At 65.9% G+C, this 230,686-nt stretch carries 196 protein-coding genes, 2 tRNA genes and 1 pseudogene (2 of these 199 only partly in view); 89 read left to right on the forward strand and 110 right to left on the reverse strand.

Annotation, left to right across the window (positions count from 1 at the left end; translation table 11 throughout):
- Positions 1–1,772 carry the 3' portion of a TIM-barrel domain-containing protein gene (locus tag IAG41_RS07270; RefSeq protein ID WP_187727972.1) on the forward strand. Its footprint begins 586 nt before the window's first position, so only the last 1,772 of its 2,358 coding nucleotides appear in the window; its start codon lies off the left edge, out of view; its stop codon occupies positions 1,770–1,772.
- Positions 1,773–1,841: 69 nt separating this feature from the next.
- Here IAG41_RS07270 and IAG41_RS07275 read toward each other — a convergent pair whose 3' ends face one another.
- Complete coding sequence (locus tag IAG41_RS07275) at positions 1,842–2,618, reverse strand: hypothetical protein (RefSeq protein ID WP_187727973.1); 777 nt, start codon at positions 2,616–2,618, stop codon at positions 1,842–1,844.
- Positions 2,619–2,770: 152 nt separating this feature from the next.
- On the opposite strand from IAG41_RS07275, the gene IAG41_RS07280 reads away from it, so the two are divergent.
- From IAG41_RS07280 to IAG41_RS07305, 6 genes are read left to right on the forward strand one after another with little or no spacing between them, the layout of a single operon-like run.
- On the forward strand, positions 2,771–3,370 hold the full coding sequence (locus IAG41_RS07280) for a hypothetical protein (RefSeq protein ID WP_316251104.1): 600 nt from the start codon (positions 2,771–2,773) through the stop codon (positions 3,368–3,370).
- Entirely contained in the window at positions 3,367–4,521 is a 1,155-nt protein-coding gene (locus IAG41_RS07285) for a DUF4350 domain-containing protein (protein ID WP_187727975.1), read from the forward strand. Before IAG41_RS07280 ends, IAG41_RS07285 begins: the two co-directional genes overlap by 4 nt.
- Positions 4,508–5,464, forward strand: coding sequence for an AAA family ATPase (locus tag IAG41_RS07290; protein ID WP_187727976.1), 957 nt, complete (start codon positions 4,508–4,510; stop codon positions 5,462–5,464). Before IAG41_RS07285 ends, IAG41_RS07290 begins: the two co-directional genes overlap by 14 nt.
- Complete coding sequence (locus IAG41_RS07295; RefSeq protein ID WP_187727977.1) at positions 5,461–6,759, forward strand: DUF58 domain-containing protein; 1,299 nt, start codon at positions 5,461–5,463, stop codon at positions 6,757–6,759. The genes IAG41_RS07290 and IAG41_RS07295 overlap by 4 nt, the downstream gene beginning before the upstream one ends.
- Positions 6,756–7,754 (forward strand): stage II sporulation protein M, encoded by a 999-nt coding sequence (locus IAG41_RS07300; protein WP_316251105.1) that lies wholly within the window; start codon positions 6,756–6,758, stop codon positions 7,752–7,754. The genes IAG41_RS07295 and IAG41_RS07300 overlap by 4 nt, the downstream gene beginning before the upstream one ends.
- On the forward strand, positions 7,747–8,649 hold the full coding sequence (locus tag IAG41_RS07305; protein ID WP_187727978.1) for an RDD family protein: 903 nt from the start codon (positions 7,747–7,749) through the stop codon (positions 8,647–8,649). The genes IAG41_RS07300 and IAG41_RS07305 overlap by 8 nt, the downstream gene beginning before the upstream one ends.
- 19 nt (positions 8,650–8,668) lie before the next feature.
- Here the strand turns inward: IAG41_RS07305 and IAG41_RS07310 are convergent, their stop codons facing one another.
- From IAG41_RS07310 to IAG41_RS07330, 5 genes are all read right to left on the reverse strand, one after another.
- The gene (locus tag IAG41_RS07310; protein ID WP_187727979.1) at positions 8,669–9,820 is read right to left on the reverse strand and encodes a tetratricopeptide repeat protein; all 1,152 of its coding nucleotides are present in this window, start codon (positions 9,818–9,820) and stop codon (positions 8,669–8,671) included.
- 183 nt (positions 9,821–10,003) lie between these two features.
- Positions 10,004–11,740 (reverse strand): vWA domain-containing protein, encoded by a 1,737-nt coding sequence (locus tag IAG41_RS07315; protein ID WP_187727980.1) that lies wholly within the window; start codon positions 11,738–11,740, stop codon positions 10,004–10,006.
- A 113-nt stretch (positions 11,741–11,853) separates the two neighbouring features.
- Entirely contained in the window at positions 11,854–12,399 is a 546-nt protein-coding gene (locus IAG41_RS07320) for an RNA polymerase sigma factor (protein WP_187727981.1), read from the reverse strand.
- 222 nt (positions 12,400–12,621) lie between these two features.
- Positions 12,622–13,884 carry a thiolase family protein gene (locus IAG41_RS07325; protein ID WP_187727982.1) on the reverse strand — a complete coding sequence of 421 codons (1,263 nt, stop codon included), beginning with the start codon at positions 13,882–13,884 and terminating at the stop codon, positions 12,622–12,624.
- A gap of 107 nt (positions 13,885–13,991) precedes the next feature.
- A complete protein-coding gene (locus IAG41_RS07330; RefSeq protein WP_187727983.1) occupies positions 13,992–14,801 on the reverse strand; it encodes an SDR family NAD(P)-dependent oxidoreductase in 810 nt (269 codons plus the stop codon).
- Between the two features lie 121 nt (positions 14,802–14,922).
- On the opposite strand from IAG41_RS07330, the gene IAG41_RS07335 reads away from it, so the two are divergent.
- Positions 14,923–15,858 carry a GlxA family transcriptional regulator gene (locus IAG41_RS07335; protein WP_187727984.1) on the forward strand — a complete coding sequence of 312 codons (936 nt, stop codon included), beginning with the start codon at positions 14,923–14,925 and terminating at the stop codon, positions 15,856–15,858.
- Positions 15,859–15,931: 73 nt separating this feature from the next.
- Positions 15,932–16,522 (forward strand): TMEM175 family protein, encoded by a 591-nt coding sequence (locus tag IAG41_RS07340; RefSeq protein WP_187727985.1) that lies wholly within the window; start codon positions 15,932–15,934, stop codon positions 16,520–16,522.
- A gap of 3 nt (positions 16,523–16,525) precedes the next feature.
- Here the strand turns inward: IAG41_RS07340 and IAG41_RS07345 are convergent, their stop codons facing one another.
- The 8 genes from IAG41_RS07345 to IAG41_RS07380 all read right to left on the reverse strand — a co-directional run bounded on the left by IAG41_RS07345 (position 16,526) and on the right by IAG41_RS07380 (position 27,379).
- Positions 16,526–16,843, reverse strand: a complete 318-nt coding sequence (locus IAG41_RS07345; RefSeq protein WP_187727986.1) for a DUF3325 domain-containing protein — start codon at positions 16,841–16,843, stop codon at positions 16,526–16,528.
- Entirely contained in the window at positions 16,840–18,342 is a 1,503-nt protein-coding gene (locus IAG41_RS07350) for a PepSY-associated TM helix domain-containing protein (RefSeq protein WP_187727987.1), read from the reverse strand. Before IAG41_RS07350 ends, IAG41_RS07345 begins: the two co-directional genes overlap by 4 nt.
- Positions 18,339–18,641, reverse strand: coding sequence for a DUF3649 domain-containing protein (locus tag IAG41_RS23440; protein WP_316251106.1), 303 nt, complete (start codon positions 18,639–18,641; stop codon positions 18,339–18,341). The genes IAG41_RS07350 and IAG41_RS23440 overlap by 4 nt, the downstream gene beginning before the upstream one ends.
- A 10-nt stretch (positions 18,642–18,651) precedes the next feature.
- Entirely contained in the window at positions 18,652–20,784 is a 2,133-nt protein-coding gene (locus tag IAG41_RS07360; protein ID WP_187727989.1) for a TonB-dependent siderophore receptor, read from the reverse strand.
- A gap of 177 nt (positions 20,785–20,961) precedes the next feature.
- Positions 20,962–22,011: an alginate lyase family protein gene (locus tag IAG41_RS07365; protein WP_187727990.1), complete on the reverse strand. Its 1,050-nt coding sequence runs from the start codon at positions 22,009–22,011 to the stop codon at positions 20,962–20,964.
- A gap of 93 nt (positions 22,012–22,104) precedes the next feature.
- Positions 22,105–25,230 carry a TonB-dependent receptor gene (locus IAG41_RS07370; protein ID WP_187727991.1) on the reverse strand — a complete coding sequence of 1,042 codons (3,126 nt, stop codon included), beginning with the start codon at positions 25,228–25,230 and terminating at the stop codon, positions 22,105–22,107.
- 216 nt (positions 25,231–25,446) lie between these two features.
- Positions 25,447–26,412 carry a hypothetical protein gene (locus IAG41_RS07375; RefSeq protein WP_222950587.1) on the reverse strand — a complete coding sequence of 322 codons (966 nt, stop codon included), beginning with the start codon at positions 26,410–26,412 and terminating at the stop codon, positions 25,447–25,449.
- A gap of 64 nt (positions 26,413–26,476) precedes the next feature.
- Positions 26,477–27,379: a LysR substrate-binding domain-containing protein gene (locus IAG41_RS07380; RefSeq protein ID WP_187727992.1), complete on the reverse strand. Its 903-nt coding sequence runs from the start codon at positions 27,377–27,379 to the stop codon at positions 26,477–26,479.
- 103 nt (positions 27,380–27,482) lie between these two features.
- Between IAG41_RS07380 and IAG41_RS07385 the strand changes: the two genes are divergently transcribed.
- From IAG41_RS07385 to purQ, 7 genes are all read left to right on the forward strand, one after another.
- Entirely contained in the window at positions 27,483–27,632 is a 150-nt protein-coding gene (locus tag IAG41_RS07385; RefSeq protein ID WP_187727993.1) for a hypothetical protein, read from the forward strand.
- 165 nt (positions 27,633–27,797) lie between these two features.
- Positions 27,798–28,772, forward strand: a complete 975-nt coding sequence (locus IAG41_RS07390; RefSeq protein ID WP_187727994.1) for a DUF4349 domain-containing protein — start codon at positions 27,798–27,800, stop codon at positions 28,770–28,772.
- 107 nt (positions 28,773–28,879) lie between these two features.
- Positions 28,880–29,659 carry a phosphoribosylaminoimidazolesuccinocarboxamide synthase gene (gene purC / locus IAG41_RS07395; RefSeq protein ID WP_187727995.1) on the forward strand — a complete coding sequence of 260 codons (780 nt, stop codon included), beginning with the start codon at positions 28,880–28,882 and terminating at the stop codon, positions 29,657–29,659.
- A 94-nt stretch (positions 29,660–29,753) separates the two neighbouring features.
- A complete protein-coding gene (locus IAG41_RS07400; RefSeq protein WP_187727996.1) occupies positions 29,754–31,016 on the forward strand; it encodes a hypothetical protein in 1,263 nt (420 codons plus the stop codon).
- A complete protein-coding gene (locus IAG41_RS07405; protein ID WP_187727997.1) occupies positions 31,013–32,371 on the forward strand; it encodes a surface lipoprotein assembly modifier in 1,359 nt (452 codons plus the stop codon). The genes IAG41_RS07400 and IAG41_RS07405 overlap by 4 nt, the downstream gene beginning before the upstream one ends.
- A 68-nt stretch (positions 32,372–32,439) precedes the next feature.
- The gene (purS, locus tag IAG41_RS07410) at positions 32,440–32,670 is read left to right on the forward strand and encodes a phosphoribosylformylglycinamidine synthase subunit PurS (protein WP_187727998.1); all 231 of its coding nucleotides are present in this window, start codon (positions 32,440–32,442) and stop codon (positions 32,668–32,670) included.
- Positions 32,667–33,332, forward strand: coding sequence for a phosphoribosylformylglycinamidine synthase subunit PurQ (gene purQ, locus IAG41_RS07415; protein WP_187727999.1), 666 nt, complete (start codon positions 32,667–32,669; stop codon positions 33,330–33,332). The genes purS and purQ overlap by 4 nt, the downstream gene beginning before the upstream one ends.
- A 156-nt stretch (positions 33,333–33,488) precedes the next feature.
- Here the strand turns inward: purQ and IAG41_RS07420 are convergent, their stop codons facing one another.
- A complete protein-coding gene (locus tag IAG41_RS07420) occupies positions 33,489–34,235 on the reverse strand; it encodes a queuosine precursor transporter (protein ID WP_187728000.1) in 747 nt (248 codons plus the stop codon).
- Positions 34,236–34,294: 59 nt separating this feature from the next.
- On the opposite strand from IAG41_RS07420, the gene IAG41_RS07425 reads away from it, so the two are divergent.
- From IAG41_RS07425 to IAG41_RS07455, 7 genes are all read left to right on the forward strand, one after another.
- Positions 34,295–34,371 (forward strand) — tRNA-Arg (locus tag IAG41_RS07425).
- 294 nt (positions 34,372–34,665) lie between these two features.
- Positions 34,666–34,881, forward strand: a complete 216-nt coding sequence (locus IAG41_RS07430; protein ID WP_187728001.1) for a hypothetical protein — start codon at positions 34,666–34,668, stop codon at positions 34,879–34,881.
- 280 nt (positions 34,882–35,161) lie between these two features.
- The gene (locus tag IAG41_RS07435; protein WP_187728002.1) at positions 35,162–35,458 is read left to right on the forward strand and encodes a hypothetical protein; all 297 of its coding nucleotides are present in this window, start codon (positions 35,162–35,164) and stop codon (positions 35,456–35,458) included.
- Positions 35,459–35,625: 167 nt separating this feature from the next.
- Positions 35,626–35,895 (forward strand): DUF6894 family protein, encoded by a 270-nt coding sequence (locus tag IAG41_RS07440; RefSeq protein WP_187728003.1) that lies wholly within the window; start codon positions 35,626–35,628, stop codon positions 35,893–35,895.
- 905 nt (positions 35,896–36,800) lie between these two features.
- The gene (locus tag IAG41_RS07445; protein ID WP_187728004.1) at positions 36,801–39,830 is read left to right on the forward strand and encodes a TonB-dependent receptor; all 3,030 of its coding nucleotides are present in this window, start codon (positions 36,801–36,803) and stop codon (positions 39,828–39,830) included.
- A gap of 92 nt (positions 39,831–39,922) precedes the next feature.
- The gene (locus IAG41_RS07450) at positions 39,923–41,977 is read left to right on the forward strand and encodes a phosphocholine-specific phospholipase C (protein ID WP_187728005.1); all 2,055 of its coding nucleotides are present in this window, start codon (positions 39,923–39,925) and stop codon (positions 41,975–41,977) included.
- Between the two features lie 73 nt (positions 41,978–42,050).
- On the forward strand, positions 42,051–42,806 hold the full coding sequence (locus tag IAG41_RS07455) for a DeoR/GlpR family DNA-binding transcription regulator (RefSeq protein ID WP_187728006.1): 756 nt from the start codon (positions 42,051–42,053) through the stop codon (positions 42,804–42,806).
- A gap of 156 nt (positions 42,807–42,962) precedes the next feature.
- Here IAG41_RS07455 and IAG41_RS07460 read toward each other — a convergent pair whose 3' ends face one another.
- Both IAG41_RS07460 and IAG41_RS23140 read right to left on the reverse strand, forming a co-directional pair.
- Entirely contained in the window at positions 42,963–44,339 is a 1,377-nt protein-coding gene (locus IAG41_RS07460) for an MFS transporter (RefSeq protein ID WP_187728007.1), read from the reverse strand.
- 139 nt (positions 44,340–44,478) lie between these two features.
- Positions 44,479–45,945, reverse strand: coding sequence for an esterase-like activity of phytase family protein (locus IAG41_RS23140; RefSeq protein ID WP_187728008.1), 1,467 nt, complete (start codon positions 45,943–45,945; stop codon positions 44,479–44,481).
- Between the two features lie 143 nt (positions 45,946–46,088).
- On the opposite strand from IAG41_RS23140, the gene IAG41_RS07470 reads away from it, so the two are divergent.
- The 3 genes from IAG41_RS07470 to IAG41_RS07480 are packed head-to-tail and all read left to right on the forward strand — an operon-like array spanning position 46,089 to position 49,065.
- A complete protein-coding gene (locus IAG41_RS07470; protein WP_187728009.1) occupies positions 46,089–47,204 on the forward strand; it encodes an 8-amino-7-oxononanoate synthase in 1,116 nt (371 codons plus the stop codon).
- The gene (bioD, locus tag IAG41_RS07475) at positions 47,201–47,818 is read left to right on the forward strand and encodes a dethiobiotin synthase (RefSeq protein WP_187728010.1); all 618 of its coding nucleotides are present in this window, start codon (positions 47,201–47,203) and stop codon (positions 47,816–47,818) included. Before IAG41_RS07470 ends, bioD begins: the two co-directional genes overlap by 4 nt.
- On the forward strand, positions 47,815–49,065 hold the full coding sequence (locus IAG41_RS07480; RefSeq protein ID WP_187728011.1) for an adenosylmethionine--8-amino-7-oxononanoate transaminase: 1,251 nt from the start codon (positions 47,815–47,817) through the stop codon (positions 49,063–49,065). The genes bioD and IAG41_RS07480 overlap by 4 nt, the downstream gene beginning before the upstream one ends.
- Before the next feature lie 68 nt (positions 49,066–49,133).
- Here IAG41_RS07480 and IAG41_RS07485 read toward each other — a convergent pair whose 3' ends face one another.
- From IAG41_RS07485 to IAG41_RS07495, 3 genes are all read right to left on the reverse strand, one after another.
- Positions 49,134–50,891, reverse strand: coding sequence for an N-acetylmuramoyl-L-alanine amidase (locus tag IAG41_RS07485; protein WP_187728012.1), 1,758 nt, complete (start codon positions 50,889–50,891; stop codon positions 49,134–49,136).
- Positions 50,892–50,902: 11 nt separating this feature from the next.
- Positions 50,903–51,925 (reverse strand): hypothetical protein, encoded by a 1,023-nt coding sequence (locus tag IAG41_RS07490; protein ID WP_187728013.1) that lies wholly within the window; start codon positions 51,923–51,925, stop codon positions 50,903–50,905.
- A gap of 196 nt (positions 51,926–52,121) precedes the next feature.
- Positions 52,122–52,355, reverse strand: coding sequence for a hypothetical protein (locus tag IAG41_RS07495; RefSeq protein WP_187728014.1), 234 nt, complete (start codon positions 52,353–52,355; stop codon positions 52,122–52,124).
- A gap of 97 nt (positions 52,356–52,452) precedes the next feature.
- On the opposite strand from IAG41_RS07495, the gene IAG41_RS07500 reads away from it, so the two are divergent.
- Both IAG41_RS07500 and IAG41_RS07505 read left to right on the forward strand, forming a co-directional pair.
- A complete protein-coding gene (locus tag IAG41_RS07500; RefSeq protein WP_187728015.1) occupies positions 52,453–53,613 on the forward strand; it encodes an aminotransferase in 1,161 nt (386 codons plus the stop codon).
- Between the two features lie 252 nt (positions 53,614–53,865).
- A complete protein-coding gene (locus IAG41_RS07505; protein ID WP_262408537.1) occupies positions 53,866–54,558 on the forward strand; it encodes a hypothetical protein in 693 nt (230 codons plus the stop codon).
- 3 nt (positions 54,559–54,561) lie between these two features.
- On the opposite strand, the gene mtnA is transcribed toward IAG41_RS07505, so the two are convergent.
- Genes mtnA through IAG41_RS07530 form a run of 5 tightly spaced genes read right to left on the reverse strand, consistent with a single transcriptional unit; the run spans position 54,562 to position 58,224 of the window.
- Complete coding sequence (mtnA, locus tag IAG41_RS07510; RefSeq protein ID WP_187728016.1) at positions 54,562–55,605, reverse strand: S-methyl-5-thioribose-1-phosphate isomerase; 1,044 nt, start codon at positions 55,603–55,605, stop codon at positions 54,562–54,564.
- Complete coding sequence (gene mtnC / locus IAG41_RS07515) at positions 55,602–56,237, reverse strand: acireductone synthase (protein WP_316251108.1); 636 nt, start codon at positions 56,235–56,237, stop codon at positions 55,602–55,604. The genes mtnA and mtnC overlap by 4 nt, the downstream gene beginning before the upstream one ends.
- A gap of 1 nt (position 56,238) precedes the next feature.
- Positions 56,239–56,784: a 1,2-dihydroxy-3-keto-5-methylthiopentene dioxygenase gene (locus IAG41_RS07520; protein ID WP_187728018.1), complete on the reverse strand. Its 546-nt coding sequence runs from the start codon at positions 56,782–56,784 to the stop codon at positions 56,239–56,241.
- Positions 56,781–57,413 carry a methylthioribulose 1-phosphate dehydratase gene (locus IAG41_RS07525; protein WP_187728019.1) on the reverse strand — a complete coding sequence of 211 codons (633 nt, stop codon included), beginning with the start codon at positions 57,411–57,413 and terminating at the stop codon, positions 56,781–56,783. Before IAG41_RS07525 ends, IAG41_RS07520 begins: the two co-directional genes overlap by 4 nt.
- Positions 57,414–57,456: 43 nt before the next feature.
- Entirely contained in the window at positions 57,457–58,224 is a 768-nt protein-coding gene (locus tag IAG41_RS07530) for a L,D-transpeptidase family protein (RefSeq protein ID WP_262408538.1), read from the reverse strand.
- Between the two features lie 319 nt (positions 58,225–58,543).
- Here IAG41_RS07530 and IAG41_RS07535 point away from each other — a divergent pair, with 319 nt between their 5' ends.
- The 3 genes from IAG41_RS07535 to IAG41_RS07545 all read left to right on the forward strand — a co-directional run bounded on the left by IAG41_RS07535 (position 58,544) and on the right by IAG41_RS07545 (position 61,820).
- Positions 58,544–59,203: a murein L,D-transpeptidase catalytic domain family protein gene (locus tag IAG41_RS07535; protein ID WP_187728580.1), complete on the forward strand. Its 660-nt coding sequence runs from the start codon at positions 58,544–58,546 to the stop codon at positions 59,201–59,203.
- Between the two features lie 61 nt (positions 59,204–59,264).
- Positions 59,265–59,768, forward strand: a complete 504-nt coding sequence (locus IAG41_RS07540) for a CinA family protein (protein WP_187728020.1) — start codon at positions 59,265–59,267, stop codon at positions 59,766–59,768.
- Positions 59,769–61,820, forward strand: a complete 2,052-nt coding sequence (locus tag IAG41_RS07545; RefSeq protein WP_187728021.1) for an NAD(+) synthase — start codon at positions 59,769–59,771, stop codon at positions 61,818–61,820.
- Here the strand turns inward: IAG41_RS07545 and IAG41_RS07550 are convergent.
- Both IAG41_RS07550 and IAG41_RS23445 read right to left on the reverse strand, forming a co-directional pair.
- A complete protein-coding gene (locus IAG41_RS07550) occupies positions 61,817–63,418 on the reverse strand; it encodes a response regulator (RefSeq protein ID WP_187728022.1) in 1,602 nt (533 codons plus the stop codon). The genes IAG41_RS07545 and IAG41_RS07550 overlap by 4 nt on opposite strands.
- A 71-nt stretch (positions 63,419–63,489) precedes the next feature.
- Positions 63,490–64,257, reverse strand: coding sequence for a molybdenum cofactor guanylyltransferase (locus tag IAG41_RS23445; protein WP_316251109.1), 768 nt, complete (start codon positions 64,255–64,257; stop codon positions 63,490–63,492).
- Between IAG41_RS23445 and IAG41_RS07560 the strand changes: the two genes are divergently transcribed.
- From IAG41_RS07560 to IAG41_RS07575, 4 genes are all read left to right on the forward strand, one after another.
- Entirely contained in the window at positions 64,152–65,396 is a 1,245-nt protein-coding gene (locus IAG41_RS07560) for a hypothetical protein (protein ID WP_187728639.1), read from the forward strand. The genes IAG41_RS23445 and IAG41_RS07560 overlap by 106 nt on opposite strands.
- Positions 65,397–65,431: 35 nt before the next feature.
- Positions 65,432–66,070, forward strand: a complete 639-nt coding sequence (locus IAG41_RS07565; RefSeq protein WP_187728023.1) for a methylamine utilization protein — start codon at positions 65,432–65,434, stop codon at positions 66,068–66,070.
- A 10-nt stretch (positions 66,071–66,080) separates the two neighbouring features.
- Positions 66,081–68,441, forward strand: a complete 2,361-nt coding sequence (locus IAG41_RS07570; protein ID WP_187728024.1) for an EAL domain-containing protein — start codon at positions 66,081–66,083, stop codon at positions 68,439–68,441.
- Positions 68,442–68,544: 103 nt separating this feature from the next.
- Positions 68,545–70,764 (forward strand): beta-glucosidase family protein, encoded by a 2,220-nt coding sequence (locus tag IAG41_RS07575; protein ID WP_187728025.1) that lies wholly within the window; start codon positions 68,545–68,547, stop codon positions 70,762–70,764.
- On the opposite strand, the gene IAG41_RS07580 is transcribed toward IAG41_RS07575, so the two are convergent.
- The gene (locus tag IAG41_RS07580) at positions 70,761–71,783 is read right to left on the reverse strand and encodes an oxidoreductase (protein ID WP_187728026.1); all 1,023 of its coding nucleotides are present in this window, start codon (positions 71,781–71,783) and stop codon (positions 70,761–70,763) included. The two genes, IAG41_RS07575 and IAG41_RS07580, sit on opposite strands and share 4 nt — an antisense overlap.
- A 46-nt stretch (positions 71,784–71,829) precedes the next feature.
- Between IAG41_RS07580 and IAG41_RS07585 the strand changes: the two genes are divergently transcribed.
- The 4 genes from IAG41_RS07585 to IAG41_RS07600 all read left to right on the forward strand — a co-directional run bounded on the left by IAG41_RS07585 (position 71,830) and on the right by IAG41_RS07600 (position 75,921).
- Positions 71,830–73,050, forward strand: coding sequence for a cysteine desulfurase-like protein (locus IAG41_RS07585; RefSeq protein WP_187728027.1), 1,221 nt, complete (start codon positions 71,830–71,832; stop codon positions 73,048–73,050).
- 569 nt (positions 73,051–73,619) lie between these two features.
- Positions 73,620–74,486 (forward strand): diguanylate cyclase domain-containing protein, encoded by an 867-nt coding sequence (locus IAG41_RS07590; protein WP_187728028.1) that lies wholly within the window; start codon positions 73,620–73,622, stop codon positions 74,484–74,486.
- On the forward strand, positions 74,420–75,199 hold the full coding sequence (locus IAG41_RS07595) for a putative bifunctional diguanylate cyclase/phosphodiesterase (RefSeq protein WP_187728029.1): 780 nt from the start codon (positions 74,420–74,422) through the stop codon (positions 75,197–75,199). Before IAG41_RS07590 ends, IAG41_RS07595 begins: the two co-directional genes overlap by 67 nt.
- Before the next feature lie 44 nt (positions 75,200–75,243).
- Positions 75,244–75,921 carry a hypothetical protein gene (locus IAG41_RS07600; protein WP_187728030.1) on the forward strand — a complete coding sequence of 226 codons (678 nt, stop codon included), beginning with the start codon at positions 75,244–75,246 and terminating at the stop codon, positions 75,919–75,921.
- Positions 75,922–76,225: 304 nt separating this feature from the next.
- On the opposite strand, the gene IAG41_RS07605 is transcribed toward IAG41_RS07600, so the two are convergent.
- The 8 genes from IAG41_RS07605 to IAG41_RS07640 form a co-directional block, all read right to left on the reverse strand.
- Positions 76,226–77,590, reverse strand: coding sequence for a Gfo/Idh/MocA family protein (locus IAG41_RS07605; RefSeq protein WP_187728031.1), 1,365 nt, complete (start codon positions 77,588–77,590; stop codon positions 76,226–76,228).
- 14 nt (positions 77,591–77,604) lie between these two features.
- Positions 77,605–78,762, reverse strand: a complete 1,158-nt coding sequence (locus tag IAG41_RS07610) for a Gfo/Idh/MocA family protein (RefSeq protein ID WP_187728032.1) — start codon at positions 78,760–78,762, stop codon at positions 77,605–77,607.
- Between the two features lie 9 nt (positions 78,763–78,771).
- Positions 78,772–79,215, reverse strand: coding sequence for a cupin domain-containing protein (locus tag IAG41_RS07615; RefSeq protein ID WP_187728033.1), 444 nt, complete (start codon positions 79,213–79,215; stop codon positions 78,772–78,774).
- Between the two features lie 76 nt (positions 79,216–79,291).
- Complete coding sequence (locus IAG41_RS07620) at positions 79,292–81,244, reverse strand: glycoside hydrolase family 97 protein (protein WP_187728034.1); 1,953 nt, start codon at positions 81,242–81,244, stop codon at positions 79,292–79,294.
- Positions 81,241–81,963 (reverse strand): GDSL-type esterase/lipase family protein, encoded by a 723-nt coding sequence (locus tag IAG41_RS07625; RefSeq protein ID WP_187728035.1) that lies wholly within the window; start codon positions 81,961–81,963, stop codon positions 81,241–81,243. The genes IAG41_RS07620 and IAG41_RS07625 overlap by 4 nt, the downstream gene beginning before the upstream one ends.
- Entirely contained in the window at positions 81,960–83,444 is a 1,485-nt protein-coding gene (locus tag IAG41_RS07630; protein ID WP_187728036.1) for a carboxylesterase/lipase family protein, read from the reverse strand. Before IAG41_RS07630 ends, IAG41_RS07625 begins: the two co-directional genes overlap by 4 nt.
- Entirely contained in the window at positions 83,411–86,809 is a 3,399-nt protein-coding gene (locus IAG41_RS07635; protein WP_187728037.1) for a glycosyl hydrolase 2 galactose-binding domain-containing protein, read from the reverse strand. Before IAG41_RS07635 ends, IAG41_RS07630 begins: the two co-directional genes overlap by 34 nt.
- Before the next feature lie 53 nt (positions 86,810–86,862).
- Positions 86,863–88,203, reverse strand: coding sequence for an MFS transporter (locus tag IAG41_RS07640; protein ID WP_187728038.1), 1,341 nt, complete (start codon positions 88,201–88,203; stop codon positions 86,863–86,865).
- Between the two features lie 209 nt (positions 88,204–88,412).
- On the opposite strand from IAG41_RS07640, the gene IAG41_RS07645 reads away from it, so the two are divergent.
- Both IAG41_RS07645 and IAG41_RS07650 read left to right on the forward strand, forming a co-directional pair.
- On the forward strand, positions 88,413–89,915 hold the full coding sequence (locus tag IAG41_RS07645) for a murein L,D-transpeptidase (RefSeq protein WP_187728039.1): 1,503 nt from the start codon (positions 88,413–88,415) through the stop codon (positions 89,913–89,915).
- A gap of 15 nt (positions 89,916–89,930) precedes the next feature.
- Complete coding sequence (locus tag IAG41_RS07650; RefSeq protein WP_222950588.1) at positions 89,931–90,233, forward strand: hypothetical protein; 303 nt, start codon at positions 89,931–89,933, stop codon at positions 90,231–90,233.
- A gap of 129 nt (positions 90,234–90,362) precedes the next feature.
- Here IAG41_RS07650 and IAG41_RS07655 read toward each other — a convergent pair whose 3' ends face one another.
- Positions 90,363–90,980, reverse strand: coding sequence for a helix-turn-helix domain-containing protein (locus tag IAG41_RS07655; protein WP_187728040.1), 618 nt, complete (start codon positions 90,978–90,980; stop codon positions 90,363–90,365).
- Between the two features lie 175 nt (positions 90,981–91,155).
- On the opposite strand from IAG41_RS07655, the gene IAG41_RS07660 reads away from it, so the two are divergent.
- From IAG41_RS07660 to IAG41_RS07690, 7 genes are all read left to right on the forward strand, one after another.
- Positions 91,156–93,141 (forward strand): serine hydrolase domain-containing protein, encoded by a 1,986-nt coding sequence (locus IAG41_RS07660; RefSeq protein WP_187728041.1) that lies wholly within the window; start codon positions 91,156–91,158, stop codon positions 93,139–93,141.
- 15 nt (positions 93,142–93,156) lie between these two features.
- Positions 93,157–94,185 (forward strand): dipeptide epimerase, encoded by a 1,029-nt coding sequence (locus IAG41_RS07665; RefSeq protein WP_410468081.1) that lies wholly within the window; start codon positions 93,157–93,159, stop codon positions 94,183–94,185.
- A gap of 258 nt (positions 94,186–94,443) precedes the next feature.
- Complete coding sequence (locus IAG41_RS07670) at positions 94,444–95,592, forward strand: dipeptidase (RefSeq protein WP_316251110.1); 1,149 nt, start codon at positions 94,444–94,446, stop codon at positions 95,590–95,592.
- Positions 95,593–95,618: 26 nt separating this feature from the next.
- The gene (locus tag IAG41_RS07675; protein WP_187728043.1) at positions 95,619–97,823 is read left to right on the forward strand and encodes a TonB-dependent receptor; all 2,205 of its coding nucleotides are present in this window, start codon (positions 95,619–95,621) and stop codon (positions 97,821–97,823) included.
- Between the two features lie 15 nt (positions 97,824–97,838).
- A complete protein-coding gene (locus IAG41_RS07680) occupies positions 97,839–98,876 on the forward strand; it encodes a DUF1611 domain-containing protein (protein WP_187728044.1) in 1,038 nt (345 codons plus the stop codon).
- The gene (locus IAG41_RS07685; RefSeq protein WP_187728045.1) at positions 98,873–99,994 is read left to right on the forward strand and encodes a hypothetical protein; all 1,122 of its coding nucleotides are present in this window, start codon (positions 98,873–98,875) and stop codon (positions 99,992–99,994) included. The genes IAG41_RS07680 and IAG41_RS07685 overlap by 4 nt, the downstream gene beginning before the upstream one ends.
- Entirely contained in the window at positions 99,991–101,172 is a 1,182-nt protein-coding gene (locus tag IAG41_RS07690) for a dipeptidase (RefSeq protein ID WP_187728046.1), read from the forward strand. Before IAG41_RS07685 ends, IAG41_RS07690 begins: the two co-directional genes overlap by 4 nt.
- Positions 101,173–101,208: 36 nt before the next feature.
- Here the strand turns inward: IAG41_RS07690 and IAG41_RS07695 are convergent, their stop codons facing one another.
- Entirely contained in the window at positions 101,209–102,069 is an 861-nt protein-coding gene (locus IAG41_RS07695) for a CPBP family intramembrane glutamic endopeptidase (protein ID WP_187728047.1), read from the reverse strand.
- 131 nt (positions 102,070–102,200) lie between these two features.
- Between IAG41_RS07695 and IAG41_RS07700 the strand changes: the two genes are divergently transcribed.
- From IAG41_RS07700 to IAG41_RS07710, 3 genes are all read left to right on the forward strand, one after another.
- The gene (locus IAG41_RS07700) at positions 102,201–103,688 is read left to right on the forward strand and encodes a DUF885 family protein (protein WP_187728048.1); all 1,488 of its coding nucleotides are present in this window, start codon (positions 102,201–102,203) and stop codon (positions 103,686–103,688) included.
- A gap of 82 nt (positions 103,689–103,770) precedes the next feature.
- Entirely contained in the window at positions 103,771–106,146 is a 2,376-nt protein-coding gene (locus tag IAG41_RS07705) for a TIM-barrel domain-containing protein (RefSeq protein ID WP_187728049.1), read from the forward strand.
- 103 nt (positions 106,147–106,249) lie between these two features.
- Positions 106,250–107,572 carry an MFS transporter gene (locus tag IAG41_RS07710; protein ID WP_187728050.1) on the forward strand — a complete coding sequence of 441 codons (1,323 nt, stop codon included), beginning with the start codon at positions 106,250–106,252 and terminating at the stop codon, positions 107,570–107,572.
- Here the strand turns inward: IAG41_RS07710 and purT are convergent.
- Positions 107,569–108,738 (reverse strand): formate-dependent phosphoribosylglycinamide formyltransferase, encoded by a 1,170-nt coding sequence (purT, locus tag IAG41_RS07715; RefSeq protein ID WP_187728051.1) that lies wholly within the window; start codon positions 108,736–108,738, stop codon positions 107,569–107,571. The genes IAG41_RS07710 and purT overlap by 4 nt on opposite strands.
- A gap of 172 nt (positions 108,739–108,910) precedes the next feature.
- On the reverse strand, positions 108,911–111,202 hold the full coding sequence (locus tag IAG41_RS07720) for a glycoside hydrolase family 3 N-terminal domain-containing protein (protein ID WP_187728052.1): 2,292 nt from the start codon (positions 111,200–111,202) through the stop codon (positions 108,911–108,913).
- A 188-nt stretch (positions 111,203–111,390) separates the two neighbouring features.
- Between IAG41_RS07720 and IAG41_RS07725 the strand changes: the two genes are divergently transcribed.
- Together IAG41_RS07725 and IAG41_RS07730 are read left to right on the forward strand one after the other, a co-directional pair.
- Positions 111,391–112,410: a LacI family DNA-binding transcriptional regulator gene (locus tag IAG41_RS07725; protein ID WP_187728053.1), complete on the forward strand. Its 1,020-nt coding sequence runs from the start codon at positions 111,391–111,393 to the stop codon at positions 112,408–112,410.
- 139 nt (positions 112,411–112,549) lie between these two features.
- Entirely contained in the window at positions 112,550–113,977 is a 1,428-nt protein-coding gene (locus IAG41_RS07730) for a glucoamylase family protein (RefSeq protein WP_187728054.1), read from the forward strand.
- Positions 113,978–114,500: 523 nt separating this feature from the next.
- Here the strand turns inward: IAG41_RS07730 and IAG41_RS07735 are convergent.
- From IAG41_RS07735 to IAG41_RS07795, 13 genes are all read right to left on the reverse strand, one after another.
- Positions 114,501–114,911 carry a potassium channel family protein gene (locus IAG41_RS07735; RefSeq protein WP_187728055.1) on the reverse strand — a complete coding sequence of 137 codons (411 nt, stop codon included), beginning with the start codon at positions 114,909–114,911 and terminating at the stop codon, positions 114,501–114,503.
- A gap of 2 nt (positions 114,912–114,913) precedes the next feature.
- Complete coding sequence (locus IAG41_RS07740) at positions 114,914–116,059, reverse strand: glutathionylspermidine synthase family protein (RefSeq protein ID WP_187728056.1); 1,146 nt, start codon at positions 116,057–116,059, stop codon at positions 114,914–114,916.
- A gap of 4 nt (positions 116,060–116,063) precedes the next feature.
- Positions 116,064–116,486 (reverse strand): hypothetical protein, encoded by a 423-nt coding sequence (locus IAG41_RS07745; RefSeq protein ID WP_187728057.1) that lies wholly within the window; start codon positions 116,484–116,486, stop codon positions 116,064–116,066.
- Between the two features lie 25 nt (positions 116,487–116,511).
- Positions 116,512–116,919, reverse strand: coding sequence for a DUF350 domain-containing protein (locus tag IAG41_RS07750; protein ID WP_187728058.1), 408 nt, complete (start codon positions 116,917–116,919; stop codon positions 116,512–116,514).
- A gap of 111 nt (positions 116,920–117,030) precedes the next feature.
- Positions 117,031–118,842, reverse strand: a complete 1,812-nt coding sequence (locus IAG41_RS07755; protein ID WP_187728059.1) for a family 43 glycosylhydrolase — start codon at positions 118,840–118,842, stop codon at positions 117,031–117,033.
- A 1-nt stretch (position 118,843) separates the two neighbouring features.
- Positions 118,844–119,515, reverse strand: coding sequence for a DUF6445 family protein (locus IAG41_RS07760; protein ID WP_187728060.1), 672 nt, complete (start codon positions 119,513–119,515; stop codon positions 118,844–118,846).
- Between the two features lie 75 nt (positions 119,516–119,590).
- Positions 119,591–122,542, reverse strand: a complete 2,952-nt coding sequence (locus IAG41_RS07765; RefSeq protein WP_316251111.1) for a TonB-dependent receptor domain-containing protein — start codon at positions 122,540–122,542, stop codon at positions 119,591–119,593.
- Positions 122,543–122,696: 154 nt separating this feature from the next.
- Positions 122,697–124,232 (reverse strand): tryptophan halogenase family protein, encoded by a 1,536-nt coding sequence (locus IAG41_RS07770; RefSeq protein ID WP_187728061.1) that lies wholly within the window; start codon positions 124,230–124,232, stop codon positions 122,697–122,699.
- 54 nt (positions 124,233–124,286) lie between these two features.
- Positions 124,287–125,147 (reverse strand): phytanoyl-CoA dioxygenase family protein, encoded by an 861-nt coding sequence (locus tag IAG41_RS07775; protein ID WP_187728062.1) that lies wholly within the window; start codon positions 125,145–125,147, stop codon positions 124,287–124,289.
- Positions 125,148–125,238: 91 nt separating this feature from the next.
- Positions 125,239–126,918, reverse strand: coding sequence for an N-acetylglucosamine-specific PTS transporter subunit IIBC (gene nagE, locus IAG41_RS07780; RefSeq protein ID WP_187728063.1), 1,680 nt, complete (start codon positions 126,916–126,918; stop codon positions 125,239–125,241).
- Positions 126,915–129,383, reverse strand: a complete 2,469-nt coding sequence (gene ptsP, locus IAG41_RS07785; protein WP_187728064.1) for a phosphoenolpyruvate--protein phosphotransferase — start codon at positions 129,381–129,383, stop codon at positions 126,915–126,917. The genes nagE and ptsP overlap by 4 nt, the downstream gene beginning before the upstream one ends.
- The gene (locus IAG41_RS07790; RefSeq protein ID WP_187728065.1) at positions 129,380–131,647 is read right to left on the reverse strand and encodes a beta-N-acetylhexosaminidase; all 2,268 of its coding nucleotides are present in this window, start codon (positions 131,645–131,647) and stop codon (positions 129,380–129,382) included. Before IAG41_RS07790 ends, ptsP begins: the two co-directional genes overlap by 4 nt.
- A 130-nt stretch (positions 131,648–131,777) precedes the next feature.
- Positions 131,778–134,456 (reverse strand): TonB-dependent receptor, encoded by a 2,679-nt coding sequence (locus IAG41_RS07795; RefSeq protein ID WP_187728066.1) that lies wholly within the window; start codon positions 134,454–134,456, stop codon positions 131,778–131,780.
- A gap of 208 nt (positions 134,457–134,664) precedes the next feature.
- Between IAG41_RS07795 and IAG41_RS07800 the strand changes: the two genes are divergently transcribed.
- From IAG41_RS07800 to IAG41_RS07830, 7 genes are all read left to right on the forward strand, one after another.
- The gene (locus IAG41_RS07800; RefSeq protein WP_187728067.1) at positions 134,665–135,408 is read left to right on the forward strand and encodes a GntR family transcriptional regulator; all 744 of its coding nucleotides are present in this window, start codon (positions 134,665–134,667) and stop codon (positions 135,406–135,408) included.
- A gap of 4 nt (positions 135,409–135,412) precedes the next feature.
- Positions 135,413–136,444: an SIS domain-containing protein gene (locus IAG41_RS07805; RefSeq protein ID WP_187728585.1), complete on the forward strand. Its 1,032-nt coding sequence runs from the start codon at positions 135,413–135,415 to the stop codon at positions 136,442–136,444.
- Positions 136,444–137,619: an N-acetylglucosamine-6-phosphate deacetylase gene (gene nagA, locus IAG41_RS07810; RefSeq protein WP_187728068.1), complete on the forward strand. Its 1,176-nt coding sequence runs from the start codon at positions 136,444–136,446 to the stop codon at positions 137,617–137,619. The genes IAG41_RS07805 and nagA overlap by 1 nt, the downstream gene beginning before the upstream one ends.
- On the forward strand, positions 137,620–137,883 hold the full coding sequence (locus IAG41_RS07815; protein ID WP_187728069.1) for a hypothetical protein: 264 nt from the start codon (positions 137,620–137,622) through the stop codon (positions 137,881–137,883). It abuts the gene before it with no gap.
- A 49-nt stretch (positions 137,884–137,932) separates the two neighbouring features.
- Positions 137,933–139,672, forward strand: coding sequence for a DEAD/DEAH box helicase (locus IAG41_RS07820; protein WP_187728070.1), 1,740 nt, complete (start codon positions 137,933–137,935; stop codon positions 139,670–139,672).
- A complete protein-coding gene (locus IAG41_RS07825; RefSeq protein ID WP_187728071.1) occupies positions 139,669–140,127 on the forward strand; it encodes a YaiI/YqxD family protein in 459 nt (152 codons plus the stop codon). The genes IAG41_RS07820 and IAG41_RS07825 overlap by 4 nt, the downstream gene beginning before the upstream one ends.
- 196 nt (positions 140,128–140,323) lie before the next feature.
- Positions 140,324–141,466, forward strand: a complete 1,143-nt coding sequence (locus IAG41_RS07830) for a GGDEF domain-containing protein (RefSeq protein ID WP_262408539.1) — start codon at positions 140,324–140,326, stop codon at positions 141,464–141,466.
- A 16-nt stretch (positions 141,467–141,482) separates the two neighbouring features.
- On the opposite strand, the gene IAG41_RS07835 is transcribed toward IAG41_RS07830, so the two are convergent.
- Positions 141,483–143,360 carry an ABC-F family ATP-binding cassette domain-containing protein gene (locus IAG41_RS07835; RefSeq protein ID WP_187728072.1) on the reverse strand — a complete coding sequence of 626 codons (1,878 nt, stop codon included), beginning with the start codon at positions 143,358–143,360 and terminating at the stop codon, positions 141,483–141,485.
- 174 nt (positions 143,361–143,534) lie between these two features.
- Between IAG41_RS07835 and paoA the strand changes: the two genes are divergently transcribed.
- From paoA to IAG41_RS07870, 7 genes are all read left to right on the forward strand, one after another.
- Positions 143,535–144,173 (forward strand): aldehyde dehydrogenase iron-sulfur subunit PaoA, encoded by a 639-nt coding sequence (gene paoA, locus IAG41_RS07840; RefSeq protein ID WP_187728073.1) that lies wholly within the window; start codon positions 143,535–143,537, stop codon positions 144,171–144,173.
- On the forward strand, positions 144,170–145,120 hold the full coding sequence (locus tag IAG41_RS07845; protein ID WP_187728074.1) for an FAD binding domain-containing protein: 951 nt from the start codon (positions 144,170–144,172) through the stop codon (positions 145,118–145,120). The genes paoA and IAG41_RS07845 overlap by 4 nt, the downstream gene beginning before the upstream one ends.
- A gap of 3 nt (positions 145,121–145,123) precedes the next feature.
- Entirely contained in the window at positions 145,124–147,331 is a 2,208-nt protein-coding gene (paoC, locus tag IAG41_RS07850; RefSeq protein ID WP_187728075.1) for an aldehyde oxidoreductase molybdenum-binding subunit PaoC, read from the forward strand.
- 399 nt (positions 147,332–147,730) lie between these two features.
- Positions 147,731–149,314 carry an MFS transporter gene (locus IAG41_RS07855; protein ID WP_187728076.1) on the forward strand — a complete coding sequence of 528 codons (1,584 nt, stop codon included), beginning with the start codon at positions 147,731–147,733 and terminating at the stop codon, positions 149,312–149,314.
- Positions 149,311–150,504, forward strand: coding sequence for an HlyD family secretion protein (locus IAG41_RS07860; RefSeq protein WP_187728077.1), 1,194 nt, complete (start codon positions 149,311–149,313; stop codon positions 150,502–150,504). The genes IAG41_RS07855 and IAG41_RS07860 overlap by 4 nt, the downstream gene beginning before the upstream one ends.
- The gene (locus IAG41_RS07865) at positions 150,504–151,886 is read left to right on the forward strand and encodes an efflux transporter outer membrane subunit (RefSeq protein WP_187728078.1); all 1,383 of its coding nucleotides are present in this window, start codon (positions 150,504–150,506) and stop codon (positions 151,884–151,886) included. Before IAG41_RS07860 ends, IAG41_RS07865 begins: the two co-directional genes overlap by 1 nt.
- Positions 151,887–152,139: 253 nt before the next feature.
- A complete protein-coding gene (locus tag IAG41_RS07870) occupies positions 152,140–154,998 on the forward strand; it encodes a hypothetical protein (protein ID WP_187728079.1) in 2,859 nt (952 codons plus the stop codon).
- 217 nt (positions 154,999–155,215) lie between these two features.
- Here IAG41_RS07870 and IAG41_RS07875 read toward each other — a convergent pair whose 3' ends face one another.
- From IAG41_RS07875 to IAG41_RS07890, 4 genes are all read right to left on the reverse strand, one after another.
- Positions 155,216–156,556, reverse strand: coding sequence for a c-type cytochrome (locus tag IAG41_RS07875; protein ID WP_187728080.1), 1,341 nt, complete (start codon positions 156,554–156,556; stop codon positions 155,216–155,218).
- Positions 156,553–158,715, reverse strand: a complete 2,163-nt coding sequence (locus tag IAG41_RS07880; RefSeq protein ID WP_187728081.1) for a xanthine dehydrogenase family protein molybdopterin-binding subunit — start codon at positions 158,713–158,715, stop codon at positions 156,553–156,555. The genes IAG41_RS07875 and IAG41_RS07880 overlap by 4 nt, the downstream gene beginning before the upstream one ends.
- A gap of 25 nt (positions 158,716–158,740) precedes the next feature.
- Positions 158,741–159,196, reverse strand: a complete 456-nt coding sequence (locus tag IAG41_RS07885; RefSeq protein ID WP_187728082.1) for a (2Fe-2S)-binding protein — start codon at positions 159,194–159,196, stop codon at positions 158,741–158,743.
- Between the two features lie 183 nt (positions 159,197–159,379).
- Positions 159,380–159,469: transfer RNA gene (locus IAG41_RS07890), tRNA-Ser, on the reverse strand.
- Between the two features lie 134 nt (positions 159,470–159,603).
- On the opposite strand from IAG41_RS07890, the gene hspQ reads away from it, so the two are divergent.
- From hspQ to IAG41_RS07915, 5 genes and pseudogenes are all read left to right on the forward strand, one after another.
- The gene (hspQ, locus tag IAG41_RS07895) at positions 159,604–159,984 is read left to right on the forward strand and encodes a heat shock protein HspQ (protein WP_187728083.1); all 381 of its coding nucleotides are present in this window, start codon (positions 159,604–159,606) and stop codon (positions 159,982–159,984) included.
- A 701-nt stretch (positions 159,985–160,685) separates the two neighbouring features.
- Positions 160,686–160,862 (forward strand): annotated as a pseudogene (locus IAG41_RS23530) (PEPxxWA-CTERM sorting domain-containing protein); the annotation flags it as partial.
- Positions 160,863–161,113: 251 nt separating this feature from the next.
- Entirely contained in the window at positions 161,114–161,497 is a 384-nt protein-coding gene (gene rplU / locus IAG41_RS07905; RefSeq protein WP_187728085.1) for a 50S ribosomal protein L21, read from the forward strand.
- A 25-nt stretch (positions 161,498–161,522) separates the two neighbouring features.
- Entirely contained in the window at positions 161,523–161,792 is a 270-nt protein-coding gene (gene rpmA, locus IAG41_RS07910; protein ID WP_180144722.1) for a 50S ribosomal protein L27, read from the forward strand.
- Between the two features lie 172 nt (positions 161,793–161,964).
- Entirely contained in the window at positions 161,965–162,522 is a 558-nt protein-coding gene (locus IAG41_RS07915; protein ID WP_187728086.1) for a GNAT family N-acetyltransferase, read from the forward strand.
- Between the two features lie 64 nt (positions 162,523–162,586).
- Here the strand turns inward: IAG41_RS07915 and IAG41_RS07920 are convergent, their stop codons facing one another.
- Positions 162,587–163,426 carry a metal-dependent hydrolase gene (locus tag IAG41_RS07920; protein WP_187728087.1) on the reverse strand — a complete coding sequence of 280 codons (840 nt, stop codon included), beginning with the start codon at positions 163,424–163,426 and terminating at the stop codon, positions 162,587–162,589.
- Positions 163,427–163,483: 57 nt separating this feature from the next.
- Between IAG41_RS07920 and IAG41_RS07925 the strand changes: the two genes are divergently transcribed.
- The gene (locus tag IAG41_RS07925) at positions 163,484–164,074 is read left to right on the forward strand and encodes a TetR/AcrR family transcriptional regulator (protein ID WP_187728088.1); all 591 of its coding nucleotides are present in this window, start codon (positions 163,484–163,486) and stop codon (positions 164,072–164,074) included.
- 3 nt (positions 164,075–164,077) lie between these two features.
- Here the strand turns inward: IAG41_RS07925 and IAG41_RS07930 are convergent, their stop codons facing one another.
- The 5 genes from IAG41_RS07930 to proB form a co-directional block, all read right to left on the reverse strand.
- Positions 164,078–166,045: an ATP-binding protein gene (locus tag IAG41_RS07930; protein ID WP_187728089.1), complete on the reverse strand. Its 1,968-nt coding sequence runs from the start codon at positions 166,043–166,045 to the stop codon at positions 164,078–164,080.
- 53 nt (positions 166,046–166,098) lie between these two features.
- The gene (spt, locus tag IAG41_RS07935; RefSeq protein WP_222950628.1) at positions 166,099–167,289 is read right to left on the reverse strand and encodes a serine palmitoyltransferase; all 1,191 of its coding nucleotides are present in this window, start codon (positions 167,287–167,289) and stop codon (positions 166,099–166,101) included.
- 79 nt (positions 167,290–167,368) lie between these two features.
- A complete protein-coding gene (locus IAG41_RS07940) occupies positions 167,369–167,611 on the reverse strand; it encodes an acyl carrier protein (protein WP_187728091.1) in 243 nt (80 codons plus the stop codon).
- 254 nt (positions 167,612–167,865) lie between these two features.
- A complete protein-coding gene (locus tag IAG41_RS07945; RefSeq protein WP_187728092.1) occupies positions 167,866–168,771 on the reverse strand; it encodes an NAD-dependent epimerase/dehydratase family protein in 906 nt (301 codons plus the stop codon).
- A complete protein-coding gene (gene proB, locus IAG41_RS07950; RefSeq protein ID WP_187728093.1) occupies positions 168,768–169,874 on the reverse strand; it encodes a glutamate 5-kinase in 1,107 nt (368 codons plus the stop codon). Before proB ends, IAG41_RS07945 begins: the two co-directional genes overlap by 4 nt.
- Before the next feature lie 165 nt (positions 169,875–170,039).
- Here proB and IAG41_RS07955 point away from each other — a divergent pair, with 165 nt between their 5' ends.
- A complete protein-coding gene (locus IAG41_RS07955; protein WP_316251137.1) occupies positions 170,040–170,336 on the forward strand; it encodes an endonuclease domain-containing protein in 297 nt (98 codons plus the stop codon).
- A gap of 60 nt (positions 170,337–170,396) precedes the next feature.
- Here the strand turns inward: IAG41_RS07955 and obgE are convergent, their stop codons facing one another.
- Positions 170,397–171,446 (reverse strand): GTPase ObgE, encoded by a 1,050-nt coding sequence (gene obgE, locus IAG41_RS07960; protein ID WP_187728587.1) that lies wholly within the window; start codon positions 171,444–171,446, stop codon positions 170,397–170,399.
- Positions 171,447–171,847: 401 nt separating this feature from the next.
- Between obgE and IAG41_RS07965 the strand changes: the two genes are divergently transcribed.
- From IAG41_RS07965 to lptG, 4 genes are all read left to right on the forward strand, one after another.
- Entirely contained in the window at positions 171,848–172,711 is an 864-nt protein-coding gene (locus IAG41_RS07965) for a hypothetical protein (protein WP_187728095.1), read from the forward strand.
- A gap of 2 nt (positions 172,712–172,713) precedes the next feature.
- The gene (locus IAG41_RS07970; RefSeq protein WP_187728096.1) at positions 172,714–173,619 is read left to right on the forward strand and encodes a hypothetical protein; all 906 of its coding nucleotides are present in this window, start codon (positions 172,714–172,716) and stop codon (positions 173,617–173,619) included.
- Positions 173,620–173,723: 104 nt separating this feature from the next.
- Complete coding sequence (gene lptF / locus IAG41_RS07975; protein WP_187728097.1) at positions 173,724–174,926, forward strand: LPS export ABC transporter permease LptF; 1,203 nt, start codon at positions 173,724–173,726, stop codon at positions 174,924–174,926.
- A gap of 29 nt (positions 174,927–174,955) precedes the next feature.
- A complete protein-coding gene (lptG, locus tag IAG41_RS07980) occupies positions 174,956–176,020 on the forward strand; it encodes an LPS export ABC transporter permease LptG (RefSeq protein WP_410468082.1) in 1,065 nt (354 codons plus the stop codon).
- Between the two features lie 378 nt (positions 176,021–176,398).
- On the opposite strand, the gene IAG41_RS07985 is transcribed toward lptG, so the two are convergent.
- Positions 176,399–177,508 carry a fatty acid desaturase family protein gene (locus IAG41_RS07985; RefSeq protein WP_187728098.1) on the reverse strand — a complete coding sequence of 370 codons (1,110 nt, stop codon included), beginning with the start codon at positions 177,506–177,508 and terminating at the stop codon, positions 176,399–176,401.
- 148 nt (positions 177,509–177,656) lie between these two features.
- Between IAG41_RS07985 and IAG41_RS07990 the strand changes: the two genes are divergently transcribed.
- Complete coding sequence (locus IAG41_RS07990; RefSeq protein ID WP_187728099.1) at positions 177,657–178,814, forward strand: N-acetyltransferase; 1,158 nt, start codon at positions 177,657–177,659, stop codon at positions 178,812–178,814.
- A gap of 56 nt (positions 178,815–178,870) precedes the next feature.
- Here IAG41_RS07990 and IAG41_RS07995 read toward each other — a convergent pair whose 3' ends face one another.
- The 10 genes from IAG41_RS07995 to IAG41_RS08040 form a co-directional block, all read right to left on the reverse strand.
- Positions 178,871–179,113: a hypothetical protein gene (locus IAG41_RS07995; protein ID WP_187728100.1), complete on the reverse strand. Its 243-nt coding sequence runs from the start codon at positions 179,111–179,113 to the stop codon at positions 178,871–178,873.
- A 238-nt stretch (positions 179,114–179,351) separates the two neighbouring features.
- Positions 179,352–180,122: an exodeoxyribonuclease III gene (gene xth, locus IAG41_RS08000; RefSeq protein ID WP_187728101.1), complete on the reverse strand. Its 771-nt coding sequence runs from the start codon at positions 180,120–180,122 to the stop codon at positions 179,352–179,354.
- A gap of 10 nt (positions 180,123–180,132) precedes the next feature.
- On the reverse strand, positions 180,133–180,474 hold the full coding sequence (gene erpA / locus IAG41_RS08005; protein ID WP_187728102.1) for an iron-sulfur cluster insertion protein ErpA: 342 nt from the start codon (positions 180,472–180,474) through the stop codon (positions 180,133–180,135).
- 97 nt (positions 180,475–180,571) lie between these two features.
- Entirely contained in the window at positions 180,572–181,753 is a 1,182-nt protein-coding gene (locus IAG41_RS08010; RefSeq protein WP_187728103.1) for a M23 family metallopeptidase, read from the reverse strand.
- Between the two features lie 120 nt (positions 181,754–181,873).
- Positions 181,874–182,671, reverse strand: a complete 798-nt coding sequence (locus IAG41_RS08015; protein ID WP_316251113.1) for a ferritin-like domain-containing protein — start codon at positions 182,669–182,671, stop codon at positions 181,874–181,876.
- A complete protein-coding gene (locus IAG41_RS08020; RefSeq protein ID WP_410468075.1) occupies positions 182,668–183,186 on the reverse strand; it encodes a peroxiredoxin in 519 nt (172 codons plus the stop codon). Before IAG41_RS08020 ends, IAG41_RS08015 begins: the two co-directional genes overlap by 4 nt.
- Entirely contained in the window at positions 183,156–185,843 is a 2,688-nt protein-coding gene (locus IAG41_RS08025; protein ID WP_187728104.1) for a bifunctional [glutamine synthetase] adenylyltransferase/[glutamine synthetase]-adenylyl-L-tyrosine phosphorylase, read from the reverse strand. The genes IAG41_RS08020 and IAG41_RS08025 overlap by 31 nt, the downstream gene beginning before the upstream one ends.
- A gap of 296 nt (positions 185,844–186,139) precedes the next feature.
- Positions 186,140–186,793: a sigma-70 family RNA polymerase sigma factor gene (locus IAG41_RS08030; protein WP_187728105.1), complete on the reverse strand. Its 654-nt coding sequence runs from the start codon at positions 186,791–186,793 to the stop codon at positions 186,140–186,142.
- 91 nt (positions 186,794–186,884) lie between these two features.
- Entirely contained in the window at positions 186,885–187,022 is a 138-nt protein-coding gene (locus tag IAG41_RS08035; RefSeq protein WP_187728106.1) for a hypothetical protein, read from the reverse strand.
- Between the two features lie 69 nt (positions 187,023–187,091).
- Positions 187,092–187,889 (reverse strand): response regulator, encoded by a 798-nt coding sequence (locus IAG41_RS08040; protein WP_187728107.1) that lies wholly within the window; start codon positions 187,887–187,889, stop codon positions 187,092–187,094.
- Positions 187,890–188,170: 281 nt separating this feature from the next.
- Between IAG41_RS08040 and IAG41_RS23450 the strand changes: the two genes are divergently transcribed.
- The 3 genes from IAG41_RS23450 to IAG41_RS08055 all read left to right on the forward strand — a co-directional run bounded on the left by IAG41_RS23450 (position 188,171) and on the right by IAG41_RS08055 (position 190,329).
- Positions 188,171–188,338: a NepR family anti-sigma factor gene (locus IAG41_RS23450; protein ID WP_316251114.1), complete on the forward strand. Its 168-nt coding sequence runs from the start codon at positions 188,171–188,173 to the stop codon at positions 188,336–188,338.
- An 11-nt stretch (positions 188,339–188,349) separates the two neighbouring features.
- A complete protein-coding gene (locus IAG41_RS08050; RefSeq protein ID WP_262408540.1) occupies positions 188,350–189,918 on the forward strand; it encodes a sensor histidine kinase in 1,569 nt (522 codons plus the stop codon).
- Between the two features lie 276 nt (positions 189,919–190,194).
- A complete protein-coding gene (locus IAG41_RS08055; protein WP_187728108.1) occupies positions 190,195–190,329 on the forward strand; it encodes an entericidin A/B family lipoprotein in 135 nt (44 codons plus the stop codon).
- A 35-nt stretch (positions 190,330–190,364) separates the two neighbouring features.
- On the opposite strand, the gene tatC is transcribed toward IAG41_RS08055, so the two are convergent.
- From tatC to IAG41_RS08110, 11 genes are all read right to left on the reverse strand, one after another.
- Entirely contained in the window at positions 190,365–191,141 is a 777-nt protein-coding gene (gene tatC / locus IAG41_RS08060) for a twin-arginine translocase subunit TatC (protein WP_187728109.1), read from the reverse strand.
- Entirely contained in the window at positions 191,138–191,626 is a 489-nt protein-coding gene (tatB, locus tag IAG41_RS08065; RefSeq protein ID WP_187728110.1) for a Sec-independent protein translocase protein TatB, read from the reverse strand. Before tatB ends, tatC begins: the two co-directional genes overlap by 4 nt.
- Before the next feature lie 60 nt (positions 191,627–191,686).
- Positions 191,687–191,929, reverse strand: coding sequence for a twin-arginine translocase TatA/TatE family subunit (locus IAG41_RS08070; protein WP_187728111.1), 243 nt, complete (start codon positions 191,927–191,929; stop codon positions 191,687–191,689).
- A 110-nt stretch (positions 191,930–192,039) separates the two neighbouring features.
- Positions 192,040–192,630, reverse strand: coding sequence for an SMC-Scp complex subunit ScpB (scpB, locus tag IAG41_RS08075; RefSeq protein ID WP_187728112.1), 591 nt, complete (start codon positions 192,628–192,630; stop codon positions 192,040–192,042).
- Positions 192,627–193,361, reverse strand: coding sequence for a segregation and condensation protein A (locus IAG41_RS08080; RefSeq protein ID WP_187728113.1), 735 nt, complete (start codon positions 193,359–193,361; stop codon positions 192,627–192,629). The genes scpB and IAG41_RS08080 overlap by 4 nt, the downstream gene beginning before the upstream one ends.
- Positions 193,362–193,383: 22 nt before the next feature.
- Positions 193,384–194,391 (reverse strand): beta-N-acetylhexosaminidase, encoded by a 1,008-nt coding sequence (nagZ, locus tag IAG41_RS08085; protein ID WP_187728114.1) that lies wholly within the window; start codon positions 194,389–194,391, stop codon positions 193,384–193,386.
- A 94-nt stretch (positions 194,392–194,485) separates the two neighbouring features.
- Positions 194,486–195,136, reverse strand: coding sequence for a PilZ domain-containing protein (locus IAG41_RS08090; RefSeq protein WP_187728115.1), 651 nt, complete (start codon positions 195,134–195,136; stop codon positions 194,486–194,488).
- A 201-nt stretch (positions 195,137–195,337) separates the two neighbouring features.
- The gene (locus IAG41_RS08095; protein ID WP_187728116.1) at positions 195,338–196,069 is read right to left on the reverse strand and encodes an SPOR domain-containing protein; all 732 of its coding nucleotides are present in this window, start codon (positions 196,067–196,069) and stop codon (positions 195,338–195,340) included.
- Positions 196,069–197,793, reverse strand: coding sequence for an arginine--tRNA ligase (argS, locus tag IAG41_RS08100; RefSeq protein ID WP_187728117.1), 1,725 nt, complete (start codon positions 197,791–197,793; stop codon positions 196,069–196,071). Before argS ends, IAG41_RS08095 begins: the two co-directional genes overlap by 1 nt.
- A gap of 87 nt (positions 197,794–197,880) precedes the next feature.
- Complete coding sequence (locus tag IAG41_RS08105; RefSeq protein WP_187728118.1) at positions 197,881–199,035, reverse strand: DUF1501 domain-containing protein; 1,155 nt, start codon at positions 199,033–199,035, stop codon at positions 197,881–197,883.
- A 4-nt stretch (positions 199,036–199,039) separates the two neighbouring features.
- Positions 199,040–200,593, reverse strand: coding sequence for a DUF1800 family protein (locus IAG41_RS08110; protein WP_187728119.1), 1,554 nt, complete (start codon positions 200,591–200,593; stop codon positions 199,040–199,042).
- Positions 200,594–200,823: 230 nt separating this feature from the next.
- Here IAG41_RS08110 and IAG41_RS08115 point away from each other — a divergent pair, with 230 nt between their 5' ends.
- Positions 200,824–201,105: a hypothetical protein gene (locus IAG41_RS08115; protein ID WP_187728120.1), complete on the forward strand. Its 282-nt coding sequence runs from the start codon at positions 200,824–200,826 to the stop codon at positions 201,103–201,105.
- 55 nt (positions 201,106–201,160) lie between these two features.
- Here the strand turns inward: IAG41_RS08115 and IAG41_RS08120 are convergent, their stop codons facing one another.
- Positions 201,161–201,433 carry a hypothetical protein gene (locus IAG41_RS08120; RefSeq protein ID WP_187728121.1) on the reverse strand — a complete coding sequence of 91 codons (273 nt, stop codon included), beginning with the start codon at positions 201,431–201,433 and terminating at the stop codon, positions 201,161–201,163.
- Between the two features lie 257 nt (positions 201,434–201,690).
- Here IAG41_RS08120 and IAG41_RS08125 point away from each other — a divergent pair, with 257 nt between their 5' ends.
- Positions 201,691–202,509: a TorF family putative porin gene (locus IAG41_RS08125; RefSeq protein ID WP_187728122.1), complete on the forward strand. Its 819-nt coding sequence runs from the start codon at positions 201,691–201,693 to the stop codon at positions 202,507–202,509.
- 113 nt (positions 202,510–202,622) lie between these two features.
- On the opposite strand, the gene IAG41_RS08130 is transcribed toward IAG41_RS08125, so the two are convergent.
- The 19 genes from IAG41_RS08130 to IAG41_RS08220 all read right to left on the reverse strand — a co-directional run bounded on the left by IAG41_RS08130 (position 202,623) and on the right by IAG41_RS08220 (position 224,229).
- Positions 202,623–203,789, reverse strand: a complete 1,167-nt coding sequence (locus IAG41_RS08130; RefSeq protein ID WP_187728123.1) for a deoxyguanosinetriphosphate triphosphohydrolase — start codon at positions 203,787–203,789, stop codon at positions 202,623–202,625.
- Positions 203,786–205,663: an SPOR domain-containing protein gene (locus tag IAG41_RS08135; RefSeq protein WP_187728124.1), complete on the reverse strand. Its 1,878-nt coding sequence runs from the start codon at positions 205,661–205,663 to the stop codon at positions 203,786–203,788. The genes IAG41_RS08130 and IAG41_RS08135 overlap by 4 nt, the downstream gene beginning before the upstream one ends.
- A 93-nt stretch (positions 205,664–205,756) precedes the next feature.
- The gene (gene ftsZ / locus IAG41_RS08140; protein ID WP_187728125.1) at positions 205,757–207,223 is read right to left on the reverse strand and encodes a cell division protein FtsZ; all 1,467 of its coding nucleotides are present in this window, start codon (positions 207,221–207,223) and stop codon (positions 205,757–205,759) included.
- A 108-nt stretch (positions 207,224–207,331) separates the two neighbouring features.
- The gene (gene ftsA / locus IAG41_RS08145; RefSeq protein WP_187728126.1) at positions 207,332–208,591 is read right to left on the reverse strand and encodes a cell division protein FtsA; all 1,260 of its coding nucleotides are present in this window, start codon (positions 208,589–208,591) and stop codon (positions 207,332–207,334) included.
- Positions 208,592–208,616: 25 nt separating this feature from the next.
- Positions 208,617–209,519, reverse strand: a complete 903-nt coding sequence (locus IAG41_RS08150) for a cell division protein FtsQ/DivIB (protein WP_187728127.1) — start codon at positions 209,517–209,519, stop codon at positions 208,617–208,619.
- Entirely contained in the window at positions 209,516–210,448 is a 933-nt protein-coding gene (locus IAG41_RS08155) for a D-alanine--D-alanine ligase (RefSeq protein WP_316251115.1), read from the reverse strand. The genes IAG41_RS08150 and IAG41_RS08155 overlap by 4 nt, the downstream gene beginning before the upstream one ends.
- A complete protein-coding gene (murB, locus tag IAG41_RS08160) occupies positions 210,445–211,347 on the reverse strand; it encodes a UDP-N-acetylmuramate dehydrogenase (RefSeq protein WP_316251116.1) in 903 nt (300 codons plus the stop codon). The genes IAG41_RS08155 and murB overlap by 4 nt, the downstream gene beginning before the upstream one ends.
- Positions 211,344–211,538, reverse strand: coding sequence for a hypothetical protein (locus tag IAG41_RS08165; protein ID WP_187728130.1), 195 nt, complete (start codon positions 211,536–211,538; stop codon positions 211,344–211,346). Before IAG41_RS08165 ends, murB begins: the two co-directional genes overlap by 4 nt.
- The gene (gene murC / locus IAG41_RS08170; RefSeq protein WP_187728131.1) at positions 211,535–212,953 is read right to left on the reverse strand and encodes a UDP-N-acetylmuramate--L-alanine ligase; all 1,419 of its coding nucleotides are present in this window, start codon (positions 212,951–212,953) and stop codon (positions 211,535–211,537) included. The genes IAG41_RS08165 and murC overlap by 4 nt, the downstream gene beginning before the upstream one ends.
- Positions 212,950–214,104, reverse strand: a complete 1,155-nt coding sequence (gene murG, locus IAG41_RS08175; RefSeq protein WP_187728132.1) for an undecaprenyldiphospho-muramoylpentapeptide beta-N-acetylglucosaminyltransferase — start codon at positions 214,102–214,104, stop codon at positions 212,950–212,952. Before murG ends, murC begins: the two co-directional genes overlap by 4 nt.
- Positions 214,104–215,279, reverse strand: coding sequence for an FtsW/RodA/SpoVE family cell cycle protein (locus IAG41_RS08180; protein WP_187728593.1), 1,176 nt, complete (start codon positions 215,277–215,279; stop codon positions 214,104–214,106). Before IAG41_RS08180 ends, murG begins: the two co-directional genes overlap by 1 nt.
- A gap of 53 nt (positions 215,280–215,332) precedes the next feature.
- Positions 215,333–216,673: a UDP-N-acetylmuramoyl-L-alanine--D-glutamate ligase gene (murD, locus tag IAG41_RS08185; RefSeq protein WP_187728133.1), complete on the reverse strand. Its 1,341-nt coding sequence runs from the start codon at positions 216,671–216,673 to the stop codon at positions 215,333–215,335.
- Complete coding sequence (mraY, locus tag IAG41_RS08190; RefSeq protein WP_187728134.1) at positions 216,670–217,743, reverse strand: phospho-N-acetylmuramoyl-pentapeptide-transferase; 1,074 nt, start codon at positions 217,741–217,743, stop codon at positions 216,670–216,672. The genes murD and mraY overlap by 4 nt, the downstream gene beginning before the upstream one ends.
- Positions 217,743–219,116, reverse strand: a complete 1,374-nt coding sequence (gene murF / locus IAG41_RS08195) for a UDP-N-acetylmuramoyl-tripeptide--D-alanyl-D-alanine ligase (protein WP_187728135.1) — start codon at positions 219,114–219,116, stop codon at positions 217,743–217,745. The genes mraY and murF overlap by 1 nt, the downstream gene beginning before the upstream one ends.
- Positions 219,113–220,528, reverse strand: coding sequence for a UDP-N-acetylmuramoyl-L-alanyl-D-glutamate--2,6-diaminopimelate ligase (locus IAG41_RS08200; RefSeq protein ID WP_187728136.1), 1,416 nt, complete (start codon positions 220,526–220,528; stop codon positions 219,113–219,115). Before IAG41_RS08200 ends, murF begins: the two co-directional genes overlap by 4 nt.
- Complete coding sequence (locus tag IAG41_RS08205; protein WP_187728137.1) at positions 220,525–222,237, reverse strand: peptidoglycan D,D-transpeptidase FtsI family protein; 1,713 nt, start codon at positions 222,235–222,237, stop codon at positions 220,525–220,527. Before IAG41_RS08205 ends, IAG41_RS08200 begins: the two co-directional genes overlap by 4 nt.
- The gene (locus IAG41_RS08210; protein ID WP_262408541.1) at positions 222,234–222,797 is read right to left on the reverse strand and encodes a hypothetical protein; all 564 of its coding nucleotides are present in this window, start codon (positions 222,795–222,797) and stop codon (positions 222,234–222,236) included. Before IAG41_RS08210 ends, IAG41_RS08205 begins: the two co-directional genes overlap by 4 nt.
- A complete protein-coding gene (rsmH, locus tag IAG41_RS08215) occupies positions 222,797–223,747 on the reverse strand; it encodes a 16S rRNA (cytosine(1402)-N(4))-methyltransferase RsmH (RefSeq protein WP_187728138.1) in 951 nt (316 codons plus the stop codon). The genes IAG41_RS08210 and rsmH overlap by 1 nt, the downstream gene beginning before the upstream one ends.
- Positions 223,744–224,229, reverse strand: a complete 486-nt coding sequence (locus IAG41_RS08220) for a division/cell wall cluster transcriptional repressor MraZ (RefSeq protein ID WP_187728139.1) — start codon at positions 224,227–224,229, stop codon at positions 223,744–223,746. The genes rsmH and IAG41_RS08220 overlap by 4 nt, the downstream gene beginning before the upstream one ends.
- An 87-nt stretch (positions 224,230–224,316) precedes the next feature.
- On the opposite strand from IAG41_RS08220, the gene IAG41_RS08225 reads away from it, so the two are divergent.
- Positions 224,317–224,550, forward strand: a complete 234-nt coding sequence (locus IAG41_RS08225) for a hypothetical protein (RefSeq protein WP_187728140.1) — start codon at positions 224,317–224,319, stop codon at positions 224,548–224,550.
- Positions 224,551–224,718: 168 nt separating this feature from the next.
- Here IAG41_RS08225 and IAG41_RS08230 read toward each other — a convergent pair whose 3' ends face one another.
- Together IAG41_RS08230 and IAG41_RS08235 are read right to left on the reverse strand one after the other, a co-directional pair.
- Positions 224,719–225,156, reverse strand: coding sequence for a hypothetical protein (locus IAG41_RS08230; protein ID WP_262408542.1), 438 nt, complete (start codon positions 225,154–225,156; stop codon positions 224,719–224,721).
- Positions 225,105–226,097, reverse strand: coding sequence for a cysteine synthase A (locus IAG41_RS08235; protein WP_187728141.1), 993 nt, complete (start codon positions 226,095–226,097; stop codon positions 225,105–225,107). The genes IAG41_RS08230 and IAG41_RS08235 overlap by 52 nt, the downstream gene beginning before the upstream one ends.
- A gap of 174 nt (positions 226,098–226,271) precedes the next feature.
- On the opposite strand from IAG41_RS08235, the gene IAG41_RS08240 reads away from it, so the two are divergent.
- Positions 226,272–226,739: a methyltransferase domain-containing protein gene (locus tag IAG41_RS08240; RefSeq protein WP_187728142.1), complete on the forward strand. Its 468-nt coding sequence runs from the start codon at positions 226,272–226,274 to the stop codon at positions 226,737–226,739.
- On the opposite strand, the gene IAG41_RS08245 is transcribed toward IAG41_RS08240, so the two are convergent.
- Positions 226,740–227,069, reverse strand: coding sequence for a DUF962 domain-containing protein (locus tag IAG41_RS08245; RefSeq protein WP_187728143.1), 330 nt, complete (start codon positions 227,067–227,069; stop codon positions 226,740–226,742). It lies immediately after the preceding gene.
- On the opposite strand from IAG41_RS08245, the gene IAG41_RS08250 reads away from it, so the two are divergent.
- The 3 genes from IAG41_RS08250 to IAG41_RS08260 all read left to right on the forward strand — a co-directional run.
- On the forward strand, positions 227,056–227,592 hold the full coding sequence (locus tag IAG41_RS08250) for a DNA-deoxyinosine glycosylase (protein ID WP_262408543.1): 537 nt from the start codon (positions 227,056–227,058) through the stop codon (positions 227,590–227,592). The genes IAG41_RS08245 and IAG41_RS08250 overlap by 14 nt on opposite strands.
- A gap of 92 nt (positions 227,593–227,684) precedes the next feature.
- Complete coding sequence (locus tag IAG41_RS08255; protein WP_262408544.1) at positions 227,685–229,277, forward strand: vWA domain-containing protein; 1,593 nt, start codon at positions 227,685–227,687, stop codon at positions 229,275–229,277.
- A gap of 149 nt (positions 229,278–229,426) precedes the next feature.
- Positions 229,427–230,686, forward strand: partial view of a sensor histidine kinase gene (locus IAG41_RS08260; protein WP_187728144.1) — the 5' portion only. It continues 57 nt past the right edge of the window; the window shows 1,260 of its 1,317 coding nt (coding positions 1–1,260); it begins with the start codon at positions 229,427–229,429; its stop codon lies off the right edge, out of view.

The following is a 230,686-nucleotide window of genomic DNA, read 5'->3' on the forward strand; positions in this document are numbered from 1 at the left end:
CGGGCGAGACCGTGTGCATTCCGTTCCTGATCACCAACAAAGGTTACGCGATCGTCTGGGACAACCCTTCCGCCACCACCGTCTCGCCCGGCCTACACGGCAGTACGCACTGGCAGTCCGAGGTCGGCGAGCGCGTCTCCTTCTTCGTCATCGCCGGCGCCACCACCGACGAGATCTATGCGGGCTATGCCCGCCTGACCGGCGACACGCCGCTGCCGCCCAAGGCCGCGTTCGGCCTGATCCAGAGCAAGGCGCGCTACGAGAGCCAGAAGGAACTGCTCGGCATCGCCGAGGGCTATCGCAGCCGCGGCTACCCGCTCGACGTGATGGTGCTCGACTGGTTCTATTGGACGCGGATGGGCCAGCTCGACATCGATCGGACCTATTTTCCCGACCCTGCCGCGATGAACAAGCAGCTCCACGATCAGGGCATGCACAGCATCATCAGCGTCTGGCCACGCTTCGAGCGGGAGTCGCGCTATTTCAACATGCTGAGCGCCAAGGGCTGGCTGCTGAAGGACAAGGACGGCAGCACGGTAGACGGCCTGCCCGTCCGCTCGGACCGCGCCGGGGCGCTGCTCGACAGCACCAATCCGGAAGCGCGCGAGTGGTTCTGGGGGAAGATCCGCGACAATATCGCCAGCCAGGGCTTCGACTGGTTCTGGCTCGACGAGACCGAGCCCGATCTGGTCCCCGACGGCAATTTCTATTCGATCGGATCGGGCGACCGCTATCACAACCTCTACCCGCTCGTGCACATCAGCAGCGTCGCCGAAGGATCCGCGAAAGATCGCCCGAACTTCCGCAACCTGATCCTTGCGCGCGCCGCCTATCTCGGCACGCAGCATAATGGCGGACTCTTCTGGTCGTCGGATGTCCAGGGAAGCTGGGAAGCGCTGCGGCGCCAGGTTCCGACCGGGCTCAACTTCACCGCCAGCGGTCATGCCTATTGGAGCAGCGATACCGGCGGCTGGCAGTGGCCGAACGGCCCCAAGGCCGAGCGCCCGGTGCTGCTCGATCCCGCCGGCGCCACCGCGATGAGCCCGAGCTACACCGACTATCCCGAGCTCTTTACCCGCTGGTTCGCCTACAACACATTCACGCCGACGCTGCGCATCCACGGCCAGCGTCCGGCGACCGCGATCTGGGAATATGGTGCCGCGGCGGAGCCGATCCTCGCGAAGTTCCTGAAGCTCCGCTACGCGCTGATTCCCTATCTCTATTCGCTCGGCTACAAGACCTATGAGACCGGCGCGCCGTTCATGCGCGGGCTGTTCATGGATTTCCCGGACGACCCCAATGTCGCGAACCTGGGCGACGAATATATGTTTGGCCCCGCTTTCCTCGTCGCGCCGGTCACCGAACAGGGCCAGACATCGCGGCGGGTCTACCTCCCAGCCGGTACCGATTGGTACGACTATTGGACCGAGGAGAAACTCGCCGGCGGCCAATGGGTCGCCGCCGCCGCGCCGATCGACCGCATCCCGCTCTATGTCCGCGCCGGTTCGATCGTGCCGATGGGTGTTCAGGTACCCAACACTTCGGCGCGCCAGTCGCTCGAGGGGATCCGCGTCTATCCCGGACGCGACGCGACCTTCACGCTCTACGACGATGACGGCGTGACCAATGCCTATCGCAAGGGTGCGGGCACCCGCACGACGCTGCGCTGGGACGACAAAACGGGCCGCCTCACGGCGTCGGGCAAGCTGCCGACCGGGCAGGAATTGCAGCCGCTGGTGCGGGTCGCGGGGCCGGCAAGGTCAGCGAAATAGACCCAAGTCCAAGGAACGGCGGGGGCGCCGGCGAAAGTCCAGCGCGCCCCGCAAATCCACTGTCGCGGATCAGGCGAAGATCGCCTCGAGATCCGCCGGCGCCACGCCTTCCTTCACATTGCGCAATTCGACATAGATCGACGACTGCGCCGTCACCATCACCATACTGGCCAGTGCGCCGATAACACCGCCCAGCAGTGCCGTCGCCAGCACCGAGCCGGTGGCGGCAAGCGCCGCGACCGTCACCATGCCCGCGGGAATGCTGAGCAGCCACAAGGCGATCACGATCACCAGCATCGTCAGGAAGATTCTCCAGCGCGCGCCGCGGGTCAGCTCGAGGCTGCGCCCGAACGCTTCGAACACGCCAACCTTCTCCTGAACATAGACCGGCACCACCACCGACCAGCACAGCCACAGGATAATGCCAGGCACGATCAGGAACAGTATGGCGAGGAAGACACCGAACGCGAGCAGAAAGCCGATCGCGATCATCGGCAGAATCATCGTCAGGCCCACGGTCAGGCACTGTGCGAAGTTCGGCTTTTCGCCCGAAAGATGGGTCACCGTGGCGCGGGTGAGCGCCGCCTGCAGCACTGCCCCGCTGACCACGCTGACCAGCCAGCCGGCGAAGATCGGGGCCAGATAGGCGCCCGTGAAAACCGTACTGGGCTCGGGCTGCCCGCCCATCGGCAGGTTCGTCACCTGCCACCAATTGATCGCGAAAGCGGGCAGACCCGACAGGATCAGCGCAAGCCCGATGAACAGCAGCGCGTTCGAACCGATCGTCTCGAAGGTACGCGAAATGACGCTACCTACCTCGAACCGCGCTTCCCCAAATTCAGCCATCGATATTCCCCCCGAATTCGGCGGTATCCGCCGCAAGAACCGAAACTGAAACGAAAACATGGTGCAAGTCCAGCCCTGCCGCTTTTCATGGCGCGGGCAATCGGTTAGCGTCCCCGTTCGTGGGGGCTATCAATGCGACTGAAGGAAAGGCCGTGACAGAATCGGTCGCGGCGGCGCATGCGCATCTGCGCGCGCGCACCGATATCCAGTTCGATCTACCGCCAACCAAGCCTCCCGAGATCCCGCCCTGGCTGCGCTGGCTCGGCAAGGCGCTGGAGCCGATCGCCCCTTATGCCGGCTGGATCTTCTGGACGATGGTAATCCTTGGCGCGGCGATCATCCTGTGGCTGATCGTGAGCAGCCTGATCCGGAATCGCCGCCAGGGCGACGCGGAGGCGACAGCCGAGCAGGAAGTCGTCGCCTGGCGCCCCGAAGAGAAGGTCGCCCGCGCCTTGCTCGCCGAGGCGGATGCGATGGCGGCTGCCGGCCGCTACGAGGAAGCCGCGCGCCTGCTCCTGCACCGTAGCCTGGAGGATATCGCCCGCAACCGTCCGCGCCTGTTGCGTCCCGCGCTCACCAGCCGCGAGATCGGCCTCGCAGCCGGGCTGCCGCAAATCGTCCGCAACGCCTTTATAGCAATGGCGGCACCGGTGGAGCGCAGCCTGTTCGGTGGCAAGGACCTCCGGCGCAGCGATTGGGAGGAAGCCCGCTCCGCTTATGGCGCCTTCGCGCTTCCGGGCTCCTGGAAATGAGCGCCACGCAAACCTCCCCCACGCCGTTCGCAGCGCGCACCATATTCGTTCTGATCGCGCTCTCGGTCGTCGGCTTCCTGTCCTATCTGCTGCTGTCGGCCTATGCCGACGAGCTTCGTCCGGCGCAGAATGGCGGCACCCACGCGCTGTCCAATTCGGCGGTCGGCTTCGCCGGCCTGGCCGATCTGATCAAGCGCACCCATGGCGATGTGCGCCTCGTCCGCCGCGAGGCCGATCTTGCCAACGACACGCTGCTGGTACTGACCCCCGACGCGAGCACCGATCCGGCAGCGGTGAAACGGATCCTGGATCGCCGCCAGGACCTGCCGACCATGGTGATCCTCCCCAAATGGATCGTCACGCCGCTCCCCGCCAAGGCCAATTGGGTGCGTTCGACGGGTACGCTGCCCACATTCATCGCGGCGATGCCGGTCTCAAGCGTCGGCAAGGTAGAGATCCGCGACGCTCCGCATGGAAAATTCCGCACGGTTTCGGGCCCGACGCTGGAAGCAGCGTTCGAAGCTCCCGATGGCAGCGCACTCGTCGCCTATGTCGGCGACAGCGTGACCACGATCGTCGCCGACCCCGATCTGTTCAACAATCAGGGGCTCGCCACGGTCGAGGGCGCCGAGCGGGCGATGCGTATTCTCTCCCAGTTCGCCGCGCCCGACAGTCCGGTCGCTTTCGACCTGACGCTGCACGGCTTCGGCCGCAATCCGAACCTGCTCAAGCTTGCGTTCGAGGCGCCGTTCCTTCCGCTCACGCTCTGCGTTTTGCTCGCCGCCTTGCTCGCCGGGTGGCACGCGATGCTGCGTTTCGGCCCCGCGGCGCTGCCCGATCGGGGCGTGGCGTTCGGCAAGCGCGCGCTGGCGGAAAACGGCGCCGCACTGCTGCGCCTCGCGCGCCGCCGCCACCGCACCGGCGAGCGGTACGCGACACTGGTTCGCGAAGCCGTCGCCACCAGCACCGGCGCGCCGCCCGGGCTCACCGGCGACGCGCTCGACCGCTATCTCGACAGGCTCGACCGCGAAGGCGAACCCTTTTTGAGCATCACCGCGCGCGCCGCGAATGCTCGCGACACCCGTGGTCTGCTCGCCGCAGCCCGCGACCTCTATCATTGGAAAAGGACCGTCACGCGTGAAAATCGATGAAGTAAAGACGCTCGGCGACGCGATCCGCGGCGAAGTGGGCAAGGCGGTGGTGGGGCTGGACGACGCGGTCGAGCTGATGCTCGTCGCGTTGTTCGCCTCGGGCCATATCCTCCTCGAAGGACCGCCCGGCACCGCCAAGACCTTTCTGGCCCAGTGCTTCGCCCGCGCCGCCGGGCTCGATTACGGCCGCATCCAGTTCACGCCGGATCTACTGCCTGGCGACATTCTCGGCTCGAACCTCTTCAACTTCCAGACCTCCGCCTTCACCCTCACCCGCGGCCCGATCTTCACCGAGTTGCTGCTCGCCGACGAGATCAATCGCACGCCGCCCAAGACCCAGGCCGCCCTGCTCGAGGCGATGCAGGAGCGCACCGTCACGATCGACGGCGTCGATCACCAGCTGAGCGACCGCTTCATGGTCGTCGCCACGCAGAATCCGATCGAAAACCAGGGCGTCTATCCGCTGCCCGAGGCGCAGCTCGATCGCTTCCTGTTCAAGTACGAGGTCGGCTACCCTTCCGCTGACGAGGAACGCAAGATCGTCACCGCGATGGGTAATCGCTTCGGCATGCCGCGGCCCGAGGAATGGGGCGTCACGCGCGTCGCCGACGCCACCACGATCCGCGCCGCCGCCGATGCCGTTTCCGCCAATCGCCTGGCCGACGAAGTCACCGACTATGTCGTCCGCCTGGTCCGCGCCACCCGCAGCACGGGCGACCTCCAAATCGGCGCCTCGCCCCGCGCTGGCGCGACGCTCGCGGCCGCTGCACGTGCGCGCGCCGCGCTCGACGGACGTGATTTCGTGCTGCCCGACGACGTGAAGCAGCTGGCGCCCGCGGCGCTTCGCCACCGCGTCATCCTCTCCCCTGCCGCCGAGATCGACGGCCGCTCGGTCGACGCCGTGATCGGCGCGCTGATCGAGCAAGTGGAGGCGCCGCGTTGATACGGCCGACGCGGCAGGGCGTGTTGCTGATGGCGGCCGGCGCGCCGCTGGCGCTGCTGGCCGGCATCGCCGTGCCGCATCTGTGGTTCGTGGGACTGTTGTGGGTCCCTTTGGTCTTCACGCTGATCGGCCTCGATACGCTCTTCGCTGCCGCGCCGCCGAATCTGGAGGTGCGATGCCCCGGCGCGATCGAGATCGGCGCGCCGCTGGTGGTGGAGATTGCGATCGACTCCGGTTCGCGTCCTCCGATCGGCCTGGAACTCGCGCTCGCCACCGGTCCGCGTCTGCGCCCGCTCGCCGACGACCGCGTCCGAGTCGCGCCCGGCGAGGACAGCGCGATGATCGCCTTCGAGCCCATCCGTCGCGGCACCGACAGCATCGAGCATTTGTGGAGCCGCTGGACCGGGCCCCTGCGCCTCATATGGCGCCAGCGCGTCACCGATATAGGCCGCCGCATCCTCATCACCCCCGATATCCGCCCGGTGCGCGAGGCCGCCGCGATGCTGCTCCGCGACGCCCAGGCGGGCGAGATGGCGCGGATCGATCGCGGCGAGGGCAGCGAGTTCGAGGCTTTGTCCGAATGGCGTTCGGGCATGGAGCGCCGCACGATCGACTGGAACCACAGCGCCCGCCACCTGAAGCTCCTCGCCCGCGAGAACCGGATCGAGCGCAACAACCAGGTCGTCTTCGCGATCGATGCGGGACGCGTGATGTGCGAACCGGTCCAGGGATTGCCGCGAGTCGACCGCGCGATCGGCGCCGCATTGCTCGCCGCCTATTCGGCGCTCAAGCTGGGCGACCGGGTCGGCCTGTTCGGCTTCGATTCCAAGCCGCGCATCTCGTCGGGCGCGGTCTCCGGCGTGCGCGCCTTCCCGCTGATGCAGCGGCTCGCCGGCGAACTCGACTACAGCACCGCCGAGACCAATTTCACCCTCGCGCTGGCCACGCTCGCCGGCGACCTCACTCGACGCTCGCTCGTCGTCGTCTTCACCGAATTCACCGATCAGGCCGGCGCCGAGCTGATGATCCGCGCCGCCGCCAGCCTGATGGGCCGGCACCTCGTGCTGTTCGTAATCCTCAATGACGAGGAGCTCGAAACGATCGCCGCAGCGGAGCCCATGACGATCGACGATGTCTCGCGCGCGGTCACCGCCGCCGCGATGCTGCGTGAGCGCCGCATCGTCGTCTCGCGCCTGCGCCATCTCGGCATCCATGTGCTGGAGGCGGCATATGACGGCGTAGGTCCGGCGCTCGTGCGGCAATATCTCGATTTCAAGCGGAGGAACCTGTTGTGAGCGCGACCGAGCTGAGTAACGGCCGCTTCCGCGAGGCGCGCCAGGGCGATTGGGAGCGGCTGGAGGCGCTGATCGGTCGCATCGAAAGCGGCCGCGCCGCCTCACTTTCGGACGAGGATCTGTTCGAGCTGCCGGTGCTTTACCGGGCCACGCTGTCGTCGCTCTCGGTCGCGCGCGAGACTTCGCTCGACGCCGACCTCGTCTCCTATCTCGAGTCACTCGCGACAAGGGCCTATTTCATTCTCTACGGAGTCCAGCCGCCGCTGTGGCGCCGTATCCGCTATTTCTTCGCCATCGCCTGGCCGCATGCGATCCGGTCGATCGGGCGCGAGACTGTGGTCGCGGTGGGGATGCTGCTGATCGGGACGCTCGCCGCCTATCTGATGGTGTCGCGCGATCCTGCCTGGTTCTACGCGATCGTACCCGAAGATCTGGCCGGCGGGCGCGACCCCCAGGCATCGGCGCAGGAACTCAAGGCGGTGCTATACCAGTCCGGCGACGCGCTCGGCGTGTTTGCCACCTTCCTGTTCACCCACAATGCCCAGATGGCACTGCTCTGCTTCGCGCTCGGTTTCGCGTTCGGCGTGCCGACCGTGCTGCTGCTGCTCTACAATGGCTGCATCCTCGGCGCCTTCCTGGCGATCTACGTTCCCAAGGGTCTGGGCCTTCAGGCCGCCGCCTGGCTCTCGATTCACGGCACCACCGAGATGTTCGCCATCGCGCTTGCCGGCGCGGCCGGCCTCCATATCGGCATGGCGGTGGCCTTTCCCGGGCGCGGATCGCGCGCCGAGGCCGCGGTCGCGGCCGGCAGGATCGCGGCGATGGCGATGCTGGGCGTCGTCGTGATGCTGGCCGTCGCGGGCGTGCTGGAAGGCGTAGGTCGCCAGGTAGTGCGCGCCGATGCCGTCCGCGCCGCGATCGGCGGCGTCGCGCTGCTCGGCTGGCTATTCTATTTCTACGTCATGCCGGTGCGAGAGGCCGACATCCATGGCTGAGCGCTCCGTGCCGCGCGCCGGGACATCCACACGCGAATTCGTGACGCCCGAGGGCGTGGACCTGCGCCTCCACCTCGCCAGCGTCGGCGAACGCGCGGCTGCGTTCGTGCTCGACCTGGTTATCATCTCTACCGTCCTGGTCGTCTTCACCATCGTGACGATCATGCTCGCCGTCGGCGTCGGTGTTGGTAGCGGCAGCAATGGCTCGGGCACCCTCCAGGCACTCGCCGCGATCTGGCTGCTTGGCTTCTTCGTGCTGCGCAATTTCTACTTCACCGCGCTCGAGCTCGGCACCCGCTCGGCCACGGTCGGCAAGCGCGTGATGAAACTGCGGGTGGTCGCGCGCAACGGTCAGCGCCTGTCGGGGCACGCGGTGGTCGCGCGCAATGCGATGCGCGAGCTCGAATTCTTCCTGCCGCTATCCTTCATGGCCTATGAAAGCGCCGAGGGGATTTCGGACCTGGCGACTTCCGGCGCTGGCCTGTTGTGGTGCGGCGTGTTCCTGCTCTTTCCCTTTCTCAATCGCGACCATATGCGCGTCGGCGATCTGATCGCGGGCACCTGGGTCACGCGGTTGCCGCGGCGGAGCCTCGGCGCCAGCGTGGTCGAACATCGCGAGGTGCCGCGCTACAATTTCACCGACGCCCAGTTGAACGCCTATGGCGAATTCGAGCTCCAGAAACTGGAGGAAGTGCTGCGCCGGCAGGACGATCTCGCGATGATCGTCGTCGCCCGCACGATCCGCACGCGCATCGGCTGGACCGGCGCGGACCGCGATGAACTGGCCTTCCTCCGGGCCTATTATGCGGCGCTCTGCAACCGCCTCGAGCGCAACATGCTGTTCGGAAAACGCCGCAGGGACAAATACGAAGCGCCGCTCGATTCCAGGAGATGAGCGCTGCCGTCGCCCAGCCTCATTTTAGCAGGGCTCGATAGCGGAAGTCGATTTCGATCGCCCGCGTCGCGTCGGCGCGGGCGCCGTCGGAATCGCCCTTTTCGCGCAGGATCAGGCTGCGGTTGAAATAGCCGCGCGGGTCGTTCGGGGCGTAGCGCACCGCACGATCGATATCGCGGAGCGCTTGGTCGAGCTCGCCATTGTGCTGATAAGCCAATCCGCGGTTGAGATAGGCGAAGGCAAGCCGCGGCCGCAGCGCGATCGCCTGGTCGAATGCCGCAATGGCGCCGTCCATATCGTCTTCCCAGGCCAGCGAGAGACCAGTGGCCAAATGGGCATCCGCGCGGCCGGCAGCACCTTTCGCACCGGGATCGACCATCCGCTTGCACTTGTCGAGACTGCGCGCGGGATCGTCCACCGTGCAGGCGTTCCAGTCGCCACGACGCGCACGGGCCGGCGACCTGACCCGCGACCCGGTGACGATGACGTCCGCCCCCACGTCTTCATCTGCTGCGCTTGGCGCCATGGCCGCGCGCGGTGCGACCGGAGCCGCCTGGGCGAACTGATCCGTCCGCTCGGATCTCGAGGCAATTCCCCTTACCTCCCATGCCGGTTCCGCCTTGGCCTGCGCCACCTTGGCGTCCGGAGCGGCAGCCGGAGGGACATCCGGGGCCGGGGCCGCCACCTCTCGCTGGCGGGTTTCCGACATACACGGGGCTCTGCAGGGTTCCGCATCATTGGCGGCGAGCCTCTGCGGCAAGGGGGTGACCAGCGGCGGCACAGGCGCCTTCGCGACATCTGGCCCGGGCGTCCGAACCGATGCCGGCGCCAGGCTTGCGGGCGTTGTGGAACCGGGGGTGGCGACCTGCGGCCCAACGGCATCCGTCGACGCCTGCTCGCGAGTGGAGGGGGCGTTCCGATCAGGCGAATATAGCGCGACCGGGATTGCGATCACAGCGACCAGGGCGACCGAAGCGAGCACGCCGATCTGTCCGCGGCTGATCCTCGCTCGCGCCGGCAGCGACACGGGCCGCCGATCAGGCGCGGCAGACGCCGGTGCATCGATGCCGTCAAAGCACCCCATAGCCTCGGCCATCGCGGCTGCCCGCCGGTCCGGTCGTGGAGGCGGCGGCTCGGGCAGCATCATCGCGATTTCGTCGTCCGCGGCCATTTACCGTCTCCCGCGGTCGCATCGCCCCGCATGCGCATCGTCTCGCCAGGACGGCGGCGATCGGAGGCGGCGGGGAGCAGGGAGAAACATTGGTTGGCCTTATAACTGCAATTATCCGCCAGTCGAAGGAACGATGCACGGCGGGCCGCCGCCGACGGGTTATCGGCAGCGGCGACCCGGGCTTCACCGCTCCAGCCGCGCCATCGACGCCGCCGTCTTGGCCGCCCGCACGAGCTGGATGAACTCAGCGCGATAGCCGAATTCATCCTCGCCCCGCGCGCCGGTCGTGATCCTGAGCACATCGTCATAGCTCAGCGAGCCCGTATAGCGGCCGCCGCGAAGCAGCTCGGCAAAGCCGGCCACGCCTACCGCGAACCGCGCATCCCTGGGCGCATCTTCCAGGCGGGCGAATGCCGCCTTCGTGTCGATCGGCGTGGAGATGAGTCGGCTCGTGTCTGATTTCGGCAGCTTGTACCGGATCTTCACGAAGCCAAGCTCGGTGGCGGAGGTATTCGCCAGCGCGGCCGGGGCTGGCCTCGAATAGCGCAGGTCCCCGATCGCGCGCGGGCCGCCGACGGGCACCACCTCGTACAGCGCGGTCACCGTCTGGCCCGAACCGACATCGCCCGCATCGACCTTGTCATTGTCGAAGTCGTCGCGGTTCAGCATCCGCGTCTCATAGCCGATAAGCCGGTATTCGGAGACCGTGGCAGGATTGAACTCGACCTGGATCTTCACGTCCTTGGCGATGGGGAACAAGGTCGAGGTCGCCTCGTCGACCAATGTCTTCCGCGCCTCGGCCACCGTGTCGATATAGGCAGCGGCGCCGTTGCCGTTCTGCGCCAGCGCCTGCATCAGCGCGTCGTTATAGTTGCCCATGCCGAAGCCGAGCACGGAGAGGAACACGCCCTTGCCGCGCTCGCGCTCGATATAGCCCTTGAGCTCGCCCTGATCGGTGATTCCGACGTTGAAGTCGCCATCGGTCGCCAGGATGACGCGGTTGACGCCGCGCGGGTCGAGATTCTGCTCGGCCAGCGCATAGGCTTGGCGGATTCCTTCTGCACCGGCGGTGCTCCCCCCGGCGCCGAGGCGGTCGATGACCGCCCGGATCTTGCTCTTCTGACTGGCCGGCGTCGGTTCGAGTGCGGTACCCGCGCTGCCGGCATAGGTGACGATCGCAACACTGTCGTTGCCGTCGAGCTGGTCGAGCAACATCGCCAGCGACTGCTTGACCAGCGGCAGCTTGTTCGGCGCGTCCATCGATCCCGAAGTATCGATCAGGAAGACGAGATTGGCGCGCGGGCGGGTCGCCTGCTGGATCGCATAGCCCTTGATCCCGATCCGCACGAGCTTGCGCCCGGGCGACCAGGGGCTCGGAAGCACCGCGACATTGGTGCTGAACGGCTGCTCCGCGTGGCGCGGCGCCGCATAATCATAGGGGAAATAGTTGATCATCTCCTCGGTCCGCACCGCCGCTTGCTGCGGCAGCACGTTCTGGTTGAGCGAGGCGCGGACGAACGAATAGGACGCCGTGTCGACATCGATAGAAAAGGTCGAGATCGGCTCCTCGCGCGCGACCTTGAACGGGTTCTGCGCCGTGGCCGTGAAGCGGTCGCGGCCGACGTCCCTGTACGGCAGGGGATATGGCCGAGGCTCGGCGCGCGGAGCGTAGTTACCCGCCATGGCGAGGCTCGGGGGTGGCACGGCCGGCGCATATTGCGCCGCCGATACCTTGCGCTCGCGTGTCAACCCGCGGGCGTAGCCGTCCGTGCGACTGCCGGTCACGATGACATCGGAAGCATCCTCGGCTTTGGGGTCGGCCGACGCCGACAAAGGCTCCTTTTCGGCACCGGGCCCGGCGCAGGACGCCAGGAACGCGAGAGCCAGGCCAGTGGCGATGGAACGGCGGAGGCGATGCATGACGATTCTCCCAGTCGACAGCGGCGCACAATTGTCCGCATGTCACTGCGACGCGCGTCGCCCGGAGATCCTTGGGCAGGTTTGAAAATATTTTTGAAATCGCGATCCCGCGATCAGTCGCTCCCCTCCTTTTCGGCGGAGAGCATCCGCCGGACCTCATGCATTCGCCACGACACCGTCGATTCCGCGACGCCCAATATCTCTGCCGCCTCCGCATGCGTCAGCTGGTGGCCGGCAACCAATATGGCCGCATCGCGATAGGCCGGGCCGAGGCGCGAAATCGCGCTCTTCACCCACAGCGCATCGTGCAGGTCTCGTCCGTCCGGGGCCGCCGCCAGCCCGCTCCACACCGCGAGCCGCTCGGTAAGCGCACCGAACGATCTGCGCCGGCGGCGAAGATCGCGGCAGGCATTGAACACGATGCCGAAAAGCCAGGTGGTGAATCGGGCCTCGCCGCGGAAGCTCGCGATCTTCTCGGCGAGCGTGCAGCAGACATCCTGCGCGATATCGTCCGCGTCGGCGCGCGAACCGGTCAGCTGCCAAGCCAGGCCGTGAATCCGGTTATAGTGCCGTTCCAGCAACGCGCCGAATGCCTCGCGATCCCCGGCGACCGCGCCGGCGACGAGATCGGCGTCGGGATCGTCTCGGCTATCGGCCATGGATCACGACCGATCGCGGAGGCGCGCCGTCGATTGCCCGGTCCCGACAGCGCGACCGCGCATCCTGATGAACCAGCCTGTCGCACCATGCCCCGACACGATCGCTTTGTGCATCATTTGCATCGGCGACGCCATCGGCCGTCGATCAAAGTACCGTGCCCGCCCATAGCGGCGGGCGGAAGGCCGGGGAGCACCGGGGCGCGATGCTCCCCCTATGATGGGTCAGGGCCGGCGGAACAGCGCCACGGTGCCGTGACCACCATCGGCACACACGCTGACTACCGCCAGCGAGCCGGAGGGCATCGCCCATAGCTCCTTGACCGCCTGACTGAAGTCACGCGCGCCAGTCGCCGCGAAGGGATGGCCGATCGCCACCGAGCCACCATTCGGATTGACGCGGTCCCATGGGAAAGGTCCGAAATCGAAATCCACGCCGGCGCGGTCGCGCGTCCAACCCGGCTTCTCGAGCGCGGCAACGTTCGCGAGCACCTGCGCGGCGAACGCCTCATGGATCTCCCAAAGCGCGATGTCGTCATAGCGCAGGCCATGCCGCGCGAGGAGGCGGGGGATTGCGAAGCTTGGTGCCATCAGCAGGCCGTCGACGCCGTGATCGACCGCGGCGATCTCGTGATCGACCAGCTCGGCATGCGGCGTTCCATCCGGCAGCCGTGCCAGCCCCGCTTCGGTCGCGACCCAGCAGGCAGCGGCACCGTCGGTGATCGGCGAGCTGTTGCCCGCGGTGAGCGAACCCTTGCCCGATTTGTCGAAGGCCGCGGGGAGCGCCGCGAGCTTCTCGATGGACGTGTCCGCACGAGGATGGGCGTCGCGCGCGATTTCGGGGAGCGCGATCACCAGATCGTCGAAGAAGCCCGTTTCCCACCCGTGTACGGCGCGTTGGTGGCTCTTGAGCGACCATTCGTCCTGCGCCTCGCGGGCGATGCCCCAGATCTGCGCGGTTTCCTCCATATGATCGCCCATCGTCCGACCGGTGATGCGGTTCGCCCAGCCCTTGACCGGCAAAGTGAGATCATCGGGCGTGAGCGCCTTCAGCGCCGCCACGGCTTCGGCGGGATTGGTGCGGAACAGCTTCACGATCCGCTTCGATGCTTCAAGCTTGAGGCCGATCGGCGGCTGGCTCATCACTTCCGCCCCGCCGACCAGGACGAGATCGGTATCGCCGCCAAGCATTCCCGCGGCAGCCATCGCGGCCACCATGCTGGTCGAGCAGGCGAGCACCGCGGAAAAGGCCGGCACCGTGGGGTCGAGCCCGGCGTCGAGCCAGATCTCGCGCCCGATATTGCTCCAGCCGAGGCTCGGGATCACCGTGCCCCAGATGAAGAGGTCGGGGCGCGCCTTCTCCGCCATCGCCTTGGCGAGCGGCACCGACAGGCTGATCGCATCATGATCGGCAAGCGCCCCGCCGCCGCGCCCGAAGGGCGTGCGCAGGCCGGTGGCAACATAGGCTTTCTGGGCAAATCGCTGCATGACAGTCTCTCCATGGCGCTTGGGTTCGATGACGCGCCCAAGATGTGGCCGGGGGCGGCGGGATCAATGGCGGACGCAGAAAGGATTCCGCATCCGCCATCAGCTGTTCAAGCGGCCTGCGCTCGGGTCTTGTAGCGCGCCGCGGGTTGGGCGCGCGAGAGATTAGGCAGCAGGCGCTGCCGGCCCGCCTCATAGCTCTCCCAATCGGCGACCTCGGGAAGCGCCGGAATGGTGACAAGCTCGCCCATGTCGAGCCCGGCAATCGCCGCATCGACCAGATCATCCGCTTGCATCACGATCTCGCCGGGTAGATGCTCGACAGGGGTGCCGGCAATGTCCCAGAAGTCGGTCGCGGTCGCGCCCGGCAGCACCGCCTGGATGCGCACGCCCTTGTCGGCCAGCTCATGGTGGAGCGACTGGCTGAAAGCGAGGACGAACGCCTTGGTGCCGCCGTACACGCCGTTGAGGACCTCGGGGCCGATCGCCACGATCGAGCCGATATTGACGATCGTGCCGCCGCCGCGCGCGACAAAACCGGGCGCCGCGGCATAAGCGAGGCGCATCAGCGCGGTGACGTTGAGCGTGATCATCGATTCCATCGCATCGACATCGGCGGCGAGCAGCGGCGCGGTCGCGCCGAGACCGGCATTGTTGACCAGCATGGTGATGCGGGCGTCGGTCTTGAGCAGCGCCTCGATACGCGCGCGATCGGTTGCGTCGCCAAGATCGGCTGCGACGACCTCGACCGAGCGGCCAGTCTCTTCGGTGAGCCGGGTTGCAAGCGCTGCGAGGCGCACCTGGTTCCGGGCGACAAGAATGAGGTCATAGCCGCGCCGGGCGAGCCGCTCGGCATAGATCGCACCGATGCCGCTCGAGGCTCCCGTGACGAGCGCGACACCCTGGTTCTGGATAGTCATGTGATTGTCCCTTCGATTGCGACGGCAGCACGCCGCCACCGATGGAAAGGAGTTAGGAAGCGTTGCCTCCGTCTCAAATGTCATATATGCAACGTTTCAGGACATAACGCAGGAATGCGACATGCAACGCATCGGTTTGATCGTCTTTCCCGGCTTCCAGATCATGTCGCTCGCCGCGGCATCGGTCTTCGAATTCGCCAATTTCGAGGCGAGCGAGCCGGTCTATGACATCCGCCTTCTCTCCGAGAACGGCGGGATGGTGCGCAGCTCGACCGGCCTGACGACGGACACTGAAGCGCTCGGCCAGGACGAATTCGACACATTGCTGGTCTGCGGCGGGACCGGGTTGCCACAGCCGACACCCGGGCTGCTCGCCGCCGTGCGCAGCGCCGAAAAATTGGTGCGGCGGCTGGCATCGATCTGCACCGGCACCTTCATACTTGCGGAAGCGGGCGTGCTCGACGGGCGTCGCGCGACGACCCATTGGATGTTCGGACGGGAGCTCCGTGGACGCTATCCCGCGATCAAGGTCGAGGACGACCGCATCTTTATCCACGACGGCGCGATCTGGACGTCGGCTGGAATGTCCGCGGGGGTCGATCTCGCGCTGGAGATGGTCGAGCAGGACCTGGGGCACGATGTCGCGCGGTCCGTTGCCAGGATGCTCGTTGTCTATCACCGGCGCGCCGGCGGCCAGTCGCAATATTCGGCGTTGCTCGAACTCGAACCCAAGTCCGACCGGATCCAGAACGCGCTCGCCTACGCCAAGGCGCATCTCAAAGCGCCCTTGTCGGTCAAGGAGCTGGCCGAGGCGGCGCATCTGAGCCCGCGCCAGTTCAGCCGCGCCTTCCATGCCGAAACCGGCCAGTCGCCGGCGAAGGCGGTCGAGCATCTTCGCGTCGAGGCGGCGCGGCTGATGATGGAACAGGGCCGGCATCCCATCGACGTGGTGGCGCGCGAGACCGGCTTTGCCGATCGGGAGCGGATGCGCCGCGCCTTCCTCCGCGCGTTCGGCCAGCCGCCGCAAGCCGTCCGGCGCAACGCGCACGCCGCATAGTGACGCCGGTGGCTGATGCGCCTGCCGATCCTATGATAGGGTCGATTGCACCAGGCAGGGGAGGAAATTGTCAGTGCTGGGCAAGGCTACGCCGGAGCGGTTGAACGCGTTCTCGGACGGCGTTTTCGCCGTCCTTATCACCGTGCTGGTCCTGGAGCTGCGACCACCCGAATTGCCCACTTTCAAGGCGCTCCTTGCACTATGGCCGACCTGGCTGAGTTACGCGGTCAGCTATGTGTTCATCGCCATCGTCTGGATCAATCATCACTATCTGCTGCGCTACGCCAATCGGGTGACGCCGCGTTTGATGTGGTTCAACTTCGCCCATCTGTTCTCGATGTCGCTGCTGCCGCTCTCGACGGCCTGGATGGCGGTGAGCGCACTGGCTCCCCAGCCGGTCGCCTTCTACGCGGCCGTCTTCTTCCTGGTGAATCTCACCTATTTGCTGCTCAGCTGGGAGCTGATCGACAGGAATCCCGTCAAGGCCGACCCGAGGGTGCGCGGGGCGATACGGCTCCGCGGGATCACGACATTGTGCCTGTTCGGCGCAGCGGCGCTCATTGCCCTGAAATATCCGATCGCCGGGCTCGGACTCTGCATCTTCTGCCTGGGTTTCTACCTGAAGCCCAATCCCGCCGGAACGCTGGCCGAGGAGCTGGAATAAAGATCAGACAAGGCTTCCCGCGACAACCAGAGCCGCCGCACCCAGGACGGCGCCCTGCGCCAGACCAGCGCGGAAGGTGAGGCCCGGCAGCACGATTCCGGCCGCCAGCGGCGCCAGGCCGAACCAGGCGACCAGGGCTCTGGGCCAGTCCGGCGTCAACAGGGAGGCCGCCAGCGAGAGCGCGAGCAGCATCCAGCCGGCCACCGGCAAACGCGCGGCGAGCGGTGGCGCGTTCCATCGCCCCAACAGGTCGGGCCCGTGACGCGGCATCGCCGCCGCGAGCGTGAACAAGCCGAGATAGAGCAATCCCGCCGCGATCATGCAGCCGCCCTCGCGGCCCTGCGCCGCACCGGTTCGGGATCACGCAACCGCTTTATTTGTCGAGCGACCAGCAACGCCAGCCCCGCCGCAAAAGCGAGCAGCACGAGATTGCCTCCGATCAGCGCAGCGTTGTTGGTGAAGATGGGACCGAACAGCGGCGCGGCGGCACAGCCCAGCGCCAGCAAGCCGAGCAGCAACGGCCAGGCGATGGCAGGCCGCAGCGCAGCGCCAATCACCAGTGCAGCCGCCGTCGTCCACAAAGCGGCCGAAACCTCGACTTCGGCTCGGCCCGCCATGCCGAGCGGCAACAGCCGGTTGGCGAGCAGGAAGGCGACGGCGCCCAGTGGTACCCCCGCGATCAAGCCGGCGTTGAGCCGTTCGAGGATGCGGTTGCCGAGCGACAATGGCGCCCGCTCGCGACGCTTCACGATCCAGAGCACCAGACCGGTAGCGATGGCCAATGTCAGCATGCTGCCACCCAGGAAATAGAGCCACCGCGTCAACGACGGCGCGAAGCGGCCCATATGGAGGCCATAGAGGATGTTATAGGCCTGCACCGCCGGCCGCGCTTCGGTCCATTCGCCGAGCATCCGGCCGGTCGCGCCGTCGAAGCTGATCTCGCCCGGCGTATAGCCGATCTGGCCGACATCCGAGCGGAACACGGTCACCACCGCGGCGGCATCGCCAGGATTGAGGACATAGACCCGCCCGATCAGCGCGCCGCCGAAGCGGCGCTGCGCCTCGCGCAGCATCGGCGCGACCGGCGCGAGCGGCGCCTTTGTGCCTGTCGCCGCGCGCTCGACCACGCCGGGCGTCATTTCGTGGTACAAGGCTGCGACGTCGCTGCCATAGGCAGCGGTGATCGCCCAGGGCATGTTGAGCGAGGCCAGAGTCACCAGCCCGGTCAGCGTGATCATCAGATGGAAAGGCAGTGCCAGCACGCCGAGCGCATTGTGCCCGTCGAGCCAGGAGCGCTGCCCCTTGGCCGGCCGGAAAGTGAAGAAGTCGCGGAAGATGCGGCGGTGCGCGATGATGCCGGTGACGAGCGCCACCAGCATCGTCAGCGCCGCCAGCGAGGCAAGCAGCCGCCCCCAGGGAAAAGGAAGCTCGAGCTCGAAATGAAGGCGATAGAAGAACTCCCCACCCAGCGTCTCGCGCGCGACCGGCGCGCCTGTGACCGGGTCTAGCGCGCGGTAAAGAAAGGCACCGCCGCTGTCATAAGCCACCTCGACCGTGTTCATCCGCGTGTCCGGCGCAGTCAGGTACCAGCCCGTAGAGCCAGGCGCATTCTTTGAAAGCCAATTGCTCGCCGCGGCGATCGCCTCGAGCGGATCGGCGTTGGCGGTTGCCTCGGGGCGCATCCAGCGCCCTATCTCGGGCTTGAACACGCTGAGCGTGCCGGCGAAGCACATCACGAACAACACCCAGCCGAGCAGCAGCCCAGTCCAGCCGTGCAGCCATGCCATCACCTGGCGCACGCCCTCGCGGACCGCGCTCATGCCGGCGGTCCCGCGAACCAGGCGATGGCGCCGAACAGCAATGCCGCGCCCAGCATGCCGGCCCAGGCGCGCCACGGTCCGGGCGCGAGGAACGCCCAGACCGCAGCAGCCGGCGCGACGAGGAATGCGAGCAGGGTGGCGAGGCTCACCGCCTCGACCCGGCTCATCGGCAGCGTGCGCGCGAGAGCGGCGGCGAACAGCGCGGCGACGCCATAGGCGCCTACGCTCCCCGCCACCACACGCGCGGCGACATTGGCGCGGTAGCGCCAGCCTTGCCGTCCCGAACGTGCGCCGCTCACCACTTTGCGCTCAATAGGCGAAGCTAAGGGAGACGGCCGCGCTGCGCGGCGCGGCGTAGAAAGCCTGGCCCCACATCAGGCTGGCCAGATATTTCTTGTCGCCGACATTGCGGACGTTGATCGTGGCGCGCACGCGATCGACGAGCCGGATGCCGGCCATCAGATCGACCACCGCATAGCCCTGCTGCTTCAGAATCACGTCGCCGGTGACGACGCCATAATCCTGCACGCCGGGATCGGCATAGGTGATCTGGTTCTGCCAGCGCAGCTGCGCGCCGAGCTTGAGGTCATTGAGCTGCGGCACCGCATAAGTGGTGGCCAGCTTCAGCGCCTTGGTCGGCAGGAAAGTGCGCGCCTTGTTGCCAGCGTTGTCCTTGATCTGGAGCCCCGTATAGCCGCCGCTAAGCGTCCAGTTGTCGGTGACCTTGCCGGCAAGCTCGAGCTCGAAGCCCTTCGACGTCGTATCCGTGCCCTCGTAATAACTGTCGCCAATCTGGCCCGCGCCCCCCGCTCCGAACGTGCCCGCAAAGGACGCAAGCCCCTTCTGCTTGGCCCTGAACAGCGAAGCGGTGGCGTAGAGCCTGCCGCCGAACCAGCTGCTCTTGATGCCGCCCTCGATGCTGGTCCCCTTGGCGGGATCGAGCTTGCGGTTGTTGATGTCGACTTCGATCTGCGGATTGAAGATGCCGGTATAGCTCGCATAAAGTGAGACGTTCGGCGTCACGTCATAGACCGCGCCGACATAGGGGCTGACGCCGCTGTCGTCGCGCGACTGATCGGTGCCGTAGGAGGTGCCGGTCGACTTGATCCACATCGCGCTGGCGCCGACCACGCCCTTCAGCTTGTCGCTGAGATTAATGTGCGCGGCGCCATAGGCGCGGGTCAGGCGGTCGCTATAGTCGGCGGCGAGATATTCGCCAGGATAGCTGGGCTCAGCGACCTGGACATGGTCCCAGTCCTGAACCGCGGGAAAGTCGATCGGGTCGGCGGAGAAATTCTCATATTCGAGCGCGTCCTGCCGTGAGGTGGAGACGCCGAAGGCGAGCTGGTGTTCGCGGCCGAACAGGTGCACCGGGCCCGAGGCGTAGAAGTCGCCCAGATACTGGTCGTAGATCGACGGATAGATGCCCGACATGCCGCCGGCGCCGAGCCCGGTCGCCTTGTCCGGATAGCCATAGGCATAGAGGAGCTTCGCATGCTCCTCGAAGCGCTTGTAGGTGAGCACGCCCTTGGCCGACCAGCCGCCGCCAAAGGCATAGTCCAGCTCGGCGAAGACGCTCTGATCGGTGACGTTCCAATAGGTCCAGTCGGCCGAGGTCGAGGCGGACACCGGATAATCGATACGGGTGCCGTCTGTATAGGTGAGCGGCAGCGCCCCCCACAGCACGCCGTCCGCATGGTTCTCCTGGCGCGAATAGCCGACCGTCGCGGTGATGCCCGGGGTGATCTTCCAGCTGAGCAGCGCGCCGTACACGTTCCGGTTGACATGGTTGTAGTCGAGATAGGAATCGCGGTCCTCGTGCGCGAAGATCAGCCGTGCGGCGACCGTATTGGTGAGCGGCACCGAGACATCGGCTTCGAGGCGCTTCTGGTCCCAACTGCCATATTGCGCCGTCGCGCTGGCCTTGAGCGTGTCCAGCGGGCGCTTGCGGACATAGTTGATCGTCGCGGACGGATTGCCGACGCCGCTCATGATCGCATTGGCGCCGCGGACGGCTTCGACCCGGTCGAACAAGGCCGTGTCGAGATCGCCGAACTGGATACCCCAGAGCAACGGCAGGCCGATCCCGTCGACCTGGAAATTGGTGATGTCGAAGCCGCGCGAGTTGAAATAGGTCCGGTCGGTCTCGACCCGTTCGACATTGATGCCGACCACCTGATTGAGCAGGTCGTTGACGTTGGTCAGCGCGAAATCGTCGATCCGCTGGCGATCGACCAGCGTCACCGATTGCGGCACTTCCCTGGGTGTGAGCGACAAGCCGGCGGCCGTGGTGGTCGGCGTGTCGAGCGTGCCGGTGACCACGATCTCGCTCTTGTCCTGTGCCTGCGCATCATCCTCGGGATCGGGCGCGGCGAATGCCGATCCCATCGGCAGAACGAGCATCGCGCTCGCGAAAAGCGCGTGGCGCAGGAACGGCTTCATCTCGAATTCCCCTTTTTGGTCGGATCGTCGAGTGCCGTTAGGGGAAATATCTAATGCGAGTCAATTGCATTAGCATTAACGATATATGTCACATGACGCGACGCGCCATCCCTGCGGAAACAGCGTGATTGCCTTGCGACTGCGTGGTGGAGGTCAGCAATTCGACTGCGCGTCGGCTCAATCTGCGAGCAATTCCAGCCAGGCTTGGGGCTTGCGCCCGGTTCGATCCTGCAGCTGACTGCTGAGGCTCTTGTAGCCGGGGTCGATCTGGGCCGCGAGCGCGTAGGTGCCGACCGCATTGCCGGCGTCCCAGGGATGCGGCGCATATTCGTCCTGCCCCGCCTTGGCGCGATCGAGATCAAACTGGATCGTCGAGCGGGCGAACTCGATATGGCTCTTCTCGCCGCGCGCATAGGGCTCCAGCCAGGCCAGCGCGCTGCGCAGGCTGGCGCCTGCGGGATTCTTCCAGGCGTACCAGTCCTCGCCATGTGCCTTGGCCGCGATCGCCGCCATCAGCAGCGGATCAAGGTCATAGGTGACGTAGTGCAGCGCGTCGCGCTCGAGGAAATCGAAGACCGAGCCATTGGCGAGAATATTGGTCGCGACCTGCGCCTGGAAGGCCTGGCGGGCGCGCGCGATCAGATCGGGATCGCCGATCTGGAACGCCGCCATCGTTGCCAGCTTGACGCGGTGGCTCTGCCAGTTGGTGTAGAAATGCTTGGGCTTGCCGCGCATCGCATCGAGATAGCCCTCGGCCATCCTGCGCCAGAACGCATCGAGCTTGGCCCGAAGCGCTGGCGGCAGATCGGCTTCAGTGAGATCGGTCGCGAGGATCAGGCTGTCGAAACCGGTCTCGTCGATCGGGTTGAACGACATCTGGTAGATGTCGGCCCAGGTCTCCAGATAGCGCCCGGCCTGGTCGAGGAAGCGCCGATCGCCGGTCAGCCGCCACGCCAGGGCGAGGTTGAGGATGATCGGCTGGTCTTCCTTGGCCTTGAGGCTGATCTCGCGGATCCCCTTTCCAGGCAGCGTGCCTTCGGTGTGGAGCTGCGGGATTGCCCCGGGCGGGCGGGCCAGAGCCGCCTCGGCGCGCGTAATGACCTGTTGGGCGACGGGATCGCCGGCCGTGCCCTTCGCAAACTCCGGCCCGAGGATGGCGCGATGATCCTGAGCGGTCGGACCCGCGAACGCCAGCGCAGCAGCACAGCAGAGGAACGCAAGCTTCATCTAGTTCACCATGGCAAATCGGGCCGAACGGACGCACCGGTCCCACAAAGGATGCGGAGCGACAAAGCGTCGCCGCCCCGCACCGAGGGGAGACTAGAAGCTCGCCCGGACCGTGGCGGTATAGGTCCGTCCGTCATAGTCGATGCGGCGCGGCAGCTGCGGATCATTCTCATATTCCGACCGCGTCGCATTGGTCAGGTTGAACGCGTCGAGCGACAGCGAGATGTCTTTGGTGATGTTGATCGATGCCGATGCATCGAGCTGGCTGCGCGCCTTCACCGAACGGGCATCACCGACAAAGCTGTTGCCCGCCGCCAGATCGTATTTTCCGCGCGAATTGTAGACGACGCGGACGCCGAACAGCTTCGTCTCGTAGAAGCCGATCAGGTTGAGGTTGTGCTTCGACACGCTGGGCAGGGTGATCTTGTTGCCGCGCACGTCGGTGCCGTCGATCCAGATAAGCGAGTAATTGGCCGCGCCGCCGAAATACTTCAGGAAGCCGGGGAGGAAGTCGAAATTCTGCTGGATCGAGAATTCGAGGCCGCGGACCCTGATCGGCGACTGATTAGTGCTACCGGTGACGCCGACGGTCGCCGTCTCCTGCGCTCCCGCGGGGTTGAGGAAGGTCCGCACCGTGCGGCAATTCGGCCCGACGATCTGCAGCGGCCCGAGGCCGTAGTCGATGCCGTTGAAGCGCCCGTCGGTCGGGCACAGTACCGACTGGTTGGTGATCGGCCCGATATAGCCCTGCACGTTCTTCTGATACGCCGCGATCGCGATAATGCCGCCCGGGCGGTTATACCATTCGAGCGATAGGTCGTACGAGGTGGCGGTATAGGGTTTCAAATTCGGCGCGCCGAGAGTCACCGTATAGGCAGGCGCCGCGGTCGGCACGACCGCCGGCGGAATCGCTGTGACGGGCTCCTGGACGAACGTGATCGGGCTGGTGTCGCGCGGCTGCGGCCGGACATAGGTTTTGTAAAAGGCGCCGCGCAGCTTCAGCTTGCTGGTGAAATCGGCCGCGAACATCGCCGAGGGCAGCCAATAATCGTAGTGCTGATGGAAGGTCCGCGTGAACAGTCGGTGGTTCACGGGCAACGGCTGGAGCGCATAGGTCGACGTGCAATTCGAGCAGTCGAGCGCGTTGATCTCGTTGTCGGTCGTTTCGTAGCGCAGCCCGGCATTGCCGCGGATCCGGACGCCGCCGATGCCGAAATCGAAACTGGTCATGCCATAGAAGGACATGATCTTGTTTTCATTGTTGAAATTATTGTTGAAATAATTGCCGTCCCAATAGTTGTTGACCAGACCATAGGGCGTCAGGAACACGCCGTTCGCCGGATCGAAGGCGAACTGCGCGGGCAAACCGTTGGGGTTCGCGGTGCTGCGGGGTTGGGTATTGACCGGCGTGATCGCCGCCAGCACCTGATTGACGTCCAGCGTGCGCCAGTTGGTCGTATAGCCGGGCGCCCGCCCGCCGAAGAAGTTGGACGCGAACGGCAACGGCGTCGACATGGCTGGCGTGACCGCGCCGGTATTCGCGCCGAGCGCGGTGTTGCGCGTTCCGATCGACGTATAGTTCCGCCGTTCGTAGCGCGAGCCGAATTGCACGCTGGTGATGAACGAGGTTTCGAACCGGCGCTGCAGGTCGAACTGGAACGCGTCGAGCTCGTTGGTGCTGGTGCCGTTGGTTCCGGTCACGCCGAACCGGTCGCCCAGCGTGCCAGCGGTGGCGCCGGGCAGCTGCGCGCCCGCCTGCGTCGCGGCATTCGCGGGCGCCGGCAGGGGATAGCCGCTGGTCGGGACGTGCGTCGCGTTCGGGGTGTTGAGCAGCGCGGTGTAGCCCGACAGGTCCGTGCCGCCGGTATAGACTGAGGTCGTGATGCCGTTCAGCCCCGCCGGGCCGAGATTGCGATAGGGATTCTCGACGATGTCGAGCTCGATCTGGTTGGACACGACCTGGGCGCGGGAGATCGTGCCCTGCAGGTTCACCTTCCAGATATCGTCGTCGAACTCGAGCGTCGGCGTGATCGCCCAGGTGCGCTGCGAGCCCGGCTCCGAGCGGATCGAGTCGAAGGTGTTGATATTCTCCGCCGAGAACTTGTTGATATAGGCGCGCGGGCCGGTCGGCGTGTTGACGACATAGGGCGTGCCGATGCTGGTGACGTGCGCGACCGCCGAGGTGGCGGTGAGCGCCGTGTTGGTGTTGGCGCCGCCGCCGGCGTCGATATAGAGCAGCTGGTTCAGAGACTTGTCGAGATTGCGCCGCGTGTAGAAGCCCGTGACGCCGAATTTGAGCGTCTTCGTCATCTGCCAATCGAACCCGGCGGCCCCGGTGAGCAGGTCACCGCTGTTGTAGCGGACGAGCTGGCGGGTCTGGCTGGGGAAATAGACGCCGCCCGGATATTGCGCGATGAGCGCGTCATAGACCGGATTGGCCCCGGCCGCCCCCTGATTCCCGACCTGGATCGCGCCGAGCCGGTTCGCCCAGCTGTTGACCGTGATCGAGTCGCGCCGGAACTTTTCCTTCTTGTAGGCTAGGACGCCGAAGACGGCGAAATCGTCGCCCAGGTGACGGTTATAGCCGACCGTGAACGCCGGCGTGCCGAGTTCGCCCAGATCGTTATACTCGTATGACGCCTTGATGTAGCCGCCGTTCTTGCGCGTCAGCGCCGGCGCTATCCGCAGATCGATATTGCCCGACAGGCCGCCCGCGAGATCGGCGGCGGTGGGCGACTTGATCACGGTGATCGACGTAAAGATGTCCGAATTGAACGCGCCGAGCGGGGTCGATCCGTTGAGGATCGGATCGGCGAAGCCGCCGCCGTTCAGCGTGGTGCGAGCGAAGGTGCCAGGCAGGCCGCGCAGGCTGATCGTCGCGGCGCGGCCATCGGCCTCGCGGTTGATCTGGATGCCCGGAATGCGCTGGATCGCCTCGCCGACGTTAAGGTCGGGAAAGCGACCGAGGCCGTCCGACGAGATCGAATCGGTGATCTGGTCGGATTCGCGTTTGATATTGAGCGCGTCGGCATAAGCGCGGCGGAAACCGGTGACCACGATTTCCTGGCCCGGCGGGCTCTCGGCTTCCGGCGCTGCGGTGCCATCGTTCGCTTGTGCCGGTGCGGCAGGTTGCGCAGTGCTTTCGGTGGATTGTGCAAGCGCCGGCAAACCAACCAGAATCGTGCAGACAGCCGTGCCCGCACAAAGAACAGCCTTCATCATGGACTCCATCCCCTTTAACCCGGCTTTTGATCCTGCTCCGCGAAGCTGGCACCGGTGTCAGGCCAATAATGCCTGATTGCTGGAATGTGTCAAATGAATTGGTAAGGCCATTATACGCGGGTGGTCGGACACCGGCCACCCATGCGGGTTCCGTCTCGGAATGCTACACTTCCGGCGATTGGCGGCTTCCGCAATACCCCTGCGGCTGCCGGATCAGCCGACCGCGTTCGGATCGCTTGCCGGAAAGCTCATTTCGAGCGCCTGATCGAGAGCGCGGTCGAGGCGACGCGAGTCCGAGCGCGCCTCTTCGGCGAGCCACAAGGCGATATTGGTCACATATTGCGCGGTCGATCGGCGCGCGTCCGGGTTGTCCAACAGGGTCCGTCCCGGAGACTCGCTGACAAAGCTCGGCGATCCCGTGGCCGGGTCCCAATTATAGTCTGCGAAATGATGGAAGGTCGATTCGGCCACCGCCGGTCCGACACCGCCGGGCTGCGGCTCGAACGCCACCGCGATCGCGAATTGCGCGCCGGTCACTTTGCTCGTTCCGGTCGCGATGACGCGCGCGCTGCGATCGTCCGAGGGTGCCGATACATCGCCTTCGTGCGGATGCGCGGGAAGGAAGCGCAGCGCACTTCCCGGCGCGTCGGGATCGGCGAGGAGACGGTGTACTTCGCCCACCGGCGTGATTTCCTGATAGTCGCCGTTCGCGCCCGAATGGAAGTTGGGCCACAGGATCGCGGTCGTGAACGGATCGTCGATCGCATGACGTGCGGGGTCGGGATCCAAATTGTGCGAATGGAAATGATGCGCACGGCCGACCTGTTCGAGGCCGCAGACCGAGCAGCCCAGGTCCATATGATCGCGCGCGACCAGCAAGCCGCGACCGCCTTCCCGAAAGCGTGCGATCGCCGCGCGTTCCTCATCGTTCAGCCCGTCGCCGGTATCGACCGCAAACAGCCAGAGCTCGTCGAATTCGCTCTCGTCGAGGGCGGCCAGGACCGGATCGGAGACACCGGGAGGCGCGGCACGATCGCGCGCGGTCACAGCAAAGAGCGGATCGCCGCCCTTCCCGCGCAATCCCTCGAGATGCGCGCGCAGCAGCGAGAAACGACCGATATGCCAGTCGTCGGCCGCCGGCTCGATCGTCGTCTGCAGAAGGATACGTATCGGCGTCATGATCAAGCTCCACCCTCGATGCCGCGTCACCCCCATTCCGGCACGTAAGCGGTGAGATGGGCGTCTACCCCAACACCGGCAAGGGGCGTTCACGGCCGATTTCGTCGATCAGCCATTCGCGGAATCGCTTGATCTTGGGGACATTGCGGCGGCCTTCGGGCACCACGAACCAATAGGCATAGCCGCGCGTCGAAATCTGCTCGAACGGCCGCACCAGCCGCTTCTCGGCTAGGTCGTTGCGCCAGAAAAAGGGCGTCAGCATCGCCACGCCCTGCGCCGCGATCGCGGCATGACCTTCATGCGCCTGCGAATCGAGCCGTACACCCGGGCGCGGCGGGCCTTCCGGAACATCGACCCCCGCCTCGCGAAGCCACACCGACCACCAGGGATCGTGCGGGCTGATCAGCGGCAGATCGAGCAGGTCACGGGGGCTGTACGGGCCGTGGCGGTCGAAAAAGGCGGGACTCACCATCGGGGTGAAGTCGATCGGCAGCAGCAGGTCGGCGGCAAGACCGGGCCAGCCCCCCCGGCCCGAGCGGATCGCGCAATCGACCTCGCCGCTCTCCAGATCCGCCACCGCGTCGCTGGTATCGAGCCGCACCGCCATTTCGGGATGCCCCATCTGGAAGCTCCCCAGCCGCCAGGCGAGCCAGGCATTGGCGAAGGTGTTCGAGGTCGAGATGACCAGCAGCCCCTCCTCCTCGGCGCGGACATGGGCGAAGGCGGCGTCGATCGCATCGAAGGCGCGCGAAACCTGCGGCGCCGCGCGCGCGCCCGCTTCGGTGAGCACCACCCGACGCCCATCGCGGCGGAACAGCGGCGCGCCCAGCCGCTCCTCGAGCAGCTTCATCTGATAGCTGACCGCGGCCTGAGTCATCCCCAGTTCCTCCGAGGCGCGGGTGAAATTGCCCAGCCGGGCGGCGGCTTCGAACACCCGGATCGCGGGCAAGGGAGGTAGTCGGCGCATATGCAATATATAAGGCAGGCTTATGGATAAGGTCCACCGATTTGTTGGCCTCCCGCGCCATCCGCGAGCATATGAGAAATCGCCTCTAGCAAGGAGAACCGACGTGCAGAGCGATTTCGAAAGCGCCGCCTGGGCGGACAGCCACAAGCTGATGAGCGACATGATCGCACGCTGGATCGATAAGGCATTCTATGCCTTTCGGCGCCTCCAGGCGATCGAATATGCCGCACCCTGGCGTAGCACCTGCCACTGAGACGATCATCGCCGGGAGAGCGCCGCTCCCGGCGGATCGCCTGTTGTTGCCTCACCACCCTTTCCTTCCAGACAAAACCCTCTCTCCGTCAGACCGCGCACCGATCCTTGCCACTTTCCCATTTGTGTGATGTTATATCATCATAACAAATTGGGGAGAGACGGAATGCGACGGCGTACCACGCTTCTGATTTGCGGCTTGCTGGCGGCGAGCATCGTGATTGTCGCCTGTCTGATGCTGCTCAGCGCAGGACAAGATCCACGGACGGCGAAGCCGCCGACATTAGCCATGCACGACGTCGCGATGCCGGAAATGGCCGTTGCGGAACCGGCAAGGATCGCCTCTCCCGCGATGGCCGTACCGCCTCCCGGAGAGGCCATGGCACCTCCCGACAACGGCGTGCCGGCCACCCAGGCCATCAGCGTCAACGTGCCGCAGCTCGCTTACACCTATATGCTCGGCTATCGCATGCCCGGCACCGCGATCGCCGACGCGCAGCAGGCGCACCTCGCGCTGTGCACCCGGCTCGGGCCGTCGCGCTGCCAGCTCGTGTCGATGCAGCGGAGCAGCAACGAACAGGGCAACGCCAATGCCAATCTGAAGCTGCGCGTGGCGAGCGGCATCGCCCAGTCCTTCTCGGCGGAACTGGGCAAGGCGGTGTCGTCCGCGGGTGGACGCGCCGCCGACACCAGCGTGACCGCGGACGACGTGTCGAAGGATGTGGTCGACACCGATGCGCGCATCCGCCAGCGCGAGATATTGGTCGCCCGCCTCACCGACATGCTCCGCAACCGCCAGGGACGCGTGAGCGAATTGGTGGAGGCCGAACGCAGCGTCGCGCAGGCGCAGGAGGAGCTCGACCAGGCCAAGGGCTGGTTGGGCGAACTCCGCGGGCGAATCGCCTTCTCGGATTTCACGATCAACTATGTGCCGGTGTCCACCGTCGCCCCCTCCCCGCGCACCTTCGCCGGACAGCTTGGCGACGCGGTGGCGCAATCGGGCATCGCGGTGATCGCCGTCGTCCGCACGCTGCTGCTGATCGCGATCTTCCTGCTGCCCTGGCTGGCCCTGGCGACCCCCGTCGTGCTGTTCCTGCTGGCGCGGCAGAAGCGGCATCCTGCCGAGCCCGCCGAAGCCTGATTGCACCCATCCACCCCTTCCGGTATAGGCGCGGCCTTCCCAAGCCCCGGCAGCCTCGCGGACCTCCGCGCCGCCGGGGCAGCGCTTTTCCAGGGGTATCGTTAGCCATGGCACGCCGCCGCCAAATCTACGAAGGCAAGGCCAAGATCCTGTACGAGGGTCCCGAGCCGGGCACGCTGATCCAGTATTTCAAGGACGACGCCACCGCTTTCAACGCCCAGAAGAAGGGCACGATCAGCGGCAAGGGCGTACTCAACAACCGCATCAGCGAGCATGTCTTCACGCTGCTGGCGGGCATCGGAATCCCGACTCACTTCATCCGCCGCCTCAACATGCGCGAGCAGCTCATCCGCCAGGTCGAGATCGTGCCGATCGAAGTGGTGGTGCGCAACGTCGTTGCCGGCTCGCTCTCGAAGCGCCTCGGGATCGAGGAGGGCACGCCGCTGCCGCGCACGATCGTCGAATATTATTTCAAGGACGATGCGCTCGGCGATCCGATGGTCACCGACGAGCATATCCTGGCGTTCGGCTGGGCGACCCAGGAAGAACTGCACGACATGGCCGACATGGCCATCCGCGTGAACGACTTCCTCTCAGGGCTCTTCGCCGGGATCGGCATCCGCCTGATCGACTTCAAGCTCGAATTTGGCCGGATCTGGGACAATGAATACGCCCGCATCATCCTCGCCGACGAGATCAGCCCCGACGGTTGCCGGCTGTGGGACATCGCCACCAACGAGAAGCTCGACAAGGATCGCTTCCGTCGCGATCTGGGCGGCGAGGTCGAAGCCTATCAGGAAGTCGCGCGCCGGCTCGGGCTGTTCCCGGAGGGCGACGATTCGGCGGTTCTCGATCTCGAGACGCACCGCAAGCGCCGGGGCAAGTAAACGTCCTTACCGGCACGATTTTAAGGCGCATCTAAAGGGCTTCTTAACCATGGAAGCGTAGTCCCGGGCTGAAACAGGTCTGGGGATTTCATCGATGCGTTCCATTCGTACCATCCTGGCGCTCTCCGTCGCGGGAACGCTCGCGGCCTGTGGCGGCGACACGGCACCGCAAACCGTCGGCAGCGTCGCGCCGCCGGCCGGCTCGCCGACGCCGACGCACAGCTTCGTCGCTCCGACCGATCCCAAGACCTATGACGGCCTCGGCGCCGTCCAGCATTACGAATATCACACCCAGTCGAACGTGAACGGCTCGCCCGTCGCCGGCAGCCAGGGCGGCCAGCTCTACGCCGGCGATGCCAACACCGTGCGCGACAGCGGCATCACCCTCAGCTACAATCCGCGCGACGCGATTTTCGAGCTGACGATCAACCGGCCCAAGGGCATCGTCAGCGTCTCCGCCTCCCGCTTCCAGGATCCGGCGCACCGCACCAATTTTGGCGGCGCGACCGAGCCCCAGGCCGGCGTCCCGGATCTCACCACCGCGCTCAACGGCATCCAGTATCTCGAGGCTGGCGGCAGCAGCGGCACCCCGCTGATCCCCAAGGGCAAATATGACGGCAATGGCGTTAGCGCCGCCCAGTCGACCTATCCCGTCTGGGACGATGCCTCCAGTTCGACGGTCCAGACCTTCTTCTACCAGAAGCCCGGCACGACGAACAAATACGGCACGACGACGCGCTATGTCTCGTACGCCGGGTTCGTGCGCAATACGATCGCGGGCGCGCTGCAGCAGCCGGTGGACACGACCGCCAAGCAGGAGCTGCGCGAGACCTACAGCTTCGATCGCGCCGCCTTCGTCTTCGGCGAACGGACCCCCAATGGGGCGATCCCGACGAGCGGATCAGGCACCTTCACCGGCGACATGATCGCTTCGGTGGTCTATAATCCGATGCTCGACATCGATGCCGCCGCGCCCAGCTATCTCCAGTGGATGTCCGGCAAGGCAACCACCAATGTGGACTTCGCCAGCGGCGTGGTCACCACCCATCTCGACGGTACCGCGCTCGCCCCGCCGCTCGATGCCTATACCAGCGGTGCCTATTTGCTGGCCGCCGGCACCACCTTCTCTGCCGACGGCAAGGCGACCATCGACATCGTCAACAAGGGCGGCTTCACCGGCCAGTTCACCGCGGCGAGCTTCGCCGGTCTGGGCACGATCAACATCGCAGGCTCGAGCCTGGACGGCGCGTTCTTCGGCCCGAACGGCGAAGAGGTCGGCGCCGGCTTCCGCATCGTCGGCGGCACGCCCGATCAGCGCATCGACATCCTGGGAGCCTATACGGGCGCCAAGAAATGAACCGGCTCGCCTCGGCGCTCGCCCTTGCGGCGGCGCTGCTGGCGCCCGGCCTCGCATCTGCCCAGTCGCTGCTCGACCAATGCGTCGCGCAGACGTGCAAGGCGCGGCTGACGCCCGACCAGCTCTTCGGTGAAGTCCAGAAGCTGATGCAGGCCAAGCGCTATGACGACGCGCAGCCGCTCGTCTCGGCGCTTTCGGCGATGCCGCAGTTCAAGCTCGAATCACGCTTCCTGAGCGGCCAGATCGCCGCCGCGAGGGGCGATCACGCCCGGGCCGCCTCCTTCTATCGCGGGATCCTCGCCGACGATCCTTCGCAGACCCGCGTCCGGCTCGAACTGGGCCGCGAGATGCTGGCGCTGGGCAAGCCGCAGAGCGCTGACAAGCAGTTCAAGATCGCCGAGCAGGACCAAGACCTTCCCGAAGACGTCGCGCGCACGATCCGTGCCGTCCGCGACGTGATCCGCGCCAAGCGCGCCTGGCGGCTCGACTTCGATTTCGGCATCGCGCCCGACAGCAACATCAACAACGCCACCTCGGCCGACACCGTCACCGTGCTGTGGGGCAACACCCCCCTGCCCCTCACCCTCGACGACAAGGCCAAGGCGCGGTCGGGCACCGGGCAGACCGCTTCGATCTCGGCCGGGCTCCGCCTGCCGGTGAGCGACAAGGTCTCGATGCTGGTCGATCTCGACAGCGCGGGCAGCAACTATGCCGGCATCGACTATGACGATTTCCAGGCCCAGGTCGCCTCGGGCGCCGAGCTGCGGCTGTCGCATGACAGCAGCGTGTCGCTCGAGGCGGTGGGCGCGCAGCGCTGGTATGGCGGCAGCCTGGTCAGCCGCCAGGTCGGCGGCAAGGCCGGCTTCCAGACGCGGCTGAGCAATCGCGAACAGATCGGCGTGCAGGTCGACATGCGCCACACCGAGGCGCTCTTCGATAACAGCTATAACGGCTGGCAGGGCAGTGCCTATGCCACCTATGAGCGCGCGGTGACGCGCAGCCTGATCGTATCGGGCGGCGTGTTCGGCCGGCGCGACTGGCTGAAGGCCGCGCCCTATTCGAGCACCGAGCTGGGGGTGATCGCCGGCTTCGGCGGCGAGCTGCCCAAGGGCATCACGCTGGGGCTGAGCGGCAGCGCCAGCTACGCCAAATATGATGCGCCCATGCTGTTCTTCTCCACCGACCCGCGCAGCGACTGGCGCTTCACCGCGCGCGCGACTTTGGGCAATCGCAAGATCAACGTCTGGGGATTCTCGCCCCAGGTGAGCGCGAGCTACTCGCGCAATGATTCCTCGCTGCCCTACTACGGCAACCAGCGGCTGCGCTTCCGCTTCACGCTAGCGCGCTATTTCTGACCGCGAGCGCGGTCGGGCACGCCATTTCTGATTGCGGGACGCAAACGAGCGGGCCATAGGCGGCGGCCATGAAGCTCCGCATCATCGTCACCTTAAAGAACGGCGTGCTCGATCCCCAGGGCAAGGCCATCCAGCACGCTTTGGGAGGCCTCGGCTTCGAGGGCGTCGACGACGTCCGCGCCGGCAAGATCTTCGAGCTCGACGTCGCGGACTCGACCAGCGACGCGGCGATCGACGAGATGTGCCGCAAGCTGCTCGCCAACACCGTGATCGAAAACTATCGAGTCGAACGCGCATGAAGACCGCAGTCATCGTCTTTCCGGGCTCCAACTGCGATCGCGACATCGCGGTCGCGCTCGAAGCGGTGACCGGCACCAAGCCGACGATGGTGTGGCACGGCGAGAGCGAGCTGCCCCAGGGCCTGGGCCTGATCGCGCTGCCCGGCGGCTTCTCCTATGGCGATTATCTCCGCTGTGGCGCCATCGCCGCGCGCTCGCCGGTGGTGCAGGCCGTGGTCGAGGCCGCCGACCGCGGCACGCCGGTAATCGGTATCTGCAACGGCTTCCAGGTGCTCACCGAAACCGGGCTGCTGCCCGGCGCGCTGATGCGCAATTCGGGGCTCAACTTCGTCTGCCGCGACGTGCCGCTGACCGTCGACAATTCGCAGTCGATCTTCACCAGCGCCTATCGCTCGGGCGAACAGATCACCGTGCCGGTCGCGCATCATGACGGCAATTTCTTCGCCGACGACGAGACGCTCGACCGGATCGAGGGCGAAGGTCGTGTCGCCTTCCGCTATGCGCACGACATCAACGGATCGTCCCGCAACATCGCCGGGCTGCTCAACAAGGCGGGCAATGTGCTCGGCATGATGCCCCACCCCGAGCGCCGCATCGAAGCCGCGCACGGCGGTACCGACGGCCGCAAGCTGTTCGAGGGGCTGCTCGAAGCGGTTAGCTGAGCGGGCGCGGCGCTTTTCACTTCGATTATTCTTATTTCCGTCACCCCGGAGAAAGCCGGCGCCCAGGATCACGGGCGGCGCGCTGCTTGGCTCTGGACCCCGGCTTTCGCCGGGATGACGAAGGGATTGCCGAGCACCCAACGGGTCAGGCGGCCCTTAAACCCGCGTCGCGAACGGCGTGAAGTCGGTACCCTCGTCATACACGTCCACGCCCTCGCGCCGCTTGAGGAAGCCGACGACGAGATAGGTCACCGGCGTCAGCAGCACTTCCCACGCGACCTTCAGCGCCCATTGCGTGAAGAGCACCTGGATCACCAGCGCGGTCGTCCAGCCTTCGGCGCCCAGAAAGGCGAGCGGATAGAAGATCAGGCTGTCGATCCCCTCCCCCGCGATCGTCGATCCGATCGTGCGGATCCAGAGCATCCGGCCTCTGGTGAGCAGCTTCATTCGCGCGAGCACATAGGAATTGACGAACTCGCCCGCCCAGAAGGCGCAGACCGACGCGAGCACGATCTGCGGCACCTGGCCGAAGATCGTCACATAGGCCGCCTGGTTGCCCCAGCTCGGCGCCGGCGGCAGCGCGACCACCACCCAGGACATGAAGGCCATGAACAGCACCGCGGCGGTGCCCGCCCAGATCACCCGACGCGCACGGGCATAGCCATAGACCTCGGTCAGCACGTCGCCGATCACATAGGAGACGGGGAAGAACAGGATGCCCGCCCCGAACGGCCAATACCCCACGCCCGGCAGCCAGATCTGGGCAACCTTGCCCGCGCCCAGCACGTTGGAAAGCAGGATGATCGCGACGAACGCGGCCATCACGAAGTCATAGTAGCGGAAATGCCCACCCGCCACGTCCCGCGCGGCGACATGCGCCGGAGTGCCCATTCCCTCGCTCATGCGCAGGTTATGATGCCGGTTTCCTGCCCAGGCAATCCACGCTAGGGGGGCAAAAGCGCGCGCCCGTAGCTCAGCTGGATAGAGCACATGCCTTCTAAGCCTGTGGTCGCTGGTTCGAATCCAGCCGGGCGCGCCATTCCCGTTCGATGTTGGGCACCATTCGCGGAGCCCTTTCAAAAATGCGTCCTACGGCGTGCTCGAGTCCTTTGATGGCGCCCACGATACGGTTTTCCTCGTCGCCCACCTCAATCCTGCTGACGCGAGACTTAGGGCTGGGCGGCCAAGCCCCCTCTCCTCGCTCAGCCCGCCGCGCTGTGGTCGCCGCCATGCCTCTGGTTCGACCTGTTGGTAGGAGCCGGCGCTCCGAGCCTGGACCGGCACTTCCATCCGCATCGGGTGTTTATTCCGAATCCAGATAGGAGGCGAGGCTGTGGCCGACGACACCAGGATCATCGCAGTGGGGCTGCTGACCGCGCGCGATCTCGAACGGCTGGGTCAGGAATTCAGGCGCGTATATCCGGTCGAGGAGACGCCATGCTTCGGCGAGCTGCTCAGCGCGATCGACGATGCCGATCGCAAGATGTGGGAGGAACACGACAAGCGTCATGTGATCGTCGTGCAGAAAATGCCGCCCATAAAGGCTTGAAAAGGCATGAGCCACCCGTTTCCGCAGTGCTCCCGGGACCGGCACGCGCCCTTCACGGCACCGAGGTAACTGCGTATCGCTTGGCCTCCCTTGAGGTCTCTTTGCCGCAATGCTCAGCCCGCCCGAACAGGCCGCTATAAACTTGAGGGAGGCGCGCGCGCTTCGCGCGTCGGGACTTACCTATCGAAATATCCGTCGCCGGCTTGGTCTCAGCGCCGGTCAGCTCAGCCACATCCGACGCGCACTGAAGCGGGAGAAAACAGCCGGGACGAGGATGCGCATGCGCCAGTCCGACGCAACCGACCGCGACCTGCCCGTCAGGCAATCGATCCTTCCCGCCGGCCTGCGGAAGATCCTGACTCTATCGGGGTTCAACACGCTCGGCGACCTCGCCGACAGGCTTACCGATCCCGACCTGCCCGGTCTCGCGACAGTGCCCGGCATTGGGCCGCACAGGGCACGACTCGTGAAGAATATACTCGATGATTTCGGGCTTCTTTCCGGCCCAACCGACCTCCGGGCGGAGGTCGAGAAGCTCTTTCCCAAGCTCGAGGACCGGGTGAAATCAGACGATTGAGCCCATCATGTGCCAAGCGGTGGCTGACGCTCGCAAAATGTAGTTGGCGCGAAACCCAGGTTGCCTAATCTATGATACTAAACTAAATTAGGTAATCGTCGACTAACTTTTGAGGGCGTTGGCGACTGAGAGACAGTAGGGCTCCCCCCTTGAGGATGGAGAAGCCCATGCCCCGGTTTTTTTTCGACATCGTGGACGGTGAAGACTTTCCCGATATACAGGGCTCGATACACGCGGACCTGGCCGCGGCTCGCATCGAAGCAATCAGATATTCCGCCGAGGTCCTGAAAGAGATGCCAGAACGATTCTGGAACAGCGAACTGTGGACGATGTCCGTGTTCGATCAGAATCGGGTGCCGCTGTTCACGCTCAAATTTTTGGCTGCCGATGCCGTCGTTTACGAAACTCCCAGGCGCCCGCAACTGCAACCGGGGTGAGTGGCGAGCCGCCCGATCGAATTTCCATGCGGGGTCACCTTCTAGCTTAGTCTGCCTTGCGAAGAGGATTGTTGATGACTGCGGCCTTGGACGAGGGGCCGGTGGACAGTCCCGCGATGATACATATTCACGATTTTGCAATTGTCCGCGCAGGAGGCACGTTTTAAGTCTCGAAGGCCGACCATCACTCCATGAACAATTTTGCGCGGGGCGCGCGAAAGGTGGGAAAAACGCCGGCAATCTCACGCAGTTACAGGCAGCACCTCGAGTTTGCCCGCGAGTATGAGGCGCACGCGCGTCACGCAGGGCTTCCGGCACGTCGTCGAAATTCGCGCCTGGGATACGAACATCTCGACCATCGGGGACGATCATTAGCCAGGTGTATTGCTCTATCGACCCCCCGCCTCCCCCAAAATAGCCGCGCAAAATGCCGCGATTTTACAATCGCTTAGGTGAAAATTGCGCTATCCAGGTTCGGCGACCCGAGAGATTCCTTTTGAACGGGGGGATCTTTTCACTTCAAAGTCCGGCCGGGGTCACCCGGCCGGGCTCTTTTTGCGCGGTCCTTCCGGTCGAGGACGGGTAGCTCGAATGGGAGCAGCTGGCCCCTTTGGTCAGGGCGGTCGAGCATCTAATGCTGGTTGGCGCCGGCCACGTCGATCGCGGCTGCACCTATCCCCACAAGCCAACAATCGCGGTCCAACCTGGGCGGAATCTGCCCGGTCCGTGCGGCGTTCCCACAGCCTCTGTGGAGATAAACGTCAACCCAACGCCATATCGGCAGAATATTGCCCACTATCACACGATATGAGCAAAAACGTCACATAACCTCCACATCGCAACCCTACCGCCCCCGCTGACCGGGGCCGGCAGGCGGTCCCGCCACATCCTTGACGGGGGATCTCATGCACAAAGACCATTTCTCGGCGCGCAAGCGCCGCGGCGCCCGCACCGCGCTTCTCGCCGCGACCCTGCTCGGCACCCTGCCCGCGCTCGTGCTAACGGCGGCCCCGGCATCGGCGCAGGATTACACCAACGTCACCGCATCGGGCCGCGTCGAGAGCAGCGATGGCAAGCCGATCGCGGGCGCCACCGTCGAGATCCTCTCCAACGATCGCGGCTTCTCGCGCAGCGGCACCACCGATTCATCGGGCAGCTACAAATTCCCTCAGCTCGCGCCCGGCAGCTACACCGTCACCGTGTCCGCACCCGATTTCGAGACCTATACCGAGCAGCATGTCATGCTGACCCAGGCGAGCGCCGCCAACCGGTTCACGCTGGCGCCCGCCGACGCCGCCGAGGGCAACGAGATCGTCGTCAAGGGAAACCGCGTCGAAGTCGCCGATTTCGAGCGCACCACCACCGGCGCGGTCGTCGACATCGCCGAGCTCGACAAGCGCGTGCCCGTCGCGCGCAGCCTACGCGACATTATCCTGCTCGCCCCCGGCACCACCCAGGGCAGCGCCGCCAACAATGGCGGCTTCGCCAACCAGGCCTCGATCAGCGGCAGCTCGTTCACCGAGAACGCCTATTATATCAACGGCCTGAACATCACCGATTTCCGCCTGGGCTTCTCGCCGGTCACGGTGCCCTACGACTTCCTGCAGACCGTCGAAGTGAAGACCGGCGGCTTCCCCGCCGAATTCGGCCGCGCCACCGGCGGCTTCGTCAACGCGACCACCAAGTCGGGCTCGAACGAGTTCCACGGCAGCATGTTGTTCAGCTGGCAGCCCGATGCGCTGATGGGCACGGCGCGCAACACCTTCGCGGCCGACAATGACGGCGACTATCGCCAGTCGACCGACACGATCGCCCAGCTGAGCGGCCCGATCATCAAGGATCACCTGTTCTTCTACGGCCTTTACAATGCCCGCAATTCCAAGGCGATCGACGGCAGCGCGACCGCGACCGACCATGCGGCAAACACCGCCTCGATCGTGACGTCGGACAGCCCGTTCTGGGGCGGCAAGCTCGACGCGATCATCATCGACGGCCAGCACCTCGAATTCACCTATTTCGACACCACCGCGACGATCCACACCCGGACCTTCTCCTATAATTCGGACACCAACGAGCTCAGCGACTTCAAGGGCGGCAACGATCAGCGCACCGGTGGCGCGAACTGGGTGGGCCGATACACCGGCAACTTCACGTCCTGGCTGACGCTCTCCGCCGCCTATGGCATCAACCGCAAGCGCGACGGCACCTTGCCGCTCGACACCACGCACGAGCTGATCACCGACTATCGCTCGGGCTCGCAAGGCACGAACATCGGCCTCAACACGGTCGATTCGGTCTCGTTCAACGACGACAAGCGCGAATTCTATCGCGGCGACGCAGACCTCTATTTCAGCGCCCTCGGGTCGCACCATGTGCGCTTCGGTCTCGATCACGAAAAGGTGACGGCGACCCAGACCTACCAGACGATCGGCACCGGCAACCTCAAATATTTCAAGGTCCCACTGGCGGGAGACGACACCAACCTGCCCGCCGGCACCGAATATGTCGTCGCCCGCAACTACCGTAACAGCGGCTCGTTCCAGGCGGTCAACCAGGCCTTCTATATCGAAGACAGCTGGTCGCTGCTCAATGACCGGCTGACGCTTCAGCTCGGCCTGCGCGACGACAAGTTCGACAACCGCAACGCCGAGGGCAAGACCTATTGGAAGTCGGGCGACCTCTGGGCGCCGCGCCTCGGCTTCACCTTCGATCCGACCGGCGATTCCAAGACCAAAATCTATGGCTCGTTCGGCCGCTATTATCTGCCGCTCAACGTCAACATGAACCTGAGCTTCGCCGGCTCGGTGCTCACCTTCAACCGCTACAACATCCTGAACGGCGTCAATCCGGGCGACGGCACGCCGGTCCTCGGCGCGCCCGTCGGGTCGGTCACCGGCGTGACGGCCTGCCCCGACACGGGCCTGCTGAACTGCACCGTCGCGCGCGACGGATCGGTGGCGGACACCACCAATACCTTCGCGCACAATCTGCGCGCCCAGTCCGCGGACGAGTTCATCATCGGCGCCGAACGCCGCTTCGGCTCGAACATGCGGGCGGGGATCTATTTCACCCATCGCGAACTCCGCAACGCGCTCGAGGATTCGTCGATCGATCTCGCCGCGCGCGCCTATTGCGTCGGCAAGGGTTTCACCGAAGCCGCGTGCAAGGGCATCTATGGCGGCGGTTCGCAGTTCGTGATCATCAATCCGGGCAAGGACAACGACATCACGCTGATCGGCCTGCCCGACGGCACCAAGCCCACCGTCCATTTCACCGCGGCGCAGCTCGGCTATCCCAAGCCGGTGCGGCACTTCAACTCGGTGACGTTCACCTTCGATCGCGCGTTCGACGGCGTCTGGGGGATCTCCGGCTCCTATACCTGGGCGAAGACGATCGGCAATTACGAGGGCGGCGCCGCCTCCGATACCGGCCAGGTCGCCAGCGGCCAGACCGCCGCGTTCGACTCGCCGGGCCTGGTCGACGGCACCTATGGCGAGCTGCCCGGCAGCCGCCGTCACACGCTCAAGGTCTATGGCAGCTATCGCCCGACCGAATGGCTCGATTTCGGCGCCAATTTGCTGGTCCAGTCGCCCAGGAAATATGGCTGCATCGGCGTGGTGCCGACCTCGGTCGATCCCTATGCCCATGGCTATGGCGGCTATGGCTTCTATTGCCAGGGCAAGTTGGTCCCGCGCGGCTCGGCGTTCGAGAGCGAGTGGCGCAAGCAGATCGACGTCAGCGCGCAGGTCCGCGTGCCCGCCACGTTCGACGCCTCGGTCCGCCTCGATGTCTTCAACGTGTTCAACTTCAAGTCGGCGATCGACTATGACGAGCACGGCGAATTCTCGAACGGACAGGTGGAGCCCACCTATGGCAAGCCGGCGGTGTATCAGGATCCCCGTACAGTGCGGCTCCAGTTCCGCGTCGGCTTCTGACCCTCTCGGGCGGCGGGGGCCAGTCTCCCGTCGCTCCCACTTTCACGAACGCGACACGCGGCACGGCCACTAAGGCGGCAAGGAGAGAGACCATGGCCATCAATCGTCGAACCTTCGTGCTTGCCGCCGGATCGGGCGCGGCAGCGACCCGCCTGTCGGTTCCCGCCGTCGCGCGCGCCAAGGCGGGCTCGATCGACGATATCCGCCACGTGGTCATCCTGATGCAGGAGAACCGCTCCTTCGATCATTATTACGGCATGCTGCGCGGCGTGCGCGGCTTCGGCGATCCGCGCCCGGCGCGCATCCCAGGCGGAAACCCGATCTGGGCGCAGCCCCGCGCGGCGAAGGATGGCGGCGGCGCGGTCTGGCCCTTCCATCTCGACACCCAGCGCACCGCGGCGGGCTGCACCGGCAGCCTCAATCACGACTGGAAGGGCACCCAGCATCTCTGGCGCAACTGGGACGCGTGGATCCCCGAAAAGACGCCGATGACGATGGGTTACATGACCCGCGCAGACCTGCCTTACTACTACGCTCTCGCCGATGCCTTCACGCTCTGCGACGCCTATCATTGCTCGATCCAGGGCCCGACCGGCCCCAACCGGCTCTATCATTTCGCCGGCAGCAACGGGCTGAGCGTCGGGTTCGACGGCATCTATGCCGTCACCAATGGCGGCTGCGACGACAATCCCGGCGCCGACATGGCCAAGGACGATCCCAAGTTCGCCGGGCTCGCCTGGATTCCCTATGCCGAGCGGCTCGAGCGCGCCGGCGTCACGTGGCGAGTCTATCAGGAATATGCCAATTATTCAGATAACTCGCTCGGCTATTTCAAGCAATTCCGCAATCTCGACCGATCTTCCTCGCGCTACCAGCGCGCCCGCGCCTGGGTCGATGGCTCGACCCCCGAAAATGCCGAACAGTCGCGTGGAAAGCACCTGATCGAGGCCTTCGCCGCCGACGTCGCGGCCGATCGCCTGCCCGCGGTCTCGTGGATCGTCCCGCAAATGCAGATGAGCGAGCATCCTGACGGGCCGCCGCTCTACGGCCAGTATCTCACCGGCAGCCTGATCGCCGCCCTCGCCGCCAATCCCGATGTCTGGGCCAAGACCGTCTTCATCCTCAACTATGACGAGCATGATGGGCTGTTCGACCACATGGTGCCGCCCACCGCGGCGACGCGGCCCGAATTCGGCGCGAGCACGGTCGATCTGCGCGGCGAGGACTATAAAAGCGAGCCCGTCGGCCTCGGTCCGCGCGTCCCGCTGACGATCGTCTCGCCCTGGACGCGCGGCGGCTGGGTCAATTCGCAGCTGTTCGACCATACCTCGGTGCTGCGCTTCCTCGAGAAGCGTTTCGGTATCGCCGAGCCCAATATCTCGCCCTGGCGGCGCGAGGTCTGCGGCGACCTGACCAGCGCGTTCGACTTCGATCGTACGCTCGAGGCGCGCCGCGACACCAGTTGGTTCCGCGACCTTCCCGACGTCAGCGGCTATATCGCCGCGAGCGACGCGGCGTGCCGCCAGGAAAAAGCCGTCGCCAAGGCCGTTCCGGCAGCCGCGCCGGTGCCCGAGCCCGGCACCCGCCCGGCCCGCGCTTTGCCCTATGATTTCGACGTCGCCGCCAACTGGACCGCCGAGGGCGCGACTTTGCGCTTCGTCAATTCGGGGCGGGCCGGCGTGGTGTTCCAGGTCCAGGACGAGATCGGCTTCCCGGGCTGGCGGCATTACACGGTCAGCGCCGGCAAGACGCTCGACGCGGCCTGGCCGATCGCCGCCGACGCGCCCTTCGCGCTGGTGGTGAGCGGCCCCAACGGCTTCCACCGCGCCTATCGCGGCACCGGCACCGGGCAGCGGATCGAGGCGATGACGCGCTGGGATCCCGATCGCTCGGAAGTGACGCTGACTCTCGCCAATCGCGGGCCCGCGCCGCACGCGCTCTCGATCCGCTCCGCGCACGCCGGCGCCAGCCGCACGCTGCGGCTCGCCCCGGGCGCCAGGCAGCAAGTGACGATGCCGATGGCGAAGCGTCACCGCTGGTACGATTTCGAGATCGCTACCACGGAGGGCGCCGAGCTGCTGCGCCTCGCCGGCCATGTCGAGAATGGCCGGCCCGATATCAGCGAGCCGGCGCCCGCATCCGCTTGAGCGGCGGACGAATGGGCTGGAATACCGCGATCAAATCAAACAGAAGAATGCAAAACCAAGGGGGAAGGATCGGATGCTGAGACGCCATGACCGGCAGCAGGAAATCGTCACCAAGCTGCGCGCCAAGGGCATGCTGTCCGTCATGGGGCTGGCGGAGGAGCTAGGCGTGTCCGACGAGACGATCCGGCGCGAGTTGCGCGTCCTCGAGACAGAGGGCGTCGTCGTCCGCCTGCACGGTGCTGTCCGCCTCGCGCCGCCGGCCATTGAGGGCCCGCTCGACCGGCGGATGCAGGAACATGCCGAGGCCAAGATGCGGATCGCCACCGCCGCCACCGCCTATGTCTCGGACGGCGACATCCTGTTCATCGATTCCGGCACAACCTCCTGTTACGTCGCCAGGGCGCTGGGCAATCATAATTCGCTGACGGTGATCACCAATTCGCTGACCGTCGCGGAGGAGCTTGGCGGGATCAACGGCAACCAGCTTTTCCTGGCCGGCGGCCAGATGGACTATAATTACCGCGCCTTTTCCGATCGCACCGCGCAGGAATTCGTCGCCGGCTTCACCCCGCATCTCGCGATCCTGTCGGTCGGCGCGGTCCATGCCGAGCACGGCCTGATGGATTTCCATGCGGGCGAGGCCGCGATGAGCCGCATCGCCTACGCCACCTCGCAGCGAGTCCTGCTCGGCGCCGACGCCTCGAAGTTCGGCCGCTTCGGCATGATGAGCACCGCGGCGCTGAGCGAGGTCGACATATTGGTGACCGATCAGCCGCTCGATCCCGACTATGCCGCCGCCTTCGCCCATGCCGAGGTGGTCGTCGCTTAGGGTCAAAGTCTCATGTTACCAGCCGTCACCTCTCCGCCAGCCTTGCAATGTAGGATTTCAGCGCCGATCCAAGACCAGCTCTTTCTCATCGTCGAGGCCCCGAAACGCCCGAAATTCGGGAAGGAAAGTTTTTCGACATAGCAGGTGTCAACCGTGTCAACTTATCGGCCGGGGACCGCGCCCCCTCATGCCCGCCAACCGCGCCAGCGGCGGCGCGGCAATCGCCAGCAGAACGAGTCCCGAAAGCGCGATCCCGGCATGGATCAGCCAGAAGCCGAACGGACCCAGCGGCACGTAGAATGCGCCTGACGCACCGGTCCACAGGCTGGCGAAAAAACCGTGGAGATAGAAGGTCCCGACCAGCAGGCCCGCCAGCCCGTGCGGCGCCTGCGCGGTGATCAGGCTCAGCCCCGCCGGCCAGACCAATACGATCGCGCTGTCGACCAGCAGCAGATAGAGAAACAGCCACCCCAAGCTCACCTCGGCGCCGGACATCGCCGCCGCCGCGAGCACCAGATAGCCGCTCGCGCAAAGTCCGCAGCCCAAGGCGATGCGGGTGAGCGGGCCGGGCGAAATCCCGCGCCGTTCGGCCGTGCGGAACAGCGCTTCGCTGCACGGAATCAGCAGGATGGTCAGCAGCCCGTCGGCCGAAACCAGCCACGGCGTCGGGATGCGCCACCCGCCCATCCGCAGATCGACATGGCGCTCGGCCCAGACCAACACCAAGTTCGAGATCTGCTCATAGGCGGCGAAGCACAGGAACACCGCCGCCATGGCGAGCGCGAGCAGCGGCAATTTGCGCGTCGCCTCGCCCGACCAGCGCACCCGCTCTGTCGGCGCCGCAAGCGCGTCGCGGCCGGCGCGGGGACGTAGCGGGGCGGTCAGGCCATAGACGGCGAGCGCCACTCCCGCGGCACAGGCCGCCGCGCCGAAACCGAACCGCCAGCCGAGCATGCTCGCCAGCGCCCCGCAGGTGAGCGGCCCCAGGAACACGCCGAGGTTGAGGAAGCCCAGATAAACGGCAAAGCCGCGCCGGCGCCCGGGCTCGTCGTCGAACAATGCGCCGACCTGCGCCGCCAGGCTGCCCTTCACCCACCCTGCGCCCATCGCGAACAGCAACAGGCCGGGCAGGAACAGATAGCCGCCCGCCATGGCGGTGCCGCCCCCGGCCATCATCACCGCTCCCGCCACCGCGACCCGGTGGCGTCCGGCGACTAGGTCGCCGATCATCCCGCCGAGCGGGACGGAGAGGTAGAGCAAGGCCGATTGCAGTCCGTAGAGCTGTGAGGCGAAGGCGATGTCGGACTGGGTGCCGAACAGCGATTCGAAGGTGGCACGCCACTGCGCGAGCCCCAGCGTGGCATCCGACGAGGCGCGCAGCAGATGGTCGAGCAGGAATAGGGTGAGCATCGACTTGACGCCCGCCACGGCGAACCGCTCGAAGGATTCGGCCATCGCCAGGCCGAAAAAGCCGCGATGAAGGCCGAACGGCTTGCCCCGCGAGTCCTGGGAAGGCGCGACTGGATCGCTCATCGTCGGACGGAGGCTCGTTGTTCCAAGGGGCGCCGGCCCCCTACCGCATTTGGGTTCAACGGCTCAAGGAGATGCGGGGGCAGAAACCGAGTGGCATGCGCCCCTCGCCGGATGCGGCAAGGAGCGCGTGCGAAACAGATCACGCCAGCGCGGGCGCTTTCTTGCGGCGGCGGATCGCGATGCCGGCGAGGCCGAAGCCACCCAGCATCATGCCCCAGCTCGCCGGCTCGGGGACCGCGGCGAACTGCTGTGCGACATAGTCGGGCAGGTCCTTGTCGCGGAAGCCGAACACGTAGAACTGGTTCGCCCCGGCGACGCCAGGCAGGAAGTCATTGTCGTTGGCGATGTAGAGCGTGTGGATCACCTCGCCGTTCAGCATCACGTCCTGGCCGAAGGCGATGCCTTCGATCTTGGCCGGGATCTGCGCCTTGGTCATGCCGTTGTTTACCAGCTGCATGACCAGATCGATGAACGGATTGCTTGCCTTGGTCACCGCTGCTGCCGCGGCGGCGGCACCGTTCAGGTTGGTGATGTCGGTCGCGCCCTGAATGTCGATCTGGAAGATCTGCTTCACCTTGGCGTTGGAGCCGTCGCCCAGGCCCTTGCCGTCGCGCTCGTCGACCAGGAACTGGTGGTCGTTGATCGCGACGATGTCGCTCACACCCGAACCGGTGGTGAGGTTATAGGCATATTCGTGGGTCTGGCCCGATGCGATGTCGATCGTGACGAGACGCAGCATGCTGGCGGTCGCCGGATTGGCGGCGTCCTGCTCGAGCGGCGCTTGCATGATGCCGACCAGCGTCTTGCCGTCCGGAGTGATTGCCAGGCCTTCCATGCCCTTGTTGGCGACGCGGCCGATCGTGTTGCCGCTGATTTCGACATCGCCCCTGGGCGAGAGGTTGGGCGAGTTGAGGTTGCCGGGCAGCGCGAACGTCTTGACCAGCTGGCCGGTGGTACGGTCGAACTGGCGGACATAGGGGCCGTATTCGTCGGAGATGAACACGCTCTTGCCGTCGTTCGACATGCGGATCGATTCAGGATCGAACCGGCCGTTGAGCGGATTGCCCGAGTCGCCGGGGCCGTAATTGTCCGAGCGGCCGGAGAAGTAATAGGCATTGGCCGTGTTGATCACGGGCGCGCCCGAACCGAGCGGCGTGCCGTCCTTCTTGTTGCCCAGGCCTGCACCGGTTCCATAGATCAGCGGAGTCGGGCTCGACAGCAGGGTCGTCTGGGTCAGCGTTGGCGTGAGCATGAAGGGCAGCGTCGAGCCCGAGGGACCCGCGACCAGCGACATGTTCAGCGTCTGGAAGCGCGATACGAACGATACGGTGTCGTCGATCGCCGAATTGAACGGCGTCGCGTTCGGTCCGCGATCGGGAACCGCGAAGAAGGTGTTGCCGCCGGCATAAGCGAGGCCCGAGCCGACGCCGCCGAGCATGTTGGCCGGAAGGCCGTTTTCCAGGGTATAGGTCAGGCCGGAGAGGTCGACGCCCTCGCCCGCCGAGCTTCCGGTCAGGCTGCCCTGGGCGAGCAGGAATGCCTGGGCGTTGGCGGACGCGATGGACGCGCTGGCCAAGGCTGCGGTCAATAGAAGCTTGCGGATCATGTGGCAGGTCCCCTCACTGGCTTGGAAGTTACCCGCCGTTAACCATGATCCATGACCGTCCCGCGTCGGCATGATGAAAGCTGCAAGACAGTGAAGATGCATCCCGCTCGTCAAGCGGTGGTGTCTCCGATAAGGGCCGCGCGATGCTGACCACCCACCGCGAAGATCTTGCGCAGCTTGCCCGGAACAATCGGCTGAGGGCCCTGGCGCCCCGCACCGGCGCGGACTTCGCATCGAACGACTATCTCGGCCTGGCGCGCTCCGACCGGCTCCGTCGAGCTGTTGCAGATGCCGTTGCGGAAGGGATGGCGATCGGATCCGGCGGATCGCGGTTGCTGCGGGGAAACGATCCCGAGCACGCGCTTCTGGAAGAGGAAGCTGCGGCCTTCTTCGGCGCGGAAGCCGCCTTGTTCTTCGCCAACGGCTATATGGCCAATGTCGCGCTGCTTTCTACGCTTCCCCAAAAGGGTGATCTGGTCGTCTTCGACGAGCATATCCATGCCAGCGCACATGACGGGATGCGGCTCGGCCGGGCGGAAACGGCAAAGGTCGCGCACAACGACGCAAGCGCGTTCGAGGATGCCATCCTCGCCTGGCGGCGCGCGGGAGGCACCGGCCGGCCATGGATCGCGGTCGAGAGCCTGTACAGCATGGACGGCGACCGGGCGCCGCTCGAGGCACTGGCGGAGATCGCCGACCGGCACGACGCGATGCTGCTGATCGACGAGGCGCACGCCACCGGTGCTTTCGGGCGGGGTGGACGCGGCCTGGCCGAGGGTCTCCACGACCGGGAAAACGTCGTCACGCTGCACACCTGCGGCAAGGGCCTGGGTTGCGAGGGCGCGCTCGTCTGCGGGCCCGGCATCGTCCGCGACTTCCTGGTCAATCGCGGGCGCAGCTTCATCTTCACCACGGCGCCCTCGCCCCTCATCGCTCGGGCGGTCCGCGAAAGCCTCCGGATCCTGGCGGACGAGCCTGAGCGTCGCGTTCGCCTGCAAAGGCTGATCGGCCTGGCCGAGACAGCGCTGGCATCCTGCGGCGTCGCCGCCACCGGTTCGCAGATCCTGCCGCTGGTGCTGGGCGACGACGCGCGGACGATGCGCGTCGCCGAAGAAGTGCAGCGCGCGGGCTTCGACGTCCGCGGCATCCGGCCGCCGACGGTCCCGCCCGGCACCTCGCGGCTGCGGATATCGCTGACGCTCAACGTCGACGAAGCGGACATCGCGGCGCTGGCCCGGGCGATCGGGGACGCGCTTTGACCGGACACAGGATCGTCGTCACCGGAACCGATACCGATATCGGCAAGACGGTGTTCGCCGCGGCACTCGCCCGGGCGCTCGGCGCTACCTATTGGAAGCCGATCCAGGCGGGGATCGAGGACGGCGGAGACGCGGACACGGCCGCACGGCTCGGGCTGCGCACGCTGCCCGAAGCATATCGCCTCAACACCCCCTGCTCGCCGCACCGCGCCGCCGAGATCGACGGCATCGCGATCGACGCCGCCCGACTGGCGATACCAAATATCGAGGGCACGCTCGTGATCGAGGGCGCCGGCGGCGTGCTCGTGCCGATCACTTCCGAACTGCTGTTCGCCGATCTGTTCGCGCGCTGGGTCGAGCCGGTCGTGCTCGTCGCCCGAACAGCGCTCGGCACCATCAACCACAGCCTCTTGTCGATCGAGGCGCTGCGGGCGCGGGGTGTGCCGATACTGGGCATCGCCTTTATCGGCGATGCGGTGGAGGACAGCGAGGCGACGATCGCGCGGCTCGGCGGCGTCAGCAGGCTCGGCCGCCTGCCCTGCCTCGACCGGATCGCGCCCGAAACGCTCGATGCCGCCTTCGCTGCGCATTTCCGCGTCGAGGATTTCGCATGAGCTCGCCGATCTGGCACCCTTTCACCCAGCATGGGCTGGAGGAGCCGATCCCGCTCGTCACCCATGCCGAGGGCGCCGCGCTCTACACTGCCGACGGGCGCCGCGTGATCGACGCGATTTCGTCCTGGTGGGTGACGACGCATGGCCATCGTCATCCCCGCATCATGGCGGCGATCGCCGATCAGGCGGCGCGGATGGACCAGATCATCTTCGCCGGCTGGACGCACGAGCCCGCCGAGCAGGTCGCGCAGGGGTTGATCGAGATCATGCCACACGCGCTGACCCGTGTGTTCTTCTCCGATTCCGGCTCCACCAGCGTCGAGGTAGCGCTCAAGATGGCGCTGGGCTTCTGGGTGAACCGCGGCGAGCGGCGCCACCGCATCCTCGTCCTCGAACACAGCTATCATGGCGATACGATCGGGACGATGTCCGCAGGCGCGCGCGGCGCGTTCACCCGGCAATATGAGCCGCTGCTCTTCGATGTCGGCACCATCCCCTTCCCCGATTCCGGCGCCGAGCAACGCACGCTCGATGCGCTGGAAGCCGCCTGCCGCGAGCATCCCGCAGCCTTTATCGTCGAGCCGCTGGTGCTGGGCGCCGGCGGCATGCGCTTCTATTCGCCCGCCGTGCTCGCCGAGATGCGGCGGATCTGCGCGGCGCATGGCGTGCTGTTCATCGCCGACGAGGTGATGACCGGCTGGGGCCGCACCGGCACCTTGCTGGCCTGCGAGCAGGCGGACGTGGTTCCCGATATCCTGTGCCTGTCCAAGGGACTGACCGGCGGCTCCGTGCCGCTTGCGGTGACGATGGCAAGCGAAGCGATCTACCGGGCGCATTACGCGACCGACCGCGCGCGGATGTTCTTCCATTCCTCCAGCTACACCGCCAATCCGATCGCCTGCGCGGCCGCCGCCGCCAATCTCGCGATCTGGCGCGAGGAGCCGGTGCTGGAGCGCGTCGCCCTGCTCGCCACGCGCCAGCGTGAAGCAATTGACGCCATCGCCGATCACCCGAAAGTGAAAAACCCCCGCAGCTACGGCACGGTCGCCGCGTTCGAGCTCGGCTCGGGCCAAAGCCGCTACCTTTCCGATCTCGGTCCGCGCCTTCTCGCCTTTTTCCGCGGGCGCGACCTGCTGCTGCGCCCGCTCGGCAACACGATCTACGTGATGCCGCCTTATTGCATCGACGAAGCAGATTTCGGTGCGATCCACGCCGCGATCGCGGAAGCAATCGAGACGACAGGTTGACACGGTTGACACCTGCTATGTGAAAAAAACTTCTCTCTCAAATTCAAGCTTTCCGGAAGCGAGCGCGCTTAAGCAACGAACGATCCCCGCGCGGCGGAAAGCTTGCCCTGTTCCGCCATCGCTTCGATCCGCCCGGCGCGGGCCTCGGAATCGGTCATCTTGCTTTTGGTTCTGGCGTGCCGAGCCTTGAGATAGGCGGCGATGAGACGGCGCTCGTCGGCATTCGTCCAGCCCGACGGATCGGGTGGGCTGTCGCCGAACAGCGCCTGCAGGCCCAGCTTGAGCGTACCCGGCACATGGCCGGGCCGATTGGTATGCTCGTCGAGCAGCTGCGCGATGCCGAGTTCCGAGCTGATCCAGGCATGGAGCGGCCGGCCAAGCACAGGCGCGTCGATGAAGCGTTTGATCCGCCCCGCCGCGAAATCGAACTCGGCGAGCCGTACCGCGTCGTGCTGGCCCGCGCGCCAGAAGCGATAGGCCCATTTGACGTCGCGAAGCTGTTGCTTCCCGGCCGCGCTATCGAGCAGCGCACCGTTCAGCGTCAGTCGCCCGGTCGTCGCGCCAGGAGCCGCCAGTCTTACCTCCAGCCCGAAGCGGCCGAAACACTCGGCATAGGCGTCCGGATCGGCACGCTTCAGATGATCGAGCATCGCCGGCAATTCGCCTTCCTCGTCATTCTTCCCCGCAGTCCATTGGAGGATGCCGAACGACATGAAGCACGCGTCCCAGCTGTTGACCGCGTCGAGCAGGCCTTCGTTGACGCTCACCGCCTTCATGATGCGCAGCACCGAGGGCGACGCCGTTGGCTGTTGGGGCCGTGCGGCGAGCCAAGACTCGATCGAAGTCGTGCCGCTGGTGACGAAACCCAGCTTGAAGGTCTTGGCAAATTGCCTGCCCAGCGGCGTGAAAGCCTTGCCGTCGGCCGACACGGTCGCCGGATGCGCTGCGTCGTCCGGAGGCGGCAGCGAGACGGCAGAGATAACCGGAGCCGGGATTGGCGTCGGCGTCGGCGTCGGAATGGGTGCGGGTGTGGGTGCCTGGAGGACGGTGCCCGGATTATCCTTGGCGATCACCGCCCAAGTCTTGGGGCCGATGATCCCGTCGGGCACCAGGTCCGCCTTCCGCTGGAAGGCGCGCACCGCGGCCTCGGTGTTCGGGCCGAAGATCGCGTCCTGCTCCACGTTGAGCAGACCCTGGATCTGCTCGACCAGGCTCCCGCGCGAACCACGCCGCAGCGTCGAGCGATTGTCGTCATCCTTGGCGGGGATCGGCGGCGGCGGGGTCTTGCCCGCGAGCAGATCGGACACATCGCGCCGGAACAGCGCCATGTCGAAGGTCGGGTCCGGCTTGCGGCCGGCGGGCAGCGCATATTCCTTGTGCCCGCAGCACATGCTCGCGCCCGCGCCGATGCGCTTGAGGATCGCCGCCACGCCGCGCCGATAGGCGTCCATCTGGACATCCGGCCACGGATCGCGGCCGCTATTCTCCGCCTCGATGCCGATGAAGCTGGAATTGCCGGTGGTGATCCCTTCCCAATTTCCCGCGCCGGCATGGTTCGCGCGACCCGCCGCGACCACATAGAAGGTCCCGTCGCGCCCCAGCCCGAGCTGGGCCAGCGGTCCCGCCAGGTCCGAGCGGCCCCGAATCAGCAGGTCGAGCGTCGGCATGTTCTTGTCGAAGTGGCCGGGCGTGGCGGTGTGATGGCACATCACCCCGCGCACCCTGCCCATCTCGGCGCGGCCACGGCTGCGCCAATTCTCGGTCTCGGCGACCTTCAGGCCGGCGGCTTCGAGCACTTCGGGAAGCCAGGTGAGCGAAAAAACCATCTTACCCTCCCTCAAGCCGCGTCTTTGGCGACGCCACCGGACGCGGCCGGCAGATCGCTGTCCTGGACGACCTGGTCGTCGGGCAGATCGACATCGCAGGCGCAGGAATCGGTTGCGGCTTCCTCGGGCAGCGGATCGGCTTCAGGCTCCGTCGCTCCGACATGTTCACCTTCGCCGGCGACTTCCGCCGCTGGCGCCGGCGCCGGCTCGGCGACGGTCGGGCGCATTGGCGGCGGATCGGTCGATACCGTCGCCTTTTCGAGGATATCCGGCACGAAGCGTTCGGTGAATCCCGCGACAAAGCCGGCGATCAGCACGTTGATCCACAGCAGCTCCGGCCCGAAATGCGCGCTGCCGATGGTGAGCGTGACCAGTCCCGACAGGATCAGGCCGATGAGCACTACGCCCGAGATCGTCCCGATCAGCATGCGCAGCACCGCGTCGATGACGTTCGACCAGCGCTGGAGATCGGGAAGCACGGTCCGGCTGCGGATCGCGAGCGCGATCGAGAAGAAGCCGCCCGCCGTTCCCGCCGCCGCCGCCCGCCAGAGCGCGAGGCTCGTGCCCTGATAATTGCCGAGGAGCGTGGCGATCGCCACGAAGAGCAGCACCGCGAGCCCGGTCGCAAGCGCCGTCGCCAGATACTCCACCCGGCCGGTACCGATGCGCTCGTTCAAGATGTCTTGCTTGATGTCCGTCAGCAGCTGTTGTGCAGTATCCGCATCGCCTTCGAGCGCAACGATCAGCGCATCGCCAACGCGACGATCATAGCGTTCGGCCCGGGCGTTCTGCGGACTGCCCGCCAGGCTGGACCGCCAGCCTTCGACGAGCCCGTTGATCTGGCCGCGAAGCGGATTGAGCCGCGCCAGATCGGCGCGTTGCGCATTGGCGGCGGCATCTTCATCGGCAAAATGCACCATTACCCCACGGGCGGTGCGATAGACGCCATAAACGGGCGGCTTGCGGGCATAGAGATCGGTGATGGCGACCCCCATGGCATCCTTGCCCGGCAGAGACAGGTCGGCGACGTTCATGCTGGTCCCCCTTGTTGGTGGCCAATTTCCTCGAACGCGAAACGGACAGCGCGCACGCCAAGCGGCGAGCCCCGATCCTATGCTGTGGCGACCTGTCTTCGCGGTGGCGCATGCGACCGCGGACATGGGCAAGAAGATGCCCTAGATTGTCGGGGAGTCAAGCAAGCCGGCGGCGCGCACGCCACCGTTAATGCCGTTATTTGCGGTGGTTGCCCCGCCAATAGAGCAGCCCGGCGACGATCGCCGCCGAACCGATGCCCACTGCCGCGCCGATGCCGAGCTGCGTGCGCGTCGGCTGCAAGCGCCGCTTGCGGGCGGCGGCCAGTTCCTTGACCACGGCCACCGTCTCGTTGTCGGTGCCGTCGTGCGGCGCCTCCTCGATCGGGTAGGGCGATTGGGCTTCTTCGGGGAGGGGCGGCTTCTTGCTCATGGTGTTCCTTCTCGTACGCCGAACCTGAACGTTCGGCTAATGCGGCGGTTTCGTGCGGACTTGCAAGCCGCCACGCGCACGGGGCACAAGGCCGCGCATGAACCCGCTTTATGCCGGGATGGGCACCACCATCTTCGAAGCCATGTCGGCCCGCGCCCGCGCGACCGGCGCGATAAACCTGGGCCAGGGCTTCGCCGACGGGCGCGGCCCCGAGGCCGTGCTCGAAGCCGCGGCGCGCGCGCTGATCGAGAAATCGAACCAGTATCCGCCGATGATCGGCCTGCCCGAGCTGCGCCAGGCCGTCGCCGATCACTATGCCCGGCACCAGGGCCTGAATCTCGCCGCCGAGGAGGTGATCGTCACCTCGGGCGCCACAGAAGCACTGGCCGCTTCGCTGTTCGCGCTGATCGAGCCGGGTGACGAAGTGATCTGCTTCCAGCCGCTCTACGATGCTTATGTGCCGCTGATCCGCCAGGCGGGCGGCATCCCCCGCTTCGTGCGCCTCCAACCGCCCGAGTGGAAGATCGACAAGGCGGCGCTGGAAGCGGAGGTCACCCCCCGCACTAAGCTGCTGCTGCTCAACAATCCGCTCAATCCCGCCGCAACGATGTGCAGCGCCGAGGCACTCTCGGCGATCGCCGATTTCTGCGTTGCGCACGATCTGATCGCCGTCTGCGACGAAGTCTGGGAACACGTCACCTTCGATGGCGCGCGTCACCTCCCGCTGATCGGCTTTCCCGGCATGCGCGAGCGCACGGTAAAGATCGGCTCCGCCGGCAAGATCTTCGCGCTGACCGGCTTCAAGGTCGGCTGGATGTGCGCGGCGCCGCATATCGCTCGCGTCCTCGCCAAGGCGCACCAGTTCCTCACCTTCACCACCCCGCCCAATCTGCAATGGGCAGTCACCGAGGGTCTCGCGACGCAGGACTTCTGGGTGCAGGAGGCGCGGCATCGCTTCCAGCAGGGTCGCGACCGGTTGAAGGCCGGGCTGGAGGGTGCGGGCTTCGTCACTTTGCCGAGCGCGGCAACCTATTTTCTCTCGGTCGATCTCGCCGCATCGGGCATCGAACTGGGCGATGTCGCCTTTTGCGACCGCCTGATCGACGAGGCCGGCGTCGCAGCAATTCCCGTCTCGGCCTTTTATGCCGAAGACCCGGTGATCAATGTCGTGCGCTTCTGCTTCGTGAAGGAAGACGCCACGCTGGACGCCGCGATCGAGCGGATCGCCGGCGCGCGCGCCGCGCTGGGTAAGCGATAGATCCGGGAACTGCTCCATCGGCCAGGGTGGAGCATTCGAAATCCTACATTGCAACACCGGCGGAACAAGCGACCCCCGCGGTGCGCTACTGTTCCGTCAAGGACGATGCCACGCTCGGCCTGAGCGATTGCGCGCATAATCAAGGCAGGCAAATGCGTTTGGTCGATAGTTTGGCTCGTCTGGTCGACGTCTAAGCAACCCCCGCTCGACGCGGCACGTTCGCCGGACCGCGGGGCAACTGGAGTTGCAAACATGCAGTATTTTAGTTTCCTGATGCGTGGTGTCGGTATTTCCGCACTGCTCGTCGCTACGCCGGCGCTGGCACAGAGCCGCATCGACCGCGCGCGCACCGCTGTAACCGAAGCCACCGCCAAGGTGGACGCTGCACAGAAGGTCGGCGCCGATACCTATGCCTCCGAGCCGATGGCACGGGCGCAGGAAGCCCTGCGCACCGCGCAGGACCAGCTCGCGCGCGATCACCGTGATTCGGCGATCAACGAGGCGCATCGCGCATCGGCGCTTGCCGATCAGGCGCTCGCCCAGGCCGAGCAGAACAAGACCGCCCAGGCATCCGCCGAGCGCGATGCCCGAGTGAACGCCGAGGCGTCGGCCAATGCCGCTGCCGCGGCTGCGGACGCCGAGCGCAATCAGCGCGCCGCGGCCGAGAATGCCGCTGCTACGGCGCAGGACAGTGCAGCGGCCGCGAATGCCCGTGCAAGCGAAGCGCAGCAGGCGGCGGCAAGTGCCGCGGCCGAAGCCGCGGCCGCCAAGACGGCAGCTGCAACGCCGCCGACCACGACCGTGACGGTGGATCGCACGACGACGAGCACGCCCGCGCGCTCCTATTCGGTGAAGAAGAAGACCACGGTGCGCAAGGCCGTGCCCGCCAAGCCGGCGAGCAGCACGACCACCACGACGACCACGGTCAAGACCGAACCGCGGTAACGGTCAGATCCGGTCGAGTACCCCGCGCTCGGTGATGTAACCCGTCACCAGCCGCGCGGGCGTGACGTCGAACGCCGGATTTGCGGCGGGGGAATCGGTGACCTTCACGGTCGCGATTCCCCCCTCGCCCGGCCCCGTGAACATCGTCAGTTCCTCAGGCGCACGCTCCTCGATCGGAATGTCCGCGCCGCTGGCTGTGTTGGGATCGAAGGTCGTGTAAGGCAATGCGACATAGAAGGGCACGTCGTTGTCCTTCGCGGCGAGCGCCTTCAGATAGGTGCCGATCTTGTTGCAGACGTCGCCGTTGGCGGTGACTCGATCGGTGCCCACGACGACGGCATCCACCTGCCCCTTCATCATCAGCAGCCCGCCGGCATTGTCGGCGATCACCGTGTGCGGCACGCCATGGTTGCGCAGCTCGAACGCGGTGAGCAAAGCGCCCTGGTTGCGCGGACGCGTCTCGTCGACCCAGACATGGATCGGGATACCGGCGTCGTGCGCGAGATAGATCGGCGCGGTGGCGGTGCCGTAATCCACCGTCGCCAGCCAGCCGGCGTTGCAATGCGTCAGGATGTTGAGCGGGCGTTCGGGGTTCTTCGCATGCAGCGCCTTGAACAGCTCAAGCCCGTGCTCGCCGATCGCGCGGCACAGCTCTGCATCCTCGTCGCAGATCGCATCGGCCTTGACGAAAGCCGCCTCGGCGCGCTCGGCCTCGGGCAGATCCTGCACGGCGGCGCGGACTGCATCGAGCGCCCAGCGCAGGTTGATCGCGGTCGGCCGCGTCTCGAGGAGCTTGGCATAGGCAGCGTCCAGCGCCGCATCGCTCGGATCGACAGCCAGCGCCATTGCCAGGCCATAAGCCGCCGTCGCCCCGATCATCGGTGCGCCGCGCGTCCACATCTCGCGGATCGCGACCGCGGCCTGATCGACATCGCGCAATTCGACCCACAGCACTTCCCAGGGCAGCTTGCGCTGATCGAGGATGCGGATCCCCGCGCCGTCGTCGGTACGAGTGATCGAGCGGCGATGCACGCCTTCGAGGATCATGCGCGTATCTCCGCCAAGCTGTGAACATCGCCGGCATTGCCGTCGCGGTCGATCAGCAGCGCCCGCAACCCAGCGTCGCGTGCCGCGTCGACCTCGGCCTGGATGTCCGAGACGAACAGGATGTCGCCCGCCGCCAAGCCGATGGCGGATGCGATCTTGGCGTAGGACTCGCACTCGCGTTTGGGGCCGGTGGTGGTGTCGAAATAGCCCGAGAGCATCAGCGTCAGGTCGCCCGCGATCGAATGACCGAAGATTAGCTTCTGCGCGGCGATCGAGCCAGAAGAATAGATATAGACCGGCACGCCGGCGGCGTTCCAGCGGCGCATCGCCTCGGGCGTGTCGGGATAGACATGCCCCTTCAGCTCGCCATCGGCATAGCCCTGCGCCCAGATCAGGCCCTGTAGCGTCTTGAGCGGTGTCGCTTTGCGGTCCTCGTCGATCCACTGGAGCAAAGTCGCCACCGGATTATCGCCGGGGACTTCGGCCAGGATCGGCACGCTTTCTTCAGGATGACTTGCAACGAATTCGGCCAAATGCTTGCGAGCATAGGGAAACAACTCGTCGGCAACGAACGAGATGCTGCTCGTCGTCCCCTCGATATCGAGGAGGATCGCCTTTGGATCTGTCTGCACGTCAGGCCGTGACGGGTTCGTGGCGCGGGAATCGGTCCGCGATCGCGTCGCCGGTAAAATTGGCGATCCAGCCATCGGGATTGGTGAACAAGCGGATCGCAGTGAAGCGCGGGCTGGGCCCCATGTCGAACCAGTGCCGCGTGCCCGCGGGCACCGAGATCAGGTCGCCTTCGGTACAGAGCACGGCATAGATCCTGTCCTCGCCACGCAGCGTGAACAGCCCCTCGCCCTCGACGAAGAAGCGCACTTCGTCCTCCGAATGGCGGTGCTCGGACAGGAACTTGGTCCGGAGCGCACCCTTCTCAGGATGATCGGGGACCATGCGGATCACGTCGACCGAAAGATAGCCATTCTCGGCCTTCAGCCGATCAACCTCCGGCGCGAAGGCCTCCAGCACGGCCTCCTGATCGGCATCGACAGGGATCGCCCGCGACGGCCATTGCTCGAAGCGCACGCCGAGCGGCTTCAGCGCCTCGGCCACCTCCGCCGGATCGCTGGTTTCGGTGAGCTGCGCACCGTCTTCCTCGAAAATTCGCAACTGGGTCATTGCTTCCAAGCCCTTCTGAAGCCGAGCTCGGCCAGCTCGGCGGCGATCAACCATTCGGTCGCTTCGAGCACACGCTCGGCCTCGTCCAGATCCTTGCCCCAGGCATAGAGCCCGTGACTGCGAATGAGATAGGCAGGCGCGGCGCCCGGTTCCAGAAGCCAAGGTGTTACCGCTGTATCAATCACCGCCATGTCCTGGCTGTTGTCCACGATCGGCAGCCGTACCTCGGCCTCATGCGTGGCGTTGCCGGGGAAGGCCTTGAGCATCTCGTGACCACGGAACACCCATTCACTCTGCCCTTCGGCGGCGCGGCTCAGACCCACCGCTTCGGGCGAGTGCCCGTGGAGCACAGCGTTCACATCCGGAAACAGCCGATAGATCGCAAGGTGCAGCTCGGTCTCCGCCGAAGGCTTGCCGGCGGTCAGCGGCCTGCCCCAATCATCGATGCGCATGATGCCGTCGACGGTCAGCCGCCCCTTGTGCCAGCCCGACACGGTCACCGCGAAGCTGCCGTCGTCGAGCCGCGCCGAATAATTGCCGGCGGTGGCGGGCGCCCAGCCACGCGCATCCAGCCGGCGGCCGGTCTCCACCAGCCTGGCGGCGGCATCGTCGAAAGCCATTGTCGTCATGTGCCGCCCTTTAGCGCATCCGGCGGGCGTGCAAGCAGTAGATTTACTTGCGCGCTGGGATCGGCTGCACGATCTCGCGAACCGGTGCGCTCGTCCAGACCGCCGGCTCGAACACCGCGGGCGGATCGCCGCCCATCGTCAGCACGTCGAACGCGTCGCCGCTCAACGCGCTGGTATCGGCCAGAATCATCGGCGAGGGATAGGGAATCGGTTCCAGATCGATATCGACCAACGCGGCTTCGGCCGCTGCGGCTGCGCGGCGGCGGCTCGACTTGTTGTCGGCGATCATCGTCGCGGTCTGGGCCGGGAACGCCGGTACATTCTCGATGCGGTGCGCGACTACCGACACCGCCACGCCGAGATCGGTCATCGAATAGAGCTGCTCGGCGAACGCGCGCGGCATACGGATGCAGCCATGCGAGGCGGGATAGCCCGGCAGATGCCCGGCATGCATCGCGATCCCCGACCAGGTGAGCCGCTGCATGAAAGGCATCGGCGCGTTGCTGTAGAGGTTCGAGCGGTGGAACGGCTTCTTCTGGAGGATGGTGTAGTTGCCGACCGGCGTCGCGCGACCCCGCGCGCCTGTGGAGACGGTGGTCATTCCGATCATCTCGCCGTCGCGGTACACATAGGCGCGCTGATCGGGCAGGCTGACGGTGATCGAGATCTGGCTCGGAACGGTGCTCGCGCGGATCAGCTGGGGCCGGTCGTACCAGACATATTGTCCGGGCCGCAGCCCGTCGCCCGCGATCGCCGGCACGGCGAAGAACATCGTGCAGAGGATCAAGATGGCACCCAGGCCAGCGCGCATCGGCGTGTCTCCAAGGGGCGGGACTCGGATGTCCTCCCCTGGCACAAATGGTTAATCCAGATTCGATCCATTTCCGAATCATGTTGGCGTGCCCCAAGGGCGCTCGATTTGCGGAAGTGTCCCGCAATGCGCCAAGTCCTCGGCGAACCGGGCATCAGACACGGCGAATGGCCCCGGTCCGAGCCTTTGTTAAACCAATATTACGGCCCATCTCTGATATAAGTTCTTCGGGGCAAGAGTTTAGCGGGCGTAAAACATAGTGAACGATATACTCGGGACGGCACAATCGCGCCGTGCGCTTTTGAAATCGGCGCTGGTGATGGCAAGCGGTGCGGCGGTGTCCGCCTGCGTGTCGAAGTCAATGAACCTCGCCGTGGCGGCAGCTCCGCTGGCGCCTCCCGCGCCGGTCCCCGCCGCACCGATCCCCAAGGCTCCCGCAGTTGCTGCCAAGCGGCCGCTCACGCCCGTCGGCGTGCGTCCCGAGCTGTTCAAGCGCGCGACTGCCGCGCTCGACAGGCATTCGATGCGCATCCCCTCGCACGATCGCATCGCCATCGCCGATTTCAGCACCAATTCGGCCCGTCCGCGCTTCCACCTGATCAATATGGGCACCGGCGAGGTCGAGAGCTTCCTGGTCGCGCACGGCATCGGTTCCGACCCCGAGCATACCGGCCTGCTCCATCGTTTCTCGAACGAAGTGAATTCGGAAGCGACCTGCGAAGGCGCGTTCCTCACTGCCGATTATTATGTCGGCAAGCATGGCGACTCCCAGCGCCTGCTCGGCCTCGATCCCACCAACAACAATGCGCTCGATCGCGCGATCGTGGTGCACTCGGCCTGGTATTCGAACCCCGACATGATCGCCAAGCACGGCAAGCTCGGCCGCAGCCAGGGCTGCTTCGCGGTCGGCGAACAGGAACTGGCCAAGGTGTTCGAGCGCCTGGGACCGGGTCGGATGATCTTCTCCGCCCGGGTCTGAGTCGGTAGATCGGCGTCCCTCGGGGTTGGCACAGCGCCTCCCGAACGACTAGGACGCCTGCATGACCGAGACTTTATCGCCCGTGCTGCCCGACCAGGTCGATCGTGCGGCGCGTGCGGTGCTGGAAGAAGCCTGTAACCGAGACCTCACCCTCGCCACCGCCGAAAGCTGCACCGGCGGCCTGCTCGCCTCGCTGCTGACCGATGTCGAGGGCGCCTCGCACGCCTTCGAGCGCGGCTTCGTCGTCTACACCGATGCCGCCAAGTCTGAGCTCCTCGGCATTCCGTTGGGTGACATCGAGCGTTTCGATGCGGTGAGCGCGGAGATCGCCCGCGCGATGGCCGAAGGCGCGCTCAAGGCGAGCGCCGCCGATGTGGCGATCGCGACGACCGGCTTCGCCGGCCCCGGTGCGCCCGGCGACGAGCCCGGCCTCGTCCACTTCGCCTGTGCGCGCAAAGGCCGTGACACGTTAAGCCGCGAGGAGCATTTCGGCGATATAGGCCGCGGTCCGGTACGGATCGAATGCATGCGCGTCGCGCTCGAAATGCTCTCGCAGGTGCTTTGAATGGCTGAGACCCATCCCTTCTTCGCGATCCACCGCCAGGGGATGATCCGCGCGGGCGTGTGCACCCCGGTCGCAACCGTCGGCGATCCTGCGGCAAACGCACGCGCCACGATCGCGCTGGCGCAGGAGGGCGATGCCGAGGGCGCGGACCTGCTCGTTTTCCCGGAGCTCAACGTCACGTCCTACGCGATCGACGATCTGCATCTCCAGGACGCGCTGCTCGACGCGACCGAGGCGGGGATCGCCGCGATCGTCGAGGCAAGTGCGGCGCTAAAGCCGGTGCTGCTGGTCGGCGCCGCGCTGCGGCGGAACGGCCGGGTCTATAATTGTGCGCTTGCGATCGCCCGCGGCCGCATCCTCGGCGTCGTGCCCAAGAGCTACCTCCCCAATTATCGCGAATATTACGAGAAGCGCTGGTTCGCGCTCGGTGCCGGGCTCGCCGGCCTCGAGATCCAGGTCGCCGGCCAGCGCGCGCCGTTCGGCACCGACCTGATCTTCGCGGCCAGCGATCTCGCCGACTTCGTCTTCCATGTCGAGATCTGCGAGGATTACTGGGCGCCGCTGCCCCCCTCCACTTATGGCGCACTCGCCGGCGCGCTGGTGCTGTGCAACCTCTCCGCTTCCAACATCGTCATCGGCAAGGCGCGCGAGCGCGAGTTGCTCTGCGCTTCGCAATCGGCGCGCGCGGTCGCCGCCTATCTCTATTCGGCCTCGGGACCGGGCGAGAGCACCACCGATCTCGCCTGGGATGGTCAGGGGCTGATCTACGAACTGGGCGAGTTGATCGCCCGCTCGGAGCGGTTCGAGCTGACCACCGAGATCGTCTATGCGGATGTGGATCTCGAGCGCCTGCGGCTCGAGCGGATGCGGACGGGCACGTTCAACGATTGCGCCGCCGCCAATGGCGATCCCGAAACCGAGTTCCGCCGCGTCGAATTCGTGCACCAGCCCGATTTCGCCGATCGCGGCCTGATGCGGACGCTACGCCGCTTCCCCTTCGTCCCGAACACGCCGTCCAAGCTGGAAGCGGACTGCTACGAGGCATTCAACATCCAGGTCGAGGGCCTGCGTCAGCGCATCGCCGCCACCAACACGCGCCACCCCGTGATCGGCGTTTCGGGCGGGCTCGATTCCACCCACGCGCTGATCGTCGCGGTCAAGGCCATGGAGCGGCTCGGCCGTCCTGCCTCGGACATTCTCGGCTTCACCATGCCCGGCTTCGCCACCGGCGAGGCGACCAAGGCCAATGCCTGGGCCCTCATGAACGCGCTCGGCGTGACCGGCGAGGAAATCGACATCCAGCCCACCGCGCGCCAGATGCTTGGCGACATCGGCCACCCCTTCGCCAAGGGCGAAGCGGTCTACGACGTCACGTTCGAGAATGTGCAGGCAGGTCTCAGAACCGATTATCTCTTCCGCCTCGCCAATCAGCGCCAGGGCATGGTGATCGGCACCGGCGACCTCTCAGAGCTCGCGCTGGGCTGGTCGACCTATGGCGTCGGCGACCAGATGAGCCACTACGGCGTCAATGCCGGCGTGCCCAAGACGCTGATCCAGTATCTGATCCGCTGGACCGTCCAGACCGGGCAGTTTGCCGGCGACGCCGCGGTCGTGCTGAGCGACATCCTCGATACCGAAATCTCGCCCGAACTCGTCCCCGCCGACGCCGACGGCAAGATGCAGAGCACGCAGGACCGGATCGGCCCCTATGAGCTCCACGATTTCTTCCTCCATTATGTCGTCCGCCATGGCCTCAGGCCGTCCAAGATCGCCTTCCTCGCCTGGCAGGCCTGGAAGGACCGCGATGCCGGGCTATGGCCGATCGGCTTCCCCGAGGCGGGCCGCAATCAATATGACCTCGAAACCATCGCCAAATGGCTCGAGACGTTCCTGTTCCGCTTCTTCCAGACCAGCCAGTTCAAGCGCTCGGCGCTGCCTAACGGCCCCAAGGTCTCGGCCGGCGGCGCGCTGAGCCCGCGCGGCGACTGGCGTGCGCCGTCGGACGGCGTCGCGACGGCGTGGATCGACGAGCTCCGGAAGGCCCTTCCCTAGCGCCCCAGCATGTCCGCGATGCTGCGCAACAGCTGGTGCGATTCGAACGGCTTGCGAAGCACCGAGACCTGCGGCCCCGCGATCGTGTCCAGCGTCTGGGATTCGGCGTAACCGGTGACCACGATCACCGGCAGCTGCGAATCCTCCGCCCGCACCAGCCGTGCGACGTCGGCGCCGCTCATCCCAGGCATCGCGAAATCGACGACCAGCAGATGCGGCCGCTTGGTCTTGACCAGCGCGACACCCGAATTGCCGTCCTGCGCTTCCTCGACCTCGGCGCCCGCAGTCCGCAGCATGTCCGCAAGCGTCGCGCGGACCTGATCGTCATCGTCGACCAGCGCGATGCGCAAACCAGTAAGGTCGGCGCGCGTGTCGCGCGCGGCATCGTCCTGCACTTCGCGCACCGGCTCGGTGGCGGCAAGCGGCAGGAACAGCGTGATCGCGGTCCCCTTCCCTTCCTCGGATTCGATGGTGAGCATTCCGCCCGATTGACGCGCCACGCCGAACGCCATCGACAGGCCGATACCCGTCCCGCGGCCCACGCCCTTGGTGGTGAAGAAGGGCTCGACCGCGCGCTTCTTCACCTCGGGCGGCATGCCCGTGCCGGTATCGGCGAGCGTCAGCGCGACATAGTCGCCCGCCGGAAGGTCATGCGCGACCACGCCGCTGCGGCGCACCGCCGACATGGTGAGCGTGCCGCCTTCGGGCATCGCATCGCGCGCATTGAACGCCAGGTTGAGGATCGCCAGCTCGAGCTGCAGCGGATCGGTCTCGACATTCCAGCTCGGATCGATCGGATCGATCTTGAGCCGGCTGAGCGGCGCGACGGCACGCTCGACCAGACCGCGCATGCCACCGACCAGCTCGACGAGCCGCACCGAGCTGACGTCGAGCCGCTGCTTGCTGGAAAAGGCCAGCAACTGCCCGGTGACGATGCGGCCGCGCTCCACGGCGTCAAGCGCGCTCGCGCTCCAGCGGACGACGCGATCGGCATCGTCCGGCTTGCGCGCAATCAGTTCAAGATTGCCGGCAACAGCCTGGAGCAAGTTGTTGAAATCATGTGCTATTCCGCCAGTGAGCTGACCTACGGCCTCCAGCTTCTGCGACTGAAGCAAAGCGGCCTCGATTTCCTCGCGCTGGGCGATCTGCTCGCGCAATTCCTTCAACGCGGCATCGCGTTCGACGATGATCGCTGCCAGCTCTGCGTTGGCGACGGAGAGCTTGTAGGGAGAGGGCAGCGCGATCGCCTTGGGCAAAAGCGGCCAGAGCAGGATCGCGGTGGCGATCGACGCCACGGCCGTGATCACTTTCACCGCGGCCTCGAGCCCATAGACCGGCTGCCAGAGCGTCCAGATCGCCATCAGGTGCGTGCACCCGCAGGCGAGGATGAAGACCGCGAAACACCAGAAGACCCAACCGAAATCGAGGTCCCGACGGCGCCGAATCAGCGTAATCAATGCGATCGGTATCGAGAAATAGGCAAGCGCGATCACCGCATCGGCCGCCACATGCGTATAGATCAGTCCCGGCTGCCACAGCAGGCAATAGCCGTGCGGCGCATAGCTGCCGTTCGAGAATGCAGCGAACAGCCCTTCCATCAACGATCCCCCAGCGGCCCCAGGCCCACGAAGTTGAATGTGGTTTACTTCAGATCAATCAGGACTGGAACCTAAGGGAAATGCCCGGATAGGCGGTTCAGATCGGCTAAACTGTTCACATTGGGCAAAATCTCGTCCAATATATATGGAAGCGCTTCCACTTCCCGGCCCCAACCCCGTACCGATCCATCGTTCGATCGAGCATAGGCATCGAGCGCAGCGGCAAATGCAGCGGGCCATAGACCAGTTACAGGCATGCTTTCCACGAATACGGCGGGGACGGCAGCGGTCAAGCGCTCGGCGATATCCGGCGGCAGGCTCGGCGTATCGCAGGGTGCCGTCAAGACTGCATCTAAACTGCGGGCGGCAGCGCAGTGCAGCGCGGCGTTGATCCCGGCGAGCGGCCCCAGACCTGGCTTGGCGCGACAGCGCCTTGGCCGATCCGAATCGCCGCGACTAGCCGCCCGCGAGCACCGAGCACCCCGCAGCCCGTGCGCTCGACGGCCAGCGCGATGGGGCCGATACGCCGTTTCGCCTGCCGGACGGCTGCGTTGCCGGTTGTCATCCCGAACTCGATCCGCTGATTGCGCTCGCGCACCATGACCATGCCTCGAAAACCCCCGCGGCCAAGTCCGTCCCGGCGCGCATCCGCGCCTGATTTCGGTTTGAAAACACTCGGTTAACCAAAAGCTGGCATATTGCCGGCATGTTTCCGAAGATGTGGCATCGCGTAATGATGATGCTGCTGGGCCTCGCCGCTCTTGCAGCCGTGCCTGCGCGCGCCCAAAGCGGAACCGACCTTCTCTCGGCGGAAACCGTGACGGTCCTGGGCGATGCACGCATCGTCGGGGCGGACGGTGCGCGTAGCTGGATCGGCGGCGGCGAAGGCAAGTCCCGCTTCGATGCGCACGATCCCGATGGCGACTTCCATGTCCGTCCCTGGCTCGCCGAGGCCGATCTGGTCTGGCAGCCACGCTTCACCTGGTCGCTGAGCGGCACGGTTGTGGTCACTGCGCAGCACGGCCAAGAGCATCCGATCGATGTCAGCCAGGCCGCGCTTGCCTTCAAGCCGATATTACACGGCCCCGCCAAGCTGGCCGTCCGTGCCGGTCTCTATTGGCCCGATATCTCGCTCGAGCATTCGGGCCCTGAATGGCGCGTCACGGACACGATCACGCCGTCGGCGATCAACAGCTGGATCGGCGACGAGATCAAGACCGGTGGCATTGAGGCGACGCTTATTATGCCGCTGGGCACGCACCGCGTTGCCGCGACGCTCGGTGCGTTCGGGCTCAACGACACGGCGGGCACCTTGCTCGCCTTCCGCGGCTGGGCGCTCCATGACCAGAAGGCCACGGCATTCGGCCGCCAGCCATTGCCGCCGTTGAACGCCTTCATGAGCAGCAGGCAGGCGCCGGAGACCCGGCCGGTGGGCGAAATCGACAATCGCGTCGGCTGGTACGGCAAGCTCGGCTGGTCCCCTTCCCGGGCATTCGAACTGCAATTCTTCCACTACGACAATCGCGCCGACCCGCAGGCAGTGACCGACGGGTCGCAATGGGGCTGGCGCACGCATTTCAACAATGTCGGCGCGATCGTCTCGGTCGAGCAGGTGACGCTCAAGGCGCAGGCGATGGGTGGGCGCACCGAAATGGGCTATTCGCGTGCCGGCAGGATCTGGGCCGATACCAGCTTCCGCTCGGCCTTCCTGCTGGCCACGCTCGGATTGAACAAGGGGTCGGTCTCGGCGCGGCTCGACGCGTTCGGCACGCGCGGCCGCGGCAGCATACTCGACAACAGCTATTCCGAGGATGGCTGGGCGATAACCGCCGCAGCGCGGCACGAATTGGGACCGCATCTGAGCCTGCTCGCCGAAGTCCTGCACGTCGACAGCATTAAGCAGGACCGAGTCCGTCTAGGACTGCCCGCGCGCCAGCGGCAGAACCAGATACAGTTAGCACTGCGCGTCCACATCTGAACGCCTTGTTTACATTGGCTTGCTAAGGCTTACCGATGCGATTTCCGATCGTCCTTGCCGCATTGCTTACCATCGGCGCAGTATCACCTCTGCCCGCAGCCACCGGCGTGACTGTCTATGTCCGCGGTCCCGGCAATGCCCCGATCGCCGACGCAGTCGTGACCGTGCACCTGATCGGCCGGCCGACCCCGGCAGCGAGCGCGGCCGGCAGCTACACGGTCAACCAGAAGGATATCCAGTTCCACCCGTTCGTGCTGATGGTGCCGGTGGGATCCGAGGTGTCGTTCCCCAATCTCGATCCGGTGCGCCACCACGTCTATTCCTTCTCACCCGCCAAGAAGTTCGAGCTGAAGCTCTACGCCAAGGAACAGAACCGCGCGGTCACCTTCGACAAGCCGGGCATCGTCGCGCTCGGCTGCAACATCCACGATCAGATGTCGGCCTATATCGACGTGGTCGATACCACCTATGCCGTGAAGACCGATGCAAGCGGCAACGCGGTGTTCAATGGCGTACCCGCGGGACAGATCTCGATCGAGGTGTGGCACCCCTATCTTCGTGCGCCCGGCAGTATGATCAGAAAGCAGGTCACGCTGGCGGCCGCCGGCACAGCCGAAACCATTGCCGTCACGCTGCGTGCGCCGCCGCGCATGACCGGCTCCTCGCATTATTGAGGGGCCGCGCATGAAGCTCCGCCTCCCCCGTTTCCGCCACCTGCGGACCAAGCTGACGGTGCTTTATGCCGGCCTGTTCAGCGCGGCGATGCTGTGCGCCTCGCTCATCCTGTTCGCAATCGTAGAGCGCAACGCGACGCAGCAGGTGCGCGGCGAACTGGTCGCGAGCGGCACCGTGTTTGACAGGCTCTGGGCGCAGCGCACCGCGCAGCTCGGCGGCGCGGCGGCTCTGCTCGCGCGCGACTATGGCTTCCGCGCCGCGGTCGGCACCGGCGACAAGCAGACGATCGAGTCCGCGCTGGTCAATCTGCGTCAGCGGCTGGGCGTGCCGATCGCCTTCGTGGTTGGCGCCAACGACAGCGTGGTCGGCCTCAAGACGTCAAAGGAGATCCAGGAGGCCGCCCGCTTCTGGAGGGCGCTCGATGCCGGGCAGATGACCGGTGTGGTCCGCCTGGGCGGCGCCGCGCGCCACGTCATCGCCGCGCCGATCATGGCACCGGACCTGGTCGGCTGGGTGGTGTTTGGCACCAATCTCGACGCGCGCGAAATGGAGAGCCTGCAGCGGCTGTCGGCCATCCCGATCGAGGCATCGGTCTATCAGCGCAGCGGCGCCGGCGGGAAATGGGTCGACGCCGACGACCAGCAGCCGTCCGAGCCCGCCGTCGCGCAAACGATCGACAGCCGAAAGGGCGCGAAGACACCGTCCGAAGTCGGCACCGGCCAGGGCACCGCGATCGCTTTGGTGAAGCCATTGCCCGTGCTCGAAGGCTCGCCTGAAAGCGTGCTCGTACTGCGCTACCCGCTCGAGGGCGCGCTGGCGAGCTATCGCCAGCTCCAGCTCGCCATCGCGCTCACCGGCCTGCTTGGCCTGCTCGTTACTGTGCTCGCCACCTGGCGAATGGCGCGCTCGATCACCCGGCCAGTCACTCTGCTCGATGCCGCGGCGGAACGCCTCGCCAACGGTGCCGAAGCCTCGGTGCCCGTCGAGGATTCGGACGAGCTCGGTCGCCTTGCCGCCACCTTCAACCGCATGGCCGCCGGCATCGCCGAACGCGAGCGGCGTATTACCCATCTCGCCTTCAACGATGTGCTCACCGGCCTGCCCAACCGCGCGCTGTTCCAGGAGCATCTCGAGCTCGAGCTGCAGGCACGCGGGCGCAACGGCGGCACGATCGCGTTGCTGTGCGTCGACCTCGACGATTTCAAGTCGATCAACGACACGCTGGGCCATCCGATCGGCGACGAACTGCTGCGCCAGATTGCCGAAGCGTTGCGCGCGGCGATGCCCCGATGCTTCATCGCGCGGCTGGGGGGCGACGAGTTCGTCATCGTCGCCGATCCCGACGACGCCGACAGTGTCGAGCGCATCGCCCAGCGCGCGCTGGAAGCGATCGAGCTGCCGGTGGTGATCGACGGCCACAGCCTGGCTCCGGGCGGCAGCATCGGTATCGCGCTGGCGCCCGCCGACGGCGACGACGCGCGCGCGTTGCTCAAGAACGCCGATCTGGCGCTCTATCGTGCCAAGGAGCTGGGTCGCCGCACTTACTGCTTCTTCGAAGAATCACTGAACGACCGCGCCCAGGAGCGCCGTCGCGTCGAAAACGACCTGCGCATGGCGCTCAAGGAAGGCCAGTTCGAGCTCCATTTCCAGCCACTGTTCGATCTCGCCAAGAATCGCATCGGATCATTCGAGGCGCTGCTGCGCTGGAACCATCCGACGCGCGGCCAGGTCTCGCCGCTCGATTTCATCCCGATCGCCGAGGAGACCGGCCTGATCGTCGAGATCGGCGCCTGGGCGATGCGCGAGGCGTGCGCGCACGCCCAGACCTGGCCCGATCATGTCCGCGTCGCGGTCAATGTCTCGTCGGTGCAGTTCCGCCGCCCCGGTCTGGCCGACGTGGTGCTCCAATCGCTGATGATGAGCGGGCTCCGGCCGAACCGGCTGGAGCTGGAGATCACCGAATCGATCTTCCTCGAAGGGTCGGACGCGACGCTCAAGATGCTGCACTCGCTGCGTGCGCTGGGGGTGCGCATCGCGCTCGACGATTTCGGCACCGGCTATTCGTCGCTCAGCTATCTGCAGAGCTTCCCATTCGACAAGATCAAGATCGACCGCTCGTTCATCCAGGACCTGCTGACCCGGCCCGGCGCCGGCGCGATCGTCCGCGCGATCACCGATCTCGCCCGCGCATTGGGAATGGAGACCACGGCGGAAGGCGTCGAGGAAAGCGACCAGCTCACCGAACTGCGCCAGCATGGCTGCTCCTCGGTGCAGGGCTATCTGTTCAGCCGCCCGATCGAGTCGCGCGCGGTCGCCGCATTGCTTGCCGGCGAGGACGGGGTCCTGGAACAGCGCCGCGCCATCGGCTGAGGTGCGACCAGCACGGTAGCGCTAACACAGAATGCTGGTGCCGCGCGGCGCGCTGTTCTATAAGTCGATCCCGACAACGCTGACATACCAGTGGAGAGGGATAATGACCATTCGACGCCGCGCATTCGCAGCTCCGCTCATCGCGCTTGCTGTCTGCCTCGCCACAGCGTCCGCGAGCGCGCAACAGGCGCCGGTTGCACACCCTTGGTCAAACGCCCGCCTCAACCCCGATGCCCGTGCCAAGCTGGTCCTTGCCGAGATGACCGAGGACGAGAAGCTGACCCTGGTGTTCGGCTATTTCGGCACCGATTTCCCCTCGAAGCAATTCAAGGCGCCCGCCGAGGCACGGCCCGGATCAGCGGGCTACATCCCCGGCATCCCCCGCCTCGGCGTGCCGCCGCAATGGCAGACCGATGCCGGTGTCGGCGTGGCTACCCAGGGTGGCGCCGAGAAGAAGCGCGAGCGCACCGCCCTTCCCTCCGGCCTCGCCACCACCGCAACCTGGGATCCTGAACTGGCCTTCAAGGGCGGCGAGATGATCGGCGCCGAGGCGCGTGCCTCAGGCTTCAACGTGATGCTCGCCGGCGGCGTCGACCTGATGCGCGAGCCCCGCAACGGCCGGAACTTCGAATATGGCGGGGAGGATCCGCTGCTCGCCGGCACGATGGTCGGCGCGCAGATCGCCGGCATCCAGTCGAACAACATCATCTCGACCGTGAAGCATTATGCCATCAACGATCAGGAGACCGATCGCGACACCGGCAATTCGATCGTCGATCCGGTTGCCGCTCGCATGTCGGACCTGCTCGCCTTCCAGTTTGCGATCGAGAAGTCGAACCCCGGCTCGGTGATGTGCTCGTACAACCGCATCAACGGCACCCACGCCTGTGAGCATCCCTGGTTGCTCGACCAGGTGTTGCGCAAGGACTGGGGCTGGAAGGGCTATGTGATGTCCGATTGGGGCGCGACCCACTCGACCGCCGCCGCCGCCAATGCCGGGCTCGAGCAGGATTCGGGCTTCCCGTTCGACAAGGAACCCTATTTCGGCGCGCCGCTGAAGGCCGCGATCGCCAAGGGCGAAGTCAGCCGCGCGCGGCTCGACGAAATGGCTTCGCGCATCCTGCGTTCGATGTTCGCGCACGGGCTGTTCGATCATCCCGTCACGCAAGCGCCGATGGACCTCGCCCCGGCGATGCTGGCCAAGCACGCCGACGTGACCCGCAGCGACGCCGAGGACGCGACGGTGCTGCTCAAGAACGACCGTGCGATCCTGCCGCTCTCGCCGGCAGTGAAGTCGATCGTCGTGATCGGCGGCCATGCCGACAAGGGCGTGCTCGCGGGCAGCGGTTCCTCGCTGGTCTATCCAGTCGGCGGCAACGCCGCGCCCGGCATCGGGCCGTCGGGCTGGCCGGGGCCTGTAATGTACTACCCCTCCTCGCCAATGGCGGCGATCCAGCGCCAGGCACCCAACGCCAGGGTGACCTTCATCGACGGCAGCGACCCCGCAGCGGCAGCGGCGGCGGCGAAGAGCGCTGATGTCGCGCTCGTCTTCGCCACGCAATGGGCCGGCGAATCCTTCGATGTCTCGCTGACGCTCAAGGACGGCCAGGATGCGTTGGTATCCGCCGTCGCCGCCGCCAACCCCAGGACCGTGGTGGTGCTGGAGACCGGCGGGCCCGTATTCACCCCATGGGCCGACAAGGTCGCCGGTATCCTGGAAGCTTGGTATCCCGGCACCGCGGGCGGCGATGCAATCGCCAATGTCCTGTTCGGCAAGGTGAACCCTTCGGGTCACCTCCCCGCCACCTTCCCGCGCAGCCTCGATCAGCTTCCCAAGCCCTCCGAGCCCAATTCCGGCGACACAAGCTATCCCGAGGGCGCGACGGTCGGCTACAAATGGTTCGACGCCAAGGGCGACACGCCGCAATTCGCGTTCGGCCACGGCCTTTCCTATACCAGCTTCGCCTATTCGGGCCTCGGCGCCAGCGCCGCGAACGGCAAGGTCACCATCAGCTTCATGGTGCGCAACACCGGCAAGCGGCGCGGCAAGGACGTCGCGCAGGTCTATGTCTCGGGCACCGGCTGGGAAGCCCCCAAGCGGCTCGGCGCCTTCAAGAAGGTCGATCTCGCCCCCGGCGCCTCGACCCGCGTCACGCTCACCGTCGATCCGCGCCTGCTGGCGATGTTCGACGGCCCGGCCAACGCCTGGAAGATCGCCCCCGGCAACTACAAGGTGATGCTCGGCCACAGCTCGCTCGACATCGTCCAGACCGTGTCGGTCAAGCTCGCCGCGCGGACGCTCCCGGTCGGCTGGAAGCCCTAGAGCGCCAGCCGCCGTCCCTCGCGGGCGCTCTGGCGGGCCAGTTCGATGATCCTGAGGCCGATCAGCGCATCGGCGGGGTCGACCGGCGGCGGGGCGCCCTCGGCGATGGCGGCGGCAATGCCGGAATAGAAGCGCCGATAGTCGCCGCGATCGGACGGGATCGTCGCGCGCGTGCCGTCAGGCAGCGTCAGCACGCCATATTGCGCAGGGTCCTCAAGACCGTGCCCCGGATCGGCCACCTTGCCGCCCGCGCGCAGCGCCGTCTCTTGCGGATCCAGCCCGTATTTGACGAAGCTGCCCTGGCGCCCATGGATGCCGAAACGCGGGCGGGGCGCGGCGATGAGGCGCGACGAGGCCAGGATCACGCGGCGGATCCCGTAGTGCAGCGTAAGCGCGAAATAATCGTCCACTTCGCCGCCGACGCGCTGGACCGCCAGATCGGCGCTTAGCGCCTCGGGCGGGCCGAACAGCACCAGCACCTGATCGATCATGTGCGGCCCGAGATCGGGGAGCTGGCCCGATCCCGCCGCGATCGATTCCTTCCAGGGCTGGGCCAGGTCGGGGCGAAAGCGGTCCCAATGCGCCTCGAAGAGCAGGATCTCGCCCAGCCGCCCGCTCTCGATCAGCGCGCGGACGGCCAGAAAATCGCTGTCCCAGCGGCGATTGTGGAACGGGCACAGTACGAGCCCGCGGGCCTTCGCGATGGCGATCAGCTCGGCCGCTTCTTCCGCGCTGGTGGCAAAGGGCTTGTCGATCACGACATGCTTGCCCGCCTCCAACGCTGCCCTGGCGAGCGGGAAATGCGTGTCGTTGGGCGTCGAGATCGCGACCAGGGAGATGTCGGGATCGGCGATCAGCGCCTCTGGCGTCATGACGGCTGCATGTGGATAGGCGGCGTGCACCGCATCGGCCTTGCTCGTAGCGATCGCAACCAGCTCGAGCTCGGGCACCGCCTCGACCAGCGGCGCATGGAATGCGGTGCCGCCAAGGCCAAAACCGATCACTCCGGTGCGGATCATGGGCTGCTCCTCTTTCGCGTGTAACCGGTCCGCTCTATGCGGGCGCATGACCTTTCCCATCGACGCCGTGCGCGCCCAATTCAAGGCGCTTTCCGACGAAGCCCGCGTCTATTTCGACGCGCCGGGCGGCACCCAGATCTGCACCCCTGCGGTCGAGCGGATGGTGGCGCATCTCGCCAGCGGCACGGCCAATTCGGGCGGCGCGTTCCGCACCTCGGTCGAGACCGACGCGCTGAGCGACGCGGCACATGCCGCGATGGCGGAGCTGCTCGGTGGTCAACCGCACGAGATCGCGTTCGGCCAGAACATGACCTCGCTCACCTTCGCCGTCTCGCGCGCGCTGGCGAAGGAATGGCAGGCCGGCGACGAGATCGTGCTGACCCGGCTCGATCACGACGCCAACGTCTCGCCCTGGCTGCGCGCCGCGGCGGACCGGCAGGTGACCGTGCGCTGGCTCGACTTCGATCCCGAGACCGGCGCTTGGAAGCTCGACGAACTGGCCGGCCTGCTCGGCCCGCGCACCCGCCTGGTGGCGCTCGGCATGGCGAGCAACGCGCTCGGCACGATCAATCCGGTGGCCGAGGCGGTCGGCATCGTCCGCGCCCATTCGAGCGCTTTGGTCTATGTCGACGCCGTGCAATCGGTGCCGCACCTCGTCACCGACGTCGCCGCGCTCGGCGCCGATTTCCTCGCCTGCTCGCCCTATAAATTCTTCGGCCCGCACCAGGGCGTGCTCTGGGCGCGCGGCGATCTTGTCGAGCAGGTCGACGCCTATCGCGTCCGCCCGGCATCGAGCGAAGGCGCCCACCGTTTCGAGACGGGCACGCCGTCGTTCGAAAGCCAGGCCGCGGTGCTCGGCACGGTCGAATATCTCGAATGGCTCGGCTCCAGCCTCGACCCCCAGGCAAACAGCCGCCGCGCGAAGTTGGTCGCGGCGATGCAGGGCGCCACTGCCTATGAGCACGACATCGGCTCCCGCCTGCTCGAAGGTCTGGCGACCATTCCTGGCCTCCGCCTCTGGGGCGCCCCGACGATGCAGGGCCGCGTGCCCACCTTCTCTTTCACGCTCGATGGCCATCATCCCGATGCGATCGCCGAGCATCTCGCGGCGCGCGAAATCTATTCCTGGTCGGGCAATTTCTACGCGGTCGAGGTGGTCGCCCGGCTCGGTCTGGCCGAAAGCGGCGGCCTGCTGCGGGTGGGGCTCTGCCACTACAACACGGCGGACGAGGTCGACCGGCTGATCGAAGCGTTGCGCGCGCTTTAGAAGAGAAAAAATCGACGGAAAATCTGCGTATTTCCAGGTGTCGGGTCGCGATCCGGCGATAGCGCCAAGTTGACACGGTTGACACCTGCTATGTCGAAAAACCTTCCTCCCCGAAATTCGGTGCTTTTGGGACTGCGACGATGAGAAAGAGCCGGTCCCCGGATCGGCCCTGAAACCCTACATTGCAAGCGGATGGCTAGCATCAAGCCAGGCTAGGACCGAACGGCCGCCATTGCCTGCTCTTCTCTGCTGGCAGGAAGAAGCTCGATGTCAGTACAACCTAAGTCGTGAACCCATTAAGCGGGAACGACTGGAATTGGTGGTTTCCCATCCGACCGCTTTAGGCTGGAAAACCGCAAAGCGGACCTTTGTACTGCCACAGGTTCGAACGGCAGTTAACAATCCGGTTCCGGACATGATCCTAGCGCCAGCCTTCTGTCGAAAGCAGCTCCTCGCGGCACGGAATGGTGCCAAGCAACAGTCCGCGGGGATTACGCGTACTCCAGTATTTACAGTACCTTATAGGTTCTGACCGGATGGCAACTTCTTGCATCTGCAAGGGGCCAGTAGTGAAGAGGTATGTTGGACGAAGCAAGCTGATCAGGCCGAACGAGCTGGTGGTTTGCGTCGGCTCAGCCATCGCGCTCGGTATTCTCTTCGAGCGGTTAGATGCCTTTGAACGGCTGGCTGGGTTCCTGGCGGAACACGAGGCTTGGCAGCTCGACGAATATTTCTTCATGTTGATCTTCGGCGGCGTGGGGGCCCTGATTCTCGCAATTCGGCGATCGGTGGACTTGGCGCTCGAGATTGGCCAGCGGGAGGCGGCAGAGGCGCGCGCGACCTCGTTGGCGCGGCACGACCCGCTCACCGGCCTGGTCAATCGCCGCATGCTGCATGAGGAGCTTCCTGGGCTACTCGAAGAAGCGCGCAATTCCACCCGTCAGTGCGCGGTGTTCATGATCGATCTCGATCATTTCAAGCCGATCAACGATGTATTTGGGCACGACACGGGCGACGCGGTGCTGGTCGAGGTTGCCTCGCGGCTGCAGCGCGTCGCAAGCGGCCACGGACTGGCGGCACGCGTGGGCGGCGACGAGTTCGTTCTGACAATGCTGCACGATCCCGGCACCGACGCACCGGCACGGACCGCGGCCCAGATTATTCGCGCGTTGAGTTCCCCCTATGAGGTCGGTGGTCGCAAGCTTGAACTGGGCGCGACGGTGGGGATCGACGTGCACCGGTTGACGCAACGCTTGGCGACGACCTGCTGCGGGCGGCGGACGTCGCCATGTATGACGGCAAGCGCGCCGGCAAGGGAACCCACCGCTTCTTCCATGCCGACATGGATGAGCGGCTACGCGCCCGCTCGATGCTTGAGACCGAGTTGCGAGACGCGATCGCGAGAGGCGACGTCACGCCCTATTTTCAGCCCGTAATCTCGCTTGCGGACCAGCGGATCGTCGGGTTCGAGGCGTTGGCGCGGTGGCACCATCCGACCCGGGGCACGATCCCCCCGGACGAGTTTATCCCAATCGCCGAGGACCTGGGCCTGATCGATGCGCTGACGCACCGCATCCTTCGCCAAGGCTGCATCGCCGCGCGCGACTGGCATGGCGACACGTCGTTGTCGATCAACATCTCGCCGGTGCAGCTCAAGGATACTTGGTTGGCTGCGAGGCTGCTTGCCATTTTGCAAGAGACAGGCTTCCCGCCCCAGCGATTGATCGTCGAGGTGACCGAAAACGCAATCATCGAGGATATCGAGCAGGTCGCAGTTGTGTTCGCGTCGTTGCAGAACGTTGGCATCCGCATCGCCCTGGATGACTTCGGCAAGGGCTATTCGAGCCTGTCGCACCTGCGTCAGCTGAAATTTGATCACCTGAAGATCGACAGCTCGTTTGTACGGTCGATGGACACCGCGGAGAGCTGCAAGATCGTGAGCGCGGTAGCGGGGCTCGGCAAGGCGCTCGGCATGCCGGTAACTGCCGAAGGGGTGGAATCGGAAGAGGTGGCTGATGCTCTGCGGGCGCTTGGATGCGAGCAGGCGCAGGGGTTCCTTTTTGGGCGGCCTGCGCCGGCAATTGAGGCGGCGCACATGCTCGACGGTGGCGACACCCGCACCGCAGCTGTCAAGCGGAACGCAAGTTAGTGCACAGACTTCGCCGGCGGTGGATTTGGGAGCTGCTTCCCGCCGTGCTGTTCGTCGCGAGCCCGTCGCTCGCGCAAGAAGGGCCCGAGCAACTCGAGCAGATCGAGCCTGGGGCTGGCGAATGGCAGGCGGAATATTATGGCGCTTTCGGCGGTGGCGGCGAGCAGAGCGTGGAACTGCTGGTAGGTGTGTCCGGCCAGCTGGCGCTTGGTGCCGAGGTTGAGTTCGCGGGACTCCGCGACGGCCTCCGATTCGAATCCATCGGACCGGTCCTGCTCTACCGCGCCATCGATCCCAACGTGCATCCGATTGGCATCGGCGTCGGACTGCACGCGTCGATCGGGCGAGACGGCAGCTTCGAAGGCATAGAGATGCGTGCGATCGTTGAGCGGCGGGCGCGGGACTGGTGGCTTCAGGCGGATTTGATCCTGCGCCGCGCGAACGCTGACGGCTCGCACGGGACGGGGTTGGCCTACGCCGCGTCGGTCCAGCGTTCAGTGGGTAGCGAGACCTGGCTTGGGTTCGAGGCGTCGGGACAGATAGCCCGCCTGGACGGCGCAGCTGCTCTGGCGCCGGCGAGACAACATTATGCCGGACCGAGCCTGACTACAGAGCTACCGATCGACGGGTACGAGGTCGAGCTAGGGCTGGCTTGGTTGCAGCGGCTGCACGGCAATGGCGCCGAATCGGGGCCGCGCATCTTTGCCCAATTCGCGTTCTAAGTTCGGGCCACGTTTTTCGGAGCCACAGCCGCTGGCGCGTTTGCTAGTGCGCCTCGAAAAGCTGCCCCCGCACCAGTTCGAAGATCCACGAATAGTGCCGGTTCTTCGCCTGTCGCGGCCAGCAACACCCAATCAGCTTGACGAGCCACCATCATGTGCAAACGGCGGCTTTGGAGACACGCCGTATCTCGGCGGAACGACCGCGCTTGGGCGAAACCGGACGGTGCACTTTATGAGTCTACGTCCTAGATCCACCGGAGGGGAACCAGCGGCAGGCGGTGGACGGGTAGTCGCCCCAAACGGTTCAGATCGCGTATTTCGCCCGCTGCGGCCGCTCCAGCATCGCGTTCGCTGCATCGTCGCCGATGAAGCGCTCCGCCTTGGGATCCCATTTGAGCCGGCGCCCGGTCTTCATCGCGATGTGATGGAGCAGGCAGGTCGAACAGGCCCGGTGGCCGATCTCGGCCGGCGCGCTCACCGGTACGCCCTTGAGGATCGCATCGAGCCAGTTGCGGTGCTGCTCGGGGGATTTGTAGAGATGCACCTCGTTCGGCCCGATCACGCTGTCGAGGATCTTCTGGTCGCTCGCCAGGAGCGGCACGTCGCTGGCCTTGGACGGATCCGAGGCCGAGACCTGCCCCGTGCGCGTGACGAAGATCCAGCCCTTGTCGCCGATGAACTTCACCCCGTTGGGCAACACGCCCGAAATCGTCATCGTCACGCCATTGGCATAGCGGGCGTGCGTCTCGAACGGCCCGTGCACGTCCCACAGCCCGCTCTTGGGGAATTCGGCGGTGCCCCAGATCTCGACCGGTCCGGAATGCTCCATGTCCATGCCCCAATGGGCGATGTCGACATGGTGCGCGCCCCAGCCGGTGATCATGCCGGCGCCGAACTGCTCAATGCGCAGCCAGCCCGGGCGATCCTCGAAGCTGGCCTGCGGGTGGACGCGGATCTCGGTGTAATAGGCCTCGGGCGTCGTCCCCAGCCAGGCGTCGTAATTGAGGTTCGACGGGATCGGCATCTCTGCCGCCTCGGGCCCCGAGGGATCGCCCGGCAGGCCGATCTCGACATGCTTCAACTTGCCGATCCGTCCGTTGCGCACCAGCTCGCAGGCGCGGTGGAACTGCGGCCAGGGTTCCTGCCCGCGCTGTTGAGATCCGATCTGAAGTATCTTGCCCGAGGCCTTGACCGCATCGGACATCTTGCGTCCTTCGGCAATCGTCAGCGAGGCCGGCTTCTGGCAATAGACATGCTTGCCCGCGCCCACCGCATGCACCGCCAGCGGCGCGTGCTGATGGTCCGGCGTCGAGATCAGGACGGCATCCACGTCCTTGGCCGCCAGCAGCTCGCGATAATCGGTATAGCCACGCGTGCCCGAGTAATTCTTGCCGGTGCTCGCGGCGTAGCGGTCGTCGACCAGCTGCATGCCCGCGCCCAGCCGCTTGGTATCGAGGTCGCACACCGCGACGATCTGCGCGTCGGCGTGCTTGTGGATTTCCTTCATGTCGTGGATGCGGCTGATCCGCCCCAGTCCGATCGCGCCCACGGTCACGCGATTGCTGGGCGCGTTCTGGCCGAACACGCTGGATGGCACGATCGTCGGCGCGGCGATGGCGGCGACAGCTCCGCTCTTGATCAGACCGCGGCGCGAAATCCCCTGGTTCATGGCAAATCCCTCTCTCAGACCGTGACCGGCCGCGTGGCGTTCTTCTGGGCGGTGAGCACGAGCTCGGCGGCGAGCAGCGCCTGGTCCTGGTCCTGCGCGAGGCTGGTCCGCTCGACGATATCGGTGACGAATTGCGGGCCGAAGGGCAGATGCACCTTCGAGCAGTCGACATATTGCATCCCCTTCTTGTCGACGACCAGCAGGTGGTTGCCGCCCGGGCGCCCTGCGATGTCGACGTACTTCCGCAGCTCGATATAGCCCTCGGTGCCGAGCAGGAAGAGCCGCCCGTCGCCCCAGGTCGGCAGGCCGTCCGGGGTGAACCAGTCGACCCGGATATAGCCGGTGCCGCCATTGCCGGTGGCGATCATGTCGCCGAAATCCTCGAACCTGGGCTTGTCGTGCCAGTTGAGGTTGCCGGTCTGCGCGGCGACGACATGCGCCTTGGTGCTCTTGGTGTAATAGAGGAACTGATCGGCCTGGTGGCTGCCGATATCGGTCAGGATGCCGCCATATCTCGCTTTGTCCCAGAACCATTCGGGTCGGCTGGCCGGGCTCACCCGGTGCGGCGCGATGTTGATCGTCTGGACGACCTTGCCGATCCGCCCTTCGTCGACGAGCTGCCCGGCATGGACCGAGGCGCGCGATTCGAGCCGCTCGCTATACATGATCGCGAACTTGCGGCCGGTCTCCTTCACCGCCTTGCGTACCAGAGCGAGCTGGGCGAGCGTGGTGATTGCGGGCTTGTCGCCGAGATAGTCCTTGCCCGCGCGCATCACGCGGATGCCGAGCGGCGCACGCAGATCGGGGATCGGCGCGCCGGCCACCAACTGGATCGACTTGTCGCCGAGGATCTCGGCCTCGCTCCGCGCCAGCTTCACGTCGCTGCCGTAGCGCTTGCGGAAGGTCGCGATCTGGATGGGATCGGTCGCGTAGAAAGCCGCGAGCGTGCCACCGCCGCGGATCACCGCGTCGGTCATGCCATAGATGTGGGCATGGTCGAGCCCGATCACACCGAACTTGATGCGGTGCTTGGCCTCGGGCTCGGGTCCCGCCGGCGCGGCCTGCTCGGAAGGCGCATTTCCCTGGGCAGTTGACTGGGCAAGCACATCAGCAGGCAGTGCGGCAGCAAAGCCCGCCAGCCCGGCCCCGGTCAGTATCGAGCGGCGATCCATACTTACTCCTCAGTTCTTCGGGGTGGCTGCGGTCTTCCAGTTGATCACGTGATAGGTTGCCGGGGTCGTGCCGACATTCTTCAGCGCATGCGGCGAATTGCTGGCGTTGAATATCACCGAACCCGGCCCGAGCCGTTCCCATTTGCCGCCGGACAGGGTCTCGACGGTCCCCTGGTCGATGATCACGAGCTCCTCGTTGGGATGCTGGTGCGGAGGGTGCGAGGCTAGGCCCGGGTTGAGCGTGGTGATGTGCATCTCGAGCTCGTCGAGCGTCGCGGTGGGCTGGCGGATCAGGTTGCGGATCGCGCCGACATCGGTCTTCTGGACCGTCATCTTGTTCCAGTCGAACACCGCCGGGCCGAACTTGTCCTGCGTCTGCGCGACGGCGGCTGCCGCCACGGTGCAGAGCGCCGCACCCAGCGCTATCGTCACGTCGCGGCGTGTGATCCCCATCGCATCTCTCCCGGTTCGCGCGGGTTATGCCGCGTCGTTGGCAGCAAGCTTAGCGCAGTTTTTCGAGTCGGGAACCCTATTTGTCTGAGAATATTGTCACAGCCCCGCCGGTCGCCGCGAGCGGCAGTTCGATGCTGTCCGCGGCGCTCACTTTCCGGGTGGCGAGATTGACCGCATCGGGCTTGTCGCCATCGGTCCAGATGCGCACAGTGACCGGTTTCTTTCCCAGGAAACTCAATGGGATCGTCACCGTCCGCGCCGTGCCGCCATTCATCGCGCCGAGATACCAGCGCGTGCCCTTGCGGCGGACAAGCACGATATACTCGCCGGTCTCGCCGGCCAGGAACCGCGTCTCGTCCCAGCTTGCCGGCACCTCGCGGATGAAATCGAACCCCGCCGGGCTGGCGGCATAGGTGTCCGGACTGTCGGCGACGCTGCCGAGCGGCGAGAGATAGACGACGTACATCGCCAGCCCGTGCGCCCGTGTCGTCTGGACGAAGGGCAGGTCGTTGCGGATGCGGAAATCGGCGGGGCTGACGTTGCGGAAGCCGCCCGGCGTATAGTCCATCGGCCCCAGCAGCCCGCGCGTATAAGCGAGCATGACGTTGTTCGACGCCGTCACCCGCCGGCTCCATTTGTTGTACTCGGCCCCCATCACGCCTTCCTGCGTCATGAAATTGGGGTAGGTCCGGGTGAGGCCGCGCGGCGGGAAGGCGCCGTGGAGATCGACCATCAGATGATGCCGCGCCGCCGCGCCGAGCAATTTGTGGTACCAGTTGACCATCCACTGGTCGTCGCGGTCCATGAAATCGACCTTGATGCCGGCGATGCCCAATTTCTCGTAGAGCGCGAGCGCGTCCTCCATCTGCTCGTCGAGCGCCTCCCAATGCGTCCACAGCCATAGCCGCACCTTCTTCGCCTTGGCGTAGTCGACCACGTCCTGGAGGTTGATCGCGTCGGACCAGCGCGTGATGTCGACGCCCGGGCGGCGCACCCCGCCCCCGCCGGCGCCCGCATACCAGCCCTCGTCGATCATCGCGTAAGGGAAGCCGTTGGCGGCCGAGAAGTCGATGAACGCCTTGGCGACGTCGGTGGTGGTCCGCTGGCCCGGCAGCTTGGCGATCACCGGACCGTTCCACCAGTCCCAGCTCGCCAGACCCGGCTTGATCCAGCTCGTATCCTCGAGCCGCGACGGGCTCGAGAGATTGGTGAGGAGCGTGGATTCCTGGAGCTTGCCGACCTGGTCGGCGAGCATCACCACGCGCCACGGCGTGACGATCGGGCTGCCAACCCGGGTGCGGACCGCGACCCGGCTGTCATCGAGCGAGGGCGAGAGCTTCAATTGCAGGCCGAGCCCGCCATCGCCGCGCCCGGTGAGGTACATGCCGGCGAAATCGAGCAAGTCGGCCTCGGCGAGCGCGAACGCGGCCTTGCCGGTCTCGCAGACGAACGGCAGGTCGAACAGGTTATGTTCGCGCGTCCGTGTCGTATCGACCGGATCGAACTCACCCTCATGGCTCGATCCGAACTTGCCGACATTGAAGCCCCAGCATTTGTAGGGCTGGGGGAAATAGAAGCCGGTGCGGTCGTAGCGGACGATCGCCGCGGCGGTGGCCGCCTGGACCGGGATCACGGTGCGGAACGCGACCCCATCGTCATAGGCGCGCAGCACCACGTCCAGCTTGCGCTTGGCGCCGCCCTTTTCCTGGAAATGGACGGTGAGCTGGTTGTAATGGTCGCTGCCCTGCGCCGCCTTGCCTGCGACGATCGGATAGGTCGTATCCGCACTCGCCGTCTCGCTGCCGGTGATCGCTAGCCCATAACCCAGAGTATCGGCCTCGAGATCGAGCAGGATCGGCGACCGCTCCAGCACCAGCGACCCACCGCGCGATACCGTGTAGACCGGCGTGCCAGTGACGCTCGCCTGCATCGTGACGCGGTTGGTTCCGTCGGGCGACACCGCCTCGAGCGTCTGCGCGCTCGCGGGTCCCGCCAGCAGCAGCGCTCCCGCGCCGAGCCACAGCCTCATATCTTGCGGGCCCGGAGCAGCGGCTCGATCACTGTCGCCATCGCGTCATAGCCCGCCTCGGTCGGGTGCACACCGTCGGAGGCGAGGCCGGGCTTCATCGCGCCGTCCGCATCGCCGAGCACCAGCGTGTAATCGACCCAGGTCGCCCCCGCCCGTTTCGCATAGCCCTTGGCCCAGGCATTGATCGCGCGGATCGGCTCCACGGTCTGAAGTCCCGGCCGCCACGGAAAGCCGTTGGCGGGCGGCACGCTGGCCAGCAGCACCTGGATATGGTTCGCCTGCGCCAGCTCGGTCATCATGCGCAGATTGTCGTAGGTCTGGGGCAACGTCATCTTGCCGGTGTTGCCGGCGATGTCGTTGGTGCCGGCCATGATGTGGAGATAGCGCGGCTTCAACGCGACGACGTCGGCCATCATCCGGAGCACCATCTGCGGTGTCGTCTGGCCGCCGATGCCGCGGCAGACCCGGCCGGCCTTGAAGAAGCCCGGCTTCTTGTCGCGCCAGCCCTCGGTGATCGAATCGCCCATGAAAACGATGCTGGTCTTGGCACCCGAGGCGAGCAGCTTCGCATTGTCGTCCGCATAGCGGCCGAGCCAGGGCCAATCCTCCTTGAGCTGGCGCTGGTGCTTGTCTTCCCAGCTCTCCTGCGCCTGCGCGCGGGCGACGAAGGGCAGCAACAGGCCGGCGGCGAGAAGTCCGCGGCGAAAGGGATCGGTCATAACGCCTCCAGCATCGAGCAAATGGGTTCGCGAAGTTTGCCGCCGGGCGTCACGCCCGCCGCGTCGAATAGCACATGGCGCTGCCCCTGGGGATCGAACCGAGGCCAGGGTGGCAGCCCCGCACGGTTCGGATCACCCGTTTTGGCGAAACCGACCCAATAGTCCTGGAGCTGCAGATCCGGCGCGAAATGGGCGGTTCCCAGGACATAGTCGATCTCCGCCGCGTGGCTGGTCCGCCCGCCGTCCCGTGCCGCGTCGAACTCGTAGCGCCATACCGGCGCCCCCTTGCCCGCGAGTAGATCGGCCAGCCGCCCGGCCGGACAGCGGAAGATCCAGTCGGTCGAATATTCGAGCTCCGGGGGACCGAGCCGCGGATCGTCGGTGCGCGCTGGATCGTCGAGCCGATAGAAGGCGCGTGCCCTGGCCGCATTGGTGCCGAAAGTCTTCGCCAGCACGACTGGCCAGTCGGCCTCTCCCGGCCCGGGACCGAATTCGGCGCGGTTGCTGCCGATAATCACCGGCCGTTTCGGCGCCATAGCCAGCAAGTCGCGCGGCGAGCGCGGCAGCACCGCGCCGTCGATCGTGGTGCGCAGCCACAGATAATCGTTGGTGAAGAGGCTCGCGTCCGCGAGCTTCAGGTCCGCCGCCAGCAGCGCCTGTGCCGGGCGCTTGCGCAGCTCGGCGATCGATCCGCCGGTATCGAGCAATTTGTCCGCCTGGTCGCCGATCGCCAGCGCTTCCGCGAGCGGGCGGAAGGGCATCCCGAAGCCCGGCGTGCCGCTCTCGAGGATCGCCTTGGCGAACAGCCCGCGCGCTTGCGGCGCGGCGAGCAGCAGCGACGCATCCTGCGATCCCGCGGTCTCCCCGAAGATCGTGACGTTCGCCGGATCGCCGCCGAACTTCGCGATGTTCGCCCGCACCCATTTGAGCGCGGCGATCTGGTCCATTAGCCCGTAATTGCCGGCGGTACCGGCCGTCTCGGCCGCGGCGCCGCGATGCGGCAGGAAGCCGAAGATCCCGAGCCGATACTGGACCGCCACCAGCACCACGCCCTGGTCGGTAATCCGCGACTGCACCGTGCCGCGCGCCGACCCCGCCCGGTTCGAACCGCCATGGATCCACACCATCACCGGCCGCTTGCCCGCCACATCGGGTGTACGCACGTCGAGCGTCAGGCAGTCCTCCGCCGAGCGGAGATAGTCGCCCCGGTTCCAGCCATAGTCGTTCTGCAGACATGCCGGCGCATCGGGCTTGTCCGCTCGCACGCCCTGCCAGGGCGTCACCGGCTGCGGCGCCTTCCAGCGCAGATCGCCGGTCGGCGGCGCGGCAAAGGGAATGCCGCGGAAAATGCTCGCACCCGGCATTGCGCTTCCCGCGACGATGCCATCGCTGGTCGAAACCTGCGGCGCGTCCGGCGCCGCAAGCAACAGCGCGAGCGCGGCAAGCATCACTTGGGGAAGCGCTGCGGCGTCACGTTCCATCCGTCCATGGTGAAATGCGGCAGGCCTTTGGTTTCCGCCGGATAGCGCACCTCGATCACCCTGCTCTCGCCCGGCAGCAGCGAAACATAATTGTCGCTGTAAAAAGCCGGCAAGATCCGCGCGCCCTTGCCGTTTACCAAGGTGAGCTTGGCGGCCAGCGCAGGCACCAGGCCCGGGTTGCTTAGGGTAATGCGCACACGCTTATCCTTGCCCTCGTCCGGGGCGGTGTCCACCCGGGCACCCAACCGGACGGGGACAAGATCATTTAGCGCCCGGTACGAAGCCGGTTCCTTCCCGCGCCAGTAGAAATTCTCGGAAACGAGCTTGCCCGAAGCATCGCTGAGCTTCAGCGACACCAGCACCATCGGGCTTTGCGCATAGAGGCCGTCGAGCGGCACCGCCGGCAACGGTGTCGCGCGATTGGCAAGCGCATCGACGCGATCGCTCCGCGCGAACAGCTCGCGATTGTCGAGGCTTACCACGCGCGTCGTCGCGGTCAGCCCCTTGAGGTCGCCCTGCGTCGTGTTGAGCACGACCAGCGCATTGTCGGGCAGGTTGAGCTGGATATGCACCGGCTCGGCCGCTTTCTTCGCCCCGTAATAGGCGGCATGGGTGTCATAGTCCCAGGAATAGAGCTGCCAGGAATTCGACGGCCAGCTCGGATGCGTCATCCAGAACAGTCGGCCGCTGTTCTTGGTCCACAAATGCCCCAGGAAACCCTCGACCATCGCCTTGTGCGTCTCGAGGTTCATCATCTGCGCCTTGCGCTCGAAATCCTCGAAGCTGGTGCCCGCGCCGAACATCGTGTCGAGCGTCGCCATGAAGGTCTTGGTGTCGCCGTTCCCGTCGAAATGCCAGTCGTGATAGGCGAGCGTATCGCTCAGCGGCCAGCGGTCCGCCTGCGGAACATAGCTCGCGATCGATTCCTTGGTGGCAAGCGAAGGCGTCCCGGTCTCAACCGAGAAGCCGGTCGCGAGATCGGTGAAATAGCCCTCGGGCGGGCGATAATTATACGGACCCGAGCCCTGCAGATTCACCGTGTTCGAGCTGCCGGTATACCAGCGCGTCCCGTCCAGCTCGGCCACCGCGTCGTCCAGACCCTCGTTGAGGATGGGATAGGGCACGCCTTCGTTGCGGCCGAACCAGACGACGATCGAGGGGTGGTTGCGGTAGCGCGAGATCGTGTCGCGGGCGTTGGCGAGGAAGAGCTGGGGATCCTCGGGCTCGACCTGGAAATTCTGGGTCGATTGCCAGAAGTCGTTGAGGATCATCAGCCCATATTCGTCGGCCAAGTCGTAGAATTCGGGCTCGGTGTTGTTCCCCATCCAGTTGCGGATGATGTTCATGTTCGCCTCCTTCTCGAGGCGAAAATAGGGCTCGAGCCGCTCGCGGCCGACGCGCTTCATCGCGTCGTCCATCCCCCAGCTGCCGCCGCGCGCGGCGATCTTCACACCGTTGACGCGGATGGCGAGGTGCGGCTCGGGCAGCGTGTCCTCGGGCCCAAGACTGGTGACGCCCGGCGATTTCTCGCCCGCCTGCGTAAGCGATTCCGCAAAGCCGCGCGGGCTCTCCTTGATGCCCAAATGGCTGACGTCGATCAGCTTCTCGCCCTTGAGACCGCCGTCGGTGGTCTGGACGTTGACGCGGCGGAGCTTGCCCGCGCCGTCGAACAGCGAGAGATCGTAGCTGACCTCGCGAATGCCGAAACGCACCGTCCTGGTGTCGGACGACTGCCCGCCCGCCACTGCTTCGACATGCAGATTGTGCAGCGCCTGCTCGCCATAGCCATTGGGCCACCAGAGCTTCGGATTGTCGACGCGCACCGGCGCGAAGCCGACCTTGGTGATGCCGGGATAGGCGGTGATCGCCTGCTCCAGCCGGTGCCCGTCGAACTCGGCGCGCACCGTCACCTCCACTGGCGTGCGGCCTTCATTCTCGACCGGCACCCTGACATAGACGTCGGCGCTGTCGGTGCGCGGCAGCGGCAGATCGGTGATCACCTGCGGGTCGAGGATGCGCACATCGCCATGCGCCTGGAGCTCTACGCGCTGCCAAATGCCGGTGTTGCGGTCGCGGATGCCGGGGATCCAGTCCCAGCCCTCGGTCGCGACGAAGGTCGGCCCGTCGATCGCGAGCTGGCCGCCGTTCAGGCCGACGCCCGCCTTGATCGACTGCTCGTGCGGCGTGCCCGGATGCGGCGGCGGCGATACGCGGACCGCGATGACATTCTCGCCCGCCGTCGGGACGATATCGAACTGGCCGCGGGTGAAGGCGCCATGCGTGTCGCCGATCCGCGTGCCGTTAAGCCAGATCTCCGAGGCATAGTTGATGCCGTTGAAGACCAAAGTCAGCTTCCTGCCCGCCACTTCCTTCGGCACCGCGAAGCTCGTGCGATACCACCAGTCCTGCCGCGACAGACTCTCGGGGATCGCCATGTTGTTGAGGCCGTAATAGGGGTCCGGATAGACGCCGCGATCGATCAGGGTGGTCAGCACCGTGCCCGGTACGGTCGCGGCGTACCATTTCCCGGCGTCATAGCCGGGGCGCGAGAAGTCGCTGCCCTTCCCCGCTACATCGGGCGCGCCGATCAGCCGCCAGCCGTTGATCTCCCAGCGAGCCGGCCCGAGCGGCTGGAGCGCCGGCACATCGGGCACCGGCCTGGCGACTGGCTTGGTCCCTGGTCCCTTGGCCTGGGGCAAAGTCCAGGGGTCCTGCTGACGCCAATAGCCGGTATTGGCGGTCTTCTGCCATTCCCATCCGACGCCGACGCGCCACATCTGGACCAGCTCGAATTTTGGGGGCGTATTGGCAGCCGCAGCGATATCGGCGGCGGTACCCGCACCAACCACCACCCTGGCCTCGACCAACGATCCTCCGAAATGCGAATATTTGCGGGTGACCGGCGCGATGCCGATCCTTGCCAGCACCGGCTCGGAACGGGTGGAGGCCCATTCGATTTCGCGGCCATTCGCATAAACCCTGATCGTGGCCCCGTCCGACGTGAGTGCAATGTGGGTCCATCTGCCGGGAGTCACTGCGAACTTGGTGACGATCCCGCGATCGCCGTCTCGCACCATAAGCGCGCCATCGCGCAGCATGATGCAGCGGCAGTCGAGCTCTTGCGCATCGCCGACCACGATCAAGGGCACCAGGCCCTTCTGCACCGCATCGGGGTTTACCCAGGCCGAGATCGTATAAGCCCCGCCCTCGCGCACCAGCGCTTCGGCATTGCCAAGATCGCGCTCGATGCCGATGCCGCCGGCGAGGAAGCTCGCATTATAGGGCCCGCCATTGTCGGGCAGCTGCGCCCAGGCGGGAGAAGCGGAAACGCCGGCCAGCAACAGGCCCCACCCAAGCTTCGTCATATCCACCCTCCTGGGACGGCGCGGCCCTGTCCCGGGCCGTCACCCTGTATGCGTCAGTGCAGCGAAACTCCCGTCATCTCGTCCTCGCTGCGCACCGGCTTCGCACGCCCCGACGCGATCGCGAAGAAGCAGAGCACGCCATAGCAGAGCGCCGGGACGATCAGCGCGAAGGCGTAGCCGTGCTGGTCGGCGAGCTGACCGACGAGCAGTGGCAGAACCGCGCCGCCGACGATTGCTGTGCAGAGCAGGCCCGACGTCGATTCCTCGCTTGCGGTCGAACGCTCGAGCGTCAGCGTGAAGATCACCGGGAACATGATCGAGTTGAACAAGCCGATCAGCAGCGCGACGAAGCCGGCGGTCACGCCACCCACCGTGAAGACATAGACGCACATCGCGGCCGCGACCGCGGTGAACAGGGTGAGCAGCTTCCACGCGCTCACACGGGTGAGCAGCAGCGAACCGAGCGCACGCCCGACCATCGCGCCACCCCAGTAGAAGGCGACCGCCTTGCCCGCTTCCTGGAGCGACACGCCGTGCACGCCGTCGCTGCCCATCAGATAGCCGAGCAGCGGCACGCCGAAGGGCGCGTCGGACTGGCCCCATACGCTGTTGTCATTGAGAAAGAGCGCCATCTGGGTGCCGATCGAGACTTCGGCGCCGACATAGAGGAAGATGGCGAGGCCGCCGAAGAGGGCCCATTTGGACGAGAAGGCCGAGAACAGGCCCGAGGTCGCAGCGGCAGGCGTCGGTGCGGCCTCGGTCACCACGCGGCGGCTGAGATAGAAGAACACCGCGAGCGCCGCGATCAGGCCGCAGATCCAGAAATAGGCGGAATCGATGCCGGCCAGTGCCTGGGCCCGGACCTCCGAAGTGACGACGGTGCCTGACTTCACCTCGACGCCCTTCAGGAACAGATGCGCGCCGATCAGCGGGCCTAGAAAGGTGCCGACCGAGTTGAAGGTCTGGCTGAGCACCAGGCGAAAATGGCTCCCGCTGGGATTGCCGAGCGCGGCGGCGAGCGGATTGGCCGCAACCTGCAGGATGGTGATGCCGCTTGCCAGCACGAACAGGCCGAGCAACACGAGCCAGTAATTGGCGACGTTCGCGGCGGCGAGCATGATCAGGCAGCCCGCGATCATAGTGCACAGCGCGGCGATGATCGACGGCACCGCCTTCAGGCGCCCGACGAGCGCCGCCGCGGGAAACGACATGACGAAATAGGCGAAGAAAAAGGCGAAGGCGCTCGCCTGCGCCTGGAAATTGGTGAGCGTGAATATGCCCTTCACCGAGGCGACCAGCGGATCGACCAACGAGGTGATGAAACCCCATGCGAAGAACAAAGTGGTGACGGCGGCGAACGCCAGCGTCGTCTGTGTTGATCGTGCGGATGCCAAAGCTGCTCTCTCCTGCAGGTCTTTTCTGGTTGCGGCGCGACGCTCCCCGACAACGTTGCCAATGTCAAGCGACCGGTAAGCGACGAATGGGCGTCTTTCGCGCTCGCGCTTATGCCCCGCCTTCGCCTATTAGGGGCATGGATTCAGCACCCGCTGTGTAATTTGGGAGCCGCGTAAAGGCTATGGGCGTGATTGATCGGAATAAACGCATGCTGCGAAACGCTACTGCCTGGACTTTGGCAGTAACGCTGGTCGGCGGGCCGCTGCTCGCGCAACAGGTCGCGCCTGCGCTGAAAGCCGCACCTGCGCAGACGGCACCCGCGCAGACCGTGCCCGTGCCGCCGACGATCCAGGTCGTGCCGCCGCCCCCGCCGATCATCCCGCTCCCCGTGCTCAATGCCGGCCAGGCGGCGCAGGTCGCCAAGCTGCTCGCCGATTCGGGCTATGCGCAGGGCCTGCGGCACGACGGCACCCCCGCGCCGCTTCCCACCGACAATGTCGCGCTCGTCCGCGCGGTGCTCGATTATGCGCGCGCGGTGCATTCGGGCCGGCTCGACACCAGCGACTTCCAGGAAGACTGGGGCCTGCGCCCCGCCGCCTATGATCCGCTGCCGGGCTTCGCCGACGCGGTGAAGCGCGATCGCATCGCCGCCTGGCTGCGCTCGCTGCCGCCGCCCTATTCTGGCTATGACGGTCTGCAAAAGGGCCTCGCCATCTATCGCGACATCGAGGCCAAGGGCGGCTGGGCCAAGCTTCCGGCCGGCCCCGATCTCGGCATCGGCGCCAGTGGGCCGCGCGTCGCGGCGCTGCGCAAGCGGCTGGCGGTCGAGGATTCGGACGTGGCCGCCACCGGCGACAAGTTCGACAAGGAACTTCAGGAAGCCGTGGTCCGCGCGCAGAAACGCTACGGCCTCAATCCCACCGGCGTGGTCTCCACCGGCACGCTGGCGGCGCTCAACGTGCCCGCCGCCGATCGCGTCCGCCAGATCATGGCGAACATGGAGCGCTGGCGCTGGTTGCCCGAGGCGCTTCCGGCCAAGCGCATCCAGGTCAACATCGCCGCCGCGGTGCTTACCGTGTTCGAAGGCGACGCCCCGATCGCCTCGATGAAAGCAGTCACCGGCCGTCCGGGCAACGAGACGCCGATGCTCCAGTCGCGTATCCACTCGATCGTGCTCAACCCGCCCTGGAACGTCCCAACCGGCATCGCCGCCAAGGAGCTGTGGCCCAAGGGCGAGGCCTATCTGAAGAAGACCGGGTACAAGATCATCGGCACCGGCACGAGCCGCCGGCTCCAGCAGCAGCCGGGGCCGCGCAGCGCGCTCGGGCTCTACAAGTTCGATTTCGCCAACCCTTACGCGGTCTATCTCCACGATACGCCGGTCCAGACGGGGTTCGCGAGCTACAGCCGGCTCGCCAGCCATGGCTGCATCCGCCTGGAGAAGCCCGGCCCGCTGGCACAACTGCTGCTGCGCAACGATCCCGCCTGGCAGCCCGACGAGATCAATGCCGCGGTCGCCACGGGCAAGACCCAGCGCGTGCCGCTGCAGGAGCAGGACCAGGTCTCGGTCTATCTGCTCTACTGGACCGCCTTCGCCAGCGCGAACGGCACGATGAACTTCCGCGCCGATCCCTATGGCTGGGACGGCACGCTGGCGGCCAAGGTCGAGAAGCGCTCCGCAATCACGGCCGCCGCCGTCGCCGCACGTTAACAGGGAAGGAAATCCATGAAGATCAGCACTATCGCGCTCCTCGCCGCCGCCGGCCTCTCGCTCGCGGCATGCGGGCACAAGGATGAGGAAGCCGCGCCCGACGCGAACCTGACCAACATCACGGTGCCCGAGGACGTGCCGGTCAACGTCTCGACCGAAATGCCCGCGGCTACCCCGACCAACACCGTGGAAGCGACCCCCGCCGCGCCGGTCGAGCTCGCGCCCGAAGCGCAGACCCAGGACGATGCCGACGCCACCGGCGACACTGCGCGGGTCTCGCGCGACGAAGGCAACGAAAGCGGCCAGCCCGTCCAGTAAGCCTTCAGGATCTTTGGGCTCCTGCGAAAGCAGGAGCCCAGGGCCACACGCGATTCCCACTTAACTCTGGGCTCCTGCTTTCGCGGGAGCACGGCTGAGCCTCATCAGGCACGCTCTAGGAGCGCGGCCTCAGCCGTGGAGGTTCATCAGCGAATCCATCAGCCCGTCCTCGGCGCTGGAACACACGCCCAGCACCACCGCCTCGTCGCAGCCCTCGGCGGTGAGATAGGCGTGGCCCATGTTCGAATCGATGTAGATCGACTGGCCCTCGTCGAGAGTCACCGGATCATAGAATTCGGTGTGGACGACGATCTGGCCCGCCACGACATAGATGAACTCCTCGCCCGGATGATGGACGAGCTCGCCGAACTCGGCGACCGATTTGGCGCGGATCCGGGTGATGATCGGGATCATCCGCTTCCGCCGAAGCTCGGTGCAGAGATAGTAATAGTCGTAATTCGGGGTGTTCACCCGCACCGCGCGATCGAGATCGCCGATGCTGCGCCGCGCGGTCACCGCCACCTCGGGACTCGCGTCATTCTCGGCGAACAGCTCGGACATGCGGATGTTCAGCCGCTGGCTGAGCTGGAGCAATTTGTCATAGGTGAGCGTCAGCCGGTCATGCTCGACCTTGGATAGGGTCGATACCGGAATCCCGCTGCGGTCGCTCATTTCCTTGAGCGTCCATCCGTTTCGTGAACGCAGCGCCTTGAGCAGTGTACCCAGCGTCGGCTGATCCGTTTTCACACGCGTCGCCACAGCGGCGCCTCTCCTTCACGCAATGTTTGACAATTTTCCGAACAGGATCATTATGTCCTGATCAGGATGTGACTGGTGCATATAAGCATAGGGTAGCCGCTCCGGATTAGGGGCGCAAATCAAACGATGCGGGCACGTCCCGCACGAGACCAGGGGGAAGATCATGTGGAAGCGCGTGCTCAAGTTCGTTGCGGCCGGTTTGCTGGGAGCGGCTGTCGCCGTCCCGGCGCTTACCCAAGTACCACTTTCGCCGGTCCCCGCGCCCAATGAGAAGGCGGCGGCCGGCGCCCCGGCCACTGCGGTCGCGCTCCCGGCGGGCGCGGCCGCGCTGACCAAGCAGGACGTCGATACCTGGCTCGACGGCTATATGCCCTATGCGCTCGCCCGCGGTGACGTGCCCGGCGCGGTGGTGGTCGTCGTCAAGGACGGCCAGATCCTCACCGAGCGCGGCTTTGGCTATGCCGATGTCGCCGCGCGCAAGCCGGTCGATCCCAAGACGACGCTTTTCCGTCCCGGCTCGACGTCGAAGCTCTTTACCTGGACCGCGGTGATGCAGCTGGTGGAAGCCGGCCGCATCAATCTCGACGCCGATGTGAACCAGTATCTCGACTTCAAGATTCCGCCCTATAAGGGCCAGCCGATCACCATGCGCCAGATCATGACGCACACCGCCGGCTTCGAGGAGATCATCAAGGGCCTCCTTTCCTTTGACAATGTCACGCCGCTGGGCGCGGAGCTGAAGAAGCGCATCCCCGAGCGGATCTACGCACCGGGCTCGACGCCCGCTTATTCCAACTATGCCACCGCGCTGGCCGGCTACATCGTCGAGCGCGTCTCCGGCATGGAGTTCGACACCTATATCGAGCGCAACATCTTCGGCCGGCTCGGCATGAAATATGCGACGTTCCGTCAGCCGCTCCCCGCCAATCTCAAGCCCTTCATGTCGCAGGGCTATTCGCCGGGGAAGAGCAAGCCCGAGCGCTACGAGATGATCTCGCTCGCCCCTGCCGGCGCGCTCGCCGCCAGCGGCGACGAGATGGCCAAGTTCATGATCGCGCATCTCAACGACGGCGGCCCGCTGCTCAAGCCCGAGACCGCGCGCCTGATGCACACCCCCGCCGGCAACATCCTGCCAGGCGTCAACCGCATGGCGCTCGGCTTCTACGAACAGCATATCAACGGCCGCACGACCGTCGCGCATGGCGGCGACACGGTCTATTTCCACAGCGATCTGTGGATCTTTCCGGCCGAGAAGATCGGCATCTTCATCTCGATGAACAGCCGCGGCAAGGACAATGCCGCCGGCGCGATCCGCGGCGCGCTGCTCGATCAGTTCGCCGATCGCTACTTCCCCGTTGCGGACAAGAAGCCGCCGGTCGAGCTGCCCACCGCCAAGGAACATGCCAAGCTGCTGGCCGGCAACTGGACCAACAGCCGCAGGATCGATTCGAGCTTCGCCTCGCTGGTGAGCCTGCTCGGCGGCACCACGATCGGGATCGACGAGAATGGCCGTCCGCTGCTCTCCGCCCTGCCCGGCCTTGGCGGACAGCCGCGCCAGTGGATCGAGACCCAGCCCTTTGTCTGGGAAGACGCTTACGGCCATCAACGGCTCGCCGCGAAGGTCGAGAACGGCAAGGTCGTCCGCTGGTCGGTCGACGACATCTCGCCCTTCATGGTGTTCGATCGCACCCCCTGGTACCTCGACGGCGCCTGGCTGCTGCCGGTGTTCCTGATCGGGCTCGGCGTCATCGCGATCACCGCTCTGTCCTGGCCGATCAATGCGATCGCCCGCCGCCGCTTCGCCGCCCCGTTCGCGCTGGAGGGCGAGCAGCGCCGCACCTATCGCTATGTCCGCGGTTTCTCGTGGCTGGTGCTGCTGGTGTTCGCCGGCTGGGCCTTCGTGGTCACCTCGCTCGAGGAGTTCGAAACGCACGGCAAATATGACTGGCTGATCCTGCTGCTCCAGTTCGTCGGCACGCTCGCCTATTTCGGGCTGTTCGGGCTGGCGGTGTGGAACCTGTGGCTCGCATTCAAGGGCAAGCGCAGTTGGTTCTCCAAGCTCTGGGCCGTGCTGCTCGTGCTCGCCGCCTTCTTCGTCCTCTGGCTGACGCTCGCTTACAAGCTCGTCAGCTTCGGCACGGCGTTCTGACCGGTGGGGGAGCGGATCTTGCTGCAGGCGGCGCTCGAGCCGCTCCCCTTCGCCAAGCCCTTCCGCATCGCGGGCCATGTCTTCACCGAAGTGCCCGCGGTCGTGGTCACCCTCTCGGACGGGACGCACACCGGACGCGGAGAGGCGGCAGGGGTCTATTATACCGGCGACGATGCGCCGGCGATGCTGGCGGCGATCGAGGCAGTCCGGGGTGCGGTCGAAGCCGGCATCACCCGCGAGGCGCTGCGGGGCGCGCTCCCGCCCTGCGGCGCCCGCAACGCGATCGACTGCGCGCTATGGGAATTGGAGGCCAACCGCACCGGCAAGCCCGTCTGGGAGCTTGCCGGCCTGCCCGCGCCCGGGCCGCTCCTCACCACCTTCACGCTCGGCGCCGACGTGCCCGGGGCGATGGCTGAGGCCGCGATCGCCTATGCGCAAGCCCGCGCGCTCAAGCTCAAGCTCACGGGCGACCTGGATATCGATATCGCCCGCGTCCGCGCGGTCCGCGCCGCGCGCCCGGATTGCTGGATCGGTGTCGATGCCAATCAGGGTTTCGATATCGAGGAATTGGGACCGCTGATCGCAACGCTCGTCGATACCAGGGTCGCGCTGCTCGAACAGCCGCTCAAACGCGGCTGCGAGGCTGATCTGGACGGGTTCCATTCGCCCGTCCCCATCGCCGCCGACGAGAGCGCGCTCGACCTGTCCGAGCTGCCCGCGCTCGCCGGCCGGTTCGACGTCGTCAACATCAAGCTCGACAAATGCGGGGGGCTTACCGAGGGGCTCGAGATTGCCCGCCAGGCGCGGGCCTTGGGGCTGGACGTGATGGTGGGCAACATGGTCGGTTCAAGCCTGGCGATGGCGCCCGCTTATCTGCTCGGCCAGCTCTGCGACATCGTCGATCTCGACGGCCCCACCTTCCTCGCCAAGGATCGCACGCCCGGTATCCATTATGCCGACGGCCTGATCCATTGCGGCGAAGACGTTTGGGGCCGCGCTGCGGCTGGAACGGAACGCCAATCGGCATTTGTTGGAACCAGCTGACTGTCTTTGCCGTCACCCCGGACCTGTTCCGGGGTCCACCGTGCCGCGCGGGAAGGACAAGAGATTTAGTGCCTCACCCAGATGCCGAGTGGACTCCGGAACAAGTCCGGAGTGACGGAGGGAGAGATCGTGACACTCCATCTCGAACGTCGATCCGTTCGAGCACCACACGAAAATCTCTACATAATAAATTTGACAATTCTCTGATTGGGATAATAACATCCCATTTAGAAAATATGACAGTCAGGGAGAAAGGCAGTGCCCGCATTGCCGCATATCTCGCGTCGCCACATGCTGGGCGGCGCGGCTCTAGTCGCGGCTACAGGCTTCCCGATGATCAATCTCGGGGCGTACCGGCTGTCCGCGGCCTCTCCCCGGACCTATTCGAAGCGCGCCGTCGATCTCGTCCGGTCCTCGCTCGTCATCGACATGCTCGAAGTGCTCAAGATCGACGATCGCCCGCAATTCTACGGCGCGGCGATGACCACCAAGGACGAAGCCGATTTCCGCGCGTGCGGCATCACGGGCTTCCACCATTCGGTCGGCATGGGCGGTCCCACCGCGCATGAGGACACGCTGGAATGGATCGCGCTCAGCCAGGGCTATATCGGCCGCGCGGCGCATCTGTTCACGCTGGTCGACAAGGCCGCCGATCTCGATCGCGCCAAGAAGCAGGGCAAGATCGCGATCATCCTCGGCCTGCAGAACAGCGAGCATTTCCGCACGCCAGCCGACGTGAAGCTGTTCTACCAGATCGGCCAGCGCGTCTCGCAGCTCACCTACAACAGCCAGAACCTGCTCGGCACGGGATCGACCGAGCGCGTCGACGGCGGCGTCACCGATTTCGGCGTGGAGATCATCAAGGCGATGAACCAAGTCGGCATGCTGGTCGACGTCTCGCATTGCGGCGCACGCACCACGCTCGACGCCATCGCGCTCTCGCCCAAGCCCATCGCGGTCACCCACAGCAATTGCCGGGCGTTGGTCGATCATCCCCGGCTCAAGAGCGACGAGGCGATCAGGGCGCTCGCGGCCAAGGGAGGCGTGATGGGGATCACCGGCGTGCGCATGTTCGTGAGCGCGAAGGAGCCCACCGGCATTCCGCAGATCGTCGATCATATCGACCATGTCGTGAAGCTGGTCGGCGTGGACCATGTCGGCATCGGCTCCGACGCCGATCTCAACGGCTATGAGGACATGCCGCCCGAAATGTATGCCCAGCTCAAGGCGGCATATAAAGCGAGCTACGCCTTCCGCGATAAGATCGACACCGATGGCTACGACCATCCGCAGAAGATCTACGATCTCACCGAAGAACTGATCCGGCGCAATTATTCCGACGCGAACATCGCCGCGATCCTGGGCGGAAACTTCCGTCGACTTCTGGCCAGCACATGGGGCGGCTGACAACCACGAAAATGGGGGACTATTCGATGCGCAACCTCGACCTTGGCATTCGCACTTTCCTCGCGCTTTCCAGCGCCGCCGGAGCCCTCGCCTTCTCCACGGCGGCGATGGCGCAGGAAACGACCGTGACCGATGAGAAGGGCATCGTCGTCACTGCCCAGAAGCGCGAGGAGAACCTCCAGGACGTGCCGATCTCGATCAGCGTCGTCGGGGGCGAGACGCTGCGCGACCAGGGCGCCAGCTCACTCGTCGATTATGGCTCCTACGTCCCGGGCCTGCAGGTCACCAACAGCGGCACGCCCGGCCAGACCACGATCACGCTGCGCGGCGTCGCCCCGCTCACCGCCAGCCAGACGGTCGGCATCTATCTCGACGATGCGCCGGTGGGATCGAGCAGCATCTACAATCGCGGCGGGCAATTCTCGCTCGATCTGCTGCCCTACGACATCCAGCGCGTCGAGGTTCTGCGCGGCCCGCAGGGCACGCTCTACGGCGCCAGCTCGATCGGCGGTCTGCTCAAATATGTCACCGTCCAGCCCAGCACGACCGTCTTCAGCGTGCGCGGCGGGGTCGAGATCTTCGGCATCGACGGCGCCGGCGATCCCGGCTGGGCGGGCCAGACCATGTTCAACGCACCGCTCGTCGAGGGCAAGCTCGGCGTCACCGGCAGCTTTGCCTGGCGCAAGACCCCCGGCTTCGTGAACAGCGTCAACAATGCGTCGCTGAAGGACCAGAACGACTATGAGCAGAAGGGCGGCCGCGTCAGCCTGCTCTGGCAGCCGAGCGAGCGGTTCAGCGCCAAGCTCAGTGCGCTCTGGCAGGCGGTCGACAGCGAAGGCAACGGCCTCTACGCTGCGGACCTGACCGGCCGGAAGCTCGGCGACGGCTCGTCCTACAACAATTATGTCCGCGAGCCCTTCAGCACCGATCTCCAATATTATGCCGCGACGCTCGACTATGATTTCGGCGGCGTCACCGCGACCTCGGCCAGCACCTACAGCGTGGGCAACGCCACCCAGGTCCAGGACGGCAGCTATGCGTTCGGCGTGCTGTTCCCGCTGCTCACCGGCGGCGCGATCCCCCCCGGCATCACGCCGTTCACGATCAAGCTCGGACACAAGAAATACACGCAGGAAGTACGCCTCGCCTCACCGAGCGGCGGCCGCTTCGAATGGCTGATCGGCGGCTTCTATACCCATGAGAAAAGCAGCAACAGCCAGCTCGTCCGCTCGTTCGACATGGCTGGCAATCCGATCGCCGCGCTCGATCCGCTGGCGATCGTCGCCCTCCCCGCGACCTATCAGGAATATGCGGCATTCGCGAACGCGACCTTCCGCATCACCAGCCGGATCGACCTGACCGGCGGCGTCCGCTGGGCACGCAACGACCAGACCTTCCGCCAGATCAGCGAGGGTGCGATCGTCCCCTCTGCCAACGATCCCGGCAAGTCGAGCGAGAGCGTGTTCACCTACAGCGTCAGCCCGCAATTCCACATCAATGACGACGCGATGGTCTATGCCCGCGTCGCCAGCGGCTATCGCCCGGGCGGGCCGAACGTGATCGTGCCCAACGTGCCGCCCAGCGTCGGCTCGGACACGCTCACCAATTACGAGATCGGCCTCAAGGCGGACCTGATGGACCGCATGGTCTCGATCGATGTCGCCGCCTTCTACATGGACTGGAAGGACATCCAGGTCACCCGCAGCTTCGGCGGCATCGCCGGCCAGGCGAATGGCGGCGCGGCGGTCAGCCAAGGCGTCGAAGGATCGCTCTCGGTGCGGCCGGTGCGCGGCCTGACGATCGCGCTCACCGCCTCCTATACCGACGCCACGCTCGCCGAGGACGTGCCCGATATCAGCGGGCAGGACGGCGACCAGCTTCCCGCCGTGCCCAAGTTCAGCGGCTCGGCACGCCTCGACTATCATTTCGACCTGAAGGGCAGCACGTCGGCCGATCTCGGCATCGGCGTGCGCCATGCCAGCAGCCGCCTGTCGCTGGTCGAGAGCGACCCGCTCGTCGCGCGCGCCAGACCGTACACCGCGGTCGACGTGAACTTGGGCGTCAATCTCGACAAGAACTGGACGCTGCGCGCTTATGCCCGCAACCTGCTCAACGACGACGGCGAGATGAGCCGCTCCACCCTCGCGGACGGGCTCAACCAGCCCAGCTTCTTCGCCATTTCGCCGCTCCAGCCCCGCACCATCGGCCTCGCCGCCGAACTCGCCTTTTGACGCCCGGAACCCCTGATGAACGCTCCCTTCGGTCACGCGACCGGCGCGCTGGCGCTGCCCCAGCCCTATCTCCTCTTTCTGGGGGACACGACCGAGCCGGGCTTTGCCAAGACCGCGTTCGGGCTGCGCGACTGGGCGGGCGAGAAGTGCGTCGGCGAGTTCGCGTGCGGTGCCACCGTAACCACCGGCCTGCCACGGCTCACCCCTGTCGAAGCCGTGGCGAAGGGCGCCCGCGCGCTCGTCATCGGCGTCGCCAATAGCGGCGGCATGATCCCGCCCAGCTGGCGCGCCTCTCTGGTCGAGGCGCTCGAGGCCGGGCTCGACATCGTCAGCGGTATGCATGTTCGCCTCGCCGACGTGCCCGAGCTCAACGAGACCGCGACATTGCTAGGCCGGCGGCTGATCGACATCCGTACGCCCCCCGCCGAGATCCCGATCGGCACCGGACGCAAGCGCAGCGGCAAAAGGCTGCTCACCGTCGGCACCGACTGCGCTTTGGGCAAGAAATACACCGCGCTGGCGCTTGCCCGCGGCTTTGCCCAGAAGGGCGTGGATGTGGATTTCCGCGCCACCGGCCAGACCGGGATCATGATCGCCGGCGGGGGCATGCCGATGGACGCCGTGATCTCGGATTTCGAGGCGGGCGCCGCCGAGATCCTCTCGCCGGATGCCGCGCCCGATCATTGGGACGTGATCGAAGGCCAGGGCTCGCTCGCCCATCCCGGCTTCGCCGCGGTGTCGCTCGGCCTGCTCCATGGCAGCCAGCCCGACGTGATCGTGGTCTGCCACCAGCCCGACCGCATCGATGTGCTCGGCACGCCCGGCTACAAGGTGCCGAGCGTCGAGGAGATGATCGCGCTGACCTTGATGCTCGGCAAGCGCACCAACCCGGCGATCGCGTGCAAGGGCGTCAGCTTCAACACCGCCAATTTCGGCGAGATCGAGGCGCTCGACCTGATGGCGCGCGAGAGCGAGCGGCTGGGGCTCCCCGTTGCCGATCCGATGCGCGGCGGCGCGGCGTTCGAGCGGCTCGTCGACAGCTGCCTCGCATGAGCGGACCGGCAGCACCGGGATCGAGCTGGTTCCAGCGCTTCCTGCTGCCGGGCTTCGCATTCAAGGCGGTGGTGATCGGCGGCGGCTATGCCACGGGCCGCGAACTCGCCGAGTTCTTCCTCCCTGCAGGACCCTGGGGCGGCGTCGCGGCGATGCTGCTCGCGATGGGGATCTGGTCTTTGGTCTGCGCCGTCACCTTCGCCTTTGCCCGCGCGACCAACGCCTATGACTATCGCAGCTTCTTCGAACGGCTGCTCGGCCCCGGCTGGGTGGCGTTCGAGATTGCGTACATCCTCTTCGTCGTGCTGATCCTGTCGGTGTTCGGCGCGGCGGCGGGCGCGATCGGCGCGGCGACGCTCGGCCTGCCGCCGCTCGTCGGTACACTCGCGCTCGCGGTGGCGATCGCCGCCTTCGCGACCTTCGGCAACGCCTCGGTCGAGCGGCTGTTCAAGTACGTCTCGTTCCTGCTCTACGGCGTCTATGCCCTGTTCGTCATTCTGGCGCTCACCCGCTTCGGCGACCGCATCTCGGCCGCCTTCGCCATGCCCGCGCCGGCCGAGGGCTGGGCGCTCGGCGGCATCACCTATGCGAGCTACAATATCGTCGGCGCGGTGGTGATCCTGCCGGTGATCCGCCACCTCACCAGCCAGCGCGACGCGGTGATCTCCGGGCTGATCGCGGGGCCGCTGGCGATGCTCCCGGCGGTGCTGTTTTTCACGTGCATGGTCGGCTTCTACCCCGCCATCGCCGCCGAGACTTTGCCGTCGGACTTCCTGCTCCAGCAGCTCCACATCCCGCTGTTCCATCTGCTCTTCCAGCTGATGATTTTCTGCGCGCTGCTCGAGAGCGGCACCGGATCGGTCCATGCGATCAACGAGCGGATCGCCGCGGTCTGGCGCGCGCGGCGCGGGGTCGACCTGTCGCCCCGCGCGCGCGCCGGCATCGCCGCGACACTGCTGATCGGCTGCATCTTCGTCGCCGATCGGGTGGGGCTGGTCGCGTTGATCGGCAGCGGATACCGTATCCTCGCTTATGCGCTCCTCGCGCTCTATGTCATCCCGCTGCTGACCGTCGGAGTGTTCCGGCTCGTCCAAAGGAGGCCTGTACCCGCTCTATGAAACCGCTCCTTCTCGCCGCGCTTCTCGCGACCTCCGCCTGCACCATGACGCACAAGGAGCCGCTCAGCGACATGGCGCTCCACCAGAAGCTGCTGACGCTCGACACCCATCTCGATACCCCGCTCCACTTCTCGAGGGCTGGCTGGAGCTTCGGCGATCGCCACAGCTACGAGACCGATCTGGTCCAGGTCGATCTCGGCCGGATGGACGCCGGCGATCTCGATGGCGGTTTCTTCGTGATCTACACCGGCCAGGGCCCGCTCACGCCGCAGGGCTATGCCGACGCCAAAGCCGCCGCGTTCAAGCGCTTGGGCGAAATCGAGACGACGCTCGCCAAATTCCCGGACCGCATCGCACTCGCCACCAAGGCCAGCGACGCCGCCCGGCTCGATCACGCGGGCAAGCGCTTCGCCTATATCAGCATCGAGAACAGCTATCCGCTGGGCGAGGACCTGTCACTGCTCGGCGAATTCTACAAGCGCGGCGTCCGCCTCGCCGGACCCATCCACTTCAAGAACAACCAGTTTGGCGATTCCGCGACCGACAAGCCCCAATATAACGGCCTGAGCCCGCTCGGCCGGCAATGGGTCAAAGAGATGAACCGGCTCGGCATGGTGATCGACGCCAGCCATTCCGCGGATTCGGTGCTCGATCAGATGATCGAGCTCTCCACCACGCCGATCCTGCTCTCGCATTCCGGCCCGCGCGCGATGTGGAACCATCCGCGCAACCTGGACGACGAACATATCCGCAAGCTCGCCGCGTCCGGCGGCGCGATCTGCATGAACAGCGCCTATCTCTCCGAGATGCGCTCCTCGCCCGAACGCAATGCACTGCCTGATGTCGAACAGTTGAGCAAAATGACGCCCGCCGAACAGGCCAAGCTGACCGCGGATACCCGCACGCTCGATCGCACCTCTCCGGTCCAGACCGCCGATTTCGAGACCTATATGCGCGGGCTTCTGCACCTGATCCAGGTCGCCGGCGTCGACCATGTCTGCTTCGGCGCGGACTGGGATGGCGGTGGCGGCGTCAAGGGCTTCGAAGATATCGACTCGCTGCCCAAGGTCACTGCGCGGCTGCGCGCTGCCGGCTTTAGCGAAGCCGATATGCAGAAGATGTGGAGCGGCAACGTGCTGCGCATCCTGCGCATCGCCGAGGAGAAGAAGGGCCGCTGACAGCCTAGATCTTCCCCGAGCGAGCTCGGGGAGAATTTAGACGGCTGCTACCGCTTCCTTCCGCTTCATCCAGAACCAGGTCGCGACCAACACCAAGGCGGCCGGCACCGCCACGCCGAACTCGCCGATGGCATAGGGCGTCGCGGCGCCGCGCGCGCCGGTCAGCGGCGTGAACACCGCCTGGACGAAGATGTTGTGGCTCGCGTGGAAGATCGCGCATGGCCAGACGCTGTTCGAGCGCATCCGCAGCCAGGTGAGGATCACGCTGATGCTCAGCACCAGCACCGCGAAGCACGGCACCGACACCCACCAAGGCGTGCCCTGATTGTAGCTGCCGAACAGCAGCAGCGGCAAATGCCACGCCGTCCAGATCACGCCAACGACCAAGGCCGTGCCGGTGAACCCCAGCGCGCCCATCATCCGGGGCGCAAGCAGCCCGCGCCAGCCCAGTTCCTCGCCCAGTCCGCCGGTCAGCGCGATCACGAAGCCCGACGTCGCCATCAGCGCGAAATAGCCGAGGATGACGAGCGCGGGTGCCGTGTCCTTCCAGCCCAATGTGTCCGCCAGCGCGGCGACATTCGCCTGGTCGGCGAAGCCGCCAAACCCCAGGATCCACACCGCGGCATAGGCGACAAGCGTGTAGCCGAGCGGTACCAGATACCCGGTCAGCGCCCAGCGTCCCTCCCCCCAGCCGAGACCTAGCGAGGCCATGTCGAGCCCGCGCAGTCGCACCGTCAGCAGCGCCGCCACGCCCGGCGTCCACATCAGCCCGGTGACATAATAGCGCCCCGCCGGCGCCGCGCCGGTGCTCAGGATCAGCGCGTAGAAGATGCAGCTGATCGCGATCGCCAACCCCAGGAATGTGCCCACATCTCCCCAACGCTCGTGATCGCGCATCGCCGTCCTCCCCTGATGTACAGCCATGCTATGGCTGGGCCGAGTATTTTCCAATCAGAAAATTGTAGCGTGATCTGAAAGTAAGAAACTCCCTCGACGCGGCTCCACCAAAGCCGCTACCTCTGCCGGCGATGATCTCCCGCCGACACATGCTCTCGGCCGCGAGCGCCGCTCTCGCCGTCCGGAGCCTACCTGCATTCGCCCGGCCGCAAGCCGGTGACGCAGAACTCCGCATTATCCTCGATCGCGCGGCCAAGGGCTCGCCGGAACAAGCGCTCCGCGACCTCGCCACGATCGACATGCACGACCTGTCACCCTCGGCACGGCTCGATCTGGTGACGGCGCGCTCCGGCCTGGCCATCGACGCCGAATTGCTGCGCCGCTTTCCCTTTGGCCGCTTCGGCCGCCCCTATCGCGTCACGCCGCTCGCGGGCGCCTGGATCAAGCACAATGATGCCGCCGCGATCGATGCCGACACCATCGCGATCCAGCAGGATGCCATGGCAGGCGCCGGCCTTCCCGCCGGACTGCTCGCCCGCACCATCGCCGCGATCGAAGCCGTTCGCGCATCCACCAGCGGACCCATTGCCTCGGCTCTCGGTCGCCAGCTCGCAGCGCTGCGCGACCAGTCCGCCGCCGCGCCACCGCCCGGCGTAGGCCGCATTCCCGACGGCGGCGCTTATTATGCGCTGCTGCTCAGGCGCATCACCGGCGACGATGCCAATCCCGCCTCCGCCGAGCGCCGCTTCGAACAGGAACGCCGCCGCCTGAGCGCCCGCGCCGATGCGCTTCTGTCGAAGCTCGGCCACAAGCGCGGCTCGCTCGGCGCGCGCTACTCGGCTTTGTGGCGCGATCCGCGCTGGCTCTACAGCGACGACGATGCCGGCCGCGACCGCGCCGTGGCAGACATGAACCGCGCGCTCGACGCCGCCCGCCGCCGTCTGCCGGCACAATTCGCCGCCTGGCCGCCCCGCTCGCTTGACGTCGGCGCCCGGCGAATGTCCCGCGCCGACGAGGCGGCCGGCCGCAGCGGCTATCGCGAGCTGCCCACCGTAACGCGCTCGGGCGCCTATTATGTCGACCTCAAGGACATTGCCCGCCGCCCGGCCTGGACGCTCCCCGGCGTGGTCCATCACGAGCTGCTCCCCGGCCATATGATCCAGCTGCCGATCGAGGCGGATGCCGGCCAGCATTCGCTGCGCCTCGATTATACACCCGCCTTCCCCGAAGGCTGGGCGATCTATGCCGAGCAGATGGCGGCCGCCGACGGTAGTTTTGCCGGCGATCCGCTGGCCGAGCTCGGCCATATCCACTGGATGCTGTTCCGCAGCTGCCGCGCGCTCGCCGATATCGGCATCCACCTCCATGGCTGGTCGCTCGAGCAGGCGCATGCCCGGCTGGTCGAATGGCAGGGCGAGCCCGGCTATTTCGCCCCTTTCCCGCTTGAGCTCGACCGCATCGCCGCCGAGCCCGCCAGCCGCGCCGCGGAAGCGTTCGTGTGGCTCACAGTCGCCGATCTTGCCCGGGGCCGCGAACGCAAGGCGTTCCACCGCATCGTCCTGGCCGACGGGCGCAAGCGCACCGACGAGCTTCGCCGCCTGGTCACGGGGAGGAAATGAGGCGTTTCGCTCTTGCGGCGCGGCGGCTATTTCCCGAATGAAACCGGTTTCATGTACGAACCGGAAGCCGGAGAGATTTTCCATGCTGCGCAGCATCGCGCCCGCTCTTATCGTGCTCGCCACGCCCGCCTACGCCCAGACCGTCTCGCCCCGCGCCGACGGCGTTGAGGTCCAGGCCGGCAGCCTGACGCTTCGCGTCACCGCGCAGACCGATGCCATCCTGCGCGTCCGCATCGCCCGTGACGGCAAGTTTCCCGAGGATGCGAGCTGGGCCGTCCCGGCGAACGTACGCGCGAAGAGCGTCAAGGTCGCGCCGCTCGCCGACGGCTTCGCCACCTCATCGCTCCGCGTCCATGTCGATCCTGCCACCCTGCGCCTCAGCATCGACGATGCCGCCGGCAAGCGCATCACCGCCGACCTGCCCGATCCGATAAAGCTCGACGGGACCGGCTTCACGCTGCGCAAGGCGATGCCCGTCGGCGAGCAATATTTCGGGCTGGGCGACAAGACCGGCCCGTTCGACCGCCGCGGCGCGAGCTATGTCGACTGGAACACCGATTCCTTCGGCTTCAGCCCGGCGACCGATCCGATCTACAAGTCGATCCCCTTCTTCGTCTCGGTCGGCGGCGCGGGCGGCAGCTACGGCTTCTTCCTGGACAACACATGGCGCAGCTGGTTCGATTTCGGCCACCGCGAGGATGGCACGCTGGCGATCGGCAGCGCGAACGGCCCGATCGACTATTATGTCATCGCCGGGCCGAGCAGCGCCGACGTCGTCCGCCGCTACACCGATCTGACCGGCAAGGCACCGCTCGCGCCGCGCTGGGCGCTCGGATACCAGCAGTCGCGCTACAGCTATATGAGCGATGCCGAGGTTCGCGAGATCGCCGCGAAGATGCGCCAATCCCAGGTGCCGCTCGACCTCATCTGGCTCGATATTGATTATCAATATCGCAACTGGCCGTTCACCGTGAACACCCAGACCTTCCCCGATCTGAAAAAGCTCGCGGGCGATCTGAAGCAGGACGGCATCCGCCTGGTCGCGATCACCGACCTCCATGTCGCGGCCGCGCCGGGCAAGGACTACGCCCCCTATGACAGCGGCACGGCCGGTGGCCATTTCCTCCGCAATCCCGACGGCAGCACCTATGTCGGCCCGGTCTGGCCCGGCCCCGCGGTCTTCCCCGATTTCACGCGGAAAGCTTCGCGCGACTGGTGGGGCACGTTGTTCAAGGGCTTTGTGGACGACGGCGTGGCCGGCTTCTGGAACGACATGAACGAGCCGGCGATCTTCGAGACGCCGACCAAGACGATGCCGCTCGATACCATGCACCGCATCGACAGCGACGATTTCGCCCCACGCGACGCCAGCCATGCCGAGATCCACAATGTCTATGGCATGGAGAATAGCCGCGCGACGTTCGAGGGGCTGAAGAAGCTCCGCCCGAACGACCGCCCCTTCGTGATGACCCGCGCCAGCTTTGCGGGCGGCCAGCGTTACGCCGTCACCTGGACCGGGGACAACAATGCCAGCTGGGAGCATCTCAAGCTCTCGGTCCAGCAGCTGGTCAATCTCGGCCTGTCGGGCTTCTCCTACAGCGCCGCGGACGTCGGCGGCTTCACCGGCGGGCCCAGTCCCGAGCTGCTCACCCGCTGGTACGAGATCGCGGCCTTCACCCCCGTCTTCCGTGTCCATGCTGCCAAGGACACGCCGCGTACCGAGCCCTGGGCGGACGGTCCCGAGCATCTCGCGATCCGCCGCCGCTTCATCGAGGCGCGCTACCGCCTGCTTCCCTATCTCTACGCCGTCGCCGAGCAGAATGCCCGCACCGGCGATCCGATCATGCGACCGGTCTGGTACGACTATCCTGCGGCACGGACCGCCGGATGCGACCAGTCGATGGCGTTCACGCTCGGCCGCAGCCTCTTGATCGCCGCCTCGCCCAAGCCGGAATCGCCGCGGCCCTATGACATCTGCCTTCCCGCCGGCGGCTGGTATGATTACTGGACGGGGCTCCCCGAGAGCGGCGACAAGCTCAGCGAGACGCCCGCGCTCGATCGCCTGCCCGTCTATGTCCGCGCCGGCACGATCCTGCCGCGCCAGCCGCTCACCCAGAGCACCGCGCAAGTGCCGCAAGGCCCGTTGTCGCTCGACATCTATCCGGGCGAGGAGTGCAGCGGCACGCTCTATTGGGACGACGGGCTCACCACGAACGGCGCGACGCTCCGCCAGACGATCCGCTGCACGCAAACTGCGAGCGGCCTGACGATCGACTTCGACGCGCGCGAGGGCGCGTACAAGCCCTGGTGGAACGGCATCGCGGTGACGGTGCACGGTTGGCAGGGCGGCGCGAAGATCAAGGGTACCACGGCGACCGCGAACGACGCCGCGCGCACGCTGAGCTTCACGATCCCCGACCAGCCGCGCGCCGCTCGCGTCACTGTGAGCCGCCAATGACCCCCAACCGTCACCCCGGCGAAAGCCGGGGTCCAGAGCCAAGCAGGGAATCGCCCGTGACCCTGGGTCCTGGCTTTCGCCGGGGTGACGGGAAGTGTCGGGCATGAGCATCCGCCCGCGCCTGCTCCTGTTCGCCTTCGGCGACTTCGCTTTCAATCTCTACTGGCAGAGCATCATGCTCTTCCTGCTCTTCTACTATACCGAGGCGCTGGCGCTTCCGGTGGAGACCGCGGCGACGATCTACACGATCGCGACAATCTGGGACGGCGTGGCCAACTTCATCGCTGGCACGCTCGCCGATCGGCGCGAGGCGAGCCGCCACTATGGCAAGGTGCTGATGCTGGGCAGCCTGCCGCTCGGTATCGCCTGCGTGCTCACCTACCTTCCCCCGCCGATTGCCGGCTTCTGGGGCATCGCCTTCGTGCTGGTCGGGCATCTGCTGTTCCGTACCGCCTATGCCGCGGTCAACATCCCCTATCTGGCGATGTCCGCGCGGATCAGCACCGACAGCAAGGACCGCGCCTTCATCGCCGGGATGCGGATGCTATTCGGCACGATGGCCTGGGTGCTGGTCGCGCGCGGCACGGTGCCGCTCGGCGCATGGTTGAGCGGCGGCGCGGTCTCGGCGAGCGCCTATCTCGGCGCGGCGATCCTGTTCGCGATCGTCGGCACCGCGATCCTGATCCTGGTCGGCGCCACCTATCGCGAGGAGCTGGTCACGCCGCCCACGCCGCGCCCTTCGATCGCCGCGAGCCTCAGGAGCCTCGCCGCCAATCGCGCCTTCGTCACCTTGAACCTCGCGATGATGGCGATGATCGTCGCGGTGACGGTGCTCAACAAGTCGGTGCTCTATTACTTCAAATATTTCCTCGAGGACGAGGCCGCCGGTCAGACAGCGCTCGCCTGGATGGGGCTCGTCAGCGCGATCGCCGTGCCCGTCTGGATGCTGCTCCAGCGCCGCATCGGCACGCGCAGCCTGTGGTTTCTCGCCGCGTCCCTTTGCATGGCCGGGCTGATCCTGTTCGCCGCGATCCGCATCGATCGCGCCGACGTCATGCAATTCTATCTGGTCGCGATGCAGGCGATGATCGTCGGGCTGCACTTCGTATTCTGGGCGATGCTGCCCAACACGATCGAGTATGGCGAGCATGCCACCGGCCTGCGCGTCGAGGGTGCCGTGTTCGGCCTCGCCTCTTTGCTCCAACGCGTCGCGATCGGCATCGCCACCGCGATCATCGGCTTCGGCTTCGGCTCTGCCGGCTATGTCGCCAATGTCCACCAGAGCGAGGCGACGCTCGCGGCGATGCGCTGGACCATCGCGCTGGCGCCGCTCGGCTTTCTCGCGCTCTCCTGCGCGCTGATGCTGCTCAACCCGCTCGGCAGGGGCGCGCATGCGCGGATCGTGCGCGAGATGGCGGGCAGCTAGGCTTCGTAGGCGATGCGCACTTTCGCGGCCGCCGCCACCGCGACCCGCCGCGCTTCGTCGACATTGTCGGCAAGCGCCAATGCCACGCCCATCCGGCGGTTCGGCCGCGTCACCGGCTTGCTGAACAGCCGCACGTCAACCGCGATGCCCGGCTCGGCAAGCGCCTCGGCTAGCCCCTCGAAATGGAAGGCGCTGGCGTCTCGGTCCGCCAGGATGACCGCCGATGCCGCGGCACCCAGCAGCTTCGGCTCGGGCACCGGCAGGCCAAGGATCGCGCGGGCGTGGAGATCGAACTCGCTCAGGTCCTGCGAGATCAATGTCACCATGCCGGTATCGTGCGGTCGCGGCGACAGTTCGGAGAAGATCACCTCCTCGCCCTTCACGAAAAATTCGACGCCGAACAGGCCGTAACCACCTAGATCCTCGACCACTTTCCGGGCCATGTCCTGCGCCTCGGCAAGCGCCGCGACCGACATCGCCGCCGGCTGCCAGGATTCCTGATAGTCTCCGCGCTCCTGCCGGTGGCCGATCGGCGCGCAGAAGCGGATGCCGTCGCGGGTGCTGACGGTAAGCAGCGTGATCTCATAGTCGAAGTCGACGAACTGCTCGACGATGATCCGCCGACGGTCGCCCCGCATGTTGGCGACCGCATAATCCCAGGCACGGTCGATCTCCTCGGCGGTGCGCACGGTGCTCTGGCCCTTGCCCGACGAGGACATGACCGGCTTCACCACGCAGGGCAGCCCGACGGGCTCGAGTGCGGCCCGCGCTTCCTCCAGGCTCTCGGCGTAGCGATAGCGCGACGTCTTCAGGCCCAGCTCGATCGCGGCGACCTCGCGGATGCGGTCGCGGTTCATCGTCATCTGTGTGGCCCGGGCGGAGGGGACGACGGTCACACCTTCCCGCTCCACTTCGGCGAGCACCTCGGTGCGGATCGCCTCGACCTCGGGCACGACGAAATCGGGCTTGTGGCGCGCGATTGCGGCGCGCAGCTGCTCGGCGTCGAGCATCGAGAAGACCTCGAACGCATCCGCCATCTGCATCGCCGGCGCGCCGGCATAGCTGTCGCACGCCACGACATAGGCGCCCAGCCGCTTGGCCGAGATGACGAACTCGCGTCCCAGCTCGCCCGAGCCGAGCAGCAATATCTTGGCAGTGAATGGCATGGGTCCGCCTCTCGTGAATCAGCTTGCGGGCTTCTCGCGAAGCTGGGTGCGGATGTCGAGAGGTGAACAATAGCAACCGTCATCCCGGCGCAGGCCGGGATCCAGAGCCTCAAGCCTCACGGCGGAGAAACCCTGGATCCCGGCCTGCGCCGGGATGACGATGATAAATGCCCTAGGCGCCCTTGAGCTCGAAGCTCCCGCGCACGCCCTGGGTCTCGGCCGAAGGCGAGACCCACACATCGAACAGGCCGGGCTCGACCGTCGGCTTGTTCTCGCGCCCGATGAACAGCAGCAGGTCGCGGCGGATCTTGAACGTCACCACCTCGGACGCGCCGGGTGCCAGTGTCACCTTGCGGAACGCCTTCAGCTCGCGAACCGGCCGCGTCACGCTCGCGGCGCGGTCATGCGTGTAGAGCTGCACGAGCTCCTCGGCCGCGCGCTTGCCGGTGTTGGTCACCTTGGCGCTCACCGTCAGCTCGCCGTCCCAGGCAAGCGTCGGCGCCACCGACAGGTCCGAATATTCGAACTTGCCGTAGGTCAAACCGTGCCCGAACGGGAACAGAGCCGAGTTCGGAATGCCGCGATAATGCGCCTTGTACGGCTCGAGCTGGGTTTCGGACGGATTGGGCCGGCCGGTCGGCTTGTGCGCATAGCTATAGGGCTGCTGCCCGAGCGAACGCGGGAAGCTGCACGGCAAGCGACCCGACGGCGAATAGTCGCCGAACAATATGTCCGCGATCGCATGGCCGCTCTCCGAACCCAGGAACCAAGTCACCAGGATCGAAGGCGCGTTCACCACCGCGCCCTTGAGCGCCAGCGCACGCCCGTTCTTGAGCACGATCACCACCGGCTTGCCGACCGCGGCCACCGCTTCTGCCAGCGCTTGTTGCGGCTCGGGCACGATGATCTCGGCGCGCGACTGTGCCTCGCCCGACATGCCCTCCGATTCACCGATCGCGAGCACGACGATGTCCGCCTCGCGCGCCGCGGCAACCGCGGCCTCGATGCCGCCGGGCAGCGGTGCCTCGACGGTCGATCCCTGCACCACGGTGATCAGGCTGCGATCGGCCACCGCCGCCTTGACCCCCGTCGCGAGGTCGATCGCCTGGGCATTGTCGCCATAGACCACCCAGGGCCCGTTCAGGCTGTCCGAGCCCGAAGCGAACGGCCCGATCAGCGCGATCTTCTTGCCCGATTTGGGCAGCGGCAGCAGGTCGCCATCATTCTTGATCATCACGATCGACTTGCGCCCCGCCTCGCGCGCCAGCGCCAGCGCCGGCTTGGTCCGCGAACGTGCCTTTTCGCGCTTCAGGTCGATGCGGCGGAAAGGATCCTCGAACAGCCCCAGCCGCGCCTTCATCGCCAGCACGGTGCGCACCGAAGCATCGAGCCGCGCCACGGGCACTTCGCCCTTCTCGACCAGGTCGGGCAAATGATCGCGGTAGAAGCCGCTGGTCATGCTCATGTCGACGCCCGCCAGGAAAGCGAGCTTGGCCGCCTCGCGCGCATCCGCGGCGAAGCCATGGTCGATCATCTCCATGTCGCCAGTATAATCGGAGACGACGAAGCCCTTGAAACCCCATTCGCCGCGCAGCACCGTCTCCATCAGCCAGCTATTGCCGGTCGAGGGTACGCCCGAAATCTCGTTGAACGAGGCCATGAACGAGAGCACGCCCGCGTCCACCGCGGCCTTGAACGGCGGCAGATAGATTTCGCGCAGCGTCCGCTCGGAGATGTCGACCGTGTTGTAGTCGAGCCCGGCTTCCGCCGCGCCATAGGCCGCGAAATGCTTGGCGCAGGCCAGCACCGCGTCATTGTCCTTCAGGTCCTTGCCCTGGAAGCCGCGGACGCGCGCATCGGCGATCAGGCGTCCGAGCAGCACGTCCTCGCCCGCGCCTTCCATCGTCCGGCCCCAGCGCTGGTCGCGCGCGATGTCGACCATCGGCGCGAAGGTCCAGTCGATGCCCGACGCCGCCGCCTCATAGGCCGCCATCCGCGCGGTGCGCTCGGCCAGGCCCGGCTCGAAGCTCGCCGCCTCGCCCACCGGCACCGGGAAGATCGTGCGGTGGCCGTGGATCACGTCGGCTGCGAAGATCAGCGGGATTTTGAGCCGCGACTGGGTCATCGCCGCTGTCTGCATCCGCCGCGCCATCTCGGCGCCGTTGCCGTTGAACACGCCGGTCAGCCGGCCTTGGCGCACTTCCTCGAGCTGGCCGTCGAAATTCGGGCCGTTCGAGGCCGGATTGAGCGCGGTCGCCACGCCGCCGCCCCAGGCGCTCGGCATCAGGGTGAGCTGACCCGCCTTTTCGGCGAGCGTCATCTTGGCGATCAGGGCGTCGATAAAGGCGGGCACCGGAAGCGCGGCGGCCTGCCACAGCATGGCGCGCGCCGGGTTGTGCATCCAAGCCGCAACCGCGCCGGCTCCCATCAGCGCTGCGCGTCGCGAAATCCTGGTGTCGAACATTATACTTCCTCTCCTGGCGGCGCGCTTCCCACCCTGAAGCGCGTAGGTATCTCGAATGGGCGCGCGCAATCTTTTTGCTTGTGACCGCTAACCGTAACCGGTTACATACCCTTTCAAGGGCGAGGATTGCAATCGCCTACAGGGTCTGAAACGTAGGAAACATACGCAGGGCCGGAGAAGGGACTGAAATGGCCGAGGCCACCATCCGCGATGTCGCCCGCCGCGCCGAGGTTTCGGTGGCGTCGGTGTCGCGCGCGCTCAACGGCCTGGACAATGTCCGCGCCGAGACGCGCGAGCGGGTGATCGCGGCGGCCAACGAGCTCGGCTATGTCCCGCATGCCGGCGCGCGCAGCCTTTCGCTCTCCCGCGCGCACGCGATCGGCGTTGTGCTTCCCGATCTCCACGGCGAATTCTTCTCAGAATGCGTGCGCGGCATGGACCGCGAGGCGAGTCGCCGCGGCTATGTCCTGCTGCTCTCGAACATGCATGACGACAGCGAGCAGGCGGCGAACGCGCTGCGCACAATGCGCGGCCGGGTCGACGGGCTGCTGGTGATGGCGCCGCACATCCCGCCCGCCTCGCTCGCGCGGGCGCTGCCGCAAACCTTGCCCGCCGTGCTGATCAACGCGCCCGGAGACTTCGGCGCGCATCCGTCGCTTCGCTTCGACAATTTCGCCGGCGCCGATGCGATCGTCCGCCACCTGGTCGAGAGCGGCTATAAGCACATCGTCCATATCTCCGGCCCCGAAGGCAATGTCGACGCGCGGGAGCGCGCCGAGGGCTATCGCCGCGCTATGGCGCGCCACGCCCCCGGCATCGCACCGCGCATCATCGACGGCGACTTCAACGAGGAGACCGGCGTCGCCGCGGCGCATACGATCCTCGCCGGATCCGAACCCTGCGACGCGGTCTTCGCCGCCAACGATATGATGGCACTCGGCTGCCTCCACGCGCTGCGTTCCGCCGGCAAGCAAGTTCCCGGCGACATCGCCGTAGCGGGCTTCGACGACGTGCCCCTCGCCCGCTACATGGCGCTCACCACCGTCCGCGTTCGCATCGCCGAGATCGGCGCGCGCGCCGTCGCACGGCTGATCGACATCCTCGATGGCCGCGACACCGGTGAGCAGAACGAAATGCACATCCCCGAGCTCGTCGCCCGCGCCACCACGGCGCCGCGCGCCTTGAACGGAGCCGCGGATGCGCATTGACTCCGCCGACCTCTTTTTCGCCGCGAATGTAACCGGTTTCATGGCCGGTCGCTCGTTCGTCGCATCAACAGTTACACCCCCCCTCAGGGGCAGCACCCTGCGTGCTGCCCCTGATTTTTTGGTGTAGAGGACCCAAATCATGATCGATCGTCGTGCGCTTCTTTCGCAGGGCCCGGTGCTGCTTGCCGGTGCTGTGCTTCCCGCAACCGTCGTCGCCGCGCCCGCTGCCGGCCCCACCCTCCCCGCCTTCTACGAGGATATAGAGAAGCGGACCTTCCGCTGGTTCTGGGAAACCGCGCGCCGAGACAACGGGCTCGTGCCTGATCGCTACCCCACCCCTGCATTCTGCAGTATCGCCTCGGTCGGCTTCGCGCTCACCGCCTATCCGATCGGCGTCGAGCGCGGCTGGATCACCCGCGCCGAGGCGCGCGACCTGACGCTCACCACCCTGCGCTTCTTCTGGGAATCGCCGCAGGGCCCCGAGCCGACCGGCAAGATCGGCCACAAGGGCTTCTTCTACCACTTCATCGACATGATCAGCGGCGAGCGGTACCGCGACGTCGAGCTCTCGAGCGTCGACAGCACGATCCTGTTCATGGGCATCCTCTTCGCCGGCCAATATTATGACCGCGCCGATCCCGCTGAGCGGGAGATCCGCCGCCTCGCTTTGGCCATCTATACCCGTGCCGACTGGAACTTCTTCCGCACCGACGGGCGCAAGGCGATCTCGATGGGCTGGCATCCCGAGCGCGGGCTGATCGAGCGCAACTGGGACGGCTATAACGAAGGCATGTTCGTCTACATCCTCGGGCTCGGCGCGCCCGAGCATGCCGTGCCCGCGAACAGCTGGGAGGCCTGGACCGCCCCCTACCCGCGCTTCTGGCGTGGCGAGGGCCCGACCCGCCACCTCGCCTTCGCGCCGCTGTTCGGCCACCAGTACAGCCACACCTGGATCGATTTCCGCGGCATCCAGGACAAGGTGATGCGCGAGGCAGGGCTCGACTATTTCGAGAATACGCGCCGCGCCGCCTATGCCGATCGCGCCTATTGCATCGCCAATCCGATGCGCTGGGACGGCTTCTCCAAGGACATTTGGGGCCTCACCGCGTGCGACGGCCCGGGCAATTTCCGCAAGCCCTTCAAGGGTGAGACCCGCGAGTTCTTCGGCTATGCCGCGCGCGGCCCGTTGGGCCAGCCCGACGAGCGTGACGACGGCACACTGGCGCCCACCGCGGCCCTAGGCTGCCTCCCCTTCGCCCCCGAGATCGTCATTCCCTGCGCCGAGGCGATGCAGCGCGAATATGGCGACCGGCTCTACGGCAAATATGGTTTCCTGGATTCGTTCAACCCCAGCTTCAAATACACCGATGTCCGCCCCGAAAAGGGCAGCGTCGATCCGAAGAAGGGCTGGGTGAACGACGATTATCTTGGCATCGACCAGGGCCCGATCCTGGCGATGGCGGCGAATTACCGCAGCGATTTCGTGTGGAAGCACATGCGCAATTCGCCCGCGATCCGCAAAGGACTCAAGCTGGCCGGCTTCACCGGAGGATGGCTGGGCGGCTGAGGGCTTCTCGACTAACGACGACGTCCGCTAACGACCCAGTTCCGGACATTAGAAGATGCCTTTTGCCCCTCACCGTCACCCCGGCACAAGGCCGGGGTGACGGTGAGGGAACGGCCGCTCTTATCACCAGCGACCGCTGATTGTAGCGTGACGGGCTGAGCGAGGAGAGGGGGCTAGATCGCCCAGCCCTAAGTCCCGTAGGTAACCGCCTCGGGGCCTGTCATCCATTATGGACCTAATGGTCGCTGCGCGAAATCGTCCTTTCGGGATGGACCAGATGGACAGTTGCACGAGCGGCAGCGGACGGCATAGGCCGCGTGGCAATCTCGGCCGCTGTCTTGGACCACCATGAGCCGCTAAAGCCTTGGGCGTCTCACCAAATTGCGAATGGACCCCGGCACAAGGCCGGGGTGACGGTGAGGAGCGTGAGCGCTTTGCACCAACTGCAGACGAGAGCCGATGATGCGGCAGCGGACCTTCTGACAGGCAGGCAATCCCCGGGCCGGCTAACCCTTGCCCCGGTTCACAGCTCAGCAGATCCGCCAGCTCCATCGACCCTCTCGAACCGACCCGCTTCCAGGCGCGCAACTGCCTGTTCGATCCGCGCCAGCGTCTCGACGATCCGCACCTGTTCTTCATGCGTGAAGGCATCGCGATCCTGGTTCAGCCGCTCGACCAGCCGCACGACGATCAGCGGCGCCACGCCGAAGATGGAGATGTGCATCAAGGCAAGCGCCAGCATCTCCCCCGCCGTCGATTTCGGGCTGATGTCGCCATAGCCCGTCGAGGTCGCGGTGGTGCCCGCCCAGTAGAGGCTGTCGGCGAAATTGTGCCCCTCGATCGCCATGAACAGCAACGTGAAGCCCAGAAGCAGCACCACATAAGCGAGCGCCAGTTCCTTGAGCGTATCGGTCGCGGCCTGCAGCCTGTTCATCGTCACCCCCTGATCACGTGCGGAATGAAGCGCGCGCGGTTGCCGGTGATGAGCCCGTCCTCGCGGATCCCCATCCCCGCCGCTTCGCCGTCCACGACCCAGCAGCCGAGCACCGGATAGCCGTTGCCGAAGTCGCGCAGCGGATAGAGTTGCTGGTACATGGTCAGTCCCTGGCGGTACTCGCCCGACGATCGTGCGACGGTCAGCCCGCGCTGCACAACCTCGATATTGGCGCCTTCGCGCGCCAGGAACGGCTTCGCGACATAGCTGTCGCCGATCTTCTCCTTGAACACCGACGCCTCCAGAAGATTCGGATGGTCGGGGAACATCGCCCACAGCACCTGGAGGACCGCCTTGTTGCTCCACAGCATCTTCCAGATCGGCTCTATCCACGCCGTCTCGGGCAAGTGACGGACGATGTCCTGGCCGTAGCGTTCGTTGACGATCCATTCCCAGGGATAGAGCTTGAAGATCGCGGTGATCAGCTGGTCTTCGCTGTCGACGATCCGTCCGCGCGCATCGAGACCGATATCGTCGATCACGATCGCAAGCGTTTCGAGCCCAGCCTGCGACGCCAGATCGCGCATATAGGTCGTGGTGATCGTGTCCTCGTGCGAGGGATCGGCGGTATGGGTGAACCAGATCCGCTGGTCGGGAAGCCGCGCACGGATTTCCGCCCAGCGTCCGATCAATTTCTCGTGCAGGCTGTTGAACTGGTCGAGTTCAGGGAACAGCGCCTCCTTCCAGTCCCACTGGATCACCGCGGCCTCGAGCATCGAGGTCGGCGTGTCGCAATTGAACTCGAAGAGCTTGGGATCGCCCTCGCCGGTATAGCCGAAATCGAACCGCCCATAGTTGAGCGACGGCGGCTCGTCGCGCCACGCCGCCTTGAGCGCCCGGTGGCAATATTCGGGGATGCCGAATATCTCCAGGACCTCGGGGTCCTCGACGATCCGCTCGCCCGCCTCGAGGAACAGGTCATAGACGGTTTCGGCCGCCGCCTCGATCTTCTCGATCTCGGCGAGCTCGAACGCATAATAGGCGCTCTCGTCCCAATAGGGATCGCCGTCCTGACTGTGCCAGATCAGCCCCTGCGCTTCGACCTTCGCCTGCCAGTCGTCGCGCGGCGCGATTGCGTGCCGCTCCACGCCGTCAGGACCTGCCGCCGCCGAAGCTGCGACCGTGCGACCCGAGACCGCCGCGCGAGACCGCTGCCGATCGCGTCATCCGCGACGCCGCGGGCGCATCGGCATAGCTGACCCCCGCGCGCGGCGCGTAGGAGCCAAGGCCGGCATAGCGTGGGTTGCGGATCGATTCCCCGTAATAGGGAACGGCGGAATTGCGCCCGAGATAATACCAGAGGAACGCGGTGCCGACACCGCTACCGCCGCCGCCGTGATAGACCGTGCGCTGGCCGCACTGGCTGTCATCGACGCGGTTGCCTTCCTTGTCGACGCAGATCGCGGTGTCGCGATCGGTGACGACGTCGTCGTTCCAGCCGTCGTTCGACGAGCATCCGGGCAGCGAGATCAAGGCCGCCGCCATCGCCGTGGTCATGGACAATTGTTTCTTCATTGCGGACCTCCTGTCGGCCGGCTGCTCAAGGGACCATGCAGGCTGCCTGGAGGATGCCGATTCCCAGCCCGAAGCCGCCGACGAAGATCCCGGAAGCGACGCAACCATCGGCGATCCGCTTCGAGATCGTCGTGAAAAGCAGCCGCGCGATCACGAAGAACACCACCAGCTGGACGATGGCCGCGACCGCGCCCCACAACAGCATGTCCGGGATGCTCACCGAATGGCCGATCACCACCGCGACGGGAATGGCGAAGCCGATAAAGGTGCCGGTCAGCTGGATCGAGGCTGCGCTGTTGCCTTCGCGAATCAGCGCGAATTCCTTGTGCGGCGTGATCAGGACGTAGAGAACCAGAAACGCAATCGCGAGGCCGAGTGCCGCGGCGAAATACGCCAGAAAATGCGGTAGCGTGTCGGTGAAATACTGGAACATGGCGCGCCCTCCCCTTTGTCCGCCCAATACCGCATGCGTATCAGCGGCTCGGCGCTTCTGGAAGGCCGTTGTGGAATCACATCGGATCCGCCCCCACTCCCCATAAGCCAATCAGCGGATCGCGATCGGTTTGCTCCGCTTCGAAACGCCATTCTCGTCGAATGCCTCGACCGCGACAAAATAGCCCTGCCCGACATTGAGCGCGCGCAGGTCCAACGCCGCGCCCTGGTCCGCCCAGCGCTGATAGGTGAGCGTCAGCCGGTCGGACCTGATGCCCCACATCACATTGTAGCCGACCGCGCCCTTCACCGGCTTCCAGGCGATATGCGCATCGCGTTGGTCCGCGTCCCGCTTCGCCGTCACGCCGCCCGGCATCGCTGGGGCCCTGCCCCCCGCACTGCCGAACACGCGGATGTCGCTGATCGCCAGATTGGCCGCGCCGACATGGTCATGGACATAGCGCACATAGCGCGCCTTCACCGGCGCCGGCAGCTCGAAATAGGCATTGGGCCGGTCGCGCCGCGGCGCCTCGGTCTTCGCCAGCGGCGCCCATGCCTTGCCGTCCACCGACGATTGCAGCTCGAATTCAGTATAGATGTCGTCCGCATCGGCGAAGCGGTTCGACTTGTAGTCGGCGAAGTTGACCTGGACCGCACGCAGCGTCTTGGCCGCGCCCAGATCGACCGTCAGCGTCTCGCCCGCTTTGTTGGCGCCGGCGACCCAGAAGGTTCGCGGATTCTCGTCGGTCACCCGGTCCGCGGCGAACTCTCCAAAAGTCGACGAAGCGCTTGCCGCCTTTTTGTACGAAAGCAGCATCCAGCCGGTGAACAGGCTCTCCGGATCGTCGATCTTGCTCGTCGGCACATATTGCGGGAAATCGCCGAACCGCGTCGATACGGACATCTGGCCGTCGGCCGCGAAGTGCGCCGGCCACATGCCGATGCGCCGCTCGAACGTCCAGTTATAGCCGATCCACGGCGTGCCGGTGTTCCACCAATTGCCATGCACGTCCTGAAAGGTGGAACCATGCCCCGCCCCCTGGACGAACCCGCCGGGCTTGTAGGCCACCGGATTGTAGGGCGCGTATTCATACGGCCCCAGCGGCTTGTCGGAGACATAGGTGCCGTTGGAATAGGCATTATATTCGGTGCCCGGCGCGCCGTACTGAAGATAGTAGCGCCCATTGACCTTGGTCATCCAGGCGCCTTCCATGAAGGGCTTGATCGGCGTGCCATTGGGCAGCCCCCCCGAATGATCCTGGCCGAAGCGCTCCCAGCCATGCTGGTCGGGATGCAGCGCCAGCATCGACTGGGCCTTGCCCTTGTAGATCAGGCGGCCGTCCTTGAACTCGATCTCCATGCCGTAGAGCGGGAAGACGTTCGACGAGTTCCAGTAGAGATACCATTTGCCGTCATCGTCCTTGAACAATGCGGGATCCCAGGGGCCCGGCGGCACCTGGCCCGGCTCCTTGATAGTATCCTCGAACCCGCCCTGCACTGCGCCCGGCAGATCGGGCATGCGGCGGACAAAGAAGTCGAGCTTGCCCGTCTCCGGCGCGGTGCTCGACAGGATCGATTCGGGCCGCGTCATCGAGGGCTGGATCAGGATGCGCTCGTCGCCATCGGCCCAGACCGCGGGCGCCACAATCGACTGGAACGGCCAGCGGCTCGGCATGATGAAGGTCCAGTCGATCAGGTCCGTCGAACGCCAATAGCCGTCGGCCAGCGTCTGGAACATGTAATAGGCGCCCTTGAACTGGACGACCGCCGGATCGGCGCCGGTCCGGTACGAGATGCCCTCGTTCAACTGCTCGAAATTGTAGCGGTAATCCAAGTCGACCGGGTTGATAGTGGTCCGCTTGGGCGCCTGAGCATAAGCGGAAGTCGCGGCCAACAGGCTCAGCAGCAGGATCGTGCGCTTCATTTCAATGTCCTAGGATGAAGATATTGGCGGTCAGCCGCCCGCGGCGCGGGTCGCTGGAAAAGTCCATGTCCTCGGGGATGATCCCCGAATGCAGCATGTTGCCGCGATAGATGACGAGCCGGTCAGCCCGTCCCTCGATCACGCCGGTCTGCTCGAAATAGGTGTCGGACTGGCGGATATAGCCGGCCATCGCCACGCTCTCGGCCCTGGCCGCGCCGACGAAGCGGTCGACATTGCCGTCGTCGACGATCTCGATACCGGTGGATCGCTGGCGGTAGAATGCGGTGCCCGGCGTGTCCGCCAGATAGTGGAGCAGCGCGAGATAGCCGGGATCGGTCGAATCGAAATGCGGCGCCCGCTGGACGGCGGTCAGCGCGTCCGGCTGCGCAGTCACCATCGAGAAGCTCGCCTCGAGCAGGTCAAAGCGATCGAAGTCGAACGCTCCGCCGATGAACGGCGCCGCCGCCTCCAGCATGTGCTCGACATAGGCGTTGGCGGCCCCGTCCGCCGGCGTGATGATCCGCCTCAGCCCGGGATAATAGGTTCCCCGGCTCGCCTCGAACGGCGCCATCGCCGCCGCGATTCCGACAATATCGCCGACTGCCTCGCTGAAGCCGTCCAGGACGACAACCGGGCTCTGGCTTTCGCCGACGCGGCGCAGTTCGGGCTTCATCGGTCACCCATTCAAGAAAAGGGGGAGGAAAAGCCGAAGCTCCCCTCCCCCTGCAATAGACCCAAGCCAAACGGCTTAGAACTTGTACTTCGCGCCCACCTGGAAGCTGCGGGCGAGGCCGATCGTGCCATTCTCCTCGAACGTCGGGTTCTCGCCGCTGCCTGCGCCCCATGCCGAATAGGAGCGGTTGACCGTGTCGAACACGTTGAACGCCGCGAAGCTGACCTCGAGCTCGTGACCATCGGCGTACGGCATCTTGAACTTCTTCGCGATGCGCAGGTCGAGGTTCGAGTAACCGAACGTCTCGTGCGGGAAGAACACGCCGCCCATATTGGCGTAGCAGCACGCATTCTCCGGCGGGTTCGGCTTGAAGATGATGTTACCGAATGCCGGGCCCGAACCGAGCGTCAGCGTGCCCGACAGGACCGTGCCGAAGGGGCCCCGGGCGATGCCGGTGCCCACGAAGCGGAACTTCTCAACGCCCTGGACATAGTTCCAGCCATAAACGTCGACCCGCGGGCCATTGTAGAACTCGTCGTTATTGGCGAGTTCCTGCGCGACGTTGGTGCGCGCGCGCTGCAGCGTGAGCGACGAGGTGAAGCCCCAGCGAGCATTGCCCGTGAACGGCTTTTCCGCGGTGATGTAGATCGCGTTGTAGACCGCCTTGCCGTGGTTGTCGCCGATGTTCAGCTTGCCCTGGAAGCCGGGAAGCTGGCCGGCGGGCGGGAAGTTGTCCTCGATCCACTGGTCACCCTGCGACGTATAGGTGCCGTCGGGCAGGCGGTTGCCGCGCACATAGCGGAAGATGTTGTGGCTGCGGATGTGTGAGAAGCTGAGCGACGTCTGGATCGCGCCGAACCGCTTGCGGATGCCGACGTTGAACTGGTCCGAGAAGGGCAGCTTGGTATCGTTGTTGAGCAGCCAGACGTCACCGCCAACGCCCTGAGCGATCGCCGCAGCGCGCAGCGCGGCGGGATCACGGAGAGACGACTGGAACGGGATGCAGCCGGCGGGCGGCGTGACGACGCCGGTTCCGTTGCAGAAGGTGATCGTCGAGATCGACTGATAGTAGTTCTTGATCGTCTCGATGCCCGACGCGATGAACAGCGGCCGGTCGTAATAGCGGCCCGCACCTGCGAAGAAGATCAGGTCGCGATCGCCATTCACGTCATAGCTGACGCCCAGGCGCGGCTGGAAAGCCTTCCAGTCCGGATCGCGGTTGTTGCCGGTCGAGATATAGTCCTCGGGATTGATCCCCGCAGCCTTCCAGCCCTGATAGGCGCGAAGGGCAGCGGCGACCTTTGCCGGCGTCACGAAATTCTCGTTCTTCGCGTTAGTCTCATAGTCCCAGCGCAGGCCGAGGTTGAACGTCCAATGCTCGTCGGGCGTCCAGTCGTCCTGCACGAACAGGCCGATCTGGGTGTTGTTGGCGCTGGCGGGCAGCACCGGTACCGTCGAGATGCGGGCAGCAGTCGGCGTCTGCACCGCGGGATCCGAGAACGTCGCGGCATTGTAGTAATAGGTGCCGTTGTTGCGGCTATCCTCGAGGCGCTCATATTGGTTGAACACCACCTTGCCGCCGGCCTTGATCACATGATTGCCGCCGTAGAAGGTCACGTTGTTCTTCACCGTGAACGTCTTCTGGTGGTCGTTCTGGATGAAGCTGTTGCCGCCGAAATAGGCGACCTCGCCGCTGCTGATGTCGGGCGCGCGGGTCAGCACGACTTCCGGCGCATCGCTCGCGCGCGGCGTGCCGTTTTCGACCGTGTTATAGGCGACGGTGAATTCGTTCAGCCAGTTCGAACCGCGGTGCGACCAGTCGACCTGGAAGACGTTGATCTCGCTGTTGAGCGTGCGGCCGTGCTCGGGGACCGAATTGCCGCCGAAGTCCGACAGGTTCTTCTCGCGGCGCAGGAACGCGCTGGCGTTGATCGTATCGTCGGCGGTGGCAAACAGGCTCAATTTGCCGAAATAGAGCTTCTGATTGAAGGTCTGCGGATAGCTGCCGTTGAACTGGCTGGCGATCGGAGCGGGGACGTTGTCGCCTACCTGAAAGTTCACGCCGGTCGAAGGCAGCTTCTGATCGGTTCCTTCGAACGCGGCATAAAAGTGCAGCACGTCCTTGATGATCGGGCCACCCAGATCTGCGCCATATTGCCAGCGGTTGTAATCGGGCTTCGGCGTGGCGCCGGTGGGGTTGTTGGCATGGCCGGGACGATCGAAATAGGGCCGTCCGATGAACGACTTGGGCTGCCACTCGCCGAACAGGTCGCCATGGAAATCCTGGCCGCCGGTCTTGGTGACCGCGGTGATGATCGCCGAACCGGCCTGCTCGTATTCCGCCTTGAAGTTCTGGGTGTCGATTTTGAACTCCTGCACCGCGAGCTGCGGGAAGGGATTGCCCTTCGAGAAGTTCTGGCCGGCGACGCCGCCATGGTTGATCGGGTTCTTGAGGCTGAGGCCGTCGATGAAGACGTTGGTGTTGTCGGAGCTCGTTGCGCCCGCCTGGACCTGGCGGTTGGTGCCCGACGGCGTGACGCTGACGCCGGGGGCGAGCGCCGCGAAGTTCAGGAAGTTGCGGTCGTTCTGCGGCAGATTGTCGATCTGCCCCTGGCTAATGTTGGTCGTGATCGTCGCGGTACGCGTCTCGTTGCGCCCGCCGGTGCGGCCGGTGACGACGATCTCAGCGTTGGCCGATGCCGCGGCGATGTCATAAACGACGGTCTGGCCGACCGGCACGACCACGGTTTCCGCCTCGGGGCCGCCTGCCACCTGCACCGAATAGGTGCCGGGGCGCAGACCCGGGATAAAATACTCGCCATTCGCGTTTACGGTACCGGTGACTGCCTGACCGGTGTTGTTATCGGTCGCCGTGACCACCGCACCGGCGGTTACGCCGTCGACATGCCCCCGCAGCGAGGCAGTGGTCTGCGCTTGGGCGGGCGCACTGATTGCCAGCGCCGCAGCCAGTGCAGCACCCGAAATGCCGCGAGCAAGATTCGCCCGCAAGATGTTGGAATTTATCACTTAACTCCTCCCCTAACCCTCGTTGTAACCGGTTACATGACCGCTGACACGATTCTGTTTTCCGACAACGATGTCAAAAACGACTTTGGACCAGCCTGTCAATCCCGCCGACAGTTGAGAACGTTCTCAGATTTCCGGAATGTTGCGACCGTGCCTAAACGGCAACACTCGCCAGCGGCGGTGCCTTGCAATGGCGGGCAATGAATTCGGCATGATCGGGCATCGCATTGGCGACATCCGCGTTCACCTCCTCGATCTCGCGCAGGATCGCGGCGAGCTCGTCATCGGGCAGCATCTCGACCATCGGGTCGTACCGCGCCTCCAGCCCCTGCCCCAGCAGCACCTGCACCCAGCTTTCTTCGCGGAACAGCTCGGCCTTGCCGCGCTGGAAGAAGCGGGCTGAGGCGCGGAACAGCTCGAACCGCTCGGTCAGGCTGTCGGGCACCTCCATGTGCTTCAGATACGCCCAGAACGGCGTGTCCTCGCGATTGGTCACCTTGTAGTGCGCGACGATGAAGTCGCGCACGTCGCGATATTCGAAGTCCGCCTGGCGATTATATTCCTCGATGTCGGCGGCGTTGAAACCCTGGCCCGGAAACAGCGCCACCAACCGCAGGATGCCGGTCTGGATCAGGTGGATGCTGGTCGATTCGAGCGGCTCCAGAAACCCGCTAGACAGCCCGATCGCGACGACATTCTTCTCCCATGCCCGGTCGCGCTTGCCCGGCTGGAAGCGCACCGGCCGCGGATCGGCGAGCGGCTTGCCGTCGAGATTGGCGAGCAGCACCGATGCCGCCTCGTCGTCGGACAGGTGTGCGCTCGAATAGACATGCCCGTTGCCGATCCGGTGCTGCAGCGGAATGCGCCATTGCCAGCCCGCCTCGCGCGCCGTCGATCGCGTATAAGGCGTCAGTGGGTACGTGCTTTCGCACGGCACCGCCTGCGCCCGGTCGCACAGCAGCCACCGGCTCCAATCCTCATAGCCGACACCTAGCGCCTGCCCGATCAGCAGCCCGCGCATGCCCGAGCAATCGACGAACAGGTCCCCGTCCACTGTCCGCCCGTCCGCCAGCACGACATGGTCGACGAACCCGTCCTCGGGCCGCAGCTCGACCGAGACGATCTTCCCCTCGATCCGCTGAACGCCCCTGCTCTCGGACTGGCCGCGCAGATATTTCGCGAACAGCGAGGCATCGAAATGATAGGCATAGTCGAGCCCCGCCAGCGGCGACCCGGGATTGCGCGGATCGGGCAGGCAGAACTTGTTCCTCCGCGCCGCCAGACAATTGAGCGCGTAATTGTCGAAATGCTGCACGGTGCCGCGCTCGGCGCCCTTGAGCCAGAGCTGGTGGGTGTGCAGCCACCAGATATCCTGGCCGATTTTGCCGAAGCCATGGATGTAGCTGTGCCCCGGCTCGCGCCAGTTGACGAACTCGATGCCCAGCTTGAACGTCGCCTGGGTCGCTTTGATCATCTCGACCTGATCGAGCCCGGCGAGCTTGTGATAGTCGCGGATAGCGGGGATCGTCGCCTCGCCTACGCCGATCGTGCCGATCTCGTCGGATTCGATCAGCCTTATCTCATAGCCTCGCACGAACAGTCGCGAGAGCAACGCCGCGGCCATCCAGCCGGCAGTGCCCCCGCCGACGATGGTGATGGTCTTGAGGGGGGCGTTTTCGCCTGTCGTCATTGTCATCCGCTCCTGATGCCGCGAGCAGTAAGCGGTTACAGCGAACGCGCCAAGTCAGACGTAATGCGGCTCGCCATGTTCGCGCAGCGCCTCGTAATGGACGAGTGCCTGCTCGGGCCCGAACGGCACGGGCTCGCCATTCCGGAAGGCCCATTCGCCGCGATCGCAATCCTCGGCGCGGACATAGCCGTTGATGTAGAAGCGCCGCCGGTGGGTCGATCGGTTGGTCCCCGATCCGTGCACGAGATAGGGGCTCCACAGCGCGAGATCGCCTGGCTCGAGCACCAGGTCGACGGTGTCTTCAGCGGAGAGGCCCGCTGCCTCGAGCACCGCATCCTGCATCTCGCTGCCGAGTACTTCGGTGGAGGTGTCCAGGCCCAGCACGCCGTGCAGATGGCTGCCGGGAATGAACCGCATCCCGCCGGTCTCGGGATTGTGCGGATCGATTGCGAGGCCGGTCTGCACATAGGAGGCGCCGAGATTGCGATAGGCCGATTCCGGGCGGCGGAAGCGCGAATCCTGGTGCCAGGCGAAATCGCCGCGCGATCCGGGCGCCTTCCAATGGAGCTGGTTGATGATCTGTTTCAAATCGCCGCCGATCAGCGGCGCGAGGATTTCGGCCATGCGCGGATCGGTGCGCACGCCGTTGAGCACCGGCTGGTGATACGACATCCACTGCGCCATCCGCACCACCGGTGGCTCGCCGGCCTCGCCGGGCGCGACGTTGTAGAACAGATTGCCGTGGCGGAAGCTGCGGCCATGCGCGAGGGCCACGGCATGGACCTGATCGATCGCTGCACCGATCGTCTCAAGCTCGGAGGGCGAGAGAAGGCCGCGCACGACCGCATAGCCATTGCGCTGATAATCGGCGACATAGTCGTCCGCGCCGCGCCGCGATTGCTGAATACCCGCCATCGCCAACCAACTCCTTCCCCGACTGCTTAAGGACCGGGAGCGTTCGCGGCTAATAGCTTGGTCTGGGTTCGGAATTCCTAAAGGCTATGGTTCAGCCGGCGAGCTCTGCGGCAAGCGCGGAAGCATCGGGCCCGGCAACCAGGTGCACTGTTCCACCCACCACCGCCACCGCCCGCACACCCGCACGCCGAAGCGCCGCCTCGTCGACCAATTCCGGATCGCCCACTTTGGCAAGCACGCGCGTGGCACGCGCCTCGGCCGAGCGGAGATTGCCTTCGCCCAACGCGCGTACGACTGTCGCGGCATCGATCCCCGCCGTCGCGACGACCGGGCCAGACGCCATCGCCTCGCGCACTTCGCTTGCCACCTGGTCGGCGATCGGCCCCATCACCACCTGCACCCCGCCGTCGGTCAGCTTCAGCACGCCCCGCGCACCGAGCCCGCGCAAAGCTGCTTCGTCGACACGACCGGAATCGGCCAGGACCAGCCGGAGCCGCGTCGTGCACGCATCCACGTTGCGGATATTCTCCCGCCCGCCAAGCGCCAGGACGATACCGGCCCCGCGACCGCCCCCTCCGGCAGCCGCGCCGCTCGCCACCGGCTCATCGGTCTCGCGCCCCGGGGTCTTCAGGTCGAAGCGGCGGATGCACCAGCTGAAGGCGAAATAGTAGATCGCGAAATAGACGATCCCCACCGGGATCAGCAGCAGCGGCCGTGTCGCCAGTCCGAAGTTGAGCACATAGTCGATCAGCCCGGCGGAGAAGCCGAAGCCCAGCTTCACGCCGAGCAGGTCCATCACCACCATCGCGACGCCGGTGAGCACTGCGTGGACCAGGTAGAGCAACGGCGCGAGGAAGATGAAGGTGAACTCGATCGGCTCGGTCACGCCGGTCAGAAGCGAAGTCAGCGCCAGGCTGAGCAGCAGGCCGCCCACCGCCTTGCGCCGCGCGGGCAAGGCGCTGCGGTACATCGCCAGGCACGCCGCCGGTAGCCCGAACATCATCACCGGGAAGAAGCCGGCCATGAACGACCCGGCGGTCGGATCGCCCGCGAAGAAGCGCTTGATGTCGCCGGTCGCGCCATGGAAGTCGCCGAGCAAGAACCAGGCGATGTTGTTGATGATGTGGTGCAGCCCGGTGATCAGCAGCAGCCGGTTGAGCAGGCCATAGACGAACAGCCCGATCGGCCCCGCGCTCACCACCCAGCGGCTGAGCGTGTCGACTCCCGCCTCGAACCACGGAAAGCCCAGTCCGAAGATCCCCGCGCCGATCAGGCCCGCGAGCCCAGCGGCGATCGGCACGAAGCGCCGCCCCGCGAAGAAGGCGAGGTAATCGGGCAGCTTGATGGTGCTGTAGCGATTATAGAGCACCCCCGCGACGATGCCCGCCGAAATGCCGGCAGGCACGCTGAGCTTGGATATCTCCTTGACGCGCCACGCCGCCTGTTCGGCGGCCGCGGCCGTCAAAAGATCGGGCGGAAGCTTGAGCAGCACCTTCGCCCCCTCGGTCGCGACGAGGTAGGCGACCACGCCCGCAAGCGACGCCGCGCCGTGATTCTCCTTCGCGAGCCCCACCGCGACACCCGCGGCGAACAACAGGCCCAGGTTCGAGAAGATCGCGTCACCCGATGCCGCGATGAACGGGATACCGAGCATGTCGGCCTGGCCGAGCCGCAGCAGAAGCGCAGCAATCGGCAGCACCGCGATCGGCAGCATCAATGCGCGCCCGAGCGGCTGGAGCCGGGCCAGCACGCGCGAAGGATGCAGCTTCATCGAATCGCCTCCCGGGCAAGTTCGCGTACTTCGCTCGCCGAAACCGCATCGCAGGCGCGCTCGGCCAGTGCCTTGCACGCCGCGATGTCGAGCGTGCGCACTACCGCTTTGAGCCCCGGCACCGCCGCCGGCGTCGCCGAAAGCTCGGTGATGCCCAGCCCGATCAGGATCGGCGCGGCGAGCGGATCGGATGCCAGTCCGCCGCACACCCCCGCCCAGCGCCCCGCCTCGGCGGCGCCGCGCCCGACTTCGCGGATCAGCCGCAGCACGGCCGGATGCAGCGCATCGATCCGCTGCGACACGCCTGCGTTCCCGCGGTCCGCCGCGAGCGTATATTGGGTAAGGTCGTTGGTGCCGATCGACAGGAAATCGGCCTCGCGGGCGATCTGGCCGGCCAGCATCGCCGCCGCGGGCGTCTCGATCATCACGCCGAGCTGGATCGCATCGGTGACCCCCAGCTCCGCCTTCACTTCGTCGAGCATCGCCCGCACCGGGCGGTAGTCGCCCAGATCCGCGACCATCGGCAGCATGATCCGGCACTGGCTCGCTGGCACGCCGCGCAGGATCGCGCGAAGCTGGAGCCGCAACAGGTCGGGCCGGGCTAGCCCCAGCCTTATCCCGCGCAGTCCCAGCGCCGGATTTTCCTCCGCTGGCAGCGGCAGATAGGGCACCGGCTTGTCGCCGCCGATATCGAGAGTGCGCACGATCAGCGGGAGGTCGCCCAGGGTCGCGGCGATCCGCGAATAGGTCTCGCGCTGCTCGTCCTCGCTGGGCGCGGTATCGCGATCGAGAAACAGGAATTCGGTGCGCAGCAGCCCGCAGCCCTCCGCGCCGGCATTCACCGCCGCTGCCGCGTCGGCCACCGAGCCGAGATTGGCGAAGATCTCTATCCGCGTGCCGTCGGCCATCCGCGCGGGCTCGTGCGCCGCTGCCAGATCCTGTGCACGGCGTTCGCGGGCATGCGCCAGCCGCTCGCCCGCCGCGGCCAGTGCCGTTTCGCCGGGGTCAGTCGCGATCGTCGCGGTATCGGCATCGAGGATCACCGGTAGGCCGTCGGCGATCGCAAGCACATCCTCCCCAGCCGCGACCAGCATCGGAATCCCCGCCGAGCTCGCCAGGATGGCGACATGCGATGTCGGCCCGCCCGCCGCCGTGACGATCCCCGCCAGGTTGCCCTTGTCGAGCGCCAGGAACTGCGAAGGCAGCAGGTCTTCGGCGATCAGGATCGTGCCGTTGGGCAAAACCGGCACGCCGGGTGCGTCGCCGCCGAGCAGCGCCGCGATAACCTGGCGCTCCAGGTCGGTCAGGTCCGCCACGCGCTCCATCAACAGCGCGTCGCCGGTCGCTCGGATCGCATCGGCGGCCTCGCGGCTGGCCGCGCGCCACGCGTATCCGGCGCCGCGCCCTTCGATGATCCGGCGGCCCGCCGCGCGGATCAATTCGGGATCGGAAAGCAGCGCCCGATGCGCCTCGGCGATTTCGGCGGCGCTGCCGCTACTGCCCTCCAAGGTGCTCGCGACCTCCGCCAGCGCCTTGTCCAGCGCAGCACGCTCCTGCGCCGCCCCGCCGCCGTTCTCAGGCACGTCCTGATCGACCGCCCGCAATTGCAACACCCGCCCGATGGCAAGGCCGGGTGAAGCGCAGACCGGACGTCCCGGCTCGACCCGAGCCGCGGCGGGTGCGGCATGCGCCTCCTCGCCGAGCCCCGCGAGGATCAGCTCCGCGACCGCGTCCACCGCCGCGCACGCATCCGGCCCCGAGGCGCGAACAACCACGGTCTCGCCATTCGCGACGCCAAGCCCGAGCAACCCCACCGTGCTCCGCGCATTCGCGGTGCGGTCGCCGCGCACCAGCTCGACCTCGGACAGGAAGGGCCGTAACGCCGCAGCGATGCGCGCAGCCGGACGAGCATGGATGCCGTGCGCGGCTGCTACGCGCACTTCGCGCTCGTGCTTTTCGTCCTGCGCCGCAACACCGACCGCCGCGCGCGCGCCGCTGCGCAATATGCTGGCAACCGGATCGCCCGCGCCAACCAACCGTCCCACGCGATCCAGCTTCAGTGTGAAGCCGTCATTGGCCACAACCACCGGCGTGATCAGCGCCTTGGCCGCCTCGCCCACCCTATCGAGATCGAAAGCGATCAGCGGATCGCCCGCGGCAACGCGGTCGCCCGCCTTCACCTTCGCTACAAAGCCGCGCCCGCCCAGCGCGACCGTCTCCAGCCCGATATGCAGCAGCAGCTCCGCACCATTGTCGAGCCGCAGCGTCACTGCATGCGCGCTCGCCGGTACCGAAAGCACCTCGCCAGCCGCCGGCGCGCGCAGCACGCCCTCGATCGGATCGATCGCGAAGCCGTCGCCCATCATTCGCTCGGCGAAGACCGCGTCGGGCACTTCCTCCAGCGGCGCAAGCCAGCCCGCAAAGGGCGCCACCAGGGTCACGCTGTCGGCCTGCATGCCGCTCATGGGACCAGCTCGACCGACTCGACCGCCCACATCGGCTCGACGCCTTTGGCCGTGTAGCTGATGCATAAGGTTTCATTGCCCTGCCGCGGTTCGATCGGCGCGACCAATCGCGTGATCCCCGGATTGCCCACCGCCGGCGCCAGCGGCAGCACCGCGATCCGCGGTCCCTGGCATGTCCCCGCGCGCACTTCGAATTCGCCTGCGGGCGTCGCCGGCGGAGCGAACTTGATGTGGTTGATGTCGTTGCCGATCTGGAAGTTGAAGGGGATCTGCCCGACCTCGATCGCGATCTGCTTCGCCCCGCCCACCGGCGCGGCCTCGTAGAGCCAGCACGGATTGAAGATGTCGGTCAGGAATATCGCGCGCTTGCCGGTGGCGGGATAATCGTCCTCCAGCGCCAGCACGACCTTGTTCGTACAGGTCTTGAGCTCCTCGTCGCCGCGCCGCCGCACCGCGCGCGCGTCGATCTGCCGCGCGATGGCCGCGCCGGGCACGGCACGGCCATCGACAAATGCCGACGCCTTGAGCGCGCCAGGAAGCTTGAGCTGGAACGATGCGGTGTAGACCGGCGACTTTGCAGTCACGGCCCTGCCGTCGGTGGTATAGCGCATCTCGAGGCTGGCCTGGTTCGCCAGCGTCACGCCCACCGCGCCTTCGCCAGGCTTATAGTCCAGGTCCGCATGCACCTCGAACGCGCTGCTTGCCGATGTCAGCCCCAGGCTGCGCATCCGTTCCATCTGCGGGATCACCCGGGTCACGAAATCGGGGAAATTGCGCTCCGCCTCGCGCGACCAGCCGATTTCGGCGACAGCGCTGGCGCGCGGGAAGGTCGCCCATGCCGAGCGCGCTTCGGTGCGGACATGTTCGGCCCACAGGTTCGCCTGGAGGCCCAGGATATGGTGCTGCTGCTCCGCCGGGATCGCGTCCGGCGCGGGATCGAAAGCATAGACCGTCTTCAGGTCGATCAGGTGCCCGCGCCCCGGCGGCTCGGACGGTCCGAAGCCCTGGCGATTGTCGAAATACAGCGTCGGCGCCGGGCTCAGCACCGCGTCGTGCCCGGCCTTGGCCGCCGCGATCGCGCCGTCGATCCCGCGCCATGACGTGATCGTCGCGCCCTCGGGCATCCCGCCCTCGAGGATCTCGTCCCAGCCGATCAGCCGCCGGCCCTTGCCGGTGACGAACTTCTCGATCCGATGGACGAACCAGCTCTGCAGCGCAGTCTCGTCCTTGATGCCGAGCGCCTTCATCTGGGCCTGGATCGTCGGCGAGGCCTTCCACTGGTCCTTCACCGCCTCGTCGCCGCCGACATGGATGTACTTCGACGGGAACAGCGCGATCACTTCCCCCAGCACGTCCTCGAGAAAGCCGAAAGTGCGGTCGTCGACATTGTAGAGCCAGGGAAACACGCCCCAGTCGCTCTCCGTCCCCGGTGGGATCGGCGTGCCGGTGCCGAGCCAGGAATAAGCGCGGATCGCCGCCAGCGCGTGCCCCGGCATCTCGATCTCTGGCACGATCGTCACGTTGCGCTTCGCTGCATAGGCGATGACCGCGCGGATCTCGTCCTGCGTGTAGAAACCGCCCACTTTGGGCAGCGGCGGGGCTCCCGGCGCGATGGCCGGCGAACGCCAGCCCGAAACCTCGGTAAGCTTCGGATATTTCTTGATCTCGATCCGCCAGCCCTGATCGTCGACCAGATGCCAGTGCAGCGTGTTGAGCTTGTTGACCGCCATCCAGTCGATCAGCTTCCGCACATAGTCCGCCGACTGGAAATGCCGCGCGCTGTCGAGCATCAGCCCGCGCCAGTGGAAGCGCGGCGTGTCGCTGACGGCGAAGCCCGGCACGGTCACCGCCCCCTGCCCCGCCGTCTGGGTCATCGCCTGCCACAGGGTCACCGCGCCATAGAGCAGCCCGGCATCGTCGCCCGCGATGATCGTCGCGCCAGCGCTGGTCACCTCGAGCCGATAGGATTCCGCGTCCCCCGTCGGTGCCCGGCGGAACCGGATCGCCGGCCCCTTGGCGCTCGCCCCGATCGGCGGCGCGAACCCCCGCGAGCCCCTCACCAGCGCCGCCAGGCGTTCTGCCGCGTTCCGCGCGCCTTTATCGTCGCTCGCCGCCACGATCGCCGTCGCCGGCCCGATCCGGAACGCGCCCTCGGCTTCCTTCAGCTCGACGGGAACCGGCAGCAGCTTCGGCAATTGGGCGGCCGCGGGCGTGGAGGGAAGCGCCACCAGCAGCGCGATGAGCAGATGTCGGTAAGACTTCACGCGGTCACATCCCCTCGGTCGAGCGGGCGCCAGCTTATGCGCAAACGCGGCTGGCACAAAAGAAATGGGCGGCGGAAGAAGGGAGCATGCTTCCCCGATTCCGCCGCCCAGTCACGCCTCTGGGTGAGGATCAGAAGTTGACGTTGATGGTCGCGAGCGCCTTGCGGCCGGTCTTGTAGATCCCGCGCGGCAGGCGCGGCGTGTTGGCATAGGCATAATATTGGCTGTCGGTCAGGTTCATGCCCGAGAGGGTGAGCCCGATTTCCTTGGTGAAGTTGTACGTCGCCGACACGTCCACATTGGCGGTGTCGCGGACGTACATCTGGTCACCACGGTCGACGCCGGTGAAGTATTTGGAGCGCCAGGTATAGGTCGCGCGAAGCGCCACCGGGCCGCTCTCGAAGAACGGGCTCAGGCTGGCCTGGTGCCGCGAATTATACGGCAGGTCGGCGCCGGTGCTCGCATGGCCATCCGAATAGGTATAGTTGGCGAGCAGGCCGAGGCCGAAGGGCAGGCTCTGCTGATAGGCGATGGCGAAGCCCTTCACCTCGGCCGAACCCGCGTTGAACGGGCGGCTGATCTGATAGGTCGTCACCATGTTCTGCGACGCGTTGAAATGCTGCTCCGGCGCAGTCTGCGTCAGGATGTAGTTGCTGATGTCCTTGTAGAACACTTCGCCCGACAGGATCGCGTGCGGCGCCAGATACCATTCGAGCGACGCGTTGAAGTTGTTCGACTTGTACGGCTTCAGATCCGGGTTGCCGCCGCCACCGGTGAGGATCTGGTCGGAGAGCCAGAAATAGTTGGTTTCATCGGCATAGTTCGGGCGGGCGATCACCTGCGCCGCGGCGAAGCGGAAGATGAGGTCCTTCTTCACATCGGCGATGATGTTCACGCTCGGTAGGACATTGTCGTAGCTGCTCTTGGTCGTCTGCCACACCCAGTCGGCCTGCGCGTTGCAGGTCGCGCCCGGCTTGCAGACATAGCCCGCGCTGTCGGTGGAGGTGTGGACATAGCGCACGCCGAAATTGCCCCGGAAGCCGCCGGCGTCGAAGTTCGCCTGGGCATAGGCGGCGTGGATCTGTTCCTTGATGTCCCAGTTGCCCGCGGTGAACTCGGACGCAGCGAACTTGGACGGAGTCGGCAGGTTCGGACGGCCCTGCACATAATCCACCATCGAGTTGCCGTCGATGATGAAGCGGCCGGCCATCTGATCGTTGATGCCGTCAAAGCCCGTCAGATAGTTGTCGGCGACGGTGCTGGTGTTGAAAGCGCTCGCCGGCTGGGTAAAGCCGTTGGCGCCGGCAAGCGCGACGCCCTCATATTCCTGGCCGGTCTCGTGCTTGCGATACTTGTAGCCCACCTGGATACGCTTCAGCACGCCGTCGAACTTCAGGCCGAAGTCCGCCTGGGCATAGCGCTCCTTGTCGGTGGTCGGCTTGTCGACCAGGTTGCCGCTCCAGCCGGAGTCGGTGACGAAGGCCGCCGGATTGCCGAGTACGTTGCTGCCATAGCTGATGCTGCCGGGCTTGCCGGGCGCGCCGCTGATGTCGACGGTGTAGTCGGCCCAGTTGAGGAACTCGAGGAACACCTGCTTCTTGGTGCCGCCGTCCGCGTCCGAGATGCCGCCCTCGACATTGAGGTCCCACTTCACATCGTCCCAGCCGATCTGGCCGTGGAAGGTCTGCGAGTGCATCTCGGCGACGCGATACTGGGCGTCGAGCACCGAGAGCGCGTTGTGGAAGGTCGCCTTGGTGACCACGCCATTGTCGACGGTCAGGCCCGTCAGCGACCCGGCGCTGTTCCAGACATTGCCCGGAAAGGCGTACATCGACTGGTTGAGATTGTCATAGGTCGCGTCGATGCGCAGCCAATCGGCGGTGACCGTCAGCTGGTCGACCGGCTTCCACTGCGCGGTGGCCGAATAGGTCAGGCGCTCGCGATCCTGCGCGAAATAGGAGGTGCCGAACGCGTTCGGGAACTTGGCGTTCGGATTTGCGGTGAGCGTGGTCGCGCAGGTGCCGGTGCAGTTGCCCGTGGTGATCGAGCTGGTGCCCGCATCATTCACGCCATTCCAGAAATTGGCGCTGATCGTGCCATAGGCCTCGAGCCCGTCGCGGCGCAGCTGGTCCTTGGAGCGCTGGAACGAGCCGAGCAGGCCGAAGGTACCGGAATCGTTGCGCCAACTGACCAGCGCCGAGCCCTGGATGTCGCCCTTTTCCGAACGGTCATTGTAGAGATAGCCGAGCGAGCTGGCGACCACAAAGTTCTTGAGCTCCAGCGGCTTGCGGGTGAGTACGTTCACGGTGCCGCCGATCGAGCCTTCGTCGATGCGCGGCTCGGGCGACTTGTAGACGTCGACCCGGTTGACGAGCTGCGGTGCAAGCAGCGCGTAGTTGAAGGTGCGGCCCGGATTGTCGAGGATGAACCAGTCGGCCGAGGCGACCGTCTGGCCGTTGAGCAGGGTGCGGTTGAGCGCCGGATCGGTGCCGAGGATCGAGACCTTCTCGCCCTGGCCGAACTGGCGGTCGACGGTCACGCCCGGAACCAGTGTCAGCGCTTCGGCGACATTGGTGTTGGGGAACTTGCCGACATCCTCGGCCGTGATCGAATCGACGATCGCATTGGCATTGCGCTTGGTCTCGATCGACTGGGCGAGCGATGCGCGGAAGCCGGTGACGACGATCTCGTCGCCGTCCTGGGACTCCGCAGTCTGCGCCGCGTCAGCGCCTTGGCTTTGCGCATGCGCCGCACTGGCGAACAGCGCCACGCTGCTGGCGGTGCCGATGAGTAGTGCCCGAATCCCCATGATCCATCCCCTTAGATGATCCCTGTGGTATGCACTATGTCTGTACCAGTTGCATACCAATGCATGAACCATCTGCCAGACCAATTCTGGCGTCAAGAGGGATTCTTTCAACAATGTGACGGCGGAGTGAAATTTTTTTACTGACAACTGGTATTCCATTGGTATTAGTGTTGCGTCGGGCGACGACAAGCCCAATGGTGGAGCCGAGATGCCGCTGCTGGCCGAAAGAATTAAACCCCTGGACGGGTCTGGTGGCGGTCCGCTGTATCGGCGGCTCGAAGATGCGTTGCGCGAGGCGCTGCGCGATCAGGTGCTCAAGCCCAATGAGGCGCTGCCGCCCGAGCGCGATCTCGCCGCGGACCTCTCGGTATCGCGGATCACGCTGCGCAAGGCGCTCGATACTTTGGTCGACGAAGGACTGCTGGTGCGCCGCCACGGCGCGGGCACTTTCGTCGCCGGCCGCGTCGAGAAGCAGTTCGCCAAGCTTTCCTCCTTCTCCGAAGACATGGCCGCGCGCGGGCGCAGCGTGCGCAGCGAATGGCTGAGCCGCACCGAAGGCGCCGTCACGCCCGACGAGGCGCTGACGCTGGGCCTCAGCCCCGGCGCCGCGGTCTATCGCTTCAATCGCGTCCGCTACGCCGACGATGTCGCGATGGCGCTTGAATATGCCACGATCCCGGGCTTCGGCTTCGAGGACATGGAAACTGTCGGATCCTCGCTTTATGCCGCGCTCGAAGCGGCGGGGAATCGCCCGGTGCGCGCGCTCCAGCGGCTGCGCGCGGTGCTGTTCAACGCCGAGCAGGCCAAGTTGCTCGGGATCGAAGCGGGCGCTCCGGGGCTTTATATCGAGCGGCGCGGCTTTCTCGCCGATGGGCGCGTGATCGAGGCGACGCAGAGCTGGTACCGCGGCGATGCCTATGACTTCGTCGCCGAACTGGACACGCGAGGCTGAATCGATGGCCGATCCGCAATCGACCCGGATGTTCCAGGAAGCGGCCGACGCTGCCAACGCTGTCGAGCGCCAGCTCGCGGCCAATGCCGAAGCCGTGGCCACCCTCGCCGCCGAGCTGCGCGCCGAACATCCGCGCGGCGTGCTTACCTGCGCGCGCGGCAGCTCGGATCATGCCGCGACCTTCGCCAAATATCTGATCGAGACACGACTCGGCGTGCTGACCACCTCCGCGGCGCCCTCGATCTCGTCGGTCTATGGCACCGCCACCGATTTCTCCGGCATGCTCGCGATCGGCATCTCGCAATCGGGCAAGAGCCCCGACATCCTCGCCGCGATGCGCGCTGCGAAAGAGGGCGGCGCCCGCACGCTCGCTTTGGTCAATGTCATGGATTCGCCGCTCGCCGCGGAGGCCGACCTCACCCTGCCGCTCAATGCGGGTCCCGAGCTCAGCGTCGCCGCGACAAAATCCTATATCGCCAGCCTCGCCGGTCTGCTCCACCTCGTCGCGCGCTGGGCCGACGATACTGAGCTGCTCGACGCGGTCCTGGCCTCCCCCGCTTTGCTCCGCGCGGCGTGGGAATGCGACTGGTCGCCACTAGTGGAACGGCTGCGGAACGCACGCGGCCTCTATGTGATCGGACGTGGCGTCGGCTTCGGCATCGCCCAGGAAGCCGCGCTCAAGTTCAAGGAGACCTGCGGCCTTCATGCCGAGGCGTTCAGCGCCGCCGAGGTTCGCCACGGCCCGATGGCGCTGGTCGGCCCTGACTTTCCTTTGCTTGTCTTCCGCCAGGGCGACGAGACCGCCGACGGCGTCGACGAACTGGTCGCCGATGTGCTCGTACGCGGTGGCGAAGTGCTGGTCAGCGGCGGCGAGGTCGCCGGCGCGATCCAGCTCCCGCATCCCGCCGCACATCCCGCGATCGAACCGATGCTGCAGATCCAGGCCTTTTACCGCGCAGTAAATGCGCTATCGCTCAAACGCGGCTTCGATCCCGATCGCCCGCCCAGCCTTGCGAAAGTGACCGAGACCGTCTGATGGCCAGTGCTTTCGTCAATGGCCGCGTCCTGCTCGCGGAAGGCTTTCGCAACGATGTGGCGGTGGTGGTCGAGAGTGGCCGCATCGCGGCGATCGTGCCCGCGGCCGACGTTCCGGCGAATGCAGTGCGCCACGATCTGGCCGGGCAGATGCTCGTGCCGGGCTTTGTCGACACCCAGGTCAATGGCGGCGGCGGCGTCCTGTTCAACGACGCGCCGACCCTCGACGGCATCGCCGCGATCGGCGCCGCGCACCGGCGCTTCGGCACCACCGGCTTCCTGCCGACCCTGATCAGCGACGATATGTCGGTGGTCCGCCGCGCCGTCGCCGCGGTCGATGCGGCGATCGAGGCCGGCGTCCCGGGCGTGCTCGGCATCCATATCGAGGGCCCGTTCCTTAATCTCGATCGCCGCGGCATCCATCTTCCCGAGAAGATCCGCCGCATCGACGAAGAGAGCCTGGGCGTGCTCACCTCGCTCAAGCGCGGCCGCACCCTGGTGACGCTCGCGCCCGAACAGACCTCGCCCGAGATCATCGCCCGCCTGGTCGACGCCGGCGTGATCATCGCCGCCGGCCACAGCAACGCCACCTATGAGCAGGCGATCGCGGCGATGCGGGCAGGCCTCACCGGCATCACGCACTTGTTCAATGCGATGTCGCCGCTCACCTCGCGCGCGCCTGGTCTGGTCGGCGCCACGCTCGAGCAGGATGCGCTGGTCGCCGGCATCATCGTCGATGGCCACCATGTCAGCCCGGTCACGCTCAAGCTCGCTTTGCGCTGCAAACCGGTCCAGTCGCTGATGCTGGTGACCGATGCGATGCCCTCGGTCGGCAGTTCGGCGAGCGAGTTCACGCTGCAAGGCCGCCGCATCCTCGTCCAGGGTGGCACCTGCACCGATGCCGACGGCACCCTCGCCGGCTCGAATCTCGACATGGCGTCGGCGGTGCGCAACGCCGTCGCGATGCTAGGCGCCCCGCTGGAGGCCGCGGTGGCCATGGCGAGTCACTCTCCCGCCGCTTTCCTGCGCCTCGGCTCTGATCACGGCCGCATCGCGCCGGGCTACAGCGCCGATCTGGTCGCGCTCGACGATTCGCTCCATGTCACCGGCACCTGGATCGCGGGCATAGGCGATCGCGATGCGGAACCTGCCATGCCGTCCGCGGCTTCTGCCTGAATGGACCTCGACGCGCTCCTCACGCACTATTTCGGCACCGACGATCTCGACGCAATCGATCCCGCGGCGCGTGCCGAGGGCGATCATCGCTTGGCTGTGGATTTCGGCACCGAGCGCGAGCCCAGCCGCCGCTTCGCGCTCTGGTCGCTGATGGAGGCCCTAGGCACTGCCCCGCCCCCGTCCGAGGCCTTCGAAAAGGACCCCACGCTGCGCAAGGCGGCCGAGGATTATCTAACGCTGGCGTGGAAGCTCGATCGCGGCTAAGGGGTCCGGCTTCTTGCGGCCAGCGCCGCACCCCCCATCTAAGCGAAACATGCCCTTTTCCCAGCTCCCCCCGCTTCTTTCCGAGGCGCTCGCCGCGCGCGGCTATACCGCGCCCACCCCTGTCCAGGCGGCGGTGCTCGAACCCGATGCACTCGGCCGCGACCTTATCGTCTCCGCGCAGACCGGTTCGGGCAAGACCGTCGCCTTCGGCATGGCCATGGCCTCCGAACTGGTCGGCGAGGACGGCCGCGTCGCGCCGGCGAAAGCGCCCCTCGCCCTGATTATCGCGCCGACGCGCGAGCTCGCGCTCCAGGTCAGCCGCGAGCTGATCTGGCTTTATGGCCCGACCGGCGCGCGCATCGCCACCTGCGTCGGCGGCATGGATGCCTCCAAGGAGCGCCGCAACCTCAGCTATGGCGCGCATATCGTCGTCGGCACGCCCGGGCGTCTGCGCGACCATCTCGAGCGCGGCGCGCTCGATCTCTCGGCGCTCAAGGCCGCGGTGCTCGACGAAGCCGACGAAATGCTCGACATGGGCTTCCGTGAGGATCTCGAGGAAATCCTCGACGCGACGCCCAACGAGCGCCGCACACTCCTTTTCTCCGCGACGATGCCCAAGCCGATCGTCATGCTGGCGAAGCGTTACCAGCGCGACGCGCTGCGCATCACCACGGTCGGCGAAGATCGCGGCCATGGCGATATCGCCTATCAGGCCGTCACCGTCTCGCCGTCCGACATCGAGCATGCGGTGATCAACCTGCTCCGCCTCCACGAGGCCGAGACGGCGATGCTGTTCTGCGCGACGCGCGACAATGTCCGCCATCTCCACGCCAGCCTGGTCGAGCGCGGTTTCGCTGCCGTTGCCCTGTCGGGCGAGCACAGCCAGAACGAGCGCAACGCCGCGCTCCAGGCGCTGCGCGACCGCCGCGCCCGCGTCTGCGTCGCGACCGACGTCGCCGCGCGCGGCATCGATCTGCCGACGCTCAGCCTCGTCATCCATGTCGAGCTGCCTCGCGATGCCGAGACGCTCCAGCACCGTTCGGGCCGCACCGGCCGCGCCGGCAAGAAGGGCACGGCGATCCTCATCGTCCCCTATCCGCGCCGCCGCCGGGTCGAATCGATGTTGCGCGGCGCCCGCATCAACGCCGAGTGGTTGGAGGCGCCGACGCCCGAGCAGATCCGCGCCAGCGACCGCGATCGCCTGATCGCCGCTTTGCTCGAACCGGTCGAGTATGACGACGAGGATCGCGCACTGGCCGAGCGCCTGATCGCCGAGAAGAGCCCCGAGGATATCGCCGCCGCGCTCGTCCGCGCGCATCGCAACGCGATGCCGCAGCCCGAGGAGCTTTCCGACCAGAGTCCCGAGGCCCGCCGCGCCGCCCAGCAGGAGCGCCACCGTCCCGGCTTCGAGGACATCGCCTGGTTCCGCCTCGATATCGGCCGCCGCCAGAATGCCGATGCGCGCTGGATCCTGCCACTGATCTGCCGCCGCGGCCAGATCACCAAGAACGAGGTCGGCGCGATCCGCATCGCGCAGAACGAGACCAACTTCCAGGTCCCCCGCGCTCTCGCCGCCAAGTTCCAGGCAGCGCTCGCGAAGACGGCGGAAGGCGATGACGACGTCCGCATCGAGCCCTCACAGGGCCCGGCGCACGACGAAGGTCCCCGTGGCCCTCGCCCCCAGCGCAGCGGTCCTCCACGGGGCGCCGGACCGAATTCGGGCCGCCTTACGCCACGCCACCAGGCCAAGCCCTATCAAAAGGGTCCGCGGGGTCCCCGTCCAAAATGAGCGGACCCGTCCGCATCCTCGTCGATGCCGATGCGTGCCCGGTGAAGGAAGAAATCTACAAGGTCGCCTGGCGCCATGAGGTGCCGGTGGTCGTGGTCAGCAACAGCCATTTGCGCATTCCGCAACACCCGTTGCTGAGCCGCGTGGTGGTGAGCGACGGCTTCGACGCCGCCGACGACTGGATCGCGGAGAATAGCGACTCCGGGACCGTGGCGATCACCGCCGACATCCTGCTGGCGGATCGCTGCCTCAAGAGCGGCGCAACCGTGCTCGCCCCCACCGGCAAGCCCTTCACGACAAGCTCGATCGGCAGCGCCATCGCCACCCGTGCGATCATGGCCGATCTGCGCGCCGGCGGCGACCAATTGGGCGGCCCGGCGCCCTTCTCCAAGACCGATCGCTCGCGCTTCCTCCAGGCACTGGACACGGCGCTGGTCAGCCTCAAGCGGCGTTAACGCAAACGCTTAAGATCCCGCCGGCCAGGGGAGGCGCGCCGCATCGTTACGCTCGCGGCCCGTCGACATTACGTAATCTCATTTAAACAAAGCGTTAGCCGTACTGGTCTAGGTCTCGACCATGACCCAGATTCCACGCCGCTCGCCGACTCGGCCCGTGGCACGACGGACTTCTTCGTGGAGGCAGACGGTCGCATTGCCCGAAGCCGTTTACCGTAAGCTCGTCGATACGCTGTTCAGCATGCGCTTTCCCATCGTTGCGATGGGCGTGGTATGCGCCGGCGTGGCCGCGCTGCTCGCCGCCAAGTGGCGTGACCCCGTGTTCACGGCGGTCGCGATCCTTATCCCATTGGTGACGCTGGGCCGGCTGCTGGTGATGAATGCCTATCAAAGCCATGCCGAAGGCGCGATCACGCGCCACGAACTGCGTCGCTGGGAGCGGCGCTACGCCGTTGGCAGCTATGCATTCGCCGGCCTGATCGCGGTCCTCAATATGCGCGCGCTGACCTTCCACGATCCGCTTATGCACCTGATCACCGTCAGCATCGTCTTCGGTTTCGGCGCCGGCGTCGTTTCCCGCATTTCGGCAAGGCCGGTCATCTGCGTGATCAGCCTCCTTATGGCGACCGTCCCCACCGTCGCCGCCCTGGCGTGGCACGCGTCGTTACCCAACGCGATAGCGCTCCACACACAGCTCTTCGCGACCGAAGCCATGCTGGTTGGCCTGATCGCCATATTGAGCCTGAACACGGTCCACCATCTGCACTGCTCGGCGGTGCTGCATCTCGTCACCCAGCACGATCTCGCGCTCCTCGCCAAATTCGACGCCCTGACCGGGCTGCCGAACCGGTTGATGCTGCGCGAGCGCTTCCAGGACTCCGTATCGGCTCTCCAGAGCGACGGCGTGGCCCTGCACTATGTGGACCTGGACGGCTTCAAGTCGGTCAACGACCTGCATGGCCATCCGGCGGGCGACGCGCTCCTGCGCGAAGTGGCCCGGCGGATGGAAAAGACCGTCCGCGCCGGTGACACGGTGGCGCGCCTGGGCGGCGACGAGTTCGTCGTGCTGCAAACCGATCTGGGCCATCCGGACGAAGCGCAAATGCTCGCGCGCAGGCTCATCCGCGATCTCAGTGCGCCGTATCTGATCGACGGAAAGTCCGTGCTGGTCGCGGCTAGTATCGGTATTGCCATGGCGGCCGATTTCGGCCTGGACCTCGAACGCCTTCTGTCGTGCGCGGACTGCGCACTCTATCGCTCCAAGAGCCGCGGCAAGGGGCAGTTCAACTTCGCGACATCGGCCGATTTCGGAAAACTGTCGAGCGCCGCAGCGGCCTGAATCCGGAAACCCCGGGTCAGGCCGCGATCGATTCCAGCGCCTCGTTCGCCTCCATCCACGCCGCCTCGGCCGCCTCGATCTGGCCCTCCAGCTCGGCGCGCCGCTTCATAAGATCGCTCATTGAGAGCTTGGCGAGGCTGGCGTCCGCGGTCGACGGATCGAACATCGCCCGGTCCACCACGCTTCGCTGCTCGGTCAGCCTGGCGAGCGCCGCTTCGGCCTCCTTGGCCTTCTTCCTGAGCGCGGTGCCCTGTTCGCGCGCCTGGGCGGCGGCGCGGCGGGCATCCTTCTTGCTCATCTTGCCCTCGCCGCTCGCCTTGGCCGCGTCGCTCGCATCCTTGGTCAGCACGAAGGAAATGTAGTCGTCGAGACTGCCGTCGAAATCGCTCGCGGTGCCGCTGTCGACCAGCACCAGCCGGTCCGCGGTCATCTCGAGCATGTGCCGGTCGTGGCTGACGATCACCACCGCGCCGGTATAGGCGTTGAGCGCCTGGATCAGCGCCTCGCGCGCATCGACGTCCAAGTGATTGGTCGGCTCGTCGAGGATCAGCATGTGCGGCGCGTCGCGGGTGATCAGCGCCAGCGCCAGTCGCGCGCGCTCGCCGCCCGAGAGCTTGCCCACGTCGGTGGTGGCCTTCTGCCCCGAAAAACCGAACCGCCCGAGCTGCGCACGCACTGCGGACTGACTCGCACCCTTCATCAGCAAGGTCATGTGCTGAAGCGGCGTCTCGGTCCGGTCGAGTTCCTCGACCTGATACTGGGTGAAATACCCCACCTTCATCTTGCCGGAAGCGGTCATCGCGCCTTCCATCGGCGCGAGCTGCGCGGCGAGCAGGCGGGCGAGCGTGGTCTTGCCGTTGCCGTTGCGGCCGAGCAGCGCCACGCGATCGTCGGGATCGAGGCGGAAGTTGAGCCGCTTCAGGATCGGCGTCTTGTCATAGCCCACCGTCGCCATGTCGAGCGTGATCAGCGGCGGCCGCAGCTCGTCCGGGTTGGGGAAATCGAAGTGCAAGGTCGGATCGTCGAGCAGTTCGGCGATCGGCTGCATCCGCGCGAGCGCCTTTTGCCGGCTCTGCGCCTGCTTGGCGGTCGATGCGCGCGCCGAATTGCGCGCGATATAGTCCTGCAATTTCTCGCGCTCGGCCTGCTGCTTCTGGCGTGCCGAGGCGAGCTGCGCCTGGCGCTCGGCGCGCTGGCGCTCGAACGCGTCATAGCCGCCCGGATAGAGCGTCAGCTTGCCGCGATCGAGATGCAGGATGTGGTCGACGACATTGTTGAGGAAGTCGCGCTCGTGGCTGACGAGCAGGATCGTCGCCGGATAGCTCTTCAGGAAGTCCTCGAGCCACAGCACCGCTTCGAGGTCGAGGTGGTTTGAAGGCTCGTCGAGCACCAGCACATCGGGCTCGGAGAACAGCAAAGAGGCCAGCGCGACACGCATCTTCCATCCGCCCGAGAAACTGTCGAGCGATCTGTGCTGCGCCTCCTCGTCGAAGCCGAGCCCGACCAGGATGCGCGCCGCGCGCGCGGGCGCCGAATGCGCCTCGATCGTGTTCAGCCGCTCATGGATCTCGCCCAGCCGGTCCGGATCGTGGCTGTGCTCGGCCTCCTCCAGCAGCGCCGCGCGCTCGATGTCCGCCGCCAGCACCGTTTCGAACGGCGTGGCAACGCCGCTCGGCGCTTCCTGCGCGATATAGCCGATCTTGCTGCCCCGGGGCATCGAGACCTCGCCGCCATCCGCGTCGAGCAGCTTGGTGATCACGCGCACCAATGTGGTCTTGCCCGCACCGTTGCGGCCGATCAGGCCCACGCGGCTGCGCGGCGGCAATTTGGCGCTGGCGTCGTCGATGATGGTCCGACCACCGATGCGGACCGTGATGTCGGCAAGATTGAGCATGCGCGCCCGCTAGCACCAGACGCGCCGCAACCCAACACCGCAATTGCTGCAATGCAAGAAGACAGGGGCCGATCGACACGCTAGGGTATCGTCATCGAAACGAAGCGCGGATGGAACTCCATCCGTTGCCCGCAATTGAACCCATACACGCCCCGCGCGATCCGGAGCACCGCAATGGACAGATCAGGCGAATTCGACATTTCGAGACGGGGGGTGCTGATCAGTGGCGCCGCCTCGGTGGCCGTCACGGTGGCGCCCAATGTCGCCGCCGAACCCGCTCCGCCAGTCCAGGGAGCCGCACCGATGCACAAGGTCGCGTTCAAGGTGAACGGCAAGCCGCGCGAGCTGGAGCTCGACACGCGCACTACCCTTCTCGACGCGCTGCGGGAGCATCTCCATCTCACCGGCACCAAGAAGGGTTGCGACCACGGCCAGTGCGGCGCCTGCACGGTGATCGTCGACGGCCGCCGCATCAATTCGTGCCTCAGCCTCGCGGTAATGCACGAGGGTGATGAGATCACGACGATCGAGGGGCTCGGGACGCCCGAGAACATGCACGCGATGCAGGTCGCATTCGTGAAGCATGACGGATATCAGTGCGGCTATTGCACTCCCGGCCAGATCTGCTCGGCGGTCGCGGTGCTCGACGAGATCAAGCGCGGCATCCCCAGCCATGTTAGCGCCGACATCAATGCCAAGCCCCAGATGACCGCCACCGAGATGCGCGAGCGGATGAGCGGCAATATCTGCCGCTGCGGCGCCTATTCGAACATCGTCGAGGCGATGCAGGAAGTCGCGGGAGCCAGGGCATGAAAAGCTTTAGCTACGAGCGCGCCCGCACCCCCGCCGAGGCCGCGGCGATCGTCGCACGCACCCAGGGCGCCCGCTTCATCGCCGGCGGCACCAATTTGCTCGACCTGATGAAGCTCCAGATCGAGACGCCGACGCATCTGGTCGACGTCAACGGACTCCAACTCGACAAGATCGAGGCGACACCGGAGGGCGGCCTGCGCATCGGCGCGCTGGTCCGCAACACCGATCTCGCCGCCGACAAGCGCGTGCGCAAGGATTACGCCGTGCTCTCGCGCGCGCTGCTCGCCGGCGCCTCGGGCCAACTCCGCAACAAGGCGACGACCGCGGGCAACCTGCTCCAGCGCACCCGCTGCCCCTATTTCTACGACACCAATCAGCCCTGCAACAAGCGCAAGCCCGGCAGCGGCTGCGCGGCGATCGGCGGAGTCAGCCGCAGCCTCGGCGTGATCGGCATCAGCGACGCCTGCATCGCGACGCATCCCAGCGACATGGCGGTGGCGATGCGCCTGCTCGACGCCAGCGTCGAGACGGTGAAGCCCGACGGCGCCACCCGCGCGATCCCGATCGCCGATTTCCACACGCTTCCCGGCGACACGCCGCACATCGAGACCACACTGGTCCCCGGCGAGCTGATCACTGCGGTCACCTTGCCCAAGCCAGTCGGCGGCAAGCATTTCTATCACAAGGTCCGCGACCGCGCGTCCTATGCCTTCGCGCTCATTTCGGTGGCAGCGGTGATCCAGAAGGACGGTACCGGCCGCGTCGCACTGGGCGGCGTCGCGCACAAGCCATGGCGGATCGAGGCTGCCGAAGAACAGCTGCCCAAGGGCGCCAAGCGCACCAACGAGGTGCTGCTCGCCGGCGCGCAGCCGACGCATGAGAACGCATTCAAGCTGACACTGGCCGAGCGCACGCTCGACTCGGTGCTGGCCGAAGCGAGGGCCTGAGCCATGAAGTTCGATACCCCCGCCACCACCAACCCGATCGACCAGCTCAAGATCATCGGCAAGGCGACCGACCGGATCGACGGTCCGCGCAAGACCACCGGCACCGCGACATATGCCTATGAGCATCACGCCGAAGCGCCGAACGCCGCCTATGGCTATATCCTCGGCTCGGCGATCGCCAAGGGCCGCATCGCGTCCATCAACCTCGCCGATGCCAAGGCCGCGCCCGGCGTGCTCACGATCGTCACCGCCGACAATGCGGGCAAGCTCGGCAAAGGCAATTTCAACACCGCCAAGCTGCTCGGCGGCCCCGAGATCGAGCACTACCACCAGGCCGTCGCGCTCGTCGTCGCCGAAACCTTCGAGCAGGCCCGCGCCGCCGCATCGCTGATCCGCGTCGACTATGCTCGCGCCAAGGGTGCGTTCGATCTCGCCGGCGCGATGGGCACCGCGACCGCGCCCGAGCCCAGCTTCGGCACCGTCGCCGATACCAAGGTCGGCGATTTCGCTGGCGCCTTCGCCGCGGCTCCGGTCCAGCTCGACGCGACCTACACCACCCCCGATCACGCCCATGCGATGATGGAGCCGCACGCCTCGATCGCCGCTTGGGAAGGCGACAAGCTGACCCTGTGGACCGCCAACCAGATGATCGCCTGGTCGGTCGGCGACATGGCCAAGACGCTGGGCATTCCCAAGGAGAATGTCCGCCTCGTCTCGCCCTTCATCGGCGGCGGCTTCGGCGGCAAGCTGTTCATCCGCGCCGATGCGGTGCTGGCCGCGCTGGGCGCCAAGGCGGCGGGACGACCGGTCAAGGTCGCGCTTCCCCGCCCCTTCATGTTCAACAACACGCCGCACCGCCCCGCGACGATCCAGCGGATCCGGCTCGGCGCGACGCCCGACGGCAAGATCACCGCGATCGGCCATGAAAGCTGGTCGGGCGATCTCCCCGGCGGCGGCCCCGAGACCGCTGTCGGCCAGACCCGCTTGCTCTATGCCGGCGCCAATCGCATGACCGCGATGCGCCTCGCCGTGCTCGACCTTCCCGAAGGCAATGCCATGCGCGCGCCGGGCGAGGCGCCGGGCCTGATGGCGCTCGAGATCGCGATCGACGAGATGGCCGAGAAACTCGGCATCGATCCGATCCGCTTCCGCGCGATCAACGACACCCAGGTCGATCCCGAAAAACCCAGCCGCCCCTATTCGCAGCGCCAACTCGACGAATGCATGAAAGTGGGCGCGGACAAGTTCGGCTGGAGCAAGCGCAGCGCGAAGCCCGGCACGGTCCGCGACGGCCGCTGGCTGGTCGGGATGGGCGTGGCCGCGGCCTTCCGCAACAATCTCGTCGGCAAGTCCGGCGCCCGCGTCCGGCTCGACGGCGACGGCGTGGTCACGGTCGAGACCGACATGACCGATATCGGCACCGGCACCTACACGATCATCGCGCAGACTGCGGCCGAGATGATGGGCCTGCCGCTCGAGAGGATCGTCGTGAAGCTCGGCGATTCGAACTTCCCCGTTTCCGCCGGCTCCGGCGGCCAATGGGGGGCGAACAGCTCTACCGCCGGTGTCTATGCCGCCTGCACGAAACTGCGCGAGGCCGTGGCGGCCAAGCTTGGCTTCAATTCGGCCGACACCGTGTTCGCCGACGGCAAGGTCCGCTCGGGAAACCGCAGCGTCCCCCTCGCCCAGGCGGCGGGCACCGGTGGCCTCGTCGCCGAGGACTTCATGGAATATGGCGACCTCGACAAGAAATATCAGCAATCGACCTTCGGCGCCCATTTCGTCGAGGTCGGCGTCGATTCCGCCACTGCTGAGATCCGCATCCGTCGCATGCTCGCGGTGTGCGCCGCGGGCCGCATCCTCAATCCCAAGTCCGCGCGCAGCCAGGTCATCGGGGCCATGACGATGGGCGCCGGCGCCGCGCTGATGGAGGAACTCGCGGTCGACACGCGCTTCGGCTTCTTCGTCAATCACGATCTCGCCGGCTACGAAGTGCCGGTCCATGCCGATATCCCGCACCAGGAAGTGATCTTCCTCGACGAGACCGATCCCATGTCCTCGCCGATGAAGGCCAAGGGGGTCGGCGAGCTCGGCATCTGCGGCGTCGGCGCGGCGGTGGCCAACGCGATCTACAACGCCACCGGCGTGCGCGTGCGCGACTATCCGGTGACGCTCGACAAGCTGCTCGATCGGATGCCGGCCCTGGCCTGACGCGCGTTCCTGGGCCGGCGCCGTCGGGCGGGCACGGATTCAGGAAGCGTAGCGCACAGCTTGGCGGTACGGTCGACGAACAGCAACGCAGTGCGCGCCGGATCGAAGCCGGAAACGGTGGCCATCGCAAATCTTCCCTTGAGAACCGCCAGGATGCGGACCTAGCCGGCGCCGGCCAATTGCGCCTCCGTTTGGGCCAGTTACACCTTGGTATGGATGTGCCACCCCACCCAGGCGGGTAATGGCGAACGTGAAGAGTATCGCGCATAATGGGGATCTCGCTGGTTTTCGAATCCACCAATGCTCAGGGGTGACGATGGCTTTCGGGGACGGAAAGGAACTCGGATATTCAAGCCGGGCGGAGTCTTCGCCGCTCTACCTTCGCTCGTGTGCCGTTGAATGAGCGCCACCGCATCCTCCGCCGAATACCAGTTCGGCCCCACTGAGCAGCCGACGTTCCCCGGCGGGCCCTATTCGCCCGCGCATCATCCCCGGCGCAAGATCGCCTATGTCGCGGTCGCACTGCTGGTCGGGCTCACCGCGTCGCTCGGCAACGCGCTGGTGACCGTGAACCTGCAGAACATCGCGGGCAGCCTGGGGGTGACGGTGGCCGAAGCCAGCTGGCTGTCGGCGATGTATGTCGCCTTCAATGCCAGCGGGAACCTGTTGCTGATCCGCGCTCGCATCGAATTCGGCATCCCGCGCGTCACCTTCACGCTGCTGGTCATTTACGCCACGACGACCCTGATCCAGCTGGCGTCGCCCAGTTTCACTACGGCTCTCATCGTCCGCGCGGCCTCGGGCATCGCCGCCACTGGTCTGACGACGATGACGGTCTACTACATGCTGCAACTCTTCGGACCCAAGACGCGACCGCTGGCGCTGCTGCTCGCCATTTCGATCACCCAATTCTCGGTGCCGCTTGCGCGTCTGTTTCCGGTTACCCTGCTCGTGGTCGGTCAGTGGCAGGGTCTGCATCTCTTCGAGCTCGGCCTCACGCTTGCTGTCGGCGCTGCGTTCTGGGCCATGCCCTTGCCGCCAAGCATTTGTGGCAAAGCCTTCGAGCGGCTGGACTTCCTCACCGTTGGGCTCGTGATACCTGGCATGATCCTGCTCTGCGGCGCGATCGGTGCGGGACGCTATGTGTGGTGGACCGACACCCGCTGGGTCGGCGTCGCGCTCATTTTCGCTGCCATCCTGCTCGCAACGGCGTTCGTGATCGAGCACCTCCGCCCACGTCCGCTGCTGGAGATCGACTGGCTGGGCAGCCGGGACCTCGTGATTTTCGCATGGATCGCATTGCTCGTCCGTTTCTCGCTCGCAGAGCAGACCTATGGCACGACCGGCCTGCTCACTGCGGGCGGGCTGAACAATGATCAGCTCCATATATTGTTCGGGTTCGTGATGCTGGCGCAGATCTTGGGCGTGGCCACCGCCGTGCTCACGCTCAGCCCCACGCGGATACCGTGGCAAATCATGAGCGCGGCGATAATCATCGGGATCGGCGCGCTGCTGGATAGCAATTCCAGCAATCTGACCCGCCCGGAGCAGCTCTATCTGAGCCAGGCGCTGCTCGGCTTCGGCACCTGCCTCTTCATCGGACCGGCGCTGCTCTTCGGGTTCATCCGCGTGCTCCAGCTCGGGCCGAATTATCTAATCAGCTTCCTCGTGCTGTTCAGTACCAGCCAGAATGTCGGTGGTCTGCTCGGCTCCTCGCTGCTCGGCACTTATCAGGTAATCCGCACGAAAGCGCATGCCGCGGCGCTGTCCGAACACCTCCTCGCCTCGGATCCGCAGGTGGTCGCTCGCCTCTCACAGCAGGGTACCAACGGCCTCTACGCCGCGCTCCAACGCGAAGCGGGGATTCTCGCTTTCAACGACGTCTTCCGGATCGTCGCGCTGCTTGCCTTTGCGACCGCGTTCTTCATCCTGACCAAAATCCTGACGACGCGCATCCTCCAGCGCCGGGGAGCCATGCAATGACCGAAACACGCATCAACGAACCAGGGCAAGCGGCTGAACCTGCGCAGACAGCGGGGCCGGCAGCGACCACCGAAACCGCGCCGACGGTTGACCCAGCGCCAACGGCCGAAGCCGCTCCTCCTGTCGAGCAGAAGCCCAGATATTGGCGTCCTGCGACGAGGCACAACATCGCCACCGCCGGCATCATATTGGTCGCGCTCGCCGCGATCCTGATCCTGCTGCGCGCCTGGCAATTGCCGCCGTTTGGCGGCGCCGAGGAGACCACCGAGAACGCCTATGTCCGTGGCCGCACCACCAGCATCGCGCCGCAGGTCAGCGGTTATGTCGTCCAGGTGCTGGTCCATGACTATCAGCAGGTGAAGCGCGGCCAGGTCCTCGTCCGGATCGACGACCGCATCTACCGCGCACGCGTGGCGCAGGCGGCGGCCAATCTCGATGCTCAGCTCGCCGCGCTCGCCAACAGCAAGCAGGCGCATGCGTCGCGCACCGCCGGGCTGCAATCGCAGACCGCGGGGCTCGCCGGCGCGCGCGCCCAGCTCCTGCGTGCGCGCGCCGATCTCGCCAGGATCGACGATCTGGTGAGCGACGGATCGGTCTCGCGCCGCGAACGCGACCAGGCGGTGGCGGCGCTCGCCCAGGCGGAGGCCGGCGTGCGCCAGTCGGTGGCGTCTGGCGAGATCGCCCGGCAGGACATCCGCACCGTCGATGTCGGCCGCGGCGGGCTCGAGGCGCAGGTGGAGGCCGCGCGCGCGCAGCTTCGCCTCACCGAGATCGATCTCGGCAACACGGTCATCCGTGCGCCCGAGGATGGCCAGCTCGGCGAGATCGGCGTCCGGCTCGGCCAATATGTCACCAACGGCAACCAGCTCCTCGCTCTGGTCCCGCCCGATCGCTGGATCATCGCCAACTACAAGGAAGCGCAGACCGCGGGAATGAGGCCCGGTCAGCCCGCGACCTTCACCGTCGATGCGCTCGGCGGCGCGAAGCTCCAGGGCCATGTCGAGCAGCTTTCGCCTGCTGCCGGCTCCGAATTCGCGGTGCTCAAGCCCGACAACGCCACTGGCAATTTCGTGAAGGTGCCGCAGCGGATCGGCGTGCGCGTCTCGGTCGATCCCGGCCAGTCCCAGGCGGTGCGGCTGCGCCCCGGCATGTCGGTCGAGCTTCACATCGACACCCGAAAGAAGTCGTGATGCGCGCGCGGACCCTGTTGCTGCTCGGGACTGCGCTGGCGCTCGCCGCCTGTGCAGGCCCCAGGCCGGAAGCCCCGTCCACAGCCGCGGTCTCGCCGCCCAGCGACTGGCGCGGCGGCACCGCCCAGCCGGGTGCGGAGGTCTCCGCCACCTGGTGGCAGGGGTTCGGCGATCCCGCGCTGACCGCGATCGTCGATGCGGCGCTCGCCAACAACACCGACATCGCGATCGCCGCCGCCCGCGTCGAGGAAGCCCGCGCGCAGTTCCGCCTCTCGCGGGCCCAGCAGCTTCCCCAGGTCGATGCTACCGCCGGCGGCAATCGGCAACGCGCGCTCAATGCGTTCGGTCAGGGCACCGATCAGACCGTCAGCCAGACCCAGCTCACCATCTCCTACGATACCGATCTGTTCGGCCGGCTCGCCAATGCCAGCGCCGCCGCGCGCGCCTCGCTGCTCTCAACCGAAGCGGCGCGCGACAATGTCCGCCTCGCCGTCGCCGCCTCCGCCGCAAGCGGCTATATCGGGTTGCGCGCGCTCGATGCCCGGCTCGTCGTGCTTCAGGATACGGTCGCCGCGCGCCGCGAAGCGCTCCATCTCGCCCAGCGCCGGGCCGAGACCGGCTATGCCCCCATGCTCGACCAGCGCCAGGCCGAAGCCGAGCTTGCCGCCGCCCAGGCGCTGATCCCCGCCACCGAGCTTTCGATCCGCCGGCAGGAGGATGCGCTCAACCTGTTGCTCGGCGAAAATCCGCGCGCAATCGTCCGGGGCCTGACGCTCGACGCGCTCCAGACCCCGCAAACGCCCGCCGCGCTTCCCTCCGAGCTGCTCCGCCGCCGGCCCGACATCGCCCAGGCCGAGCAGAGCGTGGTCTCCGCGGACCGCTCGCTCGATTCGGCGCGCGCCGCCTTTCTGCCCAGCATAAGGCTGAGCGCCGCGGGTGGCTTCGTCACCTCGAACCTGCTGCCCGATCCGGTCACCATCTTCTCGCTCGGCGGCAGCATTCTCGCCCCGATCTTCGAAGGCGGTCGGCTGCATGCGCAGCAGGATGCCGCCGCGGCGCGCCGCGACCAGGCCGCTTTCACCTATCGCAAGACGGCGCTCACTGCGTTCCGCGAAGTCGAGGATTCGCTCGCCGCTGTGGATCGCGTCGCCGAGCAGGAGCGTGTGATCGAGGCGCAGCGCATCTCGCTCGCCGAGGTGCTGCGTCTCGCAACCAACCGCTATCGCGCAGGCTATTCGCCCTATCTCGAGCAACTCGACGCCCAGCGCGCGCTGCTTTCGGCTGAGCTTTCGCTGGTCCAGGCGCGCTCGGACCGGCTGTCGGCCTCGGTCTCGCTCTACCAGGCGCTCGGCGGCGGCTGGAGCCCGGACGCGCTGCGCTAGGTCGCAGCTGCCGTTTCGGACCAGGGGCTGAGCTTGATTCTCGTTACGGAGCCGCCCGTCTTGCCGGATGACCCTCGCCATCGGGGCTCCAAAACGCAGATCAGAAGGAGTATAGCTATCAAAGCAGCTGACGGCGCGACGCGCTTTAGGAAATGCACTCCGCCTTCTTGGTCGCTCGAACAGGGCCAGAAATGATGGGCGTTCGATCGGCCTGAGGGACACGTCATCGGCAGCGCAATCGAAGGAGGGAGATATGAACCTCGAGGATTTCCAGCTGGAAAACGACGATCACGGTCGCGTTCGATTGATCAACCACAACCAGATGCCGATCAGCATGGAGAGCGCGTCACCGCTCCAGGCGGCTCAGAAATATCTGCACGATGTCGCCGGCATATACGGCATCGATGCCGCCCAGCTCACCGAACTGTTTCTCGCTCCCGAGCGAATGCCCATCGACGCCAAGGTTTCCTTCCGGCTTCTCGAGGACAAGCGGGTTTCAGGGTCGGCCGTCGTGTCGATCGTGCAGACCTATTTCGGGTTGCCGGTGCGTTATGCAGGGCTAGACGTTGTGATGGCGACCGATCCGCTGCGAATTCTCAGCTCCAGCGCGACATTTCATCCTGCGATCGAGGTCAAGGCGCCGAAAGCCGACAGCGTGAAGCGTGCCGTCAAACTTACCTCGCCGGAACTATCGGAAATCCTGAATCAAAAGGCCGATGACAAGACACGCCGGCCTCCGGTCGTGAACCGCACGCGGCTGGTGGTCTTTCGATATCAGGAGCGCGACCGTCAGCCTCACGCTCCGGTCAAGCGCGGTGACCGTCAGCAGCAGAAGCAGCTTTTCACGCCGCCCACCCTGCCGCTGCCTCCCCTTCCGGACTCTATTGTCGACGGCAATTTCTATGTCGCGCTCGAAGCCTATTTCACGCTCTCGGTTCCCGGCTTCGAAGATCTACATTGGGTCGCTCTGATCGAAGTCGAAACGAGGACAATCCTGTTGCTCGAGGCACTGATCGATGGCGTGACCGGATCCGTGTTCCTAACCGATCCCATCACGAAATCCGGCAGCACCTCAAATTCGGCCGGCTCGACCACTTCCGTCCTGAACGGATTCCGGGACTCCATCACGCTGCTCGATCTCAACGCGCCGAGCAACGGTACCCAGGCCTTGTCGGGATCGCGTGTCTTCGTCAGCTCGTCCAATGCGACGTCACCGACAAAGACGAGCCCGTTCGACTTTCAGTACGATTCCCGCACCAATGATTTTTCGGCGGTGAACGCCTATCACAATTGCAACCGGTTCTTCGGCATGCTCGTCGATATGGGCTTCAGCCTGTCGAGCTACCTCGACGGCACGACGTTTCCCTTGAAGGCAAACCATCGGTTCGGAAACACGGTGAACGCCAACTGCCCGGCCAATTCGACCGGCAACGGCATCGGAGGTGTCAATTTCGAGTTGGCGGATACTAGCAACACCTCTGACCCGCTCGGCAGCGCATGCGACTGGCGCACGGTTCTCCACGAAATTGGCGGGCACGGCATCCTGTACGACCATATCAGCCGGGCCAATCTCGGCTTCTCGCACAGCCAGGGTGACAGCTTCGCGGCGATTCTCAATGATCCGCTGAGCGCGCTGACGGGATCAGATCGCTTCATAACCTTCCCATTCACGCTCTTCTGGGACGAAGACTTTGCGGGCCCGCGGCGCCACGATCGAGCAGTCGCCACGGGCTGGGGCTGGGGAGGCAGCAACGACAACGGCGCCTATAAGAGCGAACAGATTCTCTCGACCACACTCTTCCGAGTCTATCGCTCGATCGGCGGCGACTCCGGTGACCTGAACAGCAAGGCATTTGCCGCCCGCTTCGCGGCTTATCTGATCTTAAAGGCGGTCGGCCTTCTGACGCCGACCTCCGCCGCCGCGGTCAACAAGACGGGCGTGACCGACTTCGCACCCTGCACTGATTATGAGCAGAAACTCGAATCCGCCGATGCATCCAGTTTCGTCTCGGCGAATCCCGCCGAAACCCATGCGGGCGGTGCCTATGGCAAGGTCATCCGCTGGTCTTTCGAGAAGCAGGGCTTGTTCCGCGCATCCGGCGACCCCGTAACGAGCGTGGGGCGTCCGCCGGCGGTCGATGTGTATATCGATGATGGCCGAGCTGGAGAATATCAGTATCAGTGGAACCATTGGAACTGCCAGGACATCTGGAACCGGCGCGCCGCCGATGGTGGCTCCGCGCACGAAGAACCTATCGTCGGTCAAACCAACTATGCCTATGTCCGCGTCAAGAATCGCGGCAGCCAAACGGCGAACAACGTCGTGGTTCGCGGCTACCACGCTTATCCGTCGGTCGGCCTAACCTATCCCGACGACTGGATCCCCATGACGGACGTGCTTCTCGTGGCGCCGAGCATCGCGGGCAATGACAGCGCCGGCGTCGTGGTCGGTCCATTTCAATGGACCCCGGGCGAGGTCAGCCACGAGTGCATGTTCTTCACGGTCTACGCGACGGGGGATCCCGCGAATGTCGATGGTCGCATCACCGGCTCCATCCCCGAATGGCGTCTGGTACCGCACGACAACAATGTCGCGCAGAGAAATGTATCGCCGGTTCCTGGTGGTGGCGGCGCGCAACCTCTCAAGGCCGCGCTGTCGCGCCGCCCGTTTGCACTCTATAACCCGCTGCCGGGCGAAGCGCGCATCAAGCTGACCGCCACATTGCCCGACTTCCTTGTGCGCCTCGGCTGGGAAGTGCGCATCGTCAGCGCCGGCGGCAGCAATTTCGGCCTCAAGCCCGGTATCCGGAAAGAGGTCCTCATCGACGTCAAGCAAGGCGGGGACTTCACGCGCGAAATGGTAGTCGGAAGTGCCGACACCCTCATTCACGTCACGGCCCAGGCCAACGGGATCATCATTGGCGGCATGAGCTTCAATATCGATCCGGACATGAAATATTCGGTGGTTTCCGGCGACGGGAAGTGCATGCACGATCTTTGCCGGATTGACGTCGAAGACCTGTTGAAATGCGCTAGCCTCGAAAAGGCGAAGCGGGTTCGCGTGCGTAAGATCGTGCTCGAGATCGACTATGAGGACGATAGCTGCAAGTGATCCGGGCCGGGAACCCGTAAGCGCAGCCCGGCCTCCGCGCTCCTGGTCTGAAACCAGGCAGTAGACTCATAAATCGCGAATGGCCGGAAGTGGGATCTAAGCCGCCAATCGACGGATTGCTGAACGAACGGCAGGTTTCGGGCATCACCTGAGCCGCGGCCAACGTCCGCAACGGGGCCGTTAGCTGTCATTCGATTTTATAGGTTCACGAGCTAATCTATTCCGCCTTGCGGAGCGCCGCCACGTCTTTTGCGGTGATGCTCGATGGCTTCGCGCCGAACCGCGCAGTGACATAGTTCGCCACCGCGGCGATCTCGGCATCGCTATAGGCATGCCCGAATGCCGGCATGACCGATTGGCCCTGTGGCGTGCGCGCACTGGCGCCCTGGATGATCACTTGCGCGACATTGATCGCCTCGGGATCGTTGACCGCACTCGATCCGGTGAGCGTCGCCAGCCCGGTCAGCGCGCCCTTGCCGTTCCAGGCATGGCAACCGATGCAGGCGCCCTCGAAGATCTTCTTGCCGAGCGGCGAATGGTCGTCGGCCGCGGCGACGGCGTGCGTGGCGGGCGCCGGCCCGGCCGGTGAAGGCGATTGGCCAGGCGTGGAGACCGCCGGGATCGTGCGGAGATAGGTCACCAACGCGGCGATGTCGGACTTGGTCAACTTGCTGAGGCTGAGATCGATCGCCTCACGCATCGGCCCCGCCGCGGTGCCGTGCCCGGGCGCATGGCCCTGCGACAGATATTGCGCCAGATCGGCGTCACTCCAGCCCCCGACGCCCGTAGCCTTGTCGCCGGTGATGTTGAAGGCGCGCCATCCGGCGGCGACCGCACCGGCATATTTGCTGCGGTTGTCCATCGCCTGACCAATGTTGCGCGGCGTGTGGCACTCGCCGCAATGGCCGAGCGCCTCGGCCAGATAGGCGCCGCGGTTCCATTCGGGGCTGCGATCGGCATTGGGCCGGAAGCGCTGGTTCGGATTGAACAGCCCGCTCCAGAAGGTCATCAGCCAGCGCTGGTTGAACGGCCAGGAAAAGGCCAGCTTGGGCCGCTGCTGGTGCACCGGCGCCAGCGTCTTGAGATAGGCGCGGATCGCGAGCGCGTCGGCGTCGGTCAGGAAGGTGTACGAGGCATAGGGCATCGCCGGATACAGGTGTGCCTTGGGGCCCTTGCCCTCGCGCAGCGCGGCGAGGAACTGCGCATCGCTCCAGCCGCCGATGCCGGTCTTCTTGTCGGGCGTGATGTTGGGCGACCAGATCGTACCGAACGGCAGGTTGAAGGCTCGCCCGCCGGCAAAGGGCGTGCCGCCCGGGGCGGTGTGGCAGGCCTGGCAATCGGCCGCAATTGTCAGATATTTGCCACGCTCGACCGGGTCGGCCGAGGCGAAGTCGGCGGGCACGCCGGTCGGCGATCCCGCCTTATACTCGGCAAGCGTCACCGCCCGTCCGCCGGCGAAAGCCATCGGTCCCGGCCCGAAGCCGATCCAGGCGAACATGCCCGCGCCGACCACCACGATCGCGGCCAGCACGATCAGCACGATGCGGCGGGCGCTCATGCCTCTTTCCTTCCGGCCAGAACGTCGCGGTCGACCGGCAGACGCCGCAACCGCTTGCCCGTAGCCGCGAAGATCGCATTGGCGAGCGCGGGCGCGGCCGCAGTAGTTCCCGCCTCGCCGATCCCGCCCGGCGCCTCGCCGCTTTGCAACACATAGACGTCGATCGGCGGCGTCTCGTTCATGCGCAGCATGCGATAATCGTGGAAGTTGCTCTGCTGCACCCGGCCCTTGTCGATCGTGATCTCGCCGAACAGCGCCGCGGTCAGCCCGAAGATCAGCCCGCCCTGGAGCTGCGCCGCAACCGTGTTCGGATTGACCGCGATGCCGGTGTCGACGACGCAGGTCACTCGGCGCAGATGGACCCCACCGCTCTCGTCCACCTCGACCTCGGTCACATTGGCGATCCAGCTCGCGAACGAAGGCTGGACCGAGACGCCGCGCCCGCAGCGCGCCGGCAGCGGCGTGCCCCAGCCCGATTTCTCTGCGGCATATTGCAGCGCTGTCTTCAGCCGCGGCGCCTTGTCGAGCATGCCGAGCCGGAACTGCACCGGGTCCATACCCGCCTTGTGCGCCAGTTCGTCGATGAAGCTCTCGATCACGAACACGTTGTGTGCCGGCCCGACGCCGCGCCAGAAGCCCGTGACCACCCCGGGCGGCTCCTCGCGGACGTGCGAGACCTCGAAGTTCGGGATGTCGTAGGGCATGTCGGCGGCGCTATCGACCGCGTCGAAATCCTTGCCGTCGACAAAGGCGGGCGGCAGCCAGCGCGCCAGCACCGAGGATCCGGTGATGACGTGCCGCCATGCGCTGATCTTGCCGCCGTCCAGCTTCGCGCTGAACCGGTCGTGCCAGGCGGGACGATAGACGTCGTGCTGGATGTCCTCCTCGCGGCTCCAGACCACTTTCACCGGCGAATCGACATGCTGGGCGATCCGCACCGCCTTCTCGACCTGGTCGACCTCGAGCCGTCGGCCGAACCCGCCGCCGATCAGATGGTTGTTGACGATCACCTGGTCGAGCGGGAGGCCCGTCACCTTGGCCGCGACGGCCTGGGCGCGGCTCACCACCTGGATGCCGACCCAGATCTCGCAGCGCCCGCCGGCGACATGGACGGTGCAGTTCATCGGCTCCATCGGCGCATGCGCGAGGAACGGCACGTCATAGGCGGCCTCGATCGCATCGTCGCCCAGCGCCTTGGCGACATCGCCCACCGTCTTCGCTACCACGCCCGGCCGGCTGCTTGCCTTGACCAGCAACTCGCGGACCTGCGCGGTGTCGACGCCGGCATTGGCGCCGTCGGCCCAGTCGATGTCCAGCGCAGCGAGCCCCTGGAGCGCGGCCCACATATGGTCGCCGACCACCGCGACGAGATCCTCGAGCACCACCACCTGTCGGAACCCAGGCACCAGCTTCGCCCGGCTGTCGTCGACGCGCACGACCTTGCCGCCGAGCACCGGCGCGTGCGCGAAGGTCGCGAACTTCACGCCCGGCGGCATCACGTCGATGCCGTATTTGGCGGTGCCGTTGACCTTCTCGGGCGTGTCGAGCCGGCGCAGCGATTTGCCGATCAGCCGGAAGTTCGCCAGATCCTTGAGCGGCGGATCGGCGGGCGGCTTCAATCCCGCCGCGCGGCCGACCAGCGCGCCATAGCCGATGCGGCGGCCGCTGGCGTCGTGGATCACCTCGCCGGCCTCGGTCCGGCAGCTCGCCGGATCGACGCCCCAGCCCGAAGCGGCGGCCTGGACCAGGATCGCGCGCGTCCCTGCGCCCGCCTTGCGGAGCGGCGTCCAGAAGGCGCGGACCGAATTGGAGTTGCCCGTCGCCTGCAGCCCGAACGCGGGATTGCCGTAGAGCGCGTCGCTCGGCGGGGCATGCTCGAACACGACCTTGTGCCAGTCGGCATCGAGCTCCTCGGCCAGGATCATGCTGAGCGACGTATAGGTCCCCTGCCCCATTTCCACCTGCGGCATGACCAGCTTGACCTGCCCCGCCGGATCGATGCGGATGAATGCGTTGGGCGCGAAGCCGGTGACGGCTGGCTGCGCCGCCTCGCCCCGCGCGACGAACCCGACCATCAGCCCCCCGCCTACCGCCACCCCGACCTGCAACAGCGTCCTGCGGGAAAAGGCGGGTCCGGCTGCTGCGGTGGCGACGGTCATGGCACAGGCCTCGGATTTGGGGATTTCAGGCGGCGGTCGCGGCTTTCTTGATCGCCTCGCGGATCCGGACATAGGTGCCGCAGCGGCAGATATTGCCCGCCATCGCGGCGTCGATATCGGCATCGTTCGGCGAAGGGGTAGCGGCGAGAAGCGCGGCGGCCGCCATGATCTGGCCCGACTGGCAATAGCCGCACTGGACGACCTCGAGATCGAGCCAGGCGCGCTGCGTCTTCGCCCCCGCCGGCGTTTCGCCGATCGCCTCGATCGTGGTGACCGCGCGCGTGCCCAGCGTGCCTACGGGCAGCTGGCACGAGCGCAAGGGTTGGCCGTCGACATGCACGGTGCAGGCGCCGCACTGGGCGATGCCGCAGCCGAACTTGGTTCCGGTGAGTCCGATTACGTCGCGCAATACCCAGAGGAGCGGCATGTCCGGAGGCACGTCGACATCATGCGCGGCACCATTGACGTTCAGCGTCAGCATGTTGCCCCCATTCGGTGGCTGGGAGTCGCGGGCCGTCAGGATCGGCCCGCCAACCTCCCGAATTGCCCCGCAAGTTTCTGCCCGATCGCGCCGCGCGTCAAGCATGCGCCCTATTACCGCGGCCGCGTATTGCTGAGTCTTGTGGCTGCGCACTCGGCGCGCCGTCTACATGCAAAGGGAAAGTGGCGGAGAGGGAGGGATTCGAACCCTCGGTGAGCTTGCACCCACGCCGCATTTCGAGTGCGGTACATTCGACCACTCTGCCACCTCTCCGCGAGGTCATTGGATGCCGTTGGAGGGAAATTCCCAAAAACGGCACCGGTCGTTAGAGCGGGGGCCATTAGCGCAATGATTCTCGGGCTGCAAGCGGTGCTTGTGCAGCGCCGCGAACGCACTAAATTGGGTGCATGACGCAATCGCCCGGCTCCTTCACGCCTTATGAAGCCGGGGTCCCCATGCCCCCGGTCGCCACCGCACGCTTCGCCATCGGCGATGTCGTGTGCCACCGTTTGTTCGAATTCCGCGGCGTGATCTTCGATGTCGACCCCGTCTTCGCCAACAGCGAGGAATGGTATGAGGCGATTCCCGAGGATGTCCGCCCGCGCAAGGATCAGCCCTTCTACCATATCCTCGCAGAGAACGCCGACTCGAGCTACATCGCCTATGTCAGCCAGCAGAACCTGGTGGTCGACGAGAGCGACGAGCCGGTCGACCATCCCGGCATCAGCGGGTTGTTCGACGGATTTGCCGCCGGCCGCTACAAGCTGAAGCCCCAGCACCGCCACTAAGCTTCGGATCGGCAGACCTGAACCGCGACGATACCGTCGCGGGCAGGCTGATCGCGAAAAATCGATCCAACCTGGCCCGGTTTCCGGCCGGTCCCCGCATTATGCTCGGGAGCGTTCGATTTCTCGGCTCCCGGCATGTGATTCACAGGGGAGCCGCTATGAAACGATCGACCAATGCGATGCTGGCCATGGCGGCCGCCATCGGAACGACCGCCATCGCCGCGCCGGCGCAGGCGCAGACCACCGTGCTGACCTTTGCGGGCGACATTTGAGGCGCACCTGGTAATCAGGCGTGCGGCAACGGCACGCAGATCGGCCAGAATTACGGCGATGCCGCCGGCATCGTCGATGTCGCCTACAAGTCCTATGTCGCGGCGACGATGGTGCAGTACACCGACTATCTCCAGTCCTGGGACGGCGGTTACGGCGATCTGTCGCGTGTCATCTACGGCGGCGGCAACGGCACGAGCTACATCTCGGAGATCGTCTTCACTCCCGGCGCCGGCAAGGAGATCTCGCTCAACGGCTTCGACGCCGCCTGCTACCAGAACCGGGCGACCTGCCAGTTGCTCAATTACACGATCGCGAGCCTGGGCGGCGCCGCGATCGCCAGCGGATCGACCTCCACGCTCTATCCGAATCACCTCAGCCTGGCGATCAACAGCGGCTGGTTCAGCGACGGCATCGTATTGCGCTGGGGTCCGGACGGCTTCGACGCCGGTCTCGACAATATCAGCTTCACGGTGCGCGATATCGTCGCCGGCGGGGTGCCCGAACCGTCGAGCTGGGCGATGATGATTCTCGGCTTCGGCGCGGTCGGCGGCGTACTCCGCCGCCGGCAGACCGATCGCCTCGTCCGAAAGACCGCTCTGGCCTGAGGACGGATGCGCGGCCGGGATGCGACTCGCCGGCCGCGCATTTGCCTCCCCATCGATCGTCACCCCGGAACAAGTCCGGGTGACGAAAGGGGGAATATATGTGACAAGCTTTCGAGCGGCATTTGCAGTCACGCAATTGCCATTTCCTCTCCGTCGGCGGTTGACATAGGCACACCTTTCGCATAGCTGCGCCCTTCCTCCTGCCGGAGCACGCTCTGGCGGGCACATGCATTTGATTTAGAGAAGAAGCCATGTTCGCTATCGTGCGCACGGGCGGCAAGCAGTATCGCGTTGCCGCAGGAGACAAGATCGTCGTCGAGAAGCTCGACGGGGAGGCCGGCTCGTCGGTCACGCTGGGCGACGTTCTGCTCGCCGGCGAAGGCTCGGAGCTGAAGCCGACCGACGGTCTGACCGTCTCGGCCGAAATCGTTGCGCAGGCGAAGGGCGAGAAGGTCATCGTCTTCAAGAAGCGCCGCCGGCATAACTATCGCCGGAAGAACGGCCATCGCCAGAACCACACGATCCTGAAGATCACCGCTATCGGTGCCCAGGAAGAGAAGAAGAAGGCCGCGCCCAAGGCGAAGAAGGCCGATGCTGCTCCCGCCACGGCGGAAGCTCCGGCAGCCGAAGCGTAAGCGCGAGATACGAGGAGTATAGCAAATGGCACATAAGAAAGCAGGCGGCTCTTCGCGTAACGGTCGCGATTCGGCTGGCCGTCGTCTCGGCGTCAAGAAGTTCGGCAGCGAAGCCGTCGTCGCGGGCAACATCATCGTGCGCCAGCGCGGCACCAAGATTTATCCGGGCGTGAACGTGGGCATGGGCAAGGACCATACCCTTTTCGCGCTCGTCGACGGCCGCGTGTCGTTCAAGGAAGGCAAGCTCGGCCGCAAGTTCTGTTCGGTAGACATGATTGCAGAGGCTGCTGAATAACATCGGGTAACCAGCCGGGTTGCCCACCAGGGTGACCCGGTCTGGATGGACAGACCGCAAAAGGGAGACGGGTCACCCCGGCTCCCTTTTTTCGTGCTCCCTGACATCGTAGCGAAACCGGCACGTCACAGTGATGGGCTTAGGAGGCGCTGCAGGACCAAGGAGAGTGGTCATGTTTGTGCGTACGCAAAGACTGACATTGAGACCCGGCTGGGCGGAAGACGCGCCTGAGCTGGCCCAGGCGATAGGCCATGAGGCCGTCGTGCGTAACCTGAGCCGCGCGCCGTGGCCCTACCCCATCGAGGCGGCAGAGACGTTCGTCGCGAATCTGCCCGATCCCGGCGAGCCCAGGTTTCTGGTCTTCGAACATCGGGACGAGCGCATCCGGCTGGTCGGCGGGATGAGCGTGAGCCCCCTGCGCGGCGAGCCGCACGAGCTCGGCTATTGGATCACCCCTGATGCCTGGGGCCGCGGTTATGCAACCGAGGCCGGTGCCGCGGTGCTCCGCGCCGCGCGCGCTGCCGGTATCCGGCGCGTGACCGCGGGTCATTTCATCGACAACCCCGCCTCGGGCCGGGTGTTGCGCAAGCTCGGCTTTCACCCCACCGGTCGAGTGGTGTCGCTCTACTCGCGCGGCCGCGGCGCCGAAGCCCCCTGCGCGCGATTCGAGATCGACCTCGTCGAAAGCGACTGCGGCGGCGTAGACCCGAATCACCGAATGGCGGCCTGAACATCCACGCGCGCTGATCCCTACCGCCACCCCGGCACGACACCGGGGTGGCGGACCGTCCCTCTCAAGCCGGCGCCATCCGGTATTCGCTCTCCGCCTTGCCGATCAGCGCGCGGTCGTCATGGTTCCAGGGGTGGAAGCCGGGCAGGAAATAGGCCGCCCATGCCGGAGCAATCCGCCGCAGCAGGCCGGGCCGGCCCAGCAGGTACCAAGTCACCCCCCACTTTGCCCGCCACCCCGTGATCCCGTCCTGGCGCAGCAGCTCGAGCGTGCCCTGGATGCGCTTGCGCCAGAAATTGAGGGTGACGAGCAGCATCATCAGCGATTTGAGCTTCCAGCGTTTCCACCGACTCCAGCCCTGGGTCGCGTGCAGCCAGGTGTCGTAGGCGACGCCCTTGTGCTCGAGCTCCTCGATCGCGTGCCAACGCCACATCGCGGCCTGTTCGGGGTCGGTGCCGCCGAAATAGCGCGCGTCCTTCAGGATCAGCGACGCGAGGATCGCAGTATAGTGCTCCAGCGCCATCGTCGCCGCCAGGTTCACGATCGGCGGGCGCTGACGCACGATCGCCAGCATCTCGTCGACCACCCGTTCGAGCGGATCGAGGTCGTAGCCCGCCTCTGTCACTCGCTTGTTGAACGCGACATGCTCGCGGCTGTGCATCACTTCCTGCTGGGTGAAGGCGCGGATTTCGGCCTCCAGCCGCGGCGGCGTGCCGTCGCGGAACGCCTTCACGCTCTCGATGAAGAAGGCCTCGCCCTTGGGGAAAGTGATCGACAGCGCGTTATGGAACGCCGTGGCGACCGGATCGCCGTCGAACCACCAGCGCGACTGGCCCGCGTCGCGCCCAAAGCGGCGATCGCGCGGGGTGATCGCGAGGTCGGCCGGAGTCTTTGCTTTCGCCATGAAGATTCCTCCACTAAGCCGGTTGCCCTAAGGGGCGCATAGAGTTTACTTACACTAATGTCAATAACTCCACGCAGGCGACTGTCACCCGAAGAATCCCGCGATGCCGCGCTCGAAGCGGCCCGCGCGCTGCTGATCGAAGCAGGTCCGCAGGCGGTGACGCTGAAAGCCGTGGCGGCGCGGATCGGACGCACCCATGCCAATCTGCTCCATCATTTCGGTTCGGCCGCCGGGCTGCAAAAGGCGCTGGTCGCGAGTCTTGCGGAGAAGGTGACGGCGAAAATCGGCGCGGCCGTGCTGCGCGCGCGCGAAACCGACCATGATCCGCGCGAGGTGGTCGATCTGACCTTCGACGCGTTCGATCGCGGCGGCGCCGGTGCGCTGGCAAGCTGGATGATCCTGACGGGCAATCAGGACGTGCTCGATCCGATCCTCGAGGCGATCCAGAGGCTGGTCGACATGATTGGCCGCGATCATCCGCACGAGGGCACGTCGCTGCAGGAGGAGACGCTGCAGCTCGTCCTGATGGCGCTGGGCGATGCACTGCTCGGGGCGCCGATGGCCAAGGCGCTGGGGCTGCCGCGCGAAAAGGCGCGCGAGCTGGCCACCAACGCCATGCTCGAAAGCCACCTGCAGCCGAAGACCTGAGCGCTATTCCGCGGCCGCGCGCGGGCGACGGGCCTCCTGATCGACTGCCTCGTCGATCGCCCGGCCAAGCGCCGCCATGGTGAAAGGCTTGCGCAACACCCCCCTGCCGCGGAGCAGATCAGCATCCGCCTCGCCGGTGAAGCCGGTGACGAACAGCACCGCGACTCCATCTAGCCGATTTTCCATCGCCGCAATCATCTCGGGTCCGGTCTGTCCAGGCATCAGCACGTCGGTCAGTATGAGATCGACCGTGCCGAGCCGGGCGAGCGCCCCAGGCGCGGCAAGCGGATCGCCGCAGCCGGTCGCGCGATGCCCGAGTTCGTGCAGCGCCCCGAGCGTCGCCGAGAGCACGCGAGGATCGTCCTCGACGACGAGGATGTCGAGCCCGTCGGTGGCAGGCGCCACCGGCTGCGCCTCGACTTCGGCGGTGGCCGTGACCGTGGCCGCCTCGCCCAGATAGCGTGGCAGATAGAGCGTTACCGTGCTGCCCTGGCCCGGTGCCGTCTCGATTCCGATCTCACCCCCCGATTGGCGAACGAAGCCGAAAATCTGGCTGAGCCCCAGTCCGGTTCCCTTGCCCACCGGCTTGGTGGTGAAGAACGGCTCGAACACGCGTTCGACCACTTCGGGCGTCATCCCGCAGCCGGTGTCCTTCACCGCGATGGTCACATAATCGCCGGCCGCGCTTTCGCCGATCTCGTTCTCCGCCAGCGTCTTGCCGCCAGTGGCGATCATCAACCTGCCCCGCCCCTCCATCGCATCGCGCGCGTTGACCGCGAGGTTGAGCAGCGCGTTCTCGAGCTGGTGGCGATCGACCCAGATCCGCCAGCCAATGCCGGCGTCGCTGGTCTTGACCGAGATCGCCCCGCCGAGCGTACGATCGAGCAAATCGGACATGCCACTGACCAGGGTCGCGGCCTCGGCGCCCTCGGGCAGCAACGGCTCGGCGCGCGAAAAGGCGAGAAGACGCCGCGTGAGCGCAGCGGCACGATTGGCGCCGTCCATAGCGCTTTCGATATGGCGCTGGGCATCGGGGCCGCGATTGTGGAGATGGCGCTTGGCGAGCTCCAACCCGCCCAGAACCACCGCCAGCATGTTGTTGAAATCATGCGCAATACCACCAGTGAGCTGACCCACCGCCTCCATCTTCTGGATCTGGCGGAGCTGCGCCTCGGCCTGTTCGCGCTCGCGCGCTTCTTCGCGGAGCTGTGCGGTCGCGTCCGCCACTGCCTCGCGCAGTTCGGCCGATCGTTCGCGCTCCAGCCGCGCTTCGGCGTCAGCCATGGCACGCTCGCCCTGCGCCGCGATCGCCAACCAGCCGAGCAGCACCGCGCCCAGCACGATCAGCACGCCGAAGGCCGTCAGCACGCGCGTGGCGAAGCTCGAATTCTCGATCAGGTCGGACGCCGCCCTGGTGCGGTCGCGGAGTATGCCACGCTCGAGCTCGACGACGCGCTGGAGCATCGTCTCGACATGTTGGCGCGCCTCGCTCTGGCGTACCCTGTAATAGCTGCCCCAGGCGTCGGTGTGGCGCTTGTACGCCGAATAGAGCGCGGTTTCGCTCAGTTCCTTGCCGCGCGCCTCGAACGCCTTTTGCAGGTCGACGATCTGCGCCTGCTGGCTGGGATTGTCCGCCGTGAGCTGCTTGAGCTTAGCGAGCTGGTCGCGCGCACGGGCCCATTGATCCGAATATTGCTGGCCGAGCGCCTTGTCGGCGCTGACGACATAGCGGCCGAGCGCGGCCTCGGCGGCGGAGATCGCACCCGAGAGCTGGTTGGCGCGGATCACCACCTCGAACGTGTGCTGCTGAAGCGCGATCGCCTCGTCGCGCTCGCGATCCGTGGTCTGCTGGATGACGATCAGCGCCGCGAGGACGCCGATGCCGAGCATCGCGAGCGCGGCAAGCAACAGCATGCGCCAGTTCGCGGCGCGGAGCGCGCTATCCTCGGTTGCTGCTAATGGCTCGCCCATGCCGCGGTAAGTCTAGGCCAGCCAGCGACTCGTGGAAAGTCTCTCTCGCGATTTTAGGCGAGCACGCCCACGGCGCGCCCGGCCGCCTGGAACATGCCGAGCACGCGCTGGATCTGTTCCGGCGTATGCTCCGCGCACAATGAGCAACGCAGCAGATAGGTTCCCGCCGGTGTCGCCGGTGGGCGCGCCATGTTGACGTAGAGGCCGCCCTCCAGCAGCGCCTGCCACATCGCCACCGCCTGCTCCTGGTCCTCGAGGATCACCGCGATGATCGCGCTGTCGGGCGTTTCAGTGCCGAGACGAAAGCCCATCTGCTTGAGGCCGCCGTGGAGCGTGCGGGCATTCTCCCACAGATGCTGGCGCTTGTTGTGCGCGTGGCGGAGCTTGCGGATCGAGGTCGCGGCGGTTGCGACCACCGAAGGCGGCAGCGATGCGGTGAAGATATAGGGGCGGCAGGCCAGCCGGATCGCCTCGAACTTCGGATGGTTCGACACGCAGAAACCGCCGACGGTGCCGACCGACTTGGAGAAGGTGCCGACGATGAAGTCGACATCGTCCTCGCAGCCCTGCGCTTCGTATACGCCGCGGCCATTGGGGCCGTAAAACCCCATCGAATGCGCTTCGTCGCTGAGCACCATGCAACCATGCTTCTTGGCGACCGCGACCATTTCCTTGAGCGGCGCGATATCGCCGAGCATCGAATAGACGCCCTCGAGCACCACGAGCTTGCCCGGCTCCGGCGGCAGGCGGCCGAGCCTTTTGTCGAGATCCTCGACCGAATTGTGGCGAAAGCGGACGATCTCGGCATTGCCCTGCTGGCAGCCGTCATAGATCGAGGCGTGGCTGTCGGCGTCGAGGATGACATATTCGCCCTTCCCCGCCAGCGTCGAGATCATGCCCAGATTGGCCATATAGCCGGTCGAGAAAACGATCGCGCCGGTGGTGCCGTAGAATTCGCGGAGCGCCTCCTCGACTTCCATATGGTCGCGGAAGGTGCCGTTGAGCATGCGGCTGCCATTCGTGCCCGATCCGAACTCGTCGAGCGCATCCTTGCCGGCCTGGATGACATCCGGATCGAACGTCATGCCCATATAATTATAGGTGCCCAGCAGGATCGTGTCCCTGCCCGCGATCACCGCCTCGGTGGGCGACTTCACCTGCTCCATGACGATGGCGAAGGGATCGGTGACGCCGCTGTCGAGCAGCTTCTGGCGCTCGGCGATCAGGCCATCGAACTTGGACATCAGGTCGCGTTCGGGCGCGATCACGGCGGGGTTCTCGGGCAACGCGTCGGAGGTATTCAGGCTCTCGGTCACTTGAAAATCAGCCCTTCAGCTTCTGAACCGCGTCCACGAGCTGGCCGACATTCTCGATTTCGGCCTGCATGTTCATCGTGATGATGATGTCGAACTCGTCCTCGATCGCCGCAACGAAATCCATGACCGTCAGGCTGTCCCATTCGAGATCGCCGGCAAAGGTGGTGCTGTCGCCCAGCGCGACACCCTTCTTGTTGAACGGCTCGATCAGGGCGGTGACGGTTTCGAAGATTTCAGCGCGGTCAGTCATAGGGCGGGGTCCTTAAAGCGATCGGCTGTACGTGCCAAGCGAATGCGGCGGAAAGGCGCCGCTAAGGGGGCGTGAGCGGTGCGCAAGTTGACACGGTTGACACCCACTATGTGAAAAAACCGCCTCGCCCGAAATGGCGGAAGCGCCGGGACGGACGGCGAAGGCGAGAAGGCATGGGCTGCTGGCATGGCGCCGTCAGGCAAGCAGACGAAATCCTACTTTGCAATCCCGCCGCCATCAGGGCCTTGCACCGGCTAGAGCAGCCCCTGCTGGCGATACCATGCCGCCGTCGCTGCCAGACCCGCCTCGGTCTCGACCTGCGGCGTCCACAGATTGGCCGGCGGGCGCTTCGCCGGATCGATCACCCAGTCCTGATGGGAGAAATAGGCGACCCGATCGGGCGTGAGCTTGGCGCCCTTGCCGCGTATCAACCGATCGAGATGCGCGCCCGCCATCAGCAGCGGCCGCGGCAGCGCGAAGGCGGCGACGCGCTTGCCCACCGCGGCGCCGATCGCCTGGGCGAATTCCTTGTGGCTCCAGCCTCCGGAAACGCCGTCATCGGCGTCGAACGTCGCGTGGAAACGATCGGTTACCGCCAGTGCGAGCAGCAGCCGTCCGAGATCGCCGACCTCGATCACCGAGATACGCCCGCCGGGCGGCAGCAGCGCGACGCCCTTCTTGGCGAGCTTGAACAGCTCGAGCATCTCCATGTCGCCGGGGCCATAGATCGCCGGCGGGCGGACAATGCTCGTCTCGAGCAGTGAATCGTCGACGAGCTTGTCGCCCTCGGCCTTGGACCAGCCATAAGCCGACATTTCCGGCTCGCGTGCGGCGAGCGACGAGACATGGACGAAGCGCCTGACCCCTGCCCCTTCGGCGGCGGCGAGCATGTTGCGCGTGCCAAGGATATTGCCGCGCGCGAAGCCCGCGCGATCGGGCGCGTTGACCACTCCGGCGACATGGATGACGGCGTCTGCGCCCTCCGCGAGGCTGGCCAGCGCTGCCTGGTTCTCCAGGTCGCCGCGGATCCAGGTGATATGCTCGCGCTCGGCCTGGTCGCGCCGGGTGAGCGCGCGGACCTTGTGCCCGGCCTCCACCGCAAGCGCGATCAGGCGCGAACCGACGAATCCGGTGCCCCCGGTGATGGCGATGATGCTCATAGCAGCGCCATATGGCTGCGATGGACCAAGGTCGAGCGCGGCGCGTAGCCGAGGATCTCGGCATGCTCGTCGCTGCGCTTGCCGACGATGCGAGCAACGTCGTCACTGGGATATTCGGCGAGGCCGCGGGCGAGCTGTGCACCGTCGGGGCCCGAGATCACCACCAGATCGCCGCGCACGAAATTGCCTTCGACACGAATCGCACCGGCGGCGAGCAGGCTCCTGCCCTGCGCCAGCGCCCGGGCGGCGCCGGCATCGACATGGATCGTGCCGCGCGCGGTGAGCCCGCCAGCCAGCCAGGCCTTGCGCGCCGGCGCCGCTTTTTCAGCGACGAACAATGTGTGCCGTACCCCGGCCGAAAGCGGACGCTCCACCCGGCCCGAAGCGATGGCGAGATGCGCCCCGGCGGCATTGGCGATACGTGCGGCGGCGATCTTCGAGACCATGCCGCCCGATCCCATACCCGAACTCGAGCCGCGATCCGCCATCGCCTCGATCGCGCCGTCGATCCGCTCGACCCGGGCGATGTGCACCGCGCCGGGAAGTGCGGGATTGCGATCGTAGAGCCCGTCGACATCGCTCAGCAGCACCACGCCCTGCGCGCCCGCCGCCTGCGCGACACGCGCGGCGAGCCGGTCATTGTCGCCGAAACGGATCTCCTCGGTCGCGACGCTGTCATTCTCGTTGAGCACGGGCACCACGCCGAGACCCAGCAGCCGATCGAGCGTGGCCGAGGCGTTGAGATAGCGGCGGCGGTCTTCGAGGTCGTCGAGCGTCACCAGCATCTGCGCGGCGGTCAGGCCGTTGGCGCCCAGGGTCTCCGCCCAGACCTGGCTGAGCGCGATCTGCCCGGTGGCCGCCGCGGCCTGCGCGTCTTCGAGGCTGGCGCGTCCGCCCTTGGGGAGCCCCAGCCGCCGAGCGCCGAGCGCGATCGCGCCCGAGGAGACCACCGCGACCTGCTGGCCGGCATGGCAACGCGTGGCGATATCGGCGGCAATGCCCTCCAGCCATTCCCGCCGCACGCCGCCATCGGGATCAACGAGCAATGCCGAGCCGATCTTGACGATCAGGCGTGGGCAGGAGGCGGGCGGGAAGAGGGACATGGCGTTTTCGCTTAGCGGGCGTTGCGATGAACGCAAAGCATGGGCATCCCAAATCCTCCCCCGGAGGGGGAGGGGGACCAGCCATGGGCTGGTGGAGGGGTAGCGCGCCGCATGCTGCACGGCCCGAAATCGACCCAGGACCGCGCTGCGAGGCTGCGTCGAGAAATGTCGCTGCCCGAAGTGCTTCTTTGGCAAGCGCTACGGCAACGCCCCGGCGGCCTTAGATTTCGAAAGCAGCATCCAGCCGGAGCCTATGTACTGGATTTCTTTTGCCCCCGGCATTCTCTGGCAATCGAAGTCGACGGAGAAGTACACGCGCGTGGCGACCGGCCTCAACGTGACACGGACCGAGACGAATGGCTCGTCAGTCGGGGAATCACGGTCTTGCGGATCCCGGCCAGAGAAGTGTTTGGCGATCTCGATGCGATCGTGAGGCACATAGTGCATACCGCTCGCGGCTAACTACCCCTCCACCATCGCTACGCGACGGTCCCCCTCCCCCTCCGGGGGAGAATTTCTAGATCAAACCGGCGACCATTGGATCTCGTCTTCGCCCTCGTCGTCCGCGCTCACCGTGCTGGCGCCGTCGCCGATCGCTTCGAGCAATTTGTCGAGCACCCAATCCACCCCCGTTCCGGCGGCGGCCGAGATCGGGATCACTTCGGCCCCGCTCGCTTCCTCCAGCTCGGCGGAAAGCGCGGCGATCAGCTCGTCGTCGAGCGTGTCGATCTTGTTGAGCGCGATCACGATCCGCTTGTCGAGCAGCCCGGCCCCGTAATTCTCCAGCTCGTCGCGGACGATGCGGTAGCTCTCGGCCACGTCCTTGTCGTTGGCGTCGACCAGGTGAAGCAGCACGCGGCAGCGCTCGATATGGCCGAGGAAGCGATCGCCGATCCCCGCCCCGTCCGCCGCGCCTTCGATCAGGCCGGGGATGTCCGCGACGACGAACTCGCGCATCTTGTGGCGGACGACGCCGAGCTGCGGGCGCGTGGTGGTAAAGGCATAGGCGCCGACCTTGGCCTGGGCGTTGGTCACCTGGTTGATGAAGGTCGACTTGCCGGCATTGGGCAGCCCGACCAGTCCGGCATCGGCAAGCAGCTTGAGGCGGAGCCAGACCCAGGCCTCCTCATAGGGCCAGCCGGTGCCGTGCTGGCGCGGGGTGCGGTTGGTCGAGGTCTTGTAGCTTGCATTGCCGCGGCCGCCATCGCCGCCGCGCAGGAAGACGATCCGGTCGCCCACCTTGGTCAGGTCGACCAGCAGCGTGCGCTCGTCGTCATCGGCGAGGACCTGGGTGCCGACCGGGACCTTGATGACGAGATCGTCCCCGCCCCCGCCGGTGCGGTTGCTGCCCGAGCCACCCTGCCCGCGCGGCGCCCGGAAATGCTGGGTGTAGCGGAAGTCGATGAGCGTGTTGAGGCCGGCCACGGCTTCGAAGATGATGTCGCCGCCCTTGCCGCCATTACCGCCGTCCGGGCCGCCATATTCGATGAACTTTTCGCGCCGGAAGCTGACCGCACCGGGGCCGCCGGCGCCCGAACGGACGAAAATCTTTGCTTGATCGAGGAAATGCATGGCGCCGGACTTAGGCTTCTCGCCGCCTGCATGCCAGCCCATGTTCGCGCGACGCCCCCAGCGGATGCGGCACCGGCGGCCCGTGACGGCCCGCGCAACTGTCAGCCGCGCGATTTTCAGTAAATTCGGTGTAAACTCACGATGGTACTCAATTGACTCTGCACTGCAATTCCCTAAAAACTGCTGATCGACTCCAAGCTTGGGGTCGATTCTATGTTAAGGGGTTGACTATGTACAATATCCCTGATTTTGCCTATGATCACATCAGCGAATCGAACGCCATTGGTGGCGGGACATGCGACGCCTTCATGTCGGTCGTCGAATTCGTGTTCTACTGATCTCTTTAACTATCAAACGCCGCCTGAAGCTTATGCTTCAGGCGGCAATATAGAGGTGGCAAGGTGTCTCAAGAATACCTTTTCGAGTTTATCTCTGTACTTGACGAAATGCTGTCTCGTCCGTCGAATACGCTCCTGGAAGTCCAGCATCATCCAACACTTGATACCTTCTTGGAAGGACCTTGGGTATATAACCATGTTCGCCGCGTAGCGGTACGCGCGCTGGAGCGGACCAAAGGGCAGCAGCACTCGATGTTGACGCCGGAAACCGACAATCCGGCTGTGATGTTCAGGGACGGCGAGAAGATGTTTGCCAGCGAACATGCTGACAAGCGCGAACTTTATCTGCGGTCGGGCAACGCACAAAGCTCTTTCTATTCCATTTTCGAGGAGTCTTTCGTTGTCGTTGCGATCGACGATATCGAGGTCGAGAAGTTTTCGATCGTCGGCCTGGAGAATTCTGACTATTATTTCCCCCACGATGGCATAGGTCTGATCAAGAACGGAGCGTTCTCCCTGCGTCGTGGCCAGGCAATCGTGCGCAACGATCCGGAGATATTCTTTAACGTCAAGCATAGCGACAGTGCAAAATACCTTACCTATATTCGCGGTGAGCGCCCCGCATCTTACAGACTGGTGTTCGACAAACGTACGCTGAAGCTCGTTGCAACCGGCGGATTCGACCTGGCGACCGCAAAGGCGCTTTCCTATCTTGAGGTGCTGGAGGAGATAAACTCCGCGCTATTGCCCGATATCGCGCTCGAACTCTCCAGCCACTATTCGGCGGTGATACGATGGCGAGCACTCTCGTCGCTCAACAAGATTCGCCATCCGCAGACAGAAGCCGTGCTGCAGCGCTTCCGGAACGATGAAGTAACCTTCATCGCGCGCGGCGCTGAGCGAATTCTGGCCGAAGGGAAGCACTAGTCATGGCTCTTTTCCTGAGCGAACGCTACGATCTCGACGATCGCCGCTACGATATCGACGATTTTTCTGAAGATCTCGCCAGCGCGGCAAAGATGCCCGCGCCCGACAAATACCACCACATCGCCAATCTGATGAGCAAGATGAGCGGCGAAGTCGCGTACATCGAGAGCTTCATCAAACGGATATTCCACGAGCGCAATAGCAACCAGGTGATCGACGGCTATGGCGACACCAGCCTGTTGCTGGGCGGCACCAATGATTTTTCCTTCCGCATGGTAAAATGGCTCCCGGACAAGCAGGTCCCCCTGCCGGGCCTCGAAAGGGAAGCGCTCGTCTACGACCTCGTGCACAATCATGACTTTCATTTGCTCACCAAGGGCATTCACGGAGACGGATACGAGACGGACATTTACCGGTTCGATGCCTCCAAGATCCTGGGCGCACACGATGAGGAGGTGCCGATGGCCTTCCAGGGCCGCTTCAAGCTGACGCTCGGAAGCGTGCTCTGGTATGAGCAATATAACGACATCCACACCCAGCTTGCGCCGCAGCGCTTTTCGATGAGCTTCAATGTGATCCCGAAGGACAGGTCACTGAAATACGGGCAATTCATCTTCGATCGCAGCACCAATAGGATCAAGGAATTCACGCGCAACGGTTCTTCACGGACCCTGTCGCTTTTGACCTTGCTGTGCGACTTCGACCTGGGTGACGAAACCAGGGACATTGTAACCGATCTGGGTAGGAGCACGAGCAACGTCTGGCTCAAGCTGGCCATCGCCGCGCTTATTTCCGAGCGCTGGTCGGTCGAACGGGCAGCGGTGTGGGACGATCTCGAAATCCCGGCAGGCTATGCGCACGCATTGACGCTTCCGAATGACCAGTTTTCCGTCCGGAGGATCCGATAAAGGCGGTCGCGGGCTGGCCCGACGCGGCATAGATCACGCCTTGGCGGACCGAGGAACGCCGATAGGCGTTGACAAGAGCCGGACTTAGCCACCACGGACATTGCATGTTCTCGTCGATCGATCGCTATCTTGCGCGCCTCATTGCGGTGCCCTTGCTGGCCAACCTGGTGATCGCATCGATGCTGCTGGTGCTTGACCGGATCCGCATCCTCTTCGATTTCGTCGCCAGCGAGGGGGGCCCGGTCAGCGTTATCTGGCGAATGCTCGCGAACCTGCTGCCGGAATATCTGGGTCTCGGTATTCCCATCGGATTGATGCTGGGAGTGCTGCTGGCGTTCCGGAGGCTCGCGACGTCCTCGGAGCTGGACGTATTGCGTGCGGTGGGCATCAGCTACACCCGCCTGCTTCGCGTGCCCTATATGTACGCGGTCGCACTGGCGCTCCTGAACCTGTCGATCGTCGGCTTTATCCAGCCCTGGGCGCGCTACAATTACGAGCAGCTCCGCTTCGAATTGCGCACCGGCGCTCTGGGTGCCTCGATCAAGGTGGGCGAGTTCACCAACTTCGGTGACAAGATGACGCTCCGGATCGAATCGAGCCAGAACGAGGGCCGGGATCTCAAGGGGATCTTCGTCCAGATGGTCACCAAGGACGGCAGCCCGCTCGCGGTCACCGCCGAAAAGGGCCAGTTCCTGCGCTCCGACGATCCCGACACGATCATCTTCAAGCTGACCAACGGCACGCTGGTGCACCGAGACAAGGCTTCGCCGGTGCCGCGCGTGCTGACGTTCAACACGCATAATCTGCCGATCCCGCTCCCCAAATATGAGCAGTTCCGCAAGCGCGGCGACAAGAATCTGGAGCTGACGCTGCCCGAGCTCGCCAAGATCGGGCGCAATCACGATTCGGATCCCAAGCAACGCGAAACCAGCCGTTCCGCCTTCCATTTCCGGCTTGCCGAAGTCCTGTCGATGTTCCTGCTGCCGCTGCTTGCCGTGGCGCTGGGCATTCCCCCCAAGCGATCGACATCGGCGCTGGGGGTGTTCCTGTCGATCGTGATGATCGTGACCTATCACAAGGTGAACGAATATGCTCAGGCGATCGGCAGCCTGGGTTGGGTCGATCCGTTCATCGCGCTATGGACGCCGTTCGCGATATTCGCGGGGCTGACCTTCTGGATGTACTATACCGTCGCCTATGTGCCTGGCGGCCAGCCGATCGGCGGCCTTGAAAAGGTCTTCGAGAAGATCGGTAAATTCATCCGGCGGATGCTGCCGGGCCGCCGCAAGAAGGAAGATGCCGCGTGAACTGGGTCAATTTTTTCCCGTCACGCACGATGTCGCTCTACATGGGACGGATGTTCCTGATCCGCACCTTCGCCATCCTGGCGGCGCTGGTGCTGATCCTCCAGTCGCTCGACCTGCTGAGCGAATCGGGACGCATCCTCGCTTATGCCGGCAATGGCGATGCCGAAGTGTGGCGCTATGTCGGACTGCGCGTGCCGCAGATCGTCGAGACCTTCCTGCCCTATTCGGTCCTGCTCGGCTCGATCATCACGCTTTCGCAGCTCAACCAGAACAGCGAAGTCATCGCGATGAAGGCCTCCGGGCTTTCCGCGCACCAAGTGCTGGCGCCGCTCCTGGTGGCCGGAATGTTCGTCGCGCTCATCTCGTTCGGCTTCAACGAGCGGATCGTCACCCGCGCCACGGCCACGCTCGAACAATGGAAGAAGGTCGAATATGGCCCGCTACCGATCGACCGGGGCGATCGTTCCAACGTCTGGGTGCGCGACGGCGATCACCTGGTCGAAGTCCTCCAGATCAAGGGCAGGGGCAATGCGACGCAGCTTTACGGGATCACCGTCTATGAGCGGCGCGGCGGATCGTTGCGTTCGATCCTCACCGCCAAGCACGGGCAGCGCGAGGGCAATGGCTGGCGGATCGACGGCGCCGAGCGTTTCGATGTCGCCGCGGGCAAGATCGTACCGATCGGCTCCGCGCATGTCGGCGAAGGCGTGCGGCCCGATCAGTTCACCCTCAGCCATGTCGAGCCCGACGGGCTTCCCTTCACTGCGCTGAAGGAGGCGGTCGATGACCTCAAGCTCGCCGGCCGGCCCACCAAGGCGCTCGAGGGATCGCTCTGGCACAAGCTCTCCGGCCCGCTCTCGTCGATCCTCATGCCGCTGCTGGGCGCCGTTGCCGCATTCGGCCTCGCCCGCTCGGGCAAGCTGTTCTTCCGCGCGGTGATCGGAATGTCGCTCGGCTTCCTTTACTTTGTTGCCGACAATTTCGCGCTGGCGATGGGCAATCTCGGCGCCTATCCGCCCTTCCTCGCCGCCTGGGCGCCGTTCCTGCTGTTCCTGATGATCGGCGAAGCGGTGCTGCTGCGCACCGAGGAATAAGCCTCGCACCTAGTCGGGCGGACGCAAGGACATTGGTTCGCTGAAGGCTAGCTAAGGCGGTGTTTGCAATTGGTGGAAAGCGTGGATCGCGAAGCAGGCGCTGCACGGCGCGCCATCGCCGCGTCGGTGGCACGCAGGAGGCGCGTCCTTGTCGCGTCGCTGACGCGCGGCTGGCGCATTGGTGTGGCCTCGCTGCCGCCTTGCGGATGCGCAAGCAGCAGAGCCTCTGAGAGACCGAGATTTCACCCCGCGTTTCGAATCAACTTCGTCAACCTGGGCGCTGGCAGACACGGCGGCGGCGCTGTTGAGTCAGCATTTCTAAGAGAAAGGGCGCGCACCTCGCGGCACGCGCCCTATATCTGATACCGGATCCGAAGATCAGTTCGTGCGATTGGCCTTCATCGTGCTGCTCGCAAGCCGCTGAACCAACCCGCCGAGCGTCGGGTAATTCGCCTGATGATAGGCCGAATTGACATCGAGCGCGTCCGACAGGCGGCGATGCGCCTCGCCCAGCGTGTGATAGGGCAGCCCCGGCAGCAGATGGTGCAGCGCGTGGTAGCGCAGCCCGATCGGCGCCCAGAGATAGGGCAGCAGGCCCGGCGCCGGCACGTTGACGCTGTCTAGATACTGCGCGGTCACGGTCAGCGGCTCGCCGTCATTCTCCCAGAGATGCGCGACGAGCGTGCGGACCTGGTTGATCACGGCCACGCCTGAGATCACTGCCATGTAGATCAGAAAGGCGTGCAGCGGCACGACGCCAGTGAACACCAAAGCGAGCAGCGATATCGACCAGACGCTGGCGCCCAGCTCCTGCCAGAACCACTGCGCCTTCAATTCGCCCTCGGGCGCGCGACGCTCGAACTCCGGGTTGATCTTGAGCCCGGAATAGCGGGCGACCACGATGCGGCGCAGCTTGGGCGAGACCAGCGAGAGCGGCGACAGAATCGCGAAGCGGATCAGCAGCCCGACCGGCAGCAGCACCGAGACCAGCAGAAACACCGGCAGCGTCCAAGGCTTCATCAGCGCGAGCGGCAGATATTCGGGGTCTTCCGCGGTACCATAGCGCGTGCGCGCATGGTGGAGGTTGTGGACGCCCTCATAGGTGAAGGACGGCACCAGCATGGGCACGCCGAGCAGCAGGTTCCAAGCGAGGCGGAAGCCCGGCAGCAGCGAGTGCTTCACATGCGTCATCTCGTGAATGAACATGGCGGCGCGATACAGCGCCAGCACCGCGATCATGCCGGCCACTGCCAGCAGAACGGTCGACTTCGCGAAGATCGCAAGCGCAAGCGCGCCATAGCCTATCGACGCCGAAGCGAGGAAATCGCCCCAGTAGATCAGCGGGCGCGGCGCGTGCAGATCACGCGTCAGTTCTGCTGCCGTACGCAGCATCGCGCGATCGTCCGAAACGCCGGAAAGGCGGATGCGTGCCGCAGCGGCTGGTGCCGCTTCGGTATCGTGCAGATCGAAGGCCAAAGATTTAGTCATGATGTCCGCCATTGGCGGTAGATAGTGGCTTTATGGTGGCATTCCAGCGATGCGAGAAGGCCATTTACGGCAATCGCCGCCGACGCTTGACAGCCGCTCGCCAAGGCAGGACTGCATTGGCGCTCATCACAAACCAAAGAGATTCCCCTTGGCAACTGCCGATCTCATCGTCCGGCCCGTCTCGGGCAAGGCGGACACCAAGAAGTTCATCGACCTTGCCTACCGCCTGAACGGCGACGACCCGAACTGGGTGCCGCCGCTGAAGGAGGAAGTCGCGGCGACGATCAGTCCGAAGAAGAACGGCTGGTTCAGCCACGCCGAAGCGCAGCTCTTCCTCGCCGAGCGCGCCGGCAAGGTGGTGGGGCGTATTTCCGCGCATATCGATAGGCTCGCGCTCGAAATGCCGCCCGAACAGGGCTTCGGTCCCGGCACCGGCTTCTGGGGCCTGTTCGAGGCCGAAGACGAGGAAGTCGCCAAGGCAGTGATCGCGCGTGCCGAGCAATGGCTGCGCGACAAGGGCCTGAACCGCGCGATCGGTCCGGTGAGCCTGTCGATCTGGGAAGAGCCTGGCCTGCTCGTGAAGGGGCACGATCATCCGCCCACGGTGCTCATGGGCCATCATCCGGCACATTATCAGGCCTGGATCGAGGCAGAAGGCTATACGGTCGCCAAGAAGCTGCTGACCTATGACCTCGACGTCACGCACGGTTTCCCGCCGCTGGTCCAGCGCATCGTCGCGAACGGCGAGAAAAATCCGCGCATCCATATCCGCAAGGTCGACAAGTCGCACTTCGACAAGGAAGCCGCGATCATCCTCGCGATCCTGAACGATGCATGGGCGGACAATTGGGGTTTCGTGCCGCTGACCCAGCCCGAGATCGACGATGTCGGCAAGAAGCTGAAGCCGCTGGTGTTCGAGGACCTGATCATGATCGCCGAGCTCGACGGCGAGCCGGTCGCGTTCATGGTCACTCTGCCGGACCTCAACGAAGCACTGATGCCACTGCGCGGCTCGCTGCTACCCTTCGGCTGGGTGAAGCTGTTGCTATGGCTCCGCAGGCCCAAGGCGAACACAATGCGCGTGCCGCTGATGGGCGTGGTGAAGCGGCTCCAGGCGTCGCGGATGGCGAGCCAGCTCGCTTTCATGATGATCGAATATATCCGCCGCGCGGCGGTCGCCCATTATGGCACCAAGCGCGGCGAGATCGGCTGGGTCCTGGAGGACAACCAGGGGATGAACGCGATCGCCGACGCGATCGAGAGCAAGGTCAATCGCGAATACCTGGTCTACCAGAAGCCGCTCTAATCAAAACAAAGGGTTCGCGGCGCACCCACATGCGGCCGCGAACCCCTTGGAACGCATTACTTGCGGGCCGGATCCTGGCCCGTCTCTGCAATCCACTGGTCGCGCGTCTTGCAGACCTTGTCCTTACGCAGCATCGAGCCGGTGGTGGCCTGGGTCACGCAATAGCGCTTTTCCTTGGGCGGCTTGGCTTCCGAGGTCTTGGCGGTGGGGTCGCTCGCCGCGGCGGCGGGCAACGAAGCACCGGCGACGAGCGCGACGGCAGCGAAAACGGTAGCGGTGCGAGCGATGGTGCTGATCATTTCCTGAACTCCTCTACATGCGGATCTGACAGGCGCTCCCTCGTTCCGCCTGTGCCCCAACCATCGCAACACCCGTGCCAGTTCCATGAAGCATGATATTACAGGTACTTACCGCACTTGCGAACAAATGCAGGGTGCCATAGTGCAGCAATACACACCAAATCTTGGGGTATCCGGCCCGATGCCTGTTCGATAGCGGACAGCGACTGTCCGAAAGCGGGCGTTCGCCCGGTAGTGCCTAGCGCAGGCTGACCCAGGTGGGCGCGTGATCGCTCGCCTTTTCGCGGCCGCGATAGTCCTTGTCGACGCCGGCGCCGGCAAAGCGATCGGCGGCCAGCGGGCTCAGGAGCAGGTGATCGATGCGAAAGCCCGCGTCGCGCTGCCAGCAGCCGGCCTGATAGTCCCAGAAGGTCCAGATCCCGCCGCCCGGAAAGCGCGTGCGCAGCGCGTCGGTCCAGCCCTGCGCGAGCAGCGTGCGATAGCGCTGGCGCGATTCGGGCTGCATCAGCGCGTCGCTTGCCATGGCGCGCACCGAGAAGGTGTCGTCGTCGTTGGGAATGACGTTGTAATCGCCGGCAAGCACGACCGGGCGTTCCTCGGCGAGCAGCGCGCTGGCGCGATCGGCCAGCCGCTCCATCCATCTGAGCTTATAGTCGAACTTGGGACCCGGCTGCGGATTGCCATTGGGCAGATAGATCGAGGCGACAATCAGATCGCCGATCTCGGCCTCGATATAGCGGCTGTGCGCATCCTCGGGATCGCCGGCCAGGCCGCGCTGGCGTTCGACGGGCTGTTGCCCCCGCGCGAGCACGGCAACGCCGTTGAAGCCCTTCTGCCCGTGCCACACCGCGCCATAGCCCGCGGCCTCGATATCCTTGACCGGCAGCGTCTCGTCGGCGCCTTTGAGCTCCTGGAGGCACACCACGTCCGGCTTCTGCTCGTCGAGATATTCGAGCAGGCGCTCCATGCGCGCCTTGATGCCGTTCACATTGTAGCTGACGATTTTCAACGAACGCGGCTCAGACGGAGAAGCTGGTGCCGCAACCGCAGCCCGATGCCGCGTTGGGGTTCTCTACCTTGAACGCCGCGCCGCCGAGCGAATCAACGAAATCGACCTGCGCGCCACGGACCAGATCGAGGCTGATAGAATCGACCACCAGCCGCACGCCATCGGTCTCGGCGACGGTGTCGTCCGACTCGATGCCGTCGGCGAAGCCGAACTTGTACTGGAAGCCCGAACAGCCGCCGCCCTCGACCGAGAGGCGCAGGATCGCCGGCTTGCTGGTCTTCTGAGCGATCACGGCCACGCGCGCTGCGGCGGCGGGGGTGAGCGCAATATCGGGCTGGGTTACGGTCGCCATAGCTTGGAGATAGTGGCGAGGAGCGCTGGGGGCAATCACCCAGTCCCCAAGTCGGGACGGGGGCCACCTCAATGGGCAGCCCCTCCTCTCCCAACTCTTACTTGGCGGGGCCGCCTACGCCGCCCTGCGCACGATCCTGGATGCCCGCGAGATACTCGCCGGTCTGCAGGAACGGAATCGGATTGACCGCGCGGCCGTCGACGCGGACCTCGTAATGGAGGTGGCTGCCGGTCGAGCGGCCGGTCGAGCCCATCAGGCCGATGATCTGGCCGCGCTTCACGCGGGTATTGTCGGCGACGAGGATCTTCGAGAGGTGGCCGTAGCGCGTCTCGAGGCCGCGGCCATGGTTGATCTCGACGAGATTGCCGTAACCGCCCTGGCGGCCGGCATGGCTGACGACGCCGTCGGCGGTCGCATAGATCGGCGTGCCGATCGTGCCGGGGATATCGACGCCGGCGTGCATCGCGGCGGTGCCGCGGAACGGATCGGAGCGGACGCCGAAGCTGGAGGTGAAGGTCACCTTGTCGACCGGCTGCATCGACGGGACCGAGATCACCGTCTGCTCGAGCATGTCGAGCTTCTTCCAGGTGAGGAACAGCGCGCGGAACTGAGCGTCGGCGCTGGCCGAGGCGCTGTCGTTATTATCGTTCTCGTCGATCGGCTCGTATGGGCCGCCCATCGCGACATTGACCTTCACGAAACGCTCGGGCCGGAGGCCCAGGCGGCGCAGATGATCGGCGGTCTGCTGATAGCGGGCTTCGCCGGCGACGCGGGCCTTGCCGGCAAGCGCGACCTGGCGCGCCTCGATCTGGCGGAGGGGAGCCAGGACTTCATCGGTCACGGCGCTGGTCTTGGCGGTGGCATCAGGGAGTTGCGCTTCGATAGCGGCACGGTCTGCCTTGCCCGAGACCACGGCGTTCAGCAGCGCCTGGCGCTGCTCGACCTTGGCGGCTTGGAGCTTGGCGGCCTCCTTGGCGTCGGCGACATCGGCCTGCATCTTGGCGACTTCGGCGCGCATCTTCGCGACCTGCGCCTCGGGCGAACCCGGGGTAGCGGTGACGCCGCTGATCGCGATCGCGCCGACCATCGCCTGCGCGACGCCATAGCCCGAGAACAGCACGGTCACGGTGGCAATGCCCGCGAGCAGCGCCTGGGTGCGGCCCGCGACGCTGAAGCGGCGCAGATCGCGGCCATCGTGGAAAATAAAATCACGAGTGGTGAAAAAAGCGCGGAACCTCTCCTGGAGATTCGCATTATTGATCGTCGATGCCTTAGCCATGAGTCCCCGGCAAAACCATGGAAGCGCACCGACTGCGACCCGGTGTCAGCTCCGAAAATTCTAATTGTCCTGGCAGCAGCCCCTCCGCGCCTGAACGTGGAGTGCTTCTGGCCGAAGTCTTCAAGGAACGGCAAGGGCTTGATAGTAATCCCGCGTCAAACCGGCTGAGTCGCGCGCCGAGTCGTTGAATGGCGGCTTTAGCGCGCCGCGAAAATGACGACGGACCAGCGACTGCCAGGTCGTTTCGGGGGCGAAACCGGCGGCGGCACAAGCCGATTCGAACCAGATTCGGCCCGCGCGAACATGATCGACCTCATCGTTCAGAATCCGTGTGAGGATTCGCGCCGTTGCGGTGTCACCCACCGCGTCAAAACGGTCGATCGTCGCAGGCGTAACGTCGAGACCGCGCGCCTCGAGTACCATCGGCACGACGGCCAGACGGGCAAGCACGTCATGCGCGGTTTCCGATGCGGCATCCCATAGTCCGTCATGCGCCGGCATCGCGCCGTAATGGCTGCCGAGCTGCTTCAGGCGACGATCGAGCAGCGCGAAATGCATCGCCTCGTCGGCGCCGACCTTCATCCAGTCATCGGTGAAGCCGGTCGGGAATTGCGCACCGAACCTGCCGACCAGATCGAAAGCGAGATCGATCGCGGCGAATTCGATATGCGCCAATGCGTGCATCAGTGCGACGCGACCGCGTTCGGATCCTCCACGGCCTCGCTTGGGCATGCGATTGGGCGGCAGCAGTTCGGGCTTTTCCGGCCGTGCGGGGCGATCGGGCATCGCGACATCGAAACGATGCGCGAGCCGGCCCAGCCGCCAATCGCGCGCCGCGCTGCGCGCCGCCTTCACCTTGGCGAGCGGATCGGCAGCGTCGAGCACCGCGCGCGCCGCTTCGGCGACGTTGCCGGTCACGTGCGCGCCAGTTCCTTGACCGATTCGAGCACATCGACCGCATGGCCGGGCACGCGCACCTTGCGCCAGGCGCGGAACAGTGTGCCGTCGGGCGCGAACAGGAAGGTCGATCGCTCGATCCCCATATAACGTTTGCCGTACAGCTGCTTCTCCCCCCACACGCCGAGCAGGTCCATCGCCTTGCCATCGACATCGGTGGCGAGTTGCACGGTGAGATCGTATTTCGAGATGAACTTCTGGTGCTTGGCCGCCGGATCCTTGGAAACCCCCAGCACGACCGCGCCGAGCGCCTCGAACTCGGGCATCAGCGCGGAAAAATCCTGCGCCTCACGTGTGCAGCCCGAGGTATCGTCCTTGGGATAGAAATAGAGAACGAACGGCTTGCCCGCCGCCCAGTCGGGCAGCTCTATCGTGCCGCCGTCCGACGCCATCAGCTCCATCTTCGGCAGCTTGCCACCTTGGTCGATCGCCATTTCGCTCTCCGTCATCCGCGGGCGCGGATTTTCGCCCAGCATGCGCGGACCTCCTGCCGGGTCCGGTCGAGCTGCGCAACCACCGCGCCCCAGTCGGCGAGCCCCACCGCGCGCGCGATCAGCGCCTGGGTCGAGGCACCCGGCGGCTGCGCATCCGGCGCGACGAGGCGGAGCGTGACGAGCAAGCGCGAGAGGAAATCATGCGCGGGGCGCATCTCCGCGACCATTAGCCCCGCGGCTATCAGCGCATCGATCGCGCGGCCCAATTGCGGATCGAAGCCGGTGCGGTGTAGCAATTGCTCGACATGCACGGCGAATTCGAGATCGACCAGGCCGCCATCGAGCAGCTTAGCGTCGAGCGGGCCGGCCGCCGGTTTGTGGGCGGCCATCTCGTCGCGCATCTTCGCGGCGTCGGCGACCAGATCGCGGTCCGGCCGCGCGCCCTCCAGGACTTCGCGGATGATGCCGCTCACCGCCTCGCGCGCGGCGGGCGAGCCGAATACCGGCCGGGCGCGGGTGAGCGCCATATGCTCCCAGGTCCAGGCATCCTCGCGCTGATAGCGGCGGAAAGCATCGAGCGAGACCGCCAGCGGCCCCTGCCCGCCCGAGGGCCGCAGCCGCGTATCGACTTCGTAGAGGGGGCCCGCTGCCGTCGCGACCGAAAGCGCCGCAGTCACGCGCTGGCCGAGCCGGTTGTAATAGGTCACCGCGCCGAGCGGCTTCGCGCCGTCGGATTCGGCCGAATAGTCGCCGGTGAAGACATAGACGAGATCGAGGTCGGAGGCGTGGGTGAGCGCCTGCCCACCCATCCGGCCAAGCGCCAATATCACCAGCTCGCTATCGGGCACGCAACCATGGACACGCGCGAATTCCCCCACGGCCGCCGCCGCCAGCACCTCGATCGCGGCCTCGGCAACGCGGGCATAGCCGGCGGAAACATCGAGCGGATCGCTGACCCCCGCCACGATCTGCGCGCCCAAGGCAAAGCGCTTCTCGCCCACCAGGCGGCGAACATGCTCGAGCTGCCACTGATAATCGGCGCCGCGCTCACTGGCCGACATCTCCCGGATCAGCGTCGGGACGTCGGCGACCGGATCGAGTGCACTCGCATCGATAAGCCCGTCGAGCAGTTCGGCGCGACGGCTCAATTGCTCGGCCAGGGTCGGCGCGTGGCTGAGGATCGCGCTCATCAGCCGCGCCAGCCCGGGCTGCGCCTCGAGCAGGCGGAAGAAATTGATCGCGCTCGGCAGGCGCGAGAGCATCGCATCGAAGCGGATCAGCGCGTGCCGGCTGTCCGGCGCCTCGGCAAAGGCGTCGATCAGCCCGGGTAGCACCGCTTCCAGCGCCTCGCGCGCGGCGGTGGTGCGGAGCGCCGGATAGCCGCCGCCGCGCCATCCCTCTACGACACGCTGCGCGCCCTCGACATCGGCGAATCCCGCCTCCGACAGGCGCCGCGCGAGCTTGTCCGCGTCGCTCGGCAGCCGAGGCTCCTCGTCGCCCGCAAGCGAATCATAGGTGCGTCCTACCCGCTCGACATGCGGGCGCAGCATCTCGATCAGCGCCGCGCCACTCTCCATGCCGTGCAGCGCGGCGACATTGTCGAGTGTCTCAGCATTTGCCGGGAGCGTGTGGGTCTGGCGATCGTCGACCATCTGCAACCGATGTTCGATCGTGCGGAACAGCGTGTAGGCGCTCGACAGTTCGGCCGCCTCGTCGGCGTCGATCCGGCCAGCCTCTGCTAATGCCGCCAGGGCGTCGCGCGTCGCCGGCGCGCGCAGCGCGGGGTCGCGCCCGCCATGAATAAGCTGGTGGATCTGCGCGAAAAACTCGACTTCGCGGATCCCGCCCCGGCCACGCTTCAGGTCATAGCCGGGGGCGAAGACCTGCCCCTTCGAATGATGATCGCGGATGCGGCGCGATATGTCGCGGATCTCACGGATGGTGCCGTAGTCGAGCGCACGGCGCCACACGAACGGCCGGATGGCCGCGAGAAAGCTCTCCCCCAGCGCGAGATCGCCGGCACATGCCCGTGCCCGGATGAATGCGGCGCGCTCCCAGGGTAGCGCCTGCGATTCATAATAAGAGATCGCCGCCTCCACCGGCAGCGCGATCGGCGTTACCTCGGGCGACGGCCGCAGGCGCAGATCGACCCGCATCACATAGCCGTCACCGTCGCGCGCCTGGAGCAGCTCGATCACGCGGCGCCCGATCCGCACCGCTGCTTCCTCCGGCGCTTCGCGGGGACGGCATGGCAGCGTCTCGGGATCGAAGATCAGGATGGGATCGATGTCCGACGAATAATTGAGCTCGCAGCTGCCCTGCTTGCCCAGCGCGATCGCCGCGAAACCACGCGGTTCGGCGTCGGGCGTGCGTTCGAGGATCGCAGCGCGGATGGCGCGGTCGAGCGCATTGTCGGCGAACGCGGTGAGGAGGCTGGTGACGCGCGTCAGATCGAAACAGCCGGAAAGATCGCCGAGCGCCACCAGCAACGCGAGCCGCCTGCGCTCGATCCGCAAGCGCCTGCCTTCGGCCATCTCGCCCTCGAACGCGCGGGCAGTGGCGAGCGGATCGCGCAGGGCGGCTTTGGGGTCGCGCAGCAGGTCCGACTCGCGTTCCGCAAGGTTCGCCAGGAATGGGGAATGGCTGCGGAGTCGCGCCAATGCATTGGCGAACAAGGGGGAATTTTGAGGTTGCGCCATCAGAATTCAGACACACCGATCATCTAAATGCGACGAGTCAAGCAACAAATTTAACCGCGGTCCGTTCTAGATGCGTGGTTAGTACATCTTCAAATCCCGTCCCTGAGGCCAAGCAATCCGCATTCCGAGTAGAATCGCCGCGTGCAAGCGATGCGATCGGGAAGGCGTTACGCTCTACCTATGTGCGGGAACTCGGGCTTCCGGAAGATATGGCCGCCATGCTGATTCAGTTGAACGGGCACGATAGCCGAAAGGCCTGTTGAGCCAAACGCCTGCTCCTGCGAGCAGGTGCTGAATCAGCGGTCGCGGCTCAGATCGTCGACTTCCCCCATGATGGTATCGAGCGCACTGCGTCCGTCGGCGTTGATCTGGCTGTCGCGGCGTGAGGGCAATTGTCCGTCGGTCAGCAACGCCTCGAGCGCCACGCGGCCACGCGCGACGCGGCTCTTGATCGTGCCAACGGCGACATTGCAGATCTCGGCTGCCTCTTCATAGGCGAAGCCGCCCGCGCCGACGAGGATCAGCGCCTCACGCTGAGGCTGGGGCAGATGCAGCAGCGCGCGCTGCATGTCGGAAAGCTCGACATGGCGATCCTGGCTGGCCGGCGCGGCGAGCAGCCGATCGGCCACCAGATCGTCCCACTCGCCCTTGAACCGCGCACGGCGCATCTGGCTGAGATAGAGGTTGCGCAGGATGATGAAGGTCCAGGCGCGCATATTGGTGCCAGCCTGAAAGCGCTTGCGCGCCGCCCAGGCCTTGAGCAGCGTTTCCTGCACCAGATCGTCCGCAAGGTCGCGGCTGCCCGAAAGCGAGCGACCAAAGGCGCGGAGATGCGGGATCACTTGCGCAAGCTGGGTCTTGAACTCTGGATCGGAGAGCGAGACGTGCTCCGGCACTTCGCCTTCGGTGGCGGCGTGCGAGCTTTCGTCAGGCTGATTGGCCTCGGTCATTCGATCCCGTTCGTTAGCGCGAGCCGCGTTGCGGCGAATAAAGGAGATAGGCGTCGCAGGTGCGATTGCCAGCTTATTCCGGCAGTCCAGGTCAGGACCAGAGAATGACGGCAAAGGCTATGATCACCAGTACCAGGCCGACGCCAAGTACATAGCGGGTGACGTGCGGAGTTGCGCCGGCGCGGGCGTCCTCTGTCGAGATGTGAACGGGTTCGTTGTTCTCAGCCATATCGCTTCAACACACCAAAACCGTTTTGGGTCCGTATCATATGGAACCCGCGCCAGCTTTTTTGCCTCTTCAGGCCGGAACGGTCGCCTGATCGAAGAACAGCGCCTGGCTGATCGTGGTCTTCACGGTCTCACGCTGGAAAGGCTTTGTGATGAGGAAGGTTGGCTCGGGTCGCTCGCCGGTCAGCAAGCGTTCCGGGAACGCCGTGATGAAGATCACCGGCACGCTATACTCGGCCAGGATGTCCTTGACCGCATCGATGCCCGAGCTGTCATCAGCAAGCTGGATGTCGGCGAGCACCAGCCCCGGGCGATCCTCCATCGCCAGCGCCACCGCCTCGTCGCGCGTGACAGCGACACCGGTGACTTCATGGCCCAGATCGCGGACGATCTGCTCGAGGTCCATCGCGATCAGCGGTTCATCCTCGATGATCATCACACGGGTGCGTGTCTGCCGCTCGATCTCGGCAACGGCCTCGGCGACCAGGTTCGACACTTGCTCAGGCTCCTCATCGATAAGATAGGCCGCGTCCTCGGGACTGAATCCCTCGACGGTGGTCAGCAGCAGCGCCTGGCGCGAAAGTGGCGTGAGCCGTGCGAGACGCTTGCGCGCGATCGCTTCATTCTCGTTGGGGCTGTCTTCGCGGATGTCCTCCTCTTCGAGGTGCGTCGACTGCCAGATCGCCTGGAAGGTACGATAGAGGCCGAGGCGCGGATCGACTTCGCGCGGAAACTGATCGGGCGCCGCCACGATCGCCTCCAGCGCTGCGCGCACATAGCGGTCGCCTTCGGCCTGGCTGCCGGTGAGCGCGCGCGCGTAGCGCCGCAGGAGGGGGAGATGAGGCGCGAGTTGCTGTCCGAGCGACATAATTGGGTCATTCTCCTTCGAGTGCGCTAGCCGCATATCTCGGCTTCGCGCGGGTCCATTGCAATCAGTTCTGCTACCCGAAGGAGCCCCTCCCCGGATTTCGCATCGCCTGTGGAACAATCGAGAGGCTCTTTGGTTTCATCCCCCAATGCCGCGTCGTCTTGATGCACGAACGCCGGGTGTTTGCACTCGGCGGCTTTGTGAGTATTCGTCACACGCGGTTGAAATAGTGTCGGTCATAGTCCGGGGCTCCGTCGACCCGGGCCCTCAGGGGGGAATTGGTGCGTTCCGCTAAAGACGAAAACAAGAAGCCGCTAAAGGCGAGAGGCGGAAATGATGCCAATCGGCCCGGCAGGAGCGTGGGCGAAGCGTTGCGCCAAGCCTATGACGAGGCCGTTCGCGAATCCGTACCCGCCGACCTTCTCGACCTCCTGAAAAAGCTCGACTAACGCTTTCACGTATGGACGACACGGATCTTGAGCCGCGCGCCAAAGGCCCAGCGGCTCTGCTGGGGCGTATGCCGACGGGCGCCAAGGTCTTTCTGATCCTGGTCGGCGCGCTGCTGCCGCTCGCGCTGATCGCGCTGTTCACCACCACCCAGACCACGCGCCATGCCGGCGCCGAGGCACGTCAGCGGCTGGGCGTGGCGGCGGACGAAAGCTCGGGCGTCGTCGCCAATGTTCTCGCCAACCATGTGAGTCAGCTCAGCGAAGGGTTGGCAGCACTCGAACGCGATCCCCAGAACGCGCCGAGCTGCACGCGGCTCGCGGGCACCTTCGCCGCGCAGGGCGGCGTGCGGTTCGTGATCGCCGATGGCAATGGCAAGATATTGTGCGGCGAACGTTTCACGGTCGCCGGTGCCGCGGTGCTGGATCCGCGCCAGGTGCAGGCGGCGATCCTGGGCAATGGCCTGGTCGTCCGTGTCGGCGGCAATGCGGGGCTCAGCGCCGCAGCTTTCTATACGCCTGCCGCGCTCGCCACGCTTGCCCGTCCCAGCGGGTTCGTACCCGAATATGGCGCGGCGATCGTCCGCGACGACGACCGGCTCGCCCTGCGCGCGCTTGCCCATGCCGGGCCGCTCGACCGGCGCGAAACGGTCAAGCGCGAGCTCGGGCTGGACGGACTCGTGCTCGAAATGTCGATGCCGGGTGCGCCGATCACGTCACCGCTGATGATCGCCACCGTGCTCCTCGTGCTGATGTGGCTCGCCGCCGCCGGAATCGGCTGGTTCGTGGTCGATATCCTGCTGATCCGCCCACTCAGGCGGCTGCGCACGAGCGTAGGCAACTACAAGCCCGGCGAAGTGATCGACATGCGCCGTATAGGCGCGATTCCGGCACAGGAAATCCGTGAACTCGGCCAGACCTTCCGCGAGATCAGCCGCACCGTGCAGGCGCACGAATCGGACCTGGCCGAAGGGCTCGTCCGCCAGACACGCCTGACGCGCGAGGTCCATCACCGTGTGAAGAACAATCTTCAGGTGATCTCCAGCCTGATCAACTTCCATGCGCGCGCCGCCAGGGGCCCCGAGGCGGCCGAGGCCTATGCTTCGATCCAGCGGCGTGTCGATGCGCTCGCCGTGGTCCATCGCCATCATTATGCGGAACTCGAGGAAAATCGTGGGCTAGAGCTGCGATCGGTGATCGGCGAACTCGCCTCCAGCATCCGCGCGACCGCACCCGAACGCGCCGCCGGCCTGGGCATCTCGCTTGAGATCGAGCCCTTGCTCGTCAATCAGGACGTCGCGATCGCGGTCGCCTTCCTGATCACCGAGATCGTCGAGTTGGCGATGAGCCGCCACGGCGACACCCAGGTGCGCATCTCGATCAAGTCGAGCGACGAGCCAGACCGCGCGATCCTCCGCGTCAGTTCGCCTGCGCTGATCGAAAGCGCCGAGCTCGAGGCATTGATCGAGACCCGCTATGGCCGCGTGATGAGTGGGCTGGCGCGCCAGCTGCGCACCAAGCTGCACCATGATCCGCTGGTCGGCGCCTATGAGGCCTCGATAGCCGTCACTGGCCGGCCCTGAATCTTTTTCCAAAATTTTTTGCGGAATTCGGGGAACCACATACGCCGGATGTCGTTTTGCTATTCGGATAGTGACCTTTTGCCCCCCCGCTCTCGCTATCCAAGACATAGGCCCGGAAGCGTCCACCCTCCCCCCCCCGGTGACGCTTCCGGGCCTAACACTTTCCAATATCTAAGATTTTCCAAGTGGCTCCGGAGCTGCGCTCGTGCCTGTTGCGGAACGATTCCGCCGGCCCGCGCATTCCCCTTTCGCCTTTCACGATAATGGAGAATTCAAATGCGCAAGATCCTGGCATGCATCGCGATCGCCGGCGCGGTCCTGGTTTCGGCATGCAACACGGTCGAGGGCGTCGGCAAGGACGTGTCGTCCGCAGGCGACACCGTCGCCAACGCAGCCGACGACAACAAATAAGCTACGGCGAGCCTCTCCCTTAGCGGGAGGGGCCGTCAGGCCGCCCCGGCCTCGTTCTCGGCTTCGGCCAGCTTCTCGCGGCGCCGCCGCGTGAACCAGATCGCCACCAGCGACAGGAAATACAGCCCGACAAGCGGAATCGCGAGCAGGAGCTGCGATCCGATGTCGGGCGGGGTCAGTACCGCCGAAATTGCGAACGCGGCGACGGTGGCATAGCGCCAGGCGCCCTTGAGCTGCTCGAAGCTGACGATGCCGGCATGCTCGAGCAGCATCAGCAGTACCGGCAACAGGAACGACAGCCCAAAGCCGAAGATGAACTGCATCACGAACTTGAGATACTCGTTCACCTCCGGCAACGCGGTCTGCTGCACGCCGCCGCCCAAATCGCCCTGGAAGCCGAGCAGGAACTTGAGCGCCACCGGTATCGCGACGAAATAGGCCATGCTCGCGCCGGCGACGAACAGGACCGGCGTGGCGAAGAGGAAGGGCAGCAGCGCCCTCTTTTCCTTGCGGTAGAGACCCGGTGCGACGAACTGCCATAATTGATTGGCGATCACCGGAAACGCGATCATCAGGCCGGCAAAGAACGCGACCTTGAGCTCGACGATGAACCCGCCGGTGACGGCGGTGTTGATGATCGTCACCTGACCCGCAGCCTTGAGCGGCGCGACGAGGAAGCCGAGGATGGCGCGAGCGAAATAGAGGCAGCCGCCGAACGCAACGACCAGTGCCGCGATCGACCAGAGCAGGCGGCGGCGGAGTTCGATCAGATGGTCGAGCAGCGGCGCCTGGGTGTCGTCGATCTCGCTCACGGCTGGGGCTCGTCCTGGACCTGGGCCGCGGCCGCCTTGGGCTTGCGCGTGCGTTTCGGAGCGGGTGCGGCTTCCGCAGGCTCGGGATCGACAGCGGCCTTGGGCTTGGCCGTGCGCTTCGGCCTGGGCTTTGGCGGAGCGGCCTCGACGATCGCGGGCTGCTCGACCATCACCGGCGCGGTATCGTGGTGCTCGATGAGCTGATTCTCGACCGCCGGCTCCGTTTCGGGCGCGGGCAGCGAGGGTTGGGGCGGATATTCGCGCATGATGCGCTCATTTTCCGCGGCCCATTGCTTTTCCATCTCGGCAAGCTCGGATTCGCGGATCATCGTATCGATGCCCGAACGGAACTGTCGGGCAATGCCGCGCGCGCGGCCCACCCATTTGCCGACGATGCGCATCGCCCTTGGCAAGTCCTTGGGGCCGATCACCAGCAGCGCCACCACGGCAACCAGCAGTAATTCCGTCGGGGCGACGTCGAACATTCAGCACTGCCTCAAGCGCGCCCGATCACGGGACGCGCATTCAAACGATCGATGGGACGCTCAGCGCTGCTCTTCGCGGGTGCGCTCGGCTTCGGCCTGCAGGCCGGCCTCGGGGGCGGGCTTGCCTTCGAGCCGGGTCGGCGCCGCAGGCTTCACTGCGTCGTCGTCTTCGGCCATGCCCTTCTTGAACTGCTTGATCCCCTTGGCGACGTCACCCATCATGTTCGAGAAGCGGCTGCCTCCGAACAACAGGATCACCAGAACACCGACGATCAGCCAGTGCATCAAACTCATGCTACCCATGGGAAATCTCCTCGTATCCGGGCCTATCTAGGCTGAGCGGGGCCTTCCGGCAACGGTTGGATTGTCCAAGACTGCTCGGCACCTGCCCCGGACGAAATGATCGGGGTGCCCTATTCGTCTTCCGTGACAGTTTCGCTTTCCATCGTTTCGAACGCGAGATCGACCGGATCGAGCAGGCCCGCGGCCTTGAGATCGTCGATTCCCGGCAGATCGCGGCGACTGGCGAGCCCGAAATGCGAGAGAAAACCGGGGGTCGTCGCATAAGTGAGCGGGCGGCCGGGCACCTCGCGGCGGCCGGCCGGACGCACCCACCCTGCCTCCATCAGCACGTCGATCGTCCCCTTGGAGATCTGCACGCCACGGATCGCTTCGATCTCGGCGCGCGTGACCGGTTCGTGATAGGCGATGATCGCCAGCGTCTCGATGCCGGCGCGGCTGAGCTTGCGCGATTCCTCGCGGTCGCGGCGCAACAGATGGGCGAGATCCGCCGCGGTCTGGAAATGCCAGCGGTCGCCGCGCCGCGCGAGCTCGATGCCGCGCCCGGCATAAAGCGCCTCCAGCGCTGCAAGGGCACCTCGGACATCGGCATCCTGCCCGACATGCCCCTTGATCTCGTCGATCGAGAGCGGATGCTCGGAGGCGAAGAGCACCGCCTCGACCGCGCGACCCAGATCGTCGGCCAAATCGCCGGGCTCCGTCATGCGCTGGCCTTCAGATAGAGCGGCGCGAAGGCAGATTTCTGGCGGATCTCCAGCCTGCCCTGCCGGGCCAACTCGAGCGCCGCGACGAAGGAAGAGGCGAGCGCAGACTTGCGATAGGTGCCGCTGGCCCCCTCGGGCAGGAAGCTCTCGATCGTGCTCCATTCGATCCGCGTGCCGAGCAGCGTCGAAACACGGTCGATCGCCTCTTCAAGCGTCATGACGTCGCGCACCGCAACGACGTGCATCACCGGGCGGGTGCGCGCGCTGATCCGGCCATAAGCGGCGATGAGATCGTAGATCTCGGCCTCCCAACGCGCCTGGCGCACCACGCGCAACCCTTCCGGCGCGGCGCGGAGAAAGACGTCGCGGCCCAGCCGATCGCGCGCCACCAGCCGGGCGCCCGCCTCGCGCATCGCGTTCAGCCGTTCGAGGCGCAGCTGGAGCCGCAGCGCCAGTTCCTCGGGGCTCGGCGACTCCTCCGGGTTGCGCGGCAGCAGCAGCGCCGATTTGAGATAGGCCAGCCACGCCGCCATCACGAGATAGTCGGCAGCCAGTTCCAGCCGTAGCTCGCGCGCCTCGTTCACAAAGGCGAGATATTGCTCGACCAGATCGAGGATCGAGATTGCCCGGAGATCGACCTTCTGGTTCCGCGCAAGCGCAAGCAAGAGATCGAGCGGCCCTTCCCAACCGTCGATATCGATCTTGAGGGTATCGTCTCCGCTCTCGCTCATCCGATGCAGTCAAGCATAGCCGTCAGGCGAGCGCCAGCAGCGCGTCGCGCTTGGCGATGAGCGCGTCGATATCCGCCGCCTCGGGCCCGTCCGCGATCGTCGCCATTGCCCGTGCAAGCCGATCGAGGCATTCGGGGCCGGCATCGGGCAGCAGGCCGGTGATCTCGACCATCTCCTCCATCCGCGCCCAGCAATCGAGCACCACGTCGCAGCCCGCTGCAAGTGCGGCCATGGCCTTCTCGCCCGGCGTGCCGGACAGCGCCTTCATGTCGATATCGTCGGTGAAGAGCAGCCCATCAAAACCGATCCGGCCGCGGATGATGTCGCGAACCACGATCGGCGAGAGCGTGGCGGGGCGATCCTGGTCCCATGCCTCGAACACCAGATGCGCGGTCATGCCCATCGGCGCGTCGGCAAGCCGGGCGAAGGGTTCGATATCCACTTCAAGCGCGGCGGCATCAGCCTTGACCCGTGGCAGCTCGAGATGGCTGTCGACCAGCGCCCGGCCATGTCCCGGCATATGCTTGACCACGCCGACCACGCCGCCGCGCCGCAGCCCGTCGAGGATCGCCCGGCCGAGCGCCGCGACGCGCATCGGCTCGCCGCCCAGCGCGCGATCGCCGATTGCGTCGGTCACTTCGGGCCGGCGCACGTCGAGCAGCGGGGCACAATCGACGGTGACGCCGACTTCCGAAAGCATCAGCCCCAGCGCCTGGCCATTGGCACGCGCCGCCTCGATCGCCGAGATCGGCGCCTTCTCGTAGAGCGCATCGAATGCCGCGCCCGCGGGGAAAGCCGGCCAGACGGGCGGCTGCATCCGCGCGACGCGTCCGCCCTCCTGATCGATCAGGATCGGCAGATCGACGCGGCCGGAGAGTGCGCGCAGGCTGTCGGTCAGCGCCTTCATCTGGGCGCGGTCGCCGCAATTGCGCTTGAACAGGATATAGCCGAGCGGATCGGCATCACGGAAGAAATCGCGTTCCTCGGCCGTGAGTTCGAGGCCGGATACACCGAATATGACGGGTTTCATACACCGGACCTATCCGATCCGATCCCTCAAGGGGAGAGGCGACGCGAGATGATCCACAGCAAAGTAGCCGGGTTTCAGCCCGGGCCGTTCCGCCTCACGAAAAGTTCGGCTTGCGGAGCAGGCGCGTGCGTAATTCGTGCATCTTTACCGCCTCCGCAGCGGCGAGGCGATCGGGTGCGCTGAGGATGGCGCCGATATGTTCGAGCACCTGGCTCGCGCGGTCCAGATTCTGGAGCGCCTGCATGTGCCGCTGGAGAACGATCGGATCGTCCGCCACTTCCTCGCCAAGCGCATCAAGAAGGCGCCGGACATAGACGATCTCTTCGACGATACGCGCTTCGAGTTCTGCGCCGGATAGACCGGCACTGGCGGCCACCGGCGCATCGACGGGAAGGGCTTCGCCGTTTCGAACGGCATTCTGGATCGCATCGACCCGCGCCTGGCCTTGCTGCCCATTGAAGGACGGGGCGCGTACGCCAGCCACCCACTCGTCGACCGATGCCGATGCGTCATCGAACCGTACGCCGCAACGCCCCTGCACGCGCCAGACGACGATCGCGCCGACACGAATATCCGAGCGCTGCAGGACGAGCTTGACGCCCGGGTCCGGAAGGGTGGAGCCTTCGAGCATGGCGCCGGTGGTGGAAAGGTTTCGCAACCGGACCGGCGCCTTCAGAGAGCCGGCCTCGATCGTGGCCCCCAGCAACAGGTTCTTGCGTGACGCGCGCGGGCGAAGCGCCGACATGTCGCCAGCCTGCGAATCCGATTCATGCGAGTACGAGTTCGTCACCGGGCGCAGGGCTCCCTGCCTCGGCTACACGCGCGCGTGATGGATATCGATCGAGAAAGGTTAGCGCTCACTACACCATTGTATCGCGTGGAAGTTTTCAACTTCCTCAAAGCGGCCAAAAAATTTTTGCACGACAGCTTTGTCGGTCGTTCGCCCTCAGCTTGCGACGAAGCAATTCTCGCCCGCGACCCTGAGCTTGCCGCAGATTTCGCGGGCCTGACCGTTGCTGCCGGCATTCACGCGCAAGCGGAACACCGATTTGTCGCCGACCTGCGCGCGCTCGACCGATTTGCCCAGCGGGGCGAGATAGGCGAAGCGCTTGGTCAGGCGCGCCCAGGCGATATTGGCGCCGGCCTCGTTTGGAAAGGCGCCGAGCTGGACAAGCGACCCCGATCCGCCGCCGAGCGCCGGTGCGGACGCGGCCGGACGCGTAGAGGCGGACGGACCTCCCTTGGTGGCGGTTCCAGGCACGGAGATCGTCGCCCTCCGGGTACCGGGCGCGGCACCGGCCGTGCCCTTGGGTGCCGCCTTGCCCTCGATCGGAGCCTCGGGCAGCGCACCGACATTGATGCTGGCATTGCTTGCGGAGCCCTGGCTGGTGGCGAAGACGCTGTCCCCCTGCCCCTCCACCTTCATGCCGCCGGGTTCGTCCGGCTTGACCTTGTAATCGCCCTGCTGCGCCTTGATCAGCTCGCCATTACCGGCCTGTCCCGGATACTGGCGGACATAATAATAGCCAAAGATGACAATGCCGGCGAGAAGCAGCGCCACGAAGACATAGAGAAAGACGCGGCCACGCTTCTGACCCTCGTCATAATCCTCGTCGACCGTTTCCAGCCATGGCAGGCGATCGTCGCCCTCATATGCTTCGCCGCTGCCTGTATTCATCAGTGCATCTCCTGCACGGCCTCCACACCCATGAGTCCCAGACCGTTACGGATTATCTGCCCGATCCCCTGCGCCATGAAAAGACGTGCGCAGGTCAGCGCCGGATTGTCCGGGAGCAGGAAGCGACGATCGGGGCGATCGTTGCCGACATTCCACAGCGCATGAAGTGCCGCCGACAAGTCATAGAGATAAAAGGCGATACGGTGCGGCTCACGCGCCGCCGCGGCGCCTTCTACCGTGCGCGGGAACTGCGCGGCGAGCTTCACCAGCGCCAGCTCCTCTGTATCAAGAAGAGACAGATCCACGGTGGCGCATTCGATCCCGGCCTCCGCCGCCTTGCGGTGGAGCGAGGCGATGCGGGCATGCGCATAGTTCACATAGAAGACCGGATTGTCCTTCGACGCCTCGACCACCTTGGCGAAATCGAAGTCCATCTGAGCGTCGGACTTGCGCGTGAGCATGGTGAAGCGGACCACGTCCTTGCCGACTTCCTGCACTACATCGGCGAGCGTGACGAAGTTGCCCGAGCGCTTGGACATCTTGACCGGCTCGCCGTTGCGGAGAAGCCGGACCATCTGGACGAGCTTGACGTCGAACCGGGTCTTGCCGCCGGTCAGCGCCTGTACGGCCGCGACGATCCGCTTGACCGTGCCGGCGTGATCCGCGCCCCAGATGTCGATCAGCTGGTCGGCGGATTGCGCCTTCTGGAAGTGATAGGCGAGGTCGGCGCCGAAATAGGTCCATTGGCCGTTCGACTTCTTGATCGGGCGGTCCTGATCGTCGCCGAATTGGGTGGAGCGGAACAGCGGCAGCTCGACCGGCTCCCAATCCTCGGGCGTTTCGCCCTTGGGGGCTTCGAGCACGCCGTCATAGACGAGGTCGTGCTCGCGCAGCCACTTCTCGGCCTGTTCGGGCTTGCCCTCCGCCTGGAGCTCGGCCTCGGACGAGAACAGGTCGTGGTGGATGCCGAGCAGGGCGAGGTCGGACCTGATCATGACGAGCATCGCCGCGACCGCCTCCTTGCGGAACAATGCGAGCCACTCCTCCTCGGGCTTGCCGACATATTTGTCGCCATGCTCGGCGGCGAGCTGCTGACCGACCGGCTTCAGATAGTCGCCCGGATAGAAGCCTTCCGGAATCTCGATCGTCTCGCCCAGCGCCTCGCGGTACCGAAGGTGCGCCGAGCGGGCGAGCACGTCGACCTGGCCGCCGGCATCGTTGACATAATATTCGCGGACCACCTTGTGGCCGACATATTCTAGCAGACTGGCGAGCGCGTCGCCCACCACCGCGCCGCGGCAATGGCCCATGTGCATCGGACCGGTGGGGTTGGCCGAGACATATTCGACGTTGACCGTGAGGCCAGCGCCGATCGTCGAGCGACCATAATTCACGCCCGCCTTCATGATCTCGGTCAGCTCATCGCGCCAGGTCTCGTCGGTCAGGCTCATATTGATGAAGCCCGGGCCGGCGACGCTGACCGCGGAAACCTCGGGCAGCTTCTCGAGCTCGGCGGCGAGCTTCTCCGCAAGCGCGCGCGGATTGGTACTCGCCGGCTTGGCAAGCACCATCGCGGCATTGGTCGCGAGATCGCCGTGCGAGGGATCGCGCGGCGGCTCCACCGTCACCGCGCGTCGCTCCAGCCCCGCGGGAAGGCCGCCCGCGAGGACGAGCGCATCCAGCGCGAGGTTCATATGCGCGGCGAAACGGGTGTAGAGCGTCATTGCGATTCCAATGGTGACGGAAGCGCGGGCTCTTAGCGGAAGACAGGCGGGTGCGCAAAGCGCGCCCCGCCTGTCCCGGGAGATACATCAGGCGCGTACGAGGTCGTTCATGAAGCGCGCGCTCTGCATGCCGGGGAACAGCGTCTGCGCGGTCTTCGCGGGTGTCAGGTCGAAATGCCCGGCGACGGCGCTGCCGATCACGGTGTCGAGCCCCGCGGTGGGCTTGAGGTCGCGACCCTCGTAGAGTGCGGCATCCGACAGGCCGGGCCAGTCGGCGACTACGCGCCCGCCATTCACCGCGCCGCCCATCAGCATCGCGACCGATCCTGTGCCGTGATCGGTGCCCTGGGTGCCGTTGACCTTCACCGTGCGGCCGAATTCGGTGGCGACCACGACCATGGTGTTCGCCCAGAGCGGACCGAGCCCGTCCCTGAGCGCGCCGACCATGCCGTCGAGCCCCTTGAGCTGCCCCGCGAGGCGGCCGCGCTGGCCGGCATGCGTGTCCCAGCCGCCGGTCTCGATCATCGCGATCCGGGCGCCGCCCTGGGCGGCGAGCAGCTTGGCGGCGAGCGCGCCGGTGGCGGTGGCGTTGCGGCCATTGTCGGCAGCCATATCGCTGGTCAGCATCCGCGTCGCGATCGCCTGTTCCCAGATGCCGTGGAGCTGCGCGTCGCCCTGGTACATCGCCGAGACGCGGCCGAGCAGGTCATCCGACGCATCGGGCAGCGCCGAGGGGGCGTAGCTCGCCACCTCGACCTTGCCGCGCAGCGCCATCGGGATGGTCGCGGCGAGCGCGATCGCCTTGTCGTCGGCGGGAAGCAACGTGAGCAGGCGGTTTATCCAGCCGTCGCGAAGCTGGTAGGCCGACGAGCCTCCCGTCTCGAGCACGTTCTGCCCGTCGAAATGCGAACGGTCGCGATAGGGTGAGGCGACGGCGTGGACGAACATCGCCTGCTTCGCCTGATAGAGCCCATGGACATTGGCGAGCGCCGGGTGGAGCGCGAACATTGAATCGAGCTTTGGCGCGGTGACGAAGTCCTCGGCCAGTGACCCCCGCTGGCTCGCAAAAGCGGTGTCGCCCACCGGGGCGACCGTGGCCAGACCGTCGGCCGCGCCGCGCTGGATGATGAATACGAAGCGCCGCTCGGTCGCCGCGCGGGCAAAGGCCATGCGCGTGCCGAGGCCAGTGGTGAGGACAGCGGTGGCGCCTGCCGCGACGAAGCCGCGTCGAGAAATCAACATGAGCCTATCTCCGCATGAATTCGGGGGAGGAGAGCATCAGCGCCACGCCCTGCCCCGGGCTTTCGGCGCGCGCGATCGCCTGCGCCGTGCTGGCGCTGAGCGCGCCGGGGAACAGTTCGGCGGCGCGCTGGCGGGCGTCGATCATGTCCTTGGTACGCTGGGCCATGCGCTCGGCCGCCTCGACGCGGCGCAGGATCGCATCGGGACCGGCCCAGGCACCCGCGACATCGTCCCAGCCCGCGGGCGAGCTGGGCTTCCATACCGGCTGGCCGAGCTGCGTCATCAGAGCGTTGATCGCCATTGGCGGAAGCTGCTGCGTGCCGAGACCGCGCAGCGCCGAGATCGTCCATTCCCAGGGCGACTTGAACTTGACCGGCTCCAGCACCCAGCATTCGGGCGCGGCGATCAGCGCGCGATAGACGCTGGGCAGATCGCCATTCGACTTGAGGAACGTCGTCTCCAGCCGCGCGACCAAGGGCGCGGGTGGGTCATCGCCGGCGAAGTGACGGGCGAGCTTGGTGGCGATGTGACGCGCGGTGGCGGGATGCGCGGCGAGCATGTCGAGTACCGCCGAGGCCTGGTCCTCGCCCGGTTGCGGCCAGCTCTTGCCGAGGATGGCGCGTGTGCCGGGTTCGTGCAGCCGTTCGGCGAAGACGAAATTGCCGGGCGTGCCATCGGTGCCGGCGAAGCGCGCGCCCTGGCCGCGACCCAGGCCCGAGACGCTCCAGCCGGTCATCGCGCGGGCGAATTCGGTGACGTCGGTCTGGGTGTAGACGGTGCGGACGCCGAGCGTGTGGAGCTCCATGATCTCACGCGCGAGATTCTCGTTGAGCCCGAAGCGCCGCTGCGCGTTCGGACCCTGGCGCTTGCCGGCAACCTGTGCGGCCAGGCTGTTCGGCCCGACCGATTGCGCCTGATCGAGATAGACCAGCATCGCCGGATGCCGCTCGACCGCGAACAGCATGTCGCGGAAGCTGCCGAGCACATGCGGCCGGATCGCCTCGAATTCGAGCGTGCCGGACAAGCCGATCGTCTCCAGCTTGTCCGCCGACACCGCGAAATGGTTGGCCCAGAAATGTACCAGCCGCTCGACCATCGGCGCCGGTGAATTGATCGCGGTGAGCGCGCGTGCCGAGACAGCCGCACCATAAGTCTCGCGAGCTTGCTTGGCGGTGACGCGCCGCGCCGCCATCACCGGATCCTCGAGATCCCGGACCTTGCGCTTCGCCATGTCCTGCATCGCCGGCGCATTGGCGCGCATCGCCTGATCCATTTCCGGAGACATCGCTCCCGCCGCAGGTGACATCTGCGCACCGGCAGGCTTGGCCTGACGAGCGGCACGGGGACCTAGCTCTCGCCGGAATGCGCGCGCCTGTTCAATATAGTCGGCGATCTCCCCGACCACGGTTGCGCTCGTCGGAACGGCCGCAATCGCCGCCGGCCTCGCTTCATATCTGTCGAATTGCACAGCCAGCCATCGCCTGGGATCGGAGCCGGGATCGTCCCCCGGCCGGGCGCCCAGACCGAACCTGTTCAACGCGATGCTAGCTTCCGCCATGGCGAGGTCCCTGCTGCGAATATCAAGGAGATAGCGCGGAGCTGTCGCACAAGTTTGTCACGCGTTCGGTTCACCGCGCGCATCCCTCGTCTCGTCGCTTGCGTCCTCTGCAATCAAGACGGTCGCGTTTTGCGATTGTCGATTTTGTTGCGATGCAGCATCTTTTCGGTCGAGAACAGAACAATACAGGGATGCCGATCTGGCTCTTTTCAAGATGAAGGAGAAAGATCGTGACCAAGTTTATCTTCGCAGCAACCGCAGCACTCTTCATCGCTTCGCCCGCCTTCGCGAACGAAGCGGAGCGTAGCTTCACGCGTGACGGCGTCACCTATGTTTATACTTCGACGACCAAGGGCGACGTGCAGATTCTCGAAGGCACCGTCCAGCCGACCGGCGACAGCTTCCGCCTGGTGGTCCACAAGGGCTGGGTGACCGGCAAGGCCGCCGGAACGCGCGTCTCGTTCCGCGTGCCCAAGGTTTCGCGCGACCGCGTCGAAGTCGCACAGCGCTGAGAATAAAAGAGAGCCCCGCAGCCCAGGCCGCGGGGCTCTCGATTTTTTGCGGCAATCAGTCGCTGCCGGCCGTCCCATCCTCCGTGCGACGCGCCGAAACTTCCTTGACCTTGTCCTTCGATCGCGCGGCCACCGGCATCTGGCCCTTACCCGCCTGATGATGGTTGTTCGCGGCGACCCATTCCGCCCGGTCGCGCATACGCCAGATCAGTGTCGGCGCCTTGCCCGAGGGCATCCACACCCGCTCATGGGTTTCGTCGAGCGATTGCGCGGCAGCGGGCGTCGCCAGGAAGGCGGTAGAGATAATTGCAGCAGTGAGAAGCTTCACGATCGGATCCTTTTCGGGTGATCCGATCGATTAGGCGCGCCCGCCTTGCCCACGATTTGCCTGTCGGTAACAAAACATGTCCCGCGCCCGATGCCGGTTGCGGGCAACATTTCCTTACGAACCAGGCACGAACCAGCCATTTTGTGCGGTGCATCATCGTCTTTCCGGAAGGACGAGGCCCGCCGCTGAACAACAGAGGCTTCGCCGGCCGGACGCAGGTGGGGACATTCCAAAGCCCAGAAAAGGGGGAGTGTTCAATGCAATCCAAGTTCGCCGCAGCCGCGCTGCTGTTGATCCCGGCCATCCCGGCACATGCCCAGGAAACCGACCCGCCCAAGCCCGTGATCGTATCGGGCAGCGTCGCACTGGTCTCCGACTATCGCTTCCGCGGCGTCTCGCAGAGCGACGAGGAAATGGCGGTCCAGGGCGGCCTGACCGTGACCCATACGAGCGGTCTCTATGCGGGCGCATGGGGATCGAACCTGTCCGGCTGGGGCACGTTCGGCGGCGCGAATATGGAGCTCGATCTGATCGCGGGCTACAAGACCGAGGTCACCAGCGGCGTCAATGTCGACGTGGGCGTGACCTGGTACATGTATCCCGGCGGCGCCGATCTCACCGACTTCGCCGAGCCCTATGTCAAGGTAAGCACTTCGCTCGGGCCGATCTCCGCGTTCGCGGGCGTCGCCTACGCCCCGTCACAAAAAGCGCTCGGCAACTGGAGTGCGACGCCGGAGAGCAAGCCGGATGACAAGGAAGACAATCTCTATCTCTGGACCGATCTTAGTTCGGGCATTCCCGGCACACCGCTGACCGTGAAGGCGCATCTTGGCTATTCGGACGGCAATCCGGGCCTGGGGCCGAACGGCACCAGCGTAGCGCCGACCGGAAGCTATCTCGACTGGCTGGTCGGCGCGGACTTCGTCGCGGGCCCGGTGACGCTGGGGGTCGCCTATGTCGATACCGACATCAGCCGCGCGGACAGCGCCCATTTGCTGCCCAACTTCTCCAGCACCAAGGACGGATCGTCGATCGCCGACGGCAAGATCCTATTCTCGGTAAGCGCGGGATTCTGATGGCGATCTGAAACTTTCTCGTGCTCCTGCGGATGCAGGAGCCCAGGGTGGCCAAGCGATACGCCTGTGACTCTGGGTTCCTGCATTCGCAGGAGCACGGGTTCGCCTCGAAACTAAAAACCCTCGGGCAGGTCGATCTTTCCCACCACTTCGCGATACCGCGCGATGGCGTAGCGATCGGTCATCCCCGCGATGAAATCGGCGATGTGCCGACTGCGACCGGGCTCTTCCGCCGGCATTGACTCGCGCCATTCGGATGGCAGCAGCGACGGATCGGCGGCGTAGGCCCCGAACAAGCCCGCAACCACCGCCTGAGCGGCATCGGCGGCGGCGAGCTGGTTCGGATGGTGATAAAGATTGGCGTACATGAAACGCTTCAGGCCGCGCTCGGCATCGCGCATCTCGTCCGAAAAGCCGGCCAGACAGCGCCCCGCCGCGCGAACGTCGTCGACCGACTGGACGTTGCTTTCGGAAATCCGCGCGCGCGTTTCGGCCACCAGATCATTGACCATCGCGCCGATCTGCGAGCGCGTCAGCTCGCCGATCAGCCGCTTCGGCTCCACGCCCGGGAACTTCGCCTCCACGGCGCCCCACCCTTCCGCGATCATCGGGACTTCCATCAGCTGGTCGAGCGTCAGCAGGCCCGCACGCAGGCCGTCGTCGATGTCGTGATTGTCATAGGCGATGTCATCGGCGATCGCCGCGACCTGCGCCTCAAGCGAGGGCCAACTCGTCAACTCGAGCGGAAAGGCTGCATCCGCCTCTGCGAGCGCCCATTCGGGATGTCCGACCGGGCCGTTATGCTTGGCGAGCCCCTCCAGCGTGTCCCAGGTCAGGTTGAGGCCGTTCCATGCCGGATAAGGCCGTTCGAGCACGGTCAGCGCGCGCAGCGTGTGTCCGTTGTGATCGAACCCGCCATGCGCTGAGAGCGCCCCCTGCAGCGCCTCCTCCCCGGCATGGCCGAAGGGCGGATGGCCGATATCGTGCGCGAGGCACAGCGCCTCGGTCAGATCCTCGTTGAGCCCGAGCACCCGCGCCACGGTGCGGCCGATCTGCGCGACTTCGAGGCTATGGGTCAGCCGGACACGGAAATGATCGCCGTCGGGCGCCATGAAAACCTGGGTCTTGTGCCGGAGGCGGCGGAAGCTGATCGAATGGATGATCCGGTCGCGATCACGCTGGAACGCGTCGCGCGGGCCGCGTGTGGTCCCGGTCTGTTCTCTATGGAAGCGGCCGCGGCTCTGTTCAGGATTGCAGGCCCAAGGCGCCCGCGCGCTCATTGCGCTCCCAGCTTGGTGACTTTCTGGCCGGCATCGCTGGTGAAGACGAAGCCCGAAACCCCGGACTTGCCGAGCGAATTGACGAAGGTCTGCGCTTCAGCCGCGGTCTTGAACGGCCCCGTCAGCACGCGATTGGTCGCGCGCAGCGGCGTCCACCAGCCGGCCCTGCCCTTGAACGCCGCCGGTGCCTTGGCAACGGTCGCCTTCCACGCCTTGGGAAGCGAATCGACATTTGCGCCACCCGCGACCTGCACCCAGACGCGCTTCGGTTCCGCCTTGGCGGGGTCCGGCTTCTTGGGATCGGGCTTTTTCGGATCGGGCTTCTTCGCCTTCGGATCGAGCTTGGCAGCGTCTGCCTTGCCCTTGGCGGTGCCGGGTTTCGCGGCCGCGGCCTTGGCGTCGGGCTTCGGCGCTTCGACCTTCGGAGCTTCCGGCTTGGGTTTCGCGACCGGCTTCGGCACAGGCCGAGCCGGCTCGGGCGCCACGGCCAGCGCGGGCTGCGAGGCGGGCTCGGGAGCGGCCTCGACGGGGCGGTTGGCGGCCTCCAGCTCGTCGGCGGGAATGGTGATGTTGGCAACGATCGATGCCAGCACCGAGTCCTCCGCGCCTACGCGGCGAACAGGCGCGGACGGAGGCCGCGTTTCCGCTGGAGCGGGGCGAGATTCCTCGGCGGGCGGCGGTGCCTCGGACGGTGCGGCCGGCATCGAAGCCGCAACGGCGGCGCGGGTCACCGGTTCGGGCGTACGCGCGGGCATATCGGTGCGCGGCGCGGGAACGGCACGCTCGGTCATGCGCACCCCACTACTAGCGAACTGCACCGGCCGCGCAGGCGCGGGTGTCGGCTCGGGCGTGGACGGCACCGGCTGGACCATGGGTGCCTGCCGCTGGACATAGGCCGGCGGCGACGGAAGCGGCGCGGCTTCGGCGGTCCGGACGGGGGCCGGCATGGGCGTGGGCTGCGGCGCATCGATGCGATCTCGCCTCGACCGGCGATCATTGCCCTTTGGCGTAACGGCCGGAGGCGTCGCGGCGGGCTGCGCCTGTGCGACCTGGACCGGGCGTCCTTGCGGGACATAGCGCGGCACCGCGGGCGCCATGCGTGCGTCCGCGAGCCGCGCTTGGGTAGGGGACATCTCGCCGAAATGGACGGCAAAGGCGCGGTCCGCCGGCGAAAGGCCGGCAAGGCGCCGGAAGAACGGTGTGAGCGACGCGCCCATACTGCCCGGCATCATGCTCGCGGCGATCCGTTCCGCGCCGGCAGCGTCGCCGTTCATCGCCATGATGAACGCCCGCGCACGCCACGACGCGCGATCACCCCCGCGCAGCAGCGTATCGAGCTGCTTCATTGCCTCTTCGGTGTCGCCGGTGATGCCGAGCGACAGCGCGTAGCGGCGGATCGTCTCGTCGTCGCGGCGCTGTGACAGCGCGAGCTTGTAGTCGCGCTGCGCCATTTCGGGCGAGCCGAGCAGATCATAGGCGAATCCGCGATCCGAGGCATATTCGCGCGGACTCACCCCCCTCGCCTCGGCCTCTTGGAACAGGCGCAGCGCCTCGCCCGGCCGCTCGAGGCGCACCAGCGCCGAGGCGCGGCCGCTGAGGATGCGGGGATTGCTGGGCTCGACCGCCTCGGCGCGCTGGAAAAAGGCCAGCGCCGCCGAGGTATCGCCCATACGGGTGCTGAGCTGGCCGGCGGCGAGCAACGCATCGACGTCGCGCGGGCTCTCGGCGAGCACGCGGATCTGTGTCTGGAGCGCGTCGGCATCCGGATTGGGTGCGGCGACGATCTCGGTCTGGGCGAATGCTGGGCTTCCGCCGGCCGCAGCCACCAGGGCCAGGGCAGCGATTCCCGCGCGTAGGTTTCGAATCCGGTTCATGCGTATTTCGACTATAGGCTGGTCGGCTGCTGAACCGCCGATGACGCGTCGCCGGCCACTCGGCGAACCGAGACAGGCCGGCGACAAACGCCCTTATTGGTTGTTCTGGCTGCGCAGGAAGCGCGGGATGTCGAGCGGATCCTTGTCCTCGTCCTCTGTCTTGGCGCCGCGCGATGCGGAGGCCATGCGCTCGAACAAAGTGCCGCCGATCTTGCCGCGGGCAGGCTTGGCTTCGGGCTCGGGTTCGGGCTCGTCACTGCTGCCACCGGTCAACCAGCGGCGGCGACCGGTCGGCTGTTCGGGAACCGTCGGCTCAGGCTCGCCCGCAAGCATTGCGGGTTCGGGAAGCGCGGTGTCTGCGCCGAGCAAAAGCTCGTCCGTATCCGCAGCCTCATCCTGCACCTCAGCGACCGGTTCCGCCTCGGGCTCATAGGCCTCGGGAATGGGCGCTGCCTCTTCTGCGACAGGCTCGGCCTCGGGCTCGGAGAAACCGGGCTCCGGAGCTGCCGCCGGCTCGGCCGCGGTGGTGCGGCGCGGAGTCGAGAAGGAGAAGACGCGGGTCTGATCCAAAGCCGGCGCGGCGCGCGGAGCCGCGTTGGCATCGATGCCGGTGGCGACCACCGAGACGCGGATCTTGCCTTCGAGCTCGGGATTGAACGCCGAACCCCAGATGATGTTCGCATCGGGATCGACCAGCTCGCGAATGTGGTTCGCGGCTTCGTCGACTTCGAGCAGGCGCATGTCCTCGCCGCCCGTGATCGAGACGATCACGCCCTTGGCGCCGTTCATCGAGACGCCGTCGAGCAGCGGATTGGCGATCGCCTTCTGCGCCGCAATCAGGGCGCGGTCGTCGCCATCGGCTTCGCCGGTGCCCATCATCGCCTTACCCATCTCCTGCATCACCGAGCGGACGTCGGCGAAATCAAGGTTGATGAGACCCGGCATGACCATCAGATCGGTGATGCCGCGCACGCCCTGCTGCAGCACCTCGTCGGCCATCTCGAACGCTTCCTTGAAGGTCGTGTTCGCATTGGCGATCAGGAACAGATTCTGGTTCGGGATGACGATCAGCGTGTCGACGAACTTCTGCAGTTCCTCGATGCCGGCTTCCGCCGAATTGGCGCGGCGCTTGCCTTCGAAGGCGAATGGCTTGGTGACGACACCCACGGTGAGGATGCCCATGTCCCGCGCGGCCTTGGCGATCACCGGCGCGGCGCCGGTGCCCGTGCCGCCGCCCATGCCGGCCGCGATGAAGACCATATGCGCGCCCTCGAGCGCCTTCTGGACCTGGTCGATGGTTTCCTCGGCCGCCGCGCGCCCGATCTCAGGCCGCGAACCGGCGCCCAGGCCCTGCGTGATCTTGGCGCCGAGCTGGATCCGTTGACCCGCGCTCGATTGCTTGAGCGCCTGCGCATCGGTGTTGGCGACGAGGAACTCAACGCCTTGCACTTCGGCCTTGATCATGTTCGCAATGGCGTTGCCGCCCGCGCCGCCGACACCGATCACGGTGATCTTGGGCGTCAGCTCGTCCACATCGGGCGGAAGAAAATCGATACTCATCCTGTGGTCTCCCCTGCGACACGCTGGCGATGGCGCGTCACGTTAATTCGTTTCTGCACTAACCGTTACTTCGACTCTAGCCAAAAGCACCCCGGCCGACGCATTTCTTTAATAATTCGTCCGAAAAGCGGCCATAAGCCGCCGAAGAAGCGCTCCCGAGCTCGCCTTGGTGACGAGCTGGTGCGTGGGTTCGAGCGAACGCAAATCGATAGGATCGGCCGCGGCGAAGCGGGCGAGGCCCGCCAGCGTCGCGAAAGCCGGGCCGCTATGCGCCTCCGGCAATGCCGCCAGCCCCTTGGGCCGGCCGATGCGGACCGCACTGCCCAGCGACTGCTGTGCATAGTCCGCCACACCCTTGAGCTCGGCACCGCCACCGGTGAGGACGATCTGGCGGCCGATCGGATCCTGGAAGCCGAGCTTCTTCAGCTCCTTCTGGATCTCGGCCATCAGCCGCTCGAGCCGCTGGCGGATGACCGAATTGAGTGCCGTCTTGGTGATGCGCGGGCCCTCGGCGCTGTCGTCTGGGGTCGCAAGGACCACATCGATCATCTCGTGATTGTCGCGCGGCGACAGGTTCGCCGACCCGTGGAAGCACTTCGTCCGCTCGGCCCAGCTGCGCGGGGTGCCGAAGGCGGACGCGATATCGTCGGTAATGTCAGCCGAACCCATCGGGATCGAGGCAAGGCCGGCGAGCACGCCTTGGCAGAACACCGAGACATTGGTGACCGCGGCGCCGATCTCGACCAGCGCGACGCCCAGCTCGCGTTCCTCGTCGGTGAGGCAGGCCAGACCCGTCGCGACCGGCGCGGCGATGATCGAGCGGACCTCCAGGTGTGCTGAGCGGACGCAGAGATCGAGGTTGCGCACCGGCGAGCCGTCGGTCGAGACGACATGGATGTCGACGCCCAGGCGATCGGCATGGAGCCCGAGCGGGCGCTTGACCCCGGCAAGGCCGTCGACGGTGTAGCGCGTCGGCTGGGCATGGAGGACCATCTTGCCCTGCGGATCGATCGCGTCGCGTCCGGCCTTGAGCAACTCGTCGATATCGCCCTGCTCGACCCGGTGGCCGCCCAGATCGGCTTCGAGCTTGACGATGTCGGAGATCAGCCCGCCCGCCGAGAAGCTGACCCAGACATCCTCGATGTTGGTGCCGGCGATGCGCTCAGCCTGCTCGACCGCCTCGCGGATGGCGATCTCGGTCGCGTGCATGTCGGCGACATAGCCGCGCTTGACGCCGCGGCTCTCGCGCTGGCCGGTGCCAAGCACCACCAGCTCGCCATTGTCGCCCTTCTGCGCGATCAGCGCGGAAACCTTCGACGACCCCACGTCGAGCGCAGTGATCAGTCCTTCCGGTGCCGTTTTCGCCATCGCCCTGTACTCCCCTGCCCTAAACTCAAACGCCCGTCGGTGTCGGTATCGGCTGCGGCGGTTCGACCACCCCCTGCCTGCGTACCACCATCTTGTCCGGATCGCGCATATCGAAACCTAGATAACCCCTGCCGAGCAATCGTTCGGCTCCGTCCAGCTCGGCGAACTTCTTGAGCGCCGTCGCCGATTCCACTTCACCCTCGGGAAGTTGGAGCTTCTCGCCGGTGTTGAAGATCAGGTCCCACCGCCGATTGCCGACCCAGGTCGCCGCCTTGACGAGCGGCTTGAGCGCCGGCGCGGCATCCAACAACTGGCGGCGCGCGGGTTCCTGCGAATTGGCGCTCTCGCCGATCAACAGCGGCAGATCGGGCATGGCTTCGCGCGAAACCGGCTCGAGCGGCACGCCCGAGGGATCGACCAGCATCAGCTGACCGTGATTCTGCCAGATCGCGGCGGGCTCGCGCTCGACGATCAGGATGCGCAGCGTATTGGGCAGCCGGCGCGAGACGCGCGCGTCCTGAACCCAGGGAAATTTGAGCAGCCGCTCGCGCACCTGGTTCAGATCGACCAGCGGCATCGCGCGCGAATCCTGATCGAGGACCTGCTGGTAGACCGTCGCCTTGTCCATCCGCTTGAGACCGTCGATCTGGATCTCGTCGACCTTCAGGCCCGCCTCACCCACCGCCTGCGACATGCCGATGCCGATCATGCCGGGCACGCCGAAGAAGCTTGCCACGCCAAGTCCAGCGACAGCGACCAGACCGACAATGCCCCATGTCACAATCCGGTGCAGCGTAGCCTGGCTGAACGGCAGCCCGGCAATCGCCTGATCGAGCAGGCCCGGCCGCTTGGTCCGGCGCGCGTTCTTGCGCGGCTGGGGCTTGGCGCCCCGCCGCGTCGCAGTTCGCTGGGCCGGCTTGCGGCTCATGCGGCCTTCTCGGCCATGGCTTCGTCGATAATGCGCTGCACGAGCTCGGCATAGCCGATCCCGAGGTGCCTTGCCTGCTCGGGAACAAGACTGAGCGGGGTCATACCGGGCTGGGTGTTGACTTCGAGCAGGAACAGCCCCTCGACACCCTGTTCATCATCCCAACGGAAATCCGAACGCGACGTGCCCTTGCAGCCGAGAAGCCGATGCGCCTCGCACGCGATGCGCTTGCAGGCATCGGCCACGTCGTCGGGAATCTGCGCGGGGAAGACATGCTCGGTCATCCCGTCGGTATATTTGGCGTCGTAGTCATAGAAGCCGCTTTTAGGCTTTAACTCGGTGACGCCGAGCGCCTGGTCGCCGAGCACCGCGGTGGTCAGCTCGCGGCCGCGGATAAAGGGTTCGGCGAGCAGCTCGTCAAATTCCTGCCACGGCCCCTTGGCTTCGGCGCTGATCGGATTGCCGTAATTGCCCTCGGCGGTGACGATCGCCACGCCGACAGACGAGCCTTCGTTGACCGGCTTGAGCACATAGGGTCGCGGCAGGGGATCGTGCTCGTACAGCTCCTCCACCTGCACCATGCGTCCGCCGGGCATCGGGATGCCGTGCGGGATTAGCGCCTGCTTGGTGAGCTGCTTGTCGATCGCGATCACCGAGGTGACGAGGCCGGAATGGGTGTAGCGGATGCCCATCAGATCGAGCATGCCCTGCACCGTACCGTCCTCACCAGGCGTGCCGTGAAGCGCATTGAAGACGATGTCCGGCTTCACTTCGCCCAGCTTCACCGCGACGTCGCGATCCATGTCGATGCGCGTGACGCGGTGGCCCAGGCTCTCGAGCGCATCGGCGATGCCACTGCCCGAACTCAGCGAAACCTCGCGCTCGGCGGACCATCCGCCCATCAGGACTGCAACGTGCAGCTTACTCACTTGGTTACTCCAACACGCTGGATTTCCCATTCCAGCGTCACGCCGGATTGCACCTTCACTTTGGCTCGGACTTCCTCGCCGAGCGCTTCGATATCCGCGCTGGTCGCCTCGCCAAGGTTGAGCAGGAAATTGCAATGCTTCTCGCTGACCTGGGCGTCACCCTTGCGCAGGCCGCGACAGCCCGCGGCGTCGATCAGCGCCCAGGCCTTGTGTCCTTCGGGATTCTTGAAGGTCGAGCCACCGGTCTTCGAACGCAGCGGCTGCGACTCCTCGCGCGCGGCGGCGATGCGGTCCATTTCCGCCTGGATCGCGGCAGGATCACCGGGATGGCCATGGAAGGTCGCGCTGACCACGATCGCGCCTTCAGGCAATGCGCTGTGGCGATAGGTGTAGCCGAGATCGCCGAGGCCGAGCGTCTTCTGCTCGCCCGTGCGCAGCACAACCTCGCACTCGACCAGGATGTCCTTCACTTCGCGGCCATAGGCACCCCCGTTCATCCGGACGAAGCCGCCGACCGTACCGGGGATCGAGCGCAGAAATTCGACACCAGCGATGCCGGCATCGCGCGCCTTGGAGGATACGAGGATGCCGGATGCGCCGCCACCGCAGCGAAGCGTGGTCGCATCGACCTGCTCGACGGTCGCGAACGCCTTGCCGAGCCGCACCACCACGCCGGGCACGCCGCCGTCACGCACGATCATGTTCGAACCGAGCCCCAAGCCCATCACGGGTACCGAGGGATCGAGCGCGAAGAGGAAATCGCTGAGATCCTTGATATCCGCCGGCTCGAAAAGCCATTCCGCGGCGCCGCCGCTCTTGAACCAGACGAGCGGCGCGAGCGAAGCCCCATGCGTCAGCCGCCCACGAACCGAAGGAAGCGCGTAACAGACTGCGCTCACTTCCACCCCCAGAGGCTCGACCATTGCTTCCACGCGGCGAGGTTTGCCTCGGCGGCCTTTTGCCCGGCCTCCTGGAACTTCATGAGCTCGCGGCCGCCCTCGAGCATCTTCTGCGCGGCGTCCATCTGGGCCTTTTGCGCGCGGAGGATCTCGCGCTGCATCTCGATCGCGGTGGAGAAGAAGTCGCTCATGCCGCCACCTCTTCGCGGGCGGCTTCGATCGCAGGAGCAAGGCCCGCCGCCCATTTGGTGATGTCGCCGGCGCCGAGGCACACGACCATGTCATCGGCCACCGTCGCCTCCGCCAGCGCCTTGGCCAGCCCGCCCGCATCGGCAACTGCCGCGACCGCGCGATGCCCGCGACGGCGGATATTCTCAACCAAAGCCTCGGCGTTGACGCCCTCGATCGGCTGCTCGCCCGCGGCATAGACCGGCGCGACATAGACCATGTCGGCGTCGTTGAAGGCCTGAGCGAAGTCGTCCATCAGATTGCCGAGGCGCGTATAGCGGTGCGGTTGGACCACCGCGATCACGCGACCCGTGGCGCTCTCACGCGCCGCCGCCAAGACGGCGCGGATCTCGACCGGATGATGGCCGTAATCGTCGATGATCGTGACGCCATTGGTCTCGCCGACCTTGGTGAAGCGACGCTTGACGCCCTCGAACCTGGCGAAGCCCTGCTGGATCGTCGCATCGGGAATGCCGAGCTCCAGCGCCACGCCGATCGCGGCGAGCGCGTTCTGGACATTGTGGCGGCCCGGCATCGGCAGCTCGATATTCTCGATCGAACGCGTCGTGCCGTCGCGATGTCGGATGATCGCCTCGAACCGGTTGCCGCCGCCATGCGGGGTGACGTTGACGCCGCGCACGTCCGCCGAAGCGGCGAAGCCGTAGGTGACGATGCGGCGGTCACGGACGCGCGGGATGATCGCCTGCACTTCCGGATGATCGAGGCAGAGCAAGGCCGCGCCGTAGAAGGGCACATTCTCGACGAACTCGACGAACGCCGCCTTCACCCGGTCGAAATCGCCATAATGATCGAGATGCTCGGGATCGATATTGGTGACTACCGCGATCGTCCCGTCCAGGCGCAGGAAGCTGCCGTCGCTCTCGTCGGCCTCGACCACCATCCAATCGCTGTCGCCAAGGCGCGCGTTGGAGCCGTATTGGTTGATGATGCCGCCGTTGATGACCGTCGGATCGACCCCGCCGGCATCGAGGATCGCGGCGATCATCGACGTGGTCGTGGTCTTGCCGTGCGTGCCCGCCACCGCGACGGTGGACTTCAGCCGCATCAGCTCGGCGAGCATCTCCGCGCGGCGCACCACCGGAATTCGGCGGTCATAGGCTGCCTCGACCTCGGGATTGGTGCGGACGATCGCGGTGGAGACGACCACCACCGCCGCGTCGCCCAGATTCTCCGCGTTATGGCCGATCTCGACCTTGATGCCGCGATCGCGCAGGCCCTGGACGACATAGCCCTCGGCAACGTCCGAACCCTGCACCTTATAGCCGAGATTGTGCATCACCTCGGCGATGCCGGACATGCCGATCCCGCCGATGCCGACGAAATGGATCGTGCCGATGTCGGTTGCGACGCCCTTCATGCGTAGACTGGCCTTCCCTGGACTGCGGCGCGCCGGCTCCCGCCCACAGGGGCTTCGGGCGCATGGATCGATTCGACGAGATCGGCGAGGTCGCGCACGGCGTAAGGCCGGCCAACGCTGCGCGCGCGCGCCGCGGCATTCTCGAGCGCATGCGTGTCGAGGCCGAGCTTCTGGATCTGCTTGGCGAGCTCGGTCGCGGTAAAATTGCGCTGCTGGATCGTGCGGGCGCCGCCGGCATCGGTGATCTCGCGGGCATTGGCGGTCTGGTGATCGTCGGTCGCGCTGGGCAGGGGCACGAGGATCGCGGGGCGCCCCGCCGCCGTCAGCTCGGCGATGGTCGAGGCGCCGGCGCGGGCGATGACGATATGCGCCCAGGCGAGATGCTCGGGCATGTCGGGGAGATAGGTCGCGATCTCAGCCGGGATCTCATGCGCCTGATATTTGGCGCGCACCGCGTCGATATCTTCGAGCCGCGCCTGGTGCGTCACCTGAAGGCGGCGGCGGAAATGGACGGGGAGCAGCGCGAGACCGTCGGGCACGACCTGGCTGAGGACCGAGGCACCCTGGCTGCCGCCGGTGACGAGCACCCGGAAGATGCCGTCTTCCTCGATGATCGGATAGGGCCGGTTGCGCAGCGCCAGCACCGCTTCGCGCACCGGATTGCCGACGAGATGCGTCTTGGGCTGCCAGCTGTCCTTGAGTCGCTCGACCGTGCCATAGGAGGTCGCGATCGCATCGACCCGTCCCGCAACGAAACGATTCACACGGCCGAGCACGGCATTCTGTTCGTGCACGATCGTGGGAATCTTGGCGCGGAAGGCGGCGAGCAGCGCCGGAAGCGCCGGATAGCCGCCGAACCCGATCACCGCCGAGGGCTGGATATCCTTGAAGAGCCTGAGCGCCATCGAGCGGCCCGCCATCATCTTGCCCGCTGCCTTGACGAAGCCGAGCGCGCCGCCGCCGAGGCGGCCTGCGGGCAGGACATGCGTCTCAACATCTTCGAAAAGCCCGGGAAAACGCACGCCGCGATCGTCGCTGACCAGAGCGACGCGATGGCCGCGATTTGCCAGCTCCACCGCCAGCGCGGCCGCGGGCACCATATGCCCGCCGGTCCCCCCGGCTGCGAGAACGTAGCTGCGCGACTTGCTCATCAATTGCTCCACCGAACGGTATAAGGGGAGCGCTTCAGATACGGGTTTCGCCGCGTGAAAGCGAGCAGGAGACCATAGCCGATCGAAAGCGCAACCATCGACGATCCGCCATAGCTGATGAAAGGCAAGGTCATCCCCTTGGACGGCGCGATACCGGTGTTGACCGCCATGTTGATCAACGCCTGGACGCCGAACTGCGCCGCCAGGCCGGCCGCTGCGAGCAGGCGGAAGGCGTCTTCCTCGTCGAGCAGCTTCATAAGCACGCGGATGACGATGGCGAGATAGAGCAATACGATCACCGCGCACGCGATCAGCCCGAACTCCTCGCCGATCACCGAGAAGATATAATCGGTATGCGCCTCGGGCAGCTTGAACTTGACCTGGCCGCTGCCGGGTCCTGCCCCGGTCAGCCCGCCGGCGGTCAGCGTATCGTGCGCCATTTCGAGCTGGTAGCGATCGGAGAGCGCGGCTTCCTTGGTCGGGAACAGGAAATTATCGATGCGGGTGCGTGCGGTGCCGTAGAACAGATAGGCCGCGACGACGCCCGCGACTGCCGTACCGCCCAGCCCGGCGATCGCCGCGGGCGAGATGCCCGAAATCATCAAGAGGATCACCCAGACCGTGCCGAACACGATCGTCTGGCCGAAATCGGGCTGCATCATCAGCAGCACGCCGATCAGCGCGGTGATGCCGCCGGTGACGAACAGCACCGGGAGCTCGGGGTCGCGTGCGCGAAACGAGAGCATCCACGCGGTCGAGACGATGAAGAGCGGCTTGAGGAACTCGGAGGGCTGGAGATCGGAAATGCCGAGGTTGATCCAGCGACGCGCGCCGTTCACCTCGTGGCCGACGAACGGCACAAGCGCCAGCAGGACGAGGAACAGGCCCGCCCCGATCAACGACAGGCGCCGCGCTAAGGTGGTGGGCAGCATCGACACGCCGATCAGCACGGGCACCGAGACGCAGACCCACATCAGCTGGCGCCAGAAATAATACATCGCCGGCATCTGGTGCGCGGCATCCGAATAGCGCCGCGCGGTGGCAGGCGAAGCGGCGGCCACCGCGACCAGCCCGATCGCGATCAGCAGGAAGGCGAGCAACAGCAGCACGCGATCGACTTCCCAGAACCACATGCCCGCCCGGCTCTTGCTCGCGCGGCTGAGCTGGTTCGACATCCGCGGCCGTGCGACCTGGGGCTCCGTCGCTTCCGGCGCTTCGGACACTTCGTTCACCCGAGCGCCTCCACGGCATCGCGAAAGGCTTGGCCGCGCGCTTCATAGTCGCGGAACTGATCGAACGAGGCGCAGGCGGGCGACAGCAGCACGGTCTCGCCGGGCTTGGCGTTAGCGGCGGCGCTGCGGACTGCCTGATTCAGCGTGCCGGACTGCTCGACGGGCATCTCGCCCTGGAGCATTTCCGCGAACATCTCCGCCGACTCGCCGATCGTATAGGCGTGTGCGACATGACCGAAGCCAGGGCGGCAGGCGTCGAGATCGTCGGTCTTGGCCTTGCCGCCGAGAATCCAGTGGATGCGGGGATAGGCGGCGAGCGCCGGCGCCGTGGAATCGGGATTGGTTGCCTTGCTGTCGTTGACGTAGAGCACGCCGTCACGGGTCTTCACCCGTTCCATGCGGTGCGGCAGGCCTGGGAAGCTCTCGAGGCCGCGAGCGATCGCAGCTTTGTCGATCCCCAGCGCCTCGCATGCAGCGATGGCGGCGAGCGCGTTCTGGGCATTGTGCGGCCCCTGCAGCGCCGGCCAGCGCGACTGATCCATGCACACGCCGGGCGCGATCTTGGTCAGGTCTTCGCTACGGCCTGCGGCGGCGACCTGCCGCGCGACAGCGGCTGAAGGTTCGTCGCCGATCCCGATGACCGCGGCATGCCCCTTGGACTGCATGGCGAACAGGCGCGCCTTGGACGCGGCATAGCCTTCGAAGCCGTCATAGCGATCGAGGTGATCGGGGGTGATGTTGAGCAGCACCGCCACGTCGCAATCGAGGCTGTGGGTAAGATCGATCTGATAGCTCGACAATTCGAGCACATAGACGCCGCCTTCGGGCAGCGGATCCTGCCCCAGGATCGGCAGGCCGATATTGCCACCCAGCCGCGCTGGGATACCGGCGGTCTCGAGAATATGGTGGATCAGCGCGGTGGTGGTCGACTTGCCGTTGGTGCCGGTGATGCCGACGACCTTATGCGGGGGAAGCTCGGCGCGCGCCTGAGCGAACAGCTCGATGTCACCAACTATGGGAACACCATATCTCGCGGCTTTTTCGGCCACAGGGTGCCGATTGAGCGGCACCCCGGGCGAAACGACGATCGCCTCAAAATTCATCGATAGATCGACCGGGAAGGAAACCCAGTCCTTCGTCTCAAGATGTGTCAGGGTCCCCGATCTTTCACGATCAGATTTGGCTTGTTCCCAAACCGCCTGTCGCGCCAGTTCGTTGTCGTCCCAACCCAATATATATGCACCGCTTGCGCCCAACGCGCGCACCGTCGCCAGCCCCGAGCGAGCGAGCCCCAGAACTGCATAGCGTTTGCCGCGCCAGGCGGTGCTCGTGATCACCGAAGCTTCAGCGTCGCGAGGCCCGCGAGCGCCAGCACGAAGGCGATGATCCAGAAGCGGATTACGACCGTCGGCTCGGACCAGCCGAGCTGCTCGAAATGGTGGTGGATCGGCGCCATCTTGAAGACGCGCTTGCCGGTGCGCTTGAAGAAACCCACCTGGATGATGACGCTCAGCGCCTCCATCACGAACAGGCCGCCAATGATGCCGAGCACCAGCTCATGATGCGCGGTAACAGCGATCGTGCCCAGCGCGCCGCCCAGCGCCAGCGAGCCGGTGTCGCCCATGAAGACCGCGGCCGGTGGCGCGTTGAACCACAGAAAGGCAAGCCCCGCCCCGATCATCGCTCCGCAGAAGATGGCGAGATCGCCCGCGCCCGGCACGTGCGGGATGCCGAGATAGGTCGCGTAGATCTTGTTGCCCGCGAGGTAGACGATCAGCATGAACGCCATGCTGGCGATCACCACCGGCATGGTCGCCAGGCCGTCGAGCCCGTCGGTCAGGTTCACCGCGTTGCCGAACGCCACGATCGTGAAGGCGGCGAAGACGATGTAGAAATAGCCGAGATCCGGATGGATCCAGCTGAAGAACGGCACATAGAGCTGGGTATTGCCCTGCGAGAAGATGATGATCGCACTGGCAATGCCAGCGATCAGGAACTCGCCGAGCAGCCGGATTCTGCCCGAGACGCCCGCGGTGCTCGCCTTACGCACCTTGTCGTAATCGTCGAGGAACCCGATCATGCCGAACCCGAAGGTGACGAACATGCACGCCCAGACATAGGGGTTGCGCAGATCCATCCAGATCAGCAGCGAGAGCATCAGGCTGGTCAGGATCATCAGCCCGCCCATCGTCGGCGTGCCGCGCTTGGCGAGGTGGCTCTGCGGTCCGTCGGTGCGGATCGGCTGTCCCTTGCCTTGGCGTAGCCGCAACCAGCCGATGAAGCGGGGCCCGATCAGCAGGCCGAGCAGCAGCGCCGTCGCCACCGCGCCGCCGGTGCGGAACGAGAGGTAGCGGAAGAGATTGAGGACGCCCGGGAAGCCCAGTTGGTCCGCGATCAAATACAGCATTACGCAGGGACCCTTTCCGCCAACGCCGCCACGAGCGTCGAGAGCCGCACGCCGTTCGAACCCTTTATGAGGACCGCATCGCCCGGCGCCAGCACGGACTCGAGCCGCGCACGCGCCGTCGCGGCGTCGGGCACATGGACGAAATCGATCCGTCCCTCAAGGGCTTGCGCGAGCGGCGCCATCGCGTCGCCGACCAGGATCGCATAGTCGACGCCGGCGGCCTCGACCGGGCCGGAGAGTTCAGCGTGGAACGCGTCCGAATGCTCGCCCAGTTCACGCATCTCGCCGAGCACGGCGACCTTGCGGCCCGGCTCGTGCGCCAGCACCTCGAGCGTGGCGCGCATCGAGGCGGGGTTGGCGTTGTAGCTTTCGTCGATCACCAGCGCCTCGCCGTCGCCCGTCGGCACCAGCAGGCGCGCGCCGCGGCCGGCGAGTCCCCCCATTTCGGCCAGGGCCAGTCCGGCAAGTTCCAGATCACCGCCCACGGCGTCGACCGCGGCGAGGATGGCCATGGCGTTGGACACCCAGTGCGCGCCGGGCTGCGAGATGGTGAAGCTAAGCTCGCGGTCCCCGAAGCGCGCGGTGACGAACGTGCCGCCGGTGCGCGTCCGCATCGTTTCGACCGCACGGAAATCGGCATCTTCGCCCATTCCGAACGTCACGATCCGGTCAGCGTGCGGCTTGGCGGCAGCGATCAGCCGGTCGCGATGCGGGCTGTCGAACGGCACGATCGCAATGCCGCCGGGCTCCAGGCCCTGGAAGATCTCGCTTTTGGCGTCGGCGATCGCCGCTTCGCTCGCGAAGAAGCCCATATGGGCCGGCGCGATCGTGGTGACGATGGCGACGTGCGGGCGCACCAATCGCGTCAGCTGCGCGAGTTCGCCGGCATGGTTCATACCCATTTCGAACACACCAAACCGCGCGGTGCGCGGCATGCGGGCCAGGCTCAGCGGAACGCCGGTATGGTTGTTGTAGCTCTTGACCGAGCGATGCGCACAGCCGGGATCGTTGCGGTCGAGCGCGGCAAACAGCGCCTCCTTGGTGCCGGTCTTGCCGACCGATCCGGTCACGCCGATCACCTTGCCGCCCATGCGTCCGCGCGCGGCCACGCCCAGCGCGTCGAGAGCCGCCGTCGTGTCTTCGACGAATATATGCGGATACGTCGTCGTCTGCGAGACGATGGCGGCCGCCGCGCCCTGCGCGAAGGTCTGGTCGAGGAAGCGGTGGCCGTCGGTGCTCTCGCCCTTCAGTGCCAGGAACAGATCGCCAGGGCCGACTTCGCGCGAATCGAAAGTGACGCCCGACACCTCGAACGGCTCGGATGCCGTGCCGCCCGTGGCGAGCGCGATCTCGTCGGAAGTCCAAAGCATCATGCCGCGCACTCCCGCGCGACGGTCACGTCGTCAAACGGCAGCACGAGATCGCCGACAATCTGGCCCTGCTCGTGACCCTTGCCGGCGAGCAGGACGATGTCCTCGGGCCCCGCCATCCCGATCGCGGCGGCGATGGCGGCGCGACGGTCGCCGATCTCCAGCGCGCCCGGTGCGCCTTTGAGCACCTGCGCCCGGATCGTGGCGGCATCCTCGCCGCGCGGATTGTCGTCGGTCACGATCACCACGTCGGCAGCCGCCGCCGCTGCCTGACCCATGGGCTCGCGCTTGCCGGTGTCGCGATCGCCGCCGGCGCCGAACACCAGGATCAGCCGGCCCTTGGTATGGGGCTTCAAGGCCGCGATAGCCGCCTCAAGTGCGTCTGGGGTGTGCGCATAATCGACATAGACCGGCGCGCCGGCCTGGGTGATCACGGCGCGCTCCAGACGCCCGCGCACCGGCTGCAACCGGGCGAGATTGGCGATCGTCGCCGCGACATCGCCGCCGGTCGCGATCACCAGCCCAGCCGCGGTCAGCGCGTTGGCGGCCTGATAGGCGCCGATCAGCGGGAGCATCACCTTGTGGGTGCGGCCCTCGGCCTCGATTTCGAGGCCCTGGCCAAGCAGGGTCGGGTCGCGCGACACCAGCCGCAACGTCTCGCCATGCTCGCCGACCGTCACCAGCCGATTGCCGCGCTGGCGGGCGAGATCCTCGATCCTGAGCGCGTTGGGATCGTCGGCCCAGACCACCGCAGCGCCGTCCAGATCGAGCACATCGGCGAACAGGCGCATCTTGGCGTGGAAATAGGTTTCCATGTCGCCGTGATAGTCGAGGTGATCGCGGCTGAGATTGGTGAACGCGGCCGCGCGCACCGGCAGTCCTTCGGTGCGGTATTGCGACAAACCGTGCGACGACGCCTCGAACGCGACATGGCTGACGCCCTCGCGCGCCAGTCCCGCCACGTTCGACAGGAAGGTGACGATGTCGGGCGTGGTGAGCCCGGTCGAGACGCGGTCGTCGGCGGTGGTCACGCCGAGCGTGCCGATCGAGGCGGCGTGGAAGCCCGCCATGCGCCAGAGCTGGCGCGTCATCTCGACGGTGGAGGTCTTGCCGTTGGTGCCCGTCACCGCGACGGCGGTCTCCGGAAACGGCGCGAAGAATTTCGCCGCGAGCCGGGCGAATTTCTCGCGCGGATTGGCATCAGCGACATGGAGCGCGCCCTCGACGACCGCTTCCGGCCGGGCGACAATCGCAATGGCGCCGGCCTTCACGGCCGCCGGAATGAAATCCTCGCCGTTGAAGCGCGCGCCTTCGAACGCACCGAATATCGTCCCCGGCGCCACCTTGCGGTGGTCGATCGCGAACCCGGTGACGTTGGCGCCTTGATCGCCGCCCGTCAGTGCCCCGAGCTTCATTGGGCGGCCTTTTTTGGGTCGGGTTCCCGCTTGACCAGCGGCATGAGCTCGCTTTCGTCGATGTCGCGATTGCTGTCGGGCGCGACGCCGAGCATCGCCCCGGTGCGGCTGATGACGCGCGAGACGACCGGGGCGGCGGTCCAGGCGGCGGTGGTGCGGTAAACCCCGATTGCGGGATTAGCCTTGGGTGAGTCGAGCATGGCAAGCACCACATAGCGCGGCGCGTCGATGGGGAAAGCCGCCGCGAAGGTCGAAACGTTGCGATGCTTGTCGTAACCACCCTCCGCCGCAGCTTCGGCCGTGCCGGTCTTGCCCGCGACCCGATAACCGGGCGCCTCGCCCTTCCTGCCGGTGCCGCTGAGCACGATTAGCCGCAACAGCTGGCGCATCCGCGCGCTGGTCGATTCCTTCAGCGCACGACGGCCCGCGGGAGGATGGGCGGGGTCGACCTTCATCATCGTCACCGGCCGCCAGATGCCGCCATTGACGAGCGTGGCATAGGCATTGGCGAGATGCAGCGGGGTGACCGCGATGCCGTGGCCATAGCCCGCGGTCATCACCGTGATACGGCCCCAGAAACTGGGCCACATGGGCTGGCGGCCGCTGCCCAGCTCGGTGATGGGCTGTTTGTCGAAGCCGAGCCGGCGGAACATGTCCTGCAATTTCTCGGCGCCCAACTCGTCGACGATCCGCGCCGTGGCGATGTTCGACGAATAGACCAATGTTTCCGGGATGTTGAGCCAGCGGAACTGCTCGTCGCCCGGGTCGTCATGAACAGCAAAACGGCCAACCTGCAGCGGCTTGGTCGCATCGAAGCGGCGCGACATCGAGGTGATCGTGCCAGAATCGATCGCCGCCGCGACCGCGATCGGCTTGAAGGTCGAACCCAGCTCGTAGACGCTCTGCGTCAAATTGTTGCGCGGCACTTCGGTCTGGATCGAATTGGGATTGAAGCTGGGCAGCGAGACCATCGCCAGCACCTCACCCGTATGCACATCGAGCACCACACCGGCTGCGCCCCGCGCCTGAAGCGCGGTCATCGCGTTGCCGAGTTCGCTCTCCAGTGCAGCCTGGACGCGCGAGTCGAGCGACAATGCGACTGGCTGACCGCGCCGCGCCGGATCGGTGAGCTGGGCGTCGAGCGCCCGCTCCATCCCGAACTTCCCGCGTCCCTTGTCATCGAGATAGCCGAGCACATGCGCGGCCATGCCGGACTGGGGATACAGCCGATCGGGTTCGCGCCGGAATTCGATGCCGGGCTGGCCGAGAGCATTCACCGCGCTCACCAGCTCGGGCAGCGCGCGGCGCTTCAGATAGGCGAAGGTGCCGCCCGAATTGAGGATCGCATAATAATGGCCGGCGGTCTGATCGGGGATCAGCTCCGCAAGCCGCTGCGCGAGCTGGCCCTTGTCGCCGATCACCTGGTTCGGATGGATCGCGATCGACCATGCATCGATGCTACGCGCGAGCGGCGCGCCGTTGCGATCGACGATATCGCCGCGCGGCGGAAGCAGACCGGCCGCAACGTCGCGCGCCACCGCCGGCTCGGCCCAGAGCGCGAGCAATGCCAGCTTGGCGATGATCGCAAACATTCCCGCGCCGAACAGCAGCGACAGGATCATCAGCCGTAATTGGGCAATGGCGACAAGCGCCTGCCGGGCTCCGCCCGTACGACCCTTGCGGGTCGGCGGGGCGACGACGACGATCAACGCAGTGCCAGCTTCTCGCGCTTTGCCAGCTTTTCGAGATCGTTCACCGTCGACGCGCTCAGCACGCTGCGATCCACCATCGCCACGGTCTTGCGGTCAGCCCTGTTCATCAGGTTGCGAAGCTCCGAATCCTGCTGGGCAACGCTCTTGCCCGAATCCTTCGCTTGCACCCGATTGGCGTTGGACGCCACCACTGCTGCGACAGTCTGGACAGGGCTAGCGCCCGTCGGAACCACCAGAGCGGCGGTCTGCATGGTCGCTTCGGTATCGACCTTGTCCAGATCGGCGAGCTGCGTTTCGCTTGTGAGATATTGCTGCGGCGCAGGTGCGGCCATCGCCAGCACGTCGCCGTTCCAGCGCTCGATCTGGGCAAGGTTCGCGCGGGTGTTGAACTCGGTCTCGAGCCCGCGAATGTCCCTCTGCGCTTGGACGATCGACGCCTCGACCGACTTCAGCCGCGCGCGCTCCGCCGCGCCGTGCGACGTCACCATGTAGCAAGCCGGTGCCACGATCACGCCGCACAGGAACCAGCCCAATCCCTTGAAGCCCTGAACCGCCATCATCCTGCTCCTTGATCAGACCACGGTGCCGCGGCGGTCCGCTGCGCCACGCGCAGGGTCGCCGATCGGGCACGTGGGTTACGCGCTACCTCCGCCTCGCCGGGCTTCACGGCCTTGGCTGGCGGCTCAAAACTGGGTTCGGCCCGGGGGCCGGTCGCCGGACGGTGGCGCGAGCCCGCGGGCTCGCTGCCGCTGCGCTCCCGGAGGAAGCGCTTGACCATCCGGTCTTCGAGGCTGTGGAAGGTCACCACCGCGAGCCGCCCGCCGGGCTTGAGCACGCGCTCGGCGGCGGCCAGCCCCTCGGCCAGTTCGTCGAGTTCGCGGTTGATGAAGATGCGGACTGCCTGGAAGGTGCGGGTCGCCGGATCCTTCTTGTCGTGCGGCTTGTAACCCAGTGCCTTGCGGACGACGTTCGCCAGCTCCGACGTGCGGCTGAGCGGGCGCGCACGGACGATCGCGCCGGCAACGCGGCGCGAGCGCGGCTCCTCGCCATACTCGTAGAGCACATCGGCGATCTCGGCTTCGTCGGCGGTGTTGAGCCATTCGGCCGCGGTCACGCCTTCGCCCGCCATCCGCATGTCGAGCGGACCGTCGGACTGGAACGAGAAGCCCCGATCGGCCTGGTCGAGCTGCATCGACGACACGCCGATATCCATCGTCACGCCGTCGACGGGCACGAAACCGCGGCGGACGAGTTCGCTTTCCATCTGGCTGAACGGCGCCTCGATCAGGGTCAGCCGTCCACCCGAGGACGCCACCAGAGTTTGGCCGCCCTCGATCGCACGGGGGTCGCGATCGAAGGCGGCCACCTCGGCACCCCGCTCGAGGATGGCGTCGGTGTAGCCGCCCGCTCCGAAGGTGCAGTCGACATGGCGCTCGCCGGGCACGATGGCGAGCGCGTCGACCACTTCGTCGAGCAGCACGGGGATGTGGGGAGCTTCGCCGGTCACAGCGTCACGCCCTTGGACTGGCAGAGGAATTCGCAGATCTCGCGCAGCGCCGGATCGGCGTTGGGATCGGCCAGCAGCACTTCGGGCGCCCAGACCTCGAATGTCTCGCCGGCGCCGCTGAAGAACGCCCATTTGCCGATCTTCGCCTTGGCCTTGAAGAAGGGCGGAATCACGAAGCGGCCGCTGTCGTCGAACGGCGCCTTCTCGACCAGGCCGAAGGCACGGCGCTTGGCGCGACTGTCGCCCTCCTGGCCCTGATCGGCTGCGATCTGCTCGCGGCGATCGATGCGCTCGTATTTTTCCTTCGACCAGCCGGCATCATGCGCGGAGAGGCACGGATCTGCCGCATGCATGCCGATGACGATCTGGCGGGTGTCGGAATTGCGCTCGGCGGCGGCGCGCAGGTCTGCGGGAATAGCGACCCGACCCTTCTGGTCGACCGCCTGAAGCGCAAAGCCTTCGAAGAGCTCCCGATCCGCCACTTGCCCAAACCCCAATGGGCACGACCCTCCCGTCTCCGGAATCACGCCTTCGCGGCGCCCCGGTACTCGACTCGAGGAAAGGGAATCGTGCCCCCCTTAACCAGCTTGTTTAATCACAAACCGGTCGGGGATACAACGGGTGAATCGGGGATTGAGCGGGTATTTGCCCCACTCGACGCCAATTTCGAAGAATGTTTACTTTATAATCATTATATGTTCTACGTTTGTTTTAGCCTCTCTTGGGCGGATCTGGGCGTTTTAGGTGTAATTCCTGAGCTGGTGGGGCCAAATCCCGGCGCACGCCCTGAAAACGAGCTTTGAGGCGCCGGTTCCCGATTTCTCCACCGCTGCGACAGCGGGACATGCGGCGCGGCGAACCTCGCCCAGACTCCACAAACCGCGAAAACCCTGCAAATCGGCGCAGATATCGGGTCGATCCGGTTGCGCGTCACCCTCAACCGAGTCCATTCAGGACGCGAATCAAAAGACTTAGTTCGGCGCTTCGCCGCGCTTCCGCGCCTCTTCGCGCCGCGCGATCTCGGCTGCGTTGACGGCTTCGGTGGACTCGGTGCTGGGCGCAACGCCCAGTTCGGCGAGCGGCTCATCCTTGTTCTTTTCGAGTACGCTTTCGGTGCCGCCCTCGGAAAGATTGGCCACTACCGAGGCGTTGGATGCGCCGATCGCGGAGACCGGCCGTTCGCGATTTGCGGAGGAAAAGACCACGCTCACGATTCCGATCAGCACCAACACGATCGCTAGACCGGTCATGCCGACGCGAATTCTCTGCATCGCCTGGGCAGAGTCTTGGTGCGATCCCGACTTCATACCTGTGGCATAAATGTAACGGGTTATCGCTAACTTGTCGAGCGACAGGATCAGCCGTGCGCGAGCCAGGGCAGAACGGGCAGTCCCTTCGCCTTTAGCCACTCGCCATTGTACAACGTCGAGAGATAGCGAAAGCCGGTGTCGCACAGGATCGTCGCGATGCGCTTGCCGGGACCCAACTCGCGCGCGAGCCGCACCGCACCCGCGACATTGATGCCCGAGGAAAGCCCCAGGCACAGACCCTCCTCTGACAGAAGCCGGCGGACCCACTCCATCCCCTCTTCGTCAGAGATTCGGAACTGCGTGTCGACCGGCGCGCCCTCTAGATTGGCGGTAATGCGCCCCTGCCCGATGCCTTCGGCGACCGAAGAGCCCTCGGATTTGAGTTCCCCGCATGCATAATATTCGTACAGCGCCGCGCCATAAGGATCGCTGAGGGCGATGCAGACTTGCTCGTCCTTGGCCTTCAGACCCAACCCAACGCCCGCGAAGGTGCCGCCGGTGCCCACCGAGCAGGTGAATCCGTCGATCCGCCCGTCCATCTGCGCCCAGATCTCTTCGGCGGTGCCGACGATATGCGCACGGCGATTGGCGATATTGTCGAACTGGTTGGCCCAGATCGCGTTCGGCGTCTCTTCGGCGATGCGGCGCGAGGTGTGGATGAAATGGCCCGGGTTCGAATAGGGTGCGGCGGGCACCAGCACCAGCTCGGCGCCCAGAGCACGCAGCGTGTCCATCTTCTCGCGCGACTGGGTTTCCGGCATGACGATGATGGTCTTGTAGCCCTTGGCATTGGCGACCAGCGCCAAGCCGATGCCGGTATTGCCGGCGGTACCCTCGACGATCGTCCCACCGGGCTGAATCGTGCCGCGCTCCTCGGCGTCCTGGACGATGAACAGCGCCGCGCGGTCCTTCACCGAGGCGCCGGGATTGGCGAATTCGCACTTGCCGAAGATGTCGCAGCCAGTGGCCTCGCTCGGGCCTTTCAGTCGCACCATCGGCGTGTTGCCGATCAGGGCCAGCGTGTCGGGGGTCGCATGCATGGCCGCTAGATAGGGGCGCAAAGGCACCCGCGGCAAGCAAGGGCTGATAGGCCGATGCGAAGCTCGAATTGGGGACTTTATGGAAACGCTATGCCGGCGGGCACAATCCCTCTCGAAGCTTTACGCGCGGCTCCCCTAATTCCAATCTCGCAAACAATGTTGGAGAAACACGGGATGACACCGCATTTCAGCCTGACCGGCCTGTTCCGGTCGGCGCGCACCGCGGACGATTCCGACGACCCAGGGCAGGGTCCGAGCACTGCCCAGATCGCCTCCAGGCTCGCCGAATGGCGACACCGGGGCCATCGCTCGATCCGTATCCTCGATCTCGCATGCGGCAATGGTGATCGACTGCTGCGTGCCGCCGCCCGAGCCCGCGAGCTCGGCTTCGTGTCCGTCGAAGGACGCGGCGTCGATCCCTCCCCCGGCTGCATCCGCCATGCCCGCCACCGCGCCGAAACGGAGGCGCATCCCAGCACCAGCCTGGTCTTCGAAATCGGCGAACCCATCACCGCGCTTGCCGCCGAGCATGATGGCGCAGCGGACCTGATCCTGCTCTCCGAAGCGCGTCCCTACCCGTGCAGCCCGCTGGGCGCCGCGCTCGATCGCGTGAATGCGGGCTTCGTCCTCACCGCTTGCTGATCAGCGCGCAACCCCGGCGCGTGCGAGATGCGGCCCCAGCCTTCCGGTGATCCACAGGAAAAACATCCGGTAATCCGAGAAGAGCGACCAGAGCGGATAGGTGAAGGTCGCCGGCCGGTTCTTCTCGACGCCGAAATGCGCACCCCAGGCGAACCCATATCCGGCGAGCGGCAGCAATGCCCACCACCAGCCGCCCGACCGGATCGCGACGATTAGGAACACGAGGGTCAGCGCGGTGCCAATATAGTGCAGCGTCCGCGTGCCGGGCTTGGCGTGCTCCTGGAGATAATAGGGCCAGAAGTCGCGGTATCGGGTGATGGTGCGCGCCATTTGGAGAAGCTATCGCAAGCCGATGGAGCCACGCAAGCACAGCTTCCCGCCCGTCGTCGACAACGATACTCGCCTGCTTGTGCTGGGATCGCTGCCCGGCCAGCGCTCGCTCGCCGAGCGGCGCTATTATGCCCACCCGCAGAACCAGTTCTGGCGGCTGATCTCGTCCGCCGCGGGCCGGGACCTGGCGGCCCTTCCCTACGAAGATCGCCTCGCTGCACTGTGCGACGCGCATATCGGGCTATGGGACGTGGTGGCCAGCGCTACGCGACAGGGCAGCACCGATGCGGCGATGCGCAACATCGAGCGACACGATCTCGCAGCGCTGGCCGCTACCCTGCCCCGGCTGCGCGCGATCGCCTTCAACGGCGGCACCGCGCTTCGCCACGGCGTGAAGCAACTGGGCCCGGCAGCCGCGAACTACGCGATCGTCGCCCTGCCCTCGAGCAGCCCGCTCCATACGGTCGGTCTCGCAACGAAGCTGCCTGCCTGGGAGGCGCTGCGCATCCATCTGACGGGCTGAATCCATATTCCTACTGATTGAGTAGGTTTTTCTTGCCGGCTCCGCCTTATTCGTGCCACAATTACGGCGAGATTAAGGCAGGAGAGAATGCAATGCGCGTCAAGTCCCTGATTTCTAGTGCAATTGCCGCCGCCATGCTGGCGGGGTGCAGCGATGGACAAAGCGGCCCTGACGGGACGCCCAGCTATGAAGTAACCACCGATTCGATGTTCGACGGCGTGCCGCCGGCGGAGAGCGCGGAGAAATACAAAGCGAACGACGTCTCGCCGGTCCGCGCGGTAGCCGAAGCGCCCGTTTCCACCTTCGCGGTCGATGTCGATACCGCCGCTTATGCCAATGTCCGTCGCTTCCTGAACCAGGGCCAGCTTCCGCCTAAGGATGCAGTGCGCTCCGAAGAGCTCGTCAATTATTTCCGCTACAATTATCCGTTGCCCGGGGATCGCGGCGCGCCGTTCAGCATCACCACCGATGTCGCGCAGACGCCGTGGAACCCGGACACCCGCCTGCTCCGCGTCGGGCTGCGCGGCTATGACCTTGCCCGCAGCGAGCGCCCGCCGGCAAACCTCGTCTTCCTGGTCGACGTCTCAGGATCGATGGACGAGCCCGACAAGCTGCCGTTGGTCAAATCGGCGCTGGCGATGCTGGCGGACAATCTGCGGCGGCAGGATAGCGTCTCGATCGTCGTCTATGCAGGCGCGGCGGGGCTGGTGCTGCCGCCGACCAACGACCCGCGGCTGATCAAGGCCGCGCTGGACGGTCTCCAGGCCGGCGGATCGACCGCCGGCGGCGAAGGCATCCAGCTCGCTTATGCCACCGCGCGCGCCACTTTCCGCCCAGAAGGCATCAACCGCGTGATCCTGGCCACCGACGGCGACTTCAATGTCGGCATCACCGACCAGAAGCAGCTCGAGGAGCTGATCGAGCAGAACCGCGATGACGGCATCACGCTCACTACGCTCGGCTTCGGCCAGGGCAATCTCAACGACGCGATGATGGAGTCGGTCGCCGACAAGGGAAACGGCAACTACGCCTATATCGACAGCGCATCGGAAGCGCGGAAGGTGCTGGACGAGGAGCTTTCCTCCACGCTCTTCACGATCGCCAAGGACGTGAAGGTTCAGGTCGAGTTCAATCCGACCCAAGTCAGCCAGTATCGCCTGATCGGCTATGAGAACCGCGCGCTGAAAGAAGAGGATTTCGCCGACGACAAGGTCGATGCGGGCGATATCGGCGCAGGGCACCAGGTGACGGCGATCTACGAGATCGTACCCGCGGGCGCCAAGGGCTGGTTCCCTGAGCGCCGCTATGCAGGCAACCAGCGCGGCGCCCGCCTGTCCGATGCCGGCGGCGACGAGCTCGCCACGGTGAAACTGCGTTACAAGCTGCCCAATGGCGACACGTCCCGCCTAATCGAACGACCGGTTCAGGCCTCGCTGCTCCGCGCCGCACCCTTCCCCACCGGCGACATGGCGTTCGCCGTCTCGGTCGCGGGCTTCGCGCAGAAGCTGCGTGGCGACACGCTGCTAGGCGACTGGGGCTATGCCGATATCCGCCGGCTGGCGGGTACCCAATGGGGCTTCGGCAGTCAGGCCTATTGGCGCCAGGAGTTCCTGAGTCTGGTCGATCTCGCCCAATCCCGAAGCCGCATCGCCCGAACCACGGCCGAGGGAGCGCGACCGCTCTAGGGTGCGGCGCGCGGGACCGGCGGCGATCCGGCGCCGCCGGTCCCTTTCGCAGGAGGTCTATACCCCTTCATACCCACCGCCCGGGACAAATACGGACTTTCGTTGTTGCGCCTGCGAACATAGATTTTGCTCGGAGAAGCAGACTTGAAATGACCTCGGACAGCGTTGTGATCAGCCAAGATGGGCCGGAGACTCGCGAGAACGGGCTCGCCGAGGCTCGCCAGCTGCGCTTCCTGGAGCTGCTTGCCGCTAGCGCCGCCGACCTGCTCGACGCGAACGATCTTGGCTCGGCGCTCGACCGGCTGTTCCGGATGATCCGCACCGAACTCAAGCTCGATGTCTTCTTCCACTATTCCTATGACGAGGATGCCGGCCTCGATCTCGCGGCGCATGGCGGGCTGACCGCCGACGAGGCAGAAGCGGGCGCCCGCATCCAGGTCGGCGAAGCAGTGTGCGGCTGGGTGGCACAGCATCGCAAGCCGCTCATCGCCAGCCATGTCCAGGATTCGATCGAAGCGCATGACGCATTTGCCCGGCGCATGGGGCTCGATGCCTATGTCTGCACGCCGTTGCTGCATGCCGGCAAGCTGCTGGGCACGCTCGCCTTTGGCCGGCGCGGCACACTGAGCTTCGACGAGACCGAGGTGCGGTTCCTGCAGACGCTCTCCAGCTATGTCGCGCTGGCGAAGCACCGCATCGGTACCGACGATGCGCTGCGCGCCGGCATCGCCGAACGCGAGCGCCTGCTCGCGGAGCGCGGGGACATGGAGCGGAGGGTGATCGAGCTGACTCGCGCGGGCGCGCTCGGCGCCATCGCGGCGACGATCGCGCACGAGCTCAACCAGCCACTCTCCGCGGCGGCGAACTATCTGTCGGCGATCCGTCTCGATGCGGACCCGACTGCGGATGCCACCCGCGAGCGCGCCGCCGCGGCGGAGGCGCAGCTCCAGCGCGCCGGCGAGATTATCCGCCGAATCCGCCGCATGGTTTCGCACGAGGACCTGACGCTCGAAGTCCACCTCTTGAAGCCGATCATCACCGAAGCGATCAACCTGGTCGGCGCCGCCGCACCCGGGCAGCTTCCGCTGTTCCGCATCGAGATCGGCGACGCGGCATCCCGGGCGATGGTCGATCATGTCCAGCTCGTCCAGATTCTCGCGACCCTGCTCCGCAACGCCGCCGAAGCGACCGAAAGCGCGGACGGTAGTCTCGTGATCGTCGAAACCCGTGCCCGATCGGCCGACGAGATCGAGATCCGGGTGATCGACAACGGCCCCGGGGTCGCCGCCGATATCCGGGAGGCGCTGTTCCAGCCGGGCCTCGGCACCTCATCGAGTGGATTGGGCGTGGGGCTCGCGATCTCGCGCAACCTGGTGGAGGCGCATGGCGGCACCATCCGCGTGGAAGAT

The organism is Sphingomonas sp. JC676, from assembly GCF_014489075.1.
Lineage (GTDB): Bacteria > Pseudomonadota > Alphaproteobacteria > Sphingomonadales > Sphingomonadaceae > Sphingomonas.

Coding starts and splice junctions, on each gene's coding strand:
- IAG41_RS08200 (WP_187728136.1), bottom strand. CDS start 220,528: ATGAAGCTCGGGGCACTGACGGGCGGCGATCAAGGCGCCAACGTCACC.
- IAG41_RS08030 (WP_187728105.1), bottom strand. CDS start 186,793: ATGACCGAGGCCAATCAGCCTGACGAAAGCTCGCACGCCGCCACCGAA.
- IAG41_RS07535 (WP_187728580.1), top strand. CDS start 58,544: ATGGCAAGCGGTGCGGCGGTGTCCGCCTGCGTGTCGAAGTCAATGAAC.
- IAG41_RS07700 (WP_187728048.1), top strand. CDS start 102,201: ATGATCTCCCGCCGACACATGCTCTCGGCCGCGAGCGCCGCTCTCGCC.
- mraY (WP_187728134.1), bottom strand. CDS start 217,743: ATGCTGTATTTGATCGCGGACCAACTGGGCTTCCCGGGCGTCCTCAAT.
- IAG41_RS07795 (WP_187728066.1), bottom strand. CDS start 134,456: ATGGGGATTCGGGCACTACTCATCGGCACCGCCAGCAGCGTGGCGCTG.
- IAG41_RS07440 (WP_187728003.1), top strand. CDS start 35,626: ATGCCCCGGTTTTTTTTCGACATCGTGGACGGTGAAGACTTTCCCGAT.
- IAG41_RS07370 (WP_187727991.1), bottom strand. CDS start 25,230: ATGAAGGCTGTTCTTTGTGCGGGCACGGCTGTCTGCACGATTCTGGTT.
- IAG41_RS08025 (WP_187728104.1), bottom strand. CDS start 185,843: ATGGCGCAACCTCAAAATTCCCCCTTGTTCGCCAATGCATTGGCGCGA.
- IAG41_RS07720 (WP_187728052.1), bottom strand. CDS start 111,202: ATGTTCGACACCAGGATTTCGCGACGCGCAGCGCTGATGGGAGCCGGC.
- paoA (WP_187728073.1), top strand. CDS start 143,535: ATGGACAGATCAGGCGAATTCGACATTTCGAGACGGGGGGTGCTGATC.
- IAG41_RS07530 (WP_262408538.1), bottom strand. CDS start 58,224: ATGCGCGCTGGCCTGGGTGCCATCTTGATCCTCTGCACGATGTTCTTC.
- IAG41_RS07880 (WP_187728081.1), bottom strand. CDS start 158,715: ATGACCGTCGCCACCGCAGCAGCCGGACCCGCCTTTTCCCGCAGGACG.
- IAG41_RS07885 (WP_187728082.1), bottom strand. CDS start 159,196: ATGCTGACGCTGAACGTCAATGGTGCCGCGCATGATGTCGACGTGCCT.
- IAG41_RS07625 (WP_187728035.1), bottom strand. CDS start 81,963: ATGACCGATCCCTTTCGCCGCGGACTTCTCGCCGCCGGCCTGTTGCTG.
- rpmA (WP_180144722.1), top strand. CDS start 161,523: ATGGCACATAAGAAAGCAGGCGGCTCTTCGCGTAACGGTCGCGATTCG.
- IAG41_RS08070 (WP_187728111.1), bottom strand. CDS start 191,929: ATGGGTAGCATGAGTTTGATGCACTGGCTGATCGTCGGTGTTCTGGTG.
- IAG41_RS07645 (WP_187728039.1), top strand. CDS start 88,413: ATGCTGCGAAACGCTACTGCCTGGACTTTGGCAGTAACGCTGGTCGGC.
- IAG41_RS07775 (WP_187728062.1), bottom strand. CDS start 125,147: ATGGCGGGTATTCAGCAATCGCGGCGCGGCGCGGACGACTATGTCGCC.
- IAG41_RS07875 (WP_187728080.1), bottom strand. CDS start 156,556: ATGAGCGCCCGCCGCATCGTGCTGATCGTGCTGGCCGCGATCGTGGTG.
- IAG41_RS07470 (WP_187728009.1), top strand. CDS start 46,089: ATGCTGACCACCCACCGCGAAGATCTTGCGCAGCTTGCCCGGAACAAT.
- IAG41_RS08040 (WP_187728107.1), bottom strand. CDS start 187,889: ATGTCGCTCGGACAGCAACTCGCGCCTCATCTCCCCCTCCTGCGGCGC.
- IAG41_RS07865 (WP_187728078.1), top strand. CDS start 150,504: ATGCGCGCGCGGACCCTGTTGCTGCTCGGGACTGCGCTGGCGCTCGCC.
- IAG41_RS07565 (WP_187728023.1), top strand. CDS start 65,432: ATGCGATTTCCGATCGTCCTTGCCGCATTGCTTACCATCGGCGCAGTA.
- IAG41_RS08210 (WP_262408541.1), bottom strand. CDS start 222,797: ATGGCGGTTCAGGGCTTCAAGGGATTGGGCTGGTTCCTGTGCGGCGTG.
- IAG41_RS07920 (WP_187728087.1), bottom strand. CDS start 163,426: ATGGCGAAAGCAAAGACTCCGGCCGACCTCGCGATCACCCCGCGCGAT.
- IAG41_RS07970 (WP_187728096.1), top strand. CDS start 172,714: ATGGCTCTTTTCCTGAGCGAACGCTACGATCTCGACGATCGCCGCTAC.
- IAG41_RS07485 (WP_187728012.1), bottom strand. CDS start 50,891: ATGGTTTTTTCGCTCACCTGGCTTCCCGAAGTGCTCGAAGCCGCCGGC.
- IAG41_RS07620 (WP_187728034.1), bottom strand. CDS start 81,244: ATGAGGCTGTGGCTCGGCGCGGGAGCGCTGCTGCTGGCGGGACCCGCG.
- IAG41_RS07310 (WP_187727979.1), bottom strand. CDS start 9,820: ATGGCCGCGGACGACGAAATCGCGATGATGCTGCCCGAGCCGCCGCCT.
- nagE (WP_187728063.1), bottom strand. CDS start 126,918: ATGAAGCTGCATCCTTCGCGCGTGCTGGCCCGGCTCCAGCCGCTCGGG.
- IAG41_RS08150 (WP_187728127.1), bottom strand. CDS start 209,519: ATGAGCCGCAAGCCGGCCCAGCGAACTGCGACGCGGCGGGGCGCCAAG.
- purS (WP_187727998.1), top strand. CDS start 32,440: ATGAAGCTCCGCATCATCGTCACCTTAAAGAACGGCGTGCTCGATCCC.
- IAG41_RS07305 (WP_187727978.1), top strand. CDS start 7,747: ATGGCTGAGCGCTCCGTGCCGCGCGCCGGGACATCCACACGCGAATTC.
- purQ (WP_187727999.1), top strand. CDS start 32,667: ATGAAGACCGCAGTCATCGTCTTTCCGGGCTCCAACTGCGATCGCGAC.
- IAG41_RS07825 (WP_187728071.1), top strand. CDS start 139,669: ATGAGCGGACCCGTCCGCATCCTCGTCGATGCCGATGCGTGCCCGGTG.
- IAG41_RS07580 (WP_187728026.1), bottom strand. CDS start 71,783: ATGATCCGCACCGGAGTGATCGGTTTTGGCCTTGGCGGCACCGCATTC.
- IAG41_RS07610 (WP_187728032.1), bottom strand. CDS start 78,762: ATGGATCGCCGCTCGATACTGACCGGGGCCGGGCTGGCGGGCTTTGCT.
- IAG41_RS08240 (WP_187728142.1), top strand. CDS start 226,272: ATGACACCGCATTTCAGCCTGACCGGCCTGTTCCGGTCGGCGCGCACC.
- IAG41_RS07320 (WP_187727981.1), bottom strand. CDS start 12,399: ATGGCCGATAGCCGAGACGATCCCGACGCCGATCTCGTCGCCGGCGCG.
- purT (WP_187728051.1), bottom strand. CDS start 108,738: ATGCCATTCACTGCCAAGATATTGCTGCTCGGCTCGGGCGAGCTGGGA.
- IAG41_RS07760 (WP_187728060.1), bottom strand. CDS start 119,515: ATGAAGCCCGAACTGCGCCGCGTCGGCGAAAGCCAGAGCCCGGTTGTC.
- rplU (WP_187728085.1), top strand. CDS start 161,114: ATGTTCGCTATCGTGCGCACGGGCGGCAAGCAGTATCGCGTTGCCGCA.
- spt (WP_222950628.1), bottom strand. CDS start 167,289: ATGTCCAAGTTCGATGGCCTGATCGCCGAGCGCCAGAAGCTGCTCGAC.
- IAG41_RS07505 (WP_262408537.1), top strand. CDS start 53,866: ATGCAGTATTTTAGTTTCCTGATGCGTGGTGTCGGTATTTCCGCACTG.
- ftsZ (WP_187728125.1), bottom strand. CDS start 207,223: ATGAGTATCGATTTTCTTCCGCCCGATGTGGACGAGCTGACGCCCAAG.
- IAG41_RS07870 (WP_187728079.1), top strand. CDS start 152,140: ATGAACCTCGAGGATTTCCAGCTGGAAAACGACGATCACGGTCGCGTT.
- IAG41_RS07985 (WP_187728098.1), bottom strand. CDS start 177,508: ATGACTAAATCTTTGGCCTTCGATCTGCACGATACCGAAGCGGCACCA.
- IAG41_RS07955 (WP_316251137.1), top strand. CDS start 170,040: ATGTCGCTGCCCGAAGTGCTTCTTTGGCAAGCGCTACGGCAACGCCCC.
- IAG41_RS07335 (WP_187727984.1), top strand. CDS start 14,923: ATGCAACGCATCGGTTTGATCGTCTTTCCCGGCTTCCAGATCATGTCG.
- IAG41_RS07400 (WP_187727996.1), top strand. CDS start 29,754: ATGCGTTCCATTCGTACCATCCTGGCGCTCTCCGTCGCGGGAACGCTC.
- IAG41_RS07490 (WP_187728013.1), bottom strand. CDS start 51,925: ATGAACGTCGCCGACCTGTCTCTGCCGGGCAAGGATGCCATGGGGGTC.
- obgE (WP_187728587.1), bottom strand. CDS start 171,446: ATGCATTTCCTCGATCAAGCAAAGATTTTCGTCCGTTCGGGCGCCGGC.
- IAG41_RS07405 (WP_187727997.1), top strand. CDS start 31,013: ATGAACCGGCTCGCCTCGGCGCTCGCCCTTGCGGCGGCGCTGCTGGCG.
- IAG41_RS07915 (WP_187728086.1), top strand. CDS start 161,965: ATGTTTGTGCGTACGCAAAGACTGACATTGAGACCCGGCTGGGCGGAA.
- IAG41_RS07845 (WP_187728074.1), top strand. CDS start 144,170: ATGAAAAGCTTTAGCTACGAGCGCGCCCGCACCCCCGCCGAGGCCGCG.
- IAG41_RS07365 (WP_187727990.1), bottom strand. CDS start 22,011: ATGAAGCTTGCGTTCCTCTGCTGTGCTGCTGCGCTGGCGTTCGCGGGT.
- lptF (WP_187728097.1), top strand. CDS start 173,724: ATGTTCTCGTCGATCGATCGCTATCTTGCGCGCCTCATTGCGGTGCCC.
- IAG41_RS07315 (WP_187727980.1), bottom strand. CDS start 11,740: ATGCATCGCCTCCGCCGTTCCATCGCCACTGGCCTGGCTCTCGCGTTC.
- ptsP (WP_187728064.1), bottom strand. CDS start 129,383: ATGAGCGGCATGCAGGCCGACAGCGTGACCCTGGTGGCGCCCTTTGCG.
- IAG41_RS07685 (WP_187728045.1), top strand. CDS start 98,873: ATGAGCGGACCGGCAGCACCGGGATCGAGCTGGTTCCAGCGCTTCCTG.
- IAG41_RS08105 (WP_187728118.1), bottom strand. CDS start 199,035: ATGTTGATTTCTCGACGCGGCTTCGTCGCGGCAGGCGCCACCGCTGTC.
- IAG41_RS07595 (WP_187728029.1), top strand. CDS start 74,420: ATGCTTGAGACCGAGTTGCGAGACGCGATCGCGAGAGGCGACGTCACG.
- IAG41_RS07375 (WP_222950587.1), bottom strand. CDS start 26,412: ATGACGCCGATACGTATCCTTCTGCAGACGACGATCGAGCCGGCGGCC.
- tatB (WP_187728110.1), bottom strand. CDS start 191,626: ATGTTCGACGTCGCCCCGACGGAATTACTGCTGGTTGCCGTGGTGGCG.
- IAG41_RS07815 (WP_187728069.1), top strand. CDS start 137,620: ATGGACCTCGACGCGCTCCTCACGCACTATTTCGGCACCGACGATCTC.
- IAG41_RS07560 (WP_187728639.1), top strand. CDS start 64,152: ATGATGATGCTGCTGGGCCTCGCCGCTCTTGCAGCCGTGCCTGCGCGC.
- IAG41_RS08110 (WP_187728119.1), bottom strand. CDS start 200,593: ATGGCGGAAGCTAGCATCGCGTTGAACAGGTTCGGTCTGGGCGCCCGG.
- IAG41_RS07455 (WP_187728006.1), top strand. CDS start 42,051: ATGCTGAGACGCCATGACCGGCAGCAGGAAATCGTCACCAAGCTGCGC.
- IAG41_RS07745 (WP_187728057.1), bottom strand. CDS start 116,486: ATGAAGAAACAATTGTCCATGACCACGGCGATGGCGGCGGCCTTGATC.
- IAG41_RS07755 (WP_187728059.1), bottom strand. CDS start 118,842: ATGAAGCGCACGATCCTGCTGCTGAGCCTGTTGGCCGCGACTTCCGCT.
- IAG41_RS07925 (WP_187728088.1), top strand. CDS start 163,484: ATGTCAATAACTCCACGCAGGCGACTGTCACCCGAAGAATCCCGCGAT.
- IAG41_RS07635 (WP_187728037.1), bottom strand. CDS start 86,809: ATGACGAAGCTTGGGTGGGGCCTGTTGCTGGCCGGCGTTTCCGCTTCT.
- ftsA (WP_187728126.1), bottom strand. CDS start 208,591: ATGGCGAAAACGGCACCGGAAGGACTGATCACTGCGCTCGACGTGGGG.
- IAG41_RS07770 (WP_187728061.1), bottom strand. CDS start 124,232: ATGACGACAGGCGAAAACGCCCCCCTCAAGACCATCACCATCGTCGGC.
- IAG41_RS07605 (WP_187728031.1), bottom strand. CDS start 77,590: ATGAACCAGGGGATTTCGCGCCGCGGTCTGATCAAGAGCGGAGCTGTC.
- IAG41_RS07735 (WP_187728055.1), bottom strand. CDS start 114,911: ATGAACAGGCTGCAGGCCGCGACCGATACGCTCAAGGAACTGGCGCTC.
- IAG41_RS07520 (WP_187728018.1), bottom strand. CDS start 56,784: ATGACCCAGTTGCGAATTTTCGAGGAAGACGGTGCGCAGCTCACCGAA.
- murG (WP_187728132.1), bottom strand. CDS start 214,104: ATGAGCAAGTCGCGCAGCTACGTTCTCGCAGCCGGGGGGACCGGCGGG.
- IAG41_RS07675 (WP_187728043.1), top strand. CDS start 95,619: ATGCGCAACCTCGACCTTGGCATTCGCACTTTCCTCGCGCTTTCCAGC.
- IAG41_RS07680 (WP_187728044.1), top strand. CDS start 97,839: ATGAACGCTCCCTTCGGTCACGCGACCGGCGCGCTGGCGCTGCCCCAG.
- IAG41_RS07350 (WP_187727987.1), bottom strand. CDS start 18,342: ATGAGCGCGGTCCGCGAGGGCGTGCGCCAGGTGATGGCATGGCTGCAC.
- IAG41_RS08050 (WP_262408540.1), top strand. CDS start 188,350: ATGGACGACACGGATCTTGAGCCGCGCGCCAAAGGCCCAGCGGCTCTG.
- proB (WP_187728093.1), bottom strand. CDS start 169,874: ATGTCCCTCTTCCCGCCCGCCTCCTGCCCACGCCTGATCGTCAAGATC.
- IAG41_RS07855 (WP_187728076.1), top strand. CDS start 147,731: ATGAGCGCCACCGCATCCTCCGCCGAATACCAGTTCGGCCCCACTGAG.
- IAG41_RS07695 (WP_187728047.1), bottom strand. CDS start 102,069: ATGCGCGATCACGAGCGTTGGGGAGATGTGGGCACATTCCTGGGGTTG.
- IAG41_RS07945 (WP_187728092.1), bottom strand. CDS start 168,771: ATGAGCATCATCGCCATCACCGGGGGCACCGGATTCGTCGGTTCGCGC.
- IAG41_RS07725 (WP_187728053.1), top strand. CDS start 111,391: ATGGCCGAGGCCACCATCCGCGATGTCGCCCGCCGCGCCGAGGTTTCG.
- IAG41_RS08035 (WP_187728106.1), bottom strand. CDS start 187,022: ATGGCTGAGAACAACGAACCCGTTCACATCTCGACAGAGGACGCCCGC.
- mtnA (WP_187728016.1), bottom strand. CDS start 55,605: ATGATCCTCGAAGGCGTGCATCGCCGCTCGATCACTCGTACCGACGAC.
- scpB (WP_187728112.1), bottom strand. CDS start 192,630: ATGACGGAGCCCGGCGATTTGGCCGACGATCTGGGTCGCGCGGTCGAG.
- IAG41_RS07550 (WP_187728022.1), bottom strand. CDS start 63,418: ATGGAAGGGCTGTTCGCTGCATTCTCGAACGGCAGCTATGCGCCGCAC.
- IAG41_RS07325 (WP_187727982.1), bottom strand. CDS start 13,884: ATGCAGCGATTTGCCCAGAAAGCCTATGTTGCCACCGGCCTGCGCACG.
- IAG41_RS07800 (WP_187728067.1), top strand. CDS start 134,665: ATGCCGCTGCTGGCCGAAAGAATTAAACCCCTGGACGGGTCTGGTGGC.
- IAG41_RS07615 (WP_187728033.1), bottom strand. CDS start 79,215: ATGGGGATCACACGCCGCGACGTGACGATAGCGCTGGGTGCGGCGCTC.
- IAG41_RS07630 (WP_187728036.1), bottom strand. CDS start 83,444: ATGGAACGTGACGCCGCAGCGCTTCCCCAAGTGATGCTTGCCGCGCTC.
- IAG41_RS08010 (WP_187728103.1), bottom strand. CDS start 181,753: ATGGCTAAGGCATCGACGATCAATAATGCGAATCTCCAGGAGAGGTTC.
- IAG41_RS08135 (WP_187728124.1), bottom strand. CDS start 205,663: ATGAACCGGATTCGAAACCTACGCGCGGGAATCGCTGCCCTGGCCCTG.
- nagZ (WP_187728114.1), bottom strand. CDS start 194,391: ATGAAACCCGTCATATTCGGTGTATCCGGCCTCGAACTCACGGCCGAG.
- lptG (WP_410468082.1), top strand. CDS start 174,956: ATGTCGCTCTACATGGGACGGATGTTCCTGATCCGCACCTTCGCCATC.
- IAG41_RS07710 (WP_187728050.1), top strand. CDS start 106,250: ATGAGCATCCGCCCGCGCCTGCTCCTGTTCGCCTTCGGCGACTTCGCT.
- IAG41_RS07805 (WP_187728585.1), top strand. CDS start 135,413: ATGGCCGATCCGCAATCGACCCGGATGTTCCAGGAAGCGGCCGACGCT.
- IAG41_RS07545 (WP_187728021.1), top strand. CDS start 59,769: ATGGCTGAGACCCATCCCTTCTTCGCGATCCACCGCCAGGGGATGATC.
- IAG41_RS08055 (WP_187728108.1), top strand. CDS start 190,195: ATGCGCAAGATCCTGGCATGCATCGCGATCGCCGGCGCGGTCCTGGTT.
- IAG41_RS08095 (WP_187728116.1), bottom strand. CDS start 196,069: ATGAATACAGGCAGCGGCGAAGCATATGAGGGCGACGATCGCCTGCCA.
- IAG41_RS07445 (WP_187728004.1), top strand. CDS start 36,801: ATGCACAAAGACCATTTCTCGGCGCGCAAGCGCCGCGGCGCCCGCACC.
- hspQ (WP_187728083.1), top strand. CDS start 159,604: ATGACGCAATCGCCCGGCTCCTTCACGCCTTATGAAGCCGGGGTCCCC.
- IAG41_RS08130 (WP_187728123.1), bottom strand. CDS start 203,789: ATGAGCGCGCGGGCGCCTTGGGCCTGCAATCCTGAACAGAGCCGCGGC.
- IAG41_RS07585 (WP_187728027.1), top strand. CDS start 71,830: ATGACCTTTCCCATCGACGCCGTGCGCGCCCAATTCAAGGCGCTTTCC.
- IAG41_RS07570 (WP_187728024.1), top strand. CDS start 66,081: ATGAAGCTCCGCCTCCCCCGTTTCCGCCACCTGCGGACCAAGCTGACG.
- murF (WP_187728135.1), bottom strand. CDS start 219,116: ATGATGCTTTGGACTTCCGACGAGATCGCGCTCGCCACGGGCGGCACG.
- IAG41_RS07930 (WP_187728089.1), bottom strand. CDS start 166,045: ATGGGCGAGCCATTAGCAGCAACCGAGGATAGCGCGCTCCGCGCCGCG.
- IAG41_RS08165 (WP_187728130.1), bottom strand. CDS start 211,538: ATGAGCGACTTCTTCTCCACCGCGATCGAGATGCAGCGCGAGATCCTC.
- IAG41_RS07360 (WP_187727989.1), bottom strand. CDS start 20,784: ATGAAGCCGTTCCTGCGCCACGCGCTTTTCGCGAGCGCGATGCTCGTT.
- IAG41_RS07460 (WP_187728007.1), bottom strand. CDS start 44,339: ATGAGCGATCCAGTCGCGCCTTCCCAGGACTCGCGGGGCAAGCCGTTC.
- IAG41_RS07650 (WP_222950588.1), top strand. CDS start 89,931: ATGAAGATCAGCACTATCGCGCTCCTCGCCGCCGCCGGCCTCTCGCTC.
- IAG41_RS07525 (WP_187728019.1), bottom strand. CDS start 57,413: ATGACGACAATGGCTTTCGACGATGCCGCCGCCAGGCTGGTGGAGACC.
- IAG41_RS07820 (WP_187728070.1), top strand. CDS start 137,933: ATGCCCTTTTCCCAGCTCCCCCCGCTTCTTTCCGAGGCGCTCGCCGCG.
- IAG41_RS07330 (WP_187727983.1), bottom strand. CDS start 14,801: ATGACTATCCAGAACCAGGGTGTCGCGCTCGTCACGGGAGCCTCGAGC.
- IAG41_RS07860 (WP_187728077.1), top strand. CDS start 149,311: ATGACCGAAACACGCATCAACGAACCAGGGCAAGCGGCTGAACCTGCG.
- IAG41_RS08235 (WP_187728141.1), bottom strand. CDS start 226,097: ATGCATGCGACCCCCGACACGCTGGCCCTGATCGGCAACACGCCGATG.
- IAG41_RS07480 (WP_187728011.1), top strand. CDS start 47,815: ATGAGCTCGCCGATCTGGCACCCTTTCACCCAGCATGGGCTGGAGGAG.
- IAG41_RS07495 (WP_187728014.1), bottom strand. CDS start 52,355: ATGAGCAAGAAGCCGCCCCTCCCCGAAGAAGCCCAATCGCCCTACCCG.
- IAG41_RS07575 (WP_187728025.1), top strand. CDS start 68,545: ATGACCATTCGACGCCGCGCATTCGCAGCTCCGCTCATCGCGCTTGCT.
- nagA (WP_187728068.1), top strand. CDS start 136,444: ATGGCCAGTGCTTTCGTCAATGGCCGCGTCCTGCTCGCGGAAGGCTTT.
- IAG41_RS07835 (WP_187728072.1), bottom strand. CDS start 143,360: ATGCTCAATCTTGCCGACATCACGGTCCGCATCGGTGGTCGGACCATC.
- IAG41_RS07750 (WP_187728058.1), bottom strand. CDS start 116,919: ATGTTCCAGTATTTCACCGACACGCTACCGCATTTTCTGGCGTATTTC.
- IAG41_RS08020 (WP_410468075.1), bottom strand. CDS start 183,186: ATGCTGGGCGAAAATCCGCGCCCGCGGATGACGGAGAGCGAAATGGCG.
- erpA (WP_187728102.1), bottom strand. CDS start 180,474: ATGGCGACCGTAACCCAGCCCGATATTGCGCTCACCCCCGCCGCCGCA.
- IAG41_RS08090 (WP_187728115.1), bottom strand. CDS start 195,136: ATGTCGGCGCTTCGCCCGCGCGCGTCACGCAAGAACCTGTTGCTGGGG.
- IAG41_RS07500 (WP_187728015.1), top strand. CDS start 52,453: ATGAACCCGCTTTATGCCGGGATGGGCACCACCATCTTCGAAGCCATG.
- IAG41_RS07285 (WP_187727975.1), top strand. CDS start 3,367: ATGAGCGCCACGCAAACCTCCCCCACGCCGTTCGCAGCGCGCACCATA.
- IAG41_RS07995 (WP_187728100.1), bottom strand. CDS start 179,113: ATGATCAGCACCATCGCTCGCACCGCTACCGTTTTCGCTGCCGTCGCG.
- IAG41_RS23140 (WP_187728008.1), bottom strand. CDS start 45,945: ATGATCCGCAAGCTTCTATTGACCGCAGCCTTGGCCAGCGCGTCCATC.
- IAG41_RS07420 (WP_187728000.1), bottom strand. CDS start 34,235: ATGAGCGAGGGAATGGGCACTCCGGCGCATGTCGCCGCGCGGGACGTG.
- purC (WP_187727995.1), top strand. CDS start 28,880: ATGGCACGCCGCCGCCAAATCTACGAAGGCAAGGCCAAGATCCTGTAC.
- IAG41_RS08250 (WP_262408543.1), top strand. CDS start 227,056: ATGGTGCGCGCCATTTGGAGAAGCTATCGCAAGCCGATGGAGCCACGC.
- IAG41_RS07450 (WP_187728005.1), top strand. CDS start 39,923: ATGGCCATCAATCGTCGAACCTTCGTGCTTGCCGCCGGATCGGGCGCG.
- IAG41_RS08080 (WP_187728113.1), bottom strand. CDS start 193,361: ATGAGCGAGAGCGGAGACGATACCCTCAAGATCGATATCGACGGTTGG.
- IAG41_RS07705 (WP_187728049.1), top strand. CDS start 103,771: ATGCTGCGCAGCATCGCGCCCGCTCTTATCGTGCTCGCCACGCCCGCC.
- IAG41_RS08125 (WP_187728122.1), top strand. CDS start 201,691: ATGCAATCCAAGTTCGCCGCAGCCGCGCTGCTGTTGATCCCGGCCATC.
- IAG41_RS07275 (WP_187727973.1), bottom strand. CDS start 2,618: ATGGCTGAATTTGGGGAAGCGCGGTTCGAGGTAGGTAGCGTCATTTCG.
- IAG41_RS07540 (WP_187728020.1), top strand. CDS start 59,265: ATGACCGAGACTTTATCGCCCGTGCTGCCCGACCAGGTCGATCGTGCG.
- paoC (WP_187728075.1), top strand. CDS start 145,124: ATGAAGTTCGATACCCCCGCCACCACCAACCCGATCGACCAGCTCAAG.
- IAG41_RS08245 (WP_187728143.1), bottom strand. CDS start 227,069: ATGGCGCGCACCATCACCCGATACCGCGACTTCTGGCCCTATTATCTC.
- IAG41_RS07690 (WP_187728046.1), top strand. CDS start 99,991: ATGAAACCGCTCCTTCTCGCCGCGCTTCTCGCGACCTCCGCCTGCACC.
- IAG41_RS07660 (WP_187728041.1), top strand. CDS start 91,156: ATGTGGAAGCGCGTGCTCAAGTTCGTTGCGGCCGGTTTGCTGGGAGCG.
- IAG41_RS07390 (WP_187727994.1), top strand. CDS start 27,798: ATGCGACGGCGTACCACGCTTCTGATTTGCGGCTTGCTGGCGGCGAGC.
- IAG41_RS08180 (WP_187728593.1), bottom strand. CDS start 215,279: ATGTCGAACCAGCTCAGCCGCGCGAGCAAGAGCCGGGCGGGCATGTGG.
- IAG41_RS07435 (WP_187728002.1), top strand. CDS start 35,162: ATGCGCCAGTCCGACGCAACCGACCGCGACCTGCCCGTCAGGCAATCG.
- IAG41_RS08255 (WP_262408544.1), top strand. CDS start 227,685: ATGCGCGTCAAGTCCCTGATTTCTAGTGCAATTGCCGCCGCCATGCTG.
- IAG41_RS07940 (WP_187728091.1), bottom strand. CDS start 167,611: ATGACTGACCGCGCTGAAATCTTCGAAACCGTCACCGCCCTGATCGAG.
- IAG41_RS07380 (WP_187727992.1), bottom strand. CDS start 27,379: ATGCGCCGACTACCTCCCTTGCCCGCGATCCGGGTGTTCGAAGCCGCC.
- murC (WP_187728131.1), bottom strand. CDS start 212,953: ATGAAGGGCGTCGCAACCGACATCGGCACGATCCATTTCGTCGGCATC.
- argS (WP_187728117.1), bottom strand. CDS start 197,793: ATGACGCTCTACACCCGTTTCGCCGCGCATATGAACCTCGCGCTGGAT.
- IAG41_RS07345 (WP_187727986.1), bottom strand. CDS start 16,843: ATGATCGCGGCGGGATTGCTCTATCTCGGCTTGTTCACGCTCGCGGCG.
- IAG41_RS07730 (WP_187728054.1), top strand. CDS start 112,550: ATGATCGATCGTCGTGCGCTTCTTTCGCAGGGCCCGGTGCTGCTTGCC.